Genomic DNA, 179,589 nt, shown 5'->3' with positions numbered 1-179,589 from the left:
GGGTCGCGCCCGGCTCACCCCCCCGACGTACTCCGGCCTGCCCCCCGCCCCCCCGGGCCCCGCCGCCCCCGCCCCTCACCCCCAACACCCCACGCGGGGCGGCCGCGCCACCCCCTCTTCTCTTTCTCGGTCGACGACGGGGATCCGCCGTGGGCGGAGCGGCTGACGGCGGAAACGGATGCCGCCGCCCGGCGCCGCGCGCAGGCTGGGCGCATGACAGAAGAAGGCAAGATCCCGATGTTCGGCGCCGAGGCCCGGCGCGAGCTGTTCCACCAGCGCGTGCTCGTGCTCGACGGCGCACTCGATGACGACAACGGCACCCTCCTCGCGACGCAGCTGCTGGCGCTGGCGGCCGAGGACGAGGCATCCGATATCTCCCTCTGGATCCACTCGCCCGGCGGATCCGTCCCCTCGATGCTCGCGATCCGCGACGTGATGCGGCTCATCCCCAACGACGTCGCGACGCTCGCCCTCGGGCTGGCGTGCAGCGCGGGGCAGTTCCTGCTGTCGGCGGGCGCACCCGGCAAGCGCCGCGCGCTCCCGCACGCGCGGATCCTCATGCACCAGGGATCGTCGGGCATCGGCGGGTCGACGGTCGACGTCGAGGTGCAGGCCGGCGACCTGCGGCACATGCGCGACACGGTGCTCGGGCTCATCGCCGCCGACACCGGGCAGCCGCTCGAGCGCGTGTTCGACGACTCGCTGCACGACCGCTGGTACACCGCCGCCGAGGCGCTCGAGTACGGCTTCATCGACGGCGTGGTGGACGAGTTCGCGCAGGTCGTGCCCCGGCGCCGACGCACCGCCGGCCTCGGCGTCGGTCCGGCGGAGGTGGCGGCATGAGCTCGTACACGATCCCGAACGTGGTGGCGCAGCATCCGCGTGGCGACCGTGTCATGGACGTCTACTCGCATCTGCTCGCCGAGCGAGTGGTCTACCTCGGCACGGGCATCGACGCCGGCGTGGCCAACGCTCTCATCGCGCAGCTGCTGCACCTCGACGCCGAGAGCCCGGAGCGCGACATCCAGCTCTACATCAACTGCGAGGGCGGCGACCCGGCGGCGATGCTCGCGGTCTACGACACGATGCAGCACGTTCGACCCGATGTCGCCACGACGGTCGTCGGCCAGGCGATCGGCGTCGGGGCGGTGATGCTCGCGGCCGGAGCCCCGGGCAAGCGTGCCGTGCTCCCGCACGCGCGGGTCGTGCTGCACCAGCCGGCGGGACAGGGGCGGGGCGCGATCCCCGACCTCATCCTGCAGGCGGACGAGCTCGTGCGCGTGCGCGGAGAGGTCGAGGAGATCCTCGCCCGCCATACGGGCAAGGACCCGGCGCAGCTGCGGGCGGACACCGACCGCGACCGGGTGTTCACGTCGACGGATGCTGTCGCCTACGGCCTCGCGGATCGGGTGCTCGCCGAGCGCTGACGCCGTGGTCGGGACGGCCGCGCCGCCCACCGTTCACTGTTGAGTGTCCTCAGATGCGGTCCTCGCGACGCCGGAGACTCCACAGCTGTGGACATTCACCCCAGGCGCGCCAGGGCGCGCGGACTCAGGCGGCGGCGCGGACCGCGGCGGCGACGTCGGCGGGCGAGCCCTGCCACGGCGTGCCGTGACCCGGCAGCACCCACGATGCGTCGACGTCGGCCAGCCGTTCGAGCGACCTGAGCGCGAGCGCGGGCTCGTCGGTGAAGGGCGCGGGCTGCATGCCGGCGCGACCGGTGAGCACGTGGCGCGTGGTGAGTGCGTCGCCCACGAACACGGCCTCGGCGATCGGCACGTGGATCGCGATGCTGCCCGGGGAGTGCCCGGGCAGCCCGATGACGCGCGGCGACCCGGGGAGGGCGAGCACGTCGCCGTCGGCGACCTCGACCACCTGGGTGAGGTACTCGGTGCGGAAGCCCCGTTTGCGCAGGGCGTACGCCGCGAACCCGAGCGTGGGGCCGATCCGCAGCGGCCCCATCGGCGTCTTCGGCTTGTCTCCGCCCTGGGCGCGGTCGGCGTCGGCGGCGTGCACGTAGACCGGCACGCCGTGCTCGCGCCGCAGGCGCTCGGCGAATCCGATGTGGTCGCTGTCGCCGTGCGTGAGCACGAGGCCCTTGACGTCGTCGAGCGAGCGGCCGATCGATGACAGCTCGGCGGTCAGGTCGTCCCAGTGGCCGGGGAGCCCGGCGTCGATGATCGTGATGCCCTCGGGCGTCACGATGAGGTAGGCGGCGACGATGTCGTTGCCGATGCGGTGCAGGTGCGGACCGAGTCGCATGATGTCCTCCGTGATCTTGTGTTGGCTATGGTACATAGCTATCATGGCTTAGGTCAATAGCCATCAAGGAGGACCACATGCCGACGCCTGACCGCACGTCCCTCGCCGCGATCGTCGACGCGGGCCGCGCACTGCTCGAAGTCGGGGGCCCGTCGACCGTCACGATGCAAGCCGTTGCCGAGCGCGTGGGCGTGCGCGCGCCCTCGCTGTACAAGAGGGTCCGTGATCGCGATGCGCTGCTGCGGCTCATCGCCGAGGCGACCATCTACGACCTGGGCGGCCGGCTCGCGGCATCCGATGGATCACTCACCGCCCTGGCCCGCGCCTACCGCGCCTTCGCGCACGACCGTCCGGAGGGATTCCGCCTGATGTACGCCGTGGAGGGGAACGCCGCCGCGATGGCTCGGGCGAGCGAGCCGGTGCTGCGCGCCGCCCGCCAGGCCGCGGGTGAGCACCGGGCGCTGGACGAGGCGCGGCTGCTGACGGCCTGGGTGACGGGGTTCGTCTCGATGGAGCTCGCCGGCGCCTTCCGGCTCGGGGGAGACATCGATCAGGCGTTCGACTACGGGCTGCGTCGCCTCGCGGCGAGCGCGCCGCGCTAGGCGGACCCCTCGCGTCCGGGCCACACCTTGCCGGCCCACGGGTCGTAGTCGGCGATCAGCTCCTCCTGCGAGGGGCGGTCGTCCTCGGGCACGTGCTGCAGGTTCACCCGCACCCGGTACCAGAGCGAGCTCGATCCGCGCATTCCGTCGACGAGCACGTCGGCCGGATGCAGGAGTGCGGTTGCGGCAGGATGCTTCGCCTTCCACTCCTCGAGCGCCTCGAGCGCCTCGGGCTTGGTCTTCGTGCGTGCCACCTCGACGAGGGGCATGGTCGACTGTCGCCGCCCCTCGCCATCGCCCGCCCGCGGCGGTTTCTCGGCGGGGCCGAGCTGCTCGGCCAGCGCGAGGAGTCCGTCGAGGGTGCCGACGGCGTCGTCGATGCCACGGTGGGGATCGCCGATCTCGGCGTAGCGTTCGAGAACGCTCGCGACGGTGAACTCCTCGGGGCGCCGCACGGCGACCTCGTTCCAGTCCAACGGCGTCGAGACGCGCGCGTCGGGCAGCGGGCGGATCGAGTACGCGGATGCCACGGTGCGGTCTTTCGCGTTCTGGTTGAAGTCCACGAACACGCTCTCGCCGCGCTCCTCCTTCCACCAGCGGGCGGTAGCGAGTCCCGGTGCCCGGTTCTCGACCTCGCGAGCCAGCGTCTCGGCGGCGAGGCGGAGCTGCTTGTAGTCCCAGTGCGGCGCGATGCGCACCAGGATGTGCAGGCCGCGCGACCCGCTGGTCTTCGGCCAGCCGACGAGACCCACATCGTCGAGCACCTCGCGTGCGACCATGGCGACGTCGACGATCTGCGACCAGTCCACGCCGGGCATCGGGTCGAGGTCGATGCGCAGCTCGTCGGGGTGGTCGAGGTCTTCGGCGCGGATCGGGTGCGGATTGAGGTCGAGGCACCCCAGATTGACGACCCAGGCGAGGCCCGCGGCATCCCGGATCACCGCCTCCTCGGCCGAGGTGCCGCGCGCGTAGTGCAGCGTGGCGGTGTCGATGAAGTCGGGATGGTTGTCGGGCACGCGCTTCTGGAAGAAGGCTTCGTGATCGATACCCTTCACGAACCGCTTGAGCACCATCGGCCGTCCGCCGGCCCCGCGCAGCGCCCCGTCGGCCACGGCCAGGTAGTACTTCACGACGTCGAGCTTCGTCAGCCCCGGCTCGGGGAAGACGACCTTGTCGGGGCTCGAGATGCGCACCTCGTGTCCGCCGATCTCGAGGAACTCCTCTTTGCGCGCTGGGCTCACCCGCCCCACGCTAGCCCGGGGCCCGGACGGCGGCCAGGGCTTGCGCGCCGCGCGGGCCGGGCGTCAGGCGGCGAGCGTGTAGGCGGCTCGCACGCCGACGGCGGTGCGCGCGGGAGCGTTCGAGCGGAGATCGTCGACGACGGCGGCGGTGAGCTCGATCAGCGTCACCTCGAGCGCGCCGGCGACGGCGGCGATCATCTCGCTCGACGGCTCCTTCAGCCCGCGCTCGATTTCGGAGAGGTACTGCGGCGAGAGGCCGGCGCGCTCGGCGGTGTCGGCGAGGCGCTCGCCGCGGTCGTGCCGCAGGCGGCGCAGCTGCTCGCCGAGGGCGTCGCGCCAGAGGGGTTCCGGTTCGCGAGGAGCACGGGGTGCGATGGGTGCGGGCGCCGTCGGCAGCGGGATGATCTCGGCCATGTCGAAACGATAGGACCCGGATGCCGCGAGCCTCGACCCCTTCCGCTCAGAGCAGAACGGGCCGGCTGTGCGCCGGCCGACACGCCGGGCCGACCGCCCCGGGGTCGTGCACAGAATCGGATGCCGCGGCCGACACGCCGGGCCGACCGCCCCGGGGTCGTGCACAGAATCGGATGCCGCGGCCGACACGCCGGGCGGCGGCCGGCACCCCCCGGCGTGTCGCCACGATCTCCGATGTTGCGGCGGACGACGCGGCCCGAGACGCAGAACGGCCGCCCGGAGGACCGGGCGGCCGTTCGAGAACGCGGACCGTGGGCTAGTTGGAGCCGCGGACGATCGCGATGATGCGCAGGATCTCGATGTAGAGCCAGACGACGGTCACCATGATGCCGAAGCCGCCGAGCCAGCCGTACTTGCGGGGGGCGCCGTTGCGCACGCCGCGCTGGATCGAGTCGAAGTCGAGCACCAGCGAGTACGCCGCCATGATCACGACGAGCACACCGATGATGAGGCCGATCGGGATTCCCATGATCGTGTCGCTCAGCAGGCCGAACGGGTTCGAGTTGACGCCCGTCCACATGAGGACGAGGTTCAGCAGCGAGAAGACGAGGTAGCCGACCATGGCGATCATGAAGACCTTGGTCGCCTTCTTGGAGGCGCGGATCTTGCCGCTCGCGAAGAGTGCCAGGGTCACGCCGACGACCGACAGGGTGCCGAGCGTCGCCTGCAGGACGATGCCCTCCCAGATCATCTCGAAGTAGGCCGAGATGCCGCCGACGAAGAGACCCTCGAACGCCGCGTACGCGAAGATGAGCGCAGGGCGCACCTTCTTGCGCGACGTGAAGATCACGACGAGCGAGAGGATGAAACCGCCGAACAGACCGATGAGCCACGGCGTGAGCGTCGGCTGGCCGGTCGCGGCGACGGTGGACATGGTCCACACCCAGCCGACGACGGCGGTGACGAGCAGCACGCCGAACAGGCCGACGGTCTTCCAGATGGTGTCTTCGACCGTCATGCGGTCGGTCTCGAGAGCGCCGGCCGAGGGGGCCGTGTACATGCCTTCGAGCTGGGCCTGGGCCGCGGCATCCGTGCCCGCGTGCTGCGCGGTGGCGAACTGCGTCTGGCCGGCGGGGGGAGTCAGGCCGGGACGGCCCGGGTAGGTCTTGGCGGCCTTCGAATCCTGGAAGGCCGGATTGTTGAACGCGGGGTTGTCGAGGGCCACTGCTCTCACACTCCAAGTCACGGGGTCGAACAGCACGGTGCTGTTGATCAACGATATCGGACGCGGTGCGTGCCAGGTGGGGCCTGCGGCTGTGAGTGGGCTATGAGCGGATGCCGCGTCCCGGCGCGCGGGTAGCCTGAGACGATGGCGCGCCGCACCCCGCTCGTGATCGGGCACCGCGGCGCCCCCGGCTACCGACCGGAGCACTCGCGCTCGTCGTACGACCTCGCGCTCGAGTTCGGCGTCGACGCCGTCGAACCAGACATCGTCGTCTCGGCAGACGGGGTGCTGGTGGTGCGCCACGAGAACGAGATCTCGGGCACGACCGATGTCGCCGACCGTATCGAGTTCAAGAACCGCCGCACGACGAAGACGGTCGACGGTGCGGAGCTGACCGGCTGGTTCGCCGAGGACTTCACGTGGGACGAGCTGTCGACCCTGCGCTGCCGTGAGCGGCTGCCGAAGCTGCGGACGACGAGCGCGAGCTTCGACGATGCCCAGCCCGTGCTGCGACTGCGCGACGTGCTCGACATCGTGCGGGCCGCGTCGCTGGCCCAGGGTCGCGAGATCGGCGTCGTGCTCGAGATCAAGCACGCCACCTACTTCGCCTCCATCGGCTGGGACGTGGCCGAACTGATCGACGCCGAGCTGCGCGAGGCCGGCTGGGAGGCGGGGCAGCTTCCGCTCATCATCGAGTCCTTCGAGTCGACCGTGCTGTACGCGCTGCAGGAACGAGGCATCCCCGCCGCCTACGTCTATCTGCTCGAGGCGGCGGGGCGTCCTTTCGACCTGTTCGCCGCGCACGGCAAGGCGGCGCCGACGTACCGCGCCACCGCGAAGCCGGCGGGACTCGACGGCCTGGTCGGCCGCGTCGACGGCATCAGCGTCGACAAGCGCATGATCCTCGCGCCCGACAAGCTCGGCCGTCTCACCGGTCCGTCGCCGATCGTCCGCGATGCGCACGAACGCGGTCTGCGGGTCTTCACGTGGACCTGCCGCCCCGAGAACAACTTCCTCATCGGCCAGTTCCGCGGCCGTGGGGGTGCGGCGGCGTTCGGCGACTGGGAGTCGGAGTGGGGAGTGATCCGGGATGCCGGGGTCGACGGCGTCTTCGTCGACCATCCCGATCTCGGCGTGGCGTTCTTCAGTTCCTGAGGTTCCCCGCGGCGCGTATGAGATTGTGAGTCTCATGACTTCCGCCGGCATCGTCGTCGAAGGAGTCCGACGCGCGTTCGGCGACATCCAGGCGGTGCGCAATGTGTCGCTCGTGGCGCACGCGGGCCGCGTGACCGGACTCGTCGGGCCCAACGGCTCGGGCAAGACGACCCTCCTCCTCATGCTCGCCTCGCTCCTCGCGCCCGACGCGGGGTCGATCCGCATCGACGGCGTCGACCCGGTCTCCGATCCGCACGCGGCACGCGCGCTCATCGGGTGGATGCCTGACGCGCTCGGCGCCTGGGACTCGCTCACCTCGCGCGAGACGCTGGTCGTCACCGGCCGGCTGTTCGGGATGCCGAAGGCCGAGGCATCCGCTCGCGCAGCCGTCCTGCTCGGAGAAGTCGGTCTCACAGCGCTCGCCGACGCTCCGGCGAAGGTGCTCTCGCGGGGCCAGAAGCAGCGTCTCGGGCTCGCCCGCGCTCTGGTGCACGAGCCACGCGTGCTTCTGCTCGACGAGCCGGCGTCGGGGCTCGACCCGCAGGCGCGCATCGACCTGCGCGTGCTGCTGCGCCGGTTCGCGGCCGAGGGGCGCACGATCCTGGTGTCGAGCCACATCCTCTCGGAGCTCGAGGAGGTCGTCGACGACGCCGTGTTCCTCGTCGCAGGCGAGACGGTCGACGCCGGGCGCGTCGAGGCGGCCGCTCGCCGCGCACGCCCGTGGCGGGTGCGGCTCGACGGGATCGAGGCATCCGACGCGCGTCCTCAGGTCGCGGCCGCGCTGCGCCTGTCTCCCGAGTCGATCACGGTCGATCGGCGCGACGTCGTGGTCGAGATCTCGTCCGACGAGGACGCCGTCGCCGCGCTGCGCGAGCTCGTCGCGGCCGGGCTGGCCGTCGTGGAGTTCGCGGCCGCGCAGGGCAGCCTCGAGCGCACGTTCCTCGATCTCGGCAGGGGAGTGCCTCCACAGGAGGTGGCGGCCCGACCCGCACCGCCCACACCGCCCGCCGCCGGTGGCGCACCGACGAACGACGAGGGGGCGACGGCATGAGCGGTCAGCGACTCGGAACCATCGTCCGCCTCGAGCTGACCCAGCGCACCCGCAGCATCGCCTGGTACGTGATGCTCGGCGCCTTCGGGTGTCTGCTGCTGATCGTCACGCTGCTGTCGTTCCTGGCGTTCGGCTCGCTGGAGGATCAGCAGGGTCAGGCCGTCTACTCGACGATCGTCTACATCACCCTGCTGCTGATCGTCCTCGTGTCTCCGACGCTCAGCGGCAACTCCATCAACGGGGATCGGGATGCCGCGACCCTCGCTCCGGTGCAGGTCACCCTCGCGACCACCGGCGAGATCCTGATCGGCAAGTTCCTGGCGGCGTGGGTGACGGGCCTCGCCTTCGTGGCTGTGTCGGTGCCCTTCCTCATCGCTGCGACTCTGGCCGGCGGGGCGAACGCGGCGACCATCGTGGTGTCGCTCGCGGTGCTCATCGTCGAGGTGGGCGTGATCGCCGCGATCGGCGTCGGGCTCAGCGGCATCCTGGCCCGTCCGCTCTTCTCGGTCGCCACCACCTACCTCGTCGTGGCCGCGCTCGTGATCGGCTCGCTCATCGCCTTCGGGCTGCTGGGCGCGACGATGCGCACCGAGCAGGTGAACAACTACCGCGCGATCGACTGGGAGCAGTACCAGGGCGACGACTTCCCCTGCATGCCGGGAGAGGAGCCGTCCGCGGACTATCCGTGCAAGGACGAAGGCCCGCTCGCGTGCGGCGAATGGCAAACGTACACGTACGAGGTTCCGCGCTTCGACCGGGTGTGGTGGATCCTCGCCGCGAACCCCTTCGTGATCCTCGCCGACGCCACCCCCACGACCTTCGACCGGAGCGGCTATCCCGTCGATCTCTTCGGGCAGATCAAGACCGGCGTGCGCGGGGCGCAGCAGGCGCCCGAGGCGGAGACGACCTACGACGAATGCCGTCCGCCCGCGAACGAGGAGAACAAGACTCCTGAGGAGATCGTCGACGAGACCGCACCGAGCTGGTTCGTCGGGCTCGGCCTGCAGGTACTGCTCGCGGCCGGACTGCTCTGGTGGGCGTGGGCCCGCACCCGTACGCCCGCCCGCACGCTGCCGCCCGGGACCCGGATCGCCTGACCTCTCCCTGGTGCAACCAGAGGGTTGCAATCAAAGACGATCGGTGCAACCATGACGTTGCATTGCGGTGCAACCAAGGGGTTGCACTCATCGTCAGAGAGGAACGATCATTGTGAGCATGACAGTCAACCCGTCGTCGGTCGTCGACGACTCCGCGTTCTCGGTCCGCCGCACCATCCGCATCGCGGCGCCCCAGGCCAAGGTCTGGGAGGCCGTGACCGAGCCGGAGCACATCTCGCGCTGGTTCGGGCAGGCGGCGTTCGAGGGATCGTACGCCGGCGCCCGCGGCACGCTGACCTGGCCGGACCGCGCACCGATCCCCGTGCGCATCGAGGCGATCGAGGCGCAGCGGATGGTCTCGTACCGCTGGGGGAACGACGACGCCAGCGGCGTCGTATCCGGCGAGCTCGACGACGCGCACTCGACCGTCTTCACCTTCACGCTGGCCGAGGTCGCCGACGGCACCGAGCTGACCGTGGTCGAGACCGGGTTCGAGACGACGTCCGACCCTGCGGCGAATCTCGCCGACCATCGTGACGGCTGGAACGGCGAACTCGACAAGCTCGTCACCCTCCTCGAGAGCGACTCGTGACGGCCGAAGCACTGGTCCCGGTGTTCGCCGCACTCGGAGACGAGACCCGGTGGAGCATCCTGGCGGCGCTCGGTGAGGGGGATGCCTCGGCATCCGCCCTCGCCGGGCGTCTGCCCGTCACCCGCCAGGCCATCGCCAAGCACCTCGCCGTGCTGCAGGAGGTCGGCCTCGTCGAGCCGGTCCGCGTCGGCCGCGAGGTGCGTTTCCGCATCGTCGGTGCGCAGCTCAGCGCCACCGCACGCCGTCTCGACGCCGTGGGCGCCGAGTGGGAGCGCCGACTGGCCGCGATCAAGGAGATCGCGGAAGGGCTGTAGGCACCCCGCGTCGGCGTTGATACGTCACCGGCTCCGGCGCGTCAAGGCTCCTGCGGGCGAGCACTCGACCGGCGAGGATCGGACGGTGCACTCGCACGCGTCACCGCTGTCGCGGTGAACGGAAGGAGCATCATGAGCGACTCGAATCCGGCCGACGACCTCGCCCTTGCCGGCGAAGACCAGCCCGCTGTCCAGCCGCTGCGCGACGGCGACACCTCGATCGAGACCGACGCGCAGCAGGACCCTGCTCAGGCCGAGTGGGATCGCACCACCGCGCTCGACGAGGGAGCCGCCCCGCAGGATCTGGACGTCGACACCGCGACCGGCGCCGATCCGGCGATGATCGCCGACGAGCGTGGCGAGATCCCCGCGGAAGACCTCCCGGGCCGCGGCGTCCAGCCCGAGACGCAGGGACAGTCGCCGGTCGACGCCGAACTCGGGGACGAAGGCCAGGGCGACCTCGCGCCCGAGGACCTCTGACGGCCTCAGTTCGCGATGACGAACCGGTCGCCGCCCGCGCTTTTGGCGCGGTACATCGCGACGTCCGCTCGCCGCAGGAGTTCGGCGGGCGCCTCGCCCGCGTGTTCCGCGATCGCCACACCGATGCTGGCCCGCAGGGCCGCCCGCGAAGACGCTCCGTCGTGCTCGCCGCGCAGGACCGACAGCATGCGATCGGCGATCTCGGTCGCGACAGAGCTCTCCGTGACGTTGCAGAGCACCACGAACTCGTCTCCGCCGTAGCGCGCAACCAGATCGTCGGCACGGACTGCGCTCGCCAGCCGCTCGCCGGCATCGCGCAGCATCCGGTCTCCCGCATGGTGGCCCAGCTGGTCGTTGACGCTCTTGAAGTCGTCGAGATCGACGAACAGCGCCGCACATCGGGTCGTGCGCATGATCTGCTCCATCTGCGCCTCGAGAAGGCGGCGGTTGGGCAGTCCGGTCACTTCGTCGTGCGTCGCCGCGTGCGCGAGCCGGGCCTGCAGCCGCAGAGTCGCGAGCGACTGCGCCGCCTGACCGGCCAGCGCCTCCGCGAGCGTCGACGCCTCGTCGTCGAACACGCGATCGTGGTGGAACCAGCTGACGAACGCCCCGAAGTCGATCTCCTCGTGATGCAGCGGTGCGGCGATGAACGCGCGCACACCGGCGGTGCGCATCGCCGGGCCGAGACCGGGGACGAGACGCTCGGCCTCGTGCTCGCTCTGGACCTTGAGGATCCGTCGCGGCGCGCTCACCATCGCGATGAGCGTCTCGGCGTCGAGGCGGCCCTCGAGCCCGTCGTAGCCGGCGGCCACCGCGCTGCTGCCGTCGGGCAGGTGGAGGTACACGGTCGACTCCTCCGCCCGATAGGCGCGTGCCGTCGTGTCGGCGAGGATCTCGGCGAGCCGGGCCTCTGTCGTCGCCGTGGAGAACGCGATCGACGAGTCCATGACCAGCTCGAGTCGTGTGCGGGTGCGGTCGGCCAGGGCGTACTGGCGGCGCAGATCGCGAAGGGCGCTGAATCGACTGGATGCCTCCGCCATGACCACGACGTCGTCGTCGGGCCGCCGGTGGCGCGTGGCCATGACGGCCTTGCTGGGATCCTGCGCATGCACCATCACCCACGGCCCGGAGTCGTCCAGCGACATGATGTCCTCGCTGGCGTGGACGAGGAACTCGTCGATCATCCTGCCCGGCAGTGCGTCCAGCGAGGCTCCGGCCCAGTCCGCGAACCAGGCGTTCGTCTTGACGATCCTGCCGTTCCCCTCGAGGTGCACGATGCCGACCGGCAACAGTGTCTGATCGTCCAACCATGTCTCCGTTCACTCGCCCCGGAGCAGTACCTGAACGATATCGTCCTCCGATGGTCGGACCACTTCCAGTGTCCGGATTGCGCAGTCGAGCCGGAATGCGCACCTCTCCGGAGGCGGAACGCAGGAACGCGGCCCGCTGCGTCGGCGTGACGTACGATCGGCTAGGTGCGGCTTCCCACCCCCCGTCGCACCCGATTGGAACGCCATGACCGCTGTGCGGACGACCGACGTTCTACGTCGCAACAACGTCACCCTCTCGGGCGACCCCGCGGGGCGGGTGATGATGTTCGCGCACGGGTTCGGCTGCAGCCAGTCGACGTGGAACCTCGTCGCCCCGCACTTCGAGCGCGACCACCGCGTCGTGCTGCTGGATCACGTGGGCGCCGGCAACTCCGACTCGTCCGCCTACGACCGCGGCAAGTACGACTCGCTCGAGGGGTACGCGACCGACGTCCTCGAGATCCTCGAAGAGCTCGATGCCACCGACGTCGTCTTCGTCGGCCACTCGGTGAGCGCGATGATCGGGGTCCTCGCCGCGAACCGCCGGCCCGACCGGTTCGGCGCCCTCGTGCTGATCGGTCCGTCGCCCCGCTACACGAACGACGGGTCGTACCGCGGCGGGTTCGAGCCTTCTGACATCAACGCAATGCTCGAATCGCTGGATGCCAACTACCTCGGCTGGTCGCGCGAGACGGCTCCCGTCATCATGGGGACACCCGATCGGCCCGAGCTGGGCGAGCGGCTGACCGACAGCTTCTGCAGCATCGACCCTGTGATCGCGCGGCACTTCGCACGCGTGACGTTCCTGTCCGACAACCGCGCCGATCTGGCGCTCGTCTCGGTGCCCACGCTCATCCTGCAGTGCACCGCCGACGTGATCGCACCCGAGGCCGTCGGCGACTTCGTCCACGCCGAGATCGCCGGCAGCCGGCTGTCGGTGCTCGCCGCCACCGGACACGTCCCCATCCTCTCTGCTCCGGATCAGGTCGTCGCGGCGATGCGGGGATACCTGCAGTGAGCGCGCACGACTGGTTCGAGACAGCGCCCTGCGGGCTCGTGGCGACGACCCTCGACGGCGAAATCCTCGATGCCAACCCGACCTTCCTGGACTGGACCGGATACGACCTGGACGCCGTCGTGGGCCGGCCGTTCGCGTCGCTGCTCGATCCGGGCAGCCGGCTCTTCTACGAGACCCGCCACATGCAGGTGATGCACCTCCAGGGGAAGGTGCACGAGGTTGCTCTCACGCTCGTGACAGCGGACGGGTCTGCGATGCCCACCCTGATCAACTCCGCCCGCGACGACGAGGCGGGGGTCATCCGCACCGCGGTCTTCAGTGCGGCAGAACGACTGCAGTACGAGCGGGAGCTGCTCACCGCCCGGCGCGCGGCGGAGACGTCCGAGGAGCGCGTGCGCATTCTCCAGGACGTCTCGACCGCGTTCGGCGTCAGCGCCACCGATGAGGACGTCGCCGAGTCGTTCGCCTCGGTCGCACGCCAGGCCTTCTCCGCACGCGAGACCGCCGTGCTGCTCATTCAGGACGACGGTGAGCTGGCGCTCGTCGGCGGCACCAATCCGCTCGCCGGCAAGGTGTCACCAGTCCCCGAGCTGCGGTCGACCCACGATGTGGCCGTGGTCACCGCCGGGCCCGAGGAGACGGACTTCCCACAGGTGGCCGCAGCCCTGCGCGCCGAGCGGCTCGCCTCGCTCACTGTGACGCCGCTCGTCGCGGACGGTGTGCGGCTCGGCATCCTGGTCTGCTTCTTCGCCCGTCGCACAGAGTTCGACTCGTCCTTCTTCGACCTGCTCGACGCCCTCGGCCGGCAGGCCTCGCAGACTCTCACACGTGTGCGCCTGCAGCGTCGCCTGGCCTTCCTGGCGCTGCACGACCAGCTCACGGGCGTGGCGAACCGGCAGCTGCTCGAGCTGACGCTCGATGACGCGATCCGGCACGCGACCGACCGGAACGAGGCGCTCGCCGTCATGTTCCTCGACGTCGACGACTTCAAGGGCATCAACGACGCGTTCGACCACGCCACCGGCGACCTCGTGCTCATCGAGCTGGCGACCCGCCTGCAGGCGGGCGTGCGCTCGGACGACGTCGTCGGGCGGATCGGAGGCGACGAGTTCGTGGCGATCTGCGCCGGAGCCGACGACGCCGCCGCCGCGGCGATCGCGTCCCGCATCCTCGAGATCTGCAGTCAGCCGATCGTGGTCGCCGACGGCATCATCTCCGCCTCCGTGAGCATCGGCATCTCGCTCTACCGCCCGGGTGTGGATGAGGCGCCGACGCCCGAGCAGCTCCTCGTGCGCGCTGACGCCGCGATGTACGACTCCAAGCGGCAGGGCAAGAACCGGCACTCCTTCAACGGGGTCTGACCCGGAAGAGCGGATGCTCCGCCCCGCCGTTCTCGCGGTGATCACCGTCGAGCGCTGCTCGCCGGCATCCGCTCTCCGTTCTGCTCTCGTCGTCGAGCCGCTTCCACTCTCGCGGGTCACCGGGTAGACCAGAGGGGAGAGGACGGAGGAGCGCATGGCTGACCGCGCGGGGACCAGAGGAATCGAGAAGCTCGAGACGGCGGAGTGCTGGAGGCTGCTCGAGACCAGCTCGTTCGGCCGTCTGGCCGTCATCAACGCCGACGGCACGCCCGACATCTTCCCGGTGAACTATGTGCCGCATGAGGGCTCGATCTACGTGCGCACCGCGAGGGATGCGAAGCTGCTGCACATCGCCCAGCACCCTGCGGTGGCATTCGAGGTCGACGATCACGACGAGCACGTGCGGTGGAGCGTGGTCGTGCGGGGCGATGCCGAGCGGGTCACGCGCGAAGACGAGATCCGCACGAGCGGCGTGATGAGCCTGGCGTCGTGGAGCCCCGCGCCGAAGTTCTTCGTGATCCGGATCGCAGGTCGCGCCGTCACCGGGCGACGATTCCCGAAGACCGACGGACGCGTCGATCACCCGCGGCCTTTCGAGTCGCATGCGGCGGTCGAGGAACCGGACGATCACGACGATGCGACGACCCGCCCGGAGCCGATCCCGCATCACCACCCGGTCACGACACGGCGGACGCCGCACACGCCCCATACCCCGGCGGACCCGGGCTGATGTGGGTCAGCGCGCGGGGAGCGCTGCCTGCCAGCGATGCTTCTCGCGCGTGAGGAGGACGGCGAAGATCGCCCAGATGCTGACGTCGTCGGCGATTCCGAGCGGGCCGAGCACGAGCTCGGGAATGAGGTCGAACGGCACGAAGGTGTAGACCGTCGCGGCGAGCGCGGCGACCCACGTCGTCGGCGCGACGCGGTGCTCGCGCGTCTTGACTGCTCGCAGGAATTTCCACCACATGGGTCCAGTGTGCGCGCCGGGAGGTCGAGGACGGCTGGACGCCAGGAGATTTACAGCGAGCCGTTGCCGCGCCGTGATGTGGCGGTCAGGCGGACGGCGTGGTGGTGTCTCCGCCTTCGTCGGGCACGAGCGCCTCGTAGCGGTCGATGAGGATCCGGATGCCGGTGTTCTTCCACCAGGACGGCAGCACCGCACCCGCCGACATGCCGTGGCCCGGATCGAACTCGGCGACGTGGATCGGCTCGCCGGCGTTCTTGAGCGGGGTGCCGAGGATGCCCGCGGCCGCTGCGTGAATCGTGTCCTGGAGCTCCCACCCGTTGGGCGGGAGGGGCGTCGTCGCGAGCTCCGCGCGGAGCGCGCGCCACAGGTACGGGTCGCCCCGCAGCCCCCACTGGCTGGGGGAACGATCGAAGAGCCGGCCGATCGTGTCGGGCTCGGTGGGTGGCGGGAAGCGCCGCAGCACCTGGGCATGCACGCGGCGGTGGGTCTCGGCGGTGAACGAGACGAGCCGGACCTCCTCGACGCGCGACGGCGTTCGATGGATCGTGTCGACGGCCGCGTCGATCGCGTCATTCAGCGGCCACGCGTAGATGCCGGCGCTGATCAGCGGGAAGGCGAGGCGTCGGGCGCCGAGCTCGTCGGCCACCTCGAGCGAGCGTCGATAACAGGACTCCAGGAGTGTCCGGTCGCGCTCGCCGGCCGAGTGATTCGGGCCGACCGTATGGATGACCCACGTGGCAGGCATGGCGCCGGCGGTCGTCCATCCCGCGTCACCCGTGCTCAGACCGCGGGGGAAGCGTGCGATGCAGTCGTCGAGGATCGCGCGCCCACCGGCCCGGTGGATCGCGCCGTCGACGCCGCCTCCGCCGCGCATCTGCCGATTCGCCGCGTTCACGACCGCGTCGACGCGCTGCTCGGTGATATCGCCGTGGACGGCGGTGACGGTGACCACGGTTCGAGTCTGCACCCCGCGAACGAGATCTGGTGGCCGCATGCGGGATTCGGACCCGGACCATCGGGATGCGAACCTCATGACACAGGCGGGGGATGATGGGCGGGTGACGACCTCGACGACACCTGCGGTGGTCGTGCTCGACGGAGGGCTGTCCAACGCGCTCGCCGAACGCGGGCACGACCTCAGCGACGAGCTCTGGACCGCACGACTGCTGCGCGATGCGCCGGGCGAGATCGCAGCGGTGCATCGTGCGTACTTCGACGCGGGCGCCCAGGTCGCCACCACCGCCGGCTACCAGGCTAGCGTCGCGGGATTCGAGCGCCACGGGATGGCTCGCACCGAAGCGGAGGCGCTCATCCGGCGGAGCGTGACGATCGCCCGCGAGGTGCGCGACGACGTCGCCGAGACAGCCGGTGATGGAGCGGTGCGGCTGGTCGCGGCATCCGTCGGTCCCTACGGAGCGGTGCTCGCCGATGGATCGGAGTACCGCGGACGGTACGGGGTGAGTCGCGCCGCGCTCCGCGACTTCCATGCCCCGCGGATCGAACTGCTCGCGAGCGCCCAGCCCGACCTGCTCGCACTGGAGACGATCCCCGACCTCGACGAGGTGTCGGTTCTCCTCGAACTGGTCGACGAGTTCGCGATTCCCGCGTGGCTGTCGTGCACCATCTCCGGGGACCGGCTGCGGGACGGCCGTTCGGCCGCTGAAGCCTTCGCGCTCGCCGCCGGCCACGGATCCGTGGTCGCCGTCGGCGTGAACTGCTGCGCGCCGGGGGATGTGCTGCCGGCGGTGCGGTCAGCCACCGCGGCGAGTGGCAAGCCCTCGGTCGCGTACCCCAACTCGGGCGAGACCTGGGACGGCGTGGCGCGGCGGTGGGTCGGTGAGCCGGGATTCGACACGGCGCTTGCGGTGGCGTGGGCGGACGCCGGATCGATGTTCATCGGCGGATGCTGCCGGATCGGACCGTCGGCCATCGCAGAGATCGCCCGGGAACTGCGCCGGCCGATCGAGTAGCGGGCGCTGTGCCTATCGCCCGAACTCGTCCGCCGGCCATCCGACGGGAGTTCTGATCGACGCGACGGCGGGAGTCGAACCCGCAACGCATCCGGGTATGAGCCGGTGCCCGGGACCGCCCGGATCGCCGCGATGACCCCACGCTAGCGCGGGAGCCAGCTCGCTTGGCCAAGCGTTAACCGTGGTTTCGCTTTGCGTCGGCATGTGACGAGGCCGCGGGCGGCGGCATCCGATCACAACTCCGCGAGGTACGCGCGAAGCTGCTCGACCACGAAGGCGTGGTCGTCGGCCTGGGGGAGGCCCGAGACGCCGACGGTGCCGACGACGCCCACGCCGGCGATGGTCAACGGGAACACGCCGCCGTGCGCCGCGTAGAGCGCGGGATCGAGCCGGGCGTCGACGTCGAAGTCCTTGCCGGCAGCACGGAACGACTGGCCGACCCCGTACGACGACCGGCCGTAGCGGCGGGCGACCCGGGTCTTGCGCTCGAGCCAGCCGTCGTTGTCGGCGCTCGATCCGGGCAGGGCCGTGTGGAAGACGCGGGCCTCGCCGAGGGTGATGCCGATGACGATCGGCAGGCCCGCAGACTCGGCCGCGGTGCGCATCCGAGAGCCGAGGGCCCAGGCATCCGAGAGGTCGAAGCGGGGCAGGATCAGCTCACGCTCCTCGGACTCGATCCGGTCGAGAACGCCCTGCGCATCGTCGCTCATGGCGTCGAGCGTATCTCTCGATAAGGCCGCTTCCACTGCGCATCAGGACAAGACAGGGGCCGCTGACGGCGGGTCGATTGTGCGGTCTGCTCAACCTGGGAATCCACCGTTGACTTGATGTGAATTGCCACATACGTTCGCCGAAGTGCCCCGCTTCCACCCCCAGAGCGAAACGGGACCATCCACACTCCACCCCCAGTACGGAGAAAGTAGGACCCCCTTGTACCGACGTGTATTGGCGGTCGCCGCAGTCGTGGCGCTGTCACTCCCCACAACCGCGGCATTCGCCGCGGCAGACGACGATCCGTCGTCGCGGTTCGACGAAGCCCCCACCCGGGGCCCCGTGAGCGCCACCGTCGAGCCGCTCAGCGCGAACGCGAACGGCGACGTGACCGTCGTCGTCGAGCTCGCGGGCGACCCGGTCGCTGTGGTCGAGGCCGAGAAGGGCCGCGAGCTCAGCAAGTCCGAGCGCAGTGCGATCAAGAAGTCGCTCCAGAAGGTCCAGCAGCCCGTCGTGGGTGCTGTCGAGGCCGAAGGCGGCGCCGTCGAGGCCACGATGCAGTCTGCGTACAACGGCGTGCAGGCGACCATCCCGGCCGACGCGGTCGACGCTGTGGCAGCGCTGCCCAACGTCGTCGGCGTCCACGCCGCTCGTACGTACACGATCGACAACGCGGTCTCGGTCCCGTACCTCGGTGTGCCCCAGGTGTGGCAGAACACCGGCTACACGGGCGAGGGCATCAAGGTCGCCATCATCGACACCGGCATCGACTACACCCACGCCAACTTCGGCGGCCCGGGCACGGTCGAGGCGTACCAGGCGGCCAACGCGGCCGAGACCGAGGCGGCCGATCCGGCGCTGTTCGGTCCGAACGCGCCGCGCATCAAGGGCGGCTGGGACTTCGTCGGCGACGACTACAACGCCAACGAGGACGGCAGCGTCCCGAAGCCCGACGCCAACCCGCTCGACTGCAACGGTCACGGCAGCCACGTCGCCGGCACCACCGGCGGCAGCGGCGTCACCGCGGACGGCGCGACCTACACGGGCGCGTACGACGAGTCCACCGCGTCGCAGCAGTGGAAGATCGGCCCCGGCGTCGCGCCCGAGGTCGACCTCTACGCCCTGCGCGTCTTCGGCTGCGACGGCTCGACGAACGTCACCACCGCTGCCATCGACTGGGCCGTCGCCAACGACATGGACGTCATCAACATGTCGCTCGGCTCGAGCTTCGGCCGTGCCGACGACCCCGAGGCCGTCGCTGCCGCCAACGCCATCGGCGCGGGCGTCGTCGTCGTCGCCTCGGCCGGCAACTCCGGACCGGCTCCGTACATCGCGGGCTCGCCCGGCAACGGCGAGGGCGTCATCTCGGTCGCCGCGGTGGACAGCACCCCGAGCTTTCCGGGTGCCACCGTCACGGTGAACGGAGTCGCCGTCTCGGCGATCAACGCCAACGGCGCCGACCTGGCCGGTCTGCCCGGCATGACGGTCGTGCGACTGGCCGACAACCCGGCCACGGCTGAGAACGAGGCGCTCGGCTGCTCGGTCGCGGCGTACACCAGCAACGGTGTCGCGCCGGGGCTCAACCAGCTCGCCGTCTCGGAGCGAGGCACGTGTGCGCGCGCTGCGCGGCCGATCTTCGCGGAGCAGGCCGGTGCGGCTGCCGCACTCATGGTGAACAACACGAACGACTACCCGCCGTTCGAAGGCGTCATCACCGAGAACCCCGACAACGGCGACCCGTTCAACGTCACGATCCCGTTCCTCGGCGTCCGCATGTCGGACGGCCCGAAGTTCGTGTCGGGTGCCCCGGCGACCATCGCCGCAGCCGACCTGGCGAACCCCTCGTTCCGTGGCTACGCCTCGTTCTCGTCGAACGGCCCGCGCAGCGGCGACAGCGGTGTGGCCGTGGATGTCGCGGCTCCGGGTGTCTCGATCGTCTCGACGGGCGTGGGCACGGGCAACGGCCCGGCCACGATCTCGGGCACGTCGATGGCGGCTCCCCACGTCGCGGGCGTCGCGGCGCTCGCCGTCCAGGCCCACCCGGGCTGGAAGGCCGGCGAGGTCTCCGCGGCCGTCGTGTCGTCGGCCGATCCCGAGAAGGTCGCGGGCCAGCAGATGACCCGCGGCGGGGTCGGACTCGTCGACGCCGCACAGGCTGTCGCGACGAAGGTCACGGCGACCGGCGACGCGTTCCGCACCGACAGTGGCTGGCTGCGTGAGACGGCGCTCAACTTCGGGTTCCAGGAGTCGTGGCTCGGGTTCGCGGGGCTGAAGACGATCACCATCACGAACCACGGCGACACGGCGGTCACCTACAAGGTGAGCTCCGCTCCGTCGGCGCAGTCCGAGAAGGCGACGCTCACGTTCAACCGCAGCTCGGTGAAGGTTCCCGCCAAGGGCAAGGCGACGGTCATCGTCGCTCTCACCGCGCGCGCTGACGCCGTCGGCTCGTCGACGGTGGACCCGTTCGCCCAGTACGAGTTCTCGGGCGACGTCGTCCTCACGTCGGACTCCTCGTCGCTGCGCGTGCCGTACCTGATGGTTCCGCGTGCCGACAGCCGCGTGGCGTCGAAGACCGGCGCCCTGTTCGGCAAGAAGGAGAAGGTGGCCGACGCCGGCAAGAAGGTCAAGCTGACCAACACGATCGGCGCTCAGACCGCCGGAGCCGACTTCTTCACGTGGGGTCTGAGCGACCCTAAGGACGTGTCGAAGAAGCTCAACGACACCGGCATGGACCTCGCGTCCGCGGGCGTGCAGTCGTTCCCGCAGTCCGACGGCGACCACGTGCTCGTGTTCGCGGTGAACACGCACTCGCGCTGGTCCAACGTGTCGAGCAACGAGTTCGACGTGGTGATCGACCGCAACGGCGACGGGAACCCCGAGGCGATCGTGTTCTCGGCCGACTCCGGTCTGGTGCGCACGGGCTCGGTCAGCGGCCGCTCCGAGGTGTTCATCAGCACGCCGCAGGGTCTGCTCGCTGCGGGCTTCTACGCCACGGCACCGACCGACAGCAGCACGATCATGCTGCCGGTGTGGGCGAGCGATCTGGGGCTCACCGAAGCCGCCGGCTCGTTCGACTACACGGTCGCGAGCTACTCGATCACCGACACGGCCCTCTTCGACGAGATCGAGGGTGTCGCGAAGTACAACCCCTGGTCGCCGGCGCTCGAGAACGGCCAGTACGCCGAGGTGCCGCGCAACGGCACCGTCACGGTGGATGTCGCCGTCGACGGTGACGCGTACGCGACGCAGAAGCCGCTCGGTGTGATGGCGGTCGTGCTCGACAACAAGTCGGGCACGAGCGAGACGGTCCTCGTCAAGACGAAGTAACCGTCCGCAGTCGCACGAGGGCGGCACTCCCGGAAGGGGTGCCGCCCTCGTCGTCTGATCGAGCCGAGCGGATGCTGCGCTCAGGCCTCGCAGAGCACGGGTGCGTCGCCGCGACCGAAGCGGTAGTCGTAAGTCACCCCGTCGGCCTCGACGAGGACGCGCATGCCGTCGACGACGGCCTGGGTGTACGACATGCCCGGTTTGGGGCAGCCGAGCGCGCCGTTCGGCCACGTCACGGACTCAGCGCTCACCAGCACCGGCTCGCCCGCCACCCCGCGCTCCGCGAGGTCGGCGACGATGGTATCCCACTGCGCCGGCGACACCTCGGCAGGGGTGCCCGACGGGCCGATCGGGCCGGGCGTGGTCGTCGCGAACGGCGGGCGGCTCGATGAGGGGGTGGTGGGGTCGGTCATGGGTCCTCCGGTGGCGCAGGCGGTGAGCAGGAGCAGGAGCACCCCTCCGGCGCCCGCGAGGATGGCTCGGCGCATGTCACTCCTTCGGTCGTCGGCGCCAGCGTAGGTGCGCGTCCTGCGAACACGCTGTGCCGGAAGCCGCCCCCGACCCTCGGACCGCTCGCCTGTCACGAAATGCCGGCACGCACGGCGTTTCGTGACAGGGGAGCAGGACGACCCGCTGGCTCCCCTGTCACGAAGTGCCGGCGCGGGCGGCGCAATGTGACAGGCGAGCAGCGACCACCCCGTCAGCCGTGGGGCGGCGTGCGCGGGCGTGGCGCGGCCCCGCGGGGCGGAGGCGGAGGCGCGTCGATCGCGCGCAGCATCCGCTCCAGCGACTCCCTCAGTTCGGAGCGACCGGGCTCCTGCAGGTCGGTCGTGTACTCGACGCCCGGCGGGATCCACATCAGCCCGTACATCGTCTCGCGCCAGTCGGCACCGCCGACGGGCCACCGGGTGCGGCTGTCGTCCTCGGCTTCGGCGCCCTGGCCCCATTGCCCGAAGTACTCGCGCATCACGTCGAGCGGCAGGTCCATGACGGCATCAGCTTCCACCTTCTGTCGCACCCACGACCGTGCGACGACGATGAACTCCTCGATCTGCTCGGGTGTGAGCGGGCGCGGCTCGAACAGCACCCGCGTGTGCTCGACGTCGGCCAGGCGGTCGACGCGGAACGTGCGCCAATCGTCCTTCTCGAGGTCCCAGCACAGCAGGTACCAGTGGCGGTCCGCCGGGGCGAGCGCGTGCGGCTCTACGCGGCGCCGCGTGACCTCGCCCGACGCGGCGGTGTACGTGAACCGCACCCGCTCGTGGTCGCGGGATGCGAGTGCGAGTTCGCCGAGCACGTCGCTCGAGACTGCGGCGCCGGGGTTGAGCCCTGCTGGCTGCACCGTCTCGGCGAGTGCGTTCACCCGTCGCCGCAGCGGTGCGGGCAGCACCTGCTCGAGCTTCGCGAGGGCGGTGATGGTCGTCTCGGGACCGGAGACGAGGCGCTGGGATGCCGCGACCCGCAGCCCGATCGCCATCGCGACCGCCTCTTCATCCGTGAGCAGCAGAGGAGGGACCGCGCTTCCCGCTTCGAGGCGGTAGCCGCCCGCGGCGCCCGGCGACGACTCGATGCGGTACCCCAGGTCGCGCAGGCGCTCGACGTCGCGGCGGACCGTGCGCTCGGTGACGCCGAGGCGCTCGGCGAGCTCGGAACCCGGCCAGTGTCGGTGGGTCTGGAGCAGGTTGAGCAGCGAGAGGGCTCGCGTGGTCGTGTCGGACATGTCCTCAACATTGCCCTATGACGCGGACAGGATCCGTCCGCAATGGTTTCTATCCTTGCCGCATGGCGAATGAACCGATCATCGAAGCGCGGGGGCTCACCAAGCGCTTCGCCGTCAAGAAGAAGACCGTCGAGGCGGTCACCGACCTCACCTTCCAGGTCGCGCGCGGCGAGCTCGTGGCGTTCCTCGGACCCAATGGCGCGGGCAAATCGACCAGCCTGCGCATGCTCACCACCCTCATCCCTCCGACCGACGGCACGGCGCGGGTCGTCGGCTTCGACATCCTGAAGCAGCCGGCCAATGTGCGGGCTCGCATCGGCTACGTCGGTCAGCTGACCAGCGGCAGCTTCTCGCAGCGCGCCCGTGACGAGCTGCTCAGTCAGGGTGCGTTCTACGGCATGTCGAAGCAGGCGAGCCGAGCCCGGGCAGACGAGCTGATCGAGTCGCTCGATCTCTCGGGGTTCGCGAACCGCTCGGTGCAGCAGCTGTCGGGCGGGCAGAAGCGACGTCTCGACGTCGCACTCGGGCTGATGCACGCGCCGCCGCTCATCTTCCTCGACGAGCCGTCGACCGGTCTCGACCCGCAGAGCCGTGCGAACCTGTGGCAGCACATCCTCGATCTGCGCGTGAAGTACGGCACGACCGTCTTCCTCACCACGCACTACCTCGAGGAGGCCGACCGCTACGCCGAGCGCGTCATGGTCATGGACAAGGGGCGGGTCATCGCCGATGACACCGCGGCCGCGCTGAAGGCGAACCTGGCCGGTGACCTGCTGACGTTCGGCTTCGGCAGCGAAACGGATGCCGCGGCCGCCGTCGCGGTCATCCAGCGCCTGACCGACCGTGAGGTGCGCTCAGAGGGCGCGGACGTGATCCTCACGGCACCCGACGGCGACGCCCTGCTGCCGGCCGCGGTGCGTGCGCTCGACGCCGCGGGCATTCGGGTGCAGCGGGCGACCGGCGTTCCGCCGACGCTCGACGACGTGTTCCTCGCCCTGACCGGGCGCACGCTGCGCGAGGCCGGCGAGGGCGAGGCGGAAGAGACAGAGGAGAACACGGATGCCTCGGCCGAGGCATCCGAATCGAGTGCCGCCGCAGACGGCGGACCGGAATCATCCGTCATGGAAGGAGTCCAGCGATGACCGCGACCGAGATCCGGCCCGACACTGCCGTGCGCGCGAACCCCGCCCGCGACACGTGGAACGTGCTGACCCGCGAGCTGAAGCCCGTTGTGCGCGACCCGTTCACGCTGATCTTCAGCCTGGTGCAGCCCCTCGTGTTCCTCGGACTCTTCGCACCGCTGCTGATCGGCTCGTCGGGCGCGCCGGTGGGGGAGACCCTGCAGTGGTTCGTGCCGGGGGTGCTCGTGATGATCGTGCTGTTCGGCACGGGCGCGACGGGCTCGAACCTGCAGTACGAGATGATGACGGGCTCTCACGAGCGCACGCTCGTCGCCCCGCTCGCACGGTCGTCGCTGCTGGTGGGCCGTGCGCTCAAGGAGATCGCGCCGATCGTGGTCCAGGCGCTCATCATCGTGCTGATCGCGTGGCCGTTCGGCTTCACCATCAACGTCCCGGGCCTCGTCATCGGTCTCGCGCTGCTCGCGGTGTTCGGGGTCGGGCTGGGCTCACTGTCGTACACGCTCGCGCTGAAGACCAAGGACCGCGAGTGGCTGTTCTGGGGCGTGCAGCAGACGCTGATCTTCCCGTTGCTGATCCTGTCGGGCATGCTGCTCCCGCTCGACGACGGCCCGGGGTGGATGAAGGCTGTCTCGACCGTCAACCCGGTGAACTGGGTGGTGCAGGCCGAGCGCGCGCTGTTCGCCGGTGACCTCGGTGCGGTCGAGGTGCTGTGGGGCTGGGTCGCCGCACTGGTGCTGGCCGCGCTCGGCCTGTGGGCCGGCATCCGGGCGATGCGCAAGAGCAGCTGACCCGGTCCCCGGACCATCCGCGGGCGCCGAGTTGCCGGTCCCGGCGGGAACGCGCGAGCGAAACCCACCAGGACTGGCAACTCTCCCGTGGATGCCGCGGCGCCGGCTCAGACGGGGAGTACTGAGCCAGCCGGAAGCGCTGAGCCGGCCGGGACCGATGTGAGATCCGTCTGCGCGACGGCGACACGATCGCCGCCGGCCATCTTCGCCTCGTACATCGCGTGATCGGCTGCGCGGATGAGCTGGTCCATGACGGCGGCCCCGTCGTTGCCGACGGTGACCACGCCGATGCTCGCGGTGATGGTGAGCTCGGGCGGCAGTTCGTCGTAAGGCTCGGCGATCGCGGCGCGGATGCGCTCTGCGAGCGCGACGGCATCGCCGGCGCTCTCCACCGCAGCGACGGCGATGAACTCGTCCCCGCCGAATCGTCCGACCACGTCCGACTGTCGCATGACGTCGCGCAGCCGTTGCCCGGTCTCGCGGAGGAGGGCGTCTCCGGCCGCGTGACCGAGGAGATCGTTCACCGGCTTGAAGCCGTCGAGGTCGATGAAGATGACGGTCAGCGCCGACTCCGCGTGGAAGAGCGTGCGCACGACGTCCTCCTCGATCAGACGCCGATTCGGAAGTCCGGTGACCTCGTCGTGCATCGCCGCGCGTCGCAGCGTGTCTTCCAGGCGGATCCGGGCGATCGCCTGGGCCGCTTGATTCGAGAGCGCGTCGGCGAGAGGGACGGCCTCTTCGTCGAACTCACGTGGATGGTCGAAGAAGCAGACCATCGAGCCGACCGCGTCACCGTGGGAATGCATCGGTGACGCGATCGCCGCGTGCACTCCGCCGGCACGGAAGACCTCGCTCATGCCGTTCGCGTATGACTCCGCCTCGTCGGGGGAGCGCACGATCAGCACCTCGCCACCGAGCATCGTGATGGTGCCGGTCGGACGAAGCCCCTCCGGCCAGTGGGCGGCGAGGGGATTCGTCCCCGCCGCCTGGAACACTCCGTCGGGTCCGCTGATGTGCACACTGACGGCGCTCGCGGCGAACGCTCGCTGCGCCACGTCCACCAGCAGCTCGGCGGCATCGAGCTCGGACCTCACGTTGCCGAACCCGACCGCGGCGTTGAGCAGGATCTGCAGTCGATGCCGCCCGCGCTCGGTCTTCGCCTCCGCGCCCCGGAATCCGAGATTGAACGCCGAGCGTGTCGACACGTCGTAGACCGCGATCCGTTCCACGCCTGACACGCTCCTGCCGAGCGACCCGACGACGACCGGGCGCACGACCCCGGACACACCGTGCAGCGTGGCATCGGTGGGACGCTGTCCGCCGGAACCGGAGAACGGCATCCGCAGCGTGAGGACCGCTCCGAGGGGACGCCCGACTACCTCATCGCGGTCGCAGTTGAGCCACTCCAGAGTCTGGGAGTCCGCGTCCACGATCATCGAGTTCTGATCGACGGCGATCTGACCGCAGGTCGCGAGACCGAGCGTGCCGCTGTTCACGAGAGCCTCCGGCTTCTGCACCGCACGCAGCGCGTCGTGACGAGACGGCAGTTAAGACGTCGCGTGGCGCAGGAGAAGGTCTCCCGCCCTTCCGATATTACGTCAAGTTAGCTAAGATGGCTAATTATTCGATGGTGGAGTACTTGCTCCCCCAGCGTGTGAGGGAGAATGGCCGCATGGCGAACGGGACACCGGAGTGGACCCTGGGGCTTGCGCTGCGCCAGTATCTGGATGCGCGCAATGCCGCGATGATGGCCGCCCGTGTCAGCCTCGGCATCAGCGACACCGATGCCCGGGCGCTGCTGTACATCGTCGCCCACCCCGGCACGCGGCCGACCGCGCTCCGCGAGTACCTCGGGATCACCGCAGCCGGAGTGACGACCTTGATCGATCGGCTGGTCGAGCGGGGCGTGGTGCGGCGGGATGTCGACCCCGACGACCGCCGCGTGAACCGCATCACGGTCACGATCGACATCGCGGCAGATCCCTGGTCGGTCCTCAACCGATTCGACGACGACTTCGAGGTGGCCGTCGGGGCCGCCGATCAGATCCTCGTCGGCCGTTCGGCCGAGCTGCTGAAGTCCCTGACCGAGGCCACGGTGGGCACGCGGCACTGACGTCGCTCAGGCGATGTCGGTGCCCTGGTACGCGCGCGACTTCTCCTCGAGGAAGGCGCACAGGTCCGCGACCGCGGCGAGCTCGGCAGACAGTTCGCGCAGCCCCGCCGGATCGAGTACCAGGATCTCTTCGCGGGGTTCCATCGTCGCGACCCACCCGGACGCATCCTGCGTCGCCGGCTGGATGAAGACGCCGGTCGGAGCATGACCGAGCCGCACGATCACCAGCCCGGTGTTCGCCCCGCCGTCTCCGTCCTGCACAGTCACGCGCGCGGCATCCGCCATAGGTCCGCCGAGAGCGCGGTACTCGGCGAGCCAAGCCTCCAACGTCTCCAGATTTCGAAACGCCATCGCGATCCTCCCCGCCACAGCTGCGACGTGAAGAGTATAGAGAACGCGGTATCCGCGCGCCGAGGACCGCACTCCCGATCCGGAATGCGCACCGATGACCCGAGTGCGGAATCTACCTGATGCCCGTCCGGAGCGTGCGCGGTTGCAATCGCGGCGCAGAACAGGTGGTCTAGGGGAGTGCTCACGTCCGAAGACCTCGCCACCGACCTGGCGGCCGCGGTCGCCGGTCCCGAGATCTTCGCCGTCTACCAGCCTCAGGTCTCGCTCGAGACGGGGTCGATCGTGGCAGCGGAGGCGCTGTGCAGGTGGGAGCACCCCCGTCGCGGCGACGTCGATCCCGAAACGATGATCGCGGTCGCCGAACGCAGCGGGGTGATCCACGCGCTCGGCCGGAGGATGCTCGCTGAGGGACTCCGTGCGCAGGCCGAGTGGCACGAAGCCGGTCGTCCGTGGGCCGTCGCCGTGAATGTCTCGCCGCTGCAGCTCGCCGACGACTCATTCGCCACGCATGTCGCCGAGGAGTGCCGGCGCCGCGGGGTCCCGACCGGGTCGCTCATCGTCGAGCTCACCGCCGACGGAGCGGTCGAGGACGCCGTTGTGCTCGGACAGCTGCGCTCGCTCGACGAGATCGGAGTGGAGGTCTCCCTTCCCGGCTACGGCGAGGGTTCGCTCCCGTCCGAGCTGCTTCCCCGCCTCCCGCTCACCGAGGTCAAGATCCCCGGTCGTCTCGTGCGGTCGGCAGAGGGGCCGGCACTGGCCGCCCTGCGCGAAGCGGTCATGGTCGCGCACGAAGCCGGGCTCCGTGTGGTGGCCGAGGGCGTCGAGACGCTGACCCACCTCGATCTCGCGGTCGAGCTGGGTTGCGATCGCGCGCAGGGCTTCCTCATCCGGCCGCCCGACTCCGAGATCGCGTTCCCGGGCAGCGGTGCGCCGAACTGACCCGGAGTCGGGGGCGACCGCACTCCGAGGACGCTGCCCACGGCTGCCCTCGACGGGTCAAAAGCACTGGTCCGGGCGATGTAACTTAGTCCAATGACGACGGCGCGACGGCGAGGCATCCTCGCTGTCATCACCGCTCTCGTGCTGCTCGCCCTCGGAACCGGACTCGGCGCCGCCGTGGGCGACGCACTCGGCATCCGAACCGAACCGGCCGAGCAGATGGCGCCCGCCGCTCCGACACCCGTCGCCGTCCCCGATCCGGTCGCGCCGCCGTCGCTCGGCGCCGTCAGTGCGCCGGAATCGCCCCGGGTCGAAGCGGCGGTGCGCGAGCTCCGTAGCGCGATCGACACTGCATCTGCGCGCGAGGGGTCCGTGACGGTGACGGTTGCGGTGATGCAGGAGGAGACCGACTCAGGCGACGGAGACATCGCGGAGCCGGACGGATATCGTCTGAGCGGGGACGCCTCCGCCCTGCGGATAGATGCCGATGCCGAGGCCGGGGCTGCGCGCGCGCTGTATGAACTCGCTGCTCAGGTGCGTACCGCGGAAGCGCTCACCGACCTCATCGGCGAGCACGCGCCATCACGTCTGCCGTTCCGCATGGTCGACATGGGAGCGGTGGGCGTCGAACCCGACCCGGCCGCCTGGGAGCCCGGCACCGACTACTCGCACGCGTCGAAGGCCTTCGACCAGGTGCTGCTGCCTGAGCCGCCCTACATCGACGAGGACGCCCTCGACGAGGCGTTCTCCGACTTCGACGTGTTCGTGCGGCACTCGCTCGCCAACGGCTTCAACGCCGTGGCCTTCCCCGGCTTCATCGAGTTCGTCGCGTTCGACGAGGTTGCCGACGGCGTCGTCTACACGCCGGGTGACGAGCACCGCGCACAGGCGCTCGCGCTGCGCGACGCATTCGGCCCCTTCTGGCAGCACGCCGACGAGCTCGGCATGGACGTCTTCCTCCGCACCGACATGCTCACCCTCACGACGCCGCTCGAGGACTACCTCGTCGACACCTTCGGGTCGCTCGACACCGAGAACCCGGCGCTGTGGGACGTCTACGCCGCCGGCCTCGACGAGCTCTACGCCGCCGAGCCGGCGCTCGACGGCATCCTCATCCGCATCGGCGAGGCGGGCGAGGTGTACGACGTCGACGGCTGGGACTACTACTCCCAGCTCGCAGTCCGCACGCCCGAGGCGGTGCGGACGATGCTCGACACCCTCAGTGCGCAGGCCGAGGCATCCGATCGGGAAGTGATCTTCCGCACGTGGAGTGTCGGGGTCGGCGCGGTCGGCGACATGCACACCGACCCCGCCTCGTACGAGGCGGTGCTCGGCGGCATCGACTCGCCGGCGCTCATCGTGTCGACGAAGTACACGCTCGGCGACTTCTACAGCTGGCTGCCGCTCAACGACACGCTCGAGCAGGGTGCGCAGCGGCGGATCGTCGAGTTCCAGTCGAGGCGCGAGTTCGAGAACTTCGGCGCGTTCCCCAACGACCTCGGCCGCGAATACCAGTACGCACTGCAGTCCCTGCTCGCCGCGAACGACCACATCGAAGGCGTCTGGGTCTGGACGCAGGACGGCGGCCCGTGGCGCGCGGGCCCCATGACGCTCTACCTCAAGGCCGGATTCTGGCAGCTGTACGAGCTCGACACCGTGGTGGCCGCGGCGCTCGCGCGCGACCCCGAGACCGACGTCGCCGACGTGACGGCCGGCTGGGCGCGACAGTGGTTCTCGGACGACCCCGAGACCGTCGCCGCGATCGTCGAGGCGATGGACCTGTCGCGCGAGGCGATCGAGCAGGGCCTCTACATCGAGCAGTTCGCCGATCAGCGAGTGTTCGCGATCGGTCTCGAGCCGCCGCCCATGATGTGGATCTTCGAGTGGGACATCCTCACCGGCGACTCCGCAGTGCTCGACGTCCTCTACGCGATCGCGCGCGACGCGACCGGGGGCGACATCGATCAGGCGATCGCGGGGGGCGAGCAGGCCGTCGCGACGGTCGAGCGCATGCGCGAGACGGTGGCGGGGACGGATGCCGCGACCTGGCGCGACCCCGCACTGCGCGACGCCTTCACCAGGACGCTCGACTACGAGGCCGACGTGCTCCGGCTGCTGGCGGCGTACCGCGCGATGATCCTGCACCAGGGGGAGTGGCACGACACGCTGTCGCCCGACGCCTACGCCGCGTGGGACGCGGACCGGGCCGAGTTCGAGGCGCTCGCCGCGGCGCACCTGGAGACGTACGAGGGCGACATCGACTACCCGGCGTACAACCTCACCGCCGCACAGCTCGGCGTGGAGCGCGCCGAGCGCGACCTGCTGATGTCGTGGCTCGCCCGCATCCTGCTCGTGCTCGCGATCGCATGGGTCGTGATCGGGATGCTCGCGGCCCGGACGAGCCTGGTGCGCCGGCCGGGTGCCGCCGCAGCCCGCGCATCATGGATCGCCTCCACGCGGCCGTGGCGCGCGCGGGAGTCGACGCTCGGCATGCTCGAGCTCGACCGCTGGCTGCTGCTGGTCATCCCGGCCGCCCTGCTCGTGGGGACGCGCGCGGTTCAGACGTCGTTCCTGTCGTGGACGCATCTCGCCGTCGTCTTCGCGGCGTGGGCGGTGTTCGCGCTCGTCGTGCGGGTCCTCGTCGGCCGGCGCTCGCCGTGGCCGGTCATCGCCGCTGTCGGCGGCGTTGTCATGCTGCGGTGCATCGTGACGCTCGTCGCGCTGTCGTTCACGGGGCCGGGCGGGTACTGGTTCGCGTTCTGGACCGAGCCCGTCTTCCGCACCGCCTACATCGCGGTCGCCTTCGCGCTGTTCGTCTGGGTGTTCGTCGCCGCCGGCTGGGCGCTGGCGGCGCAGGTGCGCGCGCCGGGCGATCGGCTACGTGCTCGCGGGCGTCGGCGCCGGCCTCGCCGTTCCCGCACTCGTCGTCGGGGCGATCGGCCTGGAGCGCGCGCTCACCCTGTGGAACGACGAGATGGGCCTGCTGCCCTGGGGTCTGGCGCGCATCCTCGGCATCACGACGTATCTGGAGATCCCGCCCGAAACACCCTGGATCGCGGCGGCGATCGGCGGTGCGTTCTTCGTGGTCGGGTTGCTGCTCGCCATGCCGTGGAAGCGGCGGGCGGGCGAGGCATCCGTCCGCTCCTGAGACGGCACGACCGGGTGCCCGGCGGTGGAGTCAGCGGACGAGGAGCTCGCCGCTGGTGATAGGCACCGCCCACCGGTTGCCCGGGGGCGGGAACGCGCAGGTGTAGTGGTCCGAGAACGCGCAGGGCGGCAAGTACGCGCGGTTGAGATCGACCTCGACGCGCCCTGCGGCGTCGGGCGCCGCGAGGCGGAGGAAGCGGAACCGGTAGCTCTCGGTGCCGCTGGTCGCATCGGAGAAAGCGGCGAAGAGCGACCCGTCGTCCTCCTGCTCGACCGTCAGCTCGAGCTGCGCTCCGTCGAGCTCGAAGACCACCGCGCCCGCGTACACGATGTCGTCTCGCCGACCGTCGACGGTACGTCGCTCGGCCGCGCGTGGCATCGCTGCGAACTCGCCGCGCACGTGGAATGCGGGATCGTAGGCAGCGCGCTCGATGGCAGAGATGCCGTGGCGGGATGCGGCAGCCGGATCCCACGCCCGCAGCGCGATCGCACCGTCACGGTCCACGGCACGCACCATGAGGTCGCCGAGATGCGTCGCCTCGCCCCGTTGCAGGCGGACCTCGCCGGGCGTCTGGCGGCCGACGGCGGCGTTGCCATCAGCCCGCCACCAGCCGGGGAGACCGTCGTACTCGCGCTCGACGTCGTCGAGCCAGTGGGTGGCAGCGAGCGCGGCGATGCCATGCGGTGCCCAGACGGCGGCATCCCTCGTCGCGGTCCAGCGATCGTGCGCGGCGTTCATGCGTCCCATCCTCGTGGTCGATGGCGGCGAGTATCGAACCGATACATATTGTTACACCATCGAAATCTGAGTGTGAATAGCATCCTCCTATGGACAGCATTGATGCACCGGAGATCGATGCACTGACGCGTGCCCTAGATGTCCACTCGCTGCGGATCCTGGTCGCGATCGACCAGGAGGGGTCCATCAGCGCCGCCGCCCGTGCGCTCGGCTTCACTCAGCCGACGATCACCCAGCACGTGCAGCGGCTCGAAGCGCGGCTCGGCGCCACCCTCGTCGCCCGCACCGCCCGAGCTGCGACCCTCACTCCCGTCGGCGCGCTGCTGGCGCAGCACGCGCCGCGCATCGACGCCAGCCTCACAGCCGCGGCGACCGAGCTCGCGCGCGTCCTCGGCAGGAGGGCGGGAGTCGTCCGCATCGCCGCGCCCGTCGAATGCGTGGCACACGTCATCGCACCGGCCTTCGCACGCCTGGCGGCCGAGATCCCGGGGATCGAGGTGTCGGTCCACGAGACCGACGACACGACCGCGGCTCTCGAGCTGGTGCGCGGCGGTCGGGCCGACGTCGCCGTCACGATCGATGTAGCCGCCGCCGGCAGCCGTCGTCGCCCGGCGCCGCGTCGTGCCGGCGCGCGCTCGACGTTCCTCTTCGCCGAGGAAGTCGTCGCCCTCACCGTCGCCGACGTGGATGCGCCCGCCGGCCGTCTCGACCCCCGCGCGCTGAGCGGCCTGCCCTGGATTCGCGGGCGCGGCACGTGCAGTGACGTCGTCGCGGAGGCGATCGGCCGCATCGAGCGCGCCGATGACATCGTCACCGGCCGCCCAGACGCCGCGATCGCGCTGGCCGCCCACGGTGTCGGCACGGCGTTCGTCGCCGAGTCCGACCTCGCCGGCATCACCTTGCCGAACGGGCTTCGCGCCTTCGGCCTCTCCCCGTCGTTCACCCGCCGGACATCGGCGACGACCCTGCTCGAGGCCGCGGAGATCCCCGCTGTCGCCGCAGCCATCCGCACGCTCGCATCCCACCGACCCACCACGGCGGAGGTCGAGGCCACTCTCGACGCCCGTCGGCGCAGCGAGAGCCATCGCGCCAGATTCCGCACCGCCGCACCCCTACCCGAGGAGAACCCCGCCATGCCGTTCCCGTCCACCGCCCGCCTGGCGCAGGCCGCCACAGTCGCCGCAGCGAGCGCGCTGCTGCTGACCGCGTGCGCAAGTGCCACGCCTGAGAACACCACCGCCCCCGACTCCGGCGCCGAGATCGAGCACATCACGGTCGCGCTGCCCGGCTCCCTGTCGAGCCTCTACGTCGGCCAGGAGGCCGGCATCCTCAACTACTACATCGCCTCCATCGCGCAGGAGGGGCTCGTCTCCATCGACGCCCAGGGTCGGGTGCAGCCCGGCCTCGCCGAGTCGTGGGAGCAGACCGACGAGCTCACCTACGTGTACGAACTGCGCGACGATGCCTCGTTCCAGGACGGCACCCCGGTCACCGCCGACGACGTGGTGTTCAGCCTCGAGCAGGCGCGCGATGAGACCAGCTCGCCGGGCCTGGCGTACTACCTCACCAACGTCGACACGATCGAGAAGACCGGCGACGCCGAGGTGACGATCACGCTGACGGAGCCCGATGCGGCGTTCGCGTCGAACATGAGCACCGGCGGCGCCGCCTTCGTCACCTCGAAGGCGTTCTGGGAGGAGCACGACGGTAAGGTCGGCACGCCAGACGCATTGCTCCTCGGATCGGGCCCCTACCAGGTGACCGAGTTCGCACCCGACTCGCACGTGACCTTCGAGCGTGTCGACACGTGGTGGGGCGAACTGCCGAAGGTCAAGGAGATCACGGTCAACTTCGTGCCCGACGAGTCCACGCGACTTCTCGCGGCACAGTCGGGCGACGTCGATGTGGCCTTCAACGTCCCGCTGGCGCAGTCGCAGCAGTGGGAGAACCTCGACACGATGCGCGTGGACTACGTCAACGATCTGTCGTACGTGGGCCTCTACTTCAACACCAACGTCGCGCCGTTCGACGACCCGAAGGTGCGGGAGGCATTCGCCCACGCGGTCGACCGGGAGGCGTACGTCGACAAGCTCCTGCGTGGCCACGGCGAGGCGGCGACGGCCATCATGACGCCCGAGTCGCTCGGTGCCGCCTATGACGCCGAGGAAGCGCGCGACGTGCTCGCCGACATCCCTCAGTGGGACTACGACCTGGATGCCGCGAAGGCCGCGCTCGCCGCGTCGTCGGTCCCCGACGGGTTCGAGGCCGAGCTGCTGACCCCGAACACCGGCCCGCAGCTGGGCACGGCCGCGCAGGCCCTCGCGCAGAACCTGGAAGAGGTCGGGATCACGCTGAACGTCCGTGAGGTGCCGATCGAGGAGTGGCTCGCGAGCCTGGACGCCTCGTCCGACCACGGCGTCAACCTGATGTGGTACTTCTCGACGCTCGGCGACCCGGCCGAGGTGCCCAGCTACCTCTTGGGCGCCGGCAACCCCGCCGGGTATGACAACCCCGCGATCGTCGACTTGATCGCACAGGCGGGCGCGGCCTCCGACCCCGCAGCGCGCATCGACCTGCTCGTGCAGGCCGAGACGCTGCAGGCCGAGGACGCGATCAACGTCCCGCTGTGGTGGGGCCAGTCCGCCACGGCCTTCGCGAAGAACCTGGGCATGAACGACTACAGCTCGTTCGCCTTCATCTCTTCGTGGCCGACCCAGCTGTACCGGGCGGGTCAGTGACCCAGCCCCTCCCCGTCCGAGCGCGCGCATCGCGGTACCGGTCCGTGGGCCGGCTGCTGGTGGTGCGCGTGCTCGGCGTGCTCGCCGTGCTGCTCGTGCTGTCGGTCGTCATCTTCTCCCTGATGCACCTTGCTCCCGGTGACATCGTCAAGAACCTGCTCGGCAATCGCCCGACCTCGCCGGAGGCGGTGGCGGCGATCCGCGAGCAGTACAACCTCGACGACCCGGTGTGGCTGCAGTACCTCAAGTGGCTCGGCGCCTTCCTCGTCGGCGACCTGGGTCAGTCCATCCGCCTCCAGGTCCCCGTCGCGGACGCCATCGGCCAGCGTGTGGGCCTCACACTGACCCTCTGCGCACTGTCGTTCGTGATCGCCGTCGTCGTCGCCGTCCCGCTCGGCGTGCACAGCGCCGTACGCGCGGGCGGGTGGGCCGACCGCACCGCCAACAGCCTCGCGGTGCTCGGGCTGAGCGCCCCGACCTTCGCGGTCGGCCTGCTGCTGCTGTACGCGTTCGCGTACTACCTGCGGATCTTCCCCGTCTACGGCGCGGGATCCGGCGGGCTCGACACCCTCTGGCATCTCGTGCTCCCGGCGGTGACCCTGGCCCTCGGGCTCGGGGCGATCGTGGTGAAGCTCACCCGCACGGCGATGATCCGCGAGCTCGAGTCGGACTACGTGACCTCCGCCCGGGCTCGCGGGATCCCGGAGCCGCAGGTGCAGCGCATCGCGCTGCGCAACGCGGCCATCCCGATCGTGACCGGAGCGAGTCTCGTGCTCACCTTCCTCGTCGGCGGCACCGTGCTCGCCGAGACCACGTACGCGCTTCCCGGGCTCGGGACCCTGCTGCAGGACTCCGTCCTCTTCAAGGACATCGCCGTCGTGCAGTCGCTGACGCTGCTGGTCGCCGTGGTCATCGCGGTGATCGCGCTGCTGGCCGACCTCGCGTACCTGCTCCTCGATCCCCGCATCCGCCGAGGAGGGCTGCCCGCATGACCGCCGCGATCGATCTGCTCGCCGCGCCCACGCGCCGTCGTCGTCGCCGCCCGTCCGTCACCGTGGTCTTCGCGCTCGTCGTGCTCGCCGTCACGGCGTTCGCCGTCGTGTTCGGCGGCATCCTCTACCCCGACGCCATGCGGCAGGACATCCTCTCCGGGCTGCTGCCCCCCGGAACCCCCGGGCACCTGCTGGGCACGGACGAACTCGGCCGCGACGTGTGGGCGATGACCGTCGCGGGCGCAGCATCCGCTCTCATCGGGCCCCTCTGCGTTGCGCTCGGCTCGATGGTCCTCGGGATCGTCCTGGGCACTCTCGCCGGCTACGAGCGCGGCTGGCTCGATGTCGTCATCAGCCGCTGGACCGACCTGCTCCTCGCCCTCCCGGTGCTGCTGGCCGCGATCGTCGTGTCGGGCGTCTTCGGCGGCGGGTACTGGGTCACGGTGGGGCTGCTGATCCTGCTGTTCTCCCCGTCCGACATCCGCATCGTCCGCGCCGGCGTGCTGGAGCAGTCCGCCCGGCCGTACATCGAAGCGGCACGGATGCTGTCGCTCTCGCGCTGGCGGGTCATGTTCCGGCACATCCTCCCCAACGTCTCGACCCTGGTGCTCACCAACGTCATGCTCAACGTCGCCTTCGCGATCGTCGCCTTCTCATCGCTGTCGTTCCTCGGCGTGGGTGTGCCGCCCGGCATCCCGGACTGGGGCCGTCAGCTCACCGACAACCGCGCGATCATGTTCGACAACCCGGCGGCCGTCGTCGTCCCGGCCGTGCTCATCATCCTCGTCGCCTCCGCGGTCAACCTCGTCGGCGACTGGGCAGGGCAGCGCCTCTCACAGGTGGGGAAGACGCTGTGAGCGGTGTCGAGATCACGGGGCTCACCGTCATCGGCCACGACGGCCCGATGGTGCAGCCGATCGATGCCGTCATCGAGGCCGGACACACGCTCGCGCTGATCGGCGAGTCCGGTTCGGGCAAGACCCTCACCGCGAAGGCGCTCATCGGCCTCCTGCCTCGCGGCTTCCGTGCCGAGGGCAGCGTGCGGATCGGCGAGCGAGAGCTCGCGCTCGATTCGTCTCAGCCGGCGTGGCGGTCGGCGCGCGGCGGCACGGTGACGCTCCTGCTCCAGGACCCGTTCACCAGTCTGTCGCCGGTGCACCGCTGCGGCGACCAGATCGGGTGGACCCTGGATGCCGCGGCCGGCCGCCGCCTGCCCCGGGCCGAGCGCGATCGCCTCGTCGCCGAACGCCTGGACGAGGTGAAGCTGCCGGCGCACGTCGCCCGCTCCTTCCCGCACCAGCTCTCGGGGGGCATGCGTCAGCGCGTCGCGATCGCGGCCGCGCTCGCCGCAGACCCGCAGCTGATCATCGCCGACGAGCCGACGACCGCCCTGGATGCCTCGAACCAGGCGGAGATCCTCGACCTGCTGCGCAGCGTCCAGCGGGCCCGGAGCCTGTGCGTCATCCTCATCTCCCATGATCTCGGCATGGTGCGCGGGCGCACCGACGACGTGCTCGTGATGCGTCACGGCGAAGTGGTCGAACGCGGCGCGACGGCGGACGTGCTCGCCGCGCCGCAGCATCCGTACACTCGTGCTCTCATCGAGGCGGACCCCACGATGACCGTCGCGCCGCCGCCCGCGGCCGCGACGCCCGTCGACGAGGCCGGGCTGCTGCTGAGCGCGAGCGGCGTGGACAAGCACTTCGGCGAACGGCAGGTGCTCGACGGCGTCGCCCTCGACATCGCGCCGGGGCAGATCGCGGGGGTGGTGGGGGAGTCCGGTTCGGGCAAGTCGACGTTCGCGCGGTGCATCGCCGGCCTCGAATCCGAGGATGCCGGGTCGATCGTGTTCGACGGCGTGCCGCTGGCGCCGGGTCGGCGCTCCCGCGCCCCGGAGCAGATGCAGATCGTCTTCCAGGATCCGTACTCCTCGTTGAACCCGATGATGTCGATCGGCGCGATCCTCCGTGAGGCGCTGGGCGTCGCGGGGAGGCCCGCAACCGAGGTCGCCGAGCTCCTGACGACGGTGGGGCTTCCCGCCGACTTCGCCCGCAAGCGTCCCGCGGAGCTCTCCGGCGGACAGCGTCAGCGCGTCGCGATCGCCCGCGCGCTCGCGCCCCGTCCGCGCCTGCTCATCTGCGACGAGTCCGTGTCGGCGCTCGACGTATCGGTGCAGTCGCAGATCCTCACCCTGCTGACGCGGCTGCGCGATGAACTGGGCATCGCGATCCTGTTCATCTCCCACGACCTGGCCGTGGTCCGGATGCTGGCAGACACCGTGACCGTCCTCTGGAATGGCCGTGTCGTCGAGACCGGCCCGTGCGCCCAGGTGCTGACCGAGCCCCGTCACGAGTACACGGCCCTCCTCGTCGCCGCCGCGCGACGCGAGAACACCCATCCCGCCCTCGAATCCCCGAAGAAGGACTGATATGCCCGCTTCCCTCCGCGTCGACTCCTCGTCACCGGCATCCGTCGCCGATGAGCTCGAGGGGATGGGCCTGCCGGCCGAGCGACTCGAGCCCTGGCGCCTCGCTCGCGAGGAGTATCGCCCGGCCGCGTGGGTCGCCCGCGGCGTCGACGATGCGATGCTCGCCGCCGTTCTCACCCGCGGCCGCCCCGCGACCGCGGCCATCAAGATCACGGACGTCTGGTGCGCCGACGAGTCCGCCGCCGCGGGTCTCGTGGACGCGGTCGCCGAGCACGCGCTCGCGCACGGCGATGTGGCGCTCAAGTGGGAGATCCACGCGGGTGGGGAGCTGCCCGCGTACGCCGCACATCTCGGCTTCCTGCCGATGCGTCGACCGTGGGCGGCGGTGGGCACCGAGAACGTCCGCGGATACGTGCGCTGGCTGGTCCCGGCAGCGCACGACGAGCCGGGCTACTACGCCCAGACCACGCTGTTCACGTGCGGGGCGGTCGCCGCGCTCATCGCCGCCGAGGGCAGCGCGGCGGGCGGCTTCGGTGCGGGTGTCGCTGACCGCGACGTGGAGCTCGGCTTCTGGCGCCGGGCGAGCAACTACCCGGCCTGCGAGCCGATCGGCCTGGCGGTCGCGCTGCACGACCACCTCGGCGATGCTCCCGTCGAGGTCGCGCTCGACTCCGAGGGGCCGGTCCTGATCGAGAACTTCACGGGCTTCGACCGGTCCTTCCGGGCCGAGCTGCAGGAGGATTCCCTCCGCCAGGCGCGGGAACGCGGCATCCCGGTCCGTCGCGACCGCGTCGACATCGATGAAGTCGTTCGCCGCGTCGACGCGGGCGAGCACGCGCTGCTGCTCATCGACGAGGAGCCCATGCACGGCGAGACCGGTCCGCACTGGGTCGTCGCCCACGCTCGCGTCGGCGACACGCTGGTCGTCGAGGATCCGTGGGTGGGCGTCGACGCGGGCGAGACCTGGGTCGACAGTCACGAACTGCCCATCCATCCGGACGATCTCGATCGCCTCGTGCGCTGGAGCGACGACGCTTACCGCGGCGTCATCTTCACCCGAGTCGGCTGAACGTCGGGGCCACCGGATGCCTTCGGGCGAGGCATCCGTCCCCTCCTGAGACGGCACCACCGGGTGCCCGGCGGCGGAGTCAGCGGGAGGTGAGCGTGCGGTCGAACGCGCCCTCGCGCGTCGAGACGATGTCCTTGCCGAGCGGCATGAGCGAGATCGGCACCATCTTGAAGTCGGCGATCGCCAGCGGGATGCCGATGATCGTGATGAAGAGCGCGATGCCCGATGCGATGTGCGCGAGTGCCAGCCACCAGCCGGCGAAGATCACCCAGATCACGTTGCCGAGGAATGAGCCGACCCCGGCGCTCGGCTTCGCGACGATCGTGCGGCCGAAGGGCCACAGCGCGTAGTTCGCGGTGCGGAACGATGCGATCGCCCACGGGATCGTGATGATCGGGATGCACAGCAGGATGCCCGCGAGCACGTAGGCGAGGAAGAGCCAGAGTCCGGCGAGGATGAGCCAGATGATGTTCAGGACGGTGCGCACGGGTACATCCTGCCAACGCTCCCTGATCGAAAGCCCGGCGCGGTCATCGTTCTACGGCCATGCGCAGCTGGGCGCTGCGCAGCAGCGCGACGCCACCCAGGATCAGCAGCAGCACGCCGCCGGCCAGGACGGTGACCCCGATCACCCATCCCGGCTGGAGATCGGCCGGCGACAGGGAGCGAAGCCACTCCCGGACGGCATCGAGACGGGATGCCTCCGCCAGCACCCACAGCGCGAATCCGGCGAGCATGGCGAAGACCGCGCCCCAGACGATGCCCGCCCAGCGCACCCGCGGTTCGGCGAGTGCGGCCGGCGATGCGGCGACGGCCGCGGCGTCCGTCGGTCCGGCTGTTGCGACGGGGGGCGGGGCGAGCGCAAGGGGCGGCGGAGCAAGGGGGGCGGGCGAGAGGGGCGCGGTGGGTTCGGTGTCCATGGTGGTGTCCGTTCAGGGCTGGGAGATGGAGACGGAAACCGTGCCGGACTGCTGGTCCAGGACGACGGTCTGCCGCGTGGGTGGCACGTCGGAGTCGGGACGCGCCGTGTCGATGCGCTGGCGGACGCTCGTACGGCCGTCGGCGAGCTCCGCTCCCTCCCATTCGCCGCCCGACATGTATTCGCCGGTCCGATCGTCGACGGTGGACCACTCCACGCCGTCGGGGCTTGTGACCTGCAGGGTCAGGATGACGCCGGCGCCGACCCAGATATCGGTGGAGCCGCTGCGCTTGTCGACCCGGATGGTGTCGGCTCTTGTCCCGCCGTCGGTGTCGCCGACGTCGCCGATGTCGATGTTGAGGTGCCCCCAGACCTGGGTGAACTCCCGCGGATCCCACGACCCGACGTTCGTGTCGCCGAACACGATGCCGCGCGTCACCGGCACGGCCGTCGTGCTTGCGCCGGCGATCAGCAGCGCGACGGCGAGGAAGGCGAGGAAACCGCTGCGGCGGCGCAGCGCCCCGGCGACGACCATCGCGAGCGCGACGACCAGCGCCGCCGCGAAGAGTCCGACGGCGACCGCGACGAGCGGCTCGCCCGGCTCCAGTGCGCCGCGCCACAGCGACGACGCCGCGCCGACGACGAGCGCGGCCCCCATGACGAACACGACCGAGCCGAAGCTCGTGCGGGGGTTCGAGGCGCGGCGCAGACGGCGCTGCTCCGCTGCCTCGGCGGTGAACGCGGCCATCGCCGCAGTGCGTTCGGCCCGTGCCTGCTCGCGCGCGGCGCGCTCGGCATCCTGCTGCTGGCGACGCCACGCCTGGTCGTGCTGCTTCCACGCTGCATGCTGCTCGCGCCACGCGGCGAGCTCGGCATCCGTGGCGCCGGAGGGCGCCGCCGGTTCGAGGGGAGGGGGCATCAGGGCGGATCCGGCGGCCGACGATGCTGAGTCGTCGGCGCTCGCCGGATCCGCCGTCGCGCGGACGCCCGAATCGTCCTGCGCGTGTGCGCCGGCGTCGCCCGGGTCCGCGGAAGCCCTTCGCGGATCCATCCCGGGCGGCATGCCGGACGTGGGGGCGCGGTGCGAGGAGGACCGCGCAATGAGGTAGATGACGCCGCCGATCACGGCGACTGTGACGAGGGTCCAGAACGCACCCCACGGTGACCAGTCGAAGAACGGACCGAAGGGCAGGGCGGCGGCGAAGAACCACGGCACGACGGGGAAGATGCCGATGAGCAGCATGAGGCCGATGCCCACCATGGCCGGGTCGAAGCGGCGGTCGACCAGATCCCGCAGGTGGATCCTCCCCGACAGGTCGGGCAGAAGCGCCCACGCGAGCGCGTAGACGAGGAACATCGGCAGCCCGAACAGCGCCGCGACCACGAAGATCCCACGGACGATGATCGGGTCGATCCCGACGCGGGCGGCGAGGCCCGCGCACACGCCGCCGATCCAGCCGTCGCCGCGGGCGAGCCCGAGGTCGGTGAGCCAGGCGAAGAAGCGGTCCCACGACGGAGCACGGCCACCGGGAGCGGGCGGAGGCGGTCCGGGGTCGGCGAGGGGCGCAGCATCCGGTGCGGCAGTCGAATCGGTCATGCTTCGATCCTGCGGCTCCCTCACCGGCGCTCGCCATGGGGTGATCCCCTGAGCCGACCCTGATCTTCGCCCCTGACGTGCGGCGCGCGAACCTGGGGGTGGTTGGATTGCGGCATGTCCTCGTCCGCCGTTCCCGCCGTGCGCGAGCGCGTGCCTCTGCGCCGTCCTCGCGCGTGCGCGGTGTCGGGCACGTCGGAGGCACTCGCCGCGCACCTCGGCTGGGGCAGCACCGCGGTGCGCGGGATCTTCGTGCTGCTGACGCTGCTCTGGGGCGCCGGCGCGCTGCTGTACGCGTGGATCTGGGTGTTCACGCCGTGGCAGGAGGGGGATGCCGCGCCCACGCGACGCGTGCCCGTGGCGTGGCTCCTCGCTGCGGCCGCAGGCGTGGGACTGATCGCCACCACTGTGCAGCTCCGCAGCACGATCGCGGGGCAGCTGCCACTGACCACGCAGCCGGGCTGGTTCGTCTGGGTCGGGTTCACGACCGTGTGCGCGGTCGCCTCGGGGATGTGGGCGACGTTCGTCGACCGCGGCGACCCGGCGCGCGGACCGCGCCACGAGCTGTCGGTGCGCCTCACGGTGACAGGCGTCCTGGTGGCGCTGATCGTCATGCAGGTCAGCATCCTGCAGGAGGCCGGACTCGTCGCCTTCCTGTTCGCCGTCGCCATCATGGCCGGCATCGCCGCCGTCTACTCTTCGACACTGATCGCGAAGTGGCGCGAGCTGTCGGGCGAGCGCGTCCGCCGGATTCGCGAGGAGCAGCGCGCCGAGATGGCCGCGCACCTGCACGACTCGGTGCTGCAGACGCTGGCCCTCATCCAGAATCGCGCCGGTCCCTCCAGTGAGGCGGCACGGCTCGCGCGGGCGCAGGAGCGCGAGCTGCGCTCCTGGCTGTATGACGGGGACAGCCCCGCCGACAGCGATCTGCCGACCGACCTCCGCGACTACGCGGGCGGTCTCGAACTCGACTTCCCCGTGCGCATCGACGTGGTCTCGGCCGGCCTGTCCACCGAGCGTGCGAGCGGCGAGATCGCCGCCGCCGCCCGCGAGGCCATGCTCAACGCGGCGCGCCATGCCGGCGGCGATGTCTCGGTCTACATCGAGGGCACCGCGGCAGGGGTCGACGTCTACGTCCGCGATCGCGGCCCCGGGTTCTCGCTCGACGACGTGCCCGGCGACCGACTCGGCGTACGCGAGTCGATCATCGGGCGGCTGCGCCGGGTCGGTGGCACGGCGACGGTGAAGCCCGGTGCGGGCGGCATCGGCACCGAGGTCCATCTGCACTTCGCGGGAGAGGAGGCCCGACGTGGGTGAGACGCTCCGCGTCGTGCTGGTCGACGACCACTCGATCTTCCGGTCCGGTCTGCGGGCCGACCTCGATCCGTCCGTGCAGATCGTCGGCGAGGCCGCCGATGTCGCGGGTGCCGTCTCGGTGATCGCCGAACTGCAGCCCGACGTCGTGCTGCTCGACGTGCACCTGCCCGGCGCGGCGGATGCCGGCATCCCGGATGCCAGCGGCGGCGAAGCCGTGCTGCGCCGGTCATCGCCGCTGGCTCCGCGCACGCGGTTCCTCGCGTTGAGTGTGTCGGATGCCGCGGAAGACGTCGTGCGTGTCATCCGCGCCGGCGCCCGCGGCTACATCACGAAGGGATCGTCCGGGCAGGAGGTGAGCCGCGCCGTGCATGCGGTCGCCGGGGGTGACGCCGTCTTCTCGCCCCGGCTCGCGGGATTCGTGCTCGACGCGTTCGGCGCGGTCGCCGGCGAGACCGCGACGGCGAACGACGAGCTCGACCGGCTGTCGGTACGCGAGCAGGAGGTCATGCGCCTCATCGCCCGCGGCTACGCCTACAAGGAGGTGGCCGCGGAGCTGTTCATCTCGAACAAGACCGTCGAGACCCACGTGTCCGCCGTGCTGCGCAAGCTGCAGCTCTCGTCGCGGTACGAGCTGACCGCTTGGGCCTCGGAGCGCCGTCTGCTCTGAGTCTGGTGCTGCCGCCGTGCAGGCGCGCCGAGTTGCCGGTCGTGGCGGTTCGAGTGCGGTGCAGCCCGCCACGGCCGGCAACTCGACCTCGGGTGCGTGGCTGGGGGAGAAGCGGGGCGGGTGTCGCCGTGCGCGCCTAGACTTGTCGGGCCATGACCGACGCCCCCTTTCCTCTCATCGTCGGCGGAGACCGCGGGCCTCAGCAGGCCGGCGCACGCCCCGACGAAGACCTTCTCGCCGGGCTCAACCCGCAGCAGCGCGAGGCCGTCACCTACCGCGGCCAGGCGCTGCTCATCGTCGCGGGCGCCGGCTCCGGCAAGACGAGCGTCCTGACGCGCCGCATCGCGTCGCTGCTGCGCGGACGCGAGGCGTGGCCGAGCCAGATCCTCGCGATCACGTTCACCAACAAGGCCGCTGGCGAGATGCGCGAGCGCGTCGAGCAGCTGGTCGGCGAGACCGCGCGCGGCATGTGGATCTCGACGTTCCACTCCGCCTGCGTGCGCATCCTCCGCCGCGAGGCCGAGCAGTTCGGCTTCACGAAGGCGTTCACGATCTACGACTCGGGCGACTCGCGCGCGCTCATCAAGCGACTCGTCAAGGAGCACGAGGCCGACGCGTTCGGACTCACTCCTGCGGCAACGCAGAGCAAGATCTCCAAGCTCAAGAACGAGTTGGCGGATGCCGAGTCCTACGCTCGATCGGCCAATATGAGCGATCCGGCCGAGCGGGTGTTCGTCGAGCTGTTCGCCGCCTACCAGCGCGAGCTGCAGCGGGCGAACGCGTTCGACTTCGACGACCTCATCGCGCAGACGGTGTTCCTCTTCCGCGCCTTCCCGCACGTCGCCGACGTGTACCGCCGCCGGTTCCGGCACATCCTGGTCGACGAGTATCAAGACACCAACCACGCCCAGTACGCGCTGATCCACGAACTGACGCGGCCGATCGGATCGGATGCCGGGCCCATCGCGTCCTCCGGCGGCATGATGATCTTCGAGCCCGACCCCGCCGAAGATCCCGACAAGGCCGGCGCCTCGCTCACCGTGGTCGGCGACTCCGACCAGTCGATCTACGCCTTCCGCGGCGCCGACATCCGCAACATCAGCGAGTTCGAGCGCGACTACCCGGGTGCGAAGGTCGTGCTGCTCGAGCAGAACTACCGTTCGACCCAGAACATCCTGTCGGCGGCGAACGCGGTCATCAGCAACAACTTCGATCGCAAAGACAAGAAGCTCTGGACCGACGTCGGCGCCGGCGAGCAGATCGTCGGATTCACCGGCTACTCGCAGCACGACGAGGCGCAATTCGTCGCCGACGAGATCGAGGTGCTGCGCAAGGCCGGCATCGACTACTCGCAGATGGCCGTCTTCTACCGCACGAACTCGCAGTCGCGTGCGCTGGAAGAGATCTTCATCCGCTCGGCCGTGCCCTACAAGATCATGGGCGGCACGAAGTTCTACGAGCGCGCCGAGATCAAGGACGCCCTGGCGTACCTCGTCGCGGTGTCGAACCCCGCCGACGAGATGGCCATGCGCCGCATCATCAACCGGCCGCGCCGCGGCATCGGCGACGTCACCATCGAGGCGATCTCGCGCTACGCGCAGGAGGAGCAGATCACCTTCCGCGACGCGCTCGCGAACTCGTCGGCGCTCAGCGTGGGGCCCAAGATCCAGGCGGCGATCGCGCACCTCGATGCCGTGCTGGCCGAGGCATCCGCCCTCATGCTCCCTGCGAGCGGCGAGCTGGCACCCCCGACCGCGGTCGCCGAGGGACTGCAGCTGCTGCTGAACAAGAGCGGCTACTACGACGCGCTGCGGGCGAGCAAGGACGCCCAGGACGAGGCGCGCATCGAGAACCTCGACGAGCTCGTCGCCGTGGCGCGCGAGTTCGCGCGCAACAACCCCGAGGGCACGGTGATCGACTTCCTCGCGGAGGTCGCGCTGGTCTCCGATGCGGATGACCTGGAGGATGCCTCGGGCTCGGTGTCGCTCATGACGCTGCACACCGCGAAGGGCCTCGAGTACGACGCGGTGTTCGTCACCGGTGTCGAGGAGGACCTGATCCCGCACCGGATCTCAGCGGGCGAGCCCGGCGGCCCCCAGGAGGAGCGACGGCTGTTCTACGTCGGCATCACGCGCGCCCGTAAGCGGCTGTACGTGTCGCTGGCGATGACCCGCGCGCAGTTCGGCGAGGTGACGGTGGCGATGCCGAGCCGGTTCCTGCAGGAGATCCCGGCCGAGCTGCTCACCTGGCGCCAGTCGCCGGGCGACGTGAACTCGCGCGGAGGCACGCAGTCGCGCGCGCTCAACGCGCGGCGCGGATCGGGCTCGGGATACGGCGGCTCGGGCAAGCGCTACGGTGACGACCTCGTTCCGCTCGCCAAGCGCGAGCCCTCCGGCAACCTCGAGCGCTTCGCGAACCGCATTCCGGCGAAGGTGCGCGACAACGGCGACATGCAGCTCGCCCCGGGCGACCGCATCCGTCACGACGACTTCGGCGAGGGCCGCGTCGACGCTGTCACCGGTGACGGCGCGAAGCGCGTCGCACATGTGCGGTTCGACAAGGTCGGCCCCAAGAAGCTGCTGATCAAGATCGCGCCGATCGAGAAGCTGTAGCGCTCGAACCGTCGCTCGCCGGTTCGAGCGGCCGAGGGCGCGCCAGCCCGCAGGCTGCGCGCCGCGGGCTGGGCGCCGCGCGCGCCCCGCGCCCGCCCGCCCGCGCGCGCCGCGCGCTCAGGGCTCGGTGCGGGTCGCGAGCAGGTGGTGGTGGGCGAGGCGTCGCAGCGCGAGCATCACCGGCTCATACAGCGCGGTGCCCAGCACGGCGTAGGGCACGGCGTCGTCGAGGCTCATGGCCGCGACTGGAGCGATCTCCTCGACGGCGACCCTGCGCATGGCGTCGCCATATCTCCGCAGAGTATCGGGGTCGGACGCGAGTCCCGCAGCCTCGAGCGCGCCGAGGGCGTCCTCCAGCTGGGCCACCGCGGTGAAGTCGGCGTCGTATGTGAAGCCGAGGTCGTCGATCGCCGCACGCGCACGCGGGTAGTCCACGCGGTCGGTGTCGACGTAGGGAGGCAGCGCACCTACGGCTCGCCCGAGGGTGGTCAGGGCGTCGGGGTCGGGTTCATCGACGAGGGCGAGGATGTCGCGCACCCGGGCGAGGGGGAGGCCGCGCACGTCGGCCAGTGCGGCGATGAGCTTGAGTCGGGCGAGGTGGCCGTCGTCGTACTCGGCGCGCGTGGCCGACGTCACGACGCCGCGGGGCAGCATCCCTTCACGGATGTAGTACTTCACGGTCGCCACCGGCACCCCGCCGCGCTCCGCCAGTTCCGAGATCTTCACGTCGCCCCCTTGTGATGGATACTATAGCTATCTAATATTGGAGAGTCGAACTATCCAAGGAGGTCGGAATGGACCCGATCATCACCATCGTCGCCGGAGCCACCATCCTCACGGTCATCGGAATCATGTCGGGAGGCACCTTCCTGCTGCGCATCGCGACCGGCGGGCTGCCCTTCAACGGGTTGCAGAAGACGTTCTTCCGGGCGGGCCACGCGCACGCCGGCGTGCTCGTCCTCCTCGGGCTGGTGTGCATCCTGCTGCTGTCGGCGTCGGGCGCCGCGCCCGGATGGCAGTGGGCGGGGGTGGGGGTGCTCGCCGGAGCGATCCTCATCCCGGCGGGTTTCTTCCTCTCGGTCCTGGGTCGCGAGCCCGAACGCCCCGGCCGGGCGATCGCGCTGCTGTGGGTGGGCGTGGTGGTGCTGGCGACAGCGCTGCTCGCCGTCGGCGTCGCGGTGATCGTCGCAGGGGTGGCCGCTCTCGGCTGAGCGTGGGTGCGCCGGCCTGGGGACAGCCCAGGTCGGCGTTCTCCTGCCCGAGGGCAGGCCGGCGGGCCGTGAAGCTCTGGATCGGCCCAGCTTTCGCCCAGCCGGCGCGAACTGCCCTCCGGGCGTGGTCAGCGCGGACAGAATGGGATCGGCGTGGACGGCGGGGCCGTGCAGGACCCACGCGATCCTCCGAGGAACCGAATGTCTCTGCTTCCTGGCCGTGCTCCAGCGCGCGCTCTCAGCACACTCGTCGCCGCAGCATTGATCGTCGGTGGCGGGGTCACGGCGACCTCCGCGTCCGCTCTCGAGCTCCAGACCGGTTCGATCAGCGGATCGGTGACGAATGCCACGGGCATCGCCATCGCGGACGTCACCGTGTCCGTCATCCCAGCCGACGGAGTGACGGAGCCCGTCGTCGCGTCGACCGACTCTGCCGGCTCGTACACGGTTCCGGATCTGACACCCGGCGAGTACAAGGTCCACTTCGACGCTGCCGGGCCGACATTTCTCGACGAGTGGTGGGATGACGCGGCCAGTGAAGCCGAGGCATCCGTCATCACCGTCGTCGACGGCGGCGCGCACGAAGCGAGCGCGTCGCTCAGTGCAGCCCCCATGATCGCCGGCACGGTGCCGCAGATCATCGGCGCCGTCGCCGTCGGCTCGACCGTGTCGGCCGAGCCCGGCGTGTGGACCGAGGGGGCCACCCTCTCCTACCAGTGGTTCGTGGATGGCCTCGCCGTCGCAGGTGCCACCGAACCGGCCTTCGCGCTCACTGCGGACACGCTCGGCAAGACCGTTCGAGTCGACCTGACGGGCGCGATGGACGGCTTCGCTCCGACCACGGTGCCGTCGCAGGCGACGGCACCGGTCGCCGCGGGTGCACTGGCGTACCAGATGCCCAGTATCTCGGGAACGGCGGGCGTCGGCTTCACGCTGACCGCCGTTGCCGGAACCTGGACTGCGGGCACCGCGCTGTCGTACCAGTGGCTGGCCGGCAGCACCGCGATCGTCGGGGCGACGAGCGCGAAGCTCGTCCTGACGAGCGCGCTCAAGGACAAGACGATCAAGGTCGCGGTGACCGGATCGCTGCCCGGGTACGCCGACCTGCGCAAGGTGTCTGCAGCCACCCCGAAGGTCGCCACCGTCGCCACACCGAAGATCAGCGGGATCGCCTCGACCGGCAGCACGCTGACGGTGACAACGGGAACGTGGACCGTCTCGACCGCGTTCGCCTACCAATGGTACGCCGATGATGCACCCATCACCGGGGCGACGAAGTCCACCTTCGTGCCGAAGGCGGCCCACACCGCGAAGCGCATCTCGGTCGCTGTGACCGGCACGAAGACCGGCTACGCGACCGTGACGAAGAAGGCTGCGGCGACGCCGAAGGTTACGGGATACTCGGTTCCGAAGATCTCGGGAACGGCAGCGGTCGGACTCGCCCTCACGGCCGATCGCGGATCGTGGACGTCGGGGATGGCCATCACCTACCAGTGGTACGCCGACGGCGCGGCCGTGAGCGGTGCGACCGGCTACACGTTCCGGCCCATGTCGCCCCAGCGTGACAAGCGCATCACGGTCAAGGTCATCGGCAAGCAGCCCGGCTTTGCGACCGTGACCGCGACGTCCGCGTCCACGGCGCGGGTCGCGACCGTGGCCACGCCGAGCATCTCGGGCGTCTACATGGTCGGCTCGACCCTGACCGCCAGCCCGAAGACCTGGACCGCCGGCACGAGCTTCTCCTATCAGTGGTACGCCGACGGCAAGCCGATCTCGGGCGCGACCCGGTCGACCTTCGTGCTCAGCCGCTACCAGAAGGACAAGCAGATCACGGTCGCCGTCACGGGGCGCAAGTCGGGCTGGTCGACGGTCTCCCGCACCTCGCCCAAGACGCCGCGCATCGCTGTCACGGCTGCGCCGTCCATCGGCGGGAGCCTCATCGCGGGGTCCACACTCACGGCCAGGCCGGGAACCTGGTCTGCCTCGTCGTTCACGTACAAGTGGTACGTCGGCGGCGCGCTGGCGGCGAGCGGGTCGAGGTCGACATTCACCCTGTCGAAGGCGCACATCGGCAAGTCCGTCAGGGTGGTCGTGGTGGGGAGCCGGAGCGGGTACCAGACGCTTTCGCGCAGCAGCGCGACGACCGGCGCGGTGTCGTCCGGCAAGGCCCGCCCCGCGAGCCGGGACAACTGCCCGTCGGGATACCCGGTCAAGGGCAATCAGACGACCCGTCACACGAGCGACTGGATCTACCACGTCCCAGGCGGTCAGTACTACGCCGTGACCGACCCTGAGGAGTGCTTCGCGACGGAGGCGGCCGCGCGGATATGGGGTTACCGCGCCTCGCTGCGCTGAGCGTGGGTGCGCCGGCCTGGGGACAGCCCAGGTCGGCGTCCTCCTGCCCGGGTTAGGCTCGGACCATGGCTCTGTTCTCGCGCCGATCCAAAGACTCCTCCGAAACGCCGGCTGACGACGCCGCGCCCGAAGAGGCGGTCGACAGCGAGATCGCCGGGGCGAGCATCGATGCCCCTGACGCGACGTCCGCGGCCGACGACGCGGCGGCTGCGGCATCCGTCTCCATCTCGGTGTCCTCGTACGGCGGACTCGGCGCTTCGGCGCCTCCGCCGGCCAAGCCCCAGCTGCAGCCCCGCAAGACCGGGCGCGCGGCCACCAAGGTCGCGCCGCGTGCGACCGAGACCGTCCCCGGGCTCCAGGACAATGTGCTCGTGCGGGAGGCGCTCGCCCGGCTCGCCGACGGCACGGCACCGCAGGCACTCCTCGACGTGGCACGGCAGTGCCTGCAGGGGCACCTCTTCCTGCGCATCAAGGGCGACGCCCGTGCACTGCTCGCCGAGGGCAAGGAGCTCCCGCTCGCGATGGTGAAGGTGGGGGACCGCGCCTTCGCGCTGGCGTACTCGAGCGGCGCCGCGCTGCAGGCGAGCGTGCGCGCCGACGGTGATGCCGACACCTCGGCTCTCGGGCAGCCGGTGCTGTCGGTCATCAAGCATGTGCTCGCCGGACCCTACGAGGGTCTCGTCCTCGACCAGTCCTCGGCGCCCGCGCGGGCCGTGCTGCCGAAGGACCTGCTCAAGAAGCTCCTCGAGAAGGTTGACGAGAAGCTCGCGATCAAGGCACTCCTGGCAGCCGAACGCACCCCCGAGACGGCCGCCGCCGTGGCGCAGGCGCTCGCCGAGGCGCCGCTGTGGGTGGCCGTGGGCAAGCTCGACGACGGTCGCCCCGGCATCGCGGAGGGACGTGCCGAGGACGGCTCCCGCTACCTCGAGGTGTACTCGCACCCGGTCGAGGTGGCCGTCATGGGACGCGGCGACCAGGCCGCTCCCGTGACCGCCGCCCAGCTCGCGTCCGCGCTCGGCGACGAGGGCCTCGCGGGAGTGATCGTCGATCCGGCCGGCCCCTGGATCCGCCTGTCGCGCGACGAGCTCTCACCGGTCTTCGCCACCGCAGCCTGACGCCCCGGCACGCGCGGCCGCCCGGCACCGCGTGTCGTAGCGGCGGAGATCTTCGGCGCCACGCCGGGTCGTGGCATCCGTCCCCGGCGTGTCGTGGGCGATCTCCGATGTTGCGCACGACGGGGGTCTTGGCGCGGCGTCCGGTCGGTGGCGCCTGCGTCGCGCGGCCGCCTGACACCGCGTGTCGTAGCGGCGGAGATCTTCGGCGGCGCGCCGGGGCGCGGCATCCGTCCCCGGCGTGTCGCGGATGATCTCCGATTCTGCGCACGAGGTTCTGCGGCCCGAAGGCGCCGGATCCCGAGGAGGGGTGCGGGATGTCGCGCCCCGCGCCTAGGGTCGAGGCATGGCGTCGGAGCGCATCACCCTGACCATTCCCGGGCCCGAGGGCGACCGCGAGGTGGGGCTGTCCAGCCCGAACCGCGTGATCTGGCCCGAGCTCGGCATCACCAAGCACGAGCTGGCCGAGTACCTGCTCGCGGTCGCGCAGCCGTTCCTCGCCGCGAACGGCGACCGGCCGGTCTCGCTCGAACGGTTCCCCGAGGGCGTCGGGGGCGAGAAGTTCTACTCGAAGAACCCGCCCAAGGGCGCACCCGCGTTCGTCGAGGCGCAGACCGTCACATACAACAGCGGGCGGCGGCATCCGCAGCTCATCCTGACCGAGATCGCGGCGGCTGTCTGGGCGGTGCAGATGAACACGATCGTCTTCCACCCGTGGGCGTCGCTGACGGCCAACACAGACAACCCCGTCGAGCTGCGGATCGACCTCGACCCTCAGCCGGGAACGGATTTCGCGGATGCCGCGGCCGTCGCTCCCGCGCTGCGCGAGGTGCTGATCGAGGCGGGGCTCACGCCGTTCCTCAAGACGAGCGGCAATCGCGGCATCCACGTCTTCTGTCCCATCGCGCCGGAGTGGGAATTCCTCGACGTGCGGCACGCGGTGATCGCGGCCGGGCGCGAACTGGAGCGGCGCATGCCCGACAAGGTCACGATGAACTGGTGGAAGGAAGAGCGCGGCGAACGCATCTTCATCGACTTCAACCAGGCGAACCGCGACCGCACGATGGCGGGCGCCTACAGTCCGCGCGCCCTGCCCGCGGCGACGGTGTCCACGCCGGTGACGTGGGACGAACTGGAGGCGGGGGTCGACCCGTCGTCGTTCACGGTGCGCTCGGTGCCCGGGCGCCTGGCCGAGGTCGGCGACCCGTGGGCCGACCTGCTGGCGGAGCCGGGCCGCATCGACACGCTTCTCGCGTGGTGGCAGCGCGACCTCGACGACGGGCTCGGCGAGCTTCCGTTCCCGCCGGACTTCCCGAAGATGCCTGGGGAGCCGCCACGGGTGCAGCCCAGCCGCAAGAACCCCGAGAACTGGGACTGACGACGGGGCGCCGCGATGACGTCAAAACCGCGTGTGGTCGACCGCCTGATGGCCCGGCTGTTGCGCGTGCGCTGGCTCATGCGTCTGCCGATCCCGCTCTACCGTGCGAGTCTCGGGTGGATCTTCGGCGATCGGCTGGTGATGATCGAGCACCGCGGGCGCACGTCCGGTGAGCGTCGCTTCGTCGTGGTCGAGGTCATCGGGATGGAACGCAACGCTGTGCGGGTCGCGAGTGGCTTCGGCCGTAAGTCGCAGTGGTATCGCAACCTCGCGGCGAACGGCGTGGCCTTCCTCAGCGTCGGGCGGTACCGGCGGGTGCGGGCGCAGCCGCGTCTGCTCGACCCGGCGGCGTCGGCAACCGTGCTCGCGGCGTACGCCGCCGCGCATCCCGAAGCCTGGAGTCATCTGCGGGCGGCGATGGAGGCACTGCAGGGCGGCGAGCCTGACATCCCCGTCGTGGAGTTCGGGCCGCCGAGCGGCGGGACGGGGATCGAGGCCGACTGAGGGTACGGCTTCCTCCGCCGGTCAGAGGCGGTTCGTCTCACCCCGCTCGCTCGACGCCCGCGTCAGTCGAGGACGTCGCCGAGGTCGTAGGCCGAGACGGACTCGAGCTGATCGTACGTGCACGATTCAGGATCGCGGTCGGGGCGCCAGCGCTCGAACTGCACGGTGTGACGGAAGCGCCAGCCCTCGAGCTGGTCGTAGCGCACCTCGAGCACCCGCTCGGGGCGCAGGTGCACGAACGACGAGTCGCGATCGGGCGCGGAGAAGCGCGACTTCTCGCCCTCTCCCTTCACGGCGGCGCCGCTCTCATCGCGCTCGACGAGCGGAGCGAGCTCGTCGATGAGCTCGAGTCGGCGGGCGTTGCTCCAGGCGGCGACGCCGCCGACGGGGTAGAGCGTGCCGTCGTCGGCGTACAGTCCGACGAGCAGCGAACCCACGCCGGCGCCCGACTTGTGGATGCGGTACCCCAGCGCCACGACGTCGGCGGTGCGCGCGTGCTTGATCTTGAACATCGTGCGCTTGTTGGGTGCGTAAGGCTGGGCGAGCGGCTTGGCGACGACCCCGTCGAGCCCGGCTCCCTCGAACTCGGCCAGCCAGTGCTCGGCGAGAGCGGGATCGTCGGTCGTGCGGGTCACGTGCACGGGGTGCGGCACACCGCCGAGCAGGTCGACGAGCTCGGCACGCCGCACCTCGAACGGCTCGGGCTGGAGATCGCGATCGCCGCGCGCGAGCAGGTCGAACGCGATGAACATCGCCGGCGTCGTCTCGGCCAGCATGTTCACCCGGGAAGCCGCGGGGTGGATGCGCTGGGTCAGCGACTCCCAGTCGAGCCGCTGCGCCCCGGGCTCGCCCTTGGGTACGACGATCTCGCCGTCGACGAGGCACGGCTCGGGCAGCAGGCGCGCGAAGGCCTCGACGAGTTCGGGGAAGTACCGCGTCAGCGGCTTGGCCCCGCGCGAGCCGATCTCGACATTCTCGCCGTCCCACGACACCAGCGCGCGGAAGCCGTCCCACTTCGGTTCGAAGCTCAGCCCGCCCGGCGTCTTGGCAGGGTCGGGCACGGCGGGCACGGACTTCGCCAGCATCGGCGCGGGGATGTCGTACGGCATGAGCCCATCCTGCCGTGCACGTCGGACGTCGGACAGGTTCAGGTGCGGACGCCGCGAACAGCGCCGCCGCCTCCGCTCGGTTCGCCGCGCCGATCTTCGCGAGGATCGCCGCAGTCGCAGTCCTGCGGCGAGTCACCGGACGCCGGCACGCCCGGCACACCCGCACGCCGGCACGCCCGGCACGCCGGCACGTCCGCACGCCGCCACGCCGATCACGCCGTCCCCGCCGACACCGCGGGCACACCGAGCCCGGTCCGAGACGTCGCGCGGAACGCCGGATCAGGCCTCGATCGGAAGCTTCGGCCGGGCCCAGCGGGCGGGGAGGCCGGGTCCGTCCCAGACCTGGATGACGCCCCACGCGGCCGCGGCGACGGGCACGGCGAGCACGGCGCCGACGATGCCGCCGAGCACCGCGCCGACGGTCAGCGCGACGAGGATGACGAATGCGTGCAGCTTCATCGAGCGGCCCATGAGGAACGGCTGCAGGAAGTTCCCCTCGAGCTGGTTGACGAGCACCACCACGCCGACGACGAAGAGCGCATTGACCCACCCGTTGGCGACGAGCGCGACGAGGGCGGCCAGGATGCCCGCCACCGTCGCACCGACGATCGGGATGAACGCGAGGAGGAACACGAGCACCGCGAGCGGTACGGCGAGAGGAACCTGCAGGATCAGCAGGCCGATCAGGATGCCGATCGCATCGACCGCCGCGACCGTGGCGGTGCCGCGCACGTACGAGCCGAGCACCGTCGTGGTCTTGTCGCCGATGCGGCGCGCGCGCAGGTAGTTCTCGCCGCGGAACGGCCGCAGCAGGAACTCCCACATCTGCGGTCCGTCCTTCAGGAAGAAGAACAGGATCGTCACCATGAGCACGAAGCCGGTGACGAAGTTGGCGACCGCGCCGACGCCCGCGAGTGCGCCCGAGCCGAACTGCGCGCTGGTGACGAAGTCGGTGAGCGTCGCGACCCACTCGTCGAGCTGCTCGGGCTGCAGGACGTCGAACGGCAGTGTCTGGAGCCACGCGAGCAGGTCGTCGAAGCCGGCTTGCGCTTGTGTGTACAGCTCGTCCCACTGGTCGCGCACCGCCCACACGATGAGCCAGCCGAGGAGCCCGAGGATGAGGACGATCGCGAGGAGCGTGAGGAGGGTGGCCAGAATCGACGGGAGACCGCGCCGCCGCATCCAGCTCATCACGGGGTTGAACGCGCACGCGAGGATGAGCGCGATCACCAGCGGGATCGTCACGAGCGTGAGCGACTGGATCACGAAGACGACCCCCGCCGCCACCGCCACGACGAGGATGATCTGCAGTGCGCGGATCGCGAGCTTGCCGAACCCGTCGGCCCACAGGCTCCACGGCGCGCGCGTCGCCCTCAGCTCGGCGTCGTGAGATTCCAGGCGCACGGTCTGCGGGGTGCTGCGGAAGAAGCCCATGCGCCGAGGCTAGGGGCGACGGCCGCGCCGCTCGGGCGCCTTGCCGGGAGAGGCGGTGTTTGCTACGCGAACGCGCTCATGCCGGTGATGTCGCGCCCGATCAGCAGCGCCTGCACGCTCTCGGTGCCCTCGTAGGTGTGGATGGCCTCGATGTCGGCCATGTGCTGCATCACGCCGTTCTCGAGCAGGATGCCGTTTCCGCCGAGCAGGTCGCGCGCGGTCGCCGCGATCCGCCGCGCCGCGCGCGTGTTGTGGTACTTCGCGAGCGAAGCCTGCGTCGGTCGCAGTCCGCCGGACGCCTCGAGGTCGGCGAGGTGCCGGCAGTACAGCTGCATCGCGGTCAGCTCCTCGAGCATCTGCGCGAGGCGCTCCTGGACCATCTGGAACTTCGCCAGCGGCTTGCCGAACTGCATCCGCTGCTGCGCATACGACAGCGCCGCCTCGTAGCAGGCGGTCGCGTGACCGAGCGCCGACCATGCGACGCCCGAGCGCGTCGAGTACAGCACGGTCGAGGCATCTTTGAAGTTCTTCGTGCCCGGCAGCGCCGCGTCGAGGGGGACGCGCACCCCGTCCAGAGTGATGAGGGCCTGATGGATGCCGCGCAGCGACGCCTTGCCGCCGATCACGGTGCCGGTGTACCCAGCGGCCTCCTGCTCCACGAGGAAGCAGCGGACGGCGCCGTGCTCGGACGCCTCGGGGTCGTCGACGCGCGCCCACACGAACGTGATGCCGCCGGATGCGCCGTTGCCGATCCACTTCTTGGCGCCGTCGATCACCCACTCGTCCCCGTCGCGGCGGGCGACGGTCTCGAGCGACACGGAGTCCGAGCCATGGTCGGGCTCGGTGAGTGCGAAGGAGGCGGGGACCTCACCGCGCGCGACGGGCTTCAGCCAGCGGTCCTGCTGCTCGGGGCTGCCGAACAGCGCGAGCGTGCGCAGCGCGAGGCCGCCCTGGACGGCGATCACCGTGCCGAGCGAGCCGTCACCGCGCGACACCTCCATGTTGACCAGGCCGGCCGCCAGCGGCGAGAAGCGGGTGAGCTCGGGGTGCACGATGCCGTCGTTGAGGAGGTCGAGTTCACCGAGGCGCATCGCGATGTCGAGGGGGTACTCCGCGGCATCCCACGCGTCCTGCATGCGGGTGCCGACCTCGTCGACATAGGCCTGCGCGCGCTCCCACACCGCGCGGTCCTCGGCGGGGATGTTCGCGAACACCTGGTAGTAGTCGGTGCCGAGGCGCCGCGTGACGTCGTAGCCGGCGGTGCTCTGGCCGGGGCGGGGCTGGAACTCGGTCACGACGGACTCCTCTGGGTGGAACTGAATCTCAACTCACATAGTACTCAGTCTCACCACATCCGTCTCGGCCTGTCAGTGCCGCGGTGTCCACCCGGGCGGGAGCGGGCCGGTGATCGCGGCTCGCTCGGCATCGGCCGCAGCGGACCAGCCCTGCGCGGCATCCCGTCCATCGAAGCCGCCCCGCGCGATCCGCATCCCGACGTCGTCGTGGTGCATGCGGGGTGCCCCGCCGCGCCGCGTCGAAGCGCGCACGCTCCAGGCGTCGTCGGCGAACCCGCCGCCGCGGAACACCCGGTAGGCGTCGTAGCGGGCGGGATCGAGCAGATCCCAGCACCACTCCCACACGTTGCCGAGGGTGTCGAAGAGCCCGTTGAGGTTGGGGAGCTTGCCGCCGACGTCCTGAGGGGCGGTGACGCCGTCTGCGCTGGTCCACGCGACGTCGGCGAGCGGTCCGTAGTGGGCGCCCGTCGAGCCGGCGCGGCACGCGAACTCCCACTCCGCCTCGGTCGGCAGCCGGTAGCCGTCGGAGTCGACGTGCCACGTGACGTCTTCGCCGTCGAAGGAGTAGGCCGGGTCGAGGCCCTCCCACTCCGACGCGGCGTTGCAGAAGCGGATGGCGCGCAGCCAGCTCACATCGACCGCGGGACGGCGCGGGTGACGCGCGGACTCGCCGATGATTTCGGCGAGCTGCTCCTGTGTGACCGGATAGACGCCGATCTCGAACGGCTCCAGGTCGACGGTGCGCCGCGTCTTGTTGCGGGCGTCGTGCAGGGTCACCGAGCCGCCGGCGATGCGGGCGAGCTCGAGGTCGGTCACGACGCCGCCTCCGTGTGGAGGGTTCGGTGCCCCGGGCTGTTCACGCTCCCGAGCCTAGGACCGCGGCGATGTCGGTGCTCGCGCGAGTTCGGATGATCAGGACGGCGGGTCGGGCGTGATGAGCTGGCGCAGCTCGCCTCCGGCGGCGAGGCGGTCCATCGCGTCGTCGATGTCGCCGAGGCGGATGCGCGACGACACGAGCCGCTCGAGCGGCAGTCGCCCGGCGCGCCACAGCTCGATGTAGCGCGGGATGTCCCGGCTCGGCACCGCCGATCCGAGGTAGCTCCCGACGATGGTGCGGGCCTCGGCCGTCAGCACAAGCGGCGACACGCTCGCGCGGGCGTCGGGGGCGGGAAGGCCGACCGTCACCGTGGTCCCGCCCGGGGCGGTGAGGGCGACTGCGGTCTCGAAGGCGCGCGCGGCGCCCGCCGCCTCGATGACGACGGGGGCCCGGATGCCGCGTTCCACCGCTTCGGCCGGGCTCATCGCGCCGACGGCGCCGAGATCGCGGGCGAGGCCGAGCTTCGCGTCGACGGCATCGACGCCGACGAGCTCGTGGCCCAGCGCGACGGCCACGAGCAGCGCGGCCATGCCCACGCCGCCCAGCCCGACGACGATGACGCGCTCGCCCGGCGCCGGACGACCCGCGTTGAGCACGGCGCCGCCGCCGGTCAGCACCGCGCAGCCGAGCAGCGCGGCGACCTCGGCAGGCACGTCGGGGTCGACCTTCACCACCGACGTGCGGTTCACGACGGCGTGGCTCGCGAACGCCGAGACGCCGAGGTGGTGGTGCACGTCCTGGTCTGCGCCGTCGGTGCCCGTGCGATGCAGACGGATGCCGCCGCCCACGAGCGTGCCGGCGTTGTTGGCCGCCGTTCCCGGCGTGCAGGGCAGGCGCCCCTCGGTGCGGCAGCCGTCGCATTCGCCGCAGCGGGGGAGGAAGGTCATCACGACGCGGTCGCCGCGCGCGACATCCGCGATCCCCTCGCCGACCTCTTCGACGATGCCCGCCGCCTCGTGGCCGAGGAGCATGGGCGTCGGACGCACGCGATTGCCGTCGACCACGCTCAGGTCGGAGTGGCAGACGCCCGCGGCCTCGATGCGGACGAGCAGCTCGCCGGCACCGGGCGGGTCGAGTTCGAGGGGACCGACGGTGAAGGGCCGCGAGCGTGCGAAGGGCGTCGGGGCGCCGGAGCGTTCGAGGACGGCTCCGATGATCTGCATGACACCTCCTGGTCGTCGGCCGCGACGATGCGGTCCGGCACAGGCTATCCGGGTCAGGCGGGCCGGCCGTGCCGCGCGAGGCGACCGCGGCGGATCCACTTCTCGAGCTCGACCACGACGGGCACGATGAGCGCGAGCCCCAGGCAGGCCAGCCACTGCGGTCCCGTCAGCGCGACCGTGCCGATCAGGCGCTGCAGGAAGCCGATCTCCACGGCCACCACGGTCAGCGCCAGCGGGATCGCGAGCCACTTGACCGCGGTGAGGATCGGCGCCGACAGCCCCGACTCGGGGTCGCGCCGCATCACCAGGCCGCCGAAGATCGATCCGAGCGCTGCGATCACGAAGGTCATCGTGACCGGCGCATTGGGCTCGGTCGAGCTGGCGAGGTCGGGCCAGGCCAGCAGCGGTACGAGCGAGGTGGCGAAGATCAGCAGGCCGTAGAAGAACCACATCACGACCGCCCGGCGGTTGGCGATCGTCATCTTCGGGTCACGCGGCGGCTGCTGCATGATGCCGTCGGGGACCGGATCGAGCATGATCACGATGACCGGGAAGATCGTGACGAAGAAGTTGAGGTACAGCACCATGATCGGCGTGAGCGGCACCCCGTCGTTGATGTCGAAGATGCTCGCCACCAGGAAGAGCAGCACCAGCGAGAACAGCTGCGCCATCTGGTAGCGCACGTAGCTCACGATCTTCTCGTAGATCGACCGGCCGAGCCGTACCGCGGTGACCAGCGTGCCGAAGTTGTCGTCGACGAGGATCATCTTGCCGGCCTGCTTCGTGACATCGCTGCCCGACCCCATGGCCACACCGATGTCGGCCTGCTTGAGGGCCGCGGCATCGTTGACCGCGTCGCCCGTCATGGCGACGACCGCGCCCTCCTCCTGCATCAGGCGGGCGAGGCGCAGCTTGTCTTCGGGGGTGACGCGACCGAACACGTGCAGGTTCGGCAGCGCCGCTTTGAGTTCGTCGTCACTCATCGCCTGGATGTCGGCGCCGCTGGCCGCACCCGGTCCGAGCCCGAGCTTCGCGCCGATCGCGGCGGCGGTGATCGCGTGGTCGCCCGTGATCATGCGTACCTCGATGCCGGCCTCCTTCGCGATGCGCACGGCCTCCTTCGACGACGGGCGCAGCGGGTCGATGATGCCGACGAGACCGACGAACGTGAGGTCCTTCACCTCGGTCATCGGATCGGCGGGCACCGGAGCGCCGGGCGCGAAGCGCCGCGCGGCGAAGGCGAGCACGCGCAGCCCCTGCTCCGAGAGTCGCCGGTTCGCGTCGAGGACGCTCTGGCGCAGCGCGTCGATCGGCGCCGGGCCGTCGGCGGTGAGCACCGTCGAGCAGCGGTCGAGCACGACATCCGGACCGCCCTTGACGAGGCTGATGAGCCGCGTCGCACCGTCCTGCGGCACCTCGTGGTAGGTCGCCATGAATTTGTACGCCGAGTCGAAGGGCACCTCGGCAGCGCGCGGGAATCTGGCGCGCGTGAGCTCGGCGTCGGCCCCCATCTTGGCCGCGAGCACCACCAGGGCAGCCTCGGTGGGGTCGCCGATCACGGCGCCGTCGTCGGACACCGTCGCGTCGCTGCAGAGCGTGAGCCCGAGCGCGAGCTGCGTGAAGTCGGGCACCGGCTGTCCGGCGACCTGGAGGATGTCGCCGCTCTTCTCGTACCCGCTGCCGCCGACCGTGTACCAGTCTCCCGCGTAGTAGAGCGACTCGACGGTCATCTCGTTCATCGTGAGGGTGCCGGTCTTGTCGGAGTTGATCGCGCTCGTCGCGCCCAGGGTCTCGACGTCCGTGAGGTTCTTGACGACGGCTTTGTGCTCGGCGAGCTGGCGCGACCCGTGCGAGAGCATCGCCTGCACGAACGAGGGCATGCCCGTCGGGATGGCGGAGATGGCCATCGAGATGCCGAGCAGGATCACCGAGGCGACCTCCTGACCGCGCAGCAGCCCGGTGATGATGATGACGGCGACGGCACCCCACGCGATCCAGCCGAGCACCCCGGTCAGCGAGTCCAGCTCGCGCTGCAGCGGAGACTTCGCCGGCTTGACGGCCGACAGCATCGACGCGATCTGCCCCATCTGGGTGCCCATGCCCGTGTCGGTGATCACGACCGACGCCGTGCCGCGGGTGACGAGCGTGTTCTGGAAGACCATGTTCGCCCGGTCGCCGAGCGTGGTGTCGGCGTCGGCGATGGTCGCGGCATCTTTGGCGATCGGCGCACTCTCGCCCGTGAGGGCCGCCTCCTGCGTCTCGAGTGTGGCCGAGCGCAGGATGCGGCCGTCAGCCGGCACGATGTCGCCCGCCTCCAGCGAGACCAGGTCACCGGGCACGAGGTCGGTCGCGTCGACCTGGCGCAGCACCCCGTCACGCGTGACCCTGGCCTGCGGGATCTGCATCTTGGCCAGCGCGTCGACCGAGGCCTTGGCCTTCAGCTCCTGCTTCGCACCGAGGACGACGTTGAGCACGACGAGCGCCCCGACGACGAGACCGACGCTGGTCTGGTTGATGACGAGGCTGATGACCGCCACCACGACGAGCATCACGTTCATCGGATCGGCGAGCTGCCTGAGTGACACCTGCCACACCGACGGCGCGGGCTCGGCGGCGATGGAGTTGGGACCGTGCTCGGCGAGGCGCCGTGCGGCTTCGGCCTCGGTCAGGCCGCGCTCGCGGTCCGCGCCGAGCGAGGAGACGACGGCGTCGGGCTCCTGCGTGTACCAGGGGGTCGGTCCGGCGGCAGCGGTCGGCGACGATTCCACGGTGCTCATGGGGTGACCCTACCGCCGCTCATACGGCGGGGCGAGGATGAGATCCGCGCTCGCCGGGTGATATCGGAGAGCGGATGCCGCGGCTCAGTCGAGCCGCTCCTGCAGTCGCCGCGCGACCTCGGCCGCCGGCATGGAACGCGGGAAGACCGCCACCACGACGTCGTCGGCCGCGGCATCCCGAGCCTCCCCGTCGGGCTGCACGCCGAAGCGACGCAGCGCATCGTCGAGCGCTCGGCGCAGCACCGAGACGGGCACGCGCTTGGGCCCGCGCAGCAGCTGACGCAGCACGTGGTTGTGGATCGCGGTGACGAGCGCGGCGAAGCCGACGGCGTCGATCGGGTCGAGCCCGGGCAGCGCGCTGCGGAGGTACTCGTCGAACAGGCGCTCGTAGCGGAAGACGGTGACGATCTCGCGCTCGCGGAGCGCCGGCACCTGGCGCACGACCGTGTAGCGCCGGCGCGCGAGTTCGGGGTCGGCGGCGAAGTGGGCGTAGACCAGGATGGATGCCTCGCACACCGCCTTCCACGGATCGGGGTGCGATCCCGCCAGGAACTCGCGCAGGCGCTCCAGCAGCAGCTCGTGGTCGGCGAACACGACGTCGTCCTTGCCGCCGAACTGGCGGAAGAACGTGGAGCGCGACACCCCCGCGGCCTGGGCGATCTGCTCGACCGAGGTCTGATCGAAGCCCTGCTCGGCGAACAGCTCGAGCGCGGCGGCGACGACCGCGGCCTGCGGCGCGGCGGACGGGATCGCGGTGGTGTCGGACATCTCGGGGGAGAGCCTAGTGAACGCGCGTCGGCCGCGGCATCCGAATCTCCGTCCTCATCGCTCTCATCTGCCGGGGAGCCTTGTCAACGGGCTGTCGCCGCGCGCTCGTCGGGAGTTGACTGGCGGCATGGCGTCGATCTGGAAGCACTCAGCCGGCATCGTCGAGGGCTCGCCGTTCGAGCCGGGACGGCACCACGAGGTCATCGTCGTCGGCGCGGGCATCACCGGGCTCACCACAGCCCTGCTGCTCGCGCGGGCCGGACGCGACGTCGCCGTACTCGAGGCGGGCGAGGTGGCGAACCTCGCGACCGGGGCGAATACGGGCAAGCTCTCGCTGCTGCAGGGCTCGGTGCTGTCGTCGCTGCGCCGCCACCATCCGGCGCGCCTCGTCCGTGCCTATGCCGACGCGAACCGCGACGGCGCCGAATGGCTGCTCGACTTCGCCGACGGTGCGGGCGTGCCGTACTCGCGGCGGACCGCCTATTCGTATGCGCAGACTCCCGAGGGCGCTGAATGCGTCGAGGCGGAGCGGGATGCCGCGGCCCAGGCAGGCCTGCCGGTGCGCCGTGTCGAGGGTTCCGAGCTCACCGACAGCAGTGTGCCGATGCAGGCGGCGGTGGCGCTCGACGACCAGGTCGCGATCGATCCGCAGCGCGTCGCCGTCGCGCTCGCGCGCGCCTTCCTCGCGGCAGGCGGCACGCTGCACACCGGTGCTCGCGTCACGCGCGTGCACGTCGTGCCGAGGGCGCGGGTGTGGACCGACGAGGGGTCGGCGTCGGCCGATCGCGTCGTGCTGGCCACAGCCGCACCGATCACCGACCGTGGGCTGTACTTCGCGAAGGTGCGCGGGCTGCGGTCGTCGTGCGTCGCCTTCGCGATCGACGCGCCGGTGCCCGATGGGCTGTACCTCTCGGTCGACGGCGAGACGAAGTCGGTCCGGTCGATCACTCCCGCCGACGGGCCCGCCGACGCCGCTCAGCTGATCGTCGGGGGCAACGGCTTCCCGGTCGGTCGGGCGGCCTCGCCGCAGGCCGAGATCGACGACCTCATCCGGTGGGCCGGCGTGCAGTTCCCGGGCGCCGAACCCGTCGCGCAGTGGTCGGCCCAGGATTACCAGTCGCATGACCTCATGCCGTTCGTCGGGGCGATGCCGCGCGGGCTCGGACGCATCCGCTTCGCGACGGGCTTCGCGAAGTGGGGGCTGTCGAACGGGCCGGCCGCGGCGCTGCGGCTCGCCGCCGAGATCGAGCGGGTGCCGTGGCGCGATCGCCCGGAGTGGATGCGGGTCATCGCGACGCGGATGACCGTCCCGGCCGATCTGGCCCGCGGCGGCGTCGAGAACCTCCGCGTCGGGTGGGAGGCCGCCAGCGGCTGGGTCGGTGCCCAGACGGTGCCGACGCCGGTGCGCCGACCGGCCGAGGGCGAGGGGATCGTGGCGAACCGCGCCGGTCACCCGGTGGGCATCTCGACCGTCGACGGCACGACGCGGGCGGTGAGCGCGGTGTGCACGCACCTCGGCGGAGTGCTCTCGTGGAACGACGCCGAGCGCTCGTGGGACTGCCCGCTCCACGCGTCGCGGTTCGCCGCGGACGGGACGCGCATCGAGGGCCCGGCGGTGTGCGACCTGGCCCGGCTTCCGCGCGTTCGCGGCGAGGAGCACGAGGGGCCGGAGGAGCACCAGGATCCCGAAGAGCACGCGGGTCCGGACGAGCGTCCAGAGGAGGAGGTGACGCGGAGCACCCCGCCCACGTCGTCCGCCGCCGCGCGCTGACGACGGCCCCGGCGCGTCGCTGCGGTCCGGAGCGCCCGGCACGCGGTAGTAGGCTGGGGTACTGGTCGATATCTCGACGTCGAGACGCTTTTCGCGTCATCCCACCCCCATTCGCCACCTGCGAAGGAATGCACTGTGGATCTGTACGAGTACCAGGCACGTGATCTTTTCGAGAAGTACGAGGTGCCGGTTCTCGCCGGCATCATCGCGGACACGCCGGAGGAGGTGCGGGCCGCAGCCGAGAAGATCGGCGGAGTCGTCGTCGTCAAGGCGCAGGTCAAGACCGGCGGCCGCGGCAAGGCCGGCGGCGTGAAGGTCGCCAAGGCGCCCGATGAGGCCTACGAGGCCGCGAAGGCCATCCTCGGCCTCGACATCAAGGGCCACGTCGTCAAGCGCGTCATGGTCGCGCAGGGCGCACGCATCGACAAGGAGTACTACTTCTCGGTGCTGCTCGACCGCGCGAACCGCTCCTACCTGTCGCTGGCGAGCGTCGAGGGCGGCATGGAGATCGAGGAGCTCGCGGTCGAGCGCCCCGAGGCCCTCGCCCGCGTGAACGTCGACCCGCTGCAGGGCATCGACAAGCAGAAGGCCGTCGAGATCGCCGAGGCCGCCGGTTTCGCGCCCGAGCTGGTCGACAAGGTCAGCGACGTCTTCGTCAAGCTCTACGCCGTCTACAAGGGTGAGGACGCGACGCTCGTCGAGGTCAACCCGCTCATCCTGTCGGAGGAGGGCGAGATCATCGCCCTCGACGGCAAGGTCTCGCTCGACGAGAACGCCGACTTCCGGCACGCCGCCCACGCGCTGCTCGAGGACAAGGCCGCGGCCGACCCGCTCGAGGCGAAGGCCAAGGAGAACGACCTCAACTACGTCAAGCTCGACGGCGAGGTGGGCGTGATCGGCAACGGCGCGGGCCTCGTGATGTCGACGCTCGACGTCGTCGCCTACGCGGGTGAGAACCACGGCGGCGTGAAGCCCGCCAACTTCCTCGACATCGGCGGCGGCGCCTCGGCAGAGGTGATGGCAGCCGGCCTCGACGTCATCCTCGGCGACCCACAGGTCAAGAGCGTGTTCGTCAACGTCTTCGGCGGCATCACGGCGTGCGACGCCGTCGCCAAGGGCATCGTCGGCGCGCTGGCCGAGCTGGGCTCGAGTGCCTCGAAGCCGCTGGTCGTGCGCCTCGACGGCAACAAGGTCGAGGAGGGCCGCGCGATCCTGCGCGACGCGAACCACCCGCTCGTGACCCTCGCCGAGACGATGGACGAGGGCGCCGACAAGGCCGCCGAGCTCGCCAACGCCTGAGCCCAGACATCCGGAACTAGGAAAAGAACAGACATGTCGATCTTCCTCAACAAGGACTCCAAGGTCATCGTCCAGGGCATCACCGGCGGCGAGGGCACCAAGCACACCGCGCTCATGCTGAAGGCCGGCACCCAGGTCGTCGGCGGCGTCAACGCCCGCAAGGCCGGCACGACCGTGCTCCACCGCGACGCCGAGGGCAACCCCGTCGAGCTTCCCGTCTTCGCATCCGTCGCCGAGGCGATCGAGAAGACCGGCGCCGACGTGTCGATCGCGTTCGTGCCGCCCGCGTTCACGAAGGACGCCATGGTCGAGGCCATCGACGCCGAGATCCCCCTGCTCGTCGTGATCACCGAGGGCGTTCCCGTCGGCGACACCGCCGCCGCGTGGGCCTACGCGCAGTCGAAGGGGGACAAGACCCGCATCATCGGGCCGAACTGCCCCGGCATCATCACGCCCGGCGAGTCGCTCGTCGGCATCACGCCCGCCAACATCACCGGCAAGGGCCCGATCGGCCTCGTGTCGAAGTCGGGCACCCTGACGTACCAGATGATGTACGAGCTGCGCGAGATCGGGTTCTCGACGGCGATCGGCATCGGCGGCGACCCGATCATCGGCACGACGCACATCGACGCGCTCGCCGCGTTCGAGGCCGACCCCGAGACCAAGGCGATCGTGATGATCGGCGAGATCGGCGGCGACGCCGAGGAGCGCGCGGCCGACTTCATCAAGGCCAACGTCACCAAGCCCGTCGTGGGATACGTCGCCGGCTTCACCGCTCCCGAGGGCAAGACCATGGGCCACGCCGGCGCGATCGTGTCGGGCTCGGCAGGCACCGCCCAGGCGAAGAAGGAGGCCCTCGAGGCCGCCGGCGTCAAGGTCGGGAAGACCCCGAGCGAGACCGCCGAGCTCATGCGCGGCATCATCGCGGGTCTGTAGACAGCTCGTATCGAAGGGGCGGATGCCGCGGCCTGCGCCGCGCGTCCGCCCCTTCGTCATGCCGGGTTAGGGTGAGGGAATGCCGCTGACCGGAGAGTACAAGCCGTCCACTTCCGACTGGGCCCGCAAGCAGGCCGAGGCGTACGAAGCCTCGGACGGGCAGAAGGCGAACACGCTCCGCGGTGTGCCGATCATCGTGCTGACGTCGGTCGGGGCGAAGAGCGGCGGCCTGCGCAAGACCGCGCTCATGCGCGTCGAGCACGAGGGGCGCTACCTCGCGGTGGCGTCGAAGGGCGGGCATCCCGAGCCGCCCAAGTGGTACTGGAACATCCGCAAGAACCCGCAGGTCGAGCTCCAGGACGGCGCCGTCAAGCGCGACTACCTGGCGCGCGAGCTGTCGGGCGACGAGCGCACCGAGTGGTGGGCGCGTGCGGTCGAGGTGTGGCCCGACTACGACGCGTACCAGGCCAAGACGGATCGCGAGATCGCCGTGTTCCTGCTGGAGCCGGTCGAGGGCTGACCCGCCCGGCTCTCCAGCCCGGAGTCTCCCGCCCGGCCCGGCGCCGGTCGCAACATCGGACATCATGGCGAAACGCCGGGACGAGGCATCCCTCATCCCGGCGTTTCTCGCGAGATCTCCGACGTTGCGCGGTCAGGCCGCGAGGAGCACCTCCAGCGGGCCGCGCGCGAAGTACAGCACGAACCCGGCGGCGACGATCCACAGCAGCGGGCTGATCTCCTTCGCCTTGCCGGACAGCGCCCGCACGATCACCCACGAGATGAAGCCCGCCCCGATGCCGTTGGCGATCGAGTACGTGAGCGGCATCACGGTCACCGCCAGGAAGACCGGCAGCAGCACCGAGAACTCGGAGAAGTCGATGTAGCGGATCTGCGCCATCATGAGCGCACCGACGATGACGAGTGCTGCGGCCGCGACCTCGGTGGGCACGATCGACACGAGCGGCGTGAAGAACATGGCGACGAGGAACAGTCCGCCGGTGACGACGTTGGCGAGGCCGGTCCGTGCGCCCTCGCCGATGCCGGCACCCGACTCGATGAAGACCGTGTTCGACGAGGCCGACGCGTAGCCGCCCGCGACCGCGCCGACGCCCTCGACGATCAGCGCGGACTTGAGGCGCGGGAAGTCGCCCTTGGCGTCGGCGACGCCGGCTTCCTTCGACAGGCCCGTCATGGTCCCCATCGCGTCGAAGAAGTTCGTGAAGACGAGCGTGAAGACGAGCATGAGCGCGGCGAGCACGCCGATGCGCTCGAACGATCCGAACGACACCTGGCCGATGAGCGACAGGTCGGGGATGCTCACCAGCGACGCGGGAAGCTCGGGAACCGACAGCCCCCAGCCGCCGGGGTTGACGCCGTCGTCGGTGAACTTCGGGCCGATGTCCCAGATCGCCTCGACGACCACCGCCAGGACGGTGCCGGTGACGAGGCCGATGAGGATGCCGCCCTTGACCTTGCGGGCGACGAGGACGCCGGTGAGCAGCAGGGTGAACACGAAGATGAGCGTCGGCACCGTCGCGACCGAGCCGTCGACACCCAGGCCGATCGGGGGAGATGACGCGCCGGTCGTCGTGACGAAGCCGGCATCGACGAATCCGATGAAGGCGATGAACAGGCCGATGCCGACTGTGATCGCGAGCTTGAGCTGCACCGGCACGGCGTCGAAGATCATGCGGCGCAGGCCGGTCGCGGCGAGCAGCACGATGAGGAGGCCGTTGATCACCACGAGGCCCATCGCCTCGGGCCAGGTGACCTGGCCGACGACCGACACCGCGAGGAACGAGTTGATCCCGAGGCCGGCGGCGAAGGCGAACGGCAGGCGGGTGACCAGGCCGAACAGCACCGTCATGACGCCCGCGGTCAGCGCCGTGACGGCGGCGACCTGCGTGAACCCGAGGGAGTTGCCGTCGACGTCGATCCCGCCCGACAGGATGATCGGGTTCAGGATGACGATGTAGGCCATCGTCACGAACGTCACCACACCACCGCGGACCTCGGCGCCGACCGTCGAACGGCGGCGCGTGATCTCGAAGAAGCGGTCCACGCCATTGCGTGGTTCGGGGGACTCTGCGGTGGTGTCGACGACGGGCGACGGGGTTGTGCTCATGAAAAACCTCCGCGCTAAACGTTAGCGCTCACCGACCTGTGGTAACGACCGGACCGGATGCCGCGACCGGCCGCACCGCCGCCGGGACGTCGGCTCGGCGCTGGGTAGGGTCGATGGCGCATGCATCGCCTCACCGTCGCCCTCCTCTCCGCCGTCGACGCCGCCATCGCGGTCGCCGTCGGCATCGCCGTGACCCTCGCCCCGCTGACGCTGCTCTTCGTCTTCACATTCGGCGCAGGCGCGGACTGGTCCGCGCTGTGGCCCACGGCGGTGACGGCCTGGCAGTTCGGCAACCTCGTGCCGCTGCTCGTGACGCTGCCCGCCGAGTACGTCGCCGCAACGGGGATCGACCCGGCCGCGGCATCCTTCACCCTCTCTCTGGCTCCGCTCGCGTTCGCGGGCTTCACGATGATCTTCGCCGCGCGGTCGGGCGTGCGGGCATCGCGCGCCGAAGGCTGGGCGACGGGTGTCGTGTCGGGAACGCTGATCTTCGGTGTGCTCGCCACCCTCGCAGGCTTCACGTCGCAGAACCTCGTCGCCGACGCCGAGCTGTGGCAGGCGATCCTCGTGCCGACGCTGGTCTTCGGCCTGTTCTCGCTCGCGGGCGCCGTCGTCACGGAGTGGCGCGAGGCGGGCGCCGGCCCCGTCGCCCGGGTGCGCGACCGCGTGGAAGCCGCTCCCCACGGCTGGGGCGAGACCCCGGGGCTGATCGCGCGCGGGACGGCGGTCGTCGTGGTCGGCCTCATCGGGCTCGGCGCGCTGGTGACGGCACTCGCGGTGCTGCTGCGCGGCGGTGAGGTCGTCGCGCTGTTCCAGGCGGGCAACGTCGACGCCCTCGGTGCCGTGGTCGTGACCCTCGCCCAGCTGGCCTACCTGCCGACCCTCGCGGTGTGGGGCATGGCGTTCGCGGCCGGCCCGGGTTTCGTGTTCGGCGACGGCGCCGCCGTGTCGCCGTCCGGCACGCAGACCGGTGTCGTGCCCGGCATCCCGATCCTCGGTGCGATCCCCGAGTCGACGACGCCCTGGCTGCTGCTGCTCGCGCTCGTGCCCGTCGCGCTCGGCGCTCTCGCCGGCTGGATCGCGCGGTCGCGCCTGGTCGCCACGCACGCGACGGGCGTTCCCGCGCCCGCCGCATCGAACGACCCCGGACCCGTCGCGCTGACCGGACTGCTCGCCTCCGCCCCCGTGATCGAGCCCGACCCCGACGACCGTCCCGCGCCCGGCGAGGATCCCATCGCGGCGCGGCTGGCCATCGCGGCGGGCATCGCGGTGGCGTCGGCCGCAGCCGCCGCGCTGCTCGCGGCGATCGCCTCCGGCTCGCTCGGTCCGGGCCGCCTCGCGCATGTCGGCCCCGAACCCGGACCCGTCGCCCTCGCGGTCGGGATCGAGGTGCTCGTCGGCGCGTCGATCCTCCTGCTGTCGCCGCGCGGCAGGTCGCACGCCCACGCGTCCCGCGAGGACGTCCCGAGCGCGCACACGCCCTTCGAGCCTCACGAGGAGGTTCGGGATGCTGCGCCCGAACCGCTCGTCGACGAGCATCCCACGCTCGATCTCGGCCCTCGACGGCCCGGCTCGGGCGCGCCGGTAGACTAGCCGGGTGCTCACGGTCGCCGTCCTCATCTCGGGCACAGGGTCCAATCTGCGCGCTCTGCTCGATGCGGCCGCCGACCCCGAGTATCCCGCCCAGATCGTCGTCGTCGGCGCCGATCGCGAGGCCGAGGGCTTCGCGCACGCCGAGGAGTACGGCATCCCCTCGTTCATGGTCCCGTGGGCCCAGTTCGGCTCGCGAGAGGAGTGGGGCGCCGAGCTCGGCCGGCAGCTGGCGGTGTGGCGTCCCGACCTGGTCGTGCTGAGCGGTCTCATGCGACTCCTGCCGGCACCGCTCGTCGACGAGTGGTCGCCCCGCATCATCAACACCCACCCGGCCTACCTGCCCGAGTTCCCCGGCGCCCACGGCGTGCGCGACGCGCTCGCAGCCGGTGTCGAGCAGACCGGAGCCAGCGTCATCATCGTCGACAACGGGGTCGACTCCGGCCCGATCCTCGCTCAGGAGCGCGTCCCCGTGCTCCCCGGCGACGACGAGCACACGCTTCACGACCGCATCAAGCCCGTCGAGCGGCGGCTTCTGATCGACGTCGTCCGTCGCATCGCGAACGGCGAGCTCGATCTCGAGGTCGCATCCGCGGGCGCGGCAGCCGCATCGACCACCGCCGACGGCGACGCGTCGAGATCCCCCGCTTCCTGACCCCACCGACGAGGAGATCCTCCCATGGCCGGCCCGACCACCGACCCCGCCCTGTACCACCACCGCGACGTCGTCCCGATCCGTCGCGCGCTCGTGTCGGTGAGCGACAAGACCGACCTCCTCGCGCTGGCCGACGCGCTCGCCGCCGCCGACATCGAGATCGTCTCCACCGGCTCGACGGCCGCGACGATCCGCGAGGCCGGCCACGCCGTGACGGACGTGGCGACGGTGACCGGCTTCCCCGAATCGCTCGGCGGCCGCGTCAAGACGCTCCACCCTGGCGTGCACGCGGGCCTGCTGGCCGACGTGCGCCTCGACGACCACAAGCAGCAGCTGGCCGAGCTCGGCATCGAGCCGTTCGAGCTCGTCGTCGTGAACCTCTACCCCTTCGTCGAGACGGTGCGCTCCGGCGCCGAGGGCGACGCCGTCGTGGAGCAGATCGACATCGGCGGCCCCGCGATGGTGCGCGCATCGGCGAAGAACTTCGCCAACGTCGCGATCGTCGTCTCACCCGAGTCGTACCCCGCGATCATCGAGACCGTGACCGGCGGCGGGACGACGCTCGACCAGCGCCGCGAGCTCGCCGCACGCGCCTTCGCCCACACCTGCGAGTACGACCGCGCGGTCGCCACGTGGTTCGCCGAGCAGACCCTCGGCGAGGGCGACCTGCCGCAGCACCTCACCATCAAGGCCGAGCGCCTCGCCACCCTGCGTTACGGCGAGAACTCGCACCAGCGTGCCGCGATCTACACGAGCGCCGGTGGCCACGGCATCGCCCAGGCGACCCAGCTGCAGGGCAAGGAGATGTCGTACAACAACTACGTCGACGCCGACGCCGCGCTGCGCGCCGCCTTCGACATGGTCAAGCCCGCGGTCGCGATCATCAAGCACGCCAACCCGTGCGGCATCGCGGTGGCCGCTCCCCACGCGCTCGACCCCATCGCCAGCGCCCACCTGCGCGCCCACGAGTGCGACCCGGTGTCGGCCTACGGCGGCGTGATCGCCGCGAACGGCACCGTCACGCTCAAGATGGCCGAGAATCTGAAGGACATCTTCACGGAGGTCATCGTCGCCCCGTCGTTCGAGCCGGCCGCCCTCGAGGTGTTCCGGGCGAAGAAGAACCTCCGCCTGCTGCAGCTCCCCGACGACTGGCAGCAGGAGCGGATGGACGTGCGCCTCGTCTCCGGCGGTCTGCTCCTGCAGGATGCGGACCGCTTCCCGTCCGACATCGAGTCGGTCGCCAAGGACTGGGAGCTCGTCTCGGGCGAGCGTCCCGCGGCGAGCGAGATGCAGAACCTCATCTTCGCGTGGAAGGCCTGCCGCGCCGTCAAGTCCAATGCCATCGTCCTGGCGAAGGCGTCGGCCACGGTCGGCATCGGCATGGGCCAGGTCAACCGCGTCGACTCGTGCCGCCTCGCCGTCGAGCGCGCCGGCGATCGCGCGGCCGGCTCGGTCGCGGCATCCGATGCCTTCTTCCCCTTCGCCGACGGCCCGCAGGTGCTCATCGACGCCGGCATCTCGGCGATCGTGCAGCCCGGCGGATCGGTGCGCGACGACGAGGTCATCGCGGCCGCCCGCGCCGCGAACGTGACGATGTTCTTCACCGGCGAGCGGCACTTCTTCCACTGAGCGCACGCGCGGCCTGCGGGTACGGGGCGCGACGGGTGGGGTGCACAACCGTGTCCGATTCCCGCGAGTGGATGTCGGCGCTTCGTGTCAGGCTGGGGTCATGAGCAGCCCGGCCATGACATTCGACGAGCGGTACCGCGCGATCGACTCGCGCGACATGCGCTTCGACGGGCAGTTCGTGACCGCGGTGCGGTCGACGGGCATCTACTGCCGTCCGAGCTGTCCGGCGCGCACCCCCAAGCCCTCGAACGTCACGTTCTACCCGACGAGCGCGGCCGCGCATGAGGCGGGCTTCCGCGCGTGCAAGCGATGCCTGCCCGAGGCCGCTCCGGGGTCCCCGCAATGGAACCTCCGGGGCGACACGGCTGGCCGGGCGATGCGGCTCATCGCCGACGGAGTCGTCGAGCGCGAGGGGGTGCCCGGTCTCGCTCGGCGCCTCGGCTACTCGACTCGCCACCTCACGAGGCTGCTGACCGCCGAGCTCGGCGCCGGGCCGCTCGCGCTCAGCCGCGCCCACCGTGCGCAGACCGCGCGCATGCTGCTGGTCGGCACCGACCTGCCCGCGGCCGACGTCGCGTTCTCCTCCGGGTTCGCCAGCGTCCGCCAGTTCAACGACACCGTGCGCGAAGTGTTCGGCATGTCGCCGCTCGAGCTGCGCGCGCGGCGCCGCGTCGTCTCGGGCAGCCGTCCCCTCCCGGGCCCGGGAGCGATCGATCTCGTGCTGCCGCATCGCGGTCCGCTCGACGCCGCCGGGCTGTTCGACTGGATGTCCGCGCGTGCGGTCGACGGCGCCGAAGTCGCGACGCCCACGACGTTCGCCCGCACCCTGCGCCTGCCCGGCGGCCCGGCCTGGTTCGAACTGCGCGTCGACGAGGCAGGGCGCATGCGGCTGCGGGCGAGGCTCACGCACCTGGGCGATCTGTCCACGCTCGTCACGCGCGCCCGGCGCCTCTTCGACCTCGACGCCGACCCGATCGCCGTCGACGAGGCGCTGTCGCAGCACCCGGAGCTCGCGCCGCTCGTCGCCGCGCTCCCCGGCATCCGCGTCCCGGGTGCGGCCGACCCGCACGAGATGCTGATCCGGGCGATGGTGGGGCAGCAGATCACCGTCGTCGCCGCACGCACGGCGCTGTCCGCGCTGACGACCGCGCTCGGCGAGAGGGTCGACGGCTTCGACGGCAGCACGCGCCTCTTCCCGACGATGGCCGCGATCGCGGAGCATGGCGCCGAGGTGCTGCGCGGTCCCGCCGCCCGCATCCGGTCGATCGTCGGTGCCGCCGCCGCGCTCGCCGACGGCAGCCTCGTGCTGACGACCGGCGACGATGCCGCCGAGCAGCGCGCCGCCCTCCTCGCCATGCCGGGCATCGGCCCGTGGACGGCCGACTACGTGCGCATGCGTGTGCTCGGCGACCCCGACGTGTTCCTCCCCGGAGACGTCGCGGTGCGCTCGGGCGCCGCGGCCACGGGGCTTCCCGCCGACCCCAAGCCGCTCACCGAGTGGGTGGCTCGCGCCGCGCCGTGGCGCAGCTACCTCACCGCGCACCTGTGGCGCGCCGTCCCGCCCAAGCCCGCGCGTGCGCGCCGGGGTGCGGCATCCGATCTCCAGAAAGCAGCCAGCGCATGAGCGTCGCGACCATCCAGACCATCGACACCCCCGACGGCGCGTTCACGATCCTCGCCGACGAGGCGCAGCGCGTGCTCGCGTCGGGGTGGACCGACGACGTCGAGCGCCTCCTCGGCCGGCTCCGGGCGGGTGACCGCCCGGCGACCGTGACCGAGGGGGTGACGGATGCCGCGGCCGCCGTCGTCGCGTACTACGACGGCGACCTCTCCGCGATCGACGACGTCCCGGTCGCGCAGCACGGCACGGCCATGCAGCTCGCCGGCTGGGACGCCCTCCGCGGGATCGAGCCGGGTCGACCGCTCACCTACGCGGAGTTCGCGACCGTTCTGGGCTCGCCCAGCGCCGTCCGTGCGGCGGCATCGATCTGCGCGCGCAACGCGCCGGCGCTGTTCGTGCCGTGCCACCGCGTGCTGCGCACCGGGGGAGCGCTCGGCGGGTTCGCGTGGGGGCTCGACGTGAAGCAGCGTCTGCTCGCGCGCGAGGCGGGCGTGCCCGCACTCATCGGCTGAGCTGCGCGCCGGTGGCCGCCGCTGTCGACCTCGGTCGGTGCGAGCCGCAGCCATCGCCCTCGGTCGATGCCCGCCGCCGCCATCGCCCTCGTCGCCGTCGACAACCCCGCCGGAAAACGCTTGTTGCATCCAGCGAACTCCCAGGTATAGGCTGGAGGGCTGTCGCGCTCGCCGGGGTGCGGCAGTCTCGTTCCGCTCTCACCAAGGAGGATGCCATGTCCCAGGCCGCCATCGCCGCGAAGACCGTCTTCGTCCTCCGCATCGCCGGGCCGGAGCGCTTCCGCGCACAGGGGTAACAGCTCCCGTCCGCATTCCGGCGATTCCGCCGGCTTCGGCATACCGCCGCCTTCCGAAGCGTTCCCTTCACCGGGGCTCCGTCGCGCCTCGCGCACCCTCCCGACCCGACGCCGGGTCATCGCACCACCTCCCACAAGGATCATGACCACCACCGCCCTCCCCGACGAGACCGCTCCGTCGAAACGGTCCGAAACGTCCACCCCGCAGGCGCTCGCCCGGCTGCTGCCGTTCGCGAAGCCGGTGCTGCCGCGCCTGGCGCTCGGCGCCGCGAGCGCGCTTCTCGCGAGCCTCCTCGCGCTGTCCATCCCGCTCGTCCTGGAAGCGATCGTCGGCGGCCCCATCGCCTCCGGCGACTTCACGCAGATCATCTGGGGATCCGCCGCGATCCTCGCCCTCGGCCTCGCCGAGGCGCTCATGGTGTGGCTGCGACGCTGGTTCGTGCTCGGTCCCGCCACCAAGGTCGAGTACCAGATCCGCCAAACGTTCTACTCCCGGCTGCAGAGGTTGCCGGTGTCGTTCCACGACAAGTGGCAGTCCGGCCAGCTGCTCAGCCGCATGATGCAGGACATCAGCATGCTGCGACGCTGGATGGCGTTCGGCATCGTGCTGCTGGTCGTCAACGTGCTCACCATCCTCGTGGGCACCGTGCTGCTGTTCCGCTGGCACTGGCTGCTCGGCACGGTGTTCCTCCTCGTATCGGCTCCGCTCTGGTACGCGGGCTACCGCTTCGAGAAGACGTACGGAACGCTCGCCCGGCAGAGTCAGGATCAGGCGGGCGACCTCGCCACCTCGGTCGAGGAGAGCGTCCACGGCATCCGCGTGCTCAAGGCCTTCGGCCGCGGCAAGCATGCCCTGCAGAAGTTCACCCGGCAGGCCGAGACGCTCCGTGAGACCGAGCTGAGCAAGGCGCGGGCGATCGGCTGGATCTGGTTCTGGCTCGTGCTGCTGCCCGACATCGCCTTCGCGCTGTGCCTCGGCGCCGGCATCTACCTGACGTCCGTCGGGCAGCTGCAGACCGCCGAGCTGATCGCGTTCTTCGCGATGGCGACGGTGCTGCGGTGGCCGATGGAGTCGATCGGGTTCCTGTTCTCGTTCACGCTCGACGCCCGCACGGCGACCGACCGCATCTTCGAGGTGTTCGACGAGGAGAATGCCATCGTCGACCCCGAGACGCCGAGCACGATCGATCGTCCGCGCGGCGCGCTCGTCTTCGAGGGCGCGCATTTCCGGTATCAGGATGCCGCGGCCCGCGAGCGGGATCTGCTCGACGGCATCGACCTGGCCCTCCGCCCCGGGGAGACGATGGCCCTCGTCGGTCTGACCGGTTCGGGCAAGACCACGCTGACGACCCTACCGGCGCGTCTCTACGACGTGACGCAGGGGCGGGTGACGCTCGACGGCGTCGACGTGCGCGATCTCACGCTCGACGAGCTGCGCCGCCACGTCGGCATGGCGTTCGAGGATGCGACGCTCTTCTCGCAGTCCGTGCGCGACAACGTCCTGCTCGGTCGCGAAGATCTCGCCCCGGGCAGCCCCGAGGCCGAGGCCATCATGCGCGAGGCGCTCCAGGTCGCCCAGGCCGGGTTCGTCGACGACCTGCCCGACGGCGTCGACACGATCATCGGCGAGGAGGGCCTGTCGCTCTCGGGCGGTCAGCGTCAGCGGCTCGCGCTCGCCCGTGCGGTCGCGGCGCGCCCGGCGGTGCTCGTGCTCGACGACCCCCTGTCGGCCCTCGACGTCGACACCGAGGCTCTCGTCGAGGACGCGCTCCGCGACGTGCTGCACGAGACGACGGCGCTTGTGGTCGCGCACCGCCCGTCCACCGTCATGCTCGCCGATCGCGTCGCCCTGCTCGAAGCCGGGCGCATCACGGCGGTCGGCACGCATTCCGAGCTCCTCCGCGAGAGCGAGCACTACCGACATGTGATCTCGAGCCTCGAGGTCGAAGAAGCCCGCCTGCGGGAGAGGGAGGTGAACCTGTGAGCACCGCCACCGTCACCGGAACCAGCGGCGAAGACCGCTCCGACTACACGCGCGTCGAGAGCAAGGCGATCCGCAAGCGCTCGCTGCGCCTGCTCGGCTCGCTCGTCACGCCCGTGCGCGGCCAGCTCTGGCTCGCCGCCATCGTCCTCGTCGTGTCGACGGCCTTCCGCGTCGCGGGCCCGGCGCTGATCGCGTTCGGCATCGACAACGCCCTCCCGGCGGCCGTCGAGCAGATGAACTGGCTGCCCACGATCGGCGTCGTGGTCGTCTACCTCGCCACGGGCATCGCCGGCGCCGGCCTCATCGGCTGGTACGTCGTCGTCGCGGCCCGGCTCACGCAGGCGATCATGCTCGACCTGCGCAAGCGGATCTTCCTGCACACCCAGCGCCTCAGCCTCGAGTTCCACGAGTCGTACACCTCGGGCCGCATCATCTCTCGCCAGACGAGCGACCTCGACTCGATCCGCGAGCTGCTCGACGGGGGTCTCAACGAGCTCGTCTCGGGCATCCTCTACGGCGGATTCACCCTCATCGCGCTGCTGCTCGTCGATTGGGAATCGGGCGTGATCCTCGCGGTCATGGGGATCCCTCTCTTCCTCCTGATGCGCTGGTTCTACACGCGCTCGCAGCGCGTGTACCGGGAGTCGCGCGTGGTGAGCGCGAAGGTGATCGTGAAGTTCGTCGAGACGATGACGGGCATCCGCGCCGTGAAGGCGTTCCGCAAGGAGCCCCGCAACGATGACGAGTTCGGTGAGCTCGCCAGCGACTACCGCGACGTCAACATGCGTTCGATCAAGCTGTTCGGCACGTTCGAGCCGGGACTCATGGCCGTCGCCTCGGTGACGGTGGCGCTCGTGCTGCTGTGGGGCGGCTACCGCGTGATCGACGGTGCGATCGAGGTCGGCATCCTGCTGGCCGCGGTGCTGTACGTGCGCAACTTCTTCTCGCCGCTGCAGGAGGTCGCGTTCTTCCTGAACTCCTACCAGTCCGCGACGGCGGCGCTCGAGAAGGTGTCGGGCGTGCTCGAGGAGCAGCCCACGGTGCCCGACCCGGTGCAGCCGGTCGACCTGTGGAGCGCCCGCGGGCATGTGCGCTTCGACGACGTGCTCTTCGGATACTCCGACGACCGCGTGATCCTGCCGGACTTCTCGCTCGACATCCCGGCCGGTCAGACGATCGCGCTCGTGGGAACGACCGGCGCCGGCAAGTCGACGCTCGCCAAGCTCGTGTCACGGTTCTACGACCCGACGCGCGGCGCGGTGACCCTCGACGGTGTCGACCTGCGCAACCTCCACCCCAAGGACCTTCGACGCGCCATCGTCATGGTGACGCAGGAGGCGTACCTGTTCAGCGGCACCGTCGCCGACAACATCGCGCTGGGCAAGCCCGACGCGACGTTCGAGGAGATCCAGGCCGCGGCTCGTGCGGTCGGCGCTGATGCCTTCATCCAGGCGCTGCCCGACGGCTACGACACCGACGTGAACAAGCGCGGCGGCCGCGTCTCGGCGGGTCAGCGGCAGCTGATCTCGTTCGCGCGCGCGTTCCTCGCCGATCCCGCGGTGCTGATCCTCGACGAAGCGACCGCCTCGCTCGACATCCCGAGCGAGCGCCAGATCCAGGACGCCCTGCAGACGCTGCTGGCCGACCGCACGGCGATCATCATCGCCCACCGGCTGTCGACGGTCGCGATCGCCGATCGCGTGCTCGTCATGGAGCACGGCCGGATCATCGAGGACGACGCGCCCGAGGCGCTCATCGGCGGTGACGGGCGCTTCGCCAAGCTGCACGCGGCGTGGCGGGAGTCGCTGGTCTGACGACCGCACACGGATGCCCCGGCCGCCTTCGCGCGGCCGGGGCATCCGTCGTCTCAGTGACCTGCGGACGAGATGAAAGAGGCGAGCGGATGCCGCGGCTCGAGGTCGGCGAGGGAGAGCGCCCCGTCGATGCCCTGCCCGAGGGGCGCGACGAACCGTGCATCGTGTTGCACGGCGCGCAGGCTGTCCTCGAAGGCGGCGCGCAGCAGCGAGGAGCCGAACACGCCGCCGATCGCGCACACCGCGGGCTGGTGGATGTCGCCGACGCGGTGGAGTGCGGTGGACACGCTGCGCGCCAGTTCACGCCCCGCACGTCGCAGGATGTCCTGCGACACCGCGTCCCCCCGGTCGGCGAGCTGCGCCGTCGACGCGGCGAACGAGGCCACGGTGCTCACCCGATCGGCTGACGACTGCAGGTCGATGTACGCCTCCGACAGGTCGGGCCACCGCGCCGCGGCGACGTCGCGCAGCGCGGTCGCGGGGCCGCGGCCGTCGTACGCGCGCATGACGGCGTCGAGGGCCTCACGCCCGATCCAGTACCCGCTGCCGGCATCGCCCATCACGTGGCCCCAGCCGTCGACCCGAGCGACGCGGTCGGCGCCCACGGCCAGCGTGACGACTCCGGTCCCGGCCGCCACGACCGCGCCGCGGCCCGGACCCATCGCGCCGAGGTACGACGTCGTGGAGTCGTGGGCGAGCAGCACCTCTCCGGCGCCGGCCGCGGCGACGAGCGACCGCAGGGAGGCGGCATCCGCTTCCCTGGAAGTGAGTCCCGAGACGCCGGCGGCCACGACGAGCTGTGCGCCGGGCTGCCATCGCTCGACCGCGTATCGCACGGCACCGGCGAGCTGGGGCAGCAGCGGCTCGTGCGTGCGGATGCCGGGCAGCAGCGCGTCCTCGATCGTCGAGCCGGTCCGGAGCCTGAGCTTCATGCCCGTCTGCCCGGCATCGATCGCCAGCACAGTCCTCGCCGTCACTGCGTCCCTTCCGTCGCGGGATCCTCGATCACCCTAGCGGCCGAGCGGCCGTGCGAAGGAGCGGGGCTGAAGGCGACGGAGCCTCGAAGGGGGAGGGGTACTCGAGGCCCCGCCGCCGGTCTCAGGAGCCCGGACGGGCTGTGTCGCTGCTGCGGTATTCGGGTAGAGCGCGAGGGTCGGTCAGAGACGGATCTCTGCGATCACTTCACCGTACTCGGTCTCGCCGACGGGAGTGAAGCCCACACGCTGGAAGAATGCTTCGGGTCCGCCTTCTCCGGCCTCGTAGATGACGGCCACGCGGTCCAGCCCCCGGTTGCGCGCCTCTTCGAGGAGCTGCTCGACGGCGAAGCGCCCGACACCGCGACCCTGATCGTCGGCATCGACATTGATGCGCCACAGCACGGATCGGAAGTGCTCGACGGGGGAGTCGGGGTCGAAGTTCGCGCTGACGAAGGCGACGACCTCGTCGCCGTCCAGCACGACGCGCTGCCACGTCGTCTGGGGGTTCACCACGGTGGCGGCGATGCCGTAGCTGACGGGCGCGAGGAACTGTTCCTGACCGGGCTTGAGCGACAGATTGTTGACCGCCACGATCGTGGCGGCGGAAAGTTCGACGAGTCGCAGATCAGCCATACGCACAGGCTAGCCCGGATGACGCGGCCAGGCATCGTCGAATGGTCCTGTTCACGCGCGCTTCACCCGGCGAAGTATCTCGATGTCGAGATACTTTGCCCTTGCGATAGTCTGGAAAGACCACTGAACGGAGACGAACCCGGTGACCGATTCGACCATCATCTACACCTACACCGACGAGGCGCCGGCGCTGGCCACAGCCTCGTTCCTGCCGATTGTGAAGGCCGTCACGAGCCAGGCGGGGGTGGATGTCGAGATCCGCGACATCTCGCTCGCAGGACGCGTGCTCGCCGCCTTCCCGCAGAAGCTGACGACCGAGCAGCAGGTGGGTGACGCGCTGGCCGAACTGGGCGGACTCGCGACGCTTCCCGAGGCGAACATCATCAAGCTGCCGAACATCTCGGCCTCGATCCCGCAGCTCAAGGCGGCCATCGCCGAGCTGCAGTCGCAGGGCTACGACATCCCCGACTACCCCGACGAGCCCGAGACCGTCGAGGAGAAGGACGTCCGCGCGCGCTACGACCGCATCAAGGGCTCCGCCGTCAACCCCGTGCTCCGCGAGGGCAACAGCGACCGCCGTGCTCCGCTGTCGGTGAAGAACTACGCGCGCAAGCATCCCCACCGCAACAAGGCGTTCTCGGAAGGCTCGAAGACGCGTGTCGCCACGCTCGGACACGACGACTTCAAGTCGAACGAGAAGTCGACGGTCATCCTCGCCGACGACGTGCTGTCGATTCGGCACGTCGCCGCCGACGGCGCCACCACCGAGCTGAAGAGCGGCCTCAAGGTGCTTCCGGGCGAGATCATCGACGCCACCTTCCTCTCGGCCGCTGCGCTCGACGCCTTCCTCGCCGAGACGCTCGCCGCCGCGAAGGCCGATGACGTGCTCTACTCGGTGCACCTCAAGGCCACGATGATGAAGGTCAGCGACCCGATCATCTTCGGGCACGTCGTCAAGGCCTTCTTCGCCGATGTGTTCGCGACGTACGGCGACAAGATCGCCGAGGCCGGCCTCACCCCCAACGACGGCCTCGGCGCCATTCTCGCCGGTCTCCCGTCGGTCGAGGGCGGCGACGCCATCGCGGCCGCCATCCAGGCCGACCTCGAGCGCGGCCCCCGCCTCTCGTACGTCAACTCCGACAAGGGAATCACGAACCTCCACGTGCCGTCCGACGTCATCGTCGACGCGTCGATGCCCGCCCTCATCCGCAACGGCGGCAAGCTGTGGGGCGTCGACGGCGGCGAAGCCGACACTCTCGCGGTCATCCCCGACTCGTCCTACGCCGGCGTCTACCAGACGGTGATCGAGGACGTCATCGCTCACGGACCGCTCGACCCCGCCCGGATCGGCACGGTCCCGAACGTCGGGCTCATGGCGCAGGCGGCCGAGGAGTACGGCAGCCACGACAAGACGTTCGAGATCGCGGCGCCCGGCGTGGTGCAGGTGGTCGACAGCGCCGGCGAGGTGCTGATCGAGCACGACGTCGAGGCGGGCGACATCTGGCGTGCCACGCAGACGAAGGACATCGCGGTGCGCGACTGGGTGAAGCTCGCTGTCACGCGCGCCCGCGCGACCGGCGCTCCCGCCGTGTTCTGGCTCGATGAGACCCGCTCGCACGACGCCGCCCTCATCGCGAAGGTCAACGCGTACCTCGCCGACCACGACACCGACGGCCTCACGATCGAGATCCTCGCTCCCGCGGCGGCGACGCAGTACTCGCTCGACCGCCTGCGCAAAGGCGAAGACACCATCTCGGTCACGGGCAACGTGCTGCGCGACTACCTGACCGACCTCTTCCCGATCCTGGAGGTCGGCACGAGCGCCAAGATGCTCTCGATCGTCCCGCTGCTCGCCGGGGGCGGGCTGTTCGAGACGGGTGCGGGTGGCTCTGCGCCCAAGCACGTGCAGCAGCTGCTCGAGGAGAACTACCTGCGGTGGGACTCGCTCGGCGAGTTCTTCGCGCTCGCCGCCTCGCTCGAGCACCTCGCGACCACGACCGGCAACGTTCGCGCGCAGGTCCTCGCCGACACGCTCGACGCCGCCACCGGCACGTTCCTCGAGAACGACAAGTCGCCGGGCCGTGCCCTGGGCACGATCGACAACCGCGGCAGCCACTTCTACCTGACCCTGTACTGGGCTCAGGAGCTCGCGTCGCAGCAGGCCGACGCCGCCCTCGCCGCGGCCTTCGCGCCGGTCGCCGAGGCGCTCGCGGCCCGGGAGGACGACATCGTCGCCGAGCTGATCGCCGTGCAGGGATCGCCCGCCGACATCGGCGGCTACTACCGTCCCGACACCGCGCTGGTCGAGTCGGTCATGCGCCCGTCGAAGACGTTCAACGAGATCGTCGACGCGCTGGGCTGATCACGACGAACAGAAGAGCGGATGCCTCGGCACGAGGCATCCGCTCTTCTCTTTCCCGGTCGCAGTCGGACCGCGCGTGATCAGGCGTGCACCCACACCTCGGTGCCCGTGACCGTCCAGTCGTAGATGAACTTCGCGTCGGCATCCCACATGTTCACGCAGCCGTGGCTCTGCTGGAATCCCAGCGCCGAGCGGAACGCCGAGGCGCCGTGGAAGGCGATGTCGGGGGCGAACCACGTGATCCAGGGCACATCCTCGGTGCAGTAGCTGTTGACCGCCTCGGGGTTGTAGCACAGCGCGCCCATGTCCTGGATGCGCGTGTACGCGTTCACGGTGAAGTGCCCGGTCGGCGTCGGGGTGGCGTTCATGCCCGAAGAGATCGTGTAGGTGCCGATGATCTTGTCGTTCTCGTAGAGATAGGTCGTCTGCGCGCTCAGATCGACCTCGACGCGACGCTCGAGCGACGTGGTCTTGAACTCGGTCTCGGTGACGGGCAGTTCGTACGCGCCGCTCCCGGAGGCGAGCTGGGCGGCGAAGTCGTCGGCGATCGACGAGGTGTCGCCGAGCGTGCGGCCGGTGACGCCCTCCGAGAGCTCGCGGAGCACGTCTCCGGCGGAGTTGGTGATGACGGTGGCGTCCACCGCTGCGCGGTCGACCTGCGCGGGCAGGCCGGCGACGATCTCTTCGATCGCGGCGGCGTCGGCCGAGATCTCGAACGTACCGCGCTCCCCGGGCGTCACCGTGAGCCACGAGGCGGCGACCTCACGGGCGACGGGCACCGTGCGCTCGCTGCCGACGTAGAAACCCGCGGTGGAGAGGATGCCGTTGAGGCGAGCCGCGGCGCCTTCGGCGACGTACGTCGGGGTGGTCGCCTGAACGGGTGCCGAGACGGCCTCGAACTCGACGCGGGTCTCACCGGCTTCGAAGGCGTCCTGCAGCGTGGCGCGCAGGGCGGCGATGTCGACGCCCGTGCCGGGCTCGGCGGGCGTCGTCACGTACGCCACCGACGTGGCGTCGTAGGCGAGGGTCGCGTCGACCGGCTCGGTGTAGAGCTCGGGGGCGGCGGCACGCAGGGCGGACGTGGCGGTCTCGTCGTCGATGCGGACGGGCGCGTCGATCGATTCCGGGAACCACGCGGTGACGTTCCACAGCGGGTTGGCGGCGAACGCCTCGGCGACGAGGCTGCTCGCGTCGACCGAAGCGCCGAGGTCGGCGCCGGTCACTTCTGCCTCGCCGCCCTCGCCCACGAGGACGATGGTGGTGTCGGCGAGACGCTGGTTGACCATGTCGGCCGCGAGGGCAGACGGGAGGAGACCGATCTGGACTCCGGCCACCGACGTGCCGGGTGCGATGAGGGTGACGGAGGCGACCGCGAACGCGACGACGGCGGCGCCGGCGCCGAGGCCGATCCACAGTGGCTTGCGGCTCTTCCTGGGGGCGGGTTCCGCCGGCGCCCACGCATACGCCGGGGTGGCCGGCCCGGCGCCGGCCGGGGCGGAGGTGGCGGGCGCGTCGTCGGCGACGGGGGAGACGACCTCGGTGGGCGCGTCTGCCTCAGGGGCGACATCGGTCGTGGCGACGAGCCGTTCGTCAGCGGCGGGCTCTTCGACGTCGGCGAGGTCACCGGTCTCGTCGGCGTCGGCTTCGGTCTCGGTGACCGATTCCGCATCGGAGTCGGCCTCGGCCAGATCGGCGGCGTCCGCCTCGACCTCGTCCGTGTCGGCGTCGGTGAGCGCGGCGTCGTCGATGACCGCGCTGTCGTCAGCCTGCGCGTCTTCGGCCCCTGACTTGGTCGCCAGATCCGTCACGTCTTCACCCCCCGGTTTGTGAGCAACGTTGCCCCCATGGTAAATGACGCGCCCGTGCGCGCGGGCAACGACCTGGTCACGGTGGCTCGGTGTGACGGGAGGTCACTCCGTCGGTGTGCACAGCTCCTGGAAGCGGGCACCGGTCTCCTGGAAGCCTTCACCGAGCTCCTCGAGCTCGCCGACCTTCGAGGTGTCGCCCTCGACGATCGCCGACATGAGGTCGGCCACCTGGCCGAACATCGACTGCAGGTCGGGCAGGATCGCCTTGACGTCCTCGTTTGTCACCTGGTCGGACGCGTCGGCGAGGCTCTGCACAGCGGCGTCCATGGCCTCGACGACGGCGTCGGGGTCGTTCGGGTCCATGTTCTCGAACTCCGCCGAGGCGTCGGTCATGATGTCGTTCACGAGATCGCAGGCCTCAGCCGTCGTCTGGGTCCCGCCGTCGGGGCGGTCCGAGGGAGCAGGGGAGCCCGTTGCACCCGTGGGTCCGGTGCAACCCGTGAGACCGAGGAGGGCGACGGCTGCGACCGTGAGCGCGGCGAAGCGGTGGGAGAGGGGCGTCGTACGCATCGTCCCACTGTAGGTGACGGCATCCCGAGCGCACATCGAAGCCCAGCCGAATCCGGCCGCGGGTGTAACAGTTTTGTAAACACGCCGCCCAAATCCGTTGTCGAGGGTTGCGGATTGTTTGTTCGTAAGGTCTACTAACAAACATGTCTTCATCGGAAGTGCAGCGCGGCTCTTCCACTCTCGAGTCGCCGCACCCTTCAGGAAACGCCGCCGGGCGCGGCTTCGGCTCGCACCGGGCCCTGCGCCAGGGCGGCAAAGTGCTCCCCGAGCACGCCCGGGGCCACAACCGGTCGCTCGTGCTGCAGACCCTCTTCCACCAGGGCGCCATGAGTCGTGCCGACCTCTCCCGGGAGACGGGCCTCACCCGCGTGACGATCTCTGACCTCGTCGCCGAGCTCATCGCCGACGGGTTCGTCGCCGAGATGGGCGTGCGGGAGGCGTCGGGCCCGGGCAAGCCGGCGATCCTCGTCGACCTCGACCGCGACGGGCACCGCATCGTCGGTATCGACCTGTCGGGGAGCGACACCGTCATCGGCGCCGTCCTCACCCTCGACGGCGACATCGTGTTCCGCCGCGAGGTCGCACTGCCGCCGGCCGACGACGTCGTGTCGACGGTCGTCGAGCTCGCACGCGTGCTCGTCGCCGAGTCGCACGCTCCGGTCCTCGGCATCGGCGTCGGCACCCCCGGTGTCGTCGACGATCGCGGCGTCATCCTCACCGCCCCGAACTTCGGCTGGGCGGGCTTCGACCTCGAGGGCGCCCTCCAGGACGCGCTCGGACTGCCGGTGCTCGTCGCCAACGACGCGAACGCCGCGGTCCTCGCCGAGTACACCTTCGGAGGGGCGGGCGACGACGTGCTGCTCGTCAAGGTCGGACGCGGTGTCGGCTCCGGCCTCCTGGCCGGCGGTCAGCCCATGCGCGGCGGACGCTTCGCCGCAGGCGAGATCGGTCACGTCACCGTCGGCACCGACGGCGGCCCGGTCTGCGGCTGCGGCAAGGTCGGGTGCCTGGAGGCCTGGCTGTCGGTCCCCTCGCTGTCGTCGCGGCTGGCCGCGGCATCCGCTCCCGAAGATCGCGAAGGCATCCTCCGCGACGCGGGGGAGCGTCTCGGCATCGCCCTCGCACCCGTGGTCGGCGTGCTCGACCTGTCGGAGATCGTGCTCTCCGGCCCCATCGAACTTCTCGACGGACCCCTCGCGGAAGCGACCGTCGAGACCCTGCGCACCCGAACGCTGGCGCACGTCCACGACAGCGTCCGCGTGCGGATGACGGAGCAAGGTCAGGACATCGTCCTGCGCGGCGCGGCCGTCATGGTCCTGTCAGGACAACTCGGGGTCTCCTAGCGCAAAGGCTGCGCTGCCGGGGTTCGACTCCGGAGCCCCACAACCAAACCCCCCTGGATGGGTCACCCGGCCCGTCATCACCACCAAGAGAACCAAAGGAAGACACCATGAACAAGAAGCTCGGAGCCCTCGCGCTCGTCGGCGCTTCGGCTGTCGTTCTGGCCGGATGCGCGGGCGGCGGCGGCGCTGCTGCCCCCAGCGAGGCCGCGACCGGCGACCTGACCGTGTGGCTGGTCGGCACCGACACGCCGCAGACGGCCCGCGACTACCTCAAGGAGACCTTCGAGGAGGAGAACGACGGCTGGACCCTCACCATTGAGGAGAAGACCTGGGCCGACGTCTCCGACACGTACGAGGCGGCGCTGTCGTCCAATGACGCTCCCGATGTCGTCGAGGTCGGCAACACGCAGGCGATCGGCTTCGCCGACAAGGGCCTGTTCCTCGACATCACCGACATGAAGGACGCCCTGGGCGGCGACGACCTGCTGCCGGGTCTCGTCGAGGCCGGCACCTACGACGAATCGCTGTGGGCCGCGCCGTACTACGCCGGGGGCCGCGTCGTCTTCTACACCCCGCAGATCGTCGGTGACACCCTCCCGGCCACGCTCGAGGAGTACGTCGAGAAGGGCGCGGAGCTGACCACCACGACCGTCTCGGGCATCTACGCTCCGGGCCGCGACTGGTACAACGCGCTTCCCTACATCTGGGCCAACGGCGGCGAGATCGCCGTTCAGGACGGCGACGAGTGGGACGCCCAGTTCGGCAGCCCCGAGAGCGTCAAGGGCCTCGAGATGCTGCAGGACGTCTACGAGAACGCCACGGTCGCCCCGGTCGACGGCAACGAGCGTCTCGGCAACATCGCCTTCTGCGCGGGCGAGGTCGGCTTCCTGTCGACGCCGGCGTGGGCGGAGGGCAACCTGACGGGCGCCTGGCCGTGGGGTGACGAGGCCGCGGGCGAAGAGGTGTCCAACGGATGCCCCGACACCTACGCCAAGGACCTCGGCGCGTTCGCGCTCCCGGGCCTCGAAGAGGGCGAGACCGCCCCGATCTTCGCCGGCGGGTCGAACGTGGCCATCGCGTTCAAGAGCGACGCGCAGACCAAGGCCAAGGCCGCTCTCGAGATCATGCTCTCCACCGGCTACCAGGAGCTGCTCGCCGAGCAGGGCCTCGTTCCGGGCATCATCTCCGCCGCGTCGGCGCTGCCCGACACGGACTCCGCCAAGGCGCAGGCCGAGGCGCTGGCGAACTCGCAGTTCACCCCGGCGAGCCCGAACTGGGGCGAGGTCGAGGCTGCGCTGATCATCCCCGACGCGCTCGTGCGCATCGCGCAGGGTGAGGACGTCCAGACCGTGGCCGACGAACTCGACACGCAGATCGAGGACATCCTCAACAAGTAAGTCCCCCGGAGGTGAGGGGTCCCGGTTCCGACCGGGCCGGGACCCCTTCACCCGGACCGAGCACTCGGCCAGACTCAGGTCGCGGACCTGCGCCTGACCCGGAGAGCGGTCCTCTCCGCACACATCCCGCTCCGCCGGTCACCTCGTCGTGCCCGGACGCATACCCCACAGAGAGGAGACGACATGAGCGACACCGCCACCGCGGTCCGTCCCGCCGATGAGCGGCGCACCGGCTCTCGCCCGCCCGTCTCACGGGAGAAGGCACGCGCGCGACGCGATGCGCGCAGCGCCTGGACGCTGCTCGCCCCCTCCCTGATCATCCTCGGCGTGATGGTCGCCTACCCGGCCGTGCTCATGGTCATCCAGTCGTTCACCGACTACACCGTGCGCAACAAGGTGCAGGGCACGATGCCGAACTTCGTCGGCTTCGAGAACTACCTCGACCTGTTCACGCAGTCGGACTTCCCCGTCGTGCTCATCCGCAGCCTGGCGCTCATGGTCGTCATGACCGTCTTCATCATGGTGTTCGGCGTCCTCATCGCCGTCCTGATGACCCGCCTCAGCCGTGCGTGGCGGATCGTCGTGTCCGTCGGACTCCTGCTCGCCTGGGCCATGCCTCCGTTGACGGCGACGGTCGTGTGGGGGTGGATCTTCGACACCCAGTACGGACTGGTCAACTGGGCGCTGAACACGATCACGGGAACCGACGACTGGACCAACCACCCCTGGCTGCTCAACCCGTTCTCGTTCTTCTTCGTCCTCACGATCATCGTGGTGTGGCAGGGTGTGCCGTTCGTCGCCTTCACGACGTACGCGGGCCTCGGCCAGGTGCCCGCCGAGGTGCTCGAGGCCTCGTCGCTCGACGGCGCGAACGGTTGGAAGCGCTTCTGGAACATCGTGTTCCCGTACCTGCGCAGCGTGCTGACCGTGGTGCTCGTGCTGCAGATCATCTGGAATCTGCGCATCTTCACCCAGGTGTACGCGCTGCAGAGCCGAGGCGGCATCGCTCGCGAGACCAACGTGCTCGGCACCTACCTGTTCCGTCAGGGTCCCGGCGAGGTCGCATTCACCGCCGCGATCGGCGTCGTCATGGTCGTCCTGCTGCTCGTCCTCTCGTGGGGATACGTGCGCACCACCCTCAAGGAGGAGGAACTGTGAGCACCCAGGTCAGCACCGGCACTCAGCTCAGCACCGTCGGCGTCGACGAGGTGCTCGGGGAGGTCGGAAGCGCGAAGACGCCGAGGCGCGGCTCGATCGACGCGCGGCGGCCGTCGCCGAAGCGCGTCGTCACACGGACGTTCCTCAACATCGCGGCTCTCATCGTCTTCGTGATGTCGGTTTTCCCCGTGTACTACATGGTGAACCTCTCGTTCACGCCGAACTCGAAGATCATCAGCCGCAACCCGAGTCTGTTCCCCTTCGACTTCACGTTCAGCAATTACCGCTCGGCGTGGGGCCGCGAGGCCGCCCCTGGGCAGACCGACTTCGCCCACGCCCTGCCGACGACCCTCACGATCACGGCAGGCGTCCTCGTGGTCACCCTGCTGTTCGCTTTCCTCGCGTCGATCGCGCTCGCCCGCTTCACGTTCCGCGGCCGCTGGACGTTCATCGTCGCCGTGCTCGTGGTGCAGATGATCCCCGGCGAGGCGATGATGTTCACGATCTACGGCATGATCGACGACTGGCGCCTGATGAACACGCTGCTGGGCCTGGGGATCGTCTATGTCGCCATGGTCGTGCCCTTCACCATCTGGACTCTGCGCGGCTTCGTCGCGGGCGTTCCGGCCGACCTCGAGGAGGCGGCGATGATCGACGGGTGCACCAAGTCGCAGGCGTTCTGGAAGGTCACCTTCCCGCTGCTCGCCCCGGGGCTGGTCGCCACCGGCATCTTCGCCTTCATCCAGGCGTGGAACGAGTTCACCATGGCCCTCCTGTTCCTGCGGGGCTACAACCTGACGCTGATGCCCTGGCTCAACGCCTTCCAGTCGTCCTCGGTCGGCGGCGCCGTCAACTGGGGCGCAGTGATGGCGGGCTCGACGATGATCGCGATCCCGGTCGTCATCTTCTTCCTCATCGTGCAGGGCCGCATGACCGGCGGTCTCGTGTCGGGGGCGGTCAAGGGCTGATGCGCGCCGTGAACCACACCCTCTCCCGCGGGGAGACGGTGCGATGAAGGTCGGGCTCGACGTCGGCGGAACGAAGACCGACGCGGTCGCGGTCGACGACTCGGGCGCGATCGTGGGTCGCATCCGCCTTGCGACGGGATGGGGACCGGATGCCGTCACCGGCACCGTCCTCGACGCCGTGAGCACCCTGGGGCGCGAGGCGGGCGTGGATGTCTCCGCGATCCGCTCCGTCGGCATCGGCATCCCGGGTCAGATCGAGCCGGGCACCGGACGCGTCGTGCACGCCGTGAACCTCGGCGTCGAGGAGCTCGACCTCGTCGCAGCCACCCAGTCCCGCCTGGGTGTGCCGGTCGGCGTCGAGAACGACGTCAAGGCCGCCGCACTCGGGGCCTTCGCACTGCACGGCGGCTCGGGGTCGATGGGCTACCTCAACCTCGGCACCGGCATCGCGGCGGGCATCGTCAGCGAGGGCGTGCTGTGGCGCGGCGCGCGCGGCACGGCAGGCGAGGTCGGCCACATCTCGGTCGACCCGAACGGGCCGCTCTGCCGCTGCGGTCAGCGCGGCTGCATCGAAGCGCTCGCCGGCGGCGGCGCGATCGCCGAGCGCTGGGGGCACGCCGCGGCACTGCCCGTGCGCGATGTGTTCGACGCCGCCGACGCCGGAGATGCTCGGGCGCGCGAGCTTCGTGCCGGACTGGCGCGGGGCGTGGCGGCGGCCGTGCGGGTGCTCGTGCTCACCGCCGATGTCGACGCCGTCGTCCTCGGCGGCGGGGTCACGGCTCTCGGCCCGCGGCTGATGGCGGATGTCGCGGCCGAGCTCGCAGCCAGTGCCGAGGCATCCCCATTCATGCGCTCGCTGCGCCTCCAGGAGCGCGTCGAGCTGCTTCCTGCCGGCTCGCCCGCCGCCGCACTCGGCGCTGCGCTCGTCGGTGCCACCCGCGACCCGGAGGGAGCTCTCACGCGTGGCTGAGATCATCATCGTCCGAGACCCGGCTGAGGCCGGCGCGATCGCCGCCGACGAGATCGTGCGCCTCATCCGTGCGAACCCGCGCACGGTGCTGGGGCTCGCCACGGGGTCCACGCCGCTCCCCGTGTACGAGGCGCTGCGCCCGCGTGTCGCCGGACTCGACGTCTCGCGGGTGCGCGGCTTCGCCCTCGACGAGTACGTCGGTCTCGATCCCGCCCACCCCGAGAGCTACCGCTCGGTGATCTCGCGCGAAGTCGTCGAGCCGCTCGGCCTCGACCCGGCTCTCGTGCGCGTGCCGGACGGGTCGCTCGACGGCATCGAGCACGCCGGCGACGACTACGAGCGTGCGATCACCGAGGCGGGCGGGGTGGACCTTCAGATCCTCGGCATCGGCACCGACGGCCACATCGGCTTCAACGAGCCGGGCTCGTCGTTCGCGTCGCTCACGCGGGTGAAGACGCTCACCGAACAGACGCGCGAAGACAACGCGCGGTTCTTCGACAGCGTCGACGACGTCCCCCGGCACTGCATCACCCAGGGACTCGGCACGATCATGCGCGCGCGTCACCTCGTGCTGCTCGCGTTCGGCGAGGGCAAGGCTGAGGCCGTCGCCGGTGCGGTCGAAGGCGCGGTGACGGCATCCCTCCCCGGATCCGCGATCCAGCTGCACCCGCACGCCACGGTCCTCGTCGACGAGGCCGCGGCTTCGCGTCTCGCACACGCCGATTACTACCGCTACGCGTACGCCAACAAGCCCGCGTGGCAGGGTCTCTGACCGGCCGCAGCGATCGCCGGGCACCGGCCGGGCTCAGTCGGCGAAGACCTTGCCCGGGTTCAGGATGCCGAGCGGGTCGAACTGCCGTGTGATCCGTCGCTGCAGATCCCACTGGTCCTCGCCGAGCTCGTCGACGAGCCAGCGTCGCTTGAGCACCCCGACGCCGTGCTCGCCGGTCAGCGTGCCGCCCAGGCGCAGCGCCGCGCGGAAAAGGTCGTCGGCGGCTGCCCAGATGTGCGCGGGTGCCTCGACGACGCCGAACTCGTCGGGCTCGGCGTCGAAGATGAAATTCGGGTGCAGGTTGCCGTCGCCGGCGTGCGCGACCGTCGGGATGACGACGCCGTGCTCGCGCTCCACGCGGGCGATCTCGTCGAACATCGCGGGCAGCGCGCTGCGGGGCACGGAGACGTCTTCGATCAGGGCGGTGCCCAGCGTCTCCATCGCGGGGTGCATCGACCGGCGGATCGCCAGCAGGCGCTCGCCCTCCTCGCGGTCGTGCGAGACGGCCACGGCCCCGCCGGCAGCCATGAGGACGTCGGCGATGCGCTCCGCCTCGAGGCCTGCGGCAGGGCCATCGGTCTGGATCGTCAGCTGCGCCGCACCGGGGGTCGGCGGCTCGAGAGACAGCAGCCGGTGGACGGCCGCAAGGGAGGCGGCATCCATCAGCTCCATGATCGCCGGCTGCACACCGGCGGCGGTCACGGCGGCGGATGCCTCGGCCGCGGCGCGCACGCCCGGGAAGGTCGCGGCGATCGTGCGCACCTCGCCGGGCACGAGCCGGCGCAGCTTGAGCGTCGCGCCCACGACGACACCCAGCGTGCCCTCCGAGCCGATGACGAGCGATGTCAGGTCGAGACCGGTGACGCCCTTGACCGTGCGGTGGCCGAGGTGCAGCAGGCGGCCGTCGGCGAGGACGAGATCGATCCCCAGCACGGCGTCGCGTACGACTCCGTACTTCGCGCACAGCAGGCCGCCGGCGCCCGTCGCGATGTTGCCGCCGACGGTCGAGGTCGCGCGGCTGGCGGGATCGGGAGCCCACCACAGCCCGTGCTCGGCGAGCGCGGTGTTGAGGTCGGCGTTGACGACGCCCGGCTCGACGACCGCGAGCAGGTCGTCAGGACGCACTTCGAGAATGCGGTCCATGCGACGCACCGAGAGGGCGATCTCGCCTTCCCCCGCGTTCGCACCGCCCGCGAGCCCGGTGCCCGCTCCGCGCGTGACGACCGGCGTGCGGGTCGCGCTCGCGATGCGGAGCGTCTGCTGCACGTCGGCGACCGAGGTCGCATGCACGACGGCGAGCGGTGTTCCGGATGCCGCGTGCCCGGATTTGTCGGCGCGCGACTCGGCCAACGATGCGGGGGAGGTGTCGACGCGCTCGCCGAGGGCGGCGCGCAGCTGCGCGACGACGTCGGCCGGCGTGCTCACGCGAACCGGCGCCGACCTGCGATCACGCCGATGATCACGGCGACGACGCCGAAGCCGAGCCCGATCCAGGCCTGATCCATGCTCCACCAGGCGATGGTCGCCGAGGCGTAGACGAGGAGCTCGACGAAGGCGCGGACGAACGGGTGCACCGCGAACACTGCGCGGGGGGAGACGAACAGCGCCCAGACGACGATCGCCAGCACGGGCGCACCGATGCCGGCCACGATGTTCCAGGGGAACGGCCAGGACGCGAAGCCCCAGATCGCAAGGGTGGCGAAGGCGAAGAGCTCGCACAGGAAGGCGAGGACGTCGATCGCCGACAGAGGCGCCCGCGTGCCGGGGGCGGGCTCGGCGGATGACGCGGGGCGGGCGGAGTCGGACATGACTTCCAGTTTAGGCGCCGCTGCCCACCCGTTCCGGCGCGCGGAGTTCGTCAGAACAGGTCGCTCAGCCGGGTGCCGACCGGCGTGCCGACGCGAGCGCCGTCGACATAGCGGAGCTCGAGGCGCGCGTCGGCGGCGAGCTCGGCCGCGGTCGGCACGATGGTGAGCACAGCGGTTCCGCCGTCGAGCAGCGCGGTCGCCCGGACGGAGCCGCGGATCCGCGCCTGCACCGTGGCGCCCGCAGGGCCACCGACCGTCACGTCGATCGACGTCGATCCGTCCGAGGTCGTAGCCGAGCTCGACACGATCGACGGCGACCCGCCGGGCACTCCCGTGCTCTTCGCCACGCCGCTCGCGTTGCCGTTGGTGCCGCCGTTGCCCACGCTGCCGTTCTGGGGCGCGCCGTTGCTCGCACCGCCGTTGTTGGTGCCGCCGTTGTTGGTCCCGCCGTTGTTGGTGCCGCCGTTGTTGGTCCCGCCGTTGTTGGTGCCGCCGTTGTTCACACCGCCGCTGTTGGTCCCACCGTTGCCATTGGTGCCGCCGTTGTTCGTGCCGCCGTTGTTCGTACCGCCGGAGTTCGTGCCGCCGTTGTTGGTGCCACCGTGGTTCACGCCACCGTTGCCGTTGGTGCCGTTGTTGGTGCCACCGTGGTTCACGCCACCGTTGCCGTTGGTGCCGTTGTTGGTGCCGCCGCCGGTCCTGGTGTCGCCGCTGACGCCGGCGGTGTCATCGGGGACGTGCGGGTCGGTGTTCGCGTCGGCCGTGGCGCCACTCCCGCCACCCTCGGCGGGAGTGCTCCCGGCCTGTGGGTCGGCAGCGGCCTCGATCGTCTCCGTGAGGACGAGCGGGATGTCGGAGGGGGCCGGCCCACCCGGCGGGGCGACCGGAACCGTCGCCGCCCGGATCATCTCGAGCGGTGTGAGCGACTGCTCGTTCACCGTCTCCACCGCGGATGCGGGCGCGGCCTCGGCGGGAGCAGGGTCGCTCGCGCCCGGCAGTGTGACCGCCGCGACGGTGCCGGCGACGAGGAGTCCGGCTGCAGCGATGCCGGCCACCCCTGCAGTACCGAGGAACCCGCCGGTGGCGGCGGCGGCCACCGTCGCTGCAGCGCTCGCAGCGCCTGCGGCGCTCGCAGCGCTCGCGGCGCTCGCAGCGCCAGCACCGCCCGCCGCCGCCGCACCTGCCGCGCCGGCTGCCGCCGCCGAGCCCGCGCCGGCGATGACGGCGCCCTGCATCACCGATGACGGCATCGCGGCGACGGTGGCGATCGGCACACCACCCTGCAGCGTCGCGAGATAGCCGGCGGTTCCGGCGACGCCGACCGTGAGGGGGATGAGCACGAGGGCCAGACGGCTCGAGACCTCTCTGGCCTCGCTCGCGACGATCGCGCAGCGTGCGCAGCTCGCGAGGTGCTCCTCGACGCGGGCGCGGTCGCGGCGTCCGACATTGTTGCGGGAGTACGCACCGAGCCGCTCGATCGACCACGCGCAGTCCGAGCCGTCGGCGACCGAGCGCAGATGCGCCTGGATCCATGCCTCCCGCAGGCCTTCGCGGGCGCGAAAGGTCAGCTGCGCGGCGGCGGTGGGCTTCAGGCCGAGCAGCGGCGCGATCTCGGCCGGCTTCATGCCCTCGATCTCGGAGTACCAGAGCACCTCCTGCCATCGCGTCGGGAGACTGTGGAAGGCCTGGTGCGTGAGGCCGCGGTCCAGCGAGGCCGCGGTCGCTTCGTCGGTCGTCGTCGGGTCTTCGAGCGTCTCGAGCTCGTCGATGGCGGTCTCGCGCCGGGTGCGGCCCCAGCCTGCGGCGGTGTTGCGGATGCTGGTGAAGAGGTACGCGCGGAAGGATCCCGTCGGGCCGCCACCGCGACGGATCGACTGGTAGATCCTCGTGTACGCCTCCTGCACGACGTCGTCGGGATCCGTCGTGGGCGAGACGCTGCGGGCGACCGCGATGCCGGAACGGTAGTGGCGGCGCCAGAGTTCGCCGTATGCGGCGGCGTCGCCCGACCGGCTGCGCAGCACGAGGTCCGCGTCACCGATGAGCGTCGGCTCGCCGATCGTGGAGTCGTCGTGATCGATCACGGTCCCCCCGATCGGCTGCGCGGCTCCGACCGCTGCCCGGCGGCGGTCCAGCCGAAGCGGGCCGATGGCAGGCGGTCCGGCCCCACCATTCTGACCGTGAGCGGCTGGTTTGACCAGATCGATCCTCTATTCGTGCGCTCGGCGGACGCCACGTGCGGGTCCCATCCGAGGAATTTCCCCGAACCCGCGTAATAGATCGCCCACCAGCCCGTCTCATCTACAAGACATCGCTGCTCGCCGATCGTGGGGATCACGGTGAGCATCGGCGAAGGACGGATCCCGTCCGTGTCGCCGGAGGCGGGGTTCGGTGGGAACTCGGGGGAGGGACCACCGTCCCCGCCCTACCCGGACCTGTGCGGCCATCGCCCGAATGGCGACCGGTCACACCAGGCAGCTTCGTCCGTCGCGCGACGCCCCGGGTTGCGCGGCGGGCGGATCCCCTCAGGCGGCGGCGCCCGCCACCCACACGCGCTGCACGCGCAGTTCGCCGTCGAGCAGCACGGCGTCGGCGACGCCGCCCACGGCGAGCATGCCGAGATCAGCGCGCCCGACGGCCCGCGCGGGTGTCGCCGTCAGCGCGCGCACCGCCACCGGCAGGGCGACGCCCGCAGCGACCACACGGCGCAGCGCATCGTCCTGCGTGAGGGTCGACCCGGCGATCGCTCCGCCGGCTGCCAGCCGGGCCACACCGCGATCCACGACGACCTCGAGGCCCCCCAGTGCGTACCGCCCGTCACCGGATCCGGCCGCGGCCATCGCGTCGGTGACGAGCGCGATGCGATCGCCGGCCGCCGCGAACACGACCGCGATCAGATCGAGGTCGACGTGCGTGCCGTCGGCGATGAGCTCGAGGACCACGCGCCCGTCGCGCAACGCGGCGACAACCGGCCCCGGTGCCCGATGGTGGATCGCCCGCATCGCGTTGAACGCGTGGGTCAGGATCATCGCACCGGCGTCGAAGGCGCGCTGCGCCGCGCCCGCATCGGCGTCGGTGTGCCCGACGGCGACAGCGACGCCCGCGTCGACGAGCCGGGCGATCGCGGCGTCGGCGCCCGGCAGCTCCGGAGCCAGGGTGATCTGGCGGATCGTGCCGCGGCCGGCCTCGAGCAGGCGATCGACGGATGCTGCGTCCGGTGCCCGCAGCAGGCCTTCCGCGTGCGCCCCCTTGTGGCCCGGATCGAGGAACGGCCCCTCCAGGTGAGAGCCGAGGACCGTGGGGTCGGCCGAAGCGAGATCGGCGACCATCGCGGCGCGTGCGGCGAGGTCGTCGATCGATGCGGTGACGAGCGAGATGACGGCCCGCGTCGTGCCGTGCGCCAGATGCAGGGCCCGCGCGGCCCGGATGGCATCGGGGCCGTCGTCGTAGCTCACGCCGGCTCCGCCGTGGCCGTGGATGTCGACGAACCCGGGGACGAGGAATCCGCCACCGCCGTCGAAGAGATCGTCGGCCGCCGGTCGTTCGCGGCCGACGCCGGTCGCCCGCACGCGGCCTCCGTCGAACAGCACCCACGCGTCGTCCGTGATGCGCCCGCCGTCGACGAGCCGCACGGAATGGACGAGTGTGCTCACTCCGTCGCCCAGTCGATCTCGCCGCTGGGGTGGAACCCGATGCCGAGGTTTGTCCACAGCGGACCCAGCGCGCCGACGCGAGCACGGAAAGACTCCCACGTGCGCAGGTCGCTCGCACCTGTCGCGGGCGACCAGGCGGCCTCGGCTGCGGCGGCGACGCGCGGGAACGCCATCGTCTCGACGTCGTCGAGCGTGCGGATCGTCTCGCTCCACATCGGCGCCTCGACGCCGAGGATGTCGCTGTCGTCGATGCCGGCGATCGTCGTGGACGGCTCCCACTCGTACGCGCGCTGCACGCTCGTCGGCCCGTTCGCCCAGGTGAGGCCCAGCTTCGGACCCGTGGGGTACTGCATGTCGAGGTAGATCGCGTCGGCGGGGGAGAGGATCAGCTGACCGCCGGTGCGGACGAAGCCGCGCGCCTTCTCGTCCATCCCGTCGGTGGGCTTCATGAATCCCCAGTACTGGCCCACCGTCGCCTCGGCGAGGTCGGCAGCGTCACCGGCCTCGTGCCAGGCGACCGGCGTCTTGCCCAGGTCGGCGATGATCGCGCTCACCCTGGCCACGAACAGCGCGAAGTCCTCATCGGGGGTGCCGAGCGCCTCGTCGCCGCCCAGGTGGAGATACGGCCCGGGCGTCAGGCCCGCAAGCTCGCCGAAGACGTCGGCGGCGAAGTCGTAGGTCGCCTCGTCGTGGATCTTGAGCGACGAGAAGCCGACCGCGATGCCTCGGTACGGCCGGCCGGCCTCGGGCAGCTCGGAGCCGTCTTCCCGCATGTGGTCGGCGATCACCGGTTCTTCGACGAGCTCGGGATACGCGAGTCCGACCGCGTGGGTGTGCCCCGGCATGTCGATCTCGGGGACGACGATCATGTGACGGGATGCTGCGTACGCGACGATCTCGCGGTAGTCGTCGTGGGTGTAGAAGCCGCCCGGATCGCCGCCGACCGCCGTGTTCGACGCCAGCTCTGTGAGCTTCGGGCGCGAGTGCAGCTGGATGCGCCACCCCTGGTCGTCGCTGAGGTGCAGGTGCAGCGCGTTGAGCTTCAACCCGGCCGCATGGTCGATGTACGCCTTGACGGTGTCGACCGGGTGGAAGTGGCGGGCGACGTCGAGCATGACTCCGCGGTAGGCGAAGCGGGGTGCGTCGTCGATGGCGACAGCCGGCACGATCCAGTCGTCGCCGTCGCGCGAGATGAGCTGCCCCAGGGTCTGCACACCATAGAAGAGTCCGGCGGGGTCGGCGCCGGTGACGGTGACGGATGCCTCGTCCGCGACGAGCCGGTAGGACTCGGCTGCGCCGCTCCGTTCGAGCGCCAGGGTGACCGTCGGTCCGTCGCGGTTGTCGTCGCCCTGGTCGTTGCCGACGCCGGCGAGGGTCAGGCCGGTGCGGGCCTCGACCAGAGCGGAGAGGGCGGCCGCGGCATCCGCTTCGCCTGCGATCCGCACGGAATCGGTGAGCCGGAACGGCGCGCCGGCTGTCGGGTCGAGCGAGGCGGGGGCGGGGACGACGGCGGGAAGCGGCACAATGTCTCCATTCTGGGCGGCGGGCGCGCAGCCCGCCAGGATCGCCGCGATGACAGCGGCGACCGCTGCTGTCCGTCCTCGACGACGATTCATGTAAAGAGTCCTAACAAAAGGGTGAGGCCAGCCTACCGTTCCGGCGTCTCGCGTCCAATACGCGTCTCTCCCCGCCGAACGGATGCCGCGCGTCATCGACGGTCTCCGGGAGAGTGCACGAGCGAGGCATCCGTTATGCTCGGTGTGTCGCGACTGGCGTTGAGGTGGACCACCACCGGGGAGCGACCGACTACGGCATTCGACCGCGCGCCTGGGCCGATGTGAGTTTCGATATGCGCGCGCTTCGCGGGCTACTCAACCGCTGTTCACTGCCGCAGTCAGGAGATCTTCATGACCGATCAGTACTTCAACGCCCCGCTCGCCGAGGTCGACCCCGAGATCGCACAGGTGCTCGAGCGCGAGCTCGATCGCCAGCGCGGGTACCTCGAGATGATCGCCTCCGAGAACTTCGTGCCCGTGTCGGTCCTGCAGTCGCAGGGCTCGGTGCTCACGAACAAGTACGCCGAGGGCTACCCCGGCCGCCGCTACTACGGCGGCTGCGAAGAGGTCGACGTCGCCGAGGAGCTGGCAATCGCGCGTGCGAAGGAGCTGTTCGGCGCCGAGTTCGCCAACGTCCAGCCGCACTCTGGTGCGACCGCGAACGCAGCCGTGCTCCACGCCATCGCGCGCCCGGGCGACACCCTGCTCGGCCTCTCGCTCGATCAGGGCGGCCACCTGACCCACGGCATGAAGATCAACTTCTCGGGGCGCCTCTACGACATCGTCGCGTACGGCGTCGACCCCGAGACCTCAACCATCGACATGGACGAGGTGCGTCGCCTCGCCGTCGAGCACAAGCCCAAGGTCATCATCGCGGGCTGGTCGGCGTACCCCCGTCAGCTCGACTTCGCCGCGTTCCGCGCGATCGCCGACGAGGTCGGCGCACTGCTGTGGGTCGATATGGCGCACTTCGCCGGTCTCGTCGCCGCGGGCCTGCACCCGAACCCGGTGCCGCACGCCCACGTCGTCTCGTCGACCGTGCACAAGACCATCGGCGGCCCGCGCTCGGGCTTCATCCTCACCAACGACGCCGACATCGCGAAGAAGATCAACTCGGCCGTCTTCCCGGGCCAGCAGGGCGGCCCGCTGATGCATGTCATCGCCGCCAAGGCGACGGCGTTCAAGCTCGCCGGCACCCCCGAGTTCACGGAGCGCCAGGAGCGGGTGCTGCGCGGCGCGCACATCATCGCCGAGCGCCTCTCGCAGCAGGACGTGGCGGGCGCCGGCATCACGGTGCGCTCGGGCGGAACCGACGTGCACCTCGTGCTCGTCGACCTGCGCAACGCCGAGATCGACGGCAAGCAGGCCGAGGACCTCCTCCACGAGATCCACATCACCGTCAACCGCAACGCGGTGCCGAACGACCCGCGTCCGCCCATGGTGACGTCGGGCCTGCGCATCGGGACGCCGGCGCTCGCGACCCGTGGCTTCGGCGACGCGGAGTTCACCGAGGTCGCCGACGTCATCGCCCTGGCGCTGCTGCCCGGTGCCGACGTCGAAGCGCTGCGCGCGCGCGTCGCCGCGCTGACCGCGGCCTTCCCGCTGTACCCCGGACTGCAGCAGTAGCCCCCGTGTTCCGGCGTCTCGCGCCGAGACGTCGCGATCACGACGAAACCGCGAGCGAGAGACGACGTCTGGTCGCCGATGCGATGTCTCGGCGGAGGAAGGACTGAGCATGACTGCCACCAAGCTCGACGGCAAGGCCGCTGCGGCCGAGATCAAGGCGGAGCTGGCCGAGCGGGTCGCCGCGCTCACGGCGCGGGGCATCACGCCCGGCATCGCGACGGTGCTCGTGGGCGCCGACCCGGCCTCGCAGCTGTACGTGGGGATGAAGCACCGCGAGTCCGAGTCGATCGGCATGAACTCGATCCAGCGCGAGCTACCCGCCGATGCGACGCAGGCCGAGGTCGAGGCGCTGATCGACGCGCTCAACGCCGATCCCGAGTGCCACGGCTACATCGTGCAGCTGCCGCTGCCGAAGCACCTCGACACCGACGCGATCCTCGAGCGCATCGACCCTGCGAAGGACGCCGACGGCCTGCATCCGACCAACCTCGGCCGGCTGGTGCTCAACGTGAACACCCCCATCACGTCGCCGCTGCCCTGCACTCCGCGCGGCGTGATCGAGCTGCTCCTGCGCAACGGGTACGACCTGAACGGCAAGGACGTGGTCGTCGTCGGCCGCGGCGTCACGATCGGCCGGTCGATCGGCCTGCTGCTCACGCGCCGTGAGTACAACGCCACCGTGACGCTCACGCACACGGGCACGGCCGACCTGTCGCACCATCTGCGCCAGGCCGACGTGATCGTCGCGGCGGCGGGCGTCAAGCACATCGTGCGCGCCGAAGACGTCAAGCCGGGCGCCGCCGTGCTCGATGTCGGCGTGACCCGCGAGATCGACCCCGAGACGGGCAAGTCGAAGGTGTACGGAGATGTCGCACCCGATGTCGCCGAAGTCGCCGGCTTCCTGTCGCCGAACCCCGGCGGCGTGGGCCCGATGACCGTCGCGCTGCTGATGACGAACGTGGTCGAGGCCGCGGAGCGGCTCGCGAACTGAACGGCTCTCCGCGCCGCAGGGTTTACGCCGCACCGCGATCGGTGGCAGGTTGAGGGGATGAGCATCGCGGAGCGGTCGTGCTGATCTACTCGATGGGCATCTCGGCGGACGGATTCATCACCGACCGCGACGGCGGCATCGACTGGGGCGGTCCCGATGAGGAGCAGTTCGCCTTCCACATCGAGGAGGTCCGCGGCCTCGGCGGGTGCCTGTTCGGGCGACGACTGTACGAGACGATGCTCGTCTGGGAGACGGATCCGTCGATCCGCGACAGCGCGGCCACCGCAGAGTTCGCCGACCTGTGGTCCGCCATCCCCAAGGTGGTCTTCAGCCGGACGCTCGACCGGGTCGAAGGCAATGCGAGGCTCGCCGAGGGTTCGCTCGCCGAGGAGGCGGCGCGGATGGCCGGCGCGACGGACAAGGACGTCGAGATCGGCGGTGCGGTCCTCGCGTCGTCCGCAATCGAACAGGGGCTGATCGACGAGTTCCGGATGTTCCGCTACCCCGTGATCCTGGGCGGGGGAACGCCGTTCCTGCCGCCCGTGCAGCACCCGGTCGCGCTCGCGCTGCTCGAAACCCGCACCTTCGGCGGGCGCGTCGTGTTCGAGCGGTACCGCCGCATCCAGGTCGCCTGAGACGTGCCCGACCTCGACGACATCCGCCGCACGGCCGCGGGCCTGCCCGGCAGCGAGGAGCGCACGATGACGGGCGGCGTCGCGTGGTTCGTGCGCCGCAAGCTCTTCGCCTGGGAGTGCCACCCGTGGCCGAGCATCCCCGAGGACATGCGCGCGATCATCGCGGCCGAGCTGGTCGTGGGCGTGAAGGTCGCCGATCGGGTCGACGCGCTCGCCCTCGTCGAGATGGAGCCCGACGTCTTCCTGCGCACGACGACGGCGTGGAACGAGCCCAAGGTCGCGTTCCGCATGGCGGGTGTCGACCCCGTACATCTGGACGAGCTCATCACCGAGGCGTGGCGCACTCAGGCTCCGAAGTACCTGCGGCGCGAGTTCGACGAGCGTTCGCCCACCGGTCGTCCCGGCTGACGCCGCCCGGACCGGCTCGTGGCAGCGCCGACGCTGCCGCCGCGCTCCGGCGGCTTCCGCCGCTCGGCGACGCCTCCGCCGCTCCGCCCGGCCCGGGCTGCTGGCCTCGCGCGACCTCGGCGCGCACATCCGGGCGCTTCAGGCCGGGCTCGAGCAGCTCGTCGATCGATGAGGACGGATGCCGCGGCATCCGCTCAACTCGTCGTCGGTCGCGGCGGCGAATCAGGGCGCGCCGACGCCGTGTGGTCTTCGACGTCGGGCTCTGCGCGCGCGACGTCGGCGATCTCCTCCTCGGGGCGTGGGGCGATCGTCTCGTCGTACTCCAGCTCAGGAATGCTGACCTCCTCCGGGCCCGGCACATGGTCGGGTGAGGGGTGCTGACGCTGAGACACGGTGATCCCTTCGCCTAGGCGGTCTCGGTGTCCTCAGCATGCGCTCGACTGGAGGTCGGTTCAACCCGCTTGACACGGACCGCGGCGACCGCGGCTGGGCCGGTCGGGCTGCCCGGCCACCGTGCAGCCGACTCCGGCGGCGATCCACGACCCCCGCGCGCGCGTCGTCGCGCTGGCCTAGGCTCGGATCGACGACGTCTCGGAGGGATACCGACGTGACCGGCAGCATCACCATCCTCACCGGCCCAGCGGGTGCGGGAAAGACGACCGTGGCACGAACCGTGGCCGCGATGCGGCCGCGGGCGGTGCACCTTCACACCGACGACTTCTGGGGCTTCATCGTCTCGGGCGGCGTCCTGCCGTACCTGCCGGATGCGGATCGGCAGAACCACACCGTGCTCGACGCCATCGCGGCTGCCGCCGTCGCCTATGCGAACGGCGGCTACGAGGTCGTCGCCGACGGCGTCGTCGGCCCCTGGATGCTCGAGCACTACACGCGGGCGGCTGCGGCTCATCCCGGCATCGAGCTGCGCTACGTCGTCCTGCGGCCCGACCTCGAGGTCACGCTGCATCGCGCGCTGGCGCGCACGGCGCCCGACGCCCTGACCGACGGCGACGTGGTCGCCGACCTCTGGCACAAGTTCTCGCAGCTGGGTGAGCTCGAGGCGCACGCGATCGACACGTCGTCGCTCGATCTCGGTGAGACCGTGCAGGCGGTCGAGGCGGCGATGGCGTCCCCCGACTTCCTGGTCTGAGCCTTCCTGCTCCGAACCGCCGCCGCTCACCCCGTCGCGCGCGCTCGTGCCTCGGCGGCGGCGAGTGCGGCCGTCGCACCGCGGGTCGGCGCGATCGCGACCAGCCCGCGGTAGAGGGTCACGAGCGCGTCGACGTCGAGCTCGCCGGTGCGCGCACGATCGCAATGGACCGCCTGGATCGCCGCCTCGAGCTGGAACCGCCCCAGCGGGCGCCCGAGCGCCGATGCCCGTCGCAGCAGGGCCGCTCCCTCGGCGATCATCGCCCGGTCCCACTCGGCCGGATCCTGCTCATCCAGCGGCGGCCACGGCACGGTCGCCCGCGCAGCGGCCCGTGACTGCGCGTAGGTGAGGAGCGCGGCGAGACCCCACGCCTCGGGCTCGTCGTCGAGCAGGCTGGCGGTGAGGACGGCGAGCCACCGCGCCTCGTCGGCGAGCGACTTCCTCGGCTCGGCGCCCTGATCGAGCCAGTCGAGGGCGTAGGCGCCGTAGATCGCCTCGAGCACGGCGGGCAGGCGCGCCGGCATGTCGGCGCGCACGGGCACGGCGAACGGGATGCCGGCGTCGCGGATGCGGCGCTTGGCCCGCACCAGACGCTGCGCCATCGTCGCCGGCGGCACGCCGAAGGCGCGTGCCACCTCGGCAGCCTCGACACCGAGCACCGTCTGCAGCATGAGCGGCGAGCGCACGGCGGGGTCGATCGCAGGATGCGCACACGCGAAGAGCAGTTCGAGCCGCTTGTCGGGGATCTGGTCTCGTCGCTCCACGGCGACGGTCGCGTCGAGAGCGCGCTCGTCCGCGAGCGTCGCCGCCACGACGTCGTCGAGCGGCACGCCGGTGCGGCGGGCGGCCGAGCCGAGGGCGTCGCGCAGGCGGTTGCGGGCCACGGTGAGCAGCCATCCTTGCGGATTGGCGGGGATGCCGGCATCCGGCCACGTCGTCAGGGCGCGCTCGAACGCATCGGCGAGGGCGTCCTCGGCGAGGGCGACGTCTCTCGTACCCGCGGCGACCAGCGCCAGGAGGTGACCGTACGACGTGCGGGCCGCGCGCTCGGCGACGGACCGCACGTCGGAGCCGGGCATCAGTCCGCGAAGGGCGTCCAGGCGCCGTCGACGAATCGCGTCGCCGTGGGGCGGATCTCGACGGTGCCCCACCCGATCGACGGGGCTTTGGCGGCCCAGCCGATCGCGGCGTCGAGGTCGTCGACCTCGATCACGAACGTGCCGCCGAGCTGCTCCTCGGTGTCGGCGAACGGACCGTCCTGCACGCGCAGGGTGCCGTCCGGCGCGGTGACCGACGTGGTCACCGCCGACGGCTGCAGCACCTCGGCGGAGCGCAGCACCCCGGCCGCGTCGATCGCCTTGGCGTACTCGTCGAACTCCCGCATGCCGTCGGCCCAGGCCTCCGGGCCCATGTCGTCCGCGGTCATCTCGGGATAGTGGAGGAGGAGGGTGTAGCGCATGATGTCGTCCTTTCGTCAGTGCTGCGACACCACGATGACGATCGAGGGTGCCGCCGATCGACAGCGCTGCGGATCCGCGTCAGCCCTTGCCCAGCTCGTCGAGCATGCGCCGCTGCTCGTCGGTGAGACCGTCATCGAGCTCGCGGCGTCCGGCAGCCTCTTCGGCGCTCGGGATGCGCGGGGCGTCGGCGGCGGTCACGGTCGTCGCCCGTCCGCCGGAGGCCTTGTCGTAGAGGGCGCCCGCGTGGGCCTCGACCTTGTCGTCGATGGCGTCGTAGATCGCCCAGCCGATGAGGAGGATCACCGGCGGGAGCACGTACCCCCAGAAGGCGCCGAAGAACCCGCCGCCGATCGAGACGCCCGAGAGCCACACGGTCACGATCCAGACGAGGAACGCCACCGCGAACGCGAGGAGGAACTCGACGACCTTCTCACCCGCCCTGGTGCGCTGGTTCGCCGATCTCGCCGCCAGCGAGCGGAACCAGCCGTGGACGGCGGGCTTGATCCAGATGGCGAGCGCGGTCAGCACGATGCCCGCCCACAGCGCCGACCATCCCACGCGCGCGGGCGTCAGGAATCCGATGACGAGCAGCACGACGATGTTGAAGACCAGCAGCGACGCGAACCGGACGATCCACTTCTTCATGGGATCACTGTGCCACGCGGAGATGCTCCAGCGGGAGGCGGCTCACCAGATCGAGACGAGCTGCGTGATGTCGTCATCGGGAAGCGCGTCCACCGTGGCCGTCACCTCGACCTCGACGAGGTCGGCGCGCCCCGACATCACGGTCAGGAACGCCGTGTCTGCGGCATCCCGCCCCGTCGCGATCCGCACCAGGGACGAGCGCGGTGCGAGGGTCGTCGCGTCGATCGCGCGCCAGGCGCCGTCGATCCAGGCCTCGGCGACCGCGTGGAAGTCCATCGGCGTGACGCCGGGGGCGTACACCGCGACGCTGCGCGCGGGGATGCCGAGCCCGCGCAGCAGCGCGACGGACAGGTGCGCGTAGTCGCGGCACACGCCCTGCCGGGCGAGAAGCGTGCGCGTCGCACCGTCGGTGGGCAGCGACGACCCCGAGACGTACTGGAGCCGCGTACCGACCCAGGACGAGACCGACGCGAGCAGCTCGGCCGGGTCGGTGATGCCGTGGAACTCGCCGGACGCGGTGGGGGCGAGGGCGTCGGACTCGGCGTACCGGCTCGGCCGGGCGTAGACGAGGAGGTCGGCCTCGGTGGCGTCCGCGGTCGGAGCGTCGCCGTCGACACGGGCGGTGTACCGGACGGTGAGGCGACCGACCCCCGACGTCAGCCGGTGCAGCCGCGTGCCGTGCGCGTCGGAGACGACGTGCCAGTCCAGCGACTCGCCGTCGAGCGTGGCCGTGAACTCCTCGTGCGCGGGCGCGTACTGGTCGGCCACCGCGATCGCGAACACCAGGTCGGCGGGCTCGGTCACGTCGAGGACGATCCGGCTCGAGACATCCCTCTGCATGTCCTCACCCTGACACGCGCGGGCGGCCGATGCGGGGACTTGACAGACCGGATGCTCCGCCCGTCGCCCCTCGGCGGGGAGCCGGTCCGGCCTCAGTACGACGCGCGCTCGCCGCTGCCGGCGCCGTCGACCCATCGCGCGGCGAGGGCCTCCGAGGAACGCGCGAGGACCGCCACGTCGGCGCCGACGAGCACGAAGCCCGCTCCCGCGTCGATGTAGGACTGGGCCGCGGCCGGGTCGAACGCGTTCACGCCGACCGGCTTGCCCGTGCTGCGCACGGCGTCGAACGCACGCAGCACGGCTGCTGTGACGTCGGGGTGGGTCTGCTGTCCGAGCACACCCATCGAGGCGGCGAGGTCGCTCGGTCCGACGAAGATTCCGTCGATGCCGTCGACCGCGGCGATCTCGGCTGCGGCCTCGACGCCCTCGATCGTCTCGACCTGCACGAACAGCGAGAGGTGCTCGTCGGCGTTCTCGAGGTAGCTCTCGACGCGGTTCCAGCGCGCCGAGCGGGCGAGCGCCGATCCGACGCCCCGTCGGCCCCGCGGCGGGTACCGTACCGCCTCGACGACCTCGGCCGCCTCCGCCGCCGAGGACACCATGGGCACGAGGATGTTCTGGGCGCCGAGATCGAGCACCTGCTTGAGGGTGACCACGTCGCCGATCGGCACGCGCACCAGCGGGGTGATCGCGTAGGGGGCGACGGCCTGAAGCTGGGCCAGCACCGACTCGAGGCCGTTGGGGGAGTGCTCCATGTCGATGAGCAGCCAGTCGAGGCCCGAGCCGGCGCAGATCTCGGCGACCAACGGCGATCCCGAGCAGACCCACATGCCGGCGAGCGCGCGGTCGGCGTCCGCGAGCGCATCGCGGAACGTGGGGCTCAGACGAGACGACATGATCCCCCGTTCTCGCGACGCGGGCCGGTCACGTCCGCGCACGTCATACGAATCTGCACGACACCACTCCCATCGGTCCGTAGTCGCACAGCACGCTATCGCCCCGCGACACCCACATGGGGCGCGTGAACGAGCCGGCGAGGATGATCTCGCCCGCTTCGAGCCGCGCGCCGTGCTGGTGGAACTTGTTCGCGAGCCACGCCACGCCCGTGGCGGGGTGGCCGAGGACGCCCGCGGCGACGCCGGTCTCCTCGATCTCGCCATTGCGGCTGAGCACGCCCGGCACCCAGCGCAGGTCGATCTCATCGGGGCGCTTGTGCACATCGCCGAGCACCATCGCCCCGTACGCGGCGTTGTCGGAGATCGTGTCGACGATCGTGCGGCCCTCGAGCTCGATGTGCGAGTTGAGGATCTCGAGCGCCGGGACCGCGTAGTCGATCGCGTCGAGCGCCTCCTCGAGGGTGCAGTCAGGACCCTCGAGCGGCGTTGCGAGAACGAACGCCAGCTCCACCTCGATCCGCACGTTCGAGAAGAGGTCGACGGGGATCTCCGCGCCCGACTCGTACACGGTGTCGTCGAACATCACGCCGTAGTCGGGCTCGGTGATACCCGTCGCCTGCTGCATCGCCTTCGAGGTGAGACCGATCTTGCGGCCGACCAGCCGGCGCCCGGCCGCGATGTTCTGGTCGCGCCACACCCCCTGGATCGCGTACGAGTCCTCGACCGTCGCGTCGGGGTAGCGCGCCGTGATCCTCGGGATCACGCCGTGCGTGCGGTCGGCCTCGGCGAGCTCGGCCGCGATGTGCGCGATGTCGTCTGGGTGCAGCATCCGATCTCCTTCGTGGGTCCAGCTCTGCCAGTTCTTCGGTCTTCCTGCTCACCTGTCACGATCAGCCGCGCCGGGCGACATTTCGTGACAGGTGAGCAGGAGAGGTGGGGATGCCGGGGTCTACAGCTGGTGGCCGAGCTTGTACTCGCCCTGCTTGTACTCGGGCATCGACTCGGCCCCCTCGTCGCGGCGCGTGTACGAGAAGCCGTCGGCGCCGATCGTCACCGCCATCTCGGACGAGTCGGTGCGGGCGACGACGGGCTGCGGGTTGCCGTCGAGATCGAGCACGAGGGATGCCTCGGTGTACCAGGACGGCACGACGGGGTTGCCCCACCAGTCGCGGCGCTGGTTGTCGTGGACGTCCCACGTGATGACCGGGTTGTCGGGGTCGCCGGTGTAGTAGTCCTGCGTGTAGATCTCGACGCGGTGGCCGTCGGGGTCGCGCAGGTACAGGTAGAACGCGTTCGAGACGCCGTGGCGGCCCGGGCCGCGCTCGATGGCGTCGGAGCGGCGGAGCGCACCGAGCTTGTCGCAGATCGCGAGGATGTTGTGCTTCTCGTGCGTGGCGAATGCGACGTGGTGCATGCGCGGGCCGTCGCCGCCGGTCATGGCGGTGTCGTGCACGGTCGGCTTGCGGCGCATCCAGGCGGCGTAGACGGTGCCCTCATCGTCCTGGATGTCCTCGGTGACGCGGAAGCCGAGGTCCTGCATGAATTTCACGGCGCGCGGCACGTCGGGGCTGACCTGGTTGAAGTGGTCGAGACGCACCAGCTCACCCGGCTTGTGCAGGTCGTAGCGCCACGCGAGACGCTCGACGTGCTCGGTCTGGTGGAAGAACTCGTACGGGAAGCCCAGCGGATCGGTCACGCGCACCGAGTCGCCGATGCCCTTGGTGAAGCCGTCCGCGCGGCGCTCGACGCGGCATCCGAGCTCCTCGTAGAAGGCGACCGCCCGGTCCAGGTCCTCGGGCGTGCGGACCCGGTACGAGAACGCGGCCACGGCGGCGATCGGGCCCCGGCGCAGCACGAGGTTGTGGTGGATGAACTCCTCGGTGGAGCGGAGGTAGATGGCCTCGTCGTCTTCCTCGGTCACGTACAGCCCGAGCACGTCGAAGTAGAACTCGCGCGACGAGGCCAGGTCGGTGACCACGAGCTCCATGTAGGCGCAGCGCAGGATGTCGGGCGCGGGAACCGACGGCGTCGGCACCGGGTTGTCGGTCTCGATCGGCGCCTCCTGGGAGACGTAGAAGCCGGAGGAGGTCAGGGTCATGTCGTCACGGTTGGTCATGGCTCGTCCTTGTTGCCTTGATGCGAATCTGTGGGAGGTGAGCGGATGCCGCGGCCAGGTGCAGACCGATGGCCGCGGCATCCGGGTCAGTGGGCGCTGCCGCCGGCCTTGCCGAAGGTCGGGTTGTGCACCTTGCCGAGCGTGATGTGCACGGCTTGCTGGTCGGTGTAGAAGTCGATCGAGCGGTAGCCGCCCTCGTGGCCGAGGCCGGAGGCCTTGACGCCGCCGAACGGGGTGCGGAGGTCGCGCACGTTGTTCGAGTTGAGCCAGACCATGCCCGCCTCGACGGCCTGCGCGAAGTTGTGGGCGCGCTTGAGGTCGTTGGTCCACACGTAGGCGGCGAGACCGTACTTCGTGTTGTTGGCGAGCTCGAGCGCATCCTCGTCGGTATCGAAGGGGGTGATCGCCACGACCGGGCCGAAGATCTCCTCCTGGAAGATCCGTGCGTCGGGGGAGACATCGGCGAACACCGTCGGGGCGACGAAGTTGCCGAATTCGAAGCCCTCGGGCTGGCCTCCGCCGGCGACGAGGCGTCCTTCGGACTTGCCGATCTCGACGTAGCTCATGACCTTCTCGTAGTGCTCGGGGTGCACGAGCGCGCCGACCTCGGTCTCGGGGTCGTGGGGGTAGCCGACCTTCACGCGCTTCGCCTGCGCGGCATAGCGCTCGACGAACTCGTCGTAGACGTCACGCTGCACGAGGATGCGGGAGCCGGCGGTGCAGCGCTCGCCGTTCAGGGAGAAGACGCCGAAGATCGTCGCGTCGACCGCGGCCTCGAGGTCGGCGTCGGCGAAGACGATCGCCGGGCTCTTGCCGCCCAGCTCCATCGACAGGCCCTTGAGGAACGGCGCCGCGTTGCCGAAGATGATCTGCCCGGTGCGGCTCTCGCCGGTGAACGAGATGAGCGGCACGTCGGGGTGCTTGACCAAGGCGTCGCCGGCGTCCTCGCCGAGGCCGTTGACGAGGTTGAACACGCCCTGGGGCAGGCCCGCCTCCTCGAAGATGCCGGCCCAGAGCGACGCCGACAGCGGCGTGAACTCGGCGGGCTTGAGCACCACGGTGTTGCCGGTCGCCAGCGCAGGGCCCAGCTTCCATGACTCGAGCATGAACGGCGTGTTCCACGGGGTGATCAGACCCGCGACGCCGATCGGCTTGCGGTTGACGTAGTTGATCTGGCGCCCGGGCACCTTGAAGGTGTCGTCGGCCTGCGCCACGATCAGGTCGGCGAAGAACCGGAAGTTCTCGGCCGCGCGCCGAGCCTGGCCGAGCGCCTGCGTGATCGGCAGGCCCGAGTCGAACGACTCGAGCTCGGCGAGGCGCGCGTCGCGCGACTCGACGATGTCGGCGATGCGGTGGAGCACGCGCGAGCGCTCGCGGGGGAGCATCTTCGGCCAGGGACCCTCGGTGAACGCGCGGCGTGCTGCGGCGACGGCGCGCTCGATGTCGGCCTTCTTGCCGGCCGCGGCCTTCACGTAGACCTCGTTCGTGACCGGCTCGAGCACGTCGAACGTGTCGCCGTCGATCGAGTCGACGAACTCGCCGTCGATGTAGTGCTGGATGCGCTCGGGCAGGTCTGCGGGCACGTGGCGCATGGTGGTTGCAGTGTCGGTCATCTGCTTCTCCTTCGTCGGAGGTCGGAAAGGGCGCAGTGGGGTGTGCGCCCTCGGGTCAGAAAGCGGGGAGGCTGAGGGCCTCGTCGGGGTGCTCGTGGATCATGTAGGCGTCGAGCGTGGCCGAGCGATGACGACGGGCCGCCTTCTCGATCTCGCTCAGCGTGGCCCCGGCCTCGATGAGCTTCAGGATGTTCTCGTGCTCGCGCACGGACTCCTGCGCGCGGCCCGGGACGAAGCTGAAGGTCGACTCGCGCAGGTGGCCGAGCTTGGCCCACTCCGCGTTGACGAGCTCGAGCATGCGGGGGTTCGCGCACTTGGTGAACAGCGCTGAGTGGAACTCCTGGTTGAGGGCCGTGAAGCGGCGCGGATCGAAATGCTGCAGCGTCTCGATCATCTGCTCGTTCACGGCGCGTGCATGCCGGATGTCGTCGGCGGTCAGAGCGCGGGCCGACAGTGCCGTCGCGGCGCCCTCGAGGATCGACAGCGCCTGCATGCTGTAGCGGTACTGTGAGTCGTCGACCATCGACACCCGCGCGCCCACATTGCGCTCGAAGGTCACCAGGCCTTCGGCCTCGAGCTGCCGAACGGCCTCCCGCACCGGCACGACGCTCATCTGAAGGTCGTCGGCGAGTGAGCTGAGCACGAGGCGGTAGCCGGGCGTGAACTCCTGCTGCGAGATGCGCTCCTTGATCCAGGTGTACGCGCGCTGCGACTTGCTCTGCGCGGTCCGGGTGCCCTGCGCCTCGGTGCTCATGCGGTCCGCCCTTCGCGCTCGGCGTCGTATCGCGCGCGCCACTGGGCGTTCAGGGGGAACAGGCCGTCGACCGGATGCCCTTCGGCCACGCGCTGCGCGATCCAGGCATCCTCCTCCTCCTGTGCGATAGCCGCGTCCACGACCTCCTCGACGATGCCCGCCGGGATCACGATGACGCCATCCGCGTCGCCGACGATCACGTCGCCGGGCTGTACGGTCGCACCGCCGCACGCGATCGTGACATCGACGTCCCACGGCACGTGCTTGCGGCCGAGGACGGCGGGATGCGCGCCGACGGTGAAGACCGGAAGGCCGACGGCGGTGACGGCGGCCGCGTCGCGGACCCCGCCGTCGGTGACGATGCCGGCCGCACCGCGTGCGTGGGCGCGAATCGCGAGCACGTCGCCGAGTGTTCCCGACCCGGCTTCGCCGCGCGCCTCGATGACGATGACCTCGCCCTCGCCGACCGCGTCGAACGCGCGCTTCTGGGCGTTGTAGCCGCCGCCGTGACTGGCGAAGAGGTCTTCGCGGTTCGGGACGAAGCGGAGAGTGCGGGCCGTGCCGACGAGCTTGGCTCCGGGATGCAGCGGCCGGACGCCGTCGATGTGCACGTTGTTCAGACCGCGCTTGCGCAGCTGGCCCGACAGTCCCGCGACGGGCACGGACTCGAGCTTCGCGCGCAGCTCGCTGCTCAGAACAGGCGTTCCGGCGCTGCTCAGAACAGGCGTTCCGGCGGAGGCAGGAGACTCTGCGTCAGAACCTCCTGTATTCGCCGGATCTCCTGATCCGGGAGCCTCCGCGGAGAGGCCGGCAGCCTCACGCGAGCCCCACGCCTCGGTGCGCTGCAGGTCGTCGACCGCGGGAAGTGACCCGAGGTCGCCGTCGAAACCGGCCCCGCCCTCAACGACCGTGGTCACGAGGCGCCCGGACGACGGGCCGCCGGGCACGTCGACCTCGACCTCGACGACGTCGCCGGGAACGGCGACCGACGAGCCGGCGGGCGTGCCCGTGAGGATCACGTCGCCCGGCTCGAGGGTGAAGTGCTGCGACAGGTCGGCCACCAGCTGGGCGAGGGGGAAGATCATGCCGGCGGACGAGTCGTCCTGGGCGATCTCGCCGTTGAGCCAGGTGCGCACCCGCAGGGCGGTCGGGTCGACCGCGCGGGCGTCGATGAGCGCGGGGCCGATCGGCGTGTAGCCGTCGCCGCCCTTCGAGCGGACGTTGGAGCCCTTGTCGTTGGCGCGCAGGTCGTAGAGGCCGAAGTCGTTCGCGGCGGTGACCCACCCGACGTGGTCCCAGGCCTCCGCCAGGCCGACCCGTCGGGCGGGTGTGCCGATCACCAGCGCGATCTCGCCCTCGAAGGCGAGCAGCTCGGTGCCGGCGGGCCGCTCGATCGTCGCGCCGGACGGGGCGACCGAACTCGACGGCTTGAAGAAGTAGGAGGGATGCTGCGGCCGACGACCGCGCTGATCGGCGCGGGAGGCATAGCTCAGGTGGATGGCGACGATCTTGCCGGGCCGGGTCGGCAATGCCCGGAAACGGGCGTCGGATGCGGCATCCGCTGTGCTTTCCTGCATCAGGAGCGTCCTCACTCTTGCGTCGTATCCGAAATCGTATACGATGGTGCCACATCCGGCAACCCTCTCGCAGATCGAGCGCCGGTGACGAAGTCGTCAGTACAGACACAGGAGTCAGCTCATGAGCACACCCCCACCCGGAGCAGGGTTCACGCCCACCGGAACCATCGCGAGCTCGGCGGATCGCCGCCGGGTCGTCTTCGCGACCGTCGTCGGAACCACCGTCGAGTGGTACGACTTCTTCATCTACGCGTTCGCGGCCGGACTCGTCTTCGCCGAGCTCTTCTTCGCCCCTGCGGGCGAGGGCTTCGCGCAGATCCTCTCGTTCATCACGGTGGGGATCAGCTTCCTCTTCCGTCCGCTCGGCGCGTTCCTCGCCGGGCACTTCGGCGACAAGTACGGCCGCAAGGTCGTCCTGATGTGGACGCTGATCCTCATGGGTGCGGCCACCACCCTCGTCGGCCTGCTGCCGACGTACGCCGCGATCGGCATCGCCGCTCCCATCCTGCTGATCCTCCTGCGCGTGCTGCAGGGCATCTCGGCCGGCGGTGAGTGGGGCGGTGCGGTGCTCATGGCCGTCGAGCACGCACCGAAGGCCCGACGCGGCATCTTCGGCGCGTCGCCCCAGGTCGGCGTGCCGATCGGTCTGCTGCTCGCCTCGGCCGTCATGGCCGTGGTCGCCCTGCCCGGCGACGAGTGGTTCAAGGAGTGGGGATGGCGCATCCCGTTCCTGCTGAGCGTCGTGCTGATCCTCGTCGGCTACTACGTGCGCCGTCGCGTGGAGGAGAGCCCGGTGTTCGCCGAGCTCGCCGAGCGCAAGGAGAAGGCGCAGATGCCGATCGTGCAGCTGTTCAAGAAGCACACGCTGCTCGTGATCATCGCCGCTCTCGTCTTCGCCGGCAACAACGCCGTCGGCTACATGACCACCGGCGGCTACATCCAGCGGTACGCCACCGACCCCGAGGGACCCGTCGCCCTCCCCACCGCCCCCGTGCTGTGGGCGGTGACCGGCTCGGCCGTCACCTGGCTGATCGCGACCTTCGTCGCGGGGTGGATCAGCGACCGGATCGGCCGCCGCACGACGTACATCATCGGCTGGATCCTGCAGCTGGCGGGTGTCTTCCTGCTCTTCCCGCTCGTCAACACCGCGAACGTCGGCCTGCTGTTCCTGGGCCTCGCGGTGCTGACGATCGGCCTCGGCTTCACCTACGGGCCGCAGGCGGCGCTGTACAGCGAGCTGTTCCCGGCATCCATCCGCTTCTCGGGCGTCTCGATCTCGTACGCGATCGGCGCGATCGTCGGCGGCGCCTTCGCGCCCACCATCGCCCAGGCGCTGGTGCAGGCGACGGGCTCCACGGTCTCGGTCACCTGGTACCTCGCGGGCATGACGATCGTGGGCCTCATCGCGACCCTGCTGCTGCGTGACCGCTCCGGCATCCCGCTGGGGCCCGACCACGAGGCGGAGCAGGCGAAGAGCCCGATCTACGGACTCTCGCGCGCCTGAGGACTGTCTGACCGGATGCCGCGGCCCGGCCCCTCGCGGGGGGTGCGGGCCGCGGCATCCGTCGTCTCACGAGGGCCGAGCAGGACTCATTCCGCTCACCTGTCACGATTCGCCGCTTCGCCCGGCATTTCGTGACAGGCGAGCAGTGGTGTGTGGGGTGAGTCGCCTTTCCGCCCAACCGCGGCGAGGCGCGCATTGTGAGGGGCAGGGCGCGCAGTTCGGCGCGGTTGCGGCGCCAGGTCGAGGGAGTGGGATGCCGCGGCTCAGCGCGTGCGCATGCCGTCGAGCGCGACCGCCACCACGTCGTGCGCCAGGCGCGCGCTGTCGACCGGACCGCCGGGGCGGTACCACTCCACGAGCGAGTTGACCATGCCGAAGATGAGGCGGGTCGCGACCGGGCCGTCGATGTCGTCGCGCACCTGGCCGGCGGCCTGTGCCGCCTCGACGAGCGCGGTCACACGGTGGTCGAACGCCCGCCGACGCTCCAGGGCCGCGCGCTCGACGTCGCTGTTGCCGCGCACCCGCAGCAGCAGGGTCACGTAGGGGAGCCGGTCGACGAGCACCCGCACAGCCCCGCGCAGGACCGCGTCGAGGCGCTCGGCGGCAGAGCCGTGCTGGGCGCCGGGCTCATCGAGCACACCCTCGAGCGCGCTCAGCGCCTCGTCGAGGGCGAGCGACAGCAGCTGCTCCTTCGAATCGAAGTGGTGGTACAGCGCCGACTTCGTCAGGCCCAATCGCGTCGCGAGGTCGGCGACCGAGGTGGCGTCGTACCCCTGCTCGTTGAAGAGGGAGACGGCGATCTCGAGCACCTGCGCACGGTCGTAGCCGGGCCGACCCCGGCGCGGGGGCCCGCTGTTCGCTGAGTCGACGTCGAGGGCGGGCACTGCTCCAGTGTCGCATGCGGGATTGGAATACTGAACGATCGGTTAGGTATCATCTGTACCGGTGCCGCGCCGATGCGGCCGCGGAGGGATGACGATGTCCGACGCCTACCTGGTCGGTGGAGTCCGCACGCCCGTCGGCCGCTACGGCGGCGCCCTCGCCGGCGTCCGCCCCGACGACCTCGCCGCACTCGTCGTCGGCGAGGCGGTCGCGCGCGCGGGACTGCCTCGCGAGGCTGTCGACGAGGTCATCCTCGGCGCGGCGAACCAGGCCGGCGAAGACAACCGGAACGTCGCGCGCCTCGCTGCGCTGCTGGCCGGCCTCCCCGACGAGGTTCCGGGCATGACCGTGAACCGGCTGTGCGCCTCGGGCATGTCGGCGATCGCGCTCGCCGCGCAGGCCATCCGCGCCGGCGACGCCGATGCCCTGGTCGCCGGCGGCGTGGAGTCGATGACCCGCGCGCCCTGGGTGCAGGCCAAGCCCGACCGCGCCTGGGCGAAGCCCGGAGAGACATTCGACACGTCGATCGGCTGGCGCTTCACCAACCCGCGGCTGAAGACCCGCGACAAGGCCACGTACTCGATGCCCGAGACCGCCGAGGAGGTCGCGCGCGTCGACGGGATCTCTCGAGCGGATGCCGACGCCTTCGCCCTGCGCAGCCATCAGCGTGCCGTCGCGGCGATCGACGCGGGCCGGTTCGCCGACGAGATCGTCGCGGTGCCGACCCGCGCAGGCGATGTCGACACCGACGAAGGGCCCCGGCGCGACACGTCGCTCGAGGTCCTGGCCGGCTTGCGTCCGGTGGTCGCCGGTGGTGAGGTCGTCACGGCCGGCAACGCCAGCTCGCTCAACGACGGCGCGTCCGCGATCGTCGTGGCGTCCGCGGCGGCGGTCGAGCGCCACGGACTGCGCCCGCGTGCCCGGATCGTCGCCGCGGCGACCGCGGCCCTCGCGCCCGAGATCATGGGACTCGGGCCGGTGCCCGCCACCGAGAAGGCGCTCGCGAAGGCCGGGCTCTCGGTCTCCGACATCGGCGCGGTCGAGCTGAACGAGGCCTTCGCGTCGCAGTCGCTCGCATCGATGCGGCGGCTCGGGCTGGACCCGGCCATCGTCAACGCCGACGGCGGCGCGATCGCGCTCGGCCACCCGCTGGGCTCCAGCGGCAGCCGCCTGATCGTGACCCTGCTCGGCCGGATGGAGCGCGAGGACGCGCGGTACGGGCTGGCCACGATGTGCGTCGGCGTGGGGCAGGGCACCGCGATGATCGTGGAGCGGGTGGATGCCTGAGTCGCTGCGCATCGAGAGCGCCGACGATCGCGTCGTCGCGACGCTGACGCGACCCGAGGCGCGCAACGCGATCGACCAGGCGATGATCGACGCCCTGCACGATCTGTGCGCGGAGCTCGAGACGACGCCCCGCACGCTCATCCTCATCGGTGCCGACGGGGTCTTCGCCTCGGGCGCCGATATCGCCCAGCTGCGTGAGCGCCGCGCCGCGGATGCCCGCCGCGGCATCAACACCCGCGCGTTCCAGCGCATCCGCGCACTTCCGATGCCGGTGGTCGCGGCGATCGACGGCTACGCGCTGGGCGGAGGCGCCGAGCTCGCCTACGCGGCCGACCTGCGGATCGGCACGCCCCGGCTGAAGATCGGCAACCCTGAGACCGGGCTCGGCATCATCGCCGCGGCAGGCGCGACCTGGCGCCTGCCGCAGATCGTGGGAGAGGCACGCGCCGCCGAGCTGCTGCTCACCGGTCGCATCCTCGACGCCGACGAGGCGCTCTCCTGGGGCGTGGTCTCCTCGCTGCACGAGCCCGACGAGCTGCTGGCCGCCGCCCACGCGATTGCCGACCGCATCGCCGCCAATGACCCCCTCGCGACGCGCCACACCAAGACGGCGCTCTCCGCTGCGCCGGGCGCCCATCCCGCGCTCGAGCTCGAGCTGCAGGCCGAGCTCTTCGAGAGCCCCGAGAAGGAGCGACGCATGACCGCATTCCTCGAGAGGCGCAAGCGATGACCGAGCACGAGGCGCAGGCGATGACCGAGCACGATTCGCCCGGGAACACGCCGGTACCGGCGCGCGTCGGCGTGATCGGCGGCGGCCGGATGGGGGCGGGCATCGCGCACGCTTTCGCCCTCGCCGGCGCCGACGTGGTCGTCGTCGAACGCGACGAGCAGGCTGCGGATGCGGCATCCGCCCGCGTTCTCGAGGCGGTACGGCGCAGCATCGACCGCGGCGCGACTCCGCACCCGTTCGAGGTCCTCGAGGCCGCGCTCGAAACGGCGACGGATGCCGCCGCGCTCACCGGCTGCGGGCTCGTGGTCGAAGCCGTTCCCGAAGACCGCGAACTCAAGGCTGCCGCCCTCGGACGGGCCGAGCGCGTGCTCGAAGCGAGCGCTGTCCTCGCGACGAACACGTCGTCCATCTCGATCGACGACCTCGCCGCCGGCCTCGAGCGCCCGGGCCGGTTCATCGGCCTGCACTTCTTCAATCCCGTGCCGGCGTCGCAGCTGGTCGAGGTCGTCGTCGGACCGGCGACCGACCAAGACGTGGTCGCTGCGGCGAAGGACTGGGTGGCGGCGATCGGCAAGACGCCCGTCGTGGTGCGCGATGCCCCGGGCTTCGCCTCCAGCCGGCTCGGCGTCGCGCTCGGGCTCGAGGCCATCCGCATGGTCGAGGAGGGCGTCGCCTCGGCAGCCGACATCGACGCGGCGATGGAGCTCGGGTACCGGCATCCCGTCGGTCCCCTGCGCACGACCGATCTGGTCGGCCTCGACGTGCGACTCGGCATCGCCGAAGAGCTGCACGCGCGCCTGGGCGACCGGTTCGCGCCCCCCGAACTGCTGAGGCGCATGGTCGCCGACGGCCGGCTGGGCCGCAAGACCGGCCGCGGTTTCTACGAATGGAGCGAGTGATGACCGAGATCCTTCCCAGCTATGTGCGCGGCGAGTGGTGGACGCCGGCGGATGTCTCGTCCGCCGTGACCGTCGCCGACGCGTCGACCGGCGAGGCGATCACCCGGGTCAGCACCGAGGGCCTCGATCTTGCCGGCGTGCTCGACTACGCGCGCACGGTCGGGCAGCGGAGTCTGGGCACGCTGACGTTCCATCAGCGTGCCGTGCTGCTGAAGCAGTTCGCCCTCGCGCTGACCGAGCGCAAGCAGGAGCTCTACGACCTCTCGAAGCGCGCGGGCGCCACCGCACGCGACTCGGCCGGCGACGTCGACGGCGGCATCGGCGTGCTCTTCACCTACTCGTCGAAGGGGCGCCGCGAGCTGCCCAACGGGCAGGTCTACCTCGACGGCCCGGTCGAGCCGCTGTCGAAGGACGGTTCATTCCTCGGACGGCATGTGTACACGCGCCTCCCCGGTGTCGCGGTGCAGATCAACGCCTTCAACTTCCCGATGTGGGGTGCGCTCGAGAAGTTCGCGCCCGCGTTCCTGGCCGGCGTGCCCAGCGTGGTCAAGCCGGCGACGCCCACCGCGTACGTCGCCGAGGCGTGGGTGCGCATCCTCGTGGACACCGGGCTTCTGCCGGAGGGCTCGCTCCAGCTCGTGAGCGGCAGCGTGCCCGGACTGTTCGACCACCTTCGGCTCGGCGACCTCGTCGGGTTCACCGGCAGTGCGTCGACGGCGGAGCGCCTGCGCTCGCACGAGAGTGTGCAGACCGGCGGGGTGCGGTTCACGAACGAGACCGACTCGATCAACGCGAGCGTCCTCGGACCGGACGCCGTCGCCGGCACCCCTGAGTTCGACGCGTACGTGAAGCAGCTGATGGTCGAGCTGACCACGAAGGCCGGGCAGAAGTGCACGGCCATCCGGCGGGCGATCGTGCCGGAGGGTGCGGTCGACGACCTCGTCGAGGCCGTTCGCACGAAGGTGGCCGAGCGGGTCGTGCTCGGCGATCCACACGCCCCCGACGTGACGATGGGTCCACTGGTGTCCGTGGCGCAGCGCGATGAGGTGCTGCGCGCCGTGGGCGCGCTCGAAGCCGCTGGGGGCCGGGTGCTGCTCGGGTCGACCGGCGCGCCGCAGGTCGTGCGCGCCGACGGGTCGGTCGGCCCCGCACCGGACGGCGCGTTCGTCGAGCCCCTGCTGATCGGGTTCGCGGATGCCTCGGCCGATGCCGTGCACGAGGTCGAGGCGTTCGGTCCGGTCGCCAGCGTGCTGACCTATCGCACCGTCGACGAGGCCGCCGACCTGGTCGCCCGCGGCGGCGGATCTCTGGTCACGAGCGTGGCGACGAACGACCCGGCGGTCGCGACGACGCTGCTGACGCGCGTCGCGGCGTTCAACGGGCGGCTCCTCTTCCTCGATCGCGCCGACGCGCGCACGTCGACGGGTCACGGCGCGCCCGTGCCGCACCTCGTGCACGGCGGTCCGGGCCGTGCCGGCGGCGGCGAGGAGCTCGGCGGCATCCGCGCGGTGCTCCATCACATGCAGCGCACCGCCGTGCAGGGCTCCCCCGAGATGCTGACGGCGCTGACCGGCGTGTGGCATCAGGGCGCAGCATCCCGAACCGACCGTCATCCGTTCCGCAAGTCGCTCGCCGAACTCGCGATCGGCGACCAGCTCGTCTCGGCCACGCGCGTCGTGACGCTCGATGACATCGAGACGTTCGCGAACTTCACGGGCGACCTGTTCTACGCCCACATGGACGAGGAGGCAGCGGCCGCCAACCCGTTCTTCCCCGGACGCGTGGCCCACGGCTACCTCCTCGTCTCGTGGGCCGCGGGCCTGTTCGTCGACCCTGAGCCCGGGCCGGTGCTGGCGAACTACGGGCTGGAGAACCTCCGCTTCATGACGCCGGTGTCGCCGGGCGACGAGATCCGCGTCGTGCTCACGGCGAAGCAGATCACCCCGCGCGAGACCGACGAGTACGGCGAGGTGCGGTGGGACGCCGTCATCCACAACCAGTCCGATGAGATCGTGGCGACATACGACGTGCTGACTCTGGTCGCGAAGGAAGCGGATGCCGCAGCCGACGCCGTCGGCACGCCCGCGCCCGTCGAGGCCGGGGCATGATGTCCGACGTCGCCGAGCGCGGCCGGAATCGGCATCCGCTCTCTCGGGTTTTCGCCGCGTACGCAGGTTTCGACCGCGCGAAGGGGACGCCGTGATCGAGCCCGCCGAGCACTTCGCCGGCCAGCGCCGCATGCTGCAGCGCGACCGCGCGTCGGCGGCGCTCGGGATGGTCGTCGAACGCGACGAGCCGGGGGAGGCCGTGGTGTCGATGCGCGTGCGCGACGATATGACGAACGGCTTCGCGATCACGCACGGCGGCATGGTGTTCGCGCTGGCCGACACCGCCTTCGCCATGGCGTGCAACGAGGACGACGAGGTGACGGTCGCCGCGGGTGCCGACATCGCCTTCCTCAAGGCGACGCGCGCGGGACAGACGCTGACCGCGCACGCGCGCCGGCGCGCGGCATCCGGTCGCAGCGGCCTGTACGACGTGACGGTCACCGACGAGACCGGTGACGTGGTCGCCGAGTTCCGCGGGCGCTCGTTCACCACCCGCCGGGAGCACCCTGCGGACTGACCGTAGTAGACTTACTGAACGAATGGTCTGTAATTGAGGAGTCGATGATGACGACCGCACCCGAACCGACCGTGGTCGAGCCCGACGAGGCCGCCGAGCAGGCCGCGTTCGACGCGCTCATCGCGGCAGAGCAGCGCATCGAGCCGCGCGACTGGATGCCGGATGCGTACCGCAAGACGCTCATCCGGCAGATCTCGCAGCACGCCCACTCCGAGATCATCGGCATGCAGCCGGAGGGCAACTGGATCACTCGGGCACCGAGCCTGAAGCGCAAGGCGATCCTGATGGCGAAGGTGCAGGACGAGGCGGGCCACGGGCTCTACCTGTACTCCGCCGCGCAGACCCTCGGGATCACCCGTGACGAGATGACCGAGCAGCTCATCGCCGGCAAGGCGAAGTACTCGTCGATCTTCAACTACCCGACGCCCACGTGGGCAGACATGGGCGCGATCGGCTGGCTCGTCGACGGCGCCGCGATCTGCAACCAGGTGCCGCTGTGCCGCGCGTCGTACGGGCCGTACGGCCGGGCGATGGTGCGCATCTGCAAGGAGGAGTCGTTCCATCAGCGACAGGGGTTCGAGATCCTGCTCGCGCTCATGCAGGGCACCCCGGCGCAGCGGGAGATGGCGCAGGATGCCGTGAACCGCTGGTATTGGCCGAGTCTCATGATGTTCGGGCCGCCCGACGACGAGTCGCCCAACTCCGCGCAGTCGATGGCGTGGAAGATCAAGCGCTTCTCGAACGACGAGCTCCGACAGCGATTCGTCGGGATGCTGGTGCCCCAGGCAGAGGTGCTGGGCGTGACGCTGCCCGACCCCCAGCTGCGCTGGGATGAGGACGCCCAGCGCTGGCACATGAGCGAGATCGACTGGACCGAGTTCCACGAGGTGCTGCGCGGGCGCGGGCCGATGAACGCGGAGCGCCTGCGCAACCGTCGGAATGCCCACGAGGACGGCGCATGGGTGCGCGAGGCCGCGGCGGAGTACGCGCGCAGGCAGGCGGCCCGCGCGGAGGCCGGCCGCGCGGAAGGGAAGGTGGCGTGATGGCTGCTCCGGGATACTCCGACCGCGAGACCTGGCCGCTGTGGGAGGTCTTCGTGCGCGCGAGCCGCGGGCTGAGCCACGTGCACGCCGGCTCGCTGCACGCGCCCGACGCCGAGCTCGCCCTGCGCAACGCACGCGACCTGTACACGCGCCGCGGCGAGGGCACGTCGGTCTGGGTCGTGCCCGCCGACGCCATCACGACGAGCGACCCCGACTCGAAGGGCGCGTTCTTCGAGAGCCCGGCAGGCAAGAACTACCGGCACGCGGTGTACTACACGGCGTCGGAGGGGGTGCCGCACCTGTGAGCACGGAGACGATCCACGACGACCCGCACGGCGAGGTCAGCGTCGACCGTATCGAGCTCTCCGCCGAGCTCGCGGGCGAGGGCGGCCGTGCGGCGACCGCCGACATCGCCGAGTACGCGCTGCGCCTCGGCGACGACGCGCTGATCCTGTCGCAGCAGCTCGGCGCCTGGATCGCGCGCGCACCCGAGCTCGAGGAGGACGTCGCGCTGGGCAACATCGCGCTCGACCTGCTCGGGCACGCGCGCTCGTTCCTCCGCTACGCCGGATCCTTCGACGGCCGCACCGAAGACGACCTCGCGTTCTGGCGCGACGAGCCCGAGTTCCGCGGCGCCTGGCTCTTCGAGCAGCCGAACGGCGACTTCGCACAGACGATCGCGCGTCAGTTCGCGGCATCCGCCTACCAGTTCGAGCTCTACCGCGCGCTCGCCGGATCCAGCGATGCCACCCTCGCGGCGATCGCGGCCAAGGCCGTGAAAGAGGTCGAGTACCACCGCGACCACGCGGTGCAGTGGACACTCCGCCTGGCCGGCGGCACCGAGGAGTCGCGTGCGCGCATGATCCGCGCCGTGGGCGACGTGTGGCCGTACGTCGACGAGCTCTTCCGCGACGACCCGCTGATCGAGCGGCTCGGGAAGGCCGCTGTGCGTCCCGCAGGCCTGCGCCCTGCCTTCGACGCCGTCGTCGGCGCCGTGTTCGCCGAAGCGGAGCTCGACATGCCGCAGGGGTTCGTGAGCGCCGGCGGCGGCCGCGAGGGCCGGCACTTCACGACGCTCGGCTACATCCTGGCCGAGATGCAGGTTCTCGCGCGACAGCATCCGGGGGCGACATGGTGACGCTCAGCGACCTGCAGTCCCGCGATGCCGTGGCCGCGGACTCCGCGCGCGCCTGGCGCATCGCCGCGGCCGTGCCCGATCCGGAGGTGCCGGTGCTCACCGTCGAGGACCTCGGGGTGCTGCGCGACGTGTCGGTCGACGGCGACCGGGTGACGGTGACCATCACGCCGACGTACTCGGGGTGCCCCGCCGTCGACACCATTCGCGACGACATCGTGCTCGCGCTCACCGAGGCCGGGTTCACCGACGTCGACGTGCGGCTGACCCTCACTCCCGCGTGGACCACCGACTGGATGAGCGATGAGGGCCGCGACAAGCTGAGGTCCTATGGCATCGCGCCGCCCACGGGGAAGGCGTCGGTCGGCGGACCGATCCGGCTGCAGCTCGCGGTGAAGTGCCCGCGCTGCGGCTCGCTCGACACACGCGAGCTCGCGCGCTTCGGGTCGACCTCGTGCAAGGCGCTCTACGAATGCCGGGAGTGCCTCGAGCCCTTCGACCACTTCAAGGTGCACTGATGGCCGCCGAGAACATCGGGGCCCGCGAGCGCGAGCGCATCGCCGAGGCCCTCCTGACGAGCGCCGTCGGCGGTCCGCGCGAGGCGAAGCGCCGTGCCCGCTTCCACACGCTGCGCGTCGCGGCGGTGCGGCCGCTGACCGACGCCGCGGTCGAGGTGACGTTCGCCGTACCGGAAGCGGCACGCGGCGACTTCGACTACCTCGCCGGCCAGCACGTCGCCCTGCGCACCACGCTCGACGGCCACGAGGTGCGGCGCTCGTACTCGCTGTGCCGCGCGGTCGACGCCGGCGGCGGAGGGGACGGTCCGCTCACGATCAGCGTCGCCATCAAGCGCGACCAGGGCGGGCGGTTCTCGACATGGGCGCACACCGAGCTGAAGCCCGGCGACCGCATCGACGTGATGAGCCCGCAGGGCACGTTCACGTCGTCGCTCGCCGACCTCGACGGCGCGCATGTCGCGGGCATCGCCGCCGGGTCGGGGATCACTCCGCTCATGGCGCTCGCCGCGACGGTGCTCGCACGCTCCGAGACCTCGCGCTTCACGCTCGTCTACACGAACCGCTCGACCTCCGACGTGATGTTTCTCGAGGACCTCGCCGATCTCAAGGACCGCTACCCCTCGCGGCTTGCCCTGCACCATGTGCTCTCGCGCGAGCAGCGGGCGGCGCCGCTGCTCTCGGGACGCATCGACGAAGAGCGGCTCCGCCGCATCCTCGACGCGCTCGTGCTTCCCGACACCGTCGACGAATGGTTCCTGTGCGGCCCGTTCGAGCTCGTGCAGCTGTGTCGCGACACGCTCGCCGACATCGGCGTGGCCCCCGAGCACGTCCGCTACGAGCTGTTCACGACGGGCGAGGGCGGCCGGGCGGAGGCGCCGTCAGGACGCCGGATCGAGGTCAAGGCCGACGAGCCCGTGCACCGGATCGAGGTCACACTCGACGGCCAGTCGGCGACGATCGAGAGCCCGGTCTCCGCGCACGAATCGATCCTCAATGCCGCATTGCGCGTGCGCCCCGACGCACCGTTCGCGTGTGCGGGCGGCGTCTGCGGCACGTGCCGGGCGCTGCTGCGCGAGGGGTCCGTAACGATGACCGAGAACTACGCGCTCGAGCCCGACGAGCTCGAGCGCGGCTACATCCTCACTTGCCAGTCCCACCCCACGACCGACCGCGTCGTGGTCGACTACGACGTCTGAGAGAGGTTCCCGTGATCACCAGCTCCGTCGACGAGGGCGTCGCCGAGATCGTGCTCGACGCCCCCCAGAAGCTCAACGCCCTGTCGCTGGAGGCGATCGGCGAGATGGATGCCGCGTACGCCGAGGCCGAGACATCCGGCGCCCGCGCTCTCGTCCTGCGCGGCGAAGGACGCGCGTTCTGCGCCGGGCGCGACATCGCCGGCGTCGATCCGGCGACCGACGACGTGGGGGAGTACCTCGGCGCGGTCCAGGCGCTGATGCGGCGGATGGCCGCGTTCCCGGCGCCGACGTTCGCGGCCGTGCAGGGGGCGTGCCTGGGCGTCGGACTCGGGCTCGCCATCGCGACGGACGTGGTGTACGTCGCCGATACCGCCAAGGTCGGGTCGCCGTTCGCGAACCTCGGCGCGCTGCTCGACTCGGGCGGCCACGCACTCCTGTACGAGCGCCTCGGGGCGCACCGTGCTCTCGACCTCATCTACACCGGCGAGCTGTTGACCGGAGCCGAGGCCGTGGCGGCGGGGCTCTTCAGCCGCAGCGTCGCAGCCGACGAGCTGCTCGAGTTCACGCGCGAGCGCGCCGCACGGGCCGCCGCCGGGCCGACGCAGGCGTTCCTCGCGTCGAAGCGCCTGATCGACAAGCTGCGCGACGAGCGGCTGTGGCGCGTGGTCGCCGAGGAGACGCGCGGGCAGGCCGAGCTGCGCGACACCGCCGACTACCGCGAGGGGTTCGCGGCGTTCCAGGAGAAGCGCACGCCCACCTTCACCGGAGCCTGACCCGGCGGACGGGGCGGGATCTCGATACACGCGCTGCGCGCGCACTCGATCTGCGGGTGTCGCGCTGCGTGCGCACTCGATCTGCGGGTGTCGCGCTGCGCGCGCACTCGATCTGCGGGTGTCGCCCGCACTCGATCGGTGGCCCCTGTGCTTCGCGCTGTCGAAACCTGCGTTCGTGGCTGTCGGAATCGGGCGCGGATGCCGGTTCGGGCAGCGCGAGCGCCGTCGGTGGGTGCGCGCGGCGGGGGCGGGCGAGCAGATCTGCAGATTCGTAAAGAATCGCCATTCTTGACGCTCCCTGAAGCGGCAAAGGCGCGGGATCACCGACTTTCGGCAGGTACTTTAGACCGTTGGTGTCACAAGCACCGGCACTCCCGCGACACGCGCTCCGCAACGAAAGGCATCACGTGGTCGACGCACAGCAGACCGAGGACTGGGCAACGCGAGAAGAGCTCGCGGAGCAGATGATCCCGATCATCGGCCGGCTCTACCGCAGGGGCGTGGTGACCTCGCTGCATGGACACCGCATCATCAACCTGTCGACCACGGGCCTCCTGGGCGTCCACGAGCGGGTGAGCCAGCTCGGCCACGACGAGCTCGACCCGGCGGAGACGCTCGCTGTGCTCACCGAGCTCGAGGCGCTCGCGCCGGGCGCGGCGTCGATCGACGTCGGCCGCCTCGCGACCATCGTGCGGGGGCACTCCGAGTCGCTCGCCGAGCAGCTCGCGGCGGAGCTCGCCGACGTGCGGGGCGACAGCGGCGCGAGCCCGGCCGGTGCAGACGTCGTGCTCTACGGCTTCGGCCGCATCGGGCGCCTGCTCGCCCGCATCCTGATCTCGCACGCGGGCGGCGGCAGCGGCCTGCGGCTGCGTGCGATCGTGGTGCGCAAGGGCGGCGCGAACGACCTCCAGAAGCGCGCCAGCCTGCTGCAGCGCGACTCGGTCCACGGTCCCTTCGCCGGCTCCGTCTCGGTGGACGAGGACGCCCAGCAGATCATCGCCAACGGCACGCGGATCCAGGTCGTCTACGCGGACGACCCCGCAGCCGTCGACTACACGGCCCACGGCATCGACGACGCGATCGTCGTCGACAACACCGGCCGCTGGCGCGACGAGGCCGGGCTGTCACAGCACCTGCGGGCGAAGGGCGTGGCACGGGTGCTGCTCACGGCGCCCGGCAAGAGCCCGCTGAAGAACATCGTCCACGGCATCAACGACGACGCCATCACGCCCGACGACCGCATCCTGTCGGCGGCGTCCTGCACGACGAACGCCATCACCCCGGTTCTCGCCGCGATCGACGAGGCCTACGGAATCGTGCGCGGCCACGTCGAGACGGTGCACTCGTTCACCAACGACCAGAACCTCATCGACAACTTCCACCGCGGCGATCGTCGCGGCCGGTCGGCCGTGCTCAACATGGTGATCACCGAGACCGGAGCTGCCACGGCGGTCGCCAAGGCGCTGCCGCAGCTGGAGGGCAAGCTGACCGGGAGCTCGATCCGCGTCCCGACGCCCGACGTGTCGCTGGCCGTGCTGCACCTGACGCTGGAACGCCCGGCGTCGAAGGACCAGGCGAACGACTACCTGCGGCGGGTGTCGCTGCACTCGAAGCTGCGCCAGCAGATCGACTACGTCGAGTCGCCCGAGGTGGTCTCGACCGACTTCGTCGGATCGCACCGCGCCGGCATCGTCGACGGACTGGCGACGATCGCCACGGGCGACAACCTCATCCTGTACGTCTGGTACGACAACGAGTTCGGATACTCGTGCCAGGTGATCCGGGTACTCGAGAAGATGGCCGGCGCGCACCCGGTGGTCCGTCCCGCGCGCCGCGAGGTCACGCTCGAGGCGTAGGCCCGAGCCGGTGCACTCCGTCCGGGCGGGGCCCGTGGACGTCGCAAGATCGGAGATCTCGCCGGACACGCCGGTCGATGGATGCTGCGCCCCGGCGTGTGGCCCGGGATCTCCGACGTTGTGGCGGTCATCCACCGCTGGGAAGACCGGGTGCGCCTGATCGCCGGCCTGCGTCAGGAGTTCACGCGGATGATCTCCTGCTGGTAGGGCGCGATGACGGCGCCCGAGATGCGGCAGTCGAGCACCAGGAACCGGCGGGCCGCCGGGTCTTCGGCCGCCCACGATGCGAGGCGCTCCAGGTCGGCCATGGTGCGCACGACGACGCCCTCGGCTCCGACGCCGGCGGCCAGCGCGGCGAAGTCGACCTCGGGGATGAGCATCGGCTCCTTCGCGAGGCCCTTGAGCCCGTAGAGGTTGACCTCGGCGCCGTACGCGGCGTCGTTCCACACCACGGCCATGCCGCGGCCGCCTGCTACGCGCACCGCAGACTCCAGGTCGGACAGCGCCATCAGCCCGCCGCCGTCGCCAGTCGTGAGCACGACGGTCGCCTCGGGACGAGCGAGCGCCGCACCCGGCACCGACGGCCAGCCGAGGCCGATCGACTGGAACGCCGTGCCCACCATCATCATGCGGTCGGGAGACGCGACCGGCCAGAACATGTTCGCCCAGCCGATGAAGTGCCCGCCGTCCGAGACGACGACGCGGTCCTCGGGCAGGAGCTCCGCGATGCGCGCGGCCACCGAGCGCGGGTCCAGGCGTCCGTCGGCGGCGACGCCCTCCCCGGTGTCGTAGCCGCGGGCCGCGGCGACGTCGACCGATTCGCGCCACCCGCTGCCCTCGGTGCCCAGCTCGCGCACGGCCGTCACGAGCCGGCCGGCGACGGTCGCGGCATCCCCCCGCACGAATCCGCCGACGTGCGGATGCGTCGCCGCGGGCGTGACGTCGACCTGGTAGATGCGCGTCCCGGGGGCGAACAGGTCGCCGAACCGCATCGTGAACTGGTTGAGCGAAGCGCCGAAGACCACGGCCACGTCGGCCTCGCGCACGAGCTCCATCGCGCCTTCGGCGCCGAATCCGCCCGTCACTCCGAGGTCGAACTCGGCGCGGGGGAACACCCCGCGGCCGAGCGCCGTCGAGGCGGTGAGGGCCCCGGTGAGGTCGGCGAGCTCGCCGAGCGCGTCGCCCGCCCCGGAGATCCATGCCCCGCGCCCGGCGAGCAGGAAGGGGCGTTCCGCACCGGCGAGGGCCGCGGCGATGTCGGCGACGGCCCGCTCCGCGAACGGGCCGGTCGGTGTCAGCGGGCCGGGCAGGCGCGGCTCGGGCGCCTCGGGAACGGGTCCGGCATCGCGCGCCGCGACGTCGTAGGGGATCGCGAGCACGGTGGGCACGCGGTAGGTCAGGGCGTGCTCGATCGCGATGACGGTCGTGGCCGCGGCATCCGCTCGTCCGACCGTGTAGGTGCGCGCGCCCACGGCCGACGCCATGGCGATCTGGTCGACGTCCCACGGGCGCGGCCCCGAGGTGGGCTCATCACCGACCACGAGCACCAGGGGCACGTGCGCCTGCACGGCCTCGGCCAGTGCGGTGAGGGTGTTGGTGAAGCCCGCGCCGTAGGTCGCCGTGGCGGCGGCGAGCCCGCCCGAGGCGCGGTGGAAGGCGTCGGCGGCGACGACCCCGCCCGCTTCGTGCCGCACGGCGGTGAACGAGACGGCGGTCGAGCTCTCGAGAGCATCGAGGAAGTAGGCGTTGCCGTTGCCCATGACCCCGAAGACGTGGTCGATGTGGCGGGCGAGGGTGAGTGCGACGTGCGCGGAGACGGTCGGCATGAGGGAACTCCTGCAAGACGGGACGGTGAGAGGCCGTATGTGTCTCGCGCGTTCGCGCTGCGTGCCCATTTTTCGAGCACCGGCGGACTCGTTCCCGCCGGACGACTTCGAGTATAGGACTCCGCGCGGGGCATGATGGAGGCCATGAGGACCATCCAGCTGCGCCGGTACACGCTCGTCGACGGGGAGTACGACGCCTTCGTCGCGTGGTGGGAGGGCTGCATGCCGCGCGTGCGTCCGGCCGCCGGGTTCCGGATCGAGTTCGCCTACGGCCTGCCGGCGTCGAACGAGTTCGTCTGGGCGGTCAGCGCCGAGGGCGACGAGGAGGCGTTCGCCGTTCTCGAGCAGGAGTACATGGCATCGGATGCTCGCGCGGAGGCGTTCGCCGGTGTGCCGCAGCGTGTCGCGGTGTACGACATCGCGTTCGTCGGGCAGCAGTTCGCCTGAGTCCGTGCGCCGTCGGACGCGCCCCCGGCGCGCCGGAATCGCTCGCTGCGAGCGGCCGGGTCGTCAGGCGCCGAGCGCCCCGCGGATCGCGCTCGCGGAGCGATGCAGTCGCTGCGCGATCACCTCGGGCTCCACGGGGCTCGCCACGTAGACCGCAGCGATCGCCGCAGGACGCTGGCCGCCGCGCAGGCGCAGCGGCACCGACACCGACTGCACCGTCGGGATGACCTCGTCATGGCTGGTCGCGTACCCGCGCCGTGCGGTCTCGGCGATCTCGGCACGCAGGCGATCGTCGACGGCGGTCGGCCACTCGGCCGGATCGAGGGTCGACAGGATCGCCTTGCTCGGCGCTCCGACGGTGATGGAGTGGCGCGCGCCCGGGCGCTGGGCCACCGCCGCCACCGCGTGCCGCGGTTCGACGCTCGCCAGCGTGATGCACTCGTCGCGATCGAGCACCGCGAGGAAGCACGTCATGCCGAGCTCGTTCGCGATCGCAGTCAGCTCCGGCAGCGCCTCGGCATGCAGGTCATGGGCGACCCCCGCGGCGAGGGCGGCGAGTCGCGCGCCGAGCTGCACGCGCCCGGCCGTATCGCGGGTGATGAGTCCGTGGTCCTCGAGCGTGCGCAGCAGCCGGTAGACGACGGAACGATGCAGGTCGAGCCGGCGTGCGAGATCGTCGATCGAGAGCGGCTCGCGGGCATCGGCGAGGACTTCGAGCACCCGGATGCCGCGGCTCAGCGTCTGCGACGCGGGCGCTGCGGTCGTCGTGGTCATCGGGGTCCTTCCCCGCGCAGGGGTTGTCGCGCGGCATCCGCTTCGTATACGATCTGTTCAATAGTAGAACTTCGTGTTCGAATATAGAACGCAACGGATGCGAGCACAACCCCCGACGAAGTCGTCAGGAAGGACCAGGACGATGCAGTTCCACCACCACGGATACGTCTCCGGAGAGCCCCGCGTGCAGAACGCCGTCGGCACGGGCATCGATCGTCCGGCCGAGCTCCCTGACGAGATGGACGTGCTGATCGTCGGCTCCGGTCCCGCGGGCATGCTGCTGGCGGCGCAGATGTCGCAGTTCCCGAGCGTGACCACGCGTCTCATCGAACGGCGCAACGGCCGCCTGCCCCTGGGTCAGGCCGACGGCATCCAGCCGCGCAGCGTCGAGACGTTCCAGGCCTTCGGCTTCGCCGAGCGCATCATCGCCGAGGCGTACAACATCGGCTACATGAACTTCTGGAACCCCGACCCCGAGAACCCGCGTAACATCATCCGCACCACGCGCACCGAGGACTACGGGCTCAAGATCAGCGAGTTCCCGCACCTGATCGTCAACCAGGCGCGCGTCCTCGACTACTTCGCCGAGGCCGCCGCCTACGGTCCCGCCCGCATTGCGCCCGACTACGGCATCGAGTTCCTCGGCCTCACCGTGCACGGCGACGGCGAGTACCCCGTCGAGGTGCGCGTGCGCTATGCGGCGGGGGACCGCGCCGGCGAGGAGCGCACCGTGCGCGCGAAGTACGTCGTCGGCTGCGACGGTGCGCGCAGCGGCGTGCGCGAGGCCATCGGCCGCAAGCACGTCGGCAACTTCGCCGCCCACGCGTGGGGCGTGATGGACGTGCTCGTCAACACCGACTTCCCCGACTGGCGCACCAAGTGCGCGATCAACTCGGCGGCCGGCAACATCCTGCACATTCCGCGCGAGGGTGGCTACCTCAGCCGCGTCTACGTCGACCTCGGCGAGGTCGCCGCCGACGACAACCACCAGGTGCGCCAGACGCCGATCGAGGAGATCATCCGCAAGGCGAACGAGATCCTCCACCCCTACACGCTCGACGTGAAGGAGATCGCCTGGTCCAGCGTCTACGAGGTCGGCCACCGCGTCACCGACAAGTTCGACGACGTCGACGTCGACCAGGGCCACGACCCGCGCGTCTTCCTCACCGGCGATGCATGCCACACCCACAGTGCGAAGGCCGGCCAGGGCATGAACGTCTCGATGCAGGACGGCTTCAATCTCGGCTGGAAGCTCGGGCACGTGCTCACGGGCCTCAGCTCCGCGTCGCTGCTGTCGACGTACTCGGCCGAGCGTCAGCCCGTCGCGCAGCAGCTCATCGACTTCGACCGCCAATGGTCGAGCCTGATGGCGCGCAAGCCCGAGGAGATCTCCGACCCGCAGGAGCTCGCGACCTTCTACCTCGGCACCGCCGAGTTCCCGTCGGGGTTCATGACCCAGTACGGGCCGTCCCCCATCGTGGGCGGCGCCGAGCACCAGGAGCTCGCGTCGGGCTTCCCGGTCGGCAAGCGCTTCATGTCGTCCGAGGTGGTGCGGGTGTGCGACGGCAACGCCGTGCACCTCGGCCACCACGCGACGGCCGACGGTCGCTGGCGCATCTACGCTTTCGCCGACGCGCCGACGGCCGGCGAGCCGTCCGCCCTGACCGACTGGGCCGCATTCGTATCCTCGCCCGAGGGCCCGATCGCCCGGCACACGCCCGCCGGGACCGACGTCGACGCCGTGTTCGACGTGAAGGTCGTGTACCAGCAGAGCTACGAGGACGTCGAGATCACCCGCGCGCCCGGGCTCTTCCTGCCGAAGGTCGGCCCGCTCGCCCTCACCGACTGGGAGAAGGTGTACGCCGCGCAGCCGAACGCCTGGACGCGCACCGACATCTTCGAAGAGCGCGGGCTGTCGCGCGACGGCGTCGTGGTCGTGGTGCGTCCCGACCAGTACGTCGCCGCGGTGCTGCCGCTGACCGCCACCGAAGAGCTCGCCGAGTTCTTCTCGCAGGCGCTTCTCGATCAGCGCGCGGTCGCCGCCGTCCGCTGACCTGTCCGCGGGGGCGATACGAGCCCCCGTGGTGTACATCACGTATATCGGCCGCTCCGGCGGCGGCGGGCAGAATGGCCCGCAAGACCATGAACTGATCGGATGCCGCGGGGCCGCGGCATCCCGAACCGTCATCGACAAGGGGAGTCCCCGTGACCGACAACCGTGAGACCGAACTGCTGGCGTCCGTTCCGGACGGCCTGTTCATCGGGGGCGAGTGGCGTTCCGCCGAGGGCGGCAAGACGCTCAAGGTGTACGACCCGGCGACGGGTGGGGTCATCCGCGAGATCGCGTCCGCGTCGGCGAACGACGCCAAAGCAGCGATGGATGCCGCGGCCGACGCCTTCCCCGCCTGGGCGGCGACGCCCGCGCGCGAGCGCGGCGAGATCCTGCGCCGCGCGTTCGACCTGCTGCAGGAGCGCAAGGAGGACTTCGCGCTGTTGATGACCCTCGAGATGGGCAAGCCCCTCGCCGAGGCGCGCGGCGAGGTCGCGTACGGCGGCGAGTTCGTGCGCTGGTTCAGCGAGGAGGCCCCGCGCATCCAGGGCCGCTACGGAGCCAACCCCGAGGGCACCGGCCGCATGGTCGTGTCGCAGCACCCGGTCGGACCCTGCTACCTGATCACGCCCTGGAACTTCCCGCTCGCGATGGCGACCCGCAAGATCGCGCCCGCGCTCGCCGCCGGATGCACCGTCATCGTCAAGCCGGCCGCGCTGACGCCGCTGACGACGCTGTTCTTCGCGAAGCTGCTCGAGGAGGCCGGCGTGCCCGCCGGCGTCGTCAACGTGCTCACGACGTCGTCGTCGGGCGCCGTGTCGGAACCGATCCTCACCGACCCGCGTCTGCGCAAGCTCTCGTTCACGGGCTCGACCCCGGTCGGCGTGAGCCTGCTGCAGCAGGCGGCTCCGGGTGTGCTTCGCACGTCGATGGAGCTCGGCGGCAACGCGCCGTTCGTGGTGTTCGACGACGCCGACCTCGACAAGGCGGTGGACGGCGCGATCGCGGCCAAGTTCCGCAACATCGGCCAGGCGTGCACCGCCGCCAACCGCTTCATCGTGCACCGCTCGGTCGCCGAAGAGTTCGCCCGCCGCGTCACCGAGCGCGTACAGGGTTTCAAGACCGGCCGCGGCACCGAGGAGGGCGTCACCATCGGCCCGCTCATCGACGACCGTGCCGTCGCGAAGGCGTCGCAGCTGGTCGAGGACGCGGTCTCGCGCGGCGCCCAGCTGCGCACCGGCGGCAAGGCGATCGACCGCCCCGGCACGTTCTTCGAGGCCACCGTCGTGTCGGACGTGCAGCCTGGCAGCGAGATCCTCCGCGAGGAGATCTTCGGGCCGGTCCTCGCCATCGTCCCCTTCGACACCGAGGACGACGCGGTGCGGATCGCCAACGACACCGAGTACGGCCTGGTCTCGTACGTCTTCACTGAGAGCCTCTCGCGCGGACAGCGCATGATCGAGAAGCTCGAGACGGGCATGATGGGCCTCAACGTGGGTGTCGTCTCCAACGCCGCCGCTCCGTTCGGCGGCTGGAAGATGTCGGGCCTGGGCCGCGAAGGCGGCGCCGAGGGCATCCACGAGTATCTCCAGACCAAGTACACCCTGACGCCGAACCCCTACGCCTGACCGTCCCTCGAGGTTCGCTGTCCACGGATGAGGGGTTCGAACGCCGCCGACCCATGCATCCGTGGACACCGGGCGGGGTGACGCCGAGCCCCGGCGCCCGACGTCCACTGTTCGTCCCACGATCGCGGACGGCCTGCGTCCGCGGTGCACGCCATGATGGGGGGCATGGATGCGGCATCCGTGCGTCATGAGCGGCTGCGGTCGCATCGGCTCAGCGCCCCGGCGGCGACCGTCCTCGAGGCCGCTACCCACATGCTCGCCACGCAGGCGCAGGAGTTCTGGGGTGGCCGGTGGGCGATCGCGGCGCGCACGCGCGGCCGCACGACCGTGCGCGACGTGGACGCGGCGTTCGACCGCGGCGAGATCGTGCGGTCGTGGACGCAGCGCGGCACGATCCACCTGATCCCCGCCCGCGACCTCGCGTGGGTGCTCTCGATCACGGGCGAGCGTCAGGCGCGCCAGGCTGCGGCTGTGCGACGCGCCGAGTCGATCGACGACGATGAGCTCGGCAAGGCGGAGCACCTCGCCCGAGCGGCGCTCCGCGGCGGCAACCGCCTCACCCGCAAAGAGCTCTTCGACGTGTTCGAGACCGGGGGAGTGGGCACCGCCCGCCAGCGCGGCTACCACCTGCTCGTCGCGCTGTCGCTGCGAGCGGCGGTCTGCCAGGGCCCGGTCGTGCCTCGTCCGGTCGGGCCGACGCGCGAGCAGTTCCTCGTGCTGACCGAGGAGTGGGTGACGGATGCCGCGTCCCCCGCCGATCCCCTGGCCGAGCTGTTCTTCCGCTACATCTCTTCGCACGGTCCCGCCGGCGCGCGCGACTTCGCGTGGTGGACGGGGCTGCCGCTCGGGGTCTCGCGGAGCGCGGCGGATGCCGCATCCGATCGTCTCGTCGTCGTCGACGACCAGCCCGAGCCGCAGTACGTCGCCGCCGGCCCGGCGCCGCGGCGCAGTCCGGCCGCCCCCGCCGTGGTCGCCCTGCCGCCGTTCGAGGAGTACTACCTCTCGTACGTCGACCGCACCGTGCCCTGCGCCCCAGAGTTCCTCACGGCCATCGGCCCCAGCATGAACGGCATCGTGCGTCCGATCATCGTCGCGCGGGGGGAGGCGATCGGCGTCTGGACCCACTCGATCGCCGTCGGCCGTCATGCCGACGCTCCCATCCCCGAGCTCTTCAGCCCCGGCATGGCCGGTGACGCCGAGGTCGGCGCGGCCCTCGACCGGTACCGCGACTTCATCACGGGCTGACCCGGGCTCGATTTGGCGGGCGTGGAGGGCTCACGTACACTGGGTGTCAACCGAAGACCGCCGGTCATCGACGTGCGCGCAAGCGAACGAAGATCGAAGCACTGCATCGCAGGGGCCCGCGCAGGTGACACGAACTTCTGAAGCTCCGTGCGCTTGCGCCGGAGCTTTTCTCTTTGCCGTGACGAGAGCAGATGAGCGGATGTCGAGGCCGACGTCCCGCCATCGCGGAGCGTCACGTACACACAAGGAGTGGCCATGGCGCAGAAGGAAGCATCGGTCGCCGAGCTCACGAAGAACTTCGAGGACTCGACCGCCGTTCTGCTGACCGAGTACCGCGGTCTGACGGTTGCCCAGCTCAAGGAGCTGCGCAACAGCATTCGTCAGGACGCGGAATACGCCGTGGTGAAGAACACGCTGACCAAGATCGCCGCGAACAACGCGGGGATCACGTCGATGGACGACGACCTCAAGGGTCCGTCAGCCATCGCGTTCGTGCACGGTGACCCGGTCTCCGTCGCGAAGGGTCTCCGTGCCTTCGCCAAGGCACACCCTCTTCTCGTGATCAAGGGCGGCTTCTTCGACGGAAAGCCCCTGACCGCGGATGAGGTCACCAAGCTCGCCGACCTCGAGAGCCGTGAAGTCCTGCTGGCGAAGCTCGCCGGCGCGATGAAGGCGACGATGACGAAGGCAGCCTACGTCTTCAACGCACTGCCGTCGAAGGCCGTTCGCACGGTCGACGCACTGCGCGAGAAGCAGGAGTCCGCGGCCTGAACCGGCCCCGGCTAAGCAAAACCCCAATCAAGGAGAATCATCATGGCAAAGCTCAGCACTGAGGAGCTGCTCGACGCGTTCAAGGAGCTCACGCTCATCGAGCTCAGCGAGTTCGTCAAGGCGTTCGAGGAGACCTTCGACGTCACCGCCGCCGCCCCGGTCGCGGTTGCCGCTGCGGGCGCCCCCGCCGGTGGTGCCGGCGACGCTGCCGCCGAGGAGGAGAAGGACTCGTTCGACGTCGTCCTCGAGGCCGCCGGCGACAAGAAGATCCAGGTCATCAAGGTCGTCCGCGAGCTCACCTCGCTCGGCCTCGGTGAGGCGAAGGCCGTCGTCGACGGTGCTCCCAAGGCTGTCCTCGAGGGCGCCAACAAGGAGACCGCCGACAAGGCGAAGGCCGCTCTCGAAGAGGCCGGCGCGACGGTTACCCTCAAGTAATCTCGCTCTTCCACGAAGGCCCCGGGTGCTCGCACCCGGGGCCTTCGTCATGCGCGGGCGCAGCGCGGGCGGGTGCAGCGCGGGTCGACACAGCGGGGGCGGTCAGGTGCGGACGCCGACGATGGCCGAGGCCTCATCGTCGATGGCCGCGGTCGAGCTGCGTACGATGAGGGGCGAGGACTCGTAGATGCGGTGCGTCGGCGCCTCGGGGTCGTCGAGCTGCCACATGAGCAGCTGAACCGCCGCGCGACCCTGCTGGTGCGGCTTCTGCTGGATCGTCGTGAGGGAGAACATGTCGGCGTAGGAGTGGTCGTCGATCCCCACCACGCTCAGCGTGTCGGGGACGCGGATGCCGAGCCGCCGCGCGGCGATGATCGCGCCGACCGCCACCTCATCGCACACCCCGACCAGTCCGGTCGGGCGGGTGCGGCGGTCGCCCAGCAGGTCGGCCGCCGCACTGTAGCCGCCGGGCATCGTCGCCTCGGAGTGGGAGTGGCGAGCGGATGCCTCGAGCCCCGCGGCACGCATCGCTCCGAGGTATCCGTCGAGTCGCTGCCGGTCGCCGAAGCTCGTGCGCCGGCCGTCGGGATCACCGCCGATGAACGTGATCGAACGGTGCCCGAGGCCGATCAGGTGCTCGGTCGCGATGCGGCCGGCGGCGCGGTCATCGATCGACACGGCGTTCGTGCCCACGTCGTAGCCGCCGACGCTCACGACCGGCTTGCCGAAGGCCACGAGGCGCTCGAGCTCGTGGGCGCTCGGCTCGATGCCCACCGCGATGAGGCCGTCGAACCGCTTGCGCGCGAGGAAGTGCTCGAACATCTCCCGCCGGGCCTCCGACTCGGGCGGTGCGCCGTAGAGGGCGAGGTCGTACCGGCGCTCGAGGAGCGCATCCTGGATCCCTTCCAGCACATGCGCGAAGAACCACCGGTCGAGGGTGGGCATGACGACGCCGATCGTCTGCGTGCGCCCCGTGACCAGGCTCACGGCGCTGGTCGTCGGCACGTAGCCGAGCGCCGTCGCCGCTGCCCGCACCCGAGCTCGGGTCTCGTCCGAGACATACCCGGCACCGGTCAGCGCGCGGCTCGCGGTCGACTTCGACACGCCTGCGGCGCGAGCGACGTCGGCGATCCCCGCCATCGGCCCTCCTCGGCAGCTCAGCGGCTCCACCTGCATCGGCGAGGTTTGTGGAACCGGTTCCGTGCACATTGTGCCGTGCGCATGCGCAATCCGCCACCGTCGATCCCGGGTTTATCGAGTTGTGACCAAGGATGATTGTGCGGCCCATCCCGCATCCCCTAGCGTGAGCATGGAATCGGTTCCCGACGTTCGTGCGGAATGCGTACAGCGTTCCGCAGAACTCAATGAGGAGGCACACATGACTGCAATGCGAACGCCGAGGCGGCGCCATCTGCTGGCCGCACTCGGAGTCACAGCCGTCGCGACCCTCGCCCTCGCCGGATGCGCCGAAGGTGGCGGCGACGAGGGTGACGACGGCAACATCGAAGGCGAGACGGTCACGATCGCCGGCGGCATCACCGGTATCGAAGCCGAGAACATGCAGAAGTCCTTCGACCAGTTCACCGAGGAGACCGGCGTCATCGTCGAGTACTCGGGCGACAAGGCGTTCGAGGGCAACATCGTGACGAAGGTGCAGGGCGGCGACGCGCCCGACATCGCGATCGTCCCCCAGCCGGGTCTGCTGCGCACGCTCGTCGGCACCGGGGAGGTCAAGGAGGCGCCGGAGGCGGTCGAGGCGAACGTCGACGAGAACTGGTCGCCCGACTGGAAGGCCTATGGCACCGTCGACGACGTGTTCTACGCCGCGCCGATGCTCGCGAACATCAAGGGCTACGTGTGGTACTCGCCCGCGAAGTTCGAGGAGTGGGGCGTCGAGGTTCCGACGACATGGGACGAGCTGATCGAGATCTCGGGCACGATCGCCGAGGCGACGGGCGGACCGTCGTGGTGCGCCGGCTTCTTCTCGGAGGCCGCGTCCGGGTGGCCCGGCACCGACTGGATCGAGGACCTCGTCCTGCGTCAGTCGGGACCCGAGGTCTACGACCAGTGGGTCGCGAATGAGGTCGAGTTCACCGACCCGCAGATCCGGGAGGCGTTCGACGCCGTCGGCGAGATCCTCCTCAACCCCGAGTGGGTGAACGCCGGATTCGGCAACGTGGCGAGCATCAACGACGTCGCCTTCGCGGACGTCGCGGCGAAGGTCGCCGACGGCTCGTGCCCGATGACGCACCAGGCCTCGTTCCTGTCGGCGAACTTCCTCGACGTGCAGACGGCCGAAGGTGCGACGCCGGACGTGGCTCCCGATGGCGACGTCTACGCGTTCGTCCTCCCGGGCTACGACGAGGGTGCCGCCACGATCGAGGTCGGCGGCGAGTTCGTCACGGCGTTCTCCGACGACGCGGCCACGCAGGCCGTGCTCGAGTACATGTCGACACCGGAGTGGGCCGACACCCGCGTCGAGCTGGGTGGCAACATCTCGGCCAACCTGAACGCCGACCCGAGCCTCGCGTCGAGCGAGTTCCTCACCGAGGCGATGACCCTGCTGCAGGACCCGAACACGACGGTGCGCTTCGACGCCTCCGACCTCATGCCGGCGACCGTCGGCGCGGGATCGTTCTGGCGCGGCATGGTCGACTGGGTCGACGGCAAGGACACCGAGACGGTGCTGAGCGACATCCAGGCCGGCTACGACGACTGATCGCCTGCTTCGAGGGCCGTGGGGCCGCTCGCGGGTGCGAGCGGTCCCATGGTCCCTCCGGCCAGGACGAGCGGTGTCCCGGCCACGGTTCCATCCCAGTTCGATGAAGCGCTCGGAAGGCATCCATGACCGATACAACGAAGGTGTCGGAGGCGACTGAACCGCCCCTGACCGGCACCGCCCACTCTGATGCGAAGGAGGCCGGCATCGCCCGCCGACGCCGCCTCACCGTCATCGTCGTCACGATCGGGTTCATCCTCATCGCGGCGCTGATCCTCCTCATGGTCACGCGACCGCCGGTGGAGGACGCCCGGCCCACGTCGCTGGGCTTCTCGTTCAACAGCTTCATGCGCTGGCTGGGCGACCTCAACCCGTTGCTGCAGATCCCCATCGTCCTGGTGGCCTTCTTCGCGGTGGTCGGGATCATCCTGCTGCTGATCGAGTACGCGCCCCGTCCGGGGAAGTTCTACTTCTGGCTGCGCCTCGTGACCTGCTTCGCGATTCCCGTGGTGGCCTTCATGCTGCTGCGGCCGTACCAGAACGCGGTGATCTACGTCATCGGGATCGCGGTGCTCCTCGGTGCACTGCTGTTCTGGGCGGACTACCGGGCACGGGAGGGCGCCGGTCACCTCTACCAGCTGATCCTGTTCGCGACCCCGGCACTCACGCTGCTGGTCGTCGGCCTCCTCTATCCGGCGGTGGCGACCTTCGTCCAGTCGTTCTTCGACAAGACCGGCGCGGAGTTCGTCGGCATGGAGAACTACATCTGGGTGTTCACCAACCCCCAGGGCTTCTGGTCGGTGATCAACTCGATCATCTGGGTGATCGTCGCGCCGACCTTCGCCACGATCATCGGGCTCGCCTACGCCGTGTTCATCGACCGCGCGCGTGGAGAGAAGGTGCTGAAGGTGCTGATCTTCATGCCCTTCGCGATCTCGTTCGTGGGCGCGGGCATCATCTGGGGCTTCATGTACGACTACCAGCAGGGCAACCAGCTCGGCCTGCTCAATGCGATCGTGACGGCGTTCGGGTTCGAGCCCGTCGCATGGCTGTCGATCACGCCGCTGGTGAACACGCTCCTGCTGCTCGTGGTCTTCATCTGGAGTCAGACCGGTCTGGCGATGGTGATCCTGTCGGCAGCGGTGAAGGCGGTGCCGACCGAGCAGATCGAGGCTGCCGCACTCGACGGCGCGAGCGCGTGGCAGCGCTTCCGCAACGTCACGGTCCCCGGCATCCGCTCGTCGATCGTCGTCGTCGTGACGACCATCGCGATCGGCGCGCTGAAGATCTACGACATCGTCGCTGTCATGACCGGCGGACGCAACGACTCCACAGTCCTCGCGTTCGAGATGGTCAATCAGCAGCAGCGGTTCCAGAGCTACGGCCATTCCGCAGCTCTCGCCGTCGTGCTGTTCATCTTCGTGGTCCCGTTGATCGTGTTCAACGTGATCCAGATCCGGAAGCAGAGGGAGATCCGATGACTGTCGGAGTGGAGGTCATCGAGCCGAACCCCGACGCGCGGACGGCTCGCGAAGTGGCGCGCGAGACGCGCAAACACGAGAAGCTCGCGCAGAAGCGACTGTCGTCGAAGGGTGCGACGATCGCCGCGATCGTGATCGCGTTCTTCTGGACGATCCCGACCCTCGGACTGCTGGTCACGTCGTTCCGGCCGCCTGCCGATGTGCAGTCGACCGGCTGGTGGACGGTGTTCGTCGACCCCGAGTTCACGCTGTCGAACTACGAGGCGGCGCTGACCGCAGGCGGCACCACGCTCACCCTCGCGCAGTCCTTCGTCAACTCGCTGGCGATCACGATCCCGGTGGCGTTCTTCGCGATGACCGTGTCGTCGATGCTCGCCTACGCGTTCGCGTGGATCGACTTCAAGGGCAAGGGCTTCCTGTTCGTTGCGGTGTTCGCGTTGCAGATCGTCCCGCTGCAGATGGCCCTGGTGCCGTTGCTCAGCCTGTTCTCGCGCGGTCTCACCATCAACGATGTGACGATCTTCCCGGGCCTCGACATGAGCGACGTCGATCGCAGCTTCGCCACGATCTGGATCGCGCACGTGATCTTCGCGATCCCGCTCGCCGTGTTCCTGCTGCACAACTTCATCGCGGAGATCCCGCACGAGGTGATCGAGGCGGCTCGGGTCGACGGTGCCGGGCACGGGCAGATCTTCTTCCGCATCATCCTCCCGCTGGCCACGCCCGCGCTGGCGTCGTACGCGGTGCTGCAGTTCATCTGGGTGTGGAACGACCTGCTCGTGGCGACGATCTTCGCGCCGTCCTCGTCGCTGCCCATGACGCAGTCGCTCGCGTCGCTGTCGGGCACGTGGGGCAACCAGTGGTTCCTGCAGGCAGCAGGAACCTTCCTGACGATCCTGTTCCCGCTCGTCGTGTTCTTCGCGCTGCAGCGGTTCTTCGTGAGGGGCCTGCTGGCGGGAGCGACGAAGGGCTGAGATGGCCGAAGCGGCGTCCGTACCGGGGGGCACGGACGCCGCTTCGTCGTGAGATGGGGCGTCAGCCGCAGCCGAGCCGCGCCTGCATCGACTGCATCGCGTCGATCTCGGCGGTCTGGCCGTCCTTCATGGCCTGCGCGACCTGCAGGGCACGCGGGTCGGTGCCGAGCTCGAGAAGGGCCTCGGTCATGGGGATCGCGCCCTCGTGGTGCCGGATCATCAGGTCGAGGAACAGGCAGTCGGCCTCCTGGCCGGTGGCGTCCTGGAGGGCGGTCAGCTCATCGGCCGACGCCATGCCCATCGCGGCGTGCGCCTCGTCGTCGGTCATCGGCTCGTCAGCGGTGCCGCCGTGGCCGTGGCCGGCCTCGGAGCCGCTCATCCAGCTCATCATCGGCTCGCCCGACTGGGGGAGCCCCCACTTCACGAGCCAGTCGAACATCTCGCCGCGCTGCGCGGCCTGCCCGGTGGCGATGTCGTAGGCGAGGACTCGCAGCTCGGCGTCCTCTGTCTTGCGGTAGATCTCCATGGCCATCTCGATGGCCTGACCGTGATGAACCTGCATGTCGCGAGCGAAGCCCGCGTCAGCCGAGGTCTGCCCAGGAGCGGTGCTCGGGCTCTGCGCCCCGAACGTCGAGAAGCGGCCGATCGCGAACGCGAGGGCGGCGACGGCGAGCAGAACGAGCGCGATCGCCCACCAGGGCCGCGCGGGTGCGGGGCCGGGGGCTGATTCGTCGCTCATCGTCGGACTCAGCGCTGGCCGGGTGCGTCGAGCGCGCCGGAGCACGAGGCGCCCGGCTCGGGCACGTCGGCGCTGCGCCAGTACTCCTCGAAGAACTGCTCGATGCGCTCGTCATCGGCCGAGTCGACCTTGAGCTGGTGGTTCCAGTTGGTCACGGCGATCGGCGCGTCGAGGCCTTCGTACGGCGAGAGGATGACGTACGTCGACGGCAGGTGCGATTCCAGCGTCGTCAGGTCGTCGCCCGCGATGTCGTCGGGGTTGTAGGTCACCCAGACCGCGCCGTGCTCCAGAGAGTGGACCGCGTTCTCGTTGGGAACGGGCTGGTCGTAGAGGCCGCAGTTCAGCCAGACGGCGTTGTGCGGGCCACCGGCCGGCGGGGTCTGCTCGTAGTCGACCGTGCCCTCGACATGCTGCGTGGCGTTCTCGAAGGTCTCGACGCCCTCGATCTCGACGCCTTCGCCGCCCGGGGTGTACGCCTTCGGCGGAGCCGGGGCGAAGACGATGGACGCCACGATCAGGCCGATGATGACCACGGCGGCGGTGATGCCGACGACCCACCAGACGAGCTTGCTGCGGCGGCGCTTGGCGAGCTGCCTCTGGTACTCGGCCAGCTTCTCCTGGCGCTTCTGCTCGCGCTGCTGCTTGACGGTGAGGTTGATCTCTGCCTGCTTGGCGGGGTTGCCGCTGGTGCGCTTGTCGGAGGGGCTCGGGGGTGTCGCGGTCATGTGCGTGATCTCGGCTCGGGCACCCGGCGTGGCGCGCGAAAGCGCCGCGGGCAAGGGACAGGACACCGCAATCCTATGCGAGCGCATGGGCCGACTCCTGGGAAGGCGCCCACAGGCCGCCGAGATCACGCCGAGGGAGCCGGATGCCTGTTGCGGGGCGGGGCGAGGCATCCGCTATCATGGAGTTTCGAATCGATTCGATGTCTTCGCGATTCCCTCCTCCTCTCTGCGCGCCTGAGCCGTTCCATCGGCGTCGACGCCTCCCGCATCGCCGCCGAAACGAAGTGTGACCGTGCTCGACACCGCCTCCATCCCCCCCCAGCAGTCCGCCGACGCCGCTCCGCGCGTGCCCGCCGTCTCGCCCACGGGCGCCATCCGCACGCTCGGCGCCAACCCGGCGACTGCGCCGATCGTCCTGCACCCCGGCGATTCGATCCCGCACCGCAAGCGCGTCCTCTACATCGTGCTGCTCGGTGCTCTGACCGCCCTCGGACCGTTCACGATCGACCTCTATCTGCCGGCCTTCCCGGTGCTCGAGTCCGAGTTCCAGACGACGGCCGCGGCGATCCAGCTCACGCTCACCGGCACGATGGTCGGGTTCGCGCTCGGCCAGCTGATCGTTGGTCCGCTCAGCGACAAGGTCGGCCGACGTGTGCCGCTCCTCGTCGTCACGGCGCTGCACGTCGCGGCGAGCATCGGCGCGGCCCTGGCGCCGAACCTCGAGCTTCTCTCGGTGGCGCGCGTCTTCATGGGCGCGGGCGCTGCGGCGGGTGGCGTCATCGCCGCGGCCGTGGTGCGCGACCTCTTCGGCGGTCGCCGGCTCGTCGTCATGCTGTCGCGCCTGGCGCTCGTCTCCGGCGTGGCCCCCGTGCTCGCGCCGCTCGTCGGGTCGGCGCTGCTCCTGGTCATGCCGTGGCGCGGGATCTTCGTGGTGCTCGGCGTCTACGGCAGCATCATGCTGATCGCCGCCGCGGTCTTCATCCCGGAGACGCTTCCGCCCGCCCGCCGCCACGAGAAGGGGACGACGACCGTCTGGCAGCGCTACCGCAGCGTCTTCTCGGACCGGGTGTTCATCGGCGTGCTGATCATCGGCGGCATGACGTTCAGCGGCCTGTTCTCGTACCTGTCGGCCTCGTCGTTCCTCTTCCAGCAGACATATGCGTTCGACGCCCAGCAGTACGGCCTGCTGTTCGCCGCGAACTCGCTCGGCGTCGTGCTCGGCGTGCAGGTCGCGGCGCGCCTCGCGGCTCGCTTCGGCCCTCAGTGGGTGATGGCGTGGTCGACCGCCGTGCTCGTGGTCGCGGCATCCGCCATCATCGTCACCGACCAGCTCGGACTCGGCCTCTGGGGCACCGTCGTGCCGCTCTTCTTCTTCATGACCGCGTGCGGGTTCACGTTCCCGTGCGTGCAGGTGCTCGCCCTCGACCGCCACGGCAAGGCGGCCGGCACCGCGCAGTCGATCATCGGCGCGACGAACTTCGGCGTTGCGGGCATCATCACCCCCATCGTCGGGTGGATCTCGGCCGGCTCGGGCATCACCGCCACCACGATGGCCTCGGTCATGGTCGGCTGCGCTGCCATCGGCGTGCTGTCGCTGTGGCTGATCGTGCGCCCGCGCACCGTGGAGCGGCTCGCTCCCTGATTCAGTCGAGGCCGTCGGCTCGTACCGGCTGCAGGCGGAACAGGCGAACGGTGCGGCCGGACTCGCGCTCGTAGTTGCGGTAGCCCGGCCATTGCGCCTCGATGCGCGCCCACACGGCGTCGCGCTCGTCGTCGGACACGAGGCTCGCCCGCACCGGCATGCGCCGGCCGCGGACCGTGATCGCCGCGTCGGGATGCGCGAGCAGATTGGACGTCCATGCGGGATGCCGCTCTCCGGCGAAGTTCGTTCCGGCGACGATCGCCCGTCCCTGGCCGTCGGGGCAGTACATCAGCGGAGCATCGCGCGGCTCGCCCGACTTCGCACCGATCGTGTGGAGAATCAGCGACGGAACCAGGAGCGCGCTCACCTGCACGCGCCCGCCCGAGATCCATGAGGCGACGCGCTCGATCGGCGGGAGCAGCACCGGGCCGAGGACTCTCCGGAACACGCGCGTACGCGTGAGGGGCGCGATGATCGCGCGGACGGTGTCGACGACGCGGGTCATGCCGCCATCATCCACCGTCCGGGTCTAGCAGGGGCGGCGCCCGGCCGCAATGCGATGCGGGCCGCGGATTCCGCCGGGCACAATGGGGCGATGACCGACCGGCGAACCGAAGGCGTACGCCCGGCGATGGCCTACCTCGTCGCAGGGCTCGTCCTCATCACGCTCGCGTGCGGGCTCGGGTGGTGGATCGTCACGCACGGGGAGCCGCCCTTCGCCGTCGATGTGTGGTGGAACACCACGACGGCGGAACTCTCGTCCGCGTTCCTCACGGGATTCTCGCGAGTCATGAACTGGGTGGGCGGCGGATGGTTCGGGGTGCTCGTCGTCCCCATCGGTGGGGCGATCGGGCTGATCCTGTTGCGTCGGCCGTGGGCCGCGGCCTACTTCCTCGCGGCGGAGGCGGTGTCGGCCGGGGGCGTCCAAGTGCTCAAGCACCTCTTCGGACGCGTGCGCCCCGAGGACATCATCGTCGTGTCGGACTACGGCTCATACCCGTCGGGGCATGTGGCGAACGCCGCGACCATCGCCGTCGCAGCGGCGGTGATCTTCCCCCGGGTGTGGGTGATGATCGTCGGCGCATGCTGGGTGCTGCTGATGGCCTTCAGCCGCACGTACCTGCACGCGCACTGGCTCAGCGACACCGTCGGCGGCGCGCTGATCGGTGCCGGAGCCGCGCTCCTCGTCGCCGCGGCCTTCGCCGTCCCGATGGCCCGCGAGCACATCGCCGCCGGCCGGAGAGAGGGCGTCGCTAGGCTGAGCGCATGATGCCCACGCCCCCTCCCGCTGCCGACGGCGCGCCGCCCGGAGCCTCCGGGCGCGTGGGCCCAGCGACAGAGACGCCCGATCCTGCCGTGGCCGCCGCCGAAGCGGAGCTCGCACGATTGAAGGCGGAGGCCGAAGCAGCCGAAGCGCAGCTCAAGGCGGCGCAGGCCAAAGCGGCGCTGGCAGCCGCCGAAGCGGAGGCGGCCAAGGCCCGAGCCGCCTCCGGTGGCGCGCGCGCCGCGGCGGAGCCGGTGCCCGCGACCGACGCCGCGGTGCTCGCCCCAGCGCCCGTCGAGGCGGAGTCACCCACCCCCGAAGCACCCGCCCGGGAGGACGCTGCGCCTGGGCCTTCGCCCGACGGTCCGCTGTCGGCCGACGACGTGTCCAAGATCATCGCCGGCTACACGTTCGAGTCCGAGACGCTCGACGTCGGCGCGCTCGTGAACGGCGACGCCGTGCCCGAGGCGCAGGTGCGCATTCCGCTGGGCATGATGAACCGCCACGGGCTCGTCGCCGGCGCGACCGGCACGGGCAAGACCCGCACTCTGCAGGGCCTGGCCGAGCAGCTCGCCGCAAAGGGAGTGCCGGTTTTCGCCGCCGACATCAAGGGCGACCTGTCGGGTGTCGCGACGCCGGGCGACGGCAACGAGAAGCTGCTGGCGCGCACGCGTGCCATCGGCCAGGACTGGAAGGCCGAGGCATCCGTCACCGAGTACTTCGCCCTGGGCGGGATCGGCAAGGGCGTCCCCGTGCGCGCCACGGTGTCGGGCTTCGGGCCGCTGCTGCTGAGCAAGGTGCTGGGCCTCAACGAGACGCAGGAGTCGAGCCTCGGGCTGGTGTTCCACTACGCCGACCAGCAGGGCCTCGCACTCGTCGACCTGTCCGACCTCCGGGCGGTGCTCACCTATCTCACGGGCGACGAGGGCAAGGCGGAGCTCAAGAACCTCGGCGGCCTCTCCGCCGCGACCGCGGGTGTGATCCTGCGTGAGCTGATCACCTTCGCCGACCAGGGCGCCGACGTCTTCTTCGGCGAGCCCGAGTTCGAGGTGACCGACTTCCTGCGAGTCGCCGCCGACGGGCGCGGCATCATCAGCCTGCTCGAGGTGCCCGGGGTGATCGACAAGCCCGCGCTGTTCTCGACGTTCCTCATGTACCTGCTCGCCGAGCTGTTCGAGCTGCTGCCCGAGGTCGGCGATCTCGACAAGCCCAAGCTCGTGTTCTTCTTCGACGAGGCGCACCTGCTGTTCAGGGACGCCTCCAAGGACTTCCTCGCCGCGATCGTGCAGACCGTGCGGCTCATCCGCTCGAAGGGCGTCGGCGTCTTCTTCGTGACCCAGACGCCGAAGGACGTGCCGTCCGACGTGCTCGCGCAGCTCGGGTCGCGCGTGCAGCACGCCCTCCGCGCGTTCACCCCCGACGACGCCAAGGCGCTGCGCGCGACCGTCGGCACGTACCCGAAGTCGGGGTACGACCTCGAGCGCGTGCTGCAGGAGCTCGGCACCGGCGAGGCGATCGTCACGGTCATGAGCGAGAAGGGCGCGCCCACCCCCGTGGCGTGGACCCGGCTGCGCGCTCCGCAGGGCCTCATGTCGCCGACGCCCGACCCGCAGATCGAGGCCGCGGTGAAGGCATCCCCGCTCCTGGCGAAGTACGGCACCGCGATCGACCGCGAGTCGGCCCGCGAGATCCTCACCGCGAAGATGAAGGCCGCCGACGACGCCGCCGCGGCGGAGGAGGCCGCGCTGGCGAAGGCCAAGGCCGACGCGGAGTACGCCAAGCAGAAGGCGGCGATCGACAAGGCGCAGGCGGCGGCCGACAAGAAGGCGCAGCAGGAGTACGAGCGGCTGCTCAAGAAGACGCAGGGGACGAGCCGTACGAAGCGCAGCACCGAGAAATCGGCGATCGAGCAGGTGCTGGGTTCCAAGGCGACCCAGACCATCCTCGGGGGAGTCATTCGAGGGATGTTCGGCACCGGGCGCCGCTGACCCGGGTCTGACCCCGTCCCCGCCCGGGAGGCCAGGGCCGGGCTGTGAGAGCTAGCCTGGACGCATGGCGACGAAGCCTCCGAAAGCCGACATCGACGAGTCCCGCGTGCGCGTCACGCAGACCAAGCGCGTGGCCGTCGGCGTGCCCGCCGTGCTGCACGCGCTGCAGATCGCGAACGAGCAGATGGGCGTCACGCGCTCGGTGCAGACCCTGCTGCGGGTGAACCAGAAGGACGGTTTCGACTGCCCCGGCTGCGCCTGGCCCGAGGAGGACAAGCGCCACATCGCCGAGTTCTGCGAGAACGGCGCGAAGGCGGTCGCCGAGGAGGCGACGCTGCGCCGTGTGGATCCCGCGTTCTTCACCGCCCACTCGATCGACGAGCTGCGCGCGCACGACGACTGGTGGCTGGGGCAGCAGGGCCGGCTGACGCGCCCGATGATCCTCGACGAGGGAGCGACGCACTACCGCCCGATCTCGTGGGATGACGCGTTGCGCGAGATCGCCGAGGCCATCGACCAGGTGGCCGACCCGGACGAGACGGTGTTCTACACCTCGGGGCGCACCTCGAACGAGGCGGCCTTCCTGTACCAGCTGCTCGTACGAGGGATCGGCACGAACAACCTGCCCGACTGCTCGAACATGTGCCACGAGTCGTCGGGCTCGGCACTCACCGAGACCATCGGCATCGGCAAGGGCACGGTGTCGATCGAGGACATCCACGACGCCGACCTGCTGATCGTCGCAGGGCAGAACCCCGGCACCAACCACCCGCGCATGCTCTCGGCGCTCGAGAAGGCCAAGGCGCGCGGGGCCACGATCATCGCGGTGAATCCGCTCCCCGAGGCGGGCCTCATGCGGTTCGAGAACCCGCAGACCGTGAAGGGCGTCGCCTTCCGCGGGACGAAGCTCGCCGATCAGTTCGCGCAGATCCGCCTCGGCGGCGACCAGGCGCTCTTCCAGGCCATCGGCAAGCATCTCCTCGAGGTCGAGGAGCGCGACGGCGGCGTGCTCGACCATGACTTCATCGCGGAGCACACGAGCGGCTTCGAGGCGTATCGACAGGCGAGAGCGGATGCCTCGTGGCGCGACCTCGTCGAAGCCACGGGCCTGCCCGAGAAGACGCTGCGCCGCGTCGGCGAGGCGGTGCGCATTTCGAAGGCGACGATCGTGTGCTGGGCGATGGGCCTCACGCAGCACAAACACTCGGTGCCGACGCTGCGCGACATCGTCAATGTGCTCCTGCTGCAGGGCAACATCGGGCGCCCGGGTGCCGGCGTCTGCCCGGTGCGCGGCCACTCCAACGTGCAGGGCGACCGCACGGTCGGCATCTACGAGAAGCCGTCCGCCGCGTTCCTCGACGCCCTCGACGCCGAGTTCGGCTTCGCCGCGCCGCGGGAGCACGGCTTCGACACCGTCGGAGCGATCCGCGCGATGCGCGACGGCGGGGTGCGGTTCTTCATGGGCATGGGCGGCAACTTCGTCTCGGCCACTCCCGATACCGAGGTCGTCGAGGCGGCCATGCGCCGAGTCGACCTGACCGTGCAGGTCTCGACCAAGCTGAACCGGTCGCACGTCGTCACGGGGCGGCGCGCGATCATCCTGCCGACGCTCGGCCGCACCGACCGCGATCAGCGCGGCGGGCGCGAGCAGCGGGTCACGGTCGAGGATTCGATGGGCGCCGTGCACGCGTCGCGCGGGCGCCTCGCCCCGCCCTCTGAAGAGCTTCTCAGCGAGGTCGCGATCGTCGCGCGGCTGTGCGGGCTCCTCTTCGGGGACGCGGATGCCGCGGCATCCCCTCGCCCTCCGCTGTCGACCCCGCGAGACGGGACGCCGCAGCAGGACGTCGATCGCGGGCAGGTCGAGCGCCCCTCGGCGGAGGAGGCCGGCGGCTCGAACCCGGCCGGGGAGGCCGGCGCGGGCCCAGAACAGGTGGTCCGGCGAGCACAGGCCCCCTCCGGCGTCGATCGTCCTGCCTACGCCGGAACACCTGTTCCGGGCAACGCAGGGTGGGGCGACGGGGAAGGGACGGTGGGGCCGCGGCGTCCGCTCAACGTCCCCCGCGCCGACTGGGCGGCGCTCGAAGCCGACTACGCACTCATCCGCGCGCACATCGAGCGGGTCATTCCGGGCTTCGACGACTACGAGGCGCGCATCCACAAGGGGCGCACCCTGCACCTGCCGAACGGTCCGCGCGACGCCCGGCGGTTCGCCACGGCTGACGGCAAGGCCCGCTTCACGGTGAACCCGCTGGAGTACCCGCGCATCCCGCGCGGGCGCCTGCTGCTGCAGACGCTGCGCTCGCACGACCAGTACAACACCACGATCTACGGCAAAGACGACCGCTACCGGGGCATCCACGGCGGGCGGCGGGTCGTGCTCGTCAACGCGAAGGACATCATGGCGCTCGGCTTCGCGCCGGACGAGATCGTCGACCTCGTCTCGGAGTGGACGGGTCCCGACGGCCAGATCGAGGAGCGGCGCGCGGAGCGGTTCCGCATCGTCCCCTACCGCACGCCGCGGGGCAACGCCGCCGCCTACTACCCCGAGACGAACGTGCTGGTGCCCCTCGACTCCGTCGCCGACGTCAGCGGTACGCCGACCTCGAAGTCGGTGGTCGTGCGTCTCGAGCACCGCGACCGCTGACGCTCTCTAGGCTGGAGCAATGAGCCGAGCCGCCGTCATCACCGTCTCCGACCGGTCGTCCTCGGGCGGGCGGGGTGACGCGAGCGGTCCGGTCGCCGTCGCCGCCCTGCGCGAGGCCGGGTTCGACTGCGCCGACGCGGTCGTCGTGCCCGACGGCGCCGACAGCGTCGAGCGCGCGCTGGTCGCCGAGATCCTCGCCGGGGCGAAGCTCATCGTGACCTCCGGCGGAACGGGCGTGGGCCCGCGAGACGAAACCCCCGAGGGCACGCGCCGCGTGGTGACGCGCGAGGTCCCCGGCATCGTCGAGGAGCTCCGTCGCCGCGGTGCCGCCGAGATGCCCGCCGGCATGCTGTCACGCGGGGTCGCCGGCGTCGCCGATCCGCACGGGGCGCTCATCGTGAATCTGCCCGGCTCGCCGAAGGGAGTCGCGTCGGGGATGCCCGTGGTGCTGTCCGTCGCGCGGCACGTGCTCGACCAGCTCGGCGGGAGCGACCACTGATGTCGGCTGTGCGGCTCGCCGCGATCAGTCCGGAGCCCCTCGACCTCGTGGCGCATCTCGACGCCGTCGACGACCCTGCGATGGGCGCGCTCACGACCTTCGTCGGCCGCGTGCGCGACCATGATCCGGATGCCGCGACCTCGGTCGTCGCCCTCGAGTACTCCGCGCACCCCGATGCCGTGACCGCCCTGCAGCGCATCGCCGAGGAGGCGATCGGCGCGGGCGACGCGCTCGTCGCGGTGTCGCACCGCATCGGCACGCTCGCGGTGGGCGACGCCGCCGTGGTGATCGTGGTCGCCGCCCCGCATCGCGCCGAAGCCTTCGAGGTCTGTCGCGCGCTCATCGAGACGATCAAGACGGGGCTGCCGGTCTGGAAGCGCCAGGTGGAGGCGGATGGCACCGCCACCTGGCTCGGCCTCGGCGGCTGACCCGCCGTCGTCACCCCGTCGCTCAGCGGGACCGGGGCGCGCAGCCGGACGGGTGATCAGCCGGACGTGTACAGCCGGACGGGGCTCGTCAGCCGCCCGCGAAGGGAGGCAGCACGTCGACCAGGTCGTCGTGGCCGAGCGCCGTCGCGTCATCGACGCGCGAGCCGCCGACGAGCACCGCGCAGCGCGGCAGGATCGTGCCGAGCCCGGGATGGTCGGCGGCGACGGCGCGTCGCAGGTCGCCGAGCGTCGCCTCGATCCGGTGCTCGGCGTCCCGGCCGGCGGCCTCCTGCGCGGCGGCGAAATAGCGGACGAGTGGCACTACTGCTCCTCCCACACCGCCGCCAGCGCAGCCACGGCGTCGAGTGCCTCACGCACCTGGGCGGGATCGTCGCCGGCCCGGCCGGCGACCAGCCCGGCGACGAACGCGCCGAGCGGAGCGGCCGGTCGCGCGACGCCGTTCGCGACGTCGCGCGTCAGGTCGAGCACCGCGGAGACGGGCACGTCGGCTTCGGCGAGCCCGAACCGCTGGCGCAGGGTCGCGGCCCACGCGTCGAGGGCTTCGGGCGGAAGGGTGCGGGACTGCTCGGTCATGACGTCTCCTCGGCCTGGGCGGCCCGTGCCCGGGCCTCCTCCAGATCCTCCCACGTGTCGACGTCGCGGGTCAGGTCGTCCGGCGCGGCCACGACGACGATGGACAGCTCGTCGACGAGGGCTCGGACGGGTGCGTCGCGGCCCGCGCCGGGGAGAGCGGATGCCGCCGCGCGCAGTGCCCGGGTGCGGTAGACGCCGATCAGCCATTGCGGCCGGCTCGAGGCATCCGCCAAGCACATCCCGTCACTGTCGGAGGGCACCAGCGGCAGGTCGGCGACGAGCCGGCGCACCGCGGCTCCGACGGCCGGAAGGTCGCACGCGAGCAGGAGGGTCCACTCCGGGTCGGACGACGGGTCCCACGACGCGAGAGCTGCGACCACGCCCGCCGCCGGTCCGCCGAACGGTGGGCTCTCGCGGATCCAGCGGACGCGGAGCCCGGGGTCGAGCACCGGTCCGACGACCGAGACGGGATCGGCCCCGGCATCGGCGACCGCGGCCACGGCGGCGGCGATCAGGGTGGTGCCGCCCACGTCGAAGAGCGGCTTCACCGCGCCACCGACGCGCGACCCCCTGCCGCCCGCGAGCAGGATCGCGCCGAGCGAGCCCGTGCTCACGTCATGCCTCGCCCGGACGATGCCAGTCGCCGCTCTTGCCGCCGGTCTTGGCGACGATGCGCACATCGTGGATCGCGGTGCCCTTGTCGAGGCCCTTCACCATGTCGACGATCGCGAGGCCGGCGACGGACACCGCGGTGAGCGCCTCCATCTCGACGCCGGTGCGGTCGGCGGTGCGGACGGTCGCCTCGATCTCGACGCCGTCGTCGACGATGCGGAGGTCGACGGCCGCCCCGTGCACGCCGATGACGTGGGCGAGGGGGAGGAGCTCCGGGGTGCGCTTGGCCGCCTGGATGCCTGCGACGCGCGCGACGGCGAGCACGTCGCCCTTCGGCACGGTGCCGTCGCGGAGTGCCGAGACGACCTCGATCGAGCACAGCACGAACCCGCGGGCGGTCGCCGATCGCACTGTCGGCTGCTTCTGGGTGACGTCGACCATGCGCGCGTGCCCGGCCTCGTCGAGATGAGTGAAGCTCATGTGATCAGCATGACATCGACGGGGTCCCCGGCGTCGACCCGGCCGACCTCGGCGGGCACCACGGCATAGGCCTCGGCCCGGCCGAGGCCGCCCGCGAGGTGCGAGCCGCCACTCGTGGCGGGCACCGCGCGCCACGTCCCGGGGTCGCTGCGGTCGATCGTGACGGGGAGGTACTGCGCCCGGCCGGGAGGCGTGCGCCACGCGGTCGCGGCGGGAAGCCGCAGGACCGGTCTCCGCAGGTCGCGGCGACCCTGCATGCGCAGGAGTGCCGGGCGCACGAACACCTCGAATGACACGGCGGCGCTCACCGGGTTGCCGGGGAGACCGAACAGCATCGTGCCCGACGGGGTGCGCCCGAAGCCCTGAGGCTTGCCGGGCTGCATGCGCACCCTGCGGAAGGCCATGCGGTCGCCCAGGGTGTTCTTGACGGGCTCGTATGCGCCCGCGCTGACGCCGCCGGTGAACACGACCAGGTCGGCGCCGAGGGCCTCGGCGGCGGTGATCGCCTCGCGCGGGCCGTCGCCGTCGTCGGACACGCTCGCACGCAGCACGACCTCGGCGCCCGCGCCGACGGCGAGGCCGGCCAGCAGCTCGCTGTTCGACTCCGGGATCTGACCGCGCTCGAGCGGCGCTCCGGGCGCGACGAGCTCCGACCCGGTGGAGACGATCGCCACGCGCGGCATCCGCGCGACGGTGAGCCGGTCGACACCTGCCGCGGCCGCGGCAGCCACCTGCAGCGCGCCGACGAGGATGCCCGCCGGCAGCACGACGTCGCCGATGACGGCGTCTTCGCCGCGACGGCGGATGTGGGCTCCGGCTCGGGCGGGCGCGGCGAGGACCGTGATGTCGCCCAGCGAGTCGGCCAGGCCGCCCGCCGTGTCTTCGAAGGGCACGATGGCGGTGGCCTCGGAGGGCACCGGCGCTCCCGTCATGATCCGCGCGGCTTCACCGGGAGCGAGCGCGGGGTCGAGGGCGGTGCCGGCGGGGAGGTCGGCCACGACGCGGAGGCGTGCGGGAGACGCCGGGGACGCAACGGCGACGTCGTCGAAGCGCACGGAGAAGCCGTCCATCGCCGAGTTGTCGAACACCGGGATGTCGACGGCAGCCCGCACGTCCTCGCACAGCGTCCGTCCGAGGGCAGCGGCCAGCGGCACGTCGACCGTGTCGAGGGCCGGCGTCGCCTCGAGCACCGTCGCCAGGTGCTCCTCGATGTCAATGAGCCCGTCGCCCGCGCCCCGGCTCATGCGTGCTCCCGCACGACGACGGCCTCGGGCCAGGCATCCATGCCTCCGCTGAGGACGGATGCCTCGATCCCCGCATCGCGGAGCGCTCGGGCGGCGCGCTCAGCCCGCACGCCCACCTTGCACACGACCACGACGGGTCCGTCGCCCACGGATGCAGGATCGGTGAGCACGTCGCCGAGCGGCCGCTCGACGACGCCGGGCAGCACGCCGAACGCCGTCTCCGACGGCTCCCGCACGTCGAGCAGCACCGCGCCCGCCGCCTGTGCGGCGATGGCGGCGTCGAGGCTCACGTGGGGGATCGGAGCGGCGGCCGCGGGCTCGGTTGTCGCCGGCGCTGCCGCGCTCGCTCCGGCCGGGCGCAGGGGGATCTCGTCGGTGCGGCCACGCAGCGCGTCGATCACCATCACGCGCCCGAGCAGCGGGTCGCCGACGCCCGTGATGAGCTTGATCGCCTCGGTGGCGAGCAGCGACCCGGTCTGCAGGCACAGCGACCCGAGCACGCCGACCTGGGAGCACGTCGGCACGTCGCCCACCGTCTCGGGCGGATACAGATCGCTCAGCCGTACGGCGGCCACACCCGCGGGCGGCGCCGTCCAGAACACGGTGGCCTGAGCGTGGAACTCCTGCACGACGCCCCACACGAGCGGCACGCCGAGCCGCTCGCAAGCCACCGCGACGGCATCCCGCGTCTCGAATGTGTCGGTGCCGTCGATGACGACATGCGCGCCCTCCAGCAGCCGGGCGGCGTTGTCGCGCGTGAGGTATGCGGAGACCGGAAGCACAACGGTCGTGGGCGAGAGATCGGCCGCGATGCGCACGGCCGAGTCGACCTTGGGCCGGCCCACGTCGCCGACTCGGTGCATGACCTGACGCTGGAGATTGGATGCCTCGACTCCGTCGTCGTCGATGACGGTGAGGGTTCCGACGCCGGCCGCCGCGAGCGCGAGGACGACGGGCGACCCGAGTCCTCCGGCGCCGACGACAGCCACGTGAGCGGCGGCGAGGCGGCGCTGCGCGATCTCGCCGAAGCCTGCGAGCACGCGGTGCCGCGCCGTGCGGAGGCGCTCGTCGTCGTCGAGCTCCGCGACGGGCTCGACCAGCGGAGGAAAGGCCATGCCCTCAGGCTAGCCGTGCGCAGGAAGGCTGGGGCGTCCCGCTGACGTCGCCACGGTCACGGGCTCCCGCAGGCGTCGAGCATCTCGAGCGACCAGTCGTTCACGACATCCAGCCGCGCCGCGAACGCCGGGTTCACGCCGGCCATGCCGGTGTACCAGAGGCCGAAGCCGACCTGGCGGACGGCGATGTAGTCGTCGATGCGGTCGAAGTCGATCGCGCGGCGAGTCTCGTAGCCCGCCCGCAGCGCATCGAGGTACGCCGGGTACTCCGGTTCGAGGCGGAGCTCCCACAGGCCGGTGGCGAGTTCGTACAGGCGGGGCCCGGTGCCGCAGTCGTCGAAGTCGATCAGCTTCACCCGGCTGCCCTGGAACAGCGCGTTGCCCAGGTGGAGGTCGGCGTGGATGAGGCCGACATCCTCCTCCGCCGTCATGACGTCGCCCATCCGGTCGGCAACGGCGTCGAATCTTGTGCGCACCGCCCTGGGGAGGCGCGACCAGCACTCGGCGGCCGAGAGCTCGCCGTAGACCATGACGTCGCCGAAGAACGTCTCGTGGTCCCAGCGGATCCGCGTGAAGCCGGCCGGCGGGCACCAGGCGTCGGCCTGATCGTGCAGCACGGCCATCGCCTCACCCAGGCGGCGCAGGTGCACGGGGCGCGCGGACTCCTCGTGCATGCGGCCGTCCATCCATCGCAGCACCGAGCAGACTCGGGTCCGACCGGCGGCAGCCGCCGACACGGTCGTCGATCCGTCGGTCGCCGGTAGCGCCTCGGGCACCTCCAGATCTGTATCCGCACGGATGCTGCGCAGCCACGCGATCTCGGATTCGATCGCGCTCGCGGTGTCGACGTCCTGGCCGTGGCGCTGCGGTCGGTGCACGCGCACCAGATGGCGTCCTGCCGGGCTGTCGTGCCGGAACGTGGTGTTCTCACCGTGGGCGACGAAGGTCAACCGGCCCTCGGGCAGGGGGTAGTCGCCCAGTGCGGCGACGGCGACCTTGCGCAGCGCGGCGATCTGCGAGCGGCGCGAGGACACGGCCCCACTGTCCGGCACGGACCTCTGGGAGGGCAAGGGGGCCGCATCGAGCCGGTCGGTGCTTTCCGCGTCTGCGGGCGAAACGGCTGGAAAAACCCGCAGTCACGGTGATAGCGTTCGCGCATGCCCAGCTTCAAGATCGCCGACGCCGCACGGCTGCTCGGCGTGAGCGACGACACCGTGCGGCGGTGGGTCGATGCGGGGACGCTGCCCACCACCGGGGCGACTCCGGCCGAGATCCCCGGTGACGCGCTCGCCGCCCGCGCCGTCGACCTCGCCGCCGCCGCGCCGGGCACGACCGACGTGCCGTCGAGTGCGCGCAACAGGTTCGTCGGCCTGGTGACGCGCGTGCAGCGGGACGGGCTCATGGCGCAGGTCGACATCCAGTCCGGGCCGCACCGTGTCGTCTCCCTGATGTCGTCGGAGGCAGTCGACGAACTGGGGCTCGAGGTGGGCTCGCTCGCCGCCGCCGTCGTGAAGGCCACGCACGTCATCGTCGAGACTCCGAGAGGGTGAGGATGCCTCGCCCCTCCCGTCGCCGCCCCGTCGTGGCCTCCCTGCTCGTTGCCGCGCTGGCCCTCGTCGGCTGTGCCGGTGCGGCGCGCGACGCGTCACGTGACGCGGCGCCCGGCTCCTCGTCCGCTCCTGCGCCGGGCGTGGCCGCACCCGAGCTGTCCGGCGAGCTCACCATCTTCGCGGCGGCTTCCCTCCGTGCCGCGTTCGACGAGCTGGCGATGACGTTCGAGCAGCGACATCCGTCGGTCGAGGTCCTGCCCATCTCGTATGACGGCTCGAGCACGCTCGCCACGCAGCTCATCGAGGGGGCGCCCGCCGACGTGTTCGCCTCCGCCGATGAGGCGAACATGCAGAAGATCGTCGACGCCGGTCTCGCCGACGCGCCCCGGTTGTTCGCCTCGAACACGCTCGTCATCGCGGTGCCGGCCCCCAATCCGGGCGGCGTGACCGAGATCGACGACCTCGCGGCGGCCGCCCTCACGGTGGTGCTGTGCGCCCCCGAGGTGCCGTGCGGCGCGGCATCCGCCACCCTCCTGGAACGGAACGAGGTGGTCGTGACCCCCGCGAGTCTCGAGCAGAACGTCACCGGTGTGCTGACGAAGGTCGCGGCCGGCGAGGCCGACGCCGGTCTCGTCTACGTCACCGACGCCCGCGGCGAACCGCGCGTCGAGGCTGTCGATGCCGCGGGTGCGGCCGACGTGGTGAACCGGTATCCCCTCGCGGCGCTCCGAGAGGCCGCCAACCCTGCTGCCGCGGCGGCGTTCGTCGAGTTCGTGCTGTCGGGCGAGGGCCGCGCGGTGCTCGACGAGCTCGGCTTCGGGGCGCCGTGACCGAGCTCGTCGCCGGACGCGATCGCGTGGGGTTCGCCCCGCGCGTGCTCGCGATCCCCGCCATGATCGGTCTGGCGCTGCTCATCCTGCCGCTCACCGCCCTCGTGCTGCGGGTGGAGTGGTCGACGCTGTGGCAGGACATCACCTCCCCGGAGGCGCTGTCAGCGCTCGGCCTCTCGCTGACGACCGGGCTCGCCGCGACCGTCGTCTGCGTGGTGCTGGGCGTGCCGCTCGCGCTCGTCATCGCACGCAGCCGCGCGCGCACGGCGGCGGTGCTGCGTGCGCTCGTGACCGTGCCGCTCGTGCTGCCGCCGATGGTCGGCGGCGTCGCGATGCTCTTCCTGTTCGGTCGCACCAGCTGGCTCGGGGGAGTGCTCGCAGAGTGGGGGATCCGGGTGCCGTTCACGACCGGCGCGGTCGTGCTCGCCCAGACGTTCGTCGCTCTGCCGTTCCTGGTGCTGGCCCTCGAGGGATCGCTGCGCACGACGGGCGTCGGATACGAACAGGCCGCGGCCGGCCTCGGCGCGGGCCGCTGGACGATCCTCGGCCGCGTGACGCTGCCGCTCGCGGCCCCCGGACTCATCGCGGGCATCGTGCTGTGCTTCGCCCGAGCGGTCGGCGAGTTCGGCGCGACGGCCCTGTTCGCGGGGAACGCGCCCGGTGTGACGCAGACCATGCCGCTCGCGATCTACACCGCGTTCAACGGCGCCGGCGTGTCGCAGGGCTCGGCGGTCGCGCTCTCGCTGCTGCTGCTGGTGACGGCGATCGGCGTGCTTCTGCTCGTGCGCGCCTGGCGGCCGGAGGCACCCCGATGACCGCCCTCGACGCGCATGTCGTGGTGGAGCGATCGGGTTTCCGTCTCGACGCGACCGTGCAGGCCGCGCCGGGCGAAGTGGTCGCCGTCATGGGCCCGAGCGGCGCGGGCAAGTCGACGCTCCTCGGGGTTCTCGCCGGGTTGGTGACCCTCGACGCCGGCCACGTGCGGCTCGGCGACCGCGAGCTCGACACGGCACCACGTCCGCGCGTGCGCACGACGCCGTCGCGTCGCGGAATCGTGCTCCTGGGTCAGGAACCGCGCCTCTTCCCGCACCTGTCCGCGCACGAGAACATCGCCTTCGGCCTGCGTGCGCACGGGGCGACGAAGCAGGTCGCGGCGGCGGAGGCCGACCAGTGGCTCTGGCGGGTGGGGCTCGACGGGATGGGGTCGCGCCGGCCGGCTCAGCTGTCGGGCGGGCAGCAGCAGCGGGTCGCACTCGCGCGGGCCCTCGCGACGAGCCCGGACGCCCTCCTTCTCGACGAGCCGCTGACGTCCCTCGACGCCGAGACCGCCGGCGACGTGCGGGCGCTGCTGCACGATCAGCTCGCCGCGACGCGCTCCACCGCGATCGTGGCGACGCACGACGCCGTCGACGCGGTCGCCCTGGCATCCCGGCTGCTCGTGCTCGAGGATGGCCGCGTGATCCAGACCGGTCTCGTGCGCGAGGTGCTCGCGGAGCCCGCGACGCGCTTCACGGCCGCCGTCGCAGGCCTGAACCGCGTCGAGGGAGAGGTGCGCGACGGCCGCTGGCAGCGCGATCACGTCGTGCTGGCTGCCGGGCAGGCGGCATCCGCTCATTCCGACGGCACGGCCGTCGCGGCGGTCTTCCGGCCGTCGGCGGTCGGGATCGAACGCACCGAGGCCGACACCTGGACCGGAGCGCTGCGACTCGCCCCCTCCGTCGTCGAGGGCGAGTGGCTGGCGCGCGTGACGCGGCTCGAGCAGACGCCGGGCGGCGTGCGCGTGCGTACCGCCGACCCCGAGGTCGCCGTCGACCTCACCGCCGACCGCGCCGCCGAACTGGGCCTGACGTCGGGGCTCCCGGTGCGATTGCGCCTGGACGCCGGTGACGCGCGCTTCGTCCCGCTCGGCTGACCCGCACGGCTGACCCGCTCGGCTGAGCCGCTCGGCTGACCCGCTCGGCTGAGCCGCTCGGCTGACCCGCACGGCTGACCCGCTCGGCTGAGCCGCTCGGCTGAGCCGCTCGGCTGACGCGCACGGCTGACGCGCACAGCTGACGCGCGCTGCCGACGCGTGCGCCGGGCCGCTCCTAGACTCGTCGGGTGACACGCATCCGCCCCTTCCGACCCGGCGACGAGCCGGCGCTCGCCGAGATCTGCCTCAAGACGGCGGATGCCGGCGCCGACGGGACGGGGGTCCTCGACGACGACGAGCTGTGGGCCGAGATCTTCGTTCTCCCCTATGTGGTGCGGCACCCCGAGCTGGCGTTCGTGGTCGAGACCGACGACGAACGTGTCGTCGGCTACATCGTCGGGGCGCCGGAGACCGCCGCGTTCGAGGAGTGGTTCCGCACCGAGTGGTGGCCGCGCCACTCCGCGCGCTGGCCGCAGCCCGAGACACAGCCCGAAGCCGAGGCGTCGCGTCAGGACGGCATCCTGCGATACGCGTACGGCCGGCGCGGCGGAGCCGAGCCGTACGGTGACGCGTACCCCGCGCACCTGCACATCGACCTCCTGCCCGAAGCCCAGGGCCGCGGGCTCGGGCGGCTGCTCATCGCGACGTTCGCCGACGCGCTGCGCGCGCAGGGCGTGACAGGCCTGCACCTGGTCGCATCGGCCGACAACGCGGGGGCCATCGCGTTCTACCCGCGGGTGGGCTTCGCGCCGCTGCCGTCGCACGACGGCGTGCAGGCCTTCGGCATGAGCCTCGTCTGACGCGCCGGCGACCACAGCGTCGTCGCGAGCGCAACCCCTTCGGCCTGCGCCGCGGTCCGCGTAGCCTGCCGGGATGGACGACCTCTCCGCACCCACCGGACGCGAACCCGAGCTCGCCGCGGTGCCGCGCCCCGACGGCTCCGCTCCGCGGGCGCTGGTCATCGGGGCGACGGGCTACATCGGCGGCCGGCTCGTGCCGCGGCTGCTGGCCGCGGGGTACGCGGTCCGGGTGCTGGCCCGCGACCCCGCCCGGCTCGGCGCGTTCGAGTGGGGAGACCGCGTCGAGGTGAGGGCGGGAGATGCGACGGATGCCGCGGCCGTGGCATCCGCGGTCCCCGACGTCGACGTGCTGTACTACCTCGTCCATTCGATGTCGTCGGGCAAGGGCTTCGCCGACGCCGACCGGTCCGCCGCCGAGACGGTGGCGCGGGAGTCGGCTGCGGCCGGGGTCGGGCGGATCGTCTACCTCGGCGGCCTGCACCCCGACGGTGTGGAGCTGTCGCCCCACCTGCGCTCGCGCGTCGAGGTCGGCGAGGCGTTCCTCGGCAGCGGAGTGCCGACGCTGGTGCTGCAGGCCGGCGTCGTGATCGGATCGGGGTCGGCGTCGTTCGAGATGGTGCGCCACCTCACCGAGGTGCTCCCGTACATGCCGGCGCCCAAGTGGGTGCGCAACCGCATCCAGCCGATCGCCGTGCGCGACGTGCTGCACTACCTTCTCGGCGCCGCGCGCGTGCCCGCCGACGTGAACCGTGCCGTCGACATCGGCGGGCCCGACGTGCTGCGCTACGGGCAGATGATGAACGGCTACGCCGTCGAAGCCGGCCTGCGCCAGCGGCCGATCGCGACGCTGCCCGTGCTCACACCCCGCCTCGCGTCGCACTGGGTGAACCTCGTCACGCCGATCCCGCGGTCGATCGCGCGGCCTCTCGTCGAGTCGCTGCAGAACGAGTGCGTGATGAAGGACCATGACGTCGATGCCCTCATCCCGCCTCCCGGCGACGGGCTGACCGGGTACCGCGCCGCCGTGCGACTGGCGCTCGGCCGCGTCGAGGGTGACGCGGTCGAGACGAGCTGGCAGGACGCCGAGGTTCTCGGCGTGCCGAGCGACCCGCTGCCCAGTGACCCGGAGTGGGCGGGGCGCGTCGTGTTCACCGACCGCCGGTCCGCCGTCACCTCGGCGCCGCCGGCGGCGCTGTGGCGCGTGATCGAGGGCATCGGCGGCGAGAACGGCTGGTACTCCTCACCGCTCCTGTGGGCGATCCGTGGCTGGATGGACCGGATCGTCGGCGGGATCGGACTCGCTCGCGGCCGGCGTTCGAAGGGCCGGCTCGCCATCGGCGACGCGCTCGACTTCTGGCGCGTCGAGGCCCTCGAGCCGGGGACGTTCCTGCGGCTGCGGGCCGAAATGAAGGTGCCGGGTCTCGCGTGGCTCGAGTTGCGGGCGATCCCGGATGCTGCGGGCTCGCGCTACGAGCAGCGGGCGGTGTTCTTCCCGCTCGGGCTGGCGGGGCGGCTGTACTGGCTGGCGGTGCTGCCCTTCCACGGGTTCATCTTCGCGGGCATGGCTCGGCGCATCGCCGACGCGGCGGAGACGGTGGCGGGATCCGGGGAATCGGCAGACGCCGTCGCCGGCGATCCGGAAGACGTCGGCTCGGCGGAGGACCGGTCGGTCACGGCGTCGGCAGCGGCTCCCTGAGGTCGCGGATCCGGCGTCGCTCGAGCAGCGTATGGCCGGTGCCCGCGATGCGCCGCTCGTCGGTCATTGTCGCGCCGTCCTCACGCCAGCCGTGGCGCTCGTAGAACGCGGCCGCGCGCTCGTTGCCGTCGAGCACCCACAGATGCGCCTTGCGGAACCCCGACGAGCGCAGCCGCCGCTCCGCCGTGACGAGAAGTGCGTGGCCGACGCCGCGCGACCAGTGCTCGGGCCGCGCGTAGATCGCATACACCTGACCGTCGCGGGGACGATCACCGTCGATCGACGGACCGATCGATGCCCAGCCCGCCGCGACCCCGTCGATCTCGGCGAGCAGGTCGCACGCGTGCAGCTCGCCGTGCATCTCGTCCCATCGAGCCAGCCGTCGCTCGGTCTCGCGCTCGGCGTCCATCGCATCGAGGATCTCCTGCGCCATGAGTCCCGCGTACGCGGCCCGCCACGTGTCGATGCGCACCCGTGTGATGCTCGCAGCGTCGTCGCGCGTGGCGACGCGGACCGTCAGCGTCATGCCTCCGACGCTAGCCGAGTCGTCTGCCCGTCACACGTGCGTTCGGGTTCACCCCGAGACGATCCGCCCGTGCTCCAACCGCACCACGCGGTCGACCAGCCCGGGCGGCACGGTGACGTGCGAGATGAGCACGAGGGCCTGGTCGTCGCCGACCGCGCCGAGGAGGTCGGCGAGGAGGGCATCGGATGCCTCCGGGTCGACGCCCGCGGTCGGCTCGTCGAGCACCAGCACCGGAAAGCCGCGCAGCAGGGCACGGGCCAGGGCGATGCGCTGCGCCTGGCCGCCCGACACGAGCGCGCCGCGCTCGCCGACCCGTGCGTCGAGCCCGCCGCGCTCACGCAGCCAGTCACCGAGGCCGACGCGTGCGAGGGCGGACTCGAGGTCGGCATCGCTCGCGGTGTCGCGCGCGAACAGCAGGTTCTGGCGGATGTCCTCGTCGAAGAGCATCGGCTGCTGCTCGCACAGCCCGACGGTGCGCCGAACGTCGTCGCCGGCGAGTTCGCGCACCGGCCGTCCGCCGATCTCGTAGCGGCCCTCGGTCTCGAGGAAGCGCACGAGGGCGTGGGCCAGCGTCGTCTTGCCGGCGCCGCTCGACCCGACGACGAGGACGCGCTCGCCGGGGCGGACGTCGAGGTCGACGTCGTGGAGGGAGGTCTCCGCTCCCTCCGGCCAGCGCACCGAAGCGCCGCGCAGCCGGATCCCGTGGCCGAGCGCCGGGCCCTCGCCGGTGGGCGCCGCGGTCTCGTCCACGAGCGCGTCGGGAAGCCGGTCCGGCAGCACGCCGGCGATGCGGTCAGCGGGTGCCGCCACCTGTCGCCACGCGGCGGCCGCCAGCGGCACGGCGGTGAAGACCTCGAACACGGCCATCGGCACGAGCACCACGACGGCGAGGGCCGGCCCGCCGAGCGCTCCGGACGCCACGCCGGGAAGGGCCGTGAGGACCGCCAGGATCGAGGCGCCGCCCGCGAGGAGCGAGACGATCGCCGTCGTGCCCGCCTGCGCACCGGCCCGCCGCACGACGGCCCGGCGCACCGCGGCGTCCGCCGCCGCCACGCGGGTGCGGCTCTCGGCCTCGGCGCCGAACGCGGTCAGCACGTCGAGGCTGCCGAGATGGTCGAGCACCGCATCGGCGAGGCGGGCCCGCAGCGGGGCGATGTCGCGCTCCGCGCGAGCGCCGGACGCCCAGCCCCACAGGGTCGCCGCCAGTCCGGCGGCGACGAGGCACGCAAGGAGCACGAGACCGGCCGGCCACCACACGATCGACACCAGTACGACCGCCCCGACGGCGACCGCCGCCGACGCGACGAGCGGCTGCACCACGCGCAGCGGCAGGTTCTGCAGATCGTCGACGTCGTCGACCAGTGCGCCGAGCACCGAGCCGCGCCCGGTGCGCGCGAGGCCGTCGGGCGCGAGCGGAACGAGGCGGCGGACGAGCGTCGCGCGGGTCGTCGCGAGCTGCCGCAGGGCGGCGTCGTGGCCGGCCAGCCGCTCGACATAGCGGAAGGTCGCCCGGGAGAGCGCGAAGAGGCGCACGCCCACGACCGCCGCCGAGAGGTAGAGCACCGGCGGCTGCTCGCTCGCCCGCACGATGAGCCACGCGCTCACGGCGAGGAGGGCGACCGCGGATGCCTCGGAGGCGAAGCCCGCCGCAAGCGCGGGCCAGAAGCGGCGGACGGGCGGCATCGCACCGCGGAGCACATCGGCGCGGGTGGCCGACGTCATACGACCACCCCCGCGGGCTCGAGGCGCACGACGGCATCGGCGATCGCGCGGGCGCTCGTGCGGTGCGACACGAGCAGGACGGTCGCGCCCGCATCGGCCAGGCTGCGCACGCTCCGCCACAGCTGCGCCTCCGTGTCGGGGTCGAGCGCGGCGCTGGGCTCATCGAGGGCGATCACCCCGGCCCTGCCGCGGAGCCGCCGATAGAACGCTCGCGCGACGGCCACGCGCTGCGCCTGACCGCCCGACAGCCCGGCGCCCTGCACGCCGAGCGCGCGGTCGGGCGCGAGTTCCGCCGCGCACGCCAGTGCGAGTGCGCGCCGCACCAGCGCGGCGTCGGGCTCGCTGTCGCCGAGGGTGATGTTGGCGGCGATCGAACCGGCGATCAGGCCGGGCTGCTGTCCGGCCCAGGCCAGCCAGGTCGAGGGCGCCACCGCGCGCACGTCCGCGCCGTCGTAGGTCGCTGCGCCCTCGAACGCGGCGGCGCCGCGCAGCGCCGCGAGGACGCTGGACTTGCCGGCGCCGCTCGGTCCCTCGATCAGGGTCACGGTGCCCGCTGTCGCGACGAGCGACATGGGCGGCAGCATCCGCTCGCCCCGCCGCACGCACACGTCGCTCAACCGCAGCTCCCCGCCCTGTTGAGTGTCCACGGAACGCGGTGCCCCGGGCGCCCGGGACGGCGTTCTGTGGACACTCAGCGGGGATGACGGGCGGCGGAGCGGGGCGGGGGATGAGGGTGCCGCGGCGGCGGCGTCGAGCACCTCGAACACGTCGCGGGTCGCGGCCACGCCCTCGGAGGCCGCGTGGAACTGCACACCGACCTGCCGCAGTGGGAGGTAGGCCTCGGGTGCGAGCAGCAGGACGAACAGCCCGACGCCGAGGAGGAGGGCGCCGTCGATCAGGCGGAAGCCGATCGAGACGGCGATGATCGCGACGGAGATGCTCGCAAGGAACTCGAGGGCGAAGCCCGAGAGGAACGACACGCGCAGCACCCGCATCGTCTCGCGCCGATACTCGCCGGTGACCTGCTCGATGGATGCCGCGGCCCGGTGCTGCCGGCCGAACACCTTCAGCGTCGACAGGCCCCGCACGGTGTCGGCGAAGCGCGCCGCGAGGCGGTGCAGCGTGTCCCACTGCCGCTGCTGCACGGAGCGCGTCGCGAGCCCGATCAGCACCATGAAGATCGGGATGAGGGGGAGGGTCAGGACGACGGTCAGGCCCGAGATCCAGTCCTGCCACCACATCACGGCGATGATGATCGGCGTCGCGACGACCGTCTGCACGAGCTGCGGCAGATAGCGGCCGAAGTACGCCTCGAGCGCGTCGAGTCCGCGGCCGGCCGTGACGGCCAGCTGGGCTGAGTTGCGCCCGTCGAGCCATCCGGGACCGAGGGTGCCGACAGCGTCGATGAGGGCAGACCGCAGCTGCGACTGGACGCGTGCGGCGGCGCGTGCGGCGATCGCCTCGCGCGCCCACAGCAGCACAGCGCGCACGGCGACGACGACTGCGAGGGCGATCAGGGTCACGGCGAGCTCGGGCGGCGGCATCCCGTCTATCGCTCCCGTGATCGCGCGCGTGAGCAGCCACGCGAAAGCGACGATGACCGCCGTCTGCGCCACTGCGACGGCTCCGATCGCGACGAAGAACCCGCGCGAAGCGGAGGCGTACCGCAGGAGCCGGGGATCGACGGGCCCGCCCGGCCGCCTGCCGGGCTCGGTGGGGTCGTCGTCGCTCATGGCCCTTCGACCCTACCTACCGCGCCCGGGTCAGTGGACGAGAGCGGCCGCCTTCTCGATGCGCGAGCGCGAGACGCGCTTGCGGAAGACCCAGTACGTCCAGCCCTGGTAGAGCAGCACGAGCGGGAGGAAGATCGCGGCTGCCCAGGTCATGATCGTGAGGGTGTAGTCGGTGCTCGACGCGTTCTCGATCGTGAGGCTGTGCGCGATGTCGGTCGACGACGGCATGACGTACGGGAACAGCGCGAACCACAGGGTCAGCACGGCGGCCACGATCGTGGCCGCGCCGAATCCGAACGCCCAGCCCTCGCGGTCGCGCAGATTGAACACCAGCGACATCACCAGGGTCACGGCGGCGATTCCGGCGCAGCCGATGACTGCCGCCATCAGCGGTGCACCGTGACCGGCGGCGATGAAGATGGTCCAGATCAGGAATGCGGCGGCCACGACCACCGTCAGCAGACCGGCGCGGCGGGCGAGACGCCGGGCGTCCTCGTGCACCTGGCCGTCGGTCTTCAACGCGACGAAGTACACGCCGTGCGTGAAGAACAGCAGCAGCGTCGTGAGGCCGCCGAGCAGGCCGTACGGGTTGAGAAGGGTGAGGAGCGACCCCGTGAACTCATGGTCGGCGTCCAGCGGCACGCCCTGCACGATGTTGGCCACGGCGACGCCCCACAGCAGCGCGGGCACAGCCGACCCGACAACGATCATCGTGTCGAAGCCGCGCTTCCACCGCAGACTGTCGCGCTGGTGACGGTACTCGAACGAGACGCCGCGCAGGATCAGCGCGAGCAGGATCAGCAGCAGCGCGAGGTAGAAGCCGCTGAAGAGCGTGGCGTACCACTCGGGGAACGCAGCGAACAGGCACGCGCCGGCGACGATGACCCACGTCTCGTTGAGGTCCCAGACCGGGCCGATGGTGTTGATGATCTGACGGCGGCCGATGTCGTCCTTGCCGAGGAAGGGGAGCGACATGCCGACGCCGAAGTCGAAGCCGTCGAGCACGAAGTAGCCGACGAAGAGGAATCCGACGATCCAGAACCAGAGGTATGCGAGGTCCATGTCGATGCTCCTAGTAGACCGTCGTGGGGGTGTCTTCGACCGCGCGCTCCCGGGGGTCGGGATCGTCGGGTCCGGGCAGCGGCTCCGGCCCCTTCTTCGAGGTCTTGATGATCAGGCCGATCTCGACGACCGCCAGCGCGGCGTAGATCAGGGTGAAGGCGACGAGCGAGATGAGCACCGTCCAGCCGGGGACGCTGGGCGAGACGCCGTCCTCGGTCAGCATGAGTCCGAACACGATCCAGGGCTGCCGGCCCATCTCGGTGAAGACCCAGCCGACGAGGATCGCGAAGAGCGAGGCGGGCCACGCCCAGACCGCGAGCTTCCACGCCCACTGCGGCACGTCGCGCTTGGCCTTCTTGCGCGTGAGCCACAAGCCGACGACTGCGGTGAGGGCCGCGATGCCGCCGAGGCCGATCATCCAGCGGAACGACCAGTACGTCACCCACAGGATCGGGGCGAAGTTGCCGTCGACCTGGTCGGCGAACTGCGGGAACAGCTCGGTCGTGTACTGCATGTTGAGGTCGTTGATGCCTTCGACACAGCCGTCCAGCGTGTGGGTCGACAGGAACGCCAGCAGGTACGGCACGCGGATCGAGAACAGCTCGGTCGAGCCGTCGGGTGTGCCCAGCGTGAAGATCGAGAACGAGGCATCCGCTCCGCACGCGCTGTCGAACATCGCCTCCGCGGCCGCCATCTTCATCGGCTGCGTCGAGACCATCACGAGGCTGAGCTGGTCGCCCGAGATGGCGACGCCCGCGAAGGCGACGATCATGCCCCACAGCCCGTAGCGCAGTGAGGACCGCATCATCTCGACGTTCTGGCCGCGCATCAGGTGCCAGGCCGAGATCGAGATGATCATGCCGGCGGTCATCATGAACGCCGCGAACAGGGTGTGGGGGAGCGCGGCCAGCGCGACGGGGTTGCTGAGCACCGCGAAGAAGTCGGTCATCTCGGCACGGGAGCCGTCATCGGCCATCCGGAATCCGACCGGGTTCTGCATGAACGCGTTCGCCGCGAGGATGAAGTACGCCGAGAACCAGGCGCCGATCGTCGCGATCCAGATGCTCGCGAGGTGGAGCGCGCGCGGCAGGCGGTCCCAGCCGAAGATCCACAGGCCGATGAACGTCGCCTCGAAGAAGAACGCCATGAGTCCTTCGAAGGCGAGCGGGGCGCCGAACACGTCTCCGACGAAGCGGGAGTACGCCGACCAGTTCATGCCGAACTGGAACTCCTGCACGATGCCCGTGACCACGCCCATGGCGAAATTGATCAGGAAGATCTTGCCGAAGAAGCGGGTGAGATGCAGCCACTTCACCTTGCCGGTGCGGTGCCACGCCGTCTGGAAGATGGCCACGGTGAGCGCCATTCCGAGCGTGAGGGGCACGAACAGGAAGTGGTACAGCGTCGTGAGGCCGAACTGCCAGCGGGCGAGCAGCAGAGGGTCCAGCAGATCCACGAGGCGTTCTCCGATCGCTCGAGCGGGAGGTGTGGTCTGACCACGTTAGCATGTGGTCAGACCACAGGGAAGACATCGATCCGAAGCGTGATCCCGCCACCCAGCGTTCCAGGCGCGACGCAGTGCCGCTGGTGCGGGGGCCGTGAAAAAGACCGTCCCACCGCGGCCCCGCGTGCACGGCGCGGGCTACCCTCGAACCATGGAGGCCGGGTCGGAGCGAGGGAGGGCGTCGTGAGCGCGATTCCCGTCACCATCGCGCCCCGGATGCCCCGCCCCGACGCGCGGTCGTCGCACGCGCTCGCGGGCGGTCCGGGCGACCCGCTCGTCGACACGCATGGTCGCGTCCACCGCGACCTGCGCATCTCGCTGACCGACCGCTGCTCACTGCGGTGCACGTACTGCATGCCCGAGCAGGGGAATGAGTGGCTCGCGCGCTCGAGCATCCTGTCGACCGATGAGATCGTTCGCATCGCCACCGTCGCCGCGGCCGACGGCATCACGACGTTCCGGCTCACCGGCGGCGAGCCCCTGCTGCGCACCGACATCGTCGACGTGGTGCGACGCCTCGCCGCGATCACCGCGCCGGACGGGCGCCCGGTCGACATCGCGATGACGACGAATGGCATCCGCCTGCGCGAGCTGCTCCCCGAGCTCTCGGACGCGGGTCTGCGCCGGCTCAACATCTCGATCGATACGCTGCGGCGCGACCGCTTCCACGAGCTGACGCGCCGGGACCGCCTCGACGACGTCCTCGACGGGATCGCGGCGGCCGCGGCATCCGCTCTCCGTCCCTTGAAGCTGAACGCGGTCGCCATGCGCGATGTCAACGACGACGAGCTGGTCGACCTCGTCGAGTTCGCGGTCGCGCACGATGCGCAGATGCGCTTCATCGAGCAGATGCCGCTGGACGCCGGCCACACGTGGGATCGCGCGCGCATGGTCACGCAGGACGAGATCCTCGCGACGCTCTCGGCGCGCTGGTCGCTGACGCCGGTGCCCGGACGCGGTGGCGCCCCCGCCGCACGCTGGCTGCTCGACGGCGGACCGCACACGGTCGGCGTCATCGCATCGGTGACGGCGCCGTTCTGCGGCGACTGCGACCGCCTGCGCCTCACGGCCGACGGCCAGCTGCGCAACTGCCTGTTCTCCACGACCGAGTACGACCTGCTGCCGATCCTGCGCAGCGCGGGGTCGGGTGGCGGCGAGGGGGAGATCGACCGGATGCTGCGCTCCTGCGTGCACGGCAAGCTCCCGGGGCACGCGATCAACGATCCGAGCTTCCTCCAGCCCGCGCGCGGCATGAACGCGATCGGCGGCTGACGTCGTGGGTCGGCTCACCGTCCATCGCCCCATCGTCAGGCTCGTGAGCGCCGACGACGGTGTGGGCGAGCGTCGGCGCAGCGACACCCTCACCGTCGAGGAGCCCCTGGAGATCCGGGTCGGTGGCACGCCGCTCGCGATCACCATGCGCACGCCCGGTCACGACGTCGAACTCGCCGCAGGGTTCCTGGTGTCGGAGGGCGTGATCGCGCGCGGCGATCAGTTCCGCTCGGCGATCCACTGCGGCGGACCGGGCACCGGCGCCGTCGGCGTCGCCGGCAGCGTCGAGAACACCTACAACGTGCTCGACATCACCCTCGCCCCCGGCGTCGCGCCGCCGAACCCCGAGCTGGCGCGCAGCTTCTACACGACGAGTTCTTGCGGGCTGTGCGGCAAGGCGTCGATCGACGCGGTCGAGACGGTCTCGTCCTATGAGGTGGGGTCGGATGCCGCGACCCTCGGCGTCGCGGACCTCCTGGCGCTGCCCGATCGGCTGCGCGCGGAGCAGGCGGTCTTCGGGAAGACGGGCGGTCTGCATGCCGCCGCGCTCTTCGACGCCGGCACCGGCGAGCTGCTCGTCGTGCGGGAGGATGTGGGGCGCCACAACGCCGTCGACAAGGTCATCGGGTGGGGTGTGCTGAACGACCGCCTGCCGCTGCGGGGGACCGTGCTGCAGGTCTCGGGGCGGGCGAGCTTCGAGCTCGTGCAGAAGGCCGTCATGGCCGGCATCCCGATCCTGTCGGCTGTGTCCGCGCCGTCCTCGCTCGCGGTGGAGCTGGCCGAGGCCTCGGGGCTGACCCTCGCAGGCTTCGTACGCGGAAAGTCGCTGAACCTGTACACGCGCCCGGACCGCGTGCTGCGGGGTTCGCCGGACTGACGGCGACGGAACGGCGGCGCGTGTCCCGGTATCGCGGGCGCTTGTGTGCGGTTGCGTGATGCGCCACGGGCCCGCGCGAGCCGCTTGTGCGCGGTGCGTGACGCGCGCAAGAGTCTGCGCGCGCCGCGTCTGCGCGCGCAAGATTCTGCACGCGCCGCGTCTGCACGCGCCGCGTCTGCACGCGCCGCGTCTGCACGCGCCGCGTCTGCACGCGCTGCATCTGCGCGCGGGGTGTCCGCCCCGCGTCTGCGCTGCGTCTGCACGCGGCGCGTCTGCGCGCGCCGCGTCTGCACGCGCCGCGTCTGCACGCGCTGCATCTGCACGCGCGCCCCCCGCGTGTCTGCGCTGCGTCTGCAACGCCGCGTATCCGCGCGCCGCGCTTGCAGCGCTGCGTCTGCACGCCGGGTGTCCGCCCCGCGTGTCTGCGCTGCGTCTGCCTGCGCCGCGTCTGCGCGCGTTGCGTCTGCGCGCGCCGCGTCTGAACGCGCCGGGTCCCCGTGCGCCTGCTCACGAACACCCGTCCGTGCGCCCCGGGCGGACAAGGTCACCGTCACGCCGGGCGCCGCGCGTCGCGCCGATCGAGGAGCCGGGTCGGAGACTTCGTCGCGGGGTGCCAGCGCGCTGAGGGATCCCACCACGACGGCCCGCGGATCTCGGGCACGCCTCGGTTCATCCGCACCTTCCAGCCGCCGGTGTCGATCGTGCGGTGATGGAACCAGCAGAGCAGGACTCCGTTGTCGGTGTGAGTCGGGCCACCCCGCGCCGCCTCTTCCACGTGGTGGATCTCGCACCAGGCCGACGGCACTCTGCAGCCGGGAATGACGCAGCCGCCGTCGCGCAGCGCGATCGCCTTGCGCTGGTGGGCGGCGAACACGCGGTCGGCGATGCCGATCGCGAGGATGCGCCCCCGTTCGTCCACGCTCACCCGCTGTACGGCGCCCGTGCACGCGACCTGGCGCGCGACGGAGAGGCCGACCGGCTCGTCGCAGTCGTCGAGGTGTGCGTAGCCGCGATCCTGCGCCAGGTCATCGGACCGGACGGAGACGACGAGTGTCGGCGCGGAGCCTCCGATGGTCGGCATCTCGCCCGAACGCGCGGCGACCGTCAAGGCGGTCGCGAGGGCGTCGTGCTGCTTCTGCACGCGGCTGCGGGGGTCGGAGTCTTCCGTCGAGACCGTCTCGCTCTCCACGAAGACGGGCCCTGCCGACGCGGTGACCTTCGGGTTCAGGAGGCTGTCGAAGATGCGGCGGAGCTGCCCCGCGACCTCGGGAAGCAGCGATCCACGGAGCGGGACGAGTCCGTCACGGCACACGCCGAGGGTGAGCCCGCGCTTGCGGAGCGCACGCGCCTCGCGGGGCTCGGCGCCGTCGGGGTCGAGGTACATCGCCCACACGCTCGCCTGCAGGCGCAGCTCGTCGGCGCACGGCTGCGCATCGTCGCCGGCCCCGCGTGCGGCGATGGCCAGCTCATCGTCGGCGCTGCGTCGTGCTGCACCTTCGCACTCGGCGCGGTCGAGGGTGTCGATGACGGCGAGGAGCGCATCGATCCCGACGACGCCGTCGGCGGCTGCCGTGCGCATCGCGGGGTAGGTCGCCTCGAGCACCGCGCCGGTCATGTGCGCGGTTTCCTGCGCGATCCCGCGTCCGGCCCGCAGCAGTTCCCCGGCGGTGCGGCGCGAGACGAGCGTCACGCGCTGTACGAGCTCGGTGACCGATCGGCAGCCGTGAACCGTGGTGATGCGTTCGGCGTGGGGTGCGGCATCCGCTCGCTCATCGACCTGCGCCACGAGCTCGGCCAGCAGCGCGTCGGTCTGGCGGCGGAGGCCTGACAGGGTGGCGAGTGCTGCGAGGAGGTCGTCGTCTTGCAGGCGCGCGGTGGTGTGGGAGCCGAAGGCCTCGGTGACGAGGGCGCCGAGCTCGTGACAGATCGCATTGAGCGGTGCGGCAAGGTCTGTCATGACTCCATCATGCCGACCCCCTCCGACATCGATGTCGACACGAAGTCCCAGATCAGATCAAGAAATCGTTGTGGATAGCGGTCCGTTCGACTCGCTTGTGGAGGAACCGGCAGCACCCCGCGGTCACTGCACGGAGAGGTGCACCACGCACTGCGAAGGATCGCACGACGGCGCGATGCCGTCGACCTTGAGTGGCCCGCCGGCCTGGGCGAGCACGGAATCCATCAGGCCGATGTGCACGTGGCAGAGGGTGCCGCGGTGGTCGGCGGCGGGCGCGTGCGGGCACGGGGTGAGGTCGACGGTGAGGGCGTCCTCGTCCACGAGCGGGTCGAACCCGGCCTCGGCGAGATCGTCGACCAGGGCGTCGAGCTGGTGCAGAGCGCCGGCCGGAAGCACCTCGCCCGCGTCGGTCGGGTAGACCCGGCGCAACAGGTCGCCGCGACGCGCGGCATCCTTCGCCCTCTGGACGGCGACCGGGCTGTACGCCGCAGCCTCGCCGGCCGCAGCCTCTCCGGTCGCCGCGGTGTAGAGCACGCGGGGGCGACCCCGCGTGGTGCGGCGCTCGGTCTCGGCGATGACGTACCCGGCTTCGATCAGCCGTTGCAGGTGCTCGCGCACGGTGTTGGGGTGGAGTCCGGTGGCCTCGACGAGTTCCGCGATCGGCCGCCGGGCGCGCTGCTGGATCAGATGCATGATCTCGACGCGCGAGTAGCTCGAGATCGCACTGTATCCGGCGGTCATGTCTCCATTATTCCGGGGCGGCGGGGGATGCCGCCGCCCGCCGCTCACGTCAGAAGACGAACAGCTGCCCCATGATCAGGATCGCGATGAAGAACGCCGCGAGGATCGCGCCGACGATGGCGAGCGTCTTGCCCGACAGCTTGGCGACGGCCCAGCCGACGAGGAACGGCAGCGCGAAGAGCAGGATCGCGACGATCCACCAGAAGGCCACGTACCCGCCGGTCGTCGCCTCTGACAGGCGGCCGCCGAACAGCTGCTGTGTGGCGGGGTGTGTCGCGAAGCGCACGGCCGCCGAGATCGGCACGGCGACGAACGCGAAGATGATGAGGCCGAGCAGCGCGCCCCAGAGCGCCGGGCTGCCGTTGCCGCTGAGCACACCGCCGTGCGGTGCCTCCTGCTGGTGATGTCCTGATGCCATGCGCATGACTTTATCGACAGGGATGCGGGTGCGCGCGTCATCCGAACAGGATGAGACGGCGGGTCGCTACTCGTGGCTCGCGAAAGAGTGGACCGGACCGCCCAGGTGGCCGGACTCGTCCTCTGTGTGGCCGCTGGCCAGTGAGCGGGAGATCGCCACCGCGGCGTCCTGCATTTCGACGAGAGCGGCCTCGAGATGCACGTCGGACAGGGCGGCTCCCGCCAGGGCCGACCGCAGCGCGGCCCTTCGGATGAGCTCTTTCGCGAACGACGCAGTCACGCCGTCGGCGCGGTCGGCGGCTGCGTCCAGTGCTGCGGCGCTGAGCGGCGTATCACGCGCGTAGAGCGCCAGCAGGCTGCGCCGGGCCGCGACATCCGGGAGTGGGACCTCGACGGCGAGATCGACGCGTCCGGGCCGCTGCGCGAGGGCGGGTTCGAGAACGTCGGCGCGGTTCGTAGTCAGGAGGAACGCGATGTCGGCGTCGCCTCCGACTCCGTCGAGGGCGTCGAGGATCTCGAAGAGGAGCGGCTGCGGGCCGCCGAACATGCCGCGCTCCACGGCGACGAGGTCGACGTCCTCGAAGACGAGCATCGCCGGGGTCATCGCCCGTGCCAGGCGTGCGGCCTCCGCGACGAAGCGGAGGCTGCCGCCCTGCAGGATGATGGCGGTGCGCCCGGGCGTCGCCGTCAGGAGGTGCTCCACGGTGAGCGTCTTGCCCGTGCCGGGCTGCCCGTAGAGCAGCACGCCGCGCTTGAGATGCTGCCCGTACCCGCGCAGCGCGGCGGCCTGCTCTCCGATCCCGATGATGTGGCCGCGGACCGTGTCGAGCACCCCATCGGGAAGCACGATGTCGTCGCGGCCGACGCTGGGACGTGTCAGGAACGTGAGTGAGCCCAGGCCGTGGCCGTACTCGTCGGCGGTGAAGCTCACGACATTGCCCCGGATCACACTGTGCTCGTTCATCGCATCGTGGAGCGCTACGAGCAGGCGGGCCGACACGGCGTCGTCGGTCGACAGCACATCGAGGGTGACGGCCTCGCGTCCGTGCATCGGCGACGCGTTGCGCACCAGCACGGCAACGGGGTGACGATCGAAGCGGAACAGATGCAGTCCGAAGGCCACCGTCTGCCGCGTCGAGTTCGGTCCGGTAGCCGATGAGACGTACTCGACGGGCCCCGGCGCGAAGGTCGTGTACCGGTGCGAGAGCAGATTCTGGGTGTCCTCGTGATGACGCTCCATGCCGCCGGCCACGCCGACCAGTCGCGCGTCGGGGTCGGCGGCGGCGAGGACGGCCAGCGCGATGTCGGCGTCGGCCAGGCGGTGCGGGCTCACCCGGTCACTCGTCACGGGGACCGTCGCGGAGTCCACCCCGAGGTGCTCTCGTACGAGCGCGCCGAGCGGCGTCTCCTGCGGCTCCCGCGTGTCGGGCAGCTCATTGAGCCGGCGGACGAGGCGCTGCAGATCTGTGACGAGGGCACGGTCGGTCGAGTCCATGCTCCTCACGGTATCGGGCGCTCGTGAACCGGCTCTGCTCCGGCGAGCCGTGCCCCCGCGAGAGATCTGCCGGCCGTCTGACAGTCTGGACAGACTGACGACGTGACGGAGGGGTGATGGGCGGGCGCGAGGAGGGACTCTTCCGCCGCCCGGCGTTCGCCCGCTACTTCTCCGCCGTCGCCATCGGCGCCTTCGGAACGGCTCTGACCGCTGTGGCGATGCCGGTGCTCGTCGTCGACGTGCTCGAGGCCGATCCGTTCGAGGTGGGGATCGTCGCGGCGGCGCAGTTCGTCCCCTATGCGCTGCTGGGCCTGGTCGCCGGAGTGTATGTCGACCGGTGGCGCCGCCAGCGCGTCCTGGTATGGGCGAGCGTCGGCCGGGCCGTCAGCCTGGCGCTCATCCCGGCGCTGTGGCTGGCCGGGCTCCTGCACGTGTGGGTGCTCGTGGGGCTGCTCCTGCTCTTCGGCTCGTTCGCGGTGTTCGGGTTCGCCGCGACCCAGTCGCTCCTGCCGCAGATCGTCGAGCGGCGCGCGCTCCTCGCCGCCAACGCCCGGCTCGACCAAGCCGAGGCGGCCGCGCAGACCGCCGGCCCGGCACTCGGTGGCGGGCTCGTCGGCCTCATCGGCGCACCGCTCGCGATCGCGGTCGATGCCGTGACCTATGTCGTCGATGCCGTGCTCATCGCCGACGCGCGCATCTCCGAGACCCTCGAGCGTGGCCGCGCCGAGCGCTCGCTGCGCCGCGAGATCGCCGAGGGGCTGCGCTGGTCGTATCGGCACCGCACACTGACGCCGCTCGCCTGGTCGACCCACGTGTGGTTTTTCGCGAACGCCGCGGCGCTGACGGTTCTCGCGGTCTTCGCGCTGCGGGCGCTCGGGCTGTCGCCCTTCGGCTACGGCCTGCTCTTCGCGGCCGGCGGTGCGGCGACGCTGCTCGGCACGGCGATCGCGTCGAGCACCGGCAGCCGCTTCGGCGCCGGAGCGGTGATCACGTGCGCCCGCGGTCTCTACCCGGTGGCGTGGGCGACGATCGCGCTCATCCCCGACACCGAGGCAGCTGGAACGGGTGCGCTGGTGGCGCTCTTCGCCGCGTTCGCACTGCAGGGGTTCGCGGCGGGAGTCGAGAACGCGAACGAGATGAGCTTCCGGCAGATCGTGACGCCGGACGCCCTGCTCGGGCGGGTGAACGGCACGCTGCGTTCCGTGAACCGCACGTTCGCCGCACTGGGCGCGATCGCCGGCGGGATGGCGGCGTCCCTGGCCGACCTGAACATCGTGCTATTCGGGATCGCCGCGGTCTTCGCGACCGCCTTCCTCATCGCGCTCCTGTCGCCGGTGCGCACCGCGACGGCGGAGTGAGTCCCCGGGCGCAGCGGTGGCGTCACCTCAGCTGTGCCCTGCGTCGACGCGCTCGCGCAGCCAGGCGGCTGCGACGACCCCCTGCTCGCGCTGGAAATCGCGCAGGGCCGGCAGCTGGGGCACGACCGGGCGCACCGAGGAGCGCAGGAAGTAGGCCGCGACGGCGGCGACCATCGACGTGACGTCTGCCGCGGGCGCGGTGGCTGCGAGCGTCGACTCCGCGAACACCGACTCGGGCGACGGCGTGCCGGGGAACAGGCACACGCTCGGCACCGCGAGCGCCCAGTCCAGCCACGGTGCGCCGACGCAGACCTCGGTCCAGTCGACGATCACCACGTCGTCGCCCGACATCAGCATGTTGTCGGCTCGAAGGTCGCCGTGCACGAGAGAGACGCCGGCCGCGGCATCCCGCCACCCGTCCGCTAGCGTCCGCACGGCGTCGAGATTCGCGGCGATCCACGGGTCGATGCGCGCCGCCGGGTCGTCCGGTGCGGTCCTCGCCCAGCCGTCGAGGTCGTCGGGAGCCCGTGCCGCGAACGTCTCCGCCTCGATGGGCGACGGGGTGAGGGATGCCGCAGCCTCTTCGAACGCCCGGATCATCCGCGCCCGCTCGGCGGCGACGGACGGGTTCGGTGCGCGGCCGGTGACGTGCTCGAACACGACGGCGATCCAGTCGCCGTCGTCGCTCGACGCGATCATGCGCGAGACGCTCGGGAGCTGGCCGAGTCGCGCGAGGTTGTCGCGCTCGCGGCGCAGCAGATCGGCGCTTCCCGGTCCGGTCGCCGTGCCCACTGCCTTCACGAACACGGTGCGTCCGTCGGAGAGCGCCGCGCTGGCGGCGAGGCCGGGGGAGAAGCCGCCGGCCGCGGTCGTCGTCGCGATCACCGATGCGCCGACGAGCTCCTCGATGCGCGCGCGAACGGAGACCGGCACGTCGGTCCAGGCGAGGCGACTCCCGCCGCCGTGCACGTCCATCGCAACAGAGTAGCGACGGGCCGGGTGCCGTCTCGACGACGGCACCCGGCCCGTGATCACCGCCGTGCGGTCAACCGCAGGTCTGCAGCCCGTAGGACGCCTCGGTGACCGAGGTGACCGGCTCGCCGTCGCGTGTCGCATCCGCCGTGACCGACACCGTGCCGGCCTCGATGTTGGCGAGGCGCGTGGTGAACGCCTGCGACGTGGTCTTGCCCGGCTGGACCACGACGGTCTTGCTGCCGTAGGTCGTCCGGACGGCGAGGGTCGCGGCGACGTCGTCGACGTTCTTCGCCTGCACGACGAGCGTCACCTTGCCCGCGATGCAGCGCGAGGTCGTGGTGACCTCGATCTGCGGTCCGGTCTCGGGCTGGTCGATCGTCTGCGGTGCGACGCTCTCGAGCGTCGGGACCACCGGCTTGATGAGGCCGTCGGCGCCGAACTCGAGCTTGTCGATGGTCGTCTCGCGATGGTTGCCGTCGCCGCCCGGGATCGCGAAGCGGTGGTACGCGATGTACCAGTCGTCGGTGCCCGGAACGTTGATGATCGAGCTGTGGCCAGGTCCCTTGATGCCGAGCGACAGGTCCTTCTGCAGGATCACGCCGCGGTAGGTCCACGGCCCGTTCATGCTCGTCGCCGTGGCGTACCCGACGCGGTAGTTCTCCGACCCGGTGTCATCGATCGCGTACGTCAGGTGGTAGAGCCCCTGGCGGTAGTTGAAGAAGACACCCTCACGGAAGTTCGTGAGGCCGTTGATGCGCTGGTACGTCCCGGTCTTGAGCGAGATCATGTCGTCGTTCAGCTCGGCGAGCACGGCCGCGTTGCCGCCGTTGCCCCAGCCGAGGTACCAGGTGCCGGTCACGGGGTCGTGGAAGGCGGCCGGGTCGATCGCCTGGCCCGAGGTGACCTCCTCGTTGTTGAGGATCATCGCGCTGGGCTGGGCCACGAACGGCCCCTCTGGGCTGTCGCCCACGGCCACGCCGATCGTCTTGCGGTTCAGCGCGGCGTTGTGCCCGCTGAAGTAGAAGTAGTACTTCCCGTCCCGCTCGATGATCGTGGGCGCCCACGCATTGCCGGTCGCCCACGGCACGTTGCCGTTCGCGCCGTCGAGCGTGAGGAAGGG

The 179,589-nt window shown here is 71.0% G+C and carries 162 protein-coding genes, 1 tRNA gene and 1 riboswitch (1 of these 164 cut by a window edge); of the genes, 92 read left to right on the top strand and 71 right to left on the bottom strand.

The features are described from left to right. The first annotated feature begins 213 nt into the window (after positions 1–213). Positions 214–843: a ClpP family protease gene (locus ACFC1W_RS03190; protein WP_375988583.1), complete on the top strand. Its 630-nt coding sequence runs from the start codon at positions 214–216 to the stop codon at positions 841–843. Then, positions 840–1,427 (top strand): ClpP family protease, encoded by a 588-nt coding sequence (locus tag ACFC1W_RS03185; RefSeq protein ID WP_375988581.1) that lies wholly within the window; start codon positions 840–842, stop codon positions 1,425–1,427. Before ACFC1W_RS03190 ends, ACFC1W_RS03185 begins: the two co-directional genes overlap by 4 nt. A 124-nt stretch (positions 1,428–1,551) precedes the next feature. On the opposite strand, the gene ACFC1W_RS03180 is transcribed toward ACFC1W_RS03185, so the two are convergent. After that, positions 1,552–2,262, bottom strand: a complete 711-nt coding sequence (locus ACFC1W_RS03180; RefSeq protein ID WP_375988579.1) for an MBL fold metallo-hydrolase — start codon at positions 2,260–2,262, stop codon at positions 1,552–1,554. 77 nt (positions 2,263–2,339) lie between these two features. On the opposite strand from ACFC1W_RS03180, the gene ACFC1W_RS03175 reads away from it, so the two are divergent. After that, positions 2,340–2,864, top strand: a complete 525-nt coding sequence (locus ACFC1W_RS03175; protein WP_375988576.1) for a TetR/AcrR family transcriptional regulator — start codon at positions 2,340–2,342, stop codon at positions 2,862–2,864. Here the strand turns inward: ACFC1W_RS03175 and ligD (ACFC1W_RS03170) are convergent. The 3 genes from ligD (ACFC1W_RS03170) to ACFC1W_RS03160 all read right to left on the bottom strand — a co-directional run bounded on the left by ligD (ACFC1W_RS03170) (position 2,861) and on the right by ACFC1W_RS03160 (position 5,744). Continuing rightward, positions 2,861–4,105, bottom strand: a complete 1,245-nt coding sequence (gene ligD / locus ACFC1W_RS03170) for a non-homologous end-joining DNA ligase (RefSeq protein WP_375988573.1) — start codon at positions 4,103–4,105, stop codon at positions 2,861–2,863. The genes ACFC1W_RS03175 and ligD (ACFC1W_RS03170) overlap by 4 nt on opposite strands. A 63-nt stretch (positions 4,106–4,168) precedes the next feature. Next, entirely contained in the window at positions 4,169–4,519 is a 351-nt protein-coding gene (locus ACFC1W_RS03165; protein WP_375988571.1) for a helix-turn-helix domain-containing protein, read from the bottom strand. Positions 4,520–4,835: 316 nt separating this feature from the next. Next, on the bottom strand, positions 4,836–5,744 hold the full coding sequence (locus tag ACFC1W_RS03160; RefSeq protein ID WP_241112872.1) for a Bax inhibitor-1/YccA family protein: 909 nt from the start codon (positions 5,742–5,744) through the stop codon (positions 4,836–4,838). A gap of 144 nt (positions 5,745–5,888) precedes the next feature. On the opposite strand from ACFC1W_RS03160, the gene ACFC1W_RS03155 reads away from it, so the two are divergent. From ACFC1W_RS03155 to ACFC1W_RS03130, 6 genes are all read left to right on the top strand, one after another. Continuing rightward, a complete protein-coding gene (locus tag ACFC1W_RS03155) occupies positions 5,889–6,899 on the top strand; it encodes a glycerophosphodiester phosphodiesterase family protein (protein ID WP_375988568.1) in 1,011 nt (336 codons plus the stop codon). Between the two features lie 34 nt (positions 6,900–6,933). Continuing rightward, positions 6,934–7,950 carry an ATP-binding cassette domain-containing protein gene (locus tag ACFC1W_RS03150; RefSeq protein ID WP_375988566.1) on the top strand — a complete coding sequence of 339 codons (1,017 nt, stop codon included), beginning with the start codon at positions 6,934–6,936 and terminating at the stop codon, positions 7,948–7,950. Further along, entirely contained in the window at positions 7,947–9,047 is a 1,101-nt protein-coding gene (locus ACFC1W_RS03145; protein WP_375988563.1) for an ABC transporter permease, read from the top strand. The genes ACFC1W_RS03150 and ACFC1W_RS03145 overlap by 4 nt, the downstream gene beginning before the upstream one ends. A gap of 118 nt (positions 9,048–9,165) precedes the next feature. Beyond that, the gene (locus ACFC1W_RS03140) at positions 9,166–9,639 is read left to right on the top strand and encodes an SRPBCC domain-containing protein (protein WP_375991390.1); all 474 of its coding nucleotides are present in this window, start codon (positions 9,166–9,168) and stop codon (positions 9,637–9,639) included. Further along, complete coding sequence (locus tag ACFC1W_RS03135; RefSeq protein ID WP_375988560.1) at positions 9,636–9,953, top strand: ArsR/SmtB family transcription factor; 318 nt, start codon at positions 9,636–9,638, stop codon at positions 9,951–9,953. Before ACFC1W_RS03140 ends, ACFC1W_RS03135 begins: the two co-directional genes overlap by 4 nt. A gap of 132 nt (positions 9,954–10,085) precedes the next feature. Continuing rightward, positions 10,086–10,433, top strand: coding sequence for a sugar ABC transporter ATPase (locus tag ACFC1W_RS03130; RefSeq protein WP_375988557.1), 348 nt, complete (start codon positions 10,086–10,088; stop codon positions 10,431–10,433). A 5-nt stretch (positions 10,434–10,438) separates the two neighbouring features. Here ACFC1W_RS03130 and ACFC1W_RS03125 read toward each other — a convergent pair whose 3' ends face one another. After that, positions 10,439–11,740, bottom strand: a complete 1,302-nt coding sequence (locus tag ACFC1W_RS03125; RefSeq protein WP_375988554.1) for a diguanylate cyclase — start codon at positions 11,738–11,740, stop codon at positions 10,439–10,441. A 208-nt stretch (positions 11,741–11,948) separates the two neighbouring features. Here ACFC1W_RS03125 and ACFC1W_RS03120 point away from each other — a divergent pair, with 208 nt between their 5' ends. From ACFC1W_RS03120 to ACFC1W_RS03110, 3 genes are all read left to right on the top strand, one after another. Further along, positions 11,949–12,761 carry an alpha/beta fold hydrolase gene (locus ACFC1W_RS03120; protein WP_375988551.1) on the top strand — a complete coding sequence of 271 codons (813 nt, stop codon included), beginning with the start codon at positions 11,949–11,951 and terminating at the stop codon, positions 12,759–12,761. Further along, positions 12,758–14,122: a diguanylate cyclase gene (locus ACFC1W_RS03115; protein WP_375988549.1), complete on the top strand. Its 1,365-nt coding sequence runs from the start codon at positions 12,758–12,760 to the stop codon at positions 14,120–14,122. Before ACFC1W_RS03120 ends, ACFC1W_RS03115 begins: the two co-directional genes overlap by 4 nt. 154 nt (positions 14,123–14,276) lie before the next feature. Continuing rightward, on the top strand, positions 14,277–14,852 hold the full coding sequence (locus tag ACFC1W_RS03110; protein ID WP_375988546.1) for a pyridoxamine 5'-phosphate oxidase family protein: 576 nt from the start codon (positions 14,277–14,279) through the stop codon (positions 14,850–14,852). Positions 14,853–14,858: 6 nt separating this feature from the next. On the opposite strand, the gene ACFC1W_RS03105 is transcribed toward ACFC1W_RS03110, so the two are convergent. Continuing rightward, the gene (locus ACFC1W_RS03105; RefSeq protein WP_241112818.1) at positions 14,859–15,089 is read right to left on the bottom strand and encodes a DUF1232 domain-containing protein; all 231 of its coding nucleotides are present in this window, start codon (positions 15,087–15,089) and stop codon (positions 14,859–14,861) included. 85 nt (positions 15,090–15,174) lie between these two features. Continuing rightward, the gene (locus ACFC1W_RS03100; protein ID WP_375988544.1) at positions 15,175–16,041 is read right to left on the bottom strand and encodes an O-acetyl-ADP-ribose deacetylase; all 867 of its coding nucleotides are present in this window, start codon (positions 16,039–16,041) and stop codon (positions 15,175–15,177) included. A 106-nt stretch (positions 16,042–16,147) separates the two neighbouring features. Between ACFC1W_RS03100 and mmuM the strand changes: the two genes are divergently transcribed. After that, positions 16,148–17,059, top strand: a complete 912-nt coding sequence (gene mmuM / locus ACFC1W_RS03095; protein ID WP_375988541.1) for a homocysteine S-methyltransferase — start codon at positions 16,148–16,150, stop codon at positions 17,057–17,059. 59 nt (positions 17,060–17,118) lie between these two features. On the opposite strand, the gene ACFC1W_RS03090 is transcribed toward mmuM, so the two are convergent. After that, positions 17,119–17,191: transfer RNA gene (locus ACFC1W_RS03090), tRNA-Met, on the bottom strand. Between the two features lie 101 nt (positions 17,192–17,292). Beyond that, complete coding sequence (locus ACFC1W_RS03085; protein ID WP_375988539.1) at positions 17,293–17,769, bottom strand: heme-degrading domain-containing protein; 477 nt, start codon at positions 17,767–17,769, stop codon at positions 17,293–17,295. Positions 17,770–18,004: 235 nt separating this feature from the next. Between ACFC1W_RS03085 and ACFC1W_RS03080 the strand changes: the two genes are divergently transcribed. After that, on the top strand, positions 18,005–21,100 hold the full coding sequence (locus ACFC1W_RS03080) for a S8 family serine peptidase (RefSeq protein ID WP_375988538.1): 3,096 nt from the start codon (positions 18,005–18,007) through the stop codon (positions 21,098–21,100). A gap of 80 nt (positions 21,101–21,180) precedes the next feature. On the opposite strand, the gene ACFC1W_RS03075 is transcribed toward ACFC1W_RS03080, so the two are convergent. After that, positions 21,181–21,588: a hypothetical protein gene (locus ACFC1W_RS03075; protein WP_375988535.1), complete on the bottom strand. Its 408-nt coding sequence runs from the start codon at positions 21,586–21,588 to the stop codon at positions 21,181–21,183. Between the two features lie 212 nt (positions 21,589–21,800). Beyond that, complete coding sequence (locus tag ACFC1W_RS03070) at positions 21,801–22,820, bottom strand: helix-turn-helix transcriptional regulator (protein ID WP_375988533.1); 1,020 nt, start codon at positions 22,818–22,820, stop codon at positions 21,801–21,803. Positions 22,821–22,882: 62 nt separating this feature from the next. Between ACFC1W_RS03070 and ACFC1W_RS03065 the strand changes: the two genes are divergently transcribed. Both ACFC1W_RS03065 and ACFC1W_RS03060 read left to right on the top strand, forming a co-directional pair. After that, positions 22,883–23,962 carry an ATP-binding cassette domain-containing protein gene (locus ACFC1W_RS03065; RefSeq protein WP_375988530.1) on the top strand — a complete coding sequence of 360 codons (1,080 nt, stop codon included), beginning with the start codon at positions 22,883–22,885 and terminating at the stop codon, positions 23,960–23,962. Beyond that, positions 23,959–24,750 carry an ABC transporter permease gene (locus ACFC1W_RS03060; protein WP_241112826.1) on the top strand — a complete coding sequence of 264 codons (792 nt, stop codon included), beginning with the start codon at positions 23,959–23,961 and terminating at the stop codon, positions 24,748–24,750. The genes ACFC1W_RS03065 and ACFC1W_RS03060 overlap by 4 nt, the downstream gene beginning before the upstream one ends. Positions 24,751–24,857: 107 nt before the next feature. On the opposite strand, the gene ACFC1W_RS03055 is transcribed toward ACFC1W_RS03060, so the two are convergent. Continuing rightward, entirely contained in the window at positions 24,858–26,246 is a 1,389-nt protein-coding gene (locus tag ACFC1W_RS03055) for a diguanylate cyclase (RefSeq protein ID WP_375988527.1), read from the bottom strand. A gap of 176 nt (positions 26,247–26,422) precedes the next feature. Here ACFC1W_RS03055 and ACFC1W_RS03050 point away from each other — a divergent pair, with 176 nt between their 5' ends. Further along, entirely contained in the window at positions 26,423–26,863 is a 441-nt protein-coding gene (locus ACFC1W_RS03050; protein WP_375988525.1) for a MarR family transcriptional regulator, read from the top strand. Between the two features lie 6 nt (positions 26,864–26,869). Here the strand turns inward: ACFC1W_RS03050 and ACFC1W_RS03045 are convergent, their stop codons facing one another. Next, positions 26,870–27,214 (bottom strand): hypothetical protein, encoded by a 345-nt coding sequence (locus ACFC1W_RS03045; RefSeq protein ID WP_375988522.1) that lies wholly within the window; start codon positions 27,212–27,214, stop codon positions 26,870–26,872. Positions 27,215–27,391: 177 nt separating this feature from the next. Between ACFC1W_RS03045 and ACFC1W_RS03040 the strand changes: the two genes are divergently transcribed. Continuing rightward, positions 27,392–28,153, top strand: a complete 762-nt coding sequence (locus ACFC1W_RS03040; protein ID WP_375988520.1) for an EAL domain-containing protein — start codon at positions 27,392–27,394, stop codon at positions 28,151–28,153. A gap of 93 nt (positions 28,154–28,246) precedes the next feature. After that, positions 28,247–31,360 (top strand): hypothetical protein, encoded by a 3,114-nt coding sequence (locus tag ACFC1W_RS03035; protein WP_375988517.1) that lies wholly within the window; start codon positions 28,247–28,249, stop codon positions 31,358–31,360. On the opposite strand, the gene ACFC1W_RS03030 is transcribed toward ACFC1W_RS03035, so the two are convergent. After that, positions 31,332–32,039, bottom strand: a complete 708-nt coding sequence (locus ACFC1W_RS03030; protein WP_375988514.1) for a DUF1684 domain-containing protein — start codon at positions 32,037–32,039, stop codon at positions 31,332–31,334. The genes ACFC1W_RS03035 and ACFC1W_RS03030 overlap by 29 nt on opposite strands. Before the next feature lie 89 nt (positions 32,040–32,128). Between ACFC1W_RS03030 and ACFC1W_RS03025 the strand changes: the two genes are divergently transcribed. The 5 genes from ACFC1W_RS03025 to ACFC1W_RS03005 are packed head-to-tail and all read left to right on the top strand — an operon-like array spanning position 32,129 to position 39,266. Continuing rightward, entirely contained in the window at positions 32,129–34,777 is a 2,649-nt protein-coding gene (locus ACFC1W_RS03025; RefSeq protein ID WP_375988512.1) for an ABC transporter substrate-binding protein, read from the top strand. Then, complete coding sequence (locus tag ACFC1W_RS03020) at positions 34,774–35,769, top strand: ABC transporter permease (protein ID WP_375988509.1); 996 nt, start codon at positions 34,774–34,776, stop codon at positions 35,767–35,769. Before ACFC1W_RS03025 ends, ACFC1W_RS03020 begins: the two co-directional genes overlap by 4 nt. After that, on the top strand, positions 35,766–36,626 hold the full coding sequence (locus ACFC1W_RS03015; RefSeq protein WP_375988506.1) for an ABC transporter permease: 861 nt from the start codon (positions 35,766–35,768) through the stop codon (positions 36,624–36,626). The genes ACFC1W_RS03020 and ACFC1W_RS03015 overlap by 4 nt, the downstream gene beginning before the upstream one ends. Continuing rightward, a complete protein-coding gene (locus tag ACFC1W_RS03010; RefSeq protein WP_375988503.1) occupies positions 36,623–38,197 on the top strand; it encodes an ATP-binding cassette domain-containing protein in 1,575 nt (524 codons plus the stop codon). Before ACFC1W_RS03015 ends, ACFC1W_RS03010 begins: the two co-directional genes overlap by 4 nt. 1 nt (position 38,198) lies before the next feature. After that, a complete protein-coding gene (locus ACFC1W_RS03005; protein WP_375988500.1) occupies positions 38,199–39,266 on the top strand; it encodes a peptidase C39 family protein in 1,068 nt (355 codons plus the stop codon). Between the two features lie 79 nt (positions 39,267–39,345). Here ACFC1W_RS03005 and ACFC1W_RS03000 read toward each other — a convergent pair whose 3' ends face one another. Genes ACFC1W_RS03000 through ACFC1W_RS02990 form a run of 3 tightly spaced genes read right to left on the bottom strand, consistent with a single transcriptional unit; the run spans position 39,346 to position 41,782 of the window. Continuing rightward, positions 39,346–39,753 (bottom strand): YccF domain-containing protein, encoded by a 408-nt coding sequence (locus ACFC1W_RS03000; protein WP_375988497.1) that lies wholly within the window; start codon positions 39,751–39,753, stop codon positions 39,346–39,348. 43 nt (positions 39,754–39,796) lie between these two features. After that, positions 39,797–40,186 (bottom strand): hypothetical protein, encoded by a 390-nt coding sequence (locus ACFC1W_RS02995; protein ID WP_375988494.1) that lies wholly within the window; start codon positions 40,184–40,186, stop codon positions 39,797–39,799. A 12-nt stretch (positions 40,187–40,198) separates the two neighbouring features. Next, positions 40,199–41,782 (bottom strand): PspC domain-containing protein, encoded by a 1,584-nt coding sequence (locus ACFC1W_RS02990; RefSeq protein ID WP_375988491.1) that lies wholly within the window; start codon positions 41,780–41,782, stop codon positions 40,199–40,201. Between the two features lie 114 nt (positions 41,783–41,896). Between ACFC1W_RS02990 and ACFC1W_RS02985 the strand changes: the two genes are divergently transcribed. The 3 genes from ACFC1W_RS02985 (at position 41,897) to ACFC1W_RS02975 (ending at position 46,375) form a co-directional block, all read left to right on the top strand. Continuing rightward, entirely contained in the window at positions 41,897–43,096 is a 1,200-nt protein-coding gene (locus ACFC1W_RS02985) for a PspC domain-containing protein (protein WP_375988488.1), read from the top strand. Next, positions 43,089–43,763: a LuxR C-terminal-related transcriptional regulator gene (locus ACFC1W_RS02980; protein WP_375988486.1), complete on the top strand. Its 675-nt coding sequence runs from the start codon at positions 43,089–43,091 to the stop codon at positions 43,761–43,763. Before ACFC1W_RS02985 ends, ACFC1W_RS02980 begins: the two co-directional genes overlap by 8 nt. A 152-nt stretch (positions 43,764–43,915) precedes the next feature. Then, a complete protein-coding gene (locus ACFC1W_RS02975; RefSeq protein ID WP_375988483.1) occupies positions 43,916–46,375 on the top strand; it encodes an ATP-dependent helicase in 2,460 nt (819 codons plus the stop codon). Between the two features lie 117 nt (positions 46,376–46,492). Here the strand turns inward: ACFC1W_RS02975 and ACFC1W_RS02970 are convergent, their stop codons facing one another. Then, entirely contained in the window at positions 46,493–47,101 is a 609-nt protein-coding gene (locus ACFC1W_RS02970) for a MerR family transcriptional regulator (protein ID WP_375988481.1), read from the bottom strand. 68 nt (positions 47,102–47,169) lie between these two features. Between ACFC1W_RS02970 and ACFC1W_RS02965 the strand changes: the two genes are divergently transcribed. The 5 genes from ACFC1W_RS02965 to ACFC1W_RS02945 all read left to right on the top strand — a co-directional run bounded on the left by ACFC1W_RS02965 (position 47,170) and on the right by ACFC1W_RS02945 (position 52,935). After that, the gene (locus ACFC1W_RS02965) at positions 47,170–47,586 is read left to right on the top strand and encodes a hypothetical protein (protein WP_375988479.1); all 417 of its coding nucleotides are present in this window, start codon (positions 47,170–47,172) and stop codon (positions 47,584–47,586) included. A gap of 201 nt (positions 47,587–47,787) precedes the next feature. Beyond that, on the top strand, positions 47,788–49,941 hold the full coding sequence (locus ACFC1W_RS02960; protein ID WP_375988477.1) for a carboxypeptidase regulatory-like domain-containing protein: 2,154 nt from the start codon (positions 47,788–47,790) through the stop codon (positions 49,939–49,941). Between the two features lie 65 nt (positions 49,942–50,006). Then, entirely contained in the window at positions 50,007–51,056 is a 1,050-nt protein-coding gene (locus ACFC1W_RS02955) for an SseB family protein (protein ID WP_375988475.1), read from the top strand. Positions 51,057–51,399: 343 nt separating this feature from the next. Next, positions 51,400–52,431, top strand: a complete 1,032-nt coding sequence (gene ligD, locus ACFC1W_RS02950) for a non-homologous end-joining DNA ligase (protein WP_375988473.1) — start codon at positions 51,400–51,402, stop codon at positions 52,429–52,431. Positions 52,432–52,446: 15 nt separating this feature from the next. Continuing rightward, complete coding sequence (locus ACFC1W_RS02945; protein ID WP_375988471.1) at positions 52,447–52,935, top strand: nitroreductase family deazaflavin-dependent oxidoreductase; 489 nt, start codon at positions 52,447–52,449, stop codon at positions 52,933–52,935. Positions 52,936–52,997: 62 nt separating this feature from the next. On the opposite strand, the gene ACFC1W_RS02940 is transcribed toward ACFC1W_RS02945, so the two are convergent. The 7 genes from ACFC1W_RS02940 to ACFC1W_RS02910 form a co-directional block, all read right to left on the bottom strand. After that, a complete protein-coding gene (locus tag ACFC1W_RS02940; protein WP_375988469.1) occupies positions 52,998–54,044 on the bottom strand; it encodes an ATP-dependent DNA ligase in 1,047 nt (348 codons plus the stop codon). 279 nt (positions 54,045–54,323) lie between these two features. Continuing rightward, entirely contained in the window at positions 54,324–55,478 is a 1,155-nt protein-coding gene (locus tag ACFC1W_RS02935; RefSeq protein ID WP_375988467.1) for an AI-2E family transporter, read from the bottom strand. A gap of 62 nt (positions 55,479–55,540) precedes the next feature. Continuing rightward, positions 55,541–56,773, bottom strand: coding sequence for an acyl-CoA dehydrogenase family protein (locus ACFC1W_RS02930; protein ID WP_375988465.1), 1,233 nt, complete (start codon positions 56,771–56,773; stop codon positions 55,541–55,543). Positions 56,774–56,845: 72 nt separating this feature from the next. Continuing rightward, positions 56,846–57,589 carry a formylglycine-generating enzyme family protein gene (locus ACFC1W_RS02925; protein WP_375988463.1) on the bottom strand — a complete coding sequence of 248 codons (744 nt, stop codon included), beginning with the start codon at positions 57,587–57,589 and terminating at the stop codon, positions 56,846–56,848. Between the two features lie 96 nt (positions 57,590–57,685). Beyond that, positions 57,686–58,813, bottom strand: a complete 1,128-nt coding sequence (locus ACFC1W_RS02920) for an alcohol dehydrogenase catalytic domain-containing protein (protein WP_375988461.1) — start codon at positions 58,811–58,813, stop codon at positions 57,686–57,688. A gap of 53 nt (positions 58,814–58,866) precedes the next feature. Further along, complete coding sequence (locus ACFC1W_RS02915) at positions 58,867–61,590, bottom strand: cation-translocating P-type ATPase (protein ID WP_375988459.1); 2,724 nt, start codon at positions 61,588–61,590, stop codon at positions 58,867–58,869. 84 nt (positions 61,591–61,674) lie between these two features. Continuing rightward, the gene (locus tag ACFC1W_RS02910) at positions 61,675–62,358 is read right to left on the bottom strand and encodes a TetR family transcriptional regulator (RefSeq protein WP_191765967.1); all 684 of its coding nucleotides are present in this window, start codon (positions 62,356–62,358) and stop codon (positions 61,675–61,677) included. Positions 62,359–62,485: 127 nt separating this feature from the next. Here ACFC1W_RS02910 and ACFC1W_RS02905 point away from each other — a divergent pair, with 127 nt between their 5' ends. The 4 genes from ACFC1W_RS02905 (at position 62,486) to ACFC1W_RS02890 (ending at position 66,884) form a co-directional block, all read left to right on the top strand. Continuing rightward, positions 62,486–64,129: an FAD-dependent oxidoreductase gene (locus ACFC1W_RS02905; protein WP_375988456.1), complete on the top strand. Its 1,644-nt coding sequence runs from the start codon at positions 62,486–62,488 to the stop codon at positions 64,127–64,129. A gap of 135 nt (positions 64,130–64,264) precedes the next feature. After that, entirely contained in the window at positions 64,265–65,428 is a 1,164-nt protein-coding gene (gene sucC, locus ACFC1W_RS02900; protein WP_375988454.1) for an ADP-forming succinate--CoA ligase subunit beta, read from the top strand. 33 nt (positions 65,429–65,461) lie between these two features. Further along, the gene (gene sucD, locus ACFC1W_RS02895) at positions 65,462–66,364 is read left to right on the top strand and encodes a succinate--CoA ligase subunit alpha (protein ID WP_241112859.1); all 903 of its coding nucleotides are present in this window, start codon (positions 65,462–65,464) and stop codon (positions 66,362–66,364) included. Between the two features lie 79 nt (positions 66,365–66,443). After that, entirely contained in the window at positions 66,444–66,884 is a 441-nt protein-coding gene (locus ACFC1W_RS02890) for a nitroreductase family deazaflavin-dependent oxidoreductase (RefSeq protein ID WP_375988452.1), read from the top strand. A gap of 132 nt (positions 66,885–67,016) precedes the next feature. On the opposite strand, the gene ACFC1W_RS02885 is transcribed toward ACFC1W_RS02890, so the two are convergent. Continuing rightward, the gene (locus tag ACFC1W_RS02885) at positions 67,017–68,489 is read right to left on the bottom strand and encodes an NCS2 family permease (RefSeq protein ID WP_375988451.1); all 1,473 of its coding nucleotides are present in this window, start codon (positions 68,487–68,489) and stop codon (positions 67,017–67,019) included. 120 nt (positions 68,490–68,609) lie between these two features. Here ACFC1W_RS02885 and ACFC1W_RS02880 point away from each other — a divergent pair, with 120 nt between their 5' ends. From ACFC1W_RS02880 to ACFC1W_RS02850, 7 genes are all read left to right on the top strand, one after another. Next, positions 68,610–70,082, top strand: a complete 1,473-nt coding sequence (locus ACFC1W_RS02880; RefSeq protein ID WP_375988449.1) for a DUF6350 family protein — start codon at positions 68,610–68,612, stop codon at positions 70,080–70,082. Between the two features lie 4 nt (positions 70,083–70,086). After that, a complete protein-coding gene (purN, locus tag ACFC1W_RS02875; protein ID WP_375988447.1) occupies positions 70,087–70,734 on the top strand; it encodes a phosphoribosylglycinamide formyltransferase in 648 nt (215 codons plus the stop codon). Positions 70,735–70,758: 24 nt separating this feature from the next. Next, complete coding sequence (gene purH / locus ACFC1W_RS02870) at positions 70,759–72,363, top strand: bifunctional phosphoribosylaminoimidazolecarboxamide formyltransferase/IMP cyclohydrolase (protein WP_375988445.1); 1,605 nt, start codon at positions 70,759–70,761, stop codon at positions 72,361–72,363. A 100-nt stretch (positions 72,364–72,463) separates the two neighbouring features. Continuing rightward, positions 72,464–73,987, top strand: coding sequence for an AlkA N-terminal domain-containing protein (locus ACFC1W_RS02865; protein ID WP_375988442.1), 1,524 nt, complete (start codon positions 72,464–72,466; stop codon positions 73,985–73,987). Continuing rightward, complete coding sequence (locus tag ACFC1W_RS02860) at positions 73,984–74,496, top strand: methylated-DNA--[protein]-cysteine S-methyltransferase (protein ID WP_375988440.1); 513 nt, start codon at positions 73,984–73,986, stop codon at positions 74,494–74,496. The genes ACFC1W_RS02865 and ACFC1W_RS02860 overlap by 4 nt, the downstream gene beginning before the upstream one ends. Before the next feature lie 438 nt (positions 74,497–74,934). Then, a complete protein-coding gene (locus ACFC1W_RS02855; protein ID WP_375988438.1) occupies positions 74,935–76,776 on the top strand; it encodes an ABC transporter ATP-binding protein in 1,842 nt (613 codons plus the stop codon). After that, on the top strand, positions 76,773–78,590 hold the full coding sequence (locus ACFC1W_RS02850; protein ID WP_375988435.1) for an ABC transporter ATP-binding protein: 1,818 nt from the start codon (positions 76,773–76,775) through the stop codon (positions 78,588–78,590). The genes ACFC1W_RS02855 and ACFC1W_RS02850 overlap by 4 nt, the downstream gene beginning before the upstream one ends. A gap of 53 nt (positions 78,591–78,643) precedes the next feature. On the opposite strand, the gene ACFC1W_RS02845 is transcribed toward ACFC1W_RS02850, so the two are convergent. Then, entirely contained in the window at positions 78,644–79,567 is a 924-nt protein-coding gene (locus tag ACFC1W_RS02845; protein WP_375988433.1) for an N-acetylglucosamine kinase, read from the bottom strand. Between the two features lie 180 nt (positions 79,568–79,747). Then, on the bottom strand, positions 79,748–80,200 hold the full coding sequence (locus tag ACFC1W_RS02840) for a GNAT family N-acetyltransferase (RefSeq protein ID WP_241112870.1): 453 nt from the start codon (positions 80,198–80,200) through the stop codon (positions 79,748–79,750). Positions 80,201–80,342: 142 nt separating this feature from the next. On the opposite strand from ACFC1W_RS02840, the gene ACFC1W_RS02835 reads away from it, so the two are divergent. Next, entirely contained in the window at positions 80,343–82,562 is a 2,220-nt protein-coding gene (locus ACFC1W_RS02835; protein WP_375988430.1) for an NADP-dependent isocitrate dehydrogenase, read from the top strand. Positions 82,563–82,642: 80 nt separating this feature from the next. On the opposite strand, the gene ACFC1W_RS02830 is transcribed toward ACFC1W_RS02835, so the two are convergent. Continuing rightward, on the bottom strand, positions 82,643–84,370 hold the full coding sequence (locus tag ACFC1W_RS02830; protein WP_375988427.1) for a L,D-transpeptidase family protein: 1,728 nt from the start codon (positions 84,368–84,370) through the stop codon (positions 82,643–82,645). Between the two features lie 102 nt (positions 84,371–84,472). Beyond that, on the bottom strand, positions 84,473–84,940 hold the full coding sequence (locus ACFC1W_RS02825) for a hypothetical protein (protein WP_375988425.1): 468 nt from the start codon (positions 84,938–84,940) through the stop codon (positions 84,473–84,475). Between the two features lie 143 nt (positions 84,941–85,083). On the opposite strand from ACFC1W_RS02825, the gene ACFC1W_RS02820 reads away from it, so the two are divergent. From ACFC1W_RS02820 to ACFC1W_RS02795, 6 genes are all read left to right on the top strand, one after another. Next, entirely contained in the window at positions 85,084–86,283 is a 1,200-nt protein-coding gene (locus tag ACFC1W_RS02820; protein ID WP_375988422.1) for an ROK family protein, read from the top strand. A 107-nt stretch (positions 86,284–86,390) separates the two neighbouring features. Then, a complete protein-coding gene (locus ACFC1W_RS02815; protein WP_375988419.1) occupies positions 86,391–87,680 on the top strand; it encodes an extracellular solute-binding protein in 1,290 nt (429 codons plus the stop codon). Between the two features lie 183 nt (positions 87,681–87,863). Further along, entirely contained in the window at positions 87,864–88,838 is a 975-nt protein-coding gene (locus ACFC1W_RS02810) for a carbohydrate ABC transporter permease (protein ID WP_375988416.1), read from the top strand. Then, the gene (locus ACFC1W_RS02805) at positions 88,835–89,806 is read left to right on the top strand and encodes a carbohydrate ABC transporter permease (protein WP_375988413.1); all 972 of its coding nucleotides are present in this window, start codon (positions 88,835–88,837) and stop codon (positions 89,804–89,806) included. Before ACFC1W_RS02810 ends, ACFC1W_RS02805 begins: the two co-directional genes overlap by 4 nt. Positions 89,807–89,849: 43 nt before the next feature. After that, positions 89,850–90,776: an ROK family protein gene (locus ACFC1W_RS02800; RefSeq protein ID WP_375988410.1), complete on the top strand. Its 927-nt coding sequence runs from the start codon at positions 89,850–89,852 to the stop codon at positions 90,774–90,776. After that, on the top strand, positions 90,769–91,548 hold the full coding sequence (locus ACFC1W_RS02795; RefSeq protein ID WP_375988407.1) for a glucosamine-6-phosphate deaminase: 780 nt from the start codon (positions 90,769–90,771) through the stop codon (positions 91,546–91,548). The genes ACFC1W_RS02800 and ACFC1W_RS02795 overlap by 8 nt, the downstream gene beginning before the upstream one ends. 33 nt (positions 91,549–91,581) lie before the next feature. Here ACFC1W_RS02795 and ACFC1W_RS02790 read toward each other — a convergent pair whose 3' ends face one another. From ACFC1W_RS02790 to ACFC1W_RS02770, 5 genes are all read right to left on the bottom strand, one after another. Then, entirely contained in the window at positions 91,582–92,973 is a 1,392-nt protein-coding gene (locus ACFC1W_RS02790) for an FAD-binding oxidoreductase (RefSeq protein WP_375988404.1), read from the bottom strand. Continuing rightward, positions 92,970–93,356, bottom strand: coding sequence for a YrdB family protein (locus ACFC1W_RS02785; protein WP_241112882.1), 387 nt, complete (start codon positions 93,354–93,356; stop codon positions 92,970–92,972). Before ACFC1W_RS02785 ends, ACFC1W_RS02790 begins: the two co-directional genes overlap by 4 nt. Before the next feature lie 50 nt (positions 93,357–93,406). Continuing rightward, positions 93,407–95,437, bottom strand: a complete 2,031-nt coding sequence (locus ACFC1W_RS02780) for a sigma-70 family RNA polymerase sigma factor (protein ID WP_375988400.1) — start codon at positions 95,435–95,437, stop codon at positions 93,407–93,409. A 441-nt stretch (positions 95,438–95,878) separates the two neighbouring features. Then, positions 95,879–97,006, bottom strand: a complete 1,128-nt coding sequence (gene nagA, locus ACFC1W_RS02775) for an N-acetylglucosamine-6-phosphate deacetylase (protein WP_375988397.1) — start codon at positions 97,004–97,006, stop codon at positions 95,879–95,881. Then, on the bottom strand, positions 97,003–98,622 hold the full coding sequence (locus ACFC1W_RS02770; protein ID WP_375988394.1) for a family 20 glycosylhydrolase: 1,620 nt from the start codon (positions 98,620–98,622) through the stop codon (positions 97,003–97,005). The genes nagA and ACFC1W_RS02770 overlap by 4 nt, the downstream gene beginning before the upstream one ends. A gap of 139 nt (positions 98,623–98,761) precedes the next feature. Then, positions 98,762–98,846, top strand: a riboswitch (ZMP/ZTP riboswitch). A gap of 67 nt (positions 98,847–98,913) precedes the next feature. Between ACFC1W_RS02770 and glyA the strand changes: the two genes are divergently transcribed. The 4 genes from glyA (at position 98,914) to ACFC1W_RS02750 (ending at position 102,222) form a co-directional block, all read left to right on the top strand. Then, complete coding sequence (glyA, locus tag ACFC1W_RS02765) at positions 98,914–100,188, top strand: serine hydroxymethyltransferase (protein WP_375988391.1); 1,275 nt, start codon at positions 98,914–98,916, stop codon at positions 100,186–100,188. Positions 100,189–100,297: 109 nt separating this feature from the next. Continuing rightward, positions 100,298–101,179, top strand: coding sequence for a bifunctional methylenetetrahydrofolate dehydrogenase/methenyltetrahydrofolate cyclohydrolase (locus ACFC1W_RS02760; RefSeq protein WP_375988388.1), 882 nt, complete (start codon positions 100,298–100,300; stop codon positions 101,177–101,179). A 77-nt stretch (positions 101,180–101,256) separates the two neighbouring features. Then, the gene (locus tag ACFC1W_RS02755) at positions 101,257–101,814 is read left to right on the top strand and encodes a dihydrofolate reductase family protein (protein ID WP_375988385.1); all 558 of its coding nucleotides are present in this window, start codon (positions 101,257–101,259) and stop codon (positions 101,812–101,814) included. Between the two features lie 3 nt (positions 101,815–101,817). After that, the gene (locus ACFC1W_RS02750; protein ID WP_375988382.1) at positions 101,818–102,222 is read left to right on the top strand and encodes an MmcQ/YjbR family DNA-binding protein; all 405 of its coding nucleotides are present in this window, start codon (positions 101,818–101,820) and stop codon (positions 102,220–102,222) included. Positions 102,223–102,416: 194 nt separating this feature from the next. On the opposite strand, the gene ACFC1W_RS02745 is transcribed toward ACFC1W_RS02750, so the two are convergent. Then, positions 102,417–102,614, bottom strand: a complete 198-nt coding sequence (locus ACFC1W_RS02745) for a hypothetical protein (RefSeq protein ID WP_375988379.1) — start codon at positions 102,612–102,614, stop codon at positions 102,417–102,419. Between the two features lie 215 nt (positions 102,615–102,829). Between ACFC1W_RS02745 and ACFC1W_RS02740 the strand changes: the two genes are divergently transcribed. Beyond that, positions 102,830–103,369, top strand: coding sequence for an AAA family ATPase (locus tag ACFC1W_RS02740; protein ID WP_375988376.1), 540 nt, complete (start codon positions 102,830–102,832; stop codon positions 103,367–103,369). Between the two features lie 26 nt (positions 103,370–103,395). On the opposite strand, the gene ACFC1W_RS02735 is transcribed toward ACFC1W_RS02740, so the two are convergent. The 10 genes from ACFC1W_RS02735 to ACFC1W_RS02690 form a co-directional block, all read right to left on the bottom strand. Continuing rightward, entirely contained in the window at positions 103,396–104,448 is a 1,053-nt protein-coding gene (locus tag ACFC1W_RS02735) for an RNA polymerase sigma factor (RefSeq protein ID WP_375988373.1), read from the bottom strand. Then, entirely contained in the window at positions 104,448–104,828 is a 381-nt protein-coding gene (locus tag ACFC1W_RS02730) for a YciI family protein (protein WP_375988370.1), read from the bottom strand. Before ACFC1W_RS02730 ends, ACFC1W_RS02735 begins: the two co-directional genes overlap by 1 nt. Before the next feature lie 79 nt (positions 104,829–104,907). Beyond that, positions 104,908–105,474: a hypothetical protein gene (locus tag ACFC1W_RS02725; protein ID WP_375988367.1), complete on the bottom strand. Its 567-nt coding sequence runs from the start codon at positions 105,472–105,474 to the stop codon at positions 104,908–104,910. A gap of 42 nt (positions 105,475–105,516) precedes the next feature. Further along, on the bottom strand, positions 105,517–106,314 hold the full coding sequence (locus tag ACFC1W_RS02720) for a transglutaminase family protein (protein WP_375988364.1): 798 nt from the start codon (positions 106,312–106,314) through the stop codon (positions 105,517–105,519). Positions 106,315–106,406: 92 nt separating this feature from the next. Beyond that, positions 106,407–107,210: an aldolase/citrate lyase family protein gene (locus tag ACFC1W_RS02715; RefSeq protein ID WP_375988361.1), complete on the bottom strand. Its 804-nt coding sequence runs from the start codon at positions 107,208–107,210 to the stop codon at positions 106,407–106,409. Between the two features lie 43 nt (positions 107,211–107,253). After that, the gene (locus tag ACFC1W_RS02710) at positions 107,254–108,039 is read right to left on the bottom strand and encodes a 2-keto-4-pentenoate hydratase (protein ID WP_375988358.1); all 786 of its coding nucleotides are present in this window, start codon (positions 108,037–108,039) and stop codon (positions 107,254–107,256) included. Positions 108,040–108,159: 120 nt separating this feature from the next. Then, on the bottom strand, positions 108,160–109,326 hold the full coding sequence (gene hpaD, locus ACFC1W_RS02705) for a 3,4-dihydroxyphenylacetate 2,3-dioxygenase (RefSeq protein WP_375988355.1): 1,167 nt from the start codon (positions 109,324–109,326) through the stop codon (positions 108,160–108,162). A gap of 86 nt (positions 109,327–109,412) precedes the next feature. After that, positions 109,413–110,939 carry a 5-carboxymethyl-2-hydroxymuconate semialdehyde dehydrogenase gene (gene hpaE, locus ACFC1W_RS02700; RefSeq protein WP_375988352.1) on the bottom strand — a complete coding sequence of 509 codons (1,527 nt, stop codon included), beginning with the start codon at positions 110,937–110,939 and terminating at the stop codon, positions 109,413–109,415. 55 nt (positions 110,940–110,994) lie between these two features. Then, positions 110,995–111,693 carry a GntR family transcriptional regulator gene (locus tag ACFC1W_RS02695; protein ID WP_375988349.1) on the bottom strand — a complete coding sequence of 233 codons (699 nt, stop codon included), beginning with the start codon at positions 111,691–111,693 and terminating at the stop codon, positions 110,995–110,997. Then, positions 111,690–113,270, bottom strand: a complete 1,581-nt coding sequence (locus ACFC1W_RS02690; RefSeq protein WP_375988346.1) for a fumarylacetoacetate hydrolase family protein — start codon at positions 113,268–113,270, stop codon at positions 111,690–111,692. Before ACFC1W_RS02690 ends, ACFC1W_RS02695 begins: the two co-directional genes overlap by 4 nt. Before the next feature lie 121 nt (positions 113,271–113,391). Between ACFC1W_RS02690 and ACFC1W_RS02685 the strand changes: the two genes are divergently transcribed. Beyond that, complete coding sequence (locus tag ACFC1W_RS02685; protein ID WP_375988343.1) at positions 113,392–114,774, top strand: MFS transporter; 1,383 nt, start codon at positions 113,392–113,394, stop codon at positions 114,772–114,774. Between the two features lie 263 nt (positions 114,775–115,037). Here the strand turns inward: ACFC1W_RS02685 and ACFC1W_RS02680 are convergent, their stop codons facing one another. Beyond that, positions 115,038–115,658: a TetR/AcrR family transcriptional regulator gene (locus ACFC1W_RS02680; protein WP_375988341.1), complete on the bottom strand. Its 621-nt coding sequence runs from the start codon at positions 115,656–115,658 to the stop codon at positions 115,038–115,040. 94 nt (positions 115,659–115,752) lie between these two features. On the opposite strand from ACFC1W_RS02680, the gene ACFC1W_RS02675 reads away from it, so the two are divergent. From ACFC1W_RS02675 to ACFC1W_RS02620, 12 genes are all read left to right on the top strand, one after another. Next, positions 115,753–116,943 carry a thiolase family protein gene (locus ACFC1W_RS02675; protein WP_375988338.1) on the top strand — a complete coding sequence of 397 codons (1,191 nt, stop codon included), beginning with the start codon at positions 115,753–115,755 and terminating at the stop codon, positions 116,941–116,943. After that, positions 116,936–117,673, top strand: a complete 738-nt coding sequence (locus ACFC1W_RS02670; protein WP_375988335.1) for an enoyl-CoA hydratase/isomerase family protein — start codon at positions 116,936–116,938, stop codon at positions 117,671–117,673. Before ACFC1W_RS02675 ends, ACFC1W_RS02670 begins: the two co-directional genes overlap by 8 nt. Further along, a complete protein-coding gene (locus ACFC1W_RS02665; RefSeq protein ID WP_375988332.1) occupies positions 117,670–118,572 on the top strand; it encodes a 3-hydroxyacyl-CoA dehydrogenase family protein in 903 nt (300 codons plus the stop codon). The genes ACFC1W_RS02670 and ACFC1W_RS02665 overlap by 4 nt, the downstream gene beginning before the upstream one ends. After that, complete coding sequence (paaZ, locus tag ACFC1W_RS02660; protein WP_375988329.1) at positions 118,572–120,680, top strand: phenylacetic acid degradation bifunctional protein PaaZ; 2,109 nt, start codon at positions 118,572–118,574, stop codon at positions 120,678–120,680. The genes ACFC1W_RS02665 and paaZ overlap by 1 nt, the downstream gene beginning before the upstream one ends. Positions 120,681–120,810: 130 nt before the next feature. Further along, a complete protein-coding gene (paaI, locus tag ACFC1W_RS02655; RefSeq protein WP_375991388.1) occupies positions 120,811–121,197 on the top strand; it encodes a hydroxyphenylacetyl-CoA thioesterase PaaI in 387 nt (128 codons plus the stop codon). Between the two features lie 44 nt (positions 121,198–121,241). Next, positions 121,242–122,240: a 1,2-phenylacetyl-CoA epoxidase subunit PaaA gene (paaA, locus tag ACFC1W_RS02650; protein WP_375988326.1), complete on the top strand. Its 999-nt coding sequence runs from the start codon at positions 121,242–121,244 to the stop codon at positions 122,238–122,240. After that, on the top strand, positions 122,240–122,545 hold the full coding sequence (gene paaB, locus ACFC1W_RS02645) for a 1,2-phenylacetyl-CoA epoxidase subunit PaaB (RefSeq protein ID WP_191765915.1): 306 nt from the start codon (positions 122,240–122,242) through the stop codon (positions 122,543–122,545). The genes paaA and paaB overlap by 1 nt, the downstream gene beginning before the upstream one ends. Beyond that, entirely contained in the window at positions 122,542–123,378 is an 837-nt protein-coding gene (gene paaC, locus ACFC1W_RS02640; RefSeq protein ID WP_375988321.1) for a 1,2-phenylacetyl-CoA epoxidase subunit PaaC, read from the top strand. The genes paaB and paaC overlap by 4 nt, the downstream gene beginning before the upstream one ends. Continuing rightward, positions 123,372–123,893 carry a 1,2-phenylacetyl-CoA epoxidase subunit PaaD gene (gene paaD, locus ACFC1W_RS02635; RefSeq protein WP_375988318.1) on the top strand — a complete coding sequence of 174 codons (522 nt, stop codon included), beginning with the start codon at positions 123,372–123,374 and terminating at the stop codon, positions 123,891–123,893. The genes paaC and paaD overlap by 7 nt, the downstream gene beginning before the upstream one ends. After that, positions 123,893–125,089, top strand: coding sequence for a 1,2-phenylacetyl-CoA epoxidase subunit PaaE (paaE, locus tag ACFC1W_RS02630; RefSeq protein WP_375988315.1), 1,197 nt, complete (start codon positions 123,893–123,895; stop codon positions 125,087–125,089). Before paaD ends, paaE begins: the two co-directional genes overlap by 1 nt. Before the next feature lie 11 nt (positions 125,090–125,100). Further along, the gene (locus tag ACFC1W_RS02625) at positions 125,101–125,862 is read left to right on the top strand and encodes an enoyl-CoA hydratase/isomerase family protein (protein ID WP_375988312.1); all 762 of its coding nucleotides are present in this window, start codon (positions 125,101–125,103) and stop codon (positions 125,860–125,862) included. A 407-nt stretch (positions 125,863–126,269) separates the two neighbouring features. After that, positions 126,270–127,718, top strand: coding sequence for a glyceraldehyde-3-phosphate dehydrogenase (locus ACFC1W_RS02620; protein ID WP_375988309.1), 1,449 nt, complete (start codon positions 126,270–126,272; stop codon positions 127,716–127,718). A gap of 173 nt (positions 127,719–127,891) precedes the next feature. Here the strand turns inward: ACFC1W_RS02620 and ACFC1W_RS02615 are convergent, their stop codons facing one another. Next, the gene (locus ACFC1W_RS02615) at positions 127,892–129,544 is read right to left on the bottom strand and encodes a thiamine pyrophosphate-binding protein (protein ID WP_375988306.1); all 1,653 of its coding nucleotides are present in this window, start codon (positions 129,542–129,544) and stop codon (positions 127,892–127,894) included. A 144-nt stretch (positions 129,545–129,688) separates the two neighbouring features. Here ACFC1W_RS02615 and ACFC1W_RS02610 point away from each other — a divergent pair, with 144 nt between their 5' ends. Beyond that, entirely contained in the window at positions 129,689–129,991 is a 303-nt protein-coding gene (locus ACFC1W_RS02610) for a hypothetical protein (protein WP_375988303.1), read from the top strand. 63 nt (positions 129,992–130,054) lie between these two features. Here ACFC1W_RS02610 and ACFC1W_RS02605 read toward each other — a convergent pair whose 3' ends face one another. Further along, the gene (locus ACFC1W_RS02605) at positions 130,055–130,765 is read right to left on the bottom strand and encodes an IclR family transcriptional regulator (RefSeq protein WP_375988300.1); all 711 of its coding nucleotides are present in this window, start codon (positions 130,763–130,765) and stop codon (positions 130,055–130,057) included. 142 nt (positions 130,766–130,907) lie between these two features. Between ACFC1W_RS02605 and ACFC1W_RS02600 the strand changes: the two genes are divergently transcribed. The 5 genes from ACFC1W_RS02600 to rplL all read left to right on the top strand — a co-directional run bounded on the left by ACFC1W_RS02600 (position 130,908) and on the right by rplL (position 136,894). After that, a complete protein-coding gene (locus ACFC1W_RS02600; RefSeq protein ID WP_375988297.1) occupies positions 130,908–132,818 on the top strand; it encodes an FAD-binding monooxygenase in 1,911 nt (636 codons plus the stop codon). A gap of 152 nt (positions 132,819–132,970) precedes the next feature. Further along, positions 132,971–134,443 (top strand): NAD-dependent succinate-semialdehyde dehydrogenase, encoded by a 1,473-nt coding sequence (locus tag ACFC1W_RS02595; protein WP_375988294.1) that lies wholly within the window; start codon positions 132,971–132,973, stop codon positions 134,441–134,443. A gap of 165 nt (positions 134,444–134,608) precedes the next feature. After that, positions 134,609–135,688 (top strand): winged helix DNA-binding domain-containing protein, encoded by a 1,080-nt coding sequence (locus ACFC1W_RS02590; protein WP_375988291.1) that lies wholly within the window; start codon positions 134,609–134,611, stop codon positions 135,686–135,688. A gap of 255 nt (positions 135,689–135,943) precedes the next feature. Beyond that, positions 135,944–136,459, top strand: a complete 516-nt coding sequence (gene rplJ / locus ACFC1W_RS02585) for a 50S ribosomal protein L10 (RefSeq protein ID WP_375988288.1) — start codon at positions 135,944–135,946, stop codon at positions 136,457–136,459. 42 nt (positions 136,460–136,501) lie between these two features. Then, positions 136,502–136,894 carry a 50S ribosomal protein L7/L12 gene (rplL, locus tag ACFC1W_RS02580; protein ID WP_183533632.1) on the top strand — a complete coding sequence of 131 codons (393 nt, stop codon included), beginning with the start codon at positions 136,502–136,504 and terminating at the stop codon, positions 136,892–136,894. Between the two features lie 102 nt (positions 136,895–136,996). On the opposite strand, the gene ACFC1W_RS02575 is transcribed toward rplL, so the two are convergent. Then, positions 136,997–138,034 carry a LacI family DNA-binding transcriptional regulator gene (locus tag ACFC1W_RS02575; RefSeq protein WP_375988284.1) on the bottom strand — a complete coding sequence of 346 codons (1,038 nt, stop codon included), beginning with the start codon at positions 138,032–138,034 and terminating at the stop codon, positions 136,997–136,999. 247 nt (positions 138,035–138,281) lie between these two features. Here ACFC1W_RS02575 and ACFC1W_RS02570 point away from each other — a divergent pair, with 247 nt between their 5' ends. The 3 genes from ACFC1W_RS02570 to ACFC1W_RS02560 all read left to right on the top strand — a co-directional run bounded on the left by ACFC1W_RS02570 (position 138,282) and on the right by ACFC1W_RS02560 (position 142,068). Continuing rightward, positions 138,282–139,613, top strand: a complete 1,332-nt coding sequence (locus tag ACFC1W_RS02570) for an ABC transporter substrate-binding protein (RefSeq protein ID WP_241111333.1) — start codon at positions 138,282–138,284, stop codon at positions 139,611–139,613. Between the two features lie 125 nt (positions 139,614–139,738). Beyond that, complete coding sequence (locus tag ACFC1W_RS02565) at positions 139,739–141,094, top strand: carbohydrate ABC transporter permease (protein ID WP_375988281.1); 1,356 nt, start codon at positions 139,739–139,741, stop codon at positions 141,092–141,094. Beyond that, positions 141,091–142,068, top strand: coding sequence for a carbohydrate ABC transporter permease (locus tag ACFC1W_RS02560; RefSeq protein WP_375988278.1), 978 nt, complete (start codon positions 141,091–141,093; stop codon positions 142,066–142,068). The genes ACFC1W_RS02565 and ACFC1W_RS02560 overlap by 4 nt, the downstream gene beginning before the upstream one ends. Positions 142,069–142,129: 61 nt before the next feature. Here the strand turns inward: ACFC1W_RS02560 and ACFC1W_RS02555 are convergent, their stop codons facing one another. Further along, on the bottom strand, positions 142,130–142,807 hold the full coding sequence (locus ACFC1W_RS02555; protein ID WP_375988275.1) for a DUF305 domain-containing protein: 678 nt from the start codon (positions 142,805–142,807) through the stop codon (positions 142,130–142,132). Positions 142,808–142,815: 8 nt separating this feature from the next. Next, entirely contained in the window at positions 142,816–143,532 is a 717-nt protein-coding gene (locus ACFC1W_RS02550; protein ID WP_375988272.1) for a DUF3105 domain-containing protein, read from the bottom strand. 292 nt (positions 143,533–143,824) lie between these two features. Here ACFC1W_RS02550 and ACFC1W_RS02545 point away from each other — a divergent pair, with 292 nt between their 5' ends. Beyond that, positions 143,825–145,174 (top strand): multidrug effflux MFS transporter, encoded by a 1,350-nt coding sequence (locus ACFC1W_RS02545; protein WP_375991384.1) that lies wholly within the window; start codon positions 143,825–143,827, stop codon positions 145,172–145,174. A 1-nt stretch (position 145,175) separates the two neighbouring features. On the opposite strand, the gene ACFC1W_RS02540 is transcribed toward ACFC1W_RS02545, so the two are convergent. Then, a complete protein-coding gene (locus tag ACFC1W_RS02540; RefSeq protein WP_375988269.1) occupies positions 145,176–145,679 on the bottom strand; it encodes a nitroreductase family deazaflavin-dependent oxidoreductase in 504 nt (167 codons plus the stop codon). A 90-nt stretch (positions 145,680–145,769) separates the two neighbouring features. Here ACFC1W_RS02540 and ACFC1W_RS02535 point away from each other — a divergent pair, with 90 nt between their 5' ends. The 5 genes from ACFC1W_RS02535 (at position 145,770) to ACFC1W_RS02515 (ending at position 151,997) form a co-directional block, all read left to right on the top strand. Continuing rightward, positions 145,770–146,444 carry a phosphatase PAP2 family protein gene (locus tag ACFC1W_RS02535; RefSeq protein WP_375988266.1) on the top strand — a complete coding sequence of 225 codons (675 nt, stop codon included), beginning with the start codon at positions 145,770–145,772 and terminating at the stop codon, positions 146,442–146,444. After that, entirely contained in the window at positions 146,444–148,426 is a 1,983-nt protein-coding gene (locus ACFC1W_RS02530) for a helicase HerA-like domain-containing protein (protein ID WP_375991381.1), read from the top strand. The genes ACFC1W_RS02535 and ACFC1W_RS02530 overlap by 1 nt, the downstream gene beginning before the upstream one ends. 64 nt (positions 148,427–148,490) lie before the next feature. Continuing rightward, on the top strand, positions 148,491–151,070 hold the full coding sequence (locus tag ACFC1W_RS02525; RefSeq protein ID WP_375988263.1) for an FdhF/YdeP family oxidoreductase: 2,580 nt from the start codon (positions 148,491–148,493) through the stop codon (positions 151,068–151,070). Between the two features lie 19 nt (positions 151,071–151,089). Beyond that, entirely contained in the window at positions 151,090–151,569 is a 480-nt protein-coding gene (locus ACFC1W_RS02520) for a molybdenum cofactor biosynthesis protein B (protein WP_375988260.1), read from the top strand. Further along, complete coding sequence (locus tag ACFC1W_RS02515) at positions 151,569–151,997, top strand: molybdenum cofactor biosynthesis protein MoaE (protein WP_375988257.1); 429 nt, start codon at positions 151,569–151,571, stop codon at positions 151,995–151,997. Before ACFC1W_RS02520 ends, ACFC1W_RS02515 begins: the two co-directional genes overlap by 1 nt. 88 nt (positions 151,998–152,085) lie before the next feature. Here the strand turns inward: ACFC1W_RS02515 and ACFC1W_RS02510 are convergent, their stop codons facing one another. Genes ACFC1W_RS02510 through ACFC1W_RS02480 form a run of 7 tightly spaced genes read right to left on the bottom strand, consistent with a single transcriptional unit; the run spans position 152,086 to position 157,076 of the window. Further along, positions 152,086–152,319, bottom strand: a complete 234-nt coding sequence (locus ACFC1W_RS02510) for a MoaD/ThiS family protein (RefSeq protein ID WP_375988254.1) — start codon at positions 152,317–152,319, stop codon at positions 152,086–152,088. After that, positions 152,319–152,591 (bottom strand): DUF6457 domain-containing protein, encoded by a 273-nt coding sequence (locus ACFC1W_RS02505; protein WP_375988251.1) that lies wholly within the window; start codon positions 152,589–152,591, stop codon positions 152,319–152,321. The genes ACFC1W_RS02510 and ACFC1W_RS02505 overlap by 1 nt, the downstream gene beginning before the upstream one ends. Continuing rightward, entirely contained in the window at positions 152,588–153,205 is a 618-nt protein-coding gene (locus ACFC1W_RS02500) for a molybdenum cofactor guanylyltransferase (protein ID WP_375988248.1), read from the bottom strand. Before ACFC1W_RS02500 ends, ACFC1W_RS02505 begins: the two co-directional genes overlap by 4 nt. Before the next feature lies 1 nt (position 153,206). Then, on the bottom strand, positions 153,207–153,683 hold the full coding sequence (gene moaC / locus ACFC1W_RS02495; RefSeq protein WP_375988245.1) for a cyclic pyranopterin monophosphate synthase MoaC: 477 nt from the start codon (positions 153,681–153,683) through the stop codon (positions 153,207–153,209). Then, the gene (glp, locus tag ACFC1W_RS02490; protein WP_375988242.1) at positions 153,680–154,927 is read right to left on the bottom strand and encodes a gephyrin-like molybdotransferase Glp; all 1,248 of its coding nucleotides are present in this window, start codon (positions 154,925–154,927) and stop codon (positions 153,680–153,682) included. Before glp ends, moaC begins: the two co-directional genes overlap by 4 nt. Beyond that, the gene (locus ACFC1W_RS02485) at positions 154,924–156,042 is read right to left on the bottom strand and encodes a ThiF family adenylyltransferase (protein ID WP_375988239.1); all 1,119 of its coding nucleotides are present in this window, start codon (positions 156,040–156,042) and stop codon (positions 154,924–154,926) included. The genes glp and ACFC1W_RS02485 overlap by 4 nt, the downstream gene beginning before the upstream one ends. A 56-nt stretch (positions 156,043–156,098) precedes the next feature. Then, positions 156,099–157,076, bottom strand: a complete 978-nt coding sequence (locus tag ACFC1W_RS02480) for a phosphotransferase enzyme family protein (RefSeq protein WP_375988236.1) — start codon at positions 157,074–157,076, stop codon at positions 156,099–156,101. Between the two features lie 123 nt (positions 157,077–157,199). On the opposite strand from ACFC1W_RS02480, the gene ACFC1W_RS02475 reads away from it, so the two are divergent. The 6 genes from ACFC1W_RS02475 (at position 157,200) to ACFC1W_RS02450 (ending at position 162,830) form a co-directional block, all read left to right on the top strand. Then, positions 157,200–157,592 (top strand): molybdopterin-binding protein, encoded by a 393-nt coding sequence (locus ACFC1W_RS02475; protein WP_375988234.1) that lies wholly within the window; start codon positions 157,200–157,202, stop codon positions 157,590–157,592. Positions 157,593–157,594: 2 nt separating this feature from the next. Further along, positions 157,595–158,422, top strand: a complete 828-nt coding sequence (gene modA / locus ACFC1W_RS02470) for a molybdate ABC transporter substrate-binding protein (protein ID WP_375988231.1) — start codon at positions 157,595–157,597, stop codon at positions 158,420–158,422. A 62-nt stretch (positions 158,423–158,484) separates the two neighbouring features. Continuing rightward, complete coding sequence (locus tag ACFC1W_RS02465; RefSeq protein WP_375991379.1) at positions 158,485–159,237, top strand: ABC transporter permease; 753 nt, start codon at positions 158,485–158,487, stop codon at positions 159,235–159,237. Then, a complete protein-coding gene (locus ACFC1W_RS02460) occupies positions 159,234–160,334 on the top strand; it encodes a sulfate/molybdate ABC transporter ATP-binding protein (RefSeq protein ID WP_375988228.1) in 1,101 nt (366 codons plus the stop codon). The genes ACFC1W_RS02465 and ACFC1W_RS02460 overlap by 4 nt, the downstream gene beginning before the upstream one ends. Before the next feature lie 188 nt (positions 160,335–160,522). Further along, positions 160,523–161,134 carry a GNAT family N-acetyltransferase gene (locus tag ACFC1W_RS02455; RefSeq protein ID WP_375988225.1) on the top strand — a complete coding sequence of 204 codons (612 nt, stop codon included), beginning with the start codon at positions 160,523–160,525 and terminating at the stop codon, positions 161,132–161,134. Between the two features lie 73 nt (positions 161,135–161,207). Beyond that, on the top strand, positions 161,208–162,830 hold the full coding sequence (locus ACFC1W_RS02450; protein ID WP_375988222.1) for an SDR family oxidoreductase: 1,623 nt from the start codon (positions 161,208–161,210) through the stop codon (positions 162,828–162,830). Here ACFC1W_RS02450 and ACFC1W_RS02445 read toward each other — a convergent pair. The 5 genes from ACFC1W_RS02445 to ACFC1W_RS02425 are packed head-to-tail and all read right to left on the bottom strand — an operon-like array spanning position 162,805 to position 169,329. Further along, a complete protein-coding gene (locus tag ACFC1W_RS02445; RefSeq protein WP_375988219.1) occupies positions 162,805–163,356 on the bottom strand; it encodes a GNAT family N-acetyltransferase in 552 nt (183 codons plus the stop codon). The genes ACFC1W_RS02450 and ACFC1W_RS02445 overlap by 26 nt on opposite strands. A gap of 48 nt (positions 163,357–163,404) precedes the next feature. Further along, positions 163,405–165,078, bottom strand: a complete 1,674-nt coding sequence (cydC, locus tag ACFC1W_RS02440) for a thiol reductant ABC exporter subunit CydC (RefSeq protein ID WP_375988216.1) — start codon at positions 165,076–165,078, stop codon at positions 163,405–163,407. Continuing rightward, positions 165,075–166,811: a thiol reductant ABC exporter subunit CydD gene (gene cydD / locus ACFC1W_RS02435; protein ID WP_375988213.1), complete on the bottom strand. Its 1,737-nt coding sequence runs from the start codon at positions 166,809–166,811 to the stop codon at positions 165,075–165,077. The genes cydC and cydD overlap by 4 nt, the downstream gene beginning before the upstream one ends. Before the next feature lie 30 nt (positions 166,812–166,841). Then, a complete protein-coding gene (gene cydB / locus ACFC1W_RS02430; protein WP_375988210.1) occupies positions 166,842–167,873 on the bottom strand; it encodes a cytochrome d ubiquinol oxidase subunit II in 1,032 nt (343 codons plus the stop codon). A 10-nt stretch (positions 167,874–167,883) separates the two neighbouring features. After that, entirely contained in the window at positions 167,884–169,329 is a 1,446-nt protein-coding gene (locus tag ACFC1W_RS02425) for a cytochrome ubiquinol oxidase subunit I (protein ID WP_375988207.1), read from the bottom strand. A 264-nt stretch (positions 169,330–169,593) separates the two neighbouring features. Between ACFC1W_RS02425 and moaA the strand changes: the two genes are divergently transcribed. Together moaA and fdhD are read left to right on the top strand one after the other, a co-directional pair. Further along, complete coding sequence (moaA, locus tag ACFC1W_RS02420; RefSeq protein WP_375991377.1) at positions 169,594–170,649, top strand: GTP 3',8-cyclase MoaA; 1,056 nt, start codon at positions 169,594–169,596, stop codon at positions 170,647–170,649. Between the two features lie 4 nt (positions 170,650–170,653). After that, positions 170,654–171,526 carry a formate dehydrogenase accessory sulfurtransferase FdhD gene (fdhD, locus tag ACFC1W_RS02415; RefSeq protein ID WP_375988204.1) on the top strand — a complete coding sequence of 291 codons (873 nt, stop codon included), beginning with the start codon at positions 170,654–170,656 and terminating at the stop codon, positions 171,524–171,526. A gap of 550 nt (positions 171,527–172,076) precedes the next feature. Here the strand turns inward: fdhD and ACFC1W_RS02410 are convergent. From ACFC1W_RS02410 to ACFC1W_RS02395, 4 genes are all read right to left on the bottom strand, one after another. Further along, positions 172,077–173,483, bottom strand: a complete 1,407-nt coding sequence (locus ACFC1W_RS02410) for a DUF222 domain-containing protein (RefSeq protein WP_375988201.1) — start codon at positions 173,481–173,483, stop codon at positions 172,077–172,079. A gap of 123 nt (positions 173,484–173,606) precedes the next feature. Beyond that, positions 173,607–174,224, bottom strand: coding sequence for a winged helix-turn-helix transcriptional regulator (locus ACFC1W_RS02405; protein WP_375988198.1), 618 nt, complete (start codon positions 174,222–174,224; stop codon positions 173,607–173,609). Between the two features lie 49 nt (positions 174,225–174,273). Beyond that, positions 174,274–174,642 (bottom strand): hypothetical protein, encoded by a 369-nt coding sequence (locus tag ACFC1W_RS02400; protein WP_241111003.1) that lies wholly within the window; start codon positions 174,640–174,642, stop codon positions 174,274–174,276. A gap of 66 nt (positions 174,643–174,708) precedes the next feature. After that, entirely contained in the window at positions 174,709–176,136 is a 1,428-nt protein-coding gene (locus ACFC1W_RS02395; RefSeq protein ID WP_375988195.1) for an AAA family ATPase, read from the bottom strand. Positions 176,137–176,252: 116 nt separating this feature from the next. Here ACFC1W_RS02395 and ACFC1W_RS02390 point away from each other — a divergent pair, with 116 nt between their 5' ends. Next, positions 176,253–177,494 (top strand): MFS transporter, encoded by a 1,242-nt coding sequence (locus ACFC1W_RS02390; RefSeq protein WP_375988192.1) that lies wholly within the window; start codon positions 176,253–176,255, stop codon positions 177,492–177,494. A gap of 27 nt (positions 177,495–177,521) precedes the next feature. Here ACFC1W_RS02390 and ACFC1W_RS02385 read toward each other — a convergent pair whose 3' ends face one another. Both ACFC1W_RS02385 and ACFC1W_RS02380 read right to left on the bottom strand, forming a co-directional pair. Beyond that, the gene (locus ACFC1W_RS02385) at positions 177,522–178,469 is read right to left on the bottom strand and encodes a phosphotransferase family protein (protein ID WP_375988189.1); all 948 of its coding nucleotides are present in this window, start codon (positions 178,467–178,469) and stop codon (positions 177,522–177,524) included. 70 nt (positions 178,470–178,539) lie between these two features. Beyond that, on the bottom strand, positions 178,540–179,589 hold the 3' portion of the coding sequence (locus ACFC1W_RS02380) for a family 43 glycosylhydrolase (protein ID WP_375988186.1). The gene runs 3,306 nt beyond the window's last position; only the last 1,050 of its 4,356 coding nucleotides appear in the window; the start codon falls outside the window, past its right edge; the stop codon is at positions 178,540–178,542.

Source organism: Microbacterium sp. NPDC056003 (assembly GCF_042274785.1).
Classification (GTDB): Bacteria; Actinomycetota; Actinomycetes; order Actinomycetales; family Microbacteriaceae; genus Microbacterium.
Note: the sequence above shows the minus strand (reverse complement) of the source record. Positions and strands in the feature narration are given on the sequence as shown.

Excerpts from the sequence above, each read along its gene's own strand:
- ACFC1W_RS03190 (WP_375988583.1), top strand. The coding sequence starts at position 214 with ATGACAGAAGAAGGCAAGATCCCGATGTTCGGCGCCGAGGCCCGGCGC.
- ACFC1W_RS03185 (WP_375988581.1), top strand. The coding sequence starts at position 840 with ATGAGCTCGTACACGATCCCGAACGTGGTGGCGCAGCATCCGCGTGGC.
- ACFC1W_RS03180 (WP_375988579.1), bottom strand. The coding sequence starts at position 2,262 with ATGCGACTCGGTCCGCACCTGCACCGCATCGGCAACGACATCGTCGCC.
- ACFC1W_RS03175 (WP_375988576.1), top strand. The coding sequence starts at position 2,340 with ATGCCGACGCCTGACCGCACGTCCCTCGCCGCGATCGTCGACGCGGGC.
- ACFC1W_RS03165 (WP_375988571.1), bottom strand. The coding sequence starts at position 4,519 with ATGGCCGAGATCATCCCGCTGCCGACGGCGCCCGCACCCATCGCACCC.
- ACFC1W_RS03155 (WP_375988568.1), top strand. The coding sequence starts at position 5,889 with ATGGCGCGCCGCACCCCGCTCGTGATCGGGCACCGCGGCGCCCCCGGC.
- ACFC1W_RS03150 (WP_375988566.1), top strand. The coding sequence starts at position 6,934 with ATGACTTCCGCCGGCATCGTCGTCGAAGGAGTCCGACGCGCGTTCGGC.
- ACFC1W_RS03145 (WP_375988563.1), top strand. The coding sequence starts at position 7,947 with ATGAGCGGTCAGCGACTCGGAACCATCGTCCGCCTCGAGCTGACCCAG.
- ACFC1W_RS03140 (WP_375991390.1), top strand. The coding sequence starts at position 9,166 with ATGACAGTCAACCCGTCGTCGGTCGTCGACGACTCCGCGTTCTCGGTC.
- ACFC1W_RS03130 (WP_375988557.1), top strand. The coding sequence starts at position 10,086 with ATGAGCGACTCGAATCCGGCCGACGACCTCGCCCTTGCCGGCGAAGAC.
- ACFC1W_RS03120 (WP_375988551.1), top strand. The coding sequence starts at position 11,949 with ATGACCGCTGTGCGGACGACCGACGTTCTACGTCGCAACAACGTCACC.
- ACFC1W_RS03110 (WP_375988546.1), top strand. The coding sequence starts at position 14,277 with ATGGCTGACCGCGCGGGGACCAGAGGAATCGAGAAGCTCGAGACGGCG.
- ACFC1W_RS03105 (WP_241112818.1), bottom strand. The coding sequence starts at position 15,089 with ATGTGGTGGAAATTCCTGCGAGCAGTCAAGACGCGCGAGCACCGCGTC.
- ACFC1W_RS03085 (WP_375988539.1), bottom strand. The coding sequence starts at position 17,769 with ATGAGCGACGATGCGCAGGGCGTTCTCGACCGGATCGAGTCCGAGGAG.
- ACFC1W_RS03075 (WP_375988535.1), bottom strand. The coding sequence starts at position 21,588 with ATGCGCCGAGCCATCCTCGCGGGCGCCGGAGGGGTGCTCCTGCTCCTG.
- ACFC1W_RS03070 (WP_375988533.1), bottom strand. The coding sequence starts at position 22,820 with ATGTCCGACACGACCACGCGAGCCCTCTCGCTGCTCAACCTGCTCCAG.
- ACFC1W_RS03065 (WP_375988530.1), top strand. The coding sequence starts at position 22,883 with ATGGCGAATGAACCGATCATCGAAGCGCGGGGGCTCACCAAGCGCTTC.
- ACFC1W_RS03060 (WP_241112826.1), top strand. The coding sequence starts at position 23,959 with ATGACCGCGACCGAGATCCGGCCCGACACTGCCGTGCGCGCGAACCCC.
- ACFC1W_RS03050 (WP_375988525.1), top strand. The coding sequence starts at position 26,423 with ATGGCGAACGGGACACCGGAGTGGACCCTGGGGCTTGCGCTGCGCCAG.
- ACFC1W_RS03045 (WP_375988522.1), bottom strand. The coding sequence starts at position 27,214 with ATGGCGTTTCGAAATCTGGAGACGTTGGAGGCTTGGCTCGCCGAGTAC.
- ACFC1W_RS03035 (WP_375988517.1), top strand. The coding sequence starts at position 28,247 with ATGACGACGGCGCGACGGCGAGGCATCCTCGCTGTCATCACCGCTCTC.
- ACFC1W_RS03030 (WP_375988514.1), bottom strand. The coding sequence starts at position 32,039 with ATGAACGCCGCGCACGATCGCTGGACCGCGACGAGGGATGCCGCCGTC.
- ACFC1W_RS03025 (WP_375988512.1), top strand. The coding sequence starts at position 32,129 with ATGGACAGCATTGATGCACCGGAGATCGATGCACTGACGCGTGCCCTA.
- ACFC1W_RS03015 (WP_375988506.1), top strand. The coding sequence starts at position 35,766 with ATGACCGCCGCGATCGATCTGCTCGCCGCGCCCACGCGCCGTCGTCGT.
- ACFC1W_RS03005 (WP_375988500.1), top strand. The coding sequence starts at position 38,199 with ATGCCCGCTTCCCTCCGCGTCGACTCCTCGTCACCGGCATCCGTCGCC.
- ACFC1W_RS02995 (WP_375988494.1), bottom strand. The coding sequence starts at position 40,186 with ATGGACACCGAACCCACCGCGCCCCTCTCGCCCGCCCCCCTTGCTCCG.
- ACFC1W_RS02990 (WP_375988491.1), bottom strand. The coding sequence starts at position 41,782 with ATGACCGATTCGACTGCCGCACCGGATGCTGCGCCCCTCGCCGACCCC.
- ACFC1W_RS02985 (WP_375988488.1), top strand. The coding sequence starts at position 41,897 with ATGTCCTCGTCCGCCGTTCCCGCCGTGCGCGAGCGCGTGCCTCTGCGC.
- ACFC1W_RS02975 (WP_375988483.1), top strand. The coding sequence starts at position 43,916 with ATGACCGACGCCCCCTTTCCTCTCATCGTCGGCGGAGACCGCGGGCCT.
- ACFC1W_RS02965 (WP_375988479.1), top strand. The coding sequence starts at position 47,170 with ATGGACCCGATCATCACCATCGTCGCCGGAGCCACCATCCTCACGGTC.
- ACFC1W_RS02960 (WP_375988477.1), top strand. The coding sequence starts at position 47,788 with ATGTCTCTGCTTCCTGGCCGTGCTCCAGCGCGCGCTCTCAGCACACTC.
- ACFC1W_RS02955 (WP_375988475.1), top strand. The coding sequence starts at position 50,007 with ATGGCTCTGTTCTCGCGCCGATCCAAAGACTCCTCCGAAACGCCGGCT.
- ligD (WP_375988473.1), top strand. The coding sequence starts at position 51,400 with ATGGCGTCGGAGCGCATCACCCTGACCATTCCCGGGCCCGAGGGCGAC.
- ACFC1W_RS02945 (WP_375988471.1), top strand. The coding sequence starts at position 52,447 with ATGACGTCAAAACCGCGTGTGGTCGACCGCCTGATGGCCCGGCTGTTG.
- ACFC1W_RS02940 (WP_375988469.1), bottom strand. The coding sequence starts at position 54,044 with ATGCCGTACGACATCCCCGCGCCGATGCTGGCGAAGTCCGTGCCCGCC.
- ACFC1W_RS02935 (WP_375988467.1), bottom strand. The coding sequence starts at position 55,478 with ATGGGCTTCTTCCGCAGCACCCCGCAGACCGTGCGCCTGGAATCTCAC.
- ACFC1W_RS02920 (WP_375988461.1), bottom strand. The coding sequence starts at position 58,813 with ATGCAGATCATCGGAGCCGTCCTCGAACGCTCCGGCGCCCCGACGCCC.
- ACFC1W_RS02915 (WP_375988459.1), bottom strand. The coding sequence starts at position 61,590 with ATGAGCACCGTGGAATCGTCGCCGACCGCTGCCGCCGGACCGACCCCC.
- ACFC1W_RS02910 (WP_191765967.1), bottom strand. The coding sequence starts at position 62,358 with ATGTCCGACACCACCGCGATCCCGTCCGCCGCGCCGCAGGCCGCGGTC.
- ACFC1W_RS02905 (WP_375988456.1), top strand. The coding sequence starts at position 62,486 with ATGGCGTCGATCTGGAAGCACTCAGCCGGCATCGTCGAGGGCTCGCCG.
- sucD (WP_241112859.1), top strand. The coding sequence starts at position 65,462 with ATGTCGATCTTCCTCAACAAGGACTCCAAGGTCATCGTCCAGGGCATC.
- ACFC1W_RS02890 (WP_375988452.1), top strand. The coding sequence starts at position 66,444 with ATGCCGCTGACCGGAGAGTACAAGCCGTCCACTTCCGACTGGGCCCGC.
- ACFC1W_RS02885 (WP_375988451.1), bottom strand. The coding sequence starts at position 68,489 with ATGAGCACAACCCCGTCGCCCGTCGTCGACACCACCGCAGAGTCCCCC.
- ACFC1W_RS02880 (WP_375988449.1), top strand. The coding sequence starts at position 68,610 with ATGCATCGCCTCACCGTCGCCCTCCTCTCCGCCGTCGACGCCGCCATC.
- purH (WP_375988445.1), top strand. The coding sequence starts at position 70,759 with ATGGCCGGCCCGACCACCGACCCCGCCCTGTACCACCACCGCGACGTC.
- ACFC1W_RS02865 (WP_375988442.1), top strand. The coding sequence starts at position 72,464 with ATGAGCAGCCCGGCCATGACATTCGACGAGCGGTACCGCGCGATCGAC.
- ACFC1W_RS02860 (WP_375988440.1), top strand. The coding sequence starts at position 73,984 with ATGAGCGTCGCGACCATCCAGACCATCGACACCCCCGACGGCGCGTTC.
- ACFC1W_RS02855 (WP_375988438.1), top strand. The coding sequence starts at position 74,935 with ATGACCACCACCGCCCTCCCCGACGAGACCGCTCCGTCGAAACGGTCC.
- ACFC1W_RS02840 (WP_241112870.1), bottom strand. The coding sequence starts at position 80,200 with ATGGCTGATCTGCGACTCGTCGAACTTTCCGCCGCCACGATCGTGGCG.
- ACFC1W_RS02825 (WP_375988425.1), bottom strand. The coding sequence starts at position 84,940 with ATGCGTACGACGCCCCTCTCCCACCGCTTCGCCGCGCTCACGGTCGCA.
- ACFC1W_RS02820 (WP_375988422.1), top strand. The coding sequence starts at position 85,084 with ATGTCTTCATCGGAAGTGCAGCGCGGCTCTTCCACTCTCGAGTCGCCG.
- ACFC1W_RS02815 (WP_375988419.1), top strand. The coding sequence starts at position 86,391 with ATGAACAAGAAGCTCGGAGCCCTCGCGCTCGTCGGCGCTTCGGCTGTC.
- ACFC1W_RS02810 (WP_375988416.1), top strand. The coding sequence starts at position 87,864 with ATGAGCGACACCGCCACCGCGGTCCGTCCCGCCGATGAGCGGCGCACC.
- ACFC1W_RS02800 (WP_375988410.1), top strand. The coding sequence starts at position 89,850 with ATGAAGGTCGGGCTCGACGTCGGCGGAACGAAGACCGACGCGGTCGCG.
- ACFC1W_RS02785 (WP_241112882.1), bottom strand. The coding sequence starts at position 93,356 with ATGTCCGACTCCGCCCGCCCCGCGTCATCCGCCGAGCCCGCCCCCGGC.
- ACFC1W_RS02770 (WP_375988394.1), bottom strand. The coding sequence starts at position 98,622 with ATGAATCGTCGTCGAGGACGGACAGCAGCGGTCGCCGCTGTCATCGCG.
- glyA (WP_375988391.1), top strand. The coding sequence starts at position 98,914 with ATGACCGATCAGTACTTCAACGCCCCGCTCGCCGAGGTCGACCCCGAG.
- ACFC1W_RS02760 (WP_375988388.1), top strand. The coding sequence starts at position 100,298 with ATGACTGCCACCAAGCTCGACGGCAAGGCCGCTGCGGCCGAGATCAAG.
- ACFC1W_RS02735 (WP_375988373.1), bottom strand. The coding sequence starts at position 104,448 with ATGCCCGGCTCCGACGTGCGGTCCGTCGCCGAGCGCGCGGCCCGCACG.
- ACFC1W_RS02730 (WP_375988370.1), bottom strand. The coding sequence starts at position 104,828 with ATGCGCTACACCCTCCTCCTCCACTATCCCGAGATGACCGCGGACGAC.
- ACFC1W_RS02725 (WP_375988367.1), bottom strand. The coding sequence starts at position 105,474 with ATGAAGAAGTGGATCGTCCGGTTCGCGTCGCTGCTGGTCTTCAACATC.
- ACFC1W_RS02720 (WP_375988364.1), bottom strand. The coding sequence starts at position 106,314 with ATGCAGAGGGATGTCTCGAGCCGGATCGTCCTCGACGTGACCGAGCCC.
- ACFC1W_RS02715 (WP_375988361.1), bottom strand. The coding sequence starts at position 107,210 with ATGTCGTCTCGTCTGAGCCCCACGTTCCGCGATGCGCTCGCGGACGCC.
- ACFC1W_RS02710 (WP_375988358.1), bottom strand. The coding sequence starts at position 108,039 with ATGCTGCACCCAGACGACATCGCGCACATCGCGGCCGAGCTCGCCGAG.
- hpaD (WP_375988355.1), bottom strand. The coding sequence starts at position 109,326 with ATGACCAACCGTGACGACATGACCCTGACCTCCTCCGGCTTCTACGTC.
- hpaE (WP_375988352.1), bottom strand. The coding sequence starts at position 110,939 with ATGACCGACACTGCAACCACCATGCGCCACGTGCCCGCAGACCTGCCC.
- ACFC1W_RS02695 (WP_375988349.1), bottom strand. The coding sequence starts at position 111,693 with ATGAGCACCGAGGCGCAGGGCACCCGGACCGCGCAGAGCAAGTCGCAG.
- ACFC1W_RS02690 (WP_375988346.1), bottom strand. The coding sequence starts at position 113,270 with ATGCAGGAAAGCACAGCGGATGCCGCATCCGACGCCCGTTTCCGGGCA.
- ACFC1W_RS02685 (WP_375988343.1), top strand. The coding sequence starts at position 113,392 with ATGAGCACACCCCCACCCGGAGCAGGGTTCACGCCCACCGGAACCATC.
- ACFC1W_RS02675 (WP_375988338.1), top strand. The coding sequence starts at position 115,753 with ATGTCCGACGCCTACCTGGTCGGTGGAGTCCGCACGCCCGTCGGCCGC.
- ACFC1W_RS02670 (WP_375988335.1), top strand. The coding sequence starts at position 116,936 with ATGCCTGAGTCGCTGCGCATCGAGAGCGCCGACGATCGCGTCGTCGCG.
- ACFC1W_RS02665 (WP_375988332.1), top strand. The coding sequence starts at position 117,670 with ATGACCGAGCACGAGGCGCAGGCGATGACCGAGCACGATTCGCCCGGG.
- paaZ (WP_375988329.1), top strand. The coding sequence starts at position 118,572 with ATGACCGAGATCCTTCCCAGCTATGTGCGCGGCGAGTGGTGGACGCCG.
- paaI (WP_375991388.1), top strand. The coding sequence starts at position 120,811 with ATGCTGCAGCGCGACCGCGCGTCGGCGGCGCTCGGGATGGTCGTCGAA.
- paaA (WP_375988326.1), top strand. The coding sequence starts at position 121,242 with ATGATGACGACCGCACCCGAACCGACCGTGGTCGAGCCCGACGAGGCC.
- paaB (WP_191765915.1), top strand. The coding sequence starts at position 122,240 with ATGGCTGCTCCGGGATACTCCGACCGCGAGACCTGGCCGCTGTGGGAG.
- paaD (WP_375988318.1), top strand. The coding sequence starts at position 123,372 with ATGGTGACGCTCAGCGACCTGCAGTCCCGCGATGCCGTGGCCGCGGAC.
- paaE (WP_375988315.1), top strand. The coding sequence starts at position 123,893 with ATGGCCGCCGAGAACATCGGGGCCCGCGAGCGCGAGCGCATCGCCGAG.
- ACFC1W_RS02615 (WP_375988306.1), bottom strand. The coding sequence starts at position 129,544 with ATGCCGACCGTCTCCGCGCACGTCGCACTCACCCTCGCCCGCCACATC.
- ACFC1W_RS02610 (WP_375988303.1), top strand. The coding sequence starts at position 129,689 with ATGAGGACCATCCAGCTGCGCCGGTACACGCTCGTCGACGGGGAGTAC.
- ACFC1W_RS02605 (WP_375988300.1), bottom strand. The coding sequence starts at position 130,765 with ATGACCACGACGACCGCAGCGCCCGCGTCGCAGACGCTGAGCCGCGGC.
- ACFC1W_RS02600 (WP_375988297.1), top strand. The coding sequence starts at position 130,908 with ATGCAGTTCCACCACCACGGATACGTCTCCGGAGAGCCCCGCGTGCAG.
- ACFC1W_RS02590 (WP_375988291.1), top strand. The coding sequence starts at position 134,609 with ATGGATGCGGCATCCGTGCGTCATGAGCGGCTGCGGTCGCATCGGCTC.
- rplJ (WP_375988288.1), top strand. The coding sequence starts at position 135,944 with ATGGCGCAGAAGGAAGCATCGGTCGCCGAGCTCACGAAGAACTTCGAG.
- rplL (WP_183533632.1), top strand. The coding sequence starts at position 136,502 with ATGGCAAAGCTCAGCACTGAGGAGCTGCTCGACGCGTTCAAGGAGCTC.
- ACFC1W_RS02575 (WP_375988284.1), bottom strand. The coding sequence starts at position 138,034 with ATGGCGGGGATCGCCGACGTCGCTCGCGCCGCAGGCGTGTCGAAGTCG.
- ACFC1W_RS02570 (WP_241111333.1), top strand. The coding sequence starts at position 138,282 with ATGCGAACGCCGAGGCGGCGCCATCTGCTGGCCGCACTCGGAGTCACA.
- ACFC1W_RS02565 (WP_375988281.1), top strand. The coding sequence starts at position 139,739 with ATGACCGATACAACGAAGGTGTCGGAGGCGACTGAACCGCCCCTGACC.
- ACFC1W_RS02560 (WP_375988278.1), top strand. The coding sequence starts at position 141,091 with ATGACTGTCGGAGTGGAGGTCATCGAGCCGAACCCCGACGCGCGGACG.
- ACFC1W_RS02555 (WP_375988275.1), bottom strand. The coding sequence starts at position 142,807 with ATGAGCGACGAATCAGCCCCCGGCCCCGCACCCGCGCGGCCCTGGTGG.
- ACFC1W_RS02550 (WP_375988272.1), bottom strand. The coding sequence starts at position 143,532 with ATGACCGCGACACCCCCGAGCCCCTCCGACAAGCGCACCAGCGGCAAC.
- ACFC1W_RS02540 (WP_375988269.1), bottom strand. The coding sequence starts at position 145,679 with ATGACCCGCGTCGTCGACACCGTCCGCGCGATCATCGCGCCCCTCACG.
- ACFC1W_RS02535 (WP_375988266.1), top strand. The coding sequence starts at position 145,770 with ATGACCGACCGGCGAACCGAAGGCGTACGCCCGGCGATGGCCTACCTC.
- ACFC1W_RS02530 (WP_375991381.1), top strand. The coding sequence starts at position 146,444 with ATGCCCACGCCCCCTCCCGCTGCCGACGGCGCGCCGCCCGGAGCCTCC.
- ACFC1W_RS02525 (WP_375988263.1), top strand. The coding sequence starts at position 148,491 with ATGGCGACGAAGCCTCCGAAAGCCGACATCGACGAGTCCCGCGTGCGC.
- ACFC1W_RS02520 (WP_375988260.1), top strand. The coding sequence starts at position 151,090 with ATGAGCCGAGCCGCCGTCATCACCGTCTCCGACCGGTCGTCCTCGGGC.
- ACFC1W_RS02515 (WP_375988257.1), top strand. The coding sequence starts at position 151,569 with ATGTCGGCTGTGCGGCTCGCCGCGATCAGTCCGGAGCCCCTCGACCTC.
- ACFC1W_RS02505 (WP_375988251.1), bottom strand. The coding sequence starts at position 152,591 with ATGACCGAGCAGTCCCGCACCCTTCCGCCCGAAGCCCTCGACGCGTGG.
- moaC (WP_375988245.1), bottom strand. The coding sequence starts at position 153,683 with ATGAGCTTCACTCATCTCGACGAGGCCGGGCACGCGCGCATGGTCGAC.
- glp (WP_375988242.1), bottom strand. The coding sequence starts at position 154,927 with ATGAGCCGGGGCGCGGGCGACGGGCTCATTGACATCGAGGAGCACCTG.
- ACFC1W_RS02485 (WP_375988239.1), bottom strand. The coding sequence starts at position 156,042 with ATGGCCTTTCCTCCGCTGGTCGAGCCCGTCGCGGAGCTCGACGACGAC.
- ACFC1W_RS02475 (WP_375988234.1), top strand. The coding sequence starts at position 157,200 with ATGCCCAGCTTCAAGATCGCCGACGCCGCACGGCTGCTCGGCGTGAGC.
- modA (WP_375988231.1), top strand. The coding sequence starts at position 157,595 with ATGCCTCGCCCCTCCCGTCGCCGCCCCGTCGTGGCCTCCCTGCTCGTT.
- ACFC1W_RS02465 (WP_375991379.1), top strand. The coding sequence starts at position 158,485 with ATGATCGGTCTGGCGCTGCTCATCCTGCCGCTCACCGCCCTCGTGCTG.
- ACFC1W_RS02460 (WP_375988228.1), top strand. The coding sequence starts at position 159,234 with ATGACCGCCCTCGACGCGCATGTCGTGGTGGAGCGATCGGGTTTCCGT.
- ACFC1W_RS02450 (WP_375988222.1), top strand. The coding sequence starts at position 161,208 with ATGGACGACCTCTCCGCACCCACCGGACGCGAACCCGAGCTCGCCGCG.
- ACFC1W_RS02445 (WP_375988219.1), bottom strand. The coding sequence starts at position 163,356 with ATGACGCTGACGGTCCGCGTCGCCACGCGCGACGACGCTGCGAGCATC.
- cydC (WP_375988216.1), bottom strand. The coding sequence starts at position 165,078 with ATGACGTCGGCCACCCGCGCCGATGTGCTCCGCGGTGCGATGCCGCCC.
- cydD (WP_375988213.1), bottom strand. The coding sequence starts at position 166,811 with ATGAGCGACGACGACCCCACCGAGCCCGGCAGGCGGCCGGGCGGGCCC.
- cydB (WP_375988210.1), bottom strand. The coding sequence starts at position 167,873 with ATGGACCTCGCATACCTCTGGTTCTGGATCGTCGGATTCCTCTTCGTC.
- moaA (WP_375991377.1), top strand. The coding sequence starts at position 169,594 with ATGCCCCGCCCCGACGCGCGGTCGTCGCACGCGCTCGCGGGCGGTCCG.
- ACFC1W_RS02410 (WP_375988201.1), bottom strand. The coding sequence starts at position 173,483 with ATGACAGACCTTGCCGCACCGCTCAATGCGATCTGTCACGAGCTCGGC.
- ACFC1W_RS02405 (WP_375988198.1), bottom strand. The coding sequence starts at position 174,224 with ATGACCGCCGGATACAGTGCGATCTCGAGCTACTCGCGCGTCGAGATC.
- ACFC1W_RS02400 (WP_241111003.1), bottom strand. The coding sequence starts at position 174,642 with ATGGCATCAGGACATCACCAGCAGGAGGCACCGCACGGCGGTGTGCTC.
- ACFC1W_RS02395 (WP_375988195.1), bottom strand. The coding sequence starts at position 176,136 with ATGGACTCGACCGACCGTGCCCTCGTCACAGATCTGCAGCGCCTCGTC.
- ACFC1W_RS02390 (WP_375988192.1), top strand. The coding sequence starts at position 176,253 with ATGGGCGGGCGCGAGGAGGGACTCTTCCGCCGCCCGGCGTTCGCCCGC.
- ACFC1W_RS02385 (WP_375988189.1), bottom strand. The coding sequence starts at position 178,469 with ATGGACGTGCACGGCGGCGGGAGTCGCCTCGCCTGGACCGACGTGCCG.